226 protein-coding genes, 4 tRNA genes and 2 pseudogenes (2 of these 232 only partly in view) are annotated in these 230686 nt (G+C 37.0%); 93 read left to right on the forward strand and 139 right to left on the reverse strand.

The window, feature by feature from the left end; all coding sequences use genetic code 11:
- Window positions 1–85, reverse strand: partial view of a M28 family metallopeptidase gene (locus LGQ90_RS00285; protein ID WP_229336925.1) — the 5' portion only. Its footprint begins 938 nt before the window's first position; only the first 85 of its 1023 coding nucleotides appear in the window; its start codon is at window positions 83–85; its stop codon lies beyond the left edge, outside the window.
- A 279-nt stretch (window positions 86–364) separates the two neighbouring features.
- On the opposite strand from LGQ90_RS00285, the gene LGQ90_RS00290 reads away from it, so the two are divergent.
- A tRNA-Ser gene (locus LGQ90_RS00290) sits at window positions 365–449 on the forward strand.
- A gap of 284 nt (window positions 450–733) precedes the next feature.
- Here the strand turns inward: LGQ90_RS00290 and LGQ90_RS00295 are convergent.
- Both LGQ90_RS00295 and dinB read right to left on the reverse strand, forming a co-directional pair.
- Window positions 734–3709 carry a DNA polymerase III subunit alpha gene (locus LGQ90_RS00295; RefSeq protein ID WP_229336927.1) on the reverse strand — a complete coding sequence of 992 codons (2976 nt, stop codon included), beginning with the start codon at window positions 3707–3709 and terminating at the stop codon, window positions 734–736.
- Complete coding sequence (dinB, locus tag LGQ90_RS00300; RefSeq protein ID WP_229336929.1) at window positions 3709–4923, reverse strand: DNA polymerase IV; 1215 nt, start codon at window positions 4921–4923, stop codon at window positions 3709–3711. Before dinB ends, LGQ90_RS00295 begins: the two co-directional genes overlap by 1 nt.
- Before the next feature lie 122 nt (window positions 4924–5045).
- On the opposite strand from dinB, the gene LGQ90_RS00305 reads away from it, so the two are divergent.
- Window positions 5046–5777 (forward strand): SOS response-associated peptidase, encoded by a 732-nt coding sequence (locus LGQ90_RS00305; protein WP_229336931.1) that lies wholly within the window; start codon window positions 5046–5048, stop codon window positions 5775–5777.
- A 41-nt stretch (window positions 5778–5818) separates the two neighbouring features.
- On the opposite strand, the gene LGQ90_RS00310 is transcribed toward LGQ90_RS00305, so the two are convergent.
- Window positions 5819–6187 carry a helix-turn-helix domain-containing protein gene (locus tag LGQ90_RS00310; RefSeq protein WP_229336933.1) on the reverse strand — a complete coding sequence of 123 codons (369 nt, stop codon included), beginning with the start codon at window positions 6185–6187 and terminating at the stop codon, window positions 5819–5821.
- A gap of 11 nt (window positions 6188–6198) precedes the next feature.
- Window positions 6199–6495 carry a type II toxin-antitoxin system HigB family toxin gene (locus LGQ90_RS00315; protein WP_229336935.1) on the reverse strand — a complete coding sequence of 99 codons (297 nt, stop codon included), beginning with the start codon at window positions 6493–6495 and terminating at the stop codon, window positions 6199–6201.
- A gap of 716 nt (window positions 6496–7211) precedes the next feature.
- Here LGQ90_RS00315 and LGQ90_RS00320 point away from each other — a divergent pair.
- Complete coding sequence (locus LGQ90_RS00320; protein ID WP_229336937.1) at window positions 7212–7436, forward strand: CDGSH iron-sulfur domain-containing protein; 225 nt, start codon at window positions 7212–7214, stop codon at window positions 7434–7436.
- 339 nt (window positions 7437–7775) lie between these two features.
- Window positions 7776–9017 (forward strand): APC family permease, encoded by a 1242-nt coding sequence (locus LGQ90_RS00325; protein ID WP_229336939.1) that lies wholly within the window; start codon window positions 7776–7778, stop codon window positions 9015–9017.
- Between the two features lie 97 nt (window positions 9018–9114).
- Here the strand turns inward: LGQ90_RS00325 and LGQ90_RS00330 are convergent, their stop codons facing one another.
- From LGQ90_RS00330 to LGQ90_RS00355, 6 genes are all read right to left on the reverse strand, one after another.
- Window positions 9115–10095 carry an HNH endonuclease gene (locus LGQ90_RS00330; RefSeq protein WP_229336941.1) on the reverse strand — a complete coding sequence of 327 codons (981 nt, stop codon included), beginning with the start codon at window positions 10093–10095 and terminating at the stop codon, window positions 9115–9117.
- A gap of 9 nt (window positions 10096–10104) precedes the next feature.
- The gene (locus tag LGQ90_RS00335) at window positions 10105–13242 is read right to left on the reverse strand and encodes a DEAD/DEAH box helicase (protein WP_229336943.1); all 3138 of its coding nucleotides are present in this window, start codon (window positions 13240–13242) and stop codon (window positions 10105–10107) included.
- On the reverse strand, window positions 13239–13628 hold the full coding sequence (locus LGQ90_RS00340) for a (deoxy)nucleoside triphosphate pyrophosphohydrolase (protein ID WP_229336945.1): 390 nt from the start codon (window positions 13626–13628) through the stop codon (window positions 13239–13241). The genes LGQ90_RS00335 and LGQ90_RS00340 overlap by 4 nt, the downstream gene beginning before the upstream one ends.
- Window positions 13629–13856: 228 nt before the next feature.
- Window positions 13857–14576, reverse strand: a complete 720-nt coding sequence (locus tag LGQ90_RS00345) for a class I SAM-dependent methyltransferase (RefSeq protein ID WP_229336947.1) — start codon at window positions 14574–14576, stop codon at window positions 13857–13859.
- A 421-nt stretch (window positions 14577–14997) separates the two neighbouring features.
- Window positions 14998–17982 (reverse strand): sensor histidine kinase, encoded by a 2985-nt coding sequence (locus tag LGQ90_RS00350; protein ID WP_229336954.1) that lies wholly within the window; start codon window positions 17980–17982, stop codon window positions 14998–15000.
- Complete coding sequence (locus LGQ90_RS00355; protein WP_229336956.1) at window positions 17960–18712, reverse strand: LytR/AlgR family response regulator transcription factor; 753 nt, start codon at window positions 18710–18712, stop codon at window positions 17960–17962. The genes LGQ90_RS00350 and LGQ90_RS00355 overlap by 23 nt, the downstream gene beginning before the upstream one ends.
- Before the next feature lie 291 nt (window positions 18713–19003).
- Between LGQ90_RS00355 and LGQ90_RS00360 the strand changes: the two genes are divergently transcribed.
- A complete protein-coding gene (locus LGQ90_RS00360; RefSeq protein ID WP_229336958.1) occupies window positions 19004–21136 on the forward strand; it encodes a catalase in 2133 nt (710 codons plus the stop codon).
- Between the two features lie 232 nt (window positions 21137–21368).
- Here the strand turns inward: LGQ90_RS00360 and LGQ90_RS00365 are convergent, their stop codons facing one another.
- The 6 genes from LGQ90_RS00365 to LGQ90_RS00390 form a co-directional block, all read right to left on the reverse strand.
- A complete protein-coding gene (locus LGQ90_RS00365; RefSeq protein WP_229336967.1) occupies window positions 21369–21662 on the reverse strand; it encodes a GIY-YIG nuclease family protein in 294 nt (97 codons plus the stop codon).
- 250 nt (window positions 21663–21912) lie between these two features.
- Window positions 21913–22590, reverse strand: a complete 678-nt coding sequence (locus tag LGQ90_RS00370; RefSeq protein ID WP_229336969.1) for a type 1 glutamine amidotransferase domain-containing protein — start codon at window positions 22588–22590, stop codon at window positions 21913–21915.
- A 181-nt stretch (window positions 22591–22771) separates the two neighbouring features.
- The gene (locus tag LGQ90_RS00375; protein WP_229336970.1) at window positions 22772–23617 is read right to left on the reverse strand and encodes a universal stress protein; all 846 of its coding nucleotides are present in this window, start codon (window positions 23615–23617) and stop codon (window positions 22772–22774) included.
- 335 nt (window positions 23618–23952) lie between these two features.
- Entirely contained in the window at window positions 23953–27069 is a 3117-nt protein-coding gene (locus LGQ90_RS00380; RefSeq protein WP_229336972.1) for an efflux RND transporter permease subunit, read from the reverse strand.
- A 1-nt stretch (window position 27070) separates the two neighbouring features.
- On the reverse strand, window positions 27071–28273 hold the full coding sequence (locus LGQ90_RS00385) for an efflux RND transporter periplasmic adaptor subunit (RefSeq protein ID WP_229336974.1): 1203 nt from the start codon (window positions 28271–28273) through the stop codon (window positions 27071–27073).
- 1 nt (window position 28274) lies between these two features.
- Window positions 28275–29627 (reverse strand): efflux transporter outer membrane subunit, encoded by a 1353-nt coding sequence (locus LGQ90_RS00390; protein WP_229336976.1) that lies wholly within the window; start codon window positions 29625–29627, stop codon window positions 28275–28277.
- A 510-nt stretch (window positions 29628–30137) separates the two neighbouring features.
- On the opposite strand from LGQ90_RS00390, the gene serA reads away from it, so the two are divergent.
- Window positions 30138–32030, forward strand: coding sequence for a phosphoglycerate dehydrogenase (serA, locus tag LGQ90_RS00395; RefSeq protein WP_229336978.1), 1893 nt, complete (start codon window positions 30138–30140; stop codon window positions 32028–32030).
- Between the two features lie 447 nt (window positions 32031–32477).
- Here serA and LGQ90_RS00400 read toward each other — a convergent pair whose 3' ends face one another.
- Window positions 32478–33848 (reverse strand): short-chain fatty acid transporter, encoded by a 1371-nt coding sequence (locus tag LGQ90_RS00400; protein WP_229336980.1) that lies wholly within the window; start codon window positions 33846–33848, stop codon window positions 32478–32480.
- Between the two features lie 321 nt (window positions 33849–34169).
- On the opposite strand from LGQ90_RS00400, the gene LGQ90_RS00405 reads away from it, so the two are divergent.
- From LGQ90_RS00405 to trhA, 4 genes are all read left to right on the forward strand, one after another.
- Window positions 34170–34733, forward strand: a complete 564-nt coding sequence (locus LGQ90_RS00405) for a hypothetical protein (RefSeq protein WP_229336982.1) — start codon at window positions 34170–34172, stop codon at window positions 34731–34733.
- 198 nt (window positions 34734–34931) lie between these two features.
- The gene (locus LGQ90_RS00410; RefSeq protein WP_229336984.1) at window positions 34932–35696 is read left to right on the forward strand and encodes a LytR/AlgR family response regulator transcription factor; all 765 of its coding nucleotides are present in this window, start codon (window positions 34932–34934) and stop codon (window positions 35694–35696) included.
- A 1-nt stretch (window position 35697) separates the two neighbouring features.
- Window positions 35698–36810: a sensor histidine kinase gene (locus LGQ90_RS00415; protein WP_229336985.1), complete on the forward strand. Its 1113-nt coding sequence runs from the start codon at window positions 35698–35700 to the stop codon at window positions 36808–36810.
- 78 nt (window positions 36811–36888) lie between these two features.
- Window positions 36889–37554, forward strand: a complete 666-nt coding sequence (trhA, locus tag LGQ90_RS00420; protein WP_229336987.1) for a PAQR family membrane homeostasis protein TrhA — start codon at window positions 36889–36891, stop codon at window positions 37552–37554.
- Window positions 37555–37671: 117 nt separating this feature from the next.
- Here the strand turns inward: trhA and LGQ90_RS00425 are convergent, their stop codons facing one another.
- Window positions 37672–38157: a ferritin-like domain-containing protein gene (locus LGQ90_RS00425; protein WP_229336989.1), complete on the reverse strand. Its 486-nt coding sequence runs from the start codon at window positions 38155–38157 to the stop codon at window positions 37672–37674.
- 90 nt (window positions 38158–38247) lie between these two features.
- On the reverse strand, window positions 38248–40902 hold the full coding sequence (gene cphA / locus LGQ90_RS00430; RefSeq protein ID WP_229336991.1) for a cyanophycin synthetase: 2655 nt from the start codon (window positions 40900–40902) through the stop codon (window positions 38248–38250).
- An 89-nt stretch (window positions 40903–40991) separates the two neighbouring features.
- Here cphA and LGQ90_RS00435 point away from each other — a divergent pair, with 89 nt between their 5' ends.
- Window positions 40992–41864: a cyanophycinase gene (locus LGQ90_RS00435; protein ID WP_229336992.1), complete on the forward strand. Its 873-nt coding sequence runs from the start codon at window positions 40992–40994 to the stop codon at window positions 41862–41864.
- Here the strand turns inward: LGQ90_RS00435 and LGQ90_RS00440 are convergent.
- From LGQ90_RS00440 to LGQ90_RS00465, 6 genes are all read right to left on the reverse strand, one after another.
- Window positions 41852–42787: an isoaspartyl peptidase/L-asparaginase family protein gene (locus LGQ90_RS00440; protein ID WP_229336995.1), complete on the reverse strand. Its 936-nt coding sequence runs from the start codon at window positions 42785–42787 to the stop codon at window positions 41852–41854. The genes LGQ90_RS00435 and LGQ90_RS00440 overlap by 13 nt on opposite strands.
- A 193-nt stretch (window positions 42788–42980) precedes the next feature.
- Window positions 42981–44366: an FAD-binding oxidoreductase gene (locus tag LGQ90_RS00445; RefSeq protein ID WP_229336997.1), complete on the reverse strand. Its 1386-nt coding sequence runs from the start codon at window positions 44364–44366 to the stop codon at window positions 42981–42983.
- Between the two features lie 226 nt (window positions 44367–44592).
- Window positions 44593–45150: a 2'-5' RNA ligase family protein gene (locus LGQ90_RS00450; protein ID WP_229336999.1), complete on the reverse strand. Its 558-nt coding sequence runs from the start codon at window positions 45148–45150 to the stop codon at window positions 44593–44595.
- 6 nt (window positions 45151–45156) lie between these two features.
- Window positions 45157–45939, reverse strand: coding sequence for a cyclase family protein (locus tag LGQ90_RS00455; protein ID WP_229337001.1), 783 nt, complete (start codon window positions 45937–45939; stop codon window positions 45157–45159).
- A 33-nt stretch (window positions 45940–45972) separates the two neighbouring features.
- Window positions 45973–46869, reverse strand: a complete 897-nt coding sequence (locus tag LGQ90_RS00460; protein WP_229337003.1) for a CHAD domain-containing protein — start codon at window positions 46867–46869, stop codon at window positions 45973–45975.
- A gap of 115 nt (window positions 46870–46984) precedes the next feature.
- Entirely contained in the window at window positions 46985–47650 is a 666-nt protein-coding gene (locus LGQ90_RS00465) for a hypothetical protein (protein ID WP_229337012.1), read from the reverse strand.
- A gap of 228 nt (window positions 47651–47878) precedes the next feature.
- On the opposite strand from LGQ90_RS00465, the gene LGQ90_RS00470 reads away from it, so the two are divergent.
- Entirely contained in the window at window positions 47879–49474 is a 1596-nt protein-coding gene (locus LGQ90_RS00470) for a toxin-antitoxin system YwqK family antitoxin (RefSeq protein ID WP_229337014.1), read from the forward strand.
- 34 nt (window positions 49475–49508) lie between these two features.
- Here LGQ90_RS00470 and lysA read toward each other — a convergent pair whose 3' ends face one another.
- Window positions 49509–50744 (reverse strand): diaminopimelate decarboxylase, encoded by a 1236-nt coding sequence (lysA, locus tag LGQ90_RS00475; protein WP_229337016.1) that lies wholly within the window; start codon window positions 50742–50744, stop codon window positions 49509–49511.
- Window positions 50745–50852: 108 nt separating this feature from the next.
- Window positions 50853–52028, reverse strand: coding sequence for an MFS transporter (locus LGQ90_RS00480; protein ID WP_229337018.1), 1176 nt, complete (start codon window positions 52026–52028; stop codon window positions 50853–50855).
- 224 nt (window positions 52029–52252) lie between these two features.
- On the opposite strand from LGQ90_RS00480, the gene sucC reads away from it, so the two are divergent.
- Entirely contained in the window at window positions 52253–53446 is a 1194-nt protein-coding gene (gene sucC, locus LGQ90_RS00485) for an ADP-forming succinate--CoA ligase subunit beta (RefSeq protein WP_229337020.1), read from the forward strand.
- Window positions 53447–53623: 177 nt separating this feature from the next.
- Window positions 53624–53848 (forward strand): hypothetical protein, encoded by a 225-nt coding sequence (locus tag LGQ90_RS00490; protein ID WP_229337022.1) that lies wholly within the window; start codon window positions 53624–53626, stop codon window positions 53846–53848.
- A gap of 287 nt (window positions 53849–54135) precedes the next feature.
- Here the strand turns inward: LGQ90_RS00490 and LGQ90_RS00495 are convergent, their stop codons facing one another.
- The gene (locus LGQ90_RS00495; protein ID WP_229337024.1) at window positions 54136–54951 is read right to left on the reverse strand and encodes an MBL fold metallo-hydrolase; all 816 of its coding nucleotides are present in this window, start codon (window positions 54949–54951) and stop codon (window positions 54136–54138) included.
- A gap of 62 nt (window positions 54952–55013) precedes the next feature.
- Window positions 55014–55475, reverse strand: a complete 462-nt coding sequence (locus tag LGQ90_RS00500; protein ID WP_229337026.1) for a GNAT family N-acetyltransferase — start codon at window positions 55473–55475, stop codon at window positions 55014–55016.
- Between the two features lie 105 nt (window positions 55476–55580).
- On the opposite strand from LGQ90_RS00500, the gene treF reads away from it, so the two are divergent.
- The gene (gene treF / locus LGQ90_RS00505) at window positions 55581–57206 is read left to right on the forward strand and encodes an alpha,alpha-trehalase TreF (RefSeq protein WP_229337028.1); all 1626 of its coding nucleotides are present in this window, start codon (window positions 55581–55583) and stop codon (window positions 57204–57206) included.
- Between the two features lie 3 nt (window positions 57207–57209).
- Complete coding sequence (locus LGQ90_RS00510) at window positions 57210–57578, forward strand: DUF1622 domain-containing protein (RefSeq protein ID WP_229337030.1); 369 nt, start codon at window positions 57210–57212, stop codon at window positions 57576–57578.
- On the opposite strand, the gene LGQ90_RS00515 is transcribed toward LGQ90_RS00510, so the two are convergent.
- The 4 genes from LGQ90_RS00515 to LGQ90_RS00530 all read right to left on the reverse strand — a co-directional run bounded on the left by LGQ90_RS00515 (window position 57579) and on the right by LGQ90_RS00530 (window position 61468).
- Window positions 57579–58574 (reverse strand): formimidoylglutamase, encoded by a 996-nt coding sequence (locus LGQ90_RS00515; protein ID WP_229337032.1) that lies wholly within the window; start codon window positions 58572–58574, stop codon window positions 57579–57581.
- A 1-nt stretch (window position 58575) separates the two neighbouring features.
- On the reverse strand, window positions 58576–59811 hold the full coding sequence (gene hutI / locus LGQ90_RS00520) for an imidazolonepropionase (protein WP_229337034.1): 1236 nt from the start codon (window positions 59809–59811) through the stop codon (window positions 58576–58578).
- Window positions 59812–60042: 231 nt separating this feature from the next.
- Entirely contained in the window at window positions 60043–60420 is a 378-nt protein-coding gene (locus LGQ90_RS00525) for a PH domain-containing protein (RefSeq protein ID WP_229337036.1), read from the reverse strand.
- Window position 60421: 1 nt separating this feature from the next.
- Entirely contained in the window at window positions 60422–61468 is a 1047-nt protein-coding gene (locus tag LGQ90_RS00530) for an NAD(P)-dependent alcohol dehydrogenase (protein WP_229337038.1), read from the reverse strand.
- Window positions 61469–61645: 177 nt separating this feature from the next.
- Here LGQ90_RS00530 and LGQ90_RS00535 point away from each other — a divergent pair, with 177 nt between their 5' ends.
- The 4 genes from LGQ90_RS00535 to mazG all read left to right on the forward strand — a co-directional run bounded on the left by LGQ90_RS00535 (window position 61646) and on the right by mazG (window position 64651).
- Window positions 61646–62794, forward strand: a complete 1149-nt coding sequence (locus tag LGQ90_RS00535) for a trans-sulfuration enzyme family protein (protein ID WP_229337040.1) — start codon at window positions 61646–61648, stop codon at window positions 62792–62794.
- Window positions 62795–62813: 19 nt separating this feature from the next.
- Window positions 62814–63530: a bacillithiol biosynthesis deacetylase BshB1 gene (bshB1, locus tag LGQ90_RS00540; RefSeq protein ID WP_229337042.1), complete on the forward strand. Its 717-nt coding sequence runs from the start codon at window positions 62814–62816 to the stop codon at window positions 63528–63530.
- Window positions 63531–63590: 60 nt separating this feature from the next.
- Window positions 63591–63666, forward strand: a tRNA-His gene (locus tag LGQ90_RS00545).
- A gap of 211 nt (window positions 63667–63877) precedes the next feature.
- Complete coding sequence (mazG, locus tag LGQ90_RS00550) at window positions 63878–64651, forward strand: nucleoside triphosphate pyrophosphohydrolase (protein ID WP_229337044.1); 774 nt, start codon at window positions 63878–63880, stop codon at window positions 64649–64651.
- Here the strand turns inward: mazG and LGQ90_RS00555 are convergent, their stop codons facing one another.
- From LGQ90_RS00555 to LGQ90_RS00590, 8 genes are all read right to left on the reverse strand, one after another.
- Entirely contained in the window at window positions 64652–65278 is a 627-nt protein-coding gene (locus tag LGQ90_RS00555; RefSeq protein ID WP_229337046.1) for a class I SAM-dependent methyltransferase, read from the reverse strand.
- A gap of 10 nt (window positions 65279–65288) precedes the next feature.
- Window positions 65289–67604, reverse strand: a complete 2316-nt coding sequence (locus LGQ90_RS00560; protein WP_229337048.1) for a DUF349 domain-containing protein — start codon at window positions 67602–67604, stop codon at window positions 65289–65291.
- A 119-nt stretch (window positions 67605–67723) separates the two neighbouring features.
- The gene (locus LGQ90_RS00565) at window positions 67724–68452 is read right to left on the reverse strand and encodes a shikimate dehydrogenase family protein (protein ID WP_229337050.1); all 729 of its coding nucleotides are present in this window, start codon (window positions 68450–68452) and stop codon (window positions 67724–67726) included.
- Window positions 68449–69465 carry a DUF368 domain-containing protein gene (locus LGQ90_RS00570; RefSeq protein ID WP_229337052.1) on the reverse strand — a complete coding sequence of 339 codons (1017 nt, stop codon included), beginning with the start codon at window positions 69463–69465 and terminating at the stop codon, window positions 68449–68451. Before LGQ90_RS00570 ends, LGQ90_RS00565 begins: the two co-directional genes overlap by 4 nt.
- On the reverse strand, window positions 69452–70390 hold the full coding sequence (locus tag LGQ90_RS00575) for a DUF368 domain-containing protein (protein WP_229337054.1): 939 nt from the start codon (window positions 70388–70390) through the stop codon (window positions 69452–69454). Before LGQ90_RS00575 ends, LGQ90_RS00570 begins: the two co-directional genes overlap by 14 nt.
- Window positions 70391–70429: 39 nt before the next feature.
- Window positions 70430–71827, reverse strand: coding sequence for a tetratricopeptide repeat protein (locus LGQ90_RS00580; RefSeq protein WP_229337056.1), 1398 nt, complete (start codon window positions 71825–71827; stop codon window positions 70430–70432).
- A gap of 91 nt (window positions 71828–71918) precedes the next feature.
- A complete protein-coding gene (locus LGQ90_RS00585) occupies window positions 71919–73115 on the reverse strand; it encodes an aspartate aminotransferase family protein (protein ID WP_229337058.1) in 1197 nt (398 codons plus the stop codon).
- A gap of 1 nt (window position 73116) precedes the next feature.
- Window positions 73117–74913: an OstA-like protein gene (locus LGQ90_RS00590; protein WP_229337060.1), complete on the reverse strand. Its 1797-nt coding sequence runs from the start codon at window positions 74911–74913 to the stop codon at window positions 73117–73119.
- A gap of 225 nt (window positions 74914–75138) precedes the next feature.
- Between LGQ90_RS00590 and LGQ90_RS00595 the strand changes: the two genes are divergently transcribed.
- Together LGQ90_RS00595 and LGQ90_RS00600 are read left to right on the forward strand one after the other, a co-directional pair.
- On the forward strand, window positions 75139–75927 hold the full coding sequence (locus LGQ90_RS00595) for a ferritin-like domain-containing protein (RefSeq protein WP_229337062.1): 789 nt from the start codon (window positions 75139–75141) through the stop codon (window positions 75925–75927).
- Between the two features lie 25 nt (window positions 75928–75952).
- Window positions 75953–76804 carry a ferritin-like domain-containing protein gene (locus LGQ90_RS00600; protein ID WP_229337064.1) on the forward strand — a complete coding sequence of 284 codons (852 nt, stop codon included), beginning with the start codon at window positions 75953–75955 and terminating at the stop codon, window positions 76802–76804.
- Between the two features lie 98 nt (window positions 76805–76902).
- On the opposite strand, the gene LGQ90_RS00605 is transcribed toward LGQ90_RS00600, so the two are convergent.
- The 8 genes and pseudogenes from LGQ90_RS00605 to LGQ90_RS00640 form a co-directional block, all read right to left on the reverse strand.
- A complete protein-coding gene (locus LGQ90_RS00605) occupies window positions 76903–78174 on the reverse strand; it encodes an adenylosuccinate synthase (protein WP_229337066.1) in 1272 nt (423 codons plus the stop codon).
- A gap of 12 nt (window positions 78175–78186) precedes the next feature.
- The gene (locus tag LGQ90_RS00610; RefSeq protein WP_229337068.1) at window positions 78187–78642 is read right to left on the reverse strand and encodes a Fur family transcriptional regulator; all 456 of its coding nucleotides are present in this window, start codon (window positions 78640–78642) and stop codon (window positions 78187–78189) included.
- 24 nt (window positions 78643–78666) lie between these two features.
- The gene (locus LGQ90_RS00615; protein ID WP_229337070.1) at window positions 78667–80877 is read right to left on the reverse strand and encodes a RelA/SpoT family protein; all 2211 of its coding nucleotides are present in this window, start codon (window positions 80875–80877) and stop codon (window positions 78667–78669) included.
- A 35-nt stretch (window positions 80878–80912) separates the two neighbouring features.
- The gene (locus LGQ90_RS00620) at window positions 80913–82151 is read right to left on the reverse strand and encodes a M48 family metallopeptidase (protein WP_229337072.1); all 1239 of its coding nucleotides are present in this window, start codon (window positions 82149–82151) and stop codon (window positions 80913–80915) included.
- A gap of 12 nt (window positions 82152–82163) precedes the next feature.
- Window positions 82164–82979: a TrmH family RNA methyltransferase gene (locus LGQ90_RS00625; RefSeq protein WP_229337073.1), complete on the reverse strand. Its 816-nt coding sequence runs from the start codon at window positions 82977–82979 to the stop codon at window positions 82164–82166.
- A gap of 77 nt (window positions 82980–83056) precedes the next feature.
- On the reverse strand, window positions 83057–84370 hold the full coding sequence (locus tag LGQ90_RS00630; RefSeq protein WP_229337074.1) for an amidohydrolase family protein: 1314 nt from the start codon (window positions 84368–84370) through the stop codon (window positions 83057–83059).
- Window positions 84371–84382: 12 nt separating this feature from the next.
- A pseudogene (locus LGQ90_RS00635) lies at window positions 84383–87354 on the reverse strand (amidohydrolase family protein).
- An 85-nt stretch (window positions 87355–87439) separates the two neighbouring features.
- Window positions 87440–88513, reverse strand: a complete 1074-nt coding sequence (locus LGQ90_RS00640; protein ID WP_229337075.1) for a DUF3810 domain-containing protein — start codon at window positions 88511–88513, stop codon at window positions 87440–87442.
- 88 nt (window positions 88514–88601) lie between these two features.
- Here LGQ90_RS00640 and LGQ90_RS00645 point away from each other — a divergent pair, with 88 nt between their 5' ends.
- A complete protein-coding gene (locus LGQ90_RS00645; protein WP_229337076.1) occupies window positions 88602–90062 on the forward strand; it encodes an aminoacyl-histidine dipeptidase in 1461 nt (486 codons plus the stop codon).
- Window positions 90063–90135: 73 nt separating this feature from the next.
- On the opposite strand, the gene LGQ90_RS00650 is transcribed toward LGQ90_RS00645, so the two are convergent.
- The 3 genes from LGQ90_RS00650 to LGQ90_RS00660 all read right to left on the reverse strand — a co-directional run bounded on the left by LGQ90_RS00650 (window position 90136) and on the right by LGQ90_RS00660 (window position 92927).
- Window positions 90136–91266, reverse strand: a complete 1131-nt coding sequence (locus tag LGQ90_RS00650; RefSeq protein WP_229337078.1) for a peptidylprolyl isomerase — start codon at window positions 91264–91266, stop codon at window positions 90136–90138.
- 90 nt (window positions 91267–91356) lie between these two features.
- Window positions 91357–91914 carry a gliding motility-associated peptidyl-prolyl isomerase GldI gene (gldI, locus tag LGQ90_RS00655; RefSeq protein WP_229337080.1) on the reverse strand — a complete coding sequence of 186 codons (558 nt, stop codon included), beginning with the start codon at window positions 91912–91914 and terminating at the stop codon, window positions 91357–91359.
- Window positions 91911–92927, reverse strand: a complete 1017-nt coding sequence (locus LGQ90_RS00660) for a DHH family phosphoesterase (RefSeq protein ID WP_229337082.1) — start codon at window positions 92925–92927, stop codon at window positions 91911–91913. The genes gldI and LGQ90_RS00660 overlap by 4 nt, the downstream gene beginning before the upstream one ends.
- A gap of 77 nt (window positions 92928–93004) precedes the next feature.
- Between LGQ90_RS00660 and LGQ90_RS00665 the strand changes: the two genes are divergently transcribed.
- Together LGQ90_RS00665 and LGQ90_RS00670 are read left to right on the forward strand one after the other, a co-directional pair.
- Window positions 93005–94021 carry an alkaline phosphatase D family protein gene (locus LGQ90_RS00665; RefSeq protein WP_229337084.1) on the forward strand — a complete coding sequence of 339 codons (1017 nt, stop codon included), beginning with the start codon at window positions 93005–93007 and terminating at the stop codon, window positions 94019–94021.
- A 75-nt stretch (window positions 94022–94096) separates the two neighbouring features.
- Complete coding sequence (locus LGQ90_RS00670) at window positions 94097–94516, forward strand: nucleoside-diphosphate kinase (RefSeq protein ID WP_026934840.1); 420 nt, start codon at window positions 94097–94099, stop codon at window positions 94514–94516.
- A 138-nt stretch (window positions 94517–94654) separates the two neighbouring features.
- Here the strand turns inward: LGQ90_RS00670 and LGQ90_RS00675 are convergent, their stop codons facing one another.
- Genes LGQ90_RS00675 through recF form a run of 4 tightly spaced genes read right to left on the reverse strand, consistent with a single transcriptional unit; the run spans window position 94655 to window position 96709 of the window.
- Window positions 94655–94888, reverse strand: coding sequence for a hypothetical protein (locus LGQ90_RS00675; RefSeq protein WP_229337086.1), 234 nt, complete (start codon window positions 94886–94888; stop codon window positions 94655–94657).
- A gap of 24 nt (window positions 94889–94912) precedes the next feature.
- Window positions 94913–95215 (reverse strand): DciA family protein, encoded by a 303-nt coding sequence (locus LGQ90_RS00680; RefSeq protein ID WP_229337088.1) that lies wholly within the window; start codon window positions 95213–95215, stop codon window positions 94913–94915.
- Window positions 95193–95633, reverse strand: a complete 441-nt coding sequence (locus LGQ90_RS00685; RefSeq protein ID WP_229337090.1) for a lipocalin-like domain-containing protein — start codon at window positions 95631–95633, stop codon at window positions 95193–95195. Before LGQ90_RS00685 ends, LGQ90_RS00680 begins: the two co-directional genes overlap by 23 nt.
- Window positions 95630–96709: a DNA replication/repair protein RecF gene (gene recF / locus LGQ90_RS00690; protein ID WP_229338517.1), complete on the reverse strand. Its 1080-nt coding sequence runs from the start codon at window positions 96707–96709 to the stop codon at window positions 95630–95632. The genes LGQ90_RS00685 and recF overlap by 4 nt, the downstream gene beginning before the upstream one ends.
- Window positions 96710–96856: 147 nt before the next feature.
- Here recF and LGQ90_RS00695 point away from each other — a divergent pair, with 147 nt between their 5' ends.
- The 7 genes from LGQ90_RS00695 (at window position 96857) to LGQ90_RS00725 (ending at window position 103088) form a co-directional block, all read left to right on the forward strand.
- On the forward strand, window positions 96857–97630 hold the full coding sequence (locus LGQ90_RS00695) for a tetratricopeptide repeat protein (protein WP_229337091.1): 774 nt from the start codon (window positions 96857–96859) through the stop codon (window positions 97628–97630).
- A 3-nt stretch (window positions 97631–97633) separates the two neighbouring features.
- Window positions 97634–98140, forward strand: a complete 507-nt coding sequence (ribH, locus tag LGQ90_RS00700; protein WP_229337093.1) for a 6,7-dimethyl-8-ribityllumazine synthase — start codon at window positions 97634–97636, stop codon at window positions 98138–98140.
- Window positions 98141–98257: 117 nt separating this feature from the next.
- Complete coding sequence (locus LGQ90_RS00705) at window positions 98258–98551, forward strand: hypothetical protein (RefSeq protein WP_229337096.1); 294 nt, start codon at window positions 98258–98260, stop codon at window positions 98549–98551.
- Complete coding sequence (gene mutL, locus LGQ90_RS00710; protein WP_229337098.1) at window positions 98552–100405, forward strand: DNA mismatch repair endonuclease MutL; 1854 nt, start codon at window positions 98552–98554, stop codon at window positions 100403–100405.
- The gene (locus LGQ90_RS00715) at window positions 100405–101154 is read left to right on the forward strand and encodes a rhomboid family intramembrane serine protease (RefSeq protein ID WP_229337101.1); all 750 of its coding nucleotides are present in this window, start codon (window positions 100405–100407) and stop codon (window positions 101152–101154) included. The genes mutL and LGQ90_RS00715 overlap by 1 nt, the downstream gene beginning before the upstream one ends.
- The gene (locus LGQ90_RS00720) at window positions 101154–102053 is read left to right on the forward strand and encodes a rhomboid family intramembrane serine protease (RefSeq protein WP_229337103.1); all 900 of its coding nucleotides are present in this window, start codon (window positions 101154–101156) and stop codon (window positions 102051–102053) included. Before LGQ90_RS00715 ends, LGQ90_RS00720 begins: the two co-directional genes overlap by 1 nt.
- Entirely contained in the window at window positions 102054–103088 is a 1035-nt protein-coding gene (locus tag LGQ90_RS00725) for an endonuclease/exonuclease/phosphatase family protein (protein ID WP_229337105.1), read from the forward strand. It abuts the gene before it with no gap.
- Here the strand turns inward: LGQ90_RS00725 and LGQ90_RS00730 are convergent.
- The 13 genes from LGQ90_RS00730 to LGQ90_RS00790 form a co-directional block, all read right to left on the reverse strand.
- Window positions 103068–103718 (reverse strand): WbqC family protein, encoded by a 651-nt coding sequence (locus LGQ90_RS00730; protein ID WP_229337107.1) that lies wholly within the window; start codon window positions 103716–103718, stop codon window positions 103068–103070. The two genes, LGQ90_RS00725 and LGQ90_RS00730, sit on opposite strands and share 21 nt — an antisense overlap.
- A 5-nt stretch (window positions 103719–103723) precedes the next feature.
- Window positions 103724–105289, reverse strand: a complete 1566-nt coding sequence (gene lepB / locus LGQ90_RS00735) for a signal peptidase I (protein WP_229337109.1) — start codon at window positions 105287–105289, stop codon at window positions 103724–103726.
- A 51-nt stretch (window positions 105290–105340) separates the two neighbouring features.
- Window positions 105341–106060 carry a 4-hydroxy-tetrahydrodipicolinate reductase gene (gene dapB, locus LGQ90_RS00740; RefSeq protein WP_229337111.1) on the reverse strand — a complete coding sequence of 240 codons (720 nt, stop codon included), beginning with the start codon at window positions 106058–106060 and terminating at the stop codon, window positions 105341–105343.
- A 1-nt stretch (window position 106061) separates the two neighbouring features.
- Window positions 106062–106652 (reverse strand): DUF5683 domain-containing protein, encoded by a 591-nt coding sequence (locus LGQ90_RS00745; RefSeq protein ID WP_229337114.1) that lies wholly within the window; start codon window positions 106650–106652, stop codon window positions 106062–106064.
- Window positions 106642–107547 (reverse strand): ParB/RepB/Spo0J family partition protein, encoded by a 906-nt coding sequence (locus LGQ90_RS00750; RefSeq protein WP_229337116.1) that lies wholly within the window; start codon window positions 107545–107547, stop codon window positions 106642–106644. Before LGQ90_RS00750 ends, LGQ90_RS00745 begins: the two co-directional genes overlap by 11 nt.
- Before the next feature lie 5 nt (window positions 107548–107552).
- On the reverse strand, window positions 107553–108314 hold the full coding sequence (locus tag LGQ90_RS00755; protein WP_229337118.1) for a ParA family protein: 762 nt from the start codon (window positions 108312–108314) through the stop codon (window positions 107553–107555).
- A gap of 174 nt (window positions 108315–108488) precedes the next feature.
- Entirely contained in the window at window positions 108489–109370 is an 882-nt protein-coding gene (locus tag LGQ90_RS00760) for an SDR family oxidoreductase (protein ID WP_229337120.1), read from the reverse strand.
- A gap of 31 nt (window positions 109371–109401) precedes the next feature.
- Entirely contained in the window at window positions 109402–111534 is a 2133-nt protein-coding gene (scpA, locus tag LGQ90_RS00765) for a methylmalonyl-CoA mutase (protein WP_229337122.1), read from the reverse strand.
- 11 nt (window positions 111535–111545) lie between these two features.
- Window positions 111546–112949: a methylmalonyl-CoA mutase subunit beta gene (locus LGQ90_RS00770; protein ID WP_229337124.1), complete on the reverse strand. Its 1404-nt coding sequence runs from the start codon at window positions 112947–112949 to the stop codon at window positions 111546–111548.
- 36 nt (window positions 112950–112985) lie between these two features.
- Window positions 112986–113300, reverse strand: a complete 315-nt coding sequence (locus tag LGQ90_RS00775) for an FtsB family cell division protein (protein ID WP_229337126.1) — start codon at window positions 113298–113300, stop codon at window positions 112986–112988.
- 18 nt (window positions 113301–113318) lie between these two features.
- Window positions 113319–113927 (reverse strand): uridine kinase, encoded by a 609-nt coding sequence (gene udk, locus LGQ90_RS00780; RefSeq protein WP_229337128.1) that lies wholly within the window; start codon window positions 113925–113927, stop codon window positions 113319–113321.
- Between the two features lie 144 nt (window positions 113928–114071).
- Window positions 114072–114539 carry a c-type cytochrome gene (locus LGQ90_RS00785; RefSeq protein WP_229337130.1) on the reverse strand — a complete coding sequence of 156 codons (468 nt, stop codon included), beginning with the start codon at window positions 114537–114539 and terminating at the stop codon, window positions 114072–114074.
- Between the two features lie 2 nt (window positions 114540–114541).
- Window positions 114542–115735 carry a PQQ-dependent sugar dehydrogenase gene (locus LGQ90_RS00790; protein ID WP_229337132.1) on the reverse strand — a complete coding sequence of 398 codons (1194 nt, stop codon included), beginning with the start codon at window positions 115733–115735 and terminating at the stop codon, window positions 114542–114544.
- Between the two features lie 196 nt (window positions 115736–115931).
- On the opposite strand from LGQ90_RS00790, the gene LGQ90_RS00795 reads away from it, so the two are divergent.
- The 7 genes and pseudogenes from LGQ90_RS00795 (at window position 115932) to LGQ90_RS00825 (ending at window position 119115) form a co-directional block, all read left to right on the forward strand.
- Complete coding sequence (locus LGQ90_RS00795) at window positions 115932–116174, forward strand: GIY-YIG nuclease family protein (RefSeq protein ID WP_229337133.1); 243 nt, start codon at window positions 115932–115934, stop codon at window positions 116172–116174.
- A tRNA-Pro gene (locus LGQ90_RS00800) sits at window positions 116160–116234 on the forward strand. The genes LGQ90_RS00795 and LGQ90_RS00800 overlap by 15 nt, the downstream gene beginning before the upstream one ends.
- A 245-nt stretch (window positions 116235–116479) precedes the next feature.
- Window positions 116480–117061 carry a Crp/Fnr family transcriptional regulator gene (locus LGQ90_RS00805; protein ID WP_229337135.1) on the forward strand — a complete coding sequence of 194 codons (582 nt, stop codon included), beginning with the start codon at window positions 116480–116482 and terminating at the stop codon, window positions 117059–117061.
- Between the two features lie 71 nt (window positions 117062–117132).
- Window positions 117133–117420 carry a GNAT family N-acetyltransferase gene (locus LGQ90_RS00810; protein WP_229337137.1) on the forward strand — a complete coding sequence of 96 codons (288 nt, stop codon included), beginning with the start codon at window positions 117133–117135 and terminating at the stop codon, window positions 117418–117420.
- A gap of 45 nt (window positions 117421–117465) precedes the next feature.
- Window positions 117466–118344, forward strand: coding sequence for a pirin family protein (locus LGQ90_RS00815; RefSeq protein WP_229337146.1), 879 nt, complete (start codon window positions 117466–117468; stop codon window positions 118342–118344).
- Window positions 118345–118423: 79 nt separating this feature from the next.
- A pseudogene (locus tag LGQ90_RS00820) lies at window positions 118424–118528 on the forward strand (pirin family protein); the annotation flags it as partial.
- A 14-nt stretch (window positions 118529–118542) separates the two neighbouring features.
- On the forward strand, window positions 118543–119115 hold the full coding sequence (locus LGQ90_RS00825; RefSeq protein ID WP_229337156.1) for a TMEM175 family protein: 573 nt from the start codon (window positions 118543–118545) through the stop codon (window positions 119113–119115).
- A gap of 17 nt (window positions 119116–119132) precedes the next feature.
- Here LGQ90_RS00825 and LGQ90_RS00830 read toward each other — a convergent pair whose 3' ends face one another.
- Window positions 119133–119498 (reverse strand): DoxX family membrane protein, encoded by a 366-nt coding sequence (locus LGQ90_RS00830; protein ID WP_229337158.1) that lies wholly within the window; start codon window positions 119496–119498, stop codon window positions 119133–119135.
- 317 nt (window positions 119499–119815) lie between these two features.
- Between LGQ90_RS00830 and LGQ90_RS00835 the strand changes: the two genes are divergently transcribed.
- From LGQ90_RS00835 to LGQ90_RS00855, 5 genes are all read left to right on the forward strand, one after another.
- A complete protein-coding gene (locus LGQ90_RS00835) occupies window positions 119816–120493 on the forward strand; it encodes a response regulator transcription factor (RefSeq protein ID WP_229337160.1) in 678 nt (225 codons plus the stop codon).
- Window positions 120490–121761 (forward strand): sensor histidine kinase, encoded by a 1272-nt coding sequence (locus LGQ90_RS00840; RefSeq protein ID WP_229337162.1) that lies wholly within the window; start codon window positions 120490–120492, stop codon window positions 121759–121761. Before LGQ90_RS00835 ends, LGQ90_RS00840 begins: the two co-directional genes overlap by 4 nt.
- Before the next feature lie 62 nt (window positions 121762–121823).
- A complete protein-coding gene (locus tag LGQ90_RS00845; protein ID WP_229337164.1) occupies window positions 121824–122270 on the forward strand; it encodes a PepSY-like domain-containing protein in 447 nt (148 codons plus the stop codon).
- A 17-nt stretch (window positions 122271–122287) separates the two neighbouring features.
- Entirely contained in the window at window positions 122288–123139 is an 852-nt protein-coding gene (locus LGQ90_RS00850; RefSeq protein WP_229337166.1) for an SdiA-regulated domain-containing protein, read from the forward strand.
- Window positions 123139–123843 carry a TVP38/TMEM64 family protein gene (locus LGQ90_RS00855; RefSeq protein ID WP_229337168.1) on the forward strand — a complete coding sequence of 235 codons (705 nt, stop codon included), beginning with the start codon at window positions 123139–123141 and terminating at the stop codon, window positions 123841–123843. The genes LGQ90_RS00850 and LGQ90_RS00855 overlap by 1 nt, the downstream gene beginning before the upstream one ends.
- A 93-nt stretch (window positions 123844–123936) precedes the next feature.
- Here the strand turns inward: LGQ90_RS00855 and LGQ90_RS00860 are convergent, their stop codons facing one another.
- Window positions 123937–125955 (reverse strand): hypothetical protein, encoded by a 2019-nt coding sequence (locus LGQ90_RS00860; protein WP_229337170.1) that lies wholly within the window; start codon window positions 125953–125955, stop codon window positions 123937–123939.
- A 255-nt stretch (window positions 125956–126210) separates the two neighbouring features.
- On the opposite strand from LGQ90_RS00860, the gene LGQ90_RS00865 reads away from it, so the two are divergent.
- The 5 genes from LGQ90_RS00865 to LGQ90_RS00885 all read left to right on the forward strand — a co-directional run bounded on the left by LGQ90_RS00865 (window position 126211) and on the right by LGQ90_RS00885 (window position 129933).
- Complete coding sequence (locus tag LGQ90_RS00865; RefSeq protein ID WP_229337172.1) at window positions 126211–126618, forward strand: hypothetical protein; 408 nt, start codon at window positions 126211–126213, stop codon at window positions 126616–126618.
- Window positions 126615–126809: a helix-turn-helix transcriptional regulator gene (locus tag LGQ90_RS00870; protein WP_229337174.1), complete on the forward strand. Its 195-nt coding sequence runs from the start codon at window positions 126615–126617 to the stop codon at window positions 126807–126809. The genes LGQ90_RS00865 and LGQ90_RS00870 overlap by 4 nt, the downstream gene beginning before the upstream one ends.
- Before the next feature lie 276 nt (window positions 126810–127085).
- Window positions 127086–127439 carry a DNA-binding transcriptional response regulator gene (locus tag LGQ90_RS00875; protein WP_229337176.1) on the forward strand — a complete coding sequence of 118 codons (354 nt, stop codon included), beginning with the start codon at window positions 127086–127088 and terminating at the stop codon, window positions 127437–127439.
- Window positions 127440–128492 (forward strand): hypothetical protein, encoded by a 1053-nt coding sequence (locus tag LGQ90_RS00880; RefSeq protein ID WP_229337178.1) that lies wholly within the window; start codon window positions 127440–127442, stop codon window positions 128490–128492.
- Window positions 128482–129933, forward strand: coding sequence for a glycosyltransferase family 2 protein (locus tag LGQ90_RS00885; RefSeq protein WP_229337180.1), 1452 nt, complete (start codon window positions 128482–128484; stop codon window positions 129931–129933). Before LGQ90_RS00880 ends, LGQ90_RS00885 begins: the two co-directional genes overlap by 11 nt.
- Here LGQ90_RS00885 and LGQ90_RS00890 read toward each other — a convergent pair.
- Window positions 129930–131174: a YaiO family outer membrane beta-barrel protein gene (locus LGQ90_RS00890; protein ID WP_229337181.1), complete on the reverse strand. Its 1245-nt coding sequence runs from the start codon at window positions 131172–131174 to the stop codon at window positions 129930–129932. The two genes, LGQ90_RS00885 and LGQ90_RS00890, sit on opposite strands and share 4 nt — an antisense overlap.
- 117 nt (window positions 131175–131291) lie before the next feature.
- On the opposite strand from LGQ90_RS00890, the gene LGQ90_RS00895 reads away from it, so the two are divergent.
- The 4 genes from LGQ90_RS00895 to LGQ90_RS00910 all read left to right on the forward strand — a co-directional run bounded on the left by LGQ90_RS00895 (window position 131292) and on the right by LGQ90_RS00910 (window position 134549).
- Complete coding sequence (locus tag LGQ90_RS00895; RefSeq protein ID WP_229337184.1) at window positions 131292–132605, forward strand: YybH family protein; 1314 nt, start codon at window positions 131292–131294, stop codon at window positions 132603–132605.
- 9 nt (window positions 132606–132614) lie between these two features.
- Window positions 132615–133523, forward strand: a complete 909-nt coding sequence (locus LGQ90_RS00900) for an alpha/beta fold hydrolase (RefSeq protein ID WP_229337186.1) — start codon at window positions 132615–132617, stop codon at window positions 133521–133523.
- Between the two features lie 49 nt (window positions 133524–133572).
- On the forward strand, window positions 133573–134418 hold the full coding sequence (locus LGQ90_RS00905) for an aldo/keto reductase (RefSeq protein WP_229337188.1): 846 nt from the start codon (window positions 133573–133575) through the stop codon (window positions 134416–134418).
- A gap of 57 nt (window positions 134419–134475) precedes the next feature.
- A tRNA-Pro gene (locus LGQ90_RS00910) sits at window positions 134476–134549 on the forward strand.
- 94 nt (window positions 134550–134643) lie between these two features.
- Here LGQ90_RS00910 and LGQ90_RS00915 read toward each other — a convergent pair.
- The gene (locus tag LGQ90_RS00915) at window positions 134644–135108 is read right to left on the reverse strand and encodes a hypothetical protein (protein ID WP_229337190.1); all 465 of its coding nucleotides are present in this window, start codon (window positions 135106–135108) and stop codon (window positions 134644–134646) included.
- A 324-nt stretch (window positions 135109–135432) separates the two neighbouring features.
- On the opposite strand from LGQ90_RS00915, the gene LGQ90_RS00920 reads away from it, so the two are divergent.
- Together LGQ90_RS00920 and LGQ90_RS00925 are read left to right on the forward strand one after the other, a co-directional pair.
- Window positions 135433–135597: a hypothetical protein gene (locus LGQ90_RS00920; protein WP_229337192.1), complete on the forward strand. Its 165-nt coding sequence runs from the start codon at window positions 135433–135435 to the stop codon at window positions 135595–135597.
- 104 nt (window positions 135598–135701) lie between these two features.
- Window positions 135702–136211, forward strand: coding sequence for a hypothetical protein (locus tag LGQ90_RS00925; protein ID WP_229337193.1), 510 nt, complete (start codon window positions 135702–135704; stop codon window positions 136209–136211).
- A 109-nt stretch (window positions 136212–136320) separates the two neighbouring features.
- Here LGQ90_RS00925 and LGQ90_RS00930 read toward each other — a convergent pair whose 3' ends face one another.
- Window positions 136321–136692: a bleomycin resistance protein gene (locus LGQ90_RS00930; RefSeq protein ID WP_229337195.1), complete on the reverse strand. Its 372-nt coding sequence runs from the start codon at window positions 136690–136692 to the stop codon at window positions 136321–136323.
- A gap of 364 nt (window positions 136693–137056) precedes the next feature.
- Between LGQ90_RS00930 and katG the strand changes: the two genes are divergently transcribed.
- The 3 genes from katG (at window position 137057) to LGQ90_RS00945 (ending at window position 141580) form a co-directional block, all read left to right on the forward strand.
- A complete protein-coding gene (gene katG, locus LGQ90_RS00935) occupies window positions 137057–139309 on the forward strand; it encodes a catalase/peroxidase HPI (RefSeq protein WP_229337197.1) in 2253 nt (750 codons plus the stop codon).
- A 141-nt stretch (window positions 139310–139450) separates the two neighbouring features.
- On the forward strand, window positions 139451–140923 hold the full coding sequence (locus LGQ90_RS00940; RefSeq protein ID WP_229337199.1) for an aminopeptidase P N-terminal domain-containing protein: 1473 nt from the start codon (window positions 139451–139453) through the stop codon (window positions 140921–140923).
- Between the two features lie 141 nt (window positions 140924–141064).
- A complete protein-coding gene (locus LGQ90_RS00945) occupies window positions 141065–141580 on the forward strand; it encodes a DUF4494 domain-containing protein (protein ID WP_229337201.1) in 516 nt (171 codons plus the stop codon).
- Between the two features lie 52 nt (window positions 141581–141632).
- Here LGQ90_RS00945 and LGQ90_RS00950 read toward each other — a convergent pair whose 3' ends face one another.
- The 7 genes from LGQ90_RS00950 to aceB all read right to left on the reverse strand — a co-directional run bounded on the left by LGQ90_RS00950 (window position 141633) and on the right by aceB (window position 150005).
- Window positions 141633–142598, reverse strand: a complete 966-nt coding sequence (locus tag LGQ90_RS00950) for a proline iminopeptidase-family hydrolase (RefSeq protein WP_229337204.1) — start codon at window positions 142596–142598, stop codon at window positions 141633–141635.
- Window positions 142599–142643: 45 nt separating this feature from the next.
- Window positions 142644–143336: a CPBP family intramembrane glutamic endopeptidase gene (locus LGQ90_RS00955; protein ID WP_229337206.1), complete on the reverse strand. Its 693-nt coding sequence runs from the start codon at window positions 143334–143336 to the stop codon at window positions 142644–142646.
- A 177-nt stretch (window positions 143337–143513) separates the two neighbouring features.
- Window positions 143514–144707 carry a GAF domain-containing sensor histidine kinase gene (locus LGQ90_RS00960; RefSeq protein ID WP_229337208.1) on the reverse strand — a complete coding sequence of 398 codons (1194 nt, stop codon included), beginning with the start codon at window positions 144705–144707 and terminating at the stop codon, window positions 143514–143516.
- 255 nt (window positions 144708–144962) lie between these two features.
- The gene (locus LGQ90_RS00965; RefSeq protein ID WP_229337210.1) at window positions 144963–145328 is read right to left on the reverse strand and encodes a DUF2200 domain-containing protein; all 366 of its coding nucleotides are present in this window, start codon (window positions 145326–145328) and stop codon (window positions 144963–144965) included.
- A 98-nt stretch (window positions 145329–145426) separates the two neighbouring features.
- Window positions 145427–146599, reverse strand: coding sequence for a pyridoxal-phosphate-dependent aminotransferase family protein (locus LGQ90_RS00970; RefSeq protein WP_229337212.1), 1173 nt, complete (start codon window positions 146597–146599; stop codon window positions 145427–145429).
- A 99-nt stretch (window positions 146600–146698) separates the two neighbouring features.
- Window positions 146699–148324: an isocitrate lyase gene (locus LGQ90_RS00975; protein ID WP_229337214.1), complete on the reverse strand. Its 1626-nt coding sequence runs from the start codon at window positions 148322–148324 to the stop codon at window positions 146699–146701.
- A gap of 82 nt (window positions 148325–148406) precedes the next feature.
- Window positions 148407–150005, reverse strand: coding sequence for a malate synthase A (gene aceB, locus LGQ90_RS00980; protein ID WP_229337216.1), 1599 nt, complete (start codon window positions 150003–150005; stop codon window positions 148407–148409).
- Between the two features lie 119 nt (window positions 150006–150124).
- Between aceB and LGQ90_RS00985 the strand changes: the two genes are divergently transcribed.
- Window positions 150125–151603, forward strand: coding sequence for a helix-turn-helix domain-containing protein (locus tag LGQ90_RS00985; protein WP_229338519.1), 1479 nt, complete (start codon window positions 150125–150127; stop codon window positions 151601–151603).
- On the opposite strand, the gene LGQ90_RS00990 is transcribed toward LGQ90_RS00985, so the two are convergent.
- The 14 genes from LGQ90_RS00990 to LGQ90_RS01055 all read right to left on the reverse strand — a co-directional run bounded on the left by LGQ90_RS00990 (window position 151600) and on the right by LGQ90_RS01055 (window position 163699).
- Window positions 151600–152004 (reverse strand): hypothetical protein, encoded by a 405-nt coding sequence (locus LGQ90_RS00990; protein ID WP_229337218.1) that lies wholly within the window; start codon window positions 152002–152004, stop codon window positions 151600–151602. The genes LGQ90_RS00985 and LGQ90_RS00990 overlap by 4 nt on opposite strands.
- A 169-nt stretch (window positions 152005–152173) precedes the next feature.
- The gene (locus LGQ90_RS00995; RefSeq protein ID WP_229337220.1) at window positions 152174–152659 is read right to left on the reverse strand and encodes a DUF423 domain-containing protein; all 486 of its coding nucleotides are present in this window, start codon (window positions 152657–152659) and stop codon (window positions 152174–152176) included.
- Between the two features lie 214 nt (window positions 152660–152873).
- On the reverse strand, window positions 152874–153254 hold the full coding sequence (locus tag LGQ90_RS01000) for a hypothetical protein (protein WP_229337222.1): 381 nt from the start codon (window positions 153252–153254) through the stop codon (window positions 152874–152876).
- Window positions 153255–153448: 194 nt separating this feature from the next.
- Complete coding sequence (locus LGQ90_RS01005) at window positions 153449–153967, reverse strand: hypothetical protein (RefSeq protein ID WP_229337224.1); 519 nt, start codon at window positions 153965–153967, stop codon at window positions 153449–153451.
- Window positions 153968–154125: 158 nt separating this feature from the next.
- Window positions 154126–154521, reverse strand: a complete 396-nt coding sequence (locus tag LGQ90_RS01010; protein WP_229337226.1) for a hypothetical protein — start codon at window positions 154519–154521, stop codon at window positions 154126–154128.
- A 64-nt stretch (window positions 154522–154585) separates the two neighbouring features.
- On the reverse strand, window positions 154586–155866 hold the full coding sequence (locus tag LGQ90_RS01015) for an erythromycin esterase family protein (RefSeq protein ID WP_229337228.1): 1281 nt from the start codon (window positions 155864–155866) through the stop codon (window positions 154586–154588).
- Between the two features lie 169 nt (window positions 155867–156035).
- The gene (locus LGQ90_RS01020) at window positions 156036–156512 is read right to left on the reverse strand and encodes a hypothetical protein (RefSeq protein ID WP_229337230.1); all 477 of its coding nucleotides are present in this window, start codon (window positions 156510–156512) and stop codon (window positions 156036–156038) included.
- A 184-nt stretch (window positions 156513–156696) separates the two neighbouring features.
- The gene (locus LGQ90_RS01025; protein ID WP_229337232.1) at window positions 156697–157269 is read right to left on the reverse strand and encodes a Ger(x)C family spore germination protein; all 573 of its coding nucleotides are present in this window, start codon (window positions 157267–157269) and stop codon (window positions 156697–156699) included.
- A 121-nt stretch (window positions 157270–157390) separates the two neighbouring features.
- On the reverse strand, window positions 157391–157828 hold the full coding sequence (locus LGQ90_RS01030; RefSeq protein ID WP_229337234.1) for a hypothetical protein: 438 nt from the start codon (window positions 157826–157828) through the stop codon (window positions 157391–157393).
- Between the two features lie 241 nt (window positions 157829–158069).
- The gene (locus tag LGQ90_RS01035; protein ID WP_229337236.1) at window positions 158070–159002 is read right to left on the reverse strand and encodes an endonuclease/exonuclease/phosphatase family protein; all 933 of its coding nucleotides are present in this window, start codon (window positions 159000–159002) and stop codon (window positions 158070–158072) included.
- Between the two features lie 199 nt (window positions 159003–159201).
- A complete protein-coding gene (locus LGQ90_RS01040) occupies window positions 159202–159573 on the reverse strand; it encodes a CPBP family intramembrane glutamic endopeptidase (protein WP_229337238.1) in 372 nt (123 codons plus the stop codon).
- Window positions 159574–159989: 416 nt separating this feature from the next.
- Window positions 159990–160826: a LytR/AlgR family response regulator transcription factor gene (locus tag LGQ90_RS01045; protein WP_229337240.1), complete on the reverse strand. Its 837-nt coding sequence runs from the start codon at window positions 160824–160826 to the stop codon at window positions 159990–159992.
- A 343-nt stretch (window positions 160827–161169) separates the two neighbouring features.
- Entirely contained in the window at window positions 161170–162828 is a 1659-nt protein-coding gene (locus LGQ90_RS01050) for a serine hydrolase domain-containing protein (RefSeq protein ID WP_229337242.1), read from the reverse strand.
- 64 nt (window positions 162829–162892) lie between these two features.
- A complete protein-coding gene (locus tag LGQ90_RS01055; protein WP_229337244.1) occupies window positions 162893–163699 on the reverse strand; it encodes a helix-turn-helix domain-containing protein in 807 nt (268 codons plus the stop codon).
- Window positions 163700–164050: 351 nt separating this feature from the next.
- Between LGQ90_RS01055 and LGQ90_RS01060 the strand changes: the two genes are divergently transcribed.
- A complete protein-coding gene (locus LGQ90_RS01060) occupies window positions 164051–165016 on the forward strand; it encodes an IS110 family RNA-guided transposase (protein WP_229337246.1) in 966 nt (321 codons plus the stop codon).
- Window positions 165017–165057: 41 nt separating this feature from the next.
- Here the strand turns inward: LGQ90_RS01060 and LGQ90_RS01065 are convergent, their stop codons facing one another.
- The 10 genes from LGQ90_RS01065 to LGQ90_RS01110 all read right to left on the reverse strand — a co-directional run bounded on the left by LGQ90_RS01065 (window position 165058) and on the right by LGQ90_RS01110 (window position 173028).
- On the reverse strand, window positions 165058–165681 hold the full coding sequence (locus tag LGQ90_RS01065) for a hypothetical protein (protein WP_229337248.1): 624 nt from the start codon (window positions 165679–165681) through the stop codon (window positions 165058–165060).
- Between the two features lie 233 nt (window positions 165682–165914).
- Window positions 165915–166682: a DUF6090 family protein gene (locus tag LGQ90_RS01070; RefSeq protein ID WP_229337250.1), complete on the reverse strand. Its 768-nt coding sequence runs from the start codon at window positions 166680–166682 to the stop codon at window positions 165915–165917.
- 6 nt (window positions 166683–166688) lie between these two features.
- Entirely contained in the window at window positions 166689–167303 is a 615-nt protein-coding gene (locus LGQ90_RS01075; RefSeq protein WP_229337252.1) for a DUF4386 domain-containing protein, read from the reverse strand.
- A gap of 113 nt (window positions 167304–167416) precedes the next feature.
- Window positions 167417–168454 carry a serine hydrolase domain-containing protein gene (locus LGQ90_RS01080; RefSeq protein ID WP_229337254.1) on the reverse strand — a complete coding sequence of 346 codons (1038 nt, stop codon included), beginning with the start codon at window positions 168452–168454 and terminating at the stop codon, window positions 167417–167419.
- A gap of 168 nt (window positions 168455–168622) precedes the next feature.
- Window positions 168623–169411, reverse strand: a complete 789-nt coding sequence (locus LGQ90_RS01085; RefSeq protein WP_229337256.1) for a hypothetical protein — start codon at window positions 169409–169411, stop codon at window positions 168623–168625.
- Between the two features lie 215 nt (window positions 169412–169626).
- Window positions 169627–170112 (reverse strand): cupin domain-containing protein, encoded by a 486-nt coding sequence (locus LGQ90_RS01090; RefSeq protein ID WP_229337263.1) that lies wholly within the window; start codon window positions 170110–170112, stop codon window positions 169627–169629.
- Between the two features lie 180 nt (window positions 170113–170292).
- Window positions 170293–170592 (reverse strand): HigA family addiction module antitoxin, encoded by a 300-nt coding sequence (locus tag LGQ90_RS01095; RefSeq protein WP_229337265.1) that lies wholly within the window; start codon window positions 170590–170592, stop codon window positions 170293–170295.
- A gap of 18 nt (window positions 170593–170610) precedes the next feature.
- Complete coding sequence (locus LGQ90_RS01100; protein WP_229337267.1) at window positions 170611–170892, reverse strand: type II toxin-antitoxin system RelE/ParE family toxin; 282 nt, start codon at window positions 170890–170892, stop codon at window positions 170611–170613.
- 214 nt (window positions 170893–171106) lie between these two features.
- Window positions 171107–171721 carry a hypothetical protein gene (locus LGQ90_RS01105; RefSeq protein WP_229337269.1) on the reverse strand — a complete coding sequence of 205 codons (615 nt, stop codon included), beginning with the start codon at window positions 171719–171721 and terminating at the stop codon, window positions 171107–171109.
- A 239-nt stretch (window positions 171722–171960) separates the two neighbouring features.
- Window positions 171961–173028 (reverse strand): TlpA disulfide reductase family protein, encoded by a 1068-nt coding sequence (locus tag LGQ90_RS01110; RefSeq protein WP_229337271.1) that lies wholly within the window; start codon window positions 173026–173028, stop codon window positions 171961–171963.
- A gap of 351 nt (window positions 173029–173379) precedes the next feature.
- On the opposite strand from LGQ90_RS01110, the gene LGQ90_RS01115 reads away from it, so the two are divergent.
- Window positions 173380–174345, forward strand: a complete 966-nt coding sequence (locus LGQ90_RS01115) for an IS110 family RNA-guided transposase (RefSeq protein WP_229337246.1) — start codon at window positions 173380–173382, stop codon at window positions 174343–174345.
- A 35-nt stretch (window positions 174346–174380) separates the two neighbouring features.
- Here LGQ90_RS01115 and LGQ90_RS01120 read toward each other — a convergent pair whose 3' ends face one another.
- From LGQ90_RS01120 to LGQ90_RS01150, 7 genes are all read right to left on the reverse strand, one after another.
- A complete protein-coding gene (locus tag LGQ90_RS01120; protein ID WP_229337273.1) occupies window positions 174381–175070 on the reverse strand; it encodes a hypothetical protein in 690 nt (229 codons plus the stop codon).
- A 160-nt stretch (window positions 175071–175230) separates the two neighbouring features.
- The gene (locus tag LGQ90_RS01125) at window positions 175231–175746 is read right to left on the reverse strand and encodes a hypothetical protein (RefSeq protein WP_229337274.1); all 516 of its coding nucleotides are present in this window, start codon (window positions 175744–175746) and stop codon (window positions 175231–175233) included.
- A gap of 318 nt (window positions 175747–176064) precedes the next feature.
- Window positions 176065–176220: a hypothetical protein gene (locus LGQ90_RS01130; protein ID WP_229337276.1), complete on the reverse strand. Its 156-nt coding sequence runs from the start codon at window positions 176218–176220 to the stop codon at window positions 176065–176067.
- Window positions 176221–176443: 223 nt separating this feature from the next.
- Window positions 176444–176863, reverse strand: a complete 420-nt coding sequence (locus tag LGQ90_RS01135) for a hypothetical protein (protein WP_229337278.1) — start codon at window positions 176861–176863, stop codon at window positions 176444–176446.
- A gap of 74 nt (window positions 176864–176937) precedes the next feature.
- Window positions 176938–178101: a site-specific tyrosine recombinase/integron integrase gene (gene xerA / locus LGQ90_RS01140; protein WP_229337279.1), complete on the reverse strand. Its 1164-nt coding sequence runs from the start codon at window positions 178099–178101 to the stop codon at window positions 176938–176940.
- 155 nt (window positions 178102–178256) lie between these two features.
- On the reverse strand, window positions 178257–178976 hold the full coding sequence (locus LGQ90_RS01145; protein WP_229337281.1) for a hypothetical protein: 720 nt from the start codon (window positions 178974–178976) through the stop codon (window positions 178257–178259).
- Window positions 178977–179179: 203 nt separating this feature from the next.
- Window positions 179180–180562 carry an NAD-dependent succinate-semialdehyde dehydrogenase gene (locus LGQ90_RS01150; protein WP_229337282.1) on the reverse strand — a complete coding sequence of 461 codons (1383 nt, stop codon included), beginning with the start codon at window positions 180560–180562 and terminating at the stop codon, window positions 179180–179182.
- A gap of 322 nt (window positions 180563–180884) precedes the next feature.
- Here LGQ90_RS01150 and LGQ90_RS01155 point away from each other — a divergent pair, with 322 nt between their 5' ends.
- The 11 genes from LGQ90_RS01155 (at window position 180885) to LGQ90_RS01205 (ending at window position 190375) form a co-directional block, all read left to right on the forward strand.
- The gene (locus LGQ90_RS01155) at window positions 180885–181517 is read left to right on the forward strand and encodes a Crp/Fnr family transcriptional regulator (protein WP_229337284.1); all 633 of its coding nucleotides are present in this window, start codon (window positions 180885–180887) and stop codon (window positions 181515–181517) included.
- A gap of 71 nt (window positions 181518–181588) precedes the next feature.
- Window positions 181589–182389 (forward strand): sulfite exporter TauE/SafE family protein, encoded by an 801-nt coding sequence (locus LGQ90_RS01160; RefSeq protein WP_229337286.1) that lies wholly within the window; start codon window positions 181589–181591, stop codon window positions 182387–182389.
- Window positions 182390–182901: 512 nt separating this feature from the next.
- The gene (locus tag LGQ90_RS01165; protein ID WP_229337288.1) at window positions 182902–184203 is read left to right on the forward strand and encodes a cytochrome ubiquinol oxidase subunit I; all 1302 of its coding nucleotides are present in this window, start codon (window positions 182902–182904) and stop codon (window positions 184201–184203) included.
- Window positions 184204–184205: 2 nt separating this feature from the next.
- The gene (locus LGQ90_RS01170; RefSeq protein ID WP_229337290.1) at window positions 184206–185246 is read left to right on the forward strand and encodes a cytochrome d ubiquinol oxidase subunit II; all 1041 of its coding nucleotides are present in this window, start codon (window positions 184206–184208) and stop codon (window positions 185244–185246) included.
- A gap of 106 nt (window positions 185247–185352) precedes the next feature.
- On the forward strand, window positions 185353–185667 hold the full coding sequence (locus LGQ90_RS01175; RefSeq protein WP_229337292.1) for a hypothetical protein: 315 nt from the start codon (window positions 185353–185355) through the stop codon (window positions 185665–185667).
- 2 nt (window positions 185668–185669) lie between these two features.
- A complete protein-coding gene (locus tag LGQ90_RS01180; protein WP_229337294.1) occupies window positions 185670–186155 on the forward strand; it encodes a DUF2231 domain-containing protein in 486 nt (161 codons plus the stop codon).
- A gap of 6 nt (window positions 186156–186161) precedes the next feature.
- Window positions 186162–186776 carry a class I SAM-dependent methyltransferase gene (locus LGQ90_RS01185; RefSeq protein WP_229337296.1) on the forward strand — a complete coding sequence of 205 codons (615 nt, stop codon included), beginning with the start codon at window positions 186162–186164 and terminating at the stop codon, window positions 186774–186776.
- A 69-nt stretch (window positions 186777–186845) separates the two neighbouring features.
- A complete protein-coding gene (locus LGQ90_RS01190) occupies window positions 186846–187661 on the forward strand; it encodes an SDR family oxidoreductase (RefSeq protein WP_229337299.1) in 816 nt (271 codons plus the stop codon).
- Window positions 187654–189060: a coniferyl aldehyde dehydrogenase gene (locus tag LGQ90_RS01195; RefSeq protein WP_229337301.1), complete on the forward strand. Its 1407-nt coding sequence runs from the start codon at window positions 187654–187656 to the stop codon at window positions 189058–189060. Before LGQ90_RS01190 ends, LGQ90_RS01195 begins: the two co-directional genes overlap by 8 nt.
- Window positions 189061–189104: 44 nt before the next feature.
- Window positions 189105–189815 carry a nitroreductase family protein gene (locus LGQ90_RS01200; RefSeq protein ID WP_229337303.1) on the forward strand — a complete coding sequence of 237 codons (711 nt, stop codon included), beginning with the start codon at window positions 189105–189107 and terminating at the stop codon, window positions 189813–189815.
- A 149-nt stretch (window positions 189816–189964) separates the two neighbouring features.
- On the forward strand, window positions 189965–190375 hold the full coding sequence (locus LGQ90_RS01205) for a hypothetical protein (RefSeq protein WP_229337305.1): 411 nt from the start codon (window positions 189965–189967) through the stop codon (window positions 190373–190375).
- A gap of 8 nt (window positions 190376–190383) precedes the next feature.
- Here LGQ90_RS01205 and LGQ90_RS01210 read toward each other — a convergent pair whose 3' ends face one another.
- Window positions 190384–191382 carry an aldo/keto reductase gene (locus tag LGQ90_RS01210; protein WP_229337307.1) on the reverse strand — a complete coding sequence of 333 codons (999 nt, stop codon included), beginning with the start codon at window positions 191380–191382 and terminating at the stop codon, window positions 190384–190386.
- A 171-nt stretch (window positions 191383–191553) separates the two neighbouring features.
- On the opposite strand from LGQ90_RS01210, the gene LGQ90_RS01215 reads away from it, so the two are divergent.
- From LGQ90_RS01215 to LGQ90_RS01250, 8 genes are all read left to right on the forward strand, one after another.
- On the forward strand, window positions 191554–192450 hold the full coding sequence (locus LGQ90_RS01215; protein WP_229338521.1) for a sterol desaturase family protein: 897 nt from the start codon (window positions 191554–191556) through the stop codon (window positions 192448–192450).
- A 12-nt stretch (window positions 192451–192462) separates the two neighbouring features.
- Window positions 192463–193800: an MBL fold metallo-hydrolase gene (locus LGQ90_RS01220; RefSeq protein ID WP_229337309.1), complete on the forward strand. Its 1338-nt coding sequence runs from the start codon at window positions 192463–192465 to the stop codon at window positions 193798–193800.
- A gap of 258 nt (window positions 193801–194058) precedes the next feature.
- Entirely contained in the window at window positions 194059–194544 is a 486-nt protein-coding gene (locus LGQ90_RS01225) for an acyl-CoA carboxylase biotin carboxyl carrier protein subunit (protein ID WP_229337311.1), read from the forward strand.
- Window positions 194545–194587: 43 nt separating this feature from the next.
- A complete protein-coding gene (gene accC / locus LGQ90_RS01230) occupies window positions 194588–196030 on the forward strand; it encodes an acetyl-CoA carboxylase biotin carboxylase subunit (protein ID WP_229337313.1) in 1443 nt (480 codons plus the stop codon).
- A gap of 16 nt (window positions 196031–196046) precedes the next feature.
- Window positions 196047–197588 carry an acyl-CoA carboxylase subunit beta gene (locus LGQ90_RS01235; protein WP_229337315.1) on the forward strand — a complete coding sequence of 514 codons (1542 nt, stop codon included), beginning with the start codon at window positions 196047–196049 and terminating at the stop codon, window positions 197586–197588.
- Window positions 197589–197694: 106 nt separating this feature from the next.
- On the forward strand, window positions 197695–198597 hold the full coding sequence (locus LGQ90_RS01240) for an NAD(P)-dependent oxidoreductase (RefSeq protein ID WP_229337317.1): 903 nt from the start codon (window positions 197695–197697) through the stop codon (window positions 198595–198597).
- Between the two features lie 63 nt (window positions 198598–198660).
- Window positions 198661–199218: a YeeE/YedE family protein gene (locus LGQ90_RS01245; protein WP_229337319.1), complete on the forward strand. Its 558-nt coding sequence runs from the start codon at window positions 198661–198663 to the stop codon at window positions 199216–199218.
- 3 nt (window positions 199219–199221) lie between these two features.
- Window positions 199222–199635 (forward strand): YeeE/YedE family protein, encoded by a 414-nt coding sequence (locus LGQ90_RS01250; RefSeq protein WP_229337321.1) that lies wholly within the window; start codon window positions 199222–199224, stop codon window positions 199633–199635.
- Window positions 199636–199737: 102 nt separating this feature from the next.
- On the opposite strand, the gene LGQ90_RS01255 is transcribed toward LGQ90_RS01250, so the two are convergent.
- From LGQ90_RS01255 to LGQ90_RS01280, 6 genes are all read right to left on the reverse strand, one after another.
- Entirely contained in the window at window positions 199738–200427 is a 690-nt protein-coding gene (locus LGQ90_RS01255; protein ID WP_229337323.1) for a cupin domain-containing protein, read from the reverse strand.
- A gap of 41 nt (window positions 200428–200468) precedes the next feature.
- The gene (locus LGQ90_RS01260; RefSeq protein ID WP_229337324.1) at window positions 200469–201422 is read right to left on the reverse strand and encodes an NAD-dependent epimerase/dehydratase family protein; all 954 of its coding nucleotides are present in this window, start codon (window positions 201420–201422) and stop codon (window positions 200469–200471) included.
- Window positions 201423–201434: 12 nt separating this feature from the next.
- On the reverse strand, window positions 201435–201962 hold the full coding sequence (locus tag LGQ90_RS01265; RefSeq protein ID WP_229337326.1) for an ester cyclase: 528 nt from the start codon (window positions 201960–201962) through the stop codon (window positions 201435–201437).
- 4 nt (window positions 201963–201966) lie between these two features.
- Window positions 201967–202734 (reverse strand): hypothetical protein, encoded by a 768-nt coding sequence (locus LGQ90_RS01270; RefSeq protein WP_229337328.1) that lies wholly within the window; start codon window positions 202732–202734, stop codon window positions 201967–201969.
- A 151-nt stretch (window positions 202735–202885) separates the two neighbouring features.
- Entirely contained in the window at window positions 202886–203578 is a 693-nt protein-coding gene (locus tag LGQ90_RS01275) for a LytR/AlgR family response regulator transcription factor (protein WP_229337330.1), read from the reverse strand.
- Between the two features lie 59 nt (window positions 203579–203637).
- Window positions 203638–204276 carry a trimeric intracellular cation channel family protein gene (locus LGQ90_RS01280; protein WP_229337332.1) on the reverse strand — a complete coding sequence of 213 codons (639 nt, stop codon included), beginning with the start codon at window positions 204274–204276 and terminating at the stop codon, window positions 203638–203640.
- Between the two features lie 156 nt (window positions 204277–204432).
- On the opposite strand from LGQ90_RS01280, the gene trxB reads away from it, so the two are divergent.
- A complete protein-coding gene (trxB, locus tag LGQ90_RS01285) occupies window positions 204433–205425 on the forward strand; it encodes a thioredoxin-disulfide reductase (RefSeq protein WP_229337334.1) in 993 nt (330 codons plus the stop codon).
- A 66-nt stretch (window positions 205426–205491) separates the two neighbouring features.
- Here the strand turns inward: trxB and LGQ90_RS01290 are convergent, their stop codons facing one another.
- The 6 genes from LGQ90_RS01290 to LGQ90_RS01315 form a co-directional block, all read right to left on the reverse strand.
- Window positions 205492–205794 (reverse strand): hypothetical protein, encoded by a 303-nt coding sequence (locus LGQ90_RS01290; protein ID WP_229337336.1) that lies wholly within the window; start codon window positions 205792–205794, stop codon window positions 205492–205494.
- A gap of 84 nt (window positions 205795–205878) precedes the next feature.
- Window positions 205879–206721, reverse strand: a complete 843-nt coding sequence (locus tag LGQ90_RS01295; RefSeq protein WP_229337338.1) for a GIN domain-containing protein — start codon at window positions 206719–206721, stop codon at window positions 205879–205881.
- Window positions 206722–206788: 67 nt separating this feature from the next.
- On the reverse strand, window positions 206789–206944 hold the full coding sequence (locus LGQ90_RS01300; protein ID WP_229337340.1) for a hypothetical protein: 156 nt from the start codon (window positions 206942–206944) through the stop codon (window positions 206789–206791).
- Window positions 206945–206946: 2 nt separating this feature from the next.
- Complete coding sequence (locus tag LGQ90_RS01305) at window positions 206947–208710, reverse strand: PspC domain-containing protein (protein ID WP_229337342.1); 1764 nt, start codon at window positions 208708–208710, stop codon at window positions 206947–206949.
- Window positions 208703–209047, reverse strand: a complete 345-nt coding sequence (locus tag LGQ90_RS01310; protein WP_089664992.1) for a PadR family transcriptional regulator — start codon at window positions 209045–209047, stop codon at window positions 208703–208705. Before LGQ90_RS01310 ends, LGQ90_RS01305 begins: the two co-directional genes overlap by 8 nt.
- Entirely contained in the window at window positions 209044–209580 is a 537-nt protein-coding gene (locus LGQ90_RS01315; protein WP_229337344.1) for a DUF4870 domain-containing protein, read from the reverse strand. Before LGQ90_RS01315 ends, LGQ90_RS01310 begins: the two co-directional genes overlap by 4 nt.
- A 322-nt stretch (window positions 209581–209902) precedes the next feature.
- On the opposite strand from LGQ90_RS01315, the gene LGQ90_RS01320 reads away from it, so the two are divergent.
- The 3 genes from LGQ90_RS01320 (at window position 209903) to LGQ90_RS01330 (ending at window position 211584) form a co-directional block, all read left to right on the forward strand.
- On the forward strand, window positions 209903–210367 hold the full coding sequence (locus tag LGQ90_RS01320) for a DUF4442 domain-containing protein (RefSeq protein WP_229337346.1): 465 nt from the start codon (window positions 209903–209905) through the stop codon (window positions 210365–210367).
- Window positions 210368–210446: 79 nt separating this feature from the next.
- On the forward strand, window positions 210447–211247 hold the full coding sequence (locus tag LGQ90_RS01325) for a TIGR00266 family protein (RefSeq protein ID WP_229337348.1): 801 nt from the start codon (window positions 210447–210449) through the stop codon (window positions 211245–211247).
- Between the two features lie 139 nt (window positions 211248–211386).
- Window positions 211387–211584: a hypothetical protein gene (locus LGQ90_RS01330; protein WP_229337350.1), complete on the forward strand. Its 198-nt coding sequence runs from the start codon at window positions 211387–211389 to the stop codon at window positions 211582–211584.
- Window positions 211585–211611: 27 nt separating this feature from the next.
- On the opposite strand, the gene LGQ90_RS01335 is transcribed toward LGQ90_RS01330, so the two are convergent.
- The 8 genes from LGQ90_RS01335 to LGQ90_RS01370 form a co-directional block, all read right to left on the reverse strand.
- Window positions 211612–212574 carry a LysR substrate-binding domain-containing protein gene (locus tag LGQ90_RS01335; RefSeq protein ID WP_229337352.1) on the reverse strand — a complete coding sequence of 321 codons (963 nt, stop codon included), beginning with the start codon at window positions 212572–212574 and terminating at the stop codon, window positions 211612–211614.
- A gap of 216 nt (window positions 212575–212790) precedes the next feature.
- The gene (locus LGQ90_RS01340; RefSeq protein ID WP_229337354.1) at window positions 212791–213207 is read right to left on the reverse strand and encodes a DUF2141 domain-containing protein; all 417 of its coding nucleotides are present in this window, start codon (window positions 213205–213207) and stop codon (window positions 212791–212793) included.
- 97 nt (window positions 213208–213304) lie between these two features.
- The gene (locus LGQ90_RS01345) at window positions 213305–214636 is read right to left on the reverse strand and encodes a DUF58 domain-containing protein (RefSeq protein WP_229337355.1); all 1332 of its coding nucleotides are present in this window, start codon (window positions 214634–214636) and stop codon (window positions 213305–213307) included.
- Window positions 214636–215640 carry an AAA family ATPase gene (locus LGQ90_RS01350; protein ID WP_229337357.1) on the reverse strand — a complete coding sequence of 335 codons (1005 nt, stop codon included), beginning with the start codon at window positions 215638–215640 and terminating at the stop codon, window positions 214636–214638. The genes LGQ90_RS01345 and LGQ90_RS01350 overlap by 1 nt, the downstream gene beginning before the upstream one ends.
- Window positions 215612–216829, reverse strand: a complete 1218-nt coding sequence (locus LGQ90_RS01355; RefSeq protein WP_229337359.1) for a DUF4350 domain-containing protein — start codon at window positions 216827–216829, stop codon at window positions 215612–215614. Before LGQ90_RS01355 ends, LGQ90_RS01350 begins: the two co-directional genes overlap by 29 nt.
- Window positions 216822–217583, reverse strand: a complete 762-nt coding sequence (locus LGQ90_RS01360) for a DUF4129 domain-containing protein (protein WP_229337361.1) — start codon at window positions 217581–217583, stop codon at window positions 216822–216824. The genes LGQ90_RS01355 and LGQ90_RS01360 overlap by 8 nt, the downstream gene beginning before the upstream one ends.
- 2 nt (window positions 217584–217585) lie before the next feature.
- Window positions 217586–218449, reverse strand: coding sequence for a YciC family protein (locus tag LGQ90_RS01365; protein ID WP_229337363.1), 864 nt, complete (start codon window positions 218447–218449; stop codon window positions 217586–217588).
- On the reverse strand, window positions 218430–219404 hold the full coding sequence (locus LGQ90_RS01370; RefSeq protein ID WP_229338523.1) for a stage II sporulation protein M: 975 nt from the start codon (window positions 219402–219404) through the stop codon (window positions 218430–218432). The genes LGQ90_RS01365 and LGQ90_RS01370 overlap by 20 nt, the downstream gene beginning before the upstream one ends.
- 34 nt (window positions 219405–219438) lie before the next feature.
- Between LGQ90_RS01370 and LGQ90_RS01375 the strand changes: the two genes are divergently transcribed.
- Entirely contained in the window at window positions 219439–220152 is a 714-nt protein-coding gene (locus LGQ90_RS01375; protein WP_229337365.1) for an RDD family protein, read from the forward strand.
- Here the strand turns inward: LGQ90_RS01375 and LGQ90_RS01380 are convergent, their stop codons facing one another.
- The gene (locus LGQ90_RS01380) at window positions 220153–220926 is read right to left on the reverse strand and encodes a peptidylprolyl isomerase (RefSeq protein ID WP_229337368.1); all 774 of its coding nucleotides are present in this window, start codon (window positions 220924–220926) and stop codon (window positions 220153–220155) included. It abuts the gene before it with no gap.
- Here LGQ90_RS01380 and LGQ90_RS01385 point away from each other — a divergent pair.
- From LGQ90_RS01385 to mtaB, 4 genes are all read left to right on the forward strand, one after another.
- Complete coding sequence (locus tag LGQ90_RS01385) at window positions 220925–221563, forward strand: NUDIX hydrolase (protein ID WP_229337369.1); 639 nt, start codon at window positions 220925–220927, stop codon at window positions 221561–221563. The genes LGQ90_RS01380 and LGQ90_RS01385 overlap by 2 nt on opposite strands.
- Window positions 221564–221641: 78 nt before the next feature.
- A complete protein-coding gene (locus tag LGQ90_RS01390) occupies window positions 221642–222445 on the forward strand; it encodes a lysophospholipid acyltransferase family protein (RefSeq protein ID WP_229337371.1) in 804 nt (267 codons plus the stop codon).
- A gap of 168 nt (window positions 222446–222613) precedes the next feature.
- Complete coding sequence (locus LGQ90_RS01395; RefSeq protein ID WP_229337373.1) at window positions 222614–223786, forward strand: GlmU family protein; 1173 nt, start codon at window positions 222614–222616, stop codon at window positions 223784–223786.
- A 415-nt stretch (window positions 223787–224201) separates the two neighbouring features.
- Window positions 224202–225533 carry a tRNA (N(6)-L-threonylcarbamoyladenosine(37)-C(2))-methylthiotransferase MtaB gene (gene mtaB / locus LGQ90_RS01400; protein WP_229337375.1) on the forward strand — a complete coding sequence of 444 codons (1332 nt, stop codon included), beginning with the start codon at window positions 224202–224204 and terminating at the stop codon, window positions 225531–225533.
- Here mtaB and LGQ90_RS01405 read toward each other — a convergent pair.
- Both LGQ90_RS01405 and LGQ90_RS01410 read right to left on the reverse strand, forming a co-directional pair.
- A complete protein-coding gene (locus LGQ90_RS01405) occupies window positions 225530–225829 on the reverse strand; it encodes an N-acetyltransferase (protein WP_229337377.1) in 300 nt (99 codons plus the stop codon). The two genes, mtaB and LGQ90_RS01405, sit on opposite strands and share 4 nt — an antisense overlap.
- 10 nt (window positions 225830–225839) lie before the next feature.
- Complete coding sequence (locus tag LGQ90_RS01410; protein WP_229337379.1) at window positions 225840–226553, reverse strand: pirin family protein; 714 nt, start codon at window positions 226551–226553, stop codon at window positions 225840–225842.
- 100 nt (window positions 226554–226653) lie between these two features.
- On the opposite strand from LGQ90_RS01410, the gene LGQ90_RS01415 reads away from it, so the two are divergent.
- Together LGQ90_RS01415 and LGQ90_RS01420 are read left to right on the forward strand one after the other, a co-directional pair.
- Window positions 226654–227361: an alpha/beta fold hydrolase gene (locus LGQ90_RS01415; RefSeq protein ID WP_229337381.1), complete on the forward strand. Its 708-nt coding sequence runs from the start codon at window positions 226654–226656 to the stop codon at window positions 227359–227361.
- A 6-nt stretch (window positions 227362–227367) separates the two neighbouring features.
- The gene (locus LGQ90_RS01420; RefSeq protein WP_229337383.1) at window positions 227368–228324 is read left to right on the forward strand and encodes a lytic transglycosylase domain-containing protein; all 957 of its coding nucleotides are present in this window, start codon (window positions 227368–227370) and stop codon (window positions 228322–228324) included.
- Between the two features lie 6 nt (window positions 228325–228330).
- Here the strand turns inward: LGQ90_RS01420 and LGQ90_RS01425 are convergent, their stop codons facing one another.
- Window positions 228331–229035: a TlpA family protein disulfide reductase gene (locus LGQ90_RS01425; RefSeq protein WP_229337385.1), complete on the reverse strand. Its 705-nt coding sequence runs from the start codon at window positions 229033–229035 to the stop codon at window positions 228331–228333.
- A 125-nt stretch (window positions 229036–229160) separates the two neighbouring features.
- Window positions 229161–229676 carry a tetratricopeptide repeat protein gene (locus LGQ90_RS01430; RefSeq protein WP_229337387.1) on the reverse strand — a complete coding sequence of 172 codons (516 nt, stop codon included), beginning with the start codon at window positions 229674–229676 and terminating at the stop codon, window positions 229161–229163.
- Between the two features lie 152 nt (window positions 229677–229828).
- Between LGQ90_RS01430 and rpmH the strand changes: the two genes are divergently transcribed.
- Together rpmH and carB are read left to right on the forward strand one after the other, a co-directional pair.
- Entirely contained in the window at window positions 229829–229987 is a 159-nt protein-coding gene (gene rpmH / locus LGQ90_RS01435) for a 50S ribosomal protein L34 (protein ID WP_011708966.1), read from the forward strand.
- A 118-nt stretch (window positions 229988–230105) separates the two neighbouring features.
- Window positions 230106–230686 carry the start of a carbamoyl-phosphate synthase large subunit gene (carB, locus tag LGQ90_RS01440; protein ID WP_229337389.1) on the forward strand. Its footprint extends 2272 nt past the window's final position, so the window shows 581 of its 2853 coding nt (coding positions 1–581); it begins with the start codon at window positions 230106–230108; its stop codon lies off the right edge, out of view.

Raw genomic sequence — 230686 nt, forward strand, 5'->3', positions numbered from 1 at the left:
TGGGATCTGCATTTTCGATGTTTTTATTTTGTGCGCCACATGCAGCCAGGAGGGCAGGAAGGGCCAGAAACAATATTTTTTTCATAATAATATTAAGTTTTTAAGTAATTGCCGCCAATATAGCGGTTTTGATATTAATTAATTATAAGGGACTCATAAATATAGACTATGATGATGTGGAAAGGTTTAAAACTGCTCTGAACTAATTTAAGAAAGCTTTGCGACACAATTTTTTTGAGCTGAAAGTGGTTGATTTTGAAAGCGATAAAAATTACTTTAAAAAAGATAAGATTTTAGTTGTATTAAATTGAAAAAGCTTGTTATATTTGCACCCGCATTCAGCAAATAGCTGATGAGGCACTCAGGAGAAATGGCAGAGTGGTCGAATGCGGCAGTCTTGAAAACTGTTGAGGGTCACACCTCCGGGGGTTCGAATCCCTCTTTCTCCGCTTAAATTAAATGCTTCACCATAAGGTGGAGCATTTTTGTTTTATGAAGGTTTGTTTGAGCTGGTTCAATGACCTGAAATAAAAGAAATGATCCAGGTCGCGCAGCGCCCTGAAGTATTTAATTTAAGTATTGGATCCCCCTCCGGGATCAACGCAGTTAATCCCTCGTTGACAAAGCTGGCTTTGCAGCATGAGCACGAATAGAAATCACGGCTGCAGGCAGTGATGATTTTTCTTTGCTGGTTCCCCTCTGGGATCAACGGAGTTAATTCTTTGAAGCTTTATTAATTCAGTCTTACTTTATACTCACTCTCATATCTTGGATCAGGTTTTAAAGACTGTTTTTTAACCCATATTATCTCGAGGGAAAAGAATCCATATTCTTCGGTTACTTTACCAAAGCAGGCATAAATGCCTTTTCCAAATACCTGTGATTTTTTATAAGCCTGGGGAAAGTGTACGCAATCAAAAAAATCACCTTGTTGGTCAAAGAAGGTAGTGAACCTCATTATTTCTCCTTTAGAAGTCTTATTTAACCGGGTATGAACGAGTGCTCCAAATATTAATATTGTTTGACCTTTTAAATGGGGAAAGTCTGTTGCTCTTATCCTACTTGATATATCCCCATCCATTAGATTAAAATAACCCGAAAGCGGAAAACCAATAAGTTCTATCTGATCATAGGCATTTTCAATTTCATTAGAGGGCAGGTTGGGGATACTAAATTTTTTATGTTCAGGTTTGAATAATTGATCTTGATGCGTAGAAACTTTACTTGATCTAGTTTTAAAAACTGCCTGCCACATCAATTCCTTTTTTGAAATAACTGTAAACCTAAAAGCTTCAATTCTTATTAGAATGGTTAACTGCTCCAGGGAGATAGCCACTCTATCTATAAAATCATCAAAAGAAGTATAAGGGCCATGGAGTTGTCTTTCATTAAGAATTCTCTGTATCACCAGGCTTTCTAAACTTTTAAGGTATCCCAGTCCCAGATAGATGGTTTTGCCGATAATAAGATTTGGATGGTCACTATTATTAATACACGGGGGTTCTATTTTAGCTCCGAACATTCTGGCTTCATGAACATAAGTTTCGGTGTCATAAAATCCACCTCCATTATTTAGAACGGCCACCATAAATTCTAAGGGAAAGTAACATTTGAGATAAAGACTCTGATAGCTTTCTACGGCATAAGATGCCGAATGCCCTTTTGCAAAAGCATAGCCGGCAAAACTTCTTATCTGCTCCCATATTTCCCGGGCCAGGTGGTCACTATATCCCCGTTCTTTACAATTCTGAAAATACTTATCTTCTACTGCCTGGAATTCTGCTCTGGATCTAAACTTTCCACTCATTCCCCTTCTTAATACATCTGCCTCCCCCAGGTCTAGCCCCGCAAATAAATGGGCAACTTTCAAAACATCTTCCTGATACACCATTATACCATAAGTTTCCGGCATGATCTTCCATAAAGCAGGATTAGCTTTTTTTCTTTCCCGGGGATCGCGGGTGCGTTTAATAAATTCATTTTTCATTCCAGAGCTGGAGACGCCGGGTCTTATTACGGAACTGGCTGCTACCAGTTCCAGGTAACTACTGGTCTTAAGCTTGGTCATAAGCCCCCTCATGGCCGGGGATTCTACATAATAAACTCCAGTTGCTTTTCCCTCTCTAAGCAGCCGGTTTAATTTGGCATCCTTTTTCATGGCCTCTACATCCCGAATATCTAACAGTGATGCATGGGGCTGATTTGATCTTATAATTTGAATGGCCTCCTTAATTTTTGCCAGGCCTCTTTGGCCCAGGATATCAAACTTGAAAATACCCACATCTTCAGCAATTATCATATCAAATTGTACAGTAGGAAATCCCTTAGGGGGAAAAAATGTAGCAGAATAATAATGTATCGGTTTTTCGAGAATAAGCACCCCGGCCGAATGCACACTTAAATGATTTGGGAAATCTTTTATCCACCCGGCATATTTCAGCACCAGGCTGGCTATACTATCGAGATTTGAAAGATGACCCTGGGTTAGTTTATCAATTTCTTCTTTAGGCATTCCGAAGACTTTTCCCAGTTCCCGAAGGGCAGATTTGTACTTAAAAGTATTGTAGGTAGCCAGTAGGGCAACATTATCATACTTTTTAAAAATATACGCTGTTACATCATCCCGTTCCCAGGTTGAAAAATCAATATCAAAATCGGGAGGGGAGACCCGGTAAGGATTAATAAACCGCTCAAAATACAAATCAAGTTCAATGGGATCTACATCGGTGATTCCAATGATATAAGCAACAATACTATTTGCCCCACTTCCTCTACCTACATGAGGATAATTATTTCTCCGGGCGTACTCCACAATATCATGGTTGATAAGAAAATAAGCCACAAAATTCATTTCCTTTATCACCTTTAATTCTTTTTCCAGACGCTGGTGGATTTCAGGAGTCAGCTCGGTATACCTTTTTGGTAGTCCTTTTTTACAAAGTTGCTGGAGCAACTCGAAATCCTCTTCCGCATTTTTTAGAAATCCCTGCTTATTCTGTGAGCTACGTTCATTTCCAAAATCAAATTCAATACTACATTGGTCAAGTAACTTCTTTGTGTTTTCAAGAATGAATTCGAAACCTTCAAAGGCTTTCCATAAATCGGCTAGGGGAGACATCATATCTTTTATGCTTGCTTCTTCTGATGCAGGAAGTTTACTTAGCAGGGTATTCAATCCAATAGCCCTTAACAGACGATGTGTGTTATAGTCTCGTTTATTCCGTAGACTTACCGGTTGGAGCAGGACGATCTTTTCTTTTTCATCTATATATTTTGTGAAGCGGATTTTTCTGAGCTCTTCAATGGAAATGCCTATAAACTCGTTTTCTTTAAAGCTGGTTTTTTCAAGCTGGAGTACTTTTTCAAAAGGATAAATAATAAATACTTCAGAAAGGGCAGGAGCACAGGAAGGTATCGGCTTTTGTTCATGTAAAAAATGACTAAGAAATTCATTGAGTTGCTGAAAACCCTCGTTGTTTTTGGCCAGTCCTACATATTGCTGGTCAGCTCCATTTCTAAAATCAATTCCCAGGACAGGTTTAATTTTATAATCCCGGGCTTTACGTACAAAATTTAAGCAAGCGGAAGTATTATTGATATCTGTCAGCGCCAAAGCATCCAGGCCAAGGGAATGAGCGAGCTCCAATAGGTTTATTTCGGAAAATGTTCCGTAATTAAGAGAGTAATATGTATGGCAATTAAGATACATTATTGTTTACGGTGAGCCAGTACAACTGGAGGTTCTCCTGAAAAAGGATTCATACCACGCCCGATAGTTCTTGCGCCCATCGCCGAGGCTCGCATTACTTTATTCTCTCCATATTTATGGCGTATAGTATCCATAGCATTGTATAGACTTATCATTTCTTCAGTATCATCAAAAAGGTTGATCTGATAATTACCCTGAACCAGGTGGCTGAATTTTACACCGACCAGGCGTATGAGCATCCTGCGATCATAGAGTTTCTTAAACAGTTCCATGACAATGGGAACCAGAATATGGTCTGCACTGGAAAAAGGAATACTTTTCTGTTTAGAATAGGTGCTGAAATCTGCATAGCGTATTTTGATACTTACACAGCAGGTAAGTTTTTCTCCTCTTCGAAGTTGATAAGCCAGATTTTCAGTCATTGCAATAATGGTGGTGGTAAGTTTGTGCATATCGATGGTATCTTTCTGATAGGTGCGTTCCGTAGAAATAGATTTTCTTTCATGAAAGGGGATAAGCGGGGGATTGTCAATGCCATGAGCTCGTTTCCATAAGGTCTTTCCATGAATGCCAAATGCACTAATAAGGAGTTCTACCGACATGTTTTGTAATAGCCTTATACGATCTATTCCCATATTGATAAGAAGCTGATAGGTCTTGCTGCCAACAGAAGGTATTTTTCTTACAGAGAGTGGTGCCAGGAAAGGTTTTTCATATCCCAGATCAATACGTATCTGATTATTAGGTTTAGCTTCCCCGGTGGCGATCTTGGACACAATTTTATTCTGAGAGAGTCCAAAAGAGATGGGAAGACCGGTTTCTTTAATAATGGTATTTCGAATTTCAGAGGCATACTTATAACAGCCGAAGAATTTATCCATTCCACTGAGATCGGCATAAAATTCATCAATACTGGCTTTTTCAAATACGGGAACCTTCTCTTTTATAATTTCAGAAACCTGATGGGAATATTTTGTATAAATACTGGAATCTCCTCTAATAATAGTAGCCTCGGGACATAGATGCCGGGCAATTTTCATGGACATTCCAGATCTTACTCCGAAATTTCGTGTCTCATAACTACAGGCTGCAACTACCCCACGATCTCCTAGCCCACCGACAAGTAGAGGCTTTTTTTGAAGACTGGAATCCAGTAAACGTTCGCAGGAAACGAAAAAGGTATCTAAATCAAGATGTAAAATTGATGCTTTCATAATTGGAATAAATCCATTAAATAAGAAATATTCCAAAATTAGGTCAATCTTTGCAAATATCAAATGAGTTTAGAAATAAACTTTGAAAAGAAACTTTTGTAACTTTAAAAGAAAAGGAAATTATGTGTTATCAGGCTTCTTTAAACCAATCTGAAAAAAATATTGAAAATTATCTCAATAGACCTTCTGTAGCCTCAGATATTCTAGAACCCTATTTTTTAAACGATGGTTTTACTCATAACCAGGTCTACATTATTCCTATGGATGAACCAAAACATTGGTATCCGGCAAGCTGGGGCTTGGTGCCAGATTATGCTGAACCTAAGGAATTCTATAAAAGTGGAAAATATAATACCCTGAATGCCCGGGATGACAAAGTTTTCGATTCCAGATTATATGGTAAACCAATACGTGAGGCAAGGTGTTTAATATTTGCAGATGGTTTTTTTGAACCCCATCATGTGGGAAAGGAAAGCCAGCCATATTTTTGTTACCTGGAAGAAAGTAAGACCTATAAAGAAAGGCAGCTTTTCACCTTTGCAGGAATTTATACCAGTGACGGTGAAGGAAGTTATTATACCAGTTTAATAACCGTAGATGCCAATCCTTTATTTGAAAAGGTGCATAATAAAGCGAAGCGAATGCCCCTGGTATTAGACAGGAAATATGAAGAGGATTGGATAGCGGAAGGCCAGAGTGAGCAAATTATAAAAGATATTATGCAGGAAGGTTTTACAGCTAAATCTTTTACCGCTCATCCTGTAATTAACTATAGACTAAAAAAAAACTGGGAAATTAAGAATACCGAAAAGGTTATTGAACCGGTGGAAGCTATAGATACAAATTTACCGTAATCCTTTTAAAATTAGAGTTATAGGGGGTTGTGTGCTTTTTTTTACTTCGACAACTGGTAATTAGTGACCAATACAGAAGCAGAAATATGTAGAATTCCTTCCAATTCTCTAATCATATCTACTGTCAATCTTTTCTTTTTGTTCAAAATTTCTGAAACTCTACTTTTTCCACCCATTACTCCAACTAAATCTTTTTGTTTAAGATTCATTTCTTCCATTCTGATTTTTATTGCTTCAATTGGATCTGGAGCTTCTATTGGATAATGTTCATTTTCATAATTATCGATTAACATTGAAAGAATTTCTGCCTCGTCTCCTTCTTGTGAATTAGCTGGAGCATCAAATATTACCTCAAGCCTTTCTAAAGCTTTCTCGTAATCTTGTTCGTTTTTTAAAGGTTTAATATTCATAACTTTAGTTTTTAAATTGTGTCAGCATCTATTTTATCATATTCTGCATGTGTTCCGACAAATCTTACAAAAGCCCATTGTCTGTGGTAATTAAATTTTACGATTAATCTATATGAGTTTCCTTTTATGTTGAAAACGACTCTACTATTTTTTAAAATGCTGGCATTTATATAAGTGTTCTTTATATCATTTGGAGAATTCCAATTGGAAGTTTTAGCTGTTTCGTACCAGGTTTTTAAATACTGTTCTGAATCAGAATGTTTTTCCCAGAATTCTCTTAATGTCTTTTTTGAAACTATTCTTTTCATTCTAAAAAATCTAGAACAAAGATAATTAAAGTTCTCTATTTTAGAACTTTTAAGTAGAAAACTTTATGAAAAAAATTGCATCACAACGTTTTCGGTTATTGCTAGTTGGCGGAGTAAGGGACACGGATTTGTCGGCTTAGACCTGATTTGTTGTGAAATTTAATTATTTTTTACTAACGGTGTCGTCTATTTGCAGTGAATCGTTGTTAGGGGTAGTTTATTAGTTTTGCTCATATCTATAGTCATCAAATTTAAAACATATTCTAAAATATAGATGAGAATATTCGGGAAAAACTCCAGCACCGTGTAATCTCGAACATATTCCTCCAATTTCTTGGCCATTTCTATCTAATTTAGGAACTATAGTTTCTTTATGTAAATTTTCATGACATTCCCAGCATAAGGTAGTTAAAGCGTCATCTGGATATTCCCACGCCTTTAAACCTGTAATATTTGTGATTTATGTGTAAATTCGAAATCGAAGTCCATGAGCTATTCTTGTCAATTGGAGAAAAAACTTATTGTTTCGTCTCCTCGGTGAACTTAGGATTTGATTCTTTTTTCAAAAGTTTTATTAGAACAATTGACACATTTTCTCTTATCCCGTTCTAAAATCTTGTTATGTTTAACATTGCCATTTTGGATTAAGTAATTGTTCTTGATAATTCATGATCTCTTTCATATTAATTTAGCTATTTTTCAATAAAAATAAACTGATGTCGAAAACAAAACTGACTGTACTCAATAACGGAAGCATTAAAATTGAAGGTGACTTTGAAATGGTGGATAAAGATGGAAATAACTACGGACTTGGCGGCAGGGAATTAATTTCTGTATGTCGTTGCGGGCTATCTTCCAACAAACCTTTTTGCGATGGCTCACATCGAAAACATTTTGAACACGAAGCCATAGCCTTTGATCTTCCAGATTTGAAGAAATAACTCATCACTACAACAGGATATTATTTATAAATTCCTTGCTCTATTCAGAGGTTAACAAATGATTATTGATGAAATTGTTATTACTGCAGTTTCATCAATATTTTCTTCAGCTACATATAATTAAAGATTTTCTCTCATACTAATTTTGTAAAGGTCAAACCAAAGCAAGGGCATTGGCTTTCCTGCTTTTTCTAGGTTACCTGATTTCTGAATTTGTCCAGTACTTTTTTCAGGTAGTCAGCGGGAACAGTTCCCAGATGCCCAAAAATGGATTTGTACCATGGCTAATTACATCAAAATTATTAGTTTAAGTGTTTTTAACTGAACTAACCACAGATTATGAGTAAAGAAAAACTTAAGAGATCATTAGGCTTCTGGGATATTTTAATGTTTGGAGTAGGAGGAATAGTAGGTGCCGGGATCTATGCAATCATAGGTCAGGCGGCCGGTTTAAGCGGGAATATGCTCTGGGCCAGTTTTGCAGTGGCCGCTGCGGTTGCCTTACTTACCGGACTATCCTATGCTGAATTTGTTAGTCGGTTTCCCGATGCTGGTGGAAGTTTTGAATATATCAAACAGGGGATGAATGAAAGAACGGCCTTAATTATGGCTGTTTTTATTGCCTTTACGGGAATTGTGGCCCCGGCGGCCATAGCGATAAGTTTCTCGGAATATCTGAGCAGGCTAATTGAAATACCTAACTGGATCGCCGTGATTGGTATTGTTCTGGCGATGGCAGCCTTTAATATCGTAGGCTCTAAAATAAGTTCCTATTATAACAAGTTTGCCACGGCCATCACCTTGTTGGGTCTGGCTCTTGTTATTGGATTCTGTATTCCAGACTGGGGCAATGTGGCCTATTTTGAGATGGGAGATGAAGGTTTCACCGGGATCCTGGCCGGGGCAGCGCTTATTTTCTTCAGTTATGTAGGCTTCGAAGATCTTGTAAAACTGGCGGAAGAGACCAAAGATGCAAAAAAAGTACTGCCTAAAGGAGTGCTTCTTAGCGGGATCATAGTTTTCGTGTTTTATGTGATGATCGCCATCAGTGCCATTAGCACATTTAGTGCTGAAGACCTGTCTCAACAGGATGGGCCCTTAGCCGCTATTATTGAATCTCAATGGGGTGCGATAGGCGGAACCATTCTGGTGATCGTAGCACTTTTTGCCACCAGCAAGACCATATTAAGCAATATTTTAGGAACTTCACGTATGCTTTATGATGTAGCCCGCGATAGTGAAATATCCTGGCTTAGAAAGTTTACGACCCTTAGCGGAATGGGAGAAAAAACACCCAACTACGCGATTATTGCAGTTGCCGTGGTGACCATAGCCTTTGGACTTATTGGTAATTTAAAAATAGTAGCTTCTATAAGTAACATTTTTGTGTTCTGCCTTTTCGGAATGGTAAATATCGCACTTCTAAGTTTTCGTATAAAAAATAAAGACCAGGATGAAGAAGGTATATTTAAGATCCCATGGAATATTAATAATATTCCTGTTCCCACAGTCATTGCCCTGATTACGATTCTTATTTTATTTGGGTTTAATCTTTATAACCTGTTCCAGGGGAATGCGTAATAGAATTTTTTATCAATCCCGGGACTTATAAATAGTGAATATTTTTATTCGTTATACTCCTGAATTAATTGGTGTTACCAATTTTATACTTTGTATTCTATAATAAATAGACTTCTTTATTATGCCAATTTAAATATTCAATAGAAGGATACCATGATAATTTCTTTGGTAGAGAAATTTGTTTTCCTTCAAATTGGGATAAAGAGAAGGTAGAGTCATTTTCTGAAATAGAAGGAGATACCCTAACAATATAATCACTGTTTATGGTAATCAATCCGCGGTCAAAGGCACGATGAAGATTGGGGGAAAGTGCAATTCCATTGGGAATGGTGTCATCATTAGAAAGACTAAAGGGATATATATGACAAGCATCTATCATCTGCACACTGTGAGTAGAAGTGATTTTCATTCCCGAAATAGAACACGTGAAATCATAGATTTTGGGAACAGTTCTTTTAAAAAGCCCGCCCCGAACAAAAATTTCTTCTTCGAATTCGTCCTCTTCTAAGCGGTCTCTTAAACTGCGAATTTGATTTTGATAAACTTCTGTGGATTCATTTAAAATAGAATTTTCTATAAAGCTCTCTTCATATGTTTTCTCTTGATCTGAATATTCACTCTTAGTAGAAGGAAAGTATTGATCAAGAAGGTATTGTTCAAACAAAGTCTGAGAAATTGGATTTTGGAATATTAAAAATAATTCTCTGTCAATTTCAGCGTAAGCTATATTTTCTTTTAAGGATTTAAAACTTTTTATACTCTTGGATTTCGTTAGAATAATCTTCTTTCCTGCCTTTGGAATGAGATACCAAAATGGTTCAGAATGCATATGGTAAAAAGGAAGAGAAAAGTTAGGGGAATGTGCCGAATCAACCAACTGCTTCCAATTTCTTTTAAACGCTAAAATTAAATCTGCAGTTATAAAGATTTTATTAGAATCAATACTTCCACTTTTAACCAATTGAAGCACTGAAAGTAATAAGATGGGTTTATGGGGAGCACGACCGAGATTTTTAGTGTAGCCTCTGTTTAGCTTTTTAAAATAATTCAAATATTTCGCGATGGTTTCTTCTGTCATAGATTCTTCTTAACCAACCGCCAATTTTTGACTTTCCTTTAAAATATATGCAGGCATTGCTTCTTCTAATTTCCACTCTATATTCATAGGTTTTTCTCCGGAATGTTTCTGAAAAATAGCTTCTCCTAAAAATACATAGCCCATAGTAAAACCATATTCATCTTTAGCCTGTTCTCTTACAAAAAGGAGCACGTTTTTTTTACTTTTTATATAGGCTTGTCCCTTAGGAGTATTGGGCGAAGCACTATTTTGTGTTTGCCAATGAAAAAGATTTTTATTCAGTGCATAATCTTCATACATAGTCGTAGGGGAGTAATCTTTGTCAGACTTTTTCAAGGTTACAAATAAAGCTTCAGTATTTATTGATTTTTCATAGGATGCACCTTCTCTACTTGGCTTAGCTTTTTTGAACTTATGCCTTCTGATAGCAACTAGAATTTGGTTACGGTTATATCTACTATGAATTTTTAGAGGAAATTCAAATCCAAGTTGGATGGGTTTTTCCACAAAATCTATTTCCTCCATTAATAGTTCTACTACTTCAAGAATTTCATCAATCATTCTTGGATTTTTAGAAATCTGGTGCAGACTTTCATTTAAGTTATTGAAATTACAATCAGGTCCTGATTTTTGCCATATATCGTAATGAAGCATTAGGGCCTTCAACCTTTCTATTTCAGAAAAATTCAAATTACTGAAGTTCGATTGACATAAGTTTTTGATGAACTTCAAATAACTAACTGAATTACAACTTATCAATCTATTGCTAATAAAATTGGCAATCTCTTTTTCATTAGGTTCTGAAAATTCTTCAATTACTCCCGCTTCCGCACATAATCTATTCCAACTTCCCTTCTTATAAATTTGTTGGAGTCTTAAGTGATGAAATTCAATAAAATTTGAAAGCGTAAGTGGTAATGAAGAATGATTTTTAAAGCTTTTAATTTTCTGAACTAGTTGAGGTCTTCTAAATTCAGTGGCTTCTTTAATATTTTTGAGGATTATTTCTTTAGCTTTTCTTTCTAAAACAATTGAACAGCCTAATGGTAAATGAGGAAATTCATCTTCAATTTCTTTAATTACAGAAGTATGAGTTTTTCCAATCAAAGCTCTGAATTTATGCTCAAAATCATATTCAGGTCTAGCATTACCTACAAAATCAAGGACGGTAAGACAATCTTTATTTTCTGCGAGCCTTAGACCGCGACCTAATTGCTGAAGAAATATAGTTAAGCTCTCAGTAGGTCTGAGAAATAAAACCGTATCAATTTCTGGAATATCTACACCTTCGTTAAATATGTCAACCACAAATAGATAATTAATCTCCTTCTTGTATAATTTATTTCTTAATTCATCCCTGTTAGAGCTATTTGAGCTTACTAAATAATCGGCTTTCAGTCCCACACGTGTAAAATTTTCAGCCATATATCTGGCGTGTTCCTGACTTACACAAAATCCTAGTGCTTGAACATCATTTACATCGGTTAGATATTCTTCGCAGTTTTTCAAAATATCTCCTAGTCGACGATCATCTTCAGTATATAATTTAGTTAGCTCATTAATATCATATTTTCCTTGTCTCCAGTTGACAGTTGTTAAATCAATAGAATCTGAAAGAGCAAAGTATTGAAAGGGAGAAAGTAATTTTCTATTTAAGGCTTCTGGAAGACGAATTTCGGCTGCAATCTTATTGTGAAAATCACCAGTGATATCTCCACCATCCATTCTTTCTGGTGTAGCGGTAAGACCTAATAAAATCTGAGGATTGAATCTTTTTAGAATTGGTCTATAACTCTCCGCTTTAATATGGTGAACCTCATCAACTATAATATAATCGAAGAAATCATCACCGAGCTCTAGCTTTTTAAGTCTATTATTTAAGGTTTGAACTGAAGCAAATAGTTGATCATATTTTTGAGGTTCATAACCTCCTACCCAAAGTTCTCCAAAGTTTGAATCGCGCAATACATGCTGAAAAGTTCTTTGCGCTTGTTCGAGTATTTCTTTACGATGTGCAACAAATAAAAATTTAGGATTTGGATTAGAATTTTTAAAACGTTTAAAATCGAAAGCCGATATCACAGTTTTACCGGTTCCTGTTGCAGCTACCAATAAGTTTTTATTCCGATTATGAATAATCCTTTCGGAATCAAGTTTGGAAAGAATTTCTTCCTGATAAGGATAAGGTTTAAGATCAAAAAAAGTAGTTATCAGATTTACTCCTTGATTGCTCTGCCTTTTTAAAGAAGCTATGAGTTTTTCTTGATCCTTTCCCTTTTCATAAAATTCGAATTCTGGGTCTAGCCAGTAAGTTTCAAAAGTTTTTTGAAATTTATCTATAATGTGGCCAATTTCCTGGGTAGTAACTTTCAAGTTCCATTCAAGTCCGTTTGTCAAAGCAGACCGAGAAAGATTAGATGAACCAATATAACCAGTATGAAATCCTGAATTTCTTAAAAATAAATATGCCTTCGCATGTAATCGTTCGTGTTCAACATTATAAGAAACTTTAATTTCAGTATTGGGTAAGGAAGATAAGTATTCTACAGCTTTGGCATCTGTAGCACCCATATAGGAAGTTGTGATAATTTTTAACTTCTTACCACTATTAGTAAATTCTTCTAATTCTTTTTTAAAAATTCGGATCCCAGAATATTTAATAAAAGAGACAAGCCAGCAAATTTCATCGGCAGAAAGGATTTCCTTTTTGATCTCACTTTCTAAAGAGATTCCAGTATTATTCCCTGTAAATAATTCACTTTGACTAAGACGCGTATACGGTGTTATTTCTTTTAGACGATCTTTTAAATTTGAATATGGAAAGTTAGATTTAGAAAAAACAGCTTCAAGTATTCTGCCTTCGTTTTCAATTAAGTTGTCTGCTAAATCTATGTTTTTAAGTTCCTCAGCTAATAATTTAATAATCTTATTAGAGATTTCGATTTGTCTTAATGGCCTGTCCTTTTCTTTGATTTCATTCAAAGCAAATCGGATTGTTTCTGATAAATACAGACTTAAATATTGTGACGCCTCCTCTTTATCTAAAAGTGTTTCGCTAATGTGGAATTTTTGACAGTCAAGTGTATCTAATTTATTAGATACCAATTTATTTATTAGCTGTTCGTAAAGTCCGGTTTCAAAACTCATTTAAAATTCTGTATATAATGTTGAACAATTGGTATATCTGCTTCAGCCCAGTCAAAATTTTCTAATTGCCAAATAGCAGCCCATTCTATTTTAGAATGTTCTTTTAAATCGATTTCTGAGGTTTGTAGGGAACAGCGAAATGGGATAAGTTTAATAATCTTATTTTCTGAATATTTATGTGTGTTTGATGGAAGTCGTTCTAAGATTGTTATTTCTAATCCTAGCTCTTCTTTAATTTCTCGTTTAAGACAATCTTCGAGTGTTTCTCCATTCTCCAGTTTCCCTCCTGGGAACTCCCACTTCAAAGGAAGCTTCATTTCTGCACTGCGTTGGGCGCATAAAATTCGATCATTATCTTCTATTAATGCACAGGTAACTTGAATCAACCGACTTTAAATTATTGTTCAAATTAAAAATACATGTTTAATTGTATAATCTCTTTTTAATTGAAATTACTTTTTAACGTTTTATCCATACACTTCAACAAAATCATGAATATTAATAAGTATATTTTCTTAGCTTTTAAATCTGATTTTCAGGCTAGGCATTCCGGCTTACTAATTTTTCCAGAACAGCAATAAAACCACCTAGCAAACTAAGCATTTAAAATAAAATCACTCCTTTACAAACACCATACAATGCTGCCAGGGTAGGTTGCTGATGTTTTCCTTGAGAACATAGCCATTCGCCTTAAATTCCTTAACAGCTTGTGCTTCGGTCATTTTATGCAGTTTTTTTATAGGGATAGAAGCATCTTCCCCACGATATTCAATAAGGTATATTTCACCATTTTCCCGTAACGCCTTGTGCATGGAAGTTAGCATTTCCACCGGATAACTGAATTCGTGATACACATCTACCATCAGGATCTTATCTACCGAGTTTGCCGGCAGGTTCACACTTTTTTCTGAGCCTTTTAAAATTTTGATGTTTTCCAGGTCTGCTTCCTTTTTTGCTTTTTTAATGGCTTGTAGCATTTCGTCCTGTATATCTACAGCGTAAATGAGGCCTTCTTTGGCGAGTGGCGCCATTTTAAAGACATGGTAACCCGAACCTGCGCCAATATCTGCAATGCGGTCATCGGGCAGGATGTTCATATTTTTAATAAGTCTGCTGGTGTTTTCTTCCTTTTCACGTTCCGGCCGTTCTAACCAGCTCATTCCTAGGAAGCCCATCACATGTGAGATCTCACGACCTTTATAGAACTTTCCAATACCATCAAAACTGCCGGTTTTAAAGACGTAGTTTTCACTGGTATTTTCGGTTTGTCCTTTGCATTGAAAAAAGAACAGGGAAACAGTCAGGATGAGTAAGGAGTAAATATACTTTTTCATGATATGATTTTGGATATCATAAAGTTACGGAAAGCCTGTGTAAAAGAGATCATTTCGGGATATATGAGTCTGAAATTTCTTTTAGAACATGAGCATTATTTAGAACCCGGAATAAAACATTTTTAGAATACCTCTTAGTTGAACTTAAAAATAAAAAAACCACTACCAAATACAGGTTCGCCAGTGGTTTTGTGTTCCAAACAATTCCTCGATCACAAGGATCGGACTATTAATTAAAAGATTAGAGAAGCTGCAGCTACGAAACCCCAATTATGTATTACGACCCTACTCATAATATATAATTTGAAAGCAACCCCAATAATGGTGTAGCCGCCACTTGCTCTAATTTGTTATAAAACTAAATATTATGTTAAAGCGAAAGATAAGCATTTAGTAAACGTATCGAATTTGAAAGTTATCGTTAGATCTTCAGATTAATTATAACGGAAGTACCTTTATTTTTTTCAGAATTTATCTGGATTGTTTCTTCAACATCATAGCCAAGTAAAGCTAAGCGCTCCTTAACCAGACTAACTCCTCTGGATTTATGCAATTTGTTTCCGGAGTTTTCAGAAAAGCCTGCCCCATTATCTTCAATCTTGCATTGCAATATATTTTCTGTCAACAAGTTGAAGGAAATTTTTAAAGTTGGATTCTGTATACTCGCAGGGAACGCGTGTACAAAAACATTCTCTACAAAGCTTTGCAGCAACATGGTAGGAATTTCAACTTCATAGGTGTCGATCCTAGGATCTATTTCCATGACAACCTTAATATTATTATTAAAGCGGGTGTTTTCTACCCGAATATAGGATTGCAGGTATTCAATTTCTTCCACGAGTAAAATACTTGGTTTGGTACAGTGATCCAGATTTAACCTGATCAATTTGGCGAAATCACCTAAAAATACACTGGCATTATCTATATCACTGTCCATGATATAATTCTGGATGGAATTCATGGCATTAAAAATAAAATGCGGATTCATCTGGGCCAGTAAAGCCTCCATTTTTGTCTCTTCAAAACGCTTCTGGATCAACCTTTTTTGTGCTTCGAATCTCCTGGCCTGGTTGATCTGAAATTTATAAAATACATATACCGCCAGTAATATCGAACTTATGATCAGGGCTATGAACCACCAGGTTTGCCAGTAGGGTGGGAGTATAGACAGTTTTACCAGGGAATCTGTATAATTTAGACCGGTACTTTGATCCAGGACCTTTACATCCACCTCATAGTCATTTGAAGGTAAAAAAGGCAGGAATATCTCAGGTTTGGAAGTAGGAAGACTCCAGTTTTCACTGGCATTCAATCTATATTGATATTTTAATTTATGCGGATAGGGATGTGCATTCGTACTAAATTTAAGTAAGACCGTATTTTCGTTATAAGGAAGCCTTATGTCCTCTTTATCGATATACTGGCCGGAAGGAAATTTAGCATTATTGGTAAAAACTTCCTTGATCTCTATACTCTTCACCAAAGCATTTGTATCGCTAATGGCATCGAGGTCTATATTATAAAACCCATCCTTGCTGCCAATAGTCAATATATTTTTATTCACTTCTGCGCTGAGTAAAGGTTGTTGTAATCCCTGTTCTTCGTCAATGAAGATATAACGGTCTTCGTTATAAAGACTTAATCCTTTTTCGGTCCCAATTAATAAATTCCCGCGGTATTCCTTTAAAAATGAAATGGTATTCCCCTGTATCTTTGCCCGGGGGATCTTTTTTAATAATTCAAATGAATTGTTATCGTTTACGATAAATACATCCCCGAACTCATTTGAAATTGCCAGATCTTTCCCGAAAGTGCTAATGTGCCTTAATTTTTTCTCGCCCCAGATCCCATTTTGTAAATAAGAATGAAAGTCATTTTTCTTCCAGACATAAAGACCTGAAAAAACAGACAGGAAATAAGTTTTATCATCCTTTTGTAAACTATTAACCACCATGGTGGGCGTTTGAGGATCTTCCTGGTTATAATGGATGTAATCTAAAGCATCCAGATCGCTATATACCCTAACACCACCATAAGGATTGGTCTCTATAAGATGGCCGTCTGGCGTAAAATTGATCTCTTCTGAATGTACAGGCAGGTAGTGCTTTAATTCGCCGGAAGCTTTAATGGCAAACACACCAATATTGGTGTTTATCCAGAATACATTTCCAGATACTTTTATATCATAAAAACTAATATCAGCAGCCCTGGTCGTATAATCCAGTTCATAAAAATCATCTGCATGTTTTGGCAGGGGTATATTAGTATTCCGTACATAATTCTCCTGCCATTGTTTTAATTGCGATAAACCAAGCCTATGCTCATTTTCAGCATTTTTTAAAATAATCGCATCGTTCATTAAAACTGCGGAGGTCCCATCAGTCCTTGCAAAACCGAGCACATTTTTTTCTTCGATCTCATGGAATTTTATCTGAGGCTTTAAGGCGATCTCAAACAAGCCGGCATCCCTGGTTCCCGCATATAGTTTTTCAAAGTCTGGATCATAGGCCAGAGAGATCACTTCTTTACTTGGAATATTGAATTCTGAAGCCCGGGACATAAAAGCATCATCCTGTATCTCGTAGATGCCGCCGTTAGTATCATAAATTCCCCAGGCAGCAGCAAAAACCTGATCATCTTTTGTTTTTACGTAGTCCCATATGATGGAGGTGCCAGCTTTATCTGCGGATAGCGTGTCTTTTCCGTTTACATAATCTGCAAGGTTGTTTTTTGTGAAAAAACCCTGGTTACTGCTGTAAATACTGTCTTTATCCTTAAAAACAGCATAGATATTCTTGTGAGCATTAAGCTTTACTAATTGGGTGTTATTCTTTTCCTCGGTAAATTTATAGATTCCGGCTTTATAGCTTGCCAGGTAGACCTTCCGCTTATACTCAAAAAAACCAGTTATCCTGAAAAGCTCCTCTTCCGCAGGAATACTCCAGGAATCAATTTTAAAAGTATTGATATCTATCCTGGAAACACCATTGCTGGTTCCAACGTACATATAGTTTCCCTTCGAAAACAATTTGGTTACCTGATTGTGAACCAGGCCGTGTTTCTCTGAAAGAACCCTGAATTTGAATCCATCATAAACACTGATACCTTCGCCATAGCTTCCAAACCATAGCTTTTTATTTTTATCTTCTGCAATGGCCCAACAGCTGTTCAGGGCTAAACCATCCTCTTCAAAAAAGTATTTAAAGACGTCATTTTCTTTTTTAACCACCCCGTTATCTGTACCAATCCAGAGAATATTATTGCTGTCTACTAACAAAGATCTAACGGCATTGTTTGGCAATTCGTTGGCAGCTGTATAATTTTTACCGGGGAAATTCTGGGAAAAGGCTACATTAAACCATAATAAGGAAAAGAGAAAAAATCTAATGGTTTTGTAGAATGGCATTGATAAATTCTTCTTCTTTTCGGAAAGAAACAGGCAGTTTCTCTCCATTGGTTAATTCAACTTCCTTATTCGCTTTATGGTATCTTACCACATAATTCAGGTTAATGACGTAGCTTTTATGAATCCTTTGGAAAGACTTCCCGGGAAGTATCTCTTCCACATATTTTAAGGTTTTCGAGGCCGTTTTCAGGGAACCGTCAATTTTCTTTATGCAACAGTAATTACTCTCGGCCCTGCAATATAATATTTGATTGGAATGAATCAGTTCAAATCCTTCGAGGGTCGGGAAAGCAATTTTACTTACGTTCTGGTCATTTACATTAAGGTTCTCCAGCAATAAGGATAATTTTTTCTGGGCAGAGCTTCCTTGGTTCCTGGTCTCAAACCTTTTAACGGCATCAGAAAGCTCCAGATGATTTATAGGTTTTAGTAAATAATCCAGGGCGCTGCGCTTTATCGCTTTTATGGCAAATTGATTGTAAGCTGTGGTAAATATGACTTCAAAATTTACAACATCAAAATACCTGAACAATTCAAAACCATTTTTTTCAGGCATTTGAATGTCTAAAAAGACCAACTCCGGCTCATGTTTCTTAATGGCAAGTACACCAGAATCTACCGAATTGCATTTTTCAACAATATTGAATTTATTAGGGAAATGCCGGTAAAGCGTTTTCTCCAATAAACTTTGGGCATTTATTTCGTCGTCAATTATTACTGCTTTAATCATATAATAAAACTACAATTATATGAAGAATATATAACTTCTTTCGGTGTAATGAAAACCCGCGGTGAAAGCCATGTTTTTTTGTTTTTGTAGTTACATCCAGATATAAGCTAATTATTCCCCGATCTGTATTTAAGGAACTTATTTTGTATTGTTTAAAAACAATTATTAGCCATAAATCAATTTTAACAGCTCCTCAATTTTGTGAGCTTTTGGCCATTGCTTAACAGTTCATTTACAACTTCGCGCTACTAAATCATCTAACTTTAAGAAACAATTTATTCAAACGATTTTATGAAAGAAGACAAGAAAAAGGCATCTAAAAAAGCAGATGACCTACAGAAGAATATTTCTGATGCGGAAGGAAAAACAATGACGACCAACCAGGGCTTAAAAGTTAATGACACCAATAATTCCCTTAAAGCCGGAGAACGTGGCGCCACACTTTTAGAAGATTTTATCCTTAGGGAAAAGATCACTCACTTTGATCACGAACGAATTCCGGAAAGGATCGTTCATGCCCGCGGAAGTGGAGCCCATGGATATTTTGAACTGTATGAAAGTCAGGAAGAGATCACCAAAGCCGGGATCTTTACCGATACTTCCAGGAAAACTCCAGTATTTGTTCGGTTCTCTACTGTGGCCGGTTCAAAAGGATCGGCAGATATGGCCCGGGATGTTCGCGGTTTTGCTACTAAATTCTATACCGAGGAAGGTATATTTGACCTGGTGGGAAATAATATGCCCATTTTCTTTATTCAGGACGCGATGAAATTTCCAGACCTGATCCACTCGGTGAAACCCGAACCGGATCGGGAGATTCCCCAGGCAGCTTCAGCCCATGATACTTTCTATGATTTTATTTCCCATACCACAGAAACTCTGCATAACCAGATCTGGGTAATGAGCGACAGGGCTATTCCGAGAAGTTTAAGAATGATGGAAGGCTTTGGGATACATACCTTCAGACTTGTAAATGCGGAAGGCAAATCACATTTCGTGAAATTTCACTGGAAACCTTTACTGGGAGTGAAATCTGTAACCTGGGATGAAGCGGTGAAAATGCATGGAGCCGATTCAGATTTCCATAGAAGAGATCTTTGGGATGCCATAGAGGCAGGACAATTTCCTGAATGGGAACTGGGACTTCAGGTGGTGCCAGAGGAAGACGAGCATAAATTTGACTTTGACCTGCTAGATCCTACGAAACTGATCCCGGAAGAAATGGTTCCAGTAAAACGTATTGGGAAAATGACCCTTAACCGTAACCCCGATAATTTCTTTGCGGAAACCGAACAGGTAGCTTTTCATCCCGGACATATAGTGCCAGGAATAGATTTTACCAATGACCCCTTGTTGCAGGGAAGATTATTCTCTTATACAGATACCCAATTGTCACGATTGGGAAGTCCTAACTTTCACGAACTACCAATTAACCGTCCCGTAAATGAGGTGCATAACAATCAGAGGGATGCGCAGATGAGAATGACTGTTAATAAAGGAAAAACGGCCTATTTTCCAAACTCTATTGGTGGAGGATGTCCTCACCTGGCTAAGATAGCTGAAGGTGGTTTTAGCAGTTATGAAGAGCGTATAGATGCTAAAAAAATAAGGGAACGAAGTGAAAGTTTTAATGATCATTTCTCTCAACCGGCATTGTTTTACCGTAGTTTAAAGGAACACGAGCAGGAACATGTGATACAGGCTTATTCTTTTGAATTAGGTAAATGTACCTACGATCATATTAAAGAGCGAATGTTATGGATCCTTCAGCAGATAGATGAAAATCTCGCTAAAAAAGTTGCTGAAAACCTGGGAATGGAAATTCCAAAAGAGGTTGAAGGTCCGGTAAATCAAGCTATTGGAGCAGATGCCGATGTGAAAAAGCATCAACCAGGTCCTAAGAAGATGTACCTGGATAAATCTGAAGCCCTGAGCCAGGAGCACCTGCCCTCAGAAGGCATAGCGACCCGAAAGATCGCAATGCTGGTAGGAGATGGTTTTAGCGAAAGCGATTATAATAAAATGAAAAAACCTCTGGAAGAGGCGGGCGCGATGTTAGAAATAGTTGGCGTTCATGGCGGTACTATTAAGTGTGATAAAGGAGACTCCCATAAAGTAGATCACGCGCTTATGACCACAGAAAGTGTTCTTTTTGATGCCCTTTATATCCCCGGCGGAAAAGAAAGTATTGCAGCGCTTATGAAACAGGCAAAAGCGAAGAAGTTTGTAAATGAAGCCCTTAAGCATTGCAAGGCAATAGCTGTAGATGCTGAAGGTGAGAAATTTTTTGATGCTACTTACGGGAAGGATTTTAAAGATGATGAAGCTGTTTGCATTAATGCCCAGGCGAAAAAATTCATAAAAGCGATCAGTATGCACCGTAACTGGAAAAGAGAGAAAGCGGCGATGGATATTCCTGCTTAAATTTTTCCTGGCTACTATCGTTGTAGCATTTATTAAAAAAGGTCCGGAACTTTTAAAAATAGTCGGACCTTTTTTTATTTCTAAAATAAACATTTTGAATTTGGTTGTCACTCTGAGCATAGCAAAGAGTCTCTGCAACATGAGATTCTTCACTTCGCTTTGCGGCGTTCAGAATACACATTTTGTGGATGTCACTTAGAGCCACGCGAAGAGTCTCAAATAAAATGATCATTCAGGAATTCCCAGTGTGGATTATGATCGGTAATAAGTTTATTTTTTTGATTCTAAGCCAACCTTTAATTTCTTTTTCCCTTAAAATGGCTTCCTGTATCCAGGTATATTTTTCATAATATAAAAGGTAAATGCACTGATATTGAGCTGTAAATGATTTTTTTCTCAATCGCACACCTTCTGCATGTTCGCTAAGACGTCTTTTAAGGTTATTAGTAACGCCGGTGTATAATACATCTATATTCTTATTAGTAAGAATATAGATATAATAAGTATGCCATCCCTCGTAAAACACACTGGAAATTAGTTAAAATATAATAGTTACTTGTCTAAACATGGAGATTGTTCAGTTACTATGTTCCTTCAGTATACACATTTTGACACGAGAGTGTCCCTCTGAGCAAAGCGAAGAGTCTTATCAGACCAATAATTTCAGAATTCTATATTGGGTAATAAAAAATAACGGTCTAAAAAGTATATTTTCATCTGAATGATATTTTATTTTACTCTTTAGACCGTCTTTTTATAAAATATTTATTCCGAAATTATTTCAGCATTTCATATAATTTCTCGGCTACCAGGCCGGAAGAAGCCGGATTTTGTCCAGTGACAAGGTTTCCGTCCACCAGGGCATATTCTTCCCAGTCACCCGCTTTAGAGTAAATTCCGCCATTCTCCTTTAGCATATCTTCCACTAAAAAAGGAACCACCTCGGTTAACTCCACTGCTTTCTCTTCGGTATTAGTAAAACCGGTTACTTTTTTTCCTTTCACCAATGGCTCACCATCCTTGCCTTTTACATTTTTTAAAGCCGCAGGAGCATGGCAAACAAAACCTATTGGTTTCTTTGCAGCATTGAATGTTTCTATAAGGGTGATAGAGTCCTGATCTTTAGAGAGATCCCATAGTGGGCCGTGTCCTCCCGGATAGAATACTGCATCGTAATCTTTAGGGTGTATTTCAGAAAGGACTTTTGTAGTGTTAATTACCTTCTGTGCCGCCTCATCATTTTTAAAACGTTTCGTATCTTCAGTCTGCGCATCTTCAGTATCACTGCTTGGATCTATAGGCGCTTTTCCTCCTTTAGGAGTGGCAACGGTAATATCTACCCCTTTATCTAATAATTTATAATAAGGATTGGCAAATTCTTCTATCCAAAAACCTGTTTTGTTTCCTGTATCCCCCAATTCGTCGTGTGAAGTGAGTACAAATAATACTTTCATAGCTTTCTTTTTTTTGATTATTACTGTTCCCGAAATTTTAAAAATTTCAGGATTTCTGTAAAAACCAAGTTAGCTATTTGTTGAGAGCATATGTGTTATAACAAAACTAAAGTTTAGATAAGAATAAGTTACCAGACCATTTAATTTGAATAATTGGAGATTTGCTGAAGAGGTAATGAACTTATTTTACTTCCTTTAAAATCAATACCGGTAATTTAGGATCAAAAGCGATCTCGCTAACTACCGATTTGGAAAATAACCTGGAAAAGAAACCCTGTTTTCTTTGATATAAGGTTAGGAAATTACTATCCCTGCTTTCAATAAAAAGATGCACACCAGTTGCGGGGGTGGTCTGGGTTAAAATATGGAAGCTCTGAGGTACACCGGTTAAATGTTGTTCCAGTTCTTCCTTATTTTTTACCTGCTCTGGACTCAGTTTTTTATCTTCCGTATTAATGTATAACACGCGTACAGAGGCTCCCAGGCTTTTAGCAAGATCTATAAGCGCCAGTAATTCCTTTTGCTTAAAGGGAATTCTAAGATTGGTTGGAAATACGATCTCGGCATTATCCTGCGCTTTCCATTCAATAGTTTCTGGAATCACCAGAACCGGGCATTGCTCCACATCTTCAGTGATCTTTAAAATATCTTCGGAAGTATTAATATGAACCGAGTCACCCCGGGAACCTAAAATTATAAGATCAACCCCAAATTTATCGGCACTCTCCTGGATATTATCTACCAGGTTTCCCTGAAGAGAGATGGTTTCAAATTTATGATTAGGATTCTCTTTTCTAAAACTAAGTCCCTGCATGATCCTGGCCAGGCCTTTTTCTGAAATTTCCTTGGCGTTATGCTGCTCATCATGATTTTTACCCAGGGGCATTTCACTTAAAAAACCCTGTGAATGATAAACGTTGATCACATAGAAGGTGCAGGAATATTTTTTATAAAGACCCATCGCAAAAATGAGGGCATTCCAGGAATGTTTAGAGAAATTTGTAGGGATCAGGATCTTCTTTTCCATAGATATTCAATTGATTTTATAAATATACTAAAGAGAAGTTGTGATAAAAGCATTTGAGTTAAAACAATATTTTGAGAATAAGAGATCAAAAGCTTTAGTGTGGGATTATTACTGAAAACTCATTAGTTAACTGAAAATAATGTATTTAGGTTAATACTTTAATGTATAGAGCTCTTTTTCTGCAAATTCTGGAATATAAATTGACGTAAATATTACAAAGGAAAACAAAGGAGGTATGCATGAGAAAATAACATTTAAGAAAACTATTTGTTCAATTATTAATTTTTAATCATTGAATTAGCCCAACAAAAGTCCCGCAAATGACGGGGCTTTTTTTATACCTGCTTTTTTTCTACCAGTTTCCCTTTTTTGAAATAAAGCCCTATATCTTCCGCGATCAAATAAAGACATGGAACAATTACCAGGATGATCGAAGTGGCGAAAACGATCCCAAAACCAAGGGAAATAGCCATGGGGATCAGGTAATAGGCCTGGCTTGAAGTTTCCAGAATTATAGGAGTAAGCCCGCCAAAAGTGGTAAAGGTAGTAAGCATAATAGGTCTGAAACGCCTGATCCCCGCCTCATGAATTGCTTCATATATGCTCATATTCTTGCGCTTTTTGTTGGCATAATCTATCATAATAAGCGAATCGTTCACCACCACCCCGGAGAGTGCGATCACGCCCATTAAACTTACCAGGGAAAGATCATATCCCAGTAAAATATGGCCAATTACAGCGCCAACTGTTCCAAAAGGGATCGCGATCATCACTATAAGTGGCTGGGTATAACTGCTGAAAGCCATGGCAAGAAGTGTATAAATAAGAAGCATGGCCATGCCGAAACCACTCCATAGGGTCGCTGTAGATTCGCGCATATCTGCCTGGCTGCCTTCAAAACTCCAGGTGATTCCGGGAAAGTCGGCTCTTAGCTGGGGCAGGACTTCCTGTTCTATAGAAGCCAGCACCTGGGAGACCGTATTGGCAGGTTCTACATCCATACCCACGCTTACCACCCTGCTGCCATCCCTGCGGTTTATGCTGGTAAAGGCTTCTTTCTGCTCCACACTTACTACATCCAGCAGAGGTACTTCCACACTATCCCGGGTTCTTATCAGAAAATTTTCAAGATTCTGAATATCACGGCGTTCTTCTAAAGGTAATTTTACCAGGACTTCAATCTCATTAATTCCTCTCAGTTGTCTCATAGCCAGCGCACCGTAAAAAGCATCTCTCACCTGTCGCCCCACTTCGTTCGAGGTAAGCCCCAGGTTTCTACCTTCCGGCAGTAACTTAAAATCGTACTGAATTTTCCCTTTATTGTAATTATCATTGACATCCCGGGTATTGTCAAAAGCTTCCACTCTTTGCATAAAAGCTTCGCTCGCCCGGCCCAGCACATCAATATCTGGATGGCTAATATCCACACTTATCGCCTGCTGATAGCCTCCGGGGCCACGTTCAGCTTCAAAAGTGATTTGATCTACCCCTTCAATTTCTCCAATATTATCACGCCACAAGGCGATAAGTTCACGTGCAGACATTTCGCGTTGATCTGGCGGTTTCATGACGATCTCCACATCAATAAAATTCTGACCCCGTACATTGGTTTTAATACCTTCCGCCACCTTATAAAGTTCATATTTTTCAAACATTTGGCGGGTAGATTCGGTGATCTCTTCAGCAACTTTAGAAGCCTGCAGGGGAGTGGTGCCCACCGGTAATCTTACACCGGCTTCAATCTCATCGGCCGCAACTTCTGGCATCATGATCATCCCCATGTGATCGCTATAACCATAACCGCCCACCACTAATAATAATGCGACTGCAGCACTAAGTGTAATATACCTGTATTCAAGACATTTATCAAGGATGGGACGGTAGTACTTATCGATCAATCTGTTGAAACCTTTAGCAAAAGATTCCTGCCAGGTCTCGAGTTTTAATACCCAGCCTTTTCTCTTTTTCCTGGATAGATGCCCCAGATGTGAGGGTAGAATAAAAAGGGCTTCCAGGAGTGAAACTGCTAAAATCAGGATCACCACCATGGGCAGCGGCCACCAGAATTTACCGGTTTCTCCGGGCATAAATAGTAGTGGAATAAAAGTAATTATGGTAGTTATGATACTGAAAGTGACCGGTTTTGAAACATCTTTAGTTCCTTTAATCGCGGCATCTATATAACTATAGCCCTGCTGCCGGTATTCATATACATTTTCTCCCACTACAATAGCATCATCTACCACAATTCCCAGTACAATAAGGAATCCGAACATGGAGATCATATTTAAACTTACTCCTAAAACGGGAAGCAGGATCATACCGCCAATAAAAGAGATGGCCATTCCCATCATAACCCAGAAAGCGAGCCGGTATTCCAGGAAAAGGGTAAGGATTACCAGTACTATTATGATAGCAAGGATCCCATTTTCAGTAAGTAAGGAAAGACGTTCCCGGTAATCTTCAGCAGTATTGCTGTTAATTCGATATTGGATCCCTGGCGGTAGCTGAAAATCTGCCATGATCTCATCTACCTTTTCTGAAATTTCCAGTGGTGACTGTTCTCCTACCCGAAAAATACTAAGGTCTACCGCGGGTTGCTGATTGAACTTTCCATGAAAACCAGATTCTTCAAAACCATCGGTTACGGTGGCGATATCTGCCAGGCTAACTTTTGCTCCAGAAGGAGAAGAAAGGATGGTGATATTTCCAAATTCCTCAGCCCATTGCTTGCGTTCCTGCATACGCAGTAGTATTTCTCCAGATTCGGTTTCTACCGCTCCTGCGGGTACATCCTGGCTGGATTGCGCGATAATATCGGCTACCTGCCCTAAAGTAAGGCCATATTTCCTTAAATTATTTCTGGAAATTTCTATGTGGGTAACATAGTCGGGGACATTTCCCAGTTCAACCTGGGTGATCTGTTCATTACTAAGCAATCTGTTTCGCAGCCGTTCAGCAAGTTTTCTCAAGGTCCAGATATCAGAATCTCCATAAAGGCTTATTTCCAGAACATCTCTTTGCCTTACCTGAAGATTTACCTGGGGCTCTTCAATATCATCGGGAAAAGTCCTGATCCTGTTCACTGCCTGATCAATTTCCTGATAGGTCTGCATTCTATTGACCCCTGTAATTAGTTCTATGGTCACATTTCCCGAACCTTCATTAGCCGTGGAAACGATCTCCTTGATCCCCTGGATGCCTCTCACGGCTTCTTCCACCGGTAAAAGAATTCCCTGCTCCACCTCGGCAGGAGCGGCCCCCGGATAGGTTACATTTACTTCTACATAGTCTAACTGGAATTCGGGGAAAACTTCTTTTTGAATATTGAACATGGTCCAGATACCCCCACCAATTAAAAGCAACATCAGGAGATTTGCCGCAATAGAATTCCTGGCCATATATCCTATGATACCTTCTTTACGCACATTATCTTCCTGATTGTTTTCCATTCTAGTCCTGCATTTGCATATTATCCTGTGCGGTATTGGTAGTATCTGCTCCCGTTCTCAACTTAATCCCATTGGAAACTGTGCTCAGGTTGGTAGTGACCACTTTATCGCCTTCTTCCACCCCTTTAGTGATATAGGCATATTTAGAGTCGGTAAGCAGAATTTCGGCATTGCGAATGGAGAGCGCGCCATTATCCATCACCCAAACGGTTTGATTGCTTCTAATATGATCACGGTTAAGCCTAACTACATTGGCGATCCCTTTGGCCTGTACATGAGCTTCTACAAATGAGCCGATCATAAGTTCAGGTTTATCCTCATTGATATTTTGCGCCAGTGGATCGGGTACTCTTACTAAAATTCTGGCAAGACGCGTCTGCCCGTCCAGAGCGCCAATTTGCTTGTATAAATATCCTTCCCGATAAGCATCTTTTCCCCAGGCAGTGGAATTCATGATCTTTACCGGCGATCCCATTTCTGAATCATTCCCCGGAAAGTATAACCACTTTAGTTTATTTACGGGTAGGGTAAGGGTAACCCAGTAGAATTTGGTACCCACGAGACGACCTAAATTATCTCCCGGGGCTACCTGGGATCCTTCAGTTACATTCTGACTTAAAATATGAGCATCGAAAGGAGCTTTTATAGTCGCCCGGTTTAAATTTAACTGAGCCTGGTCTACAGCGGCTTCAGCAGATTTCAGGTTGGCCTGAACCGAATTAAGCTGAGGTTTTCTCAGGACCAGGGATTTTTGCTGAGGAGAAAGTGAATCTATACCAAGTAATTCCAGGTCTTCTTCTGCCACTTCCTGTCTTCCCCGTTCCACATCCAGATCGGTTCTCGCCTGTTCCAGCTCACTTCTTCTAAGCTGTACCGTATTTCTGAAATCTGAAGGATCTATTTGCAACAGGATGTCTCCTTTTTTTACAAAACCACCCGGGGTAAAAGAAGGATCTCTTTTTATGATCTGCCCACCCACCAAAGGGCTCAGCATCACATCTTCTACGGGTTCAACCGTGCCCGTGGCGACGATCACCGGGTTAAAATCTCCTTTTTCTGCAGTTTCCACTTCAACCAGCATGGCCATTTGCTTCGTAGCTCCTTCGCTGCTGGCCGTAGGTTCGGTCAGGAAAATAAGTATGGTGATTACTGCTGCCACCAGTAATATTCCTCCACAAATAATAAGTATTTTCTTCTTTTTCATATTATTCTTCCAAATAGTTCAGGTCGCTTAGCTCTACAGCTCTTTCGGTTTCAAAACTTCCGGCAAGAGCACGATAAAGAGAGATGCGTATTTCCAGTAATTGCTGCCTGGCATTTATCATGTCTCTTTGTAATTGTTGTTCCTGGTCTATAGACAGCAACACATCAAGGTAATCTGTAAGTCCGTTAAGAAATGACAATTTTAGCTGTTTATTAGTTTTAGCAGCAAGCTCCAGTTGCTTTTTGAGGCTGATGATCCTTTCTTTCTGTTTTAATTCCCGTATAAGGGCATCTTCAACTTCCCTGAATGCGGTAAGCACAGTTTGCCCGTATTCATATAATCTCTGGTTCTTTAAGGCTTTAGTTCTGTCAACTTCAGCATTAAGTCTTCCGCCGTAAATAATAGGGCCAACGATGTTCCCGGCCAGGGTATAAGCCCAATCCTGAAACAATGAATTGAAATCGTTAGACCTCGCCTGGGCGACTAAATTCAGGGAGATCCGGGGATATTTATTCCGAATTGCCTGGGCCATATCCCTATCTGCAGCCAGCACCAGGCTATAGGCTTGTTTAATATCGGGACGTCTTCGAGTGAGTTCCAGTGGTAGCCCGGTTTCAGGCAAATCTGGTAACTTAGGGAAATCGGCATCCGGGATCTCCAAATCATTTTGGGGTGGAAAACCGAGCAAGACCGCTAATTGATTTTGCACGAGTTCTACATTGGTCTCAAATATGATTTTTTGATTTCTGGTACTTTCTACCAGCTGTTCCTGTCTAAGTATATCTACCGCTCTAATTTGTCCGCTGGTGTAGCGTGTTCTAAGAAGTTTAAGGATATTTTCATTGGTTTGCACCTGTTCTTCGATAAGCTGAAGCTCTTTTCTTGCAGAAACCAGTTGATACAGACTAAGGGCAGTTTCCGCAGAAATGGTCATAGCAGCAGCCTGATAATCAAAATAAGTTGCCTGTGCTCTGAATTCTTCTGCTTCGATCCCGGTACGAATTCTCCCCCAAAGATCTATCTCATAGGATGCGGAAAGACCCACCTGGGAATTCTCCCCGCCAGCAAAGTCGGGTTGAGGTCGGCTAATTCCAGTTCGTGCTTCTGCCTGAATATCTGGAAATAAAAAGGACCGCTGACTTTTAACCGTGGCTATGGAAGCCTGAAATTGTTCCCACGACCCTGCCAGTTCAAGATTCGCGGTAAGAGCGGTATCTACTAGTTGGTTAAGTACTGGATCATTAAAAGCGCGCCACCATTTTTCAGGAATCATCTGTTGCCCGTTATTGCTGAAATTATCTGGTTCTGCTTCTACCGGAAGTTCAACTTCGTGTACTTTGGGAGCACAAGCCATAAGAAAAATTAAAAGGAAAACTGACAGCCTTTTGAAAGCTGATTTTCCTGAAAAAGTTCCTATTTGGTCTGTTAGAGATTTTATGGCAGCAAAATTTTTATGGAGGAATGTTTTTTACTGAAAATTCAGGATCCATTTTATATTGATACACATATCCGGAAATATCAGATTTCCCCTAAGTTACAGAATTTTTTGCAAGACTTTTACTGGCAGGTTAAAGATGAATTTGATTTATTATTTAATTAACCGTGGTTTAGGGGAGGATCAAATTTTTGAGCGGAAATTTCAGAAGAACATATTGGAGGATCTTCAAAAAGTTAATTTCTATATATTTTCTGAACTTTCATTCAAAAATTGCCAGTTTCAGGTAAGAAAATTTTAGAATTAAAAGTTTTAAGAGTTTTTATTGCAGATAGCATAATTCTTCCGGTACGGCTTTAAATCGGTGTTTTTTAATGATTCAAAAAGCTTTAGTTTTACTCTTTTATTTTTAGAATTTTCAGAATTGATATGGAGAATAAAAAGCATTTTGTGATTGATTTCGACAGTACATTTACCCAGGTGGAAGCACTGGATGTACTTGGTGAGATCTCTCTGGAGAAGCATCCCAGGAAAAAAGAAAAACTTCAGGAATTAAAGGATCTTACAGATCTGGCCATGGAAGGTAAACTTGCCTTTAGGGAGTCCCTGGAAAGAAGGCTGAATATTCTGGAAGCAAATAAAAGTGCCATTCCGGAACTGGTGGAAAGACTTCAGCAAAAGGTATCGGTTTCCTTTGTGAGAAATGAAGGCTTCTTTAAAGAACATAAGAATAATATCTATATTATTTCTAATGGGTTTAGAGAGTTTATTGTGCCAATTGTAAAGGAGCTGGGAGTGAAGGAAGAAAACGTGTATGCCAACAGCTTTGATTTTGATGCTGATGGAAACATTACCGGGTTTGATCAGGACAATGTACTTTCTTCCAATAACGGCAAAGTGGAGCTTTTAAAAAAGATGGATCTCAAAGGTGATGTGTATGTCATCGGCGACGGATATAACGATTATGAAATTAAAGCCGCCGGGCTTGCAAATAAATTCTACGCCTTTACTGAAAATATTGAGCGCGATAATGTTCTTGATAAAGCAGACCATATCACGCCAAGTCTTGACGAATTCCTATACCTTCATAAAATGAACAAAGCAATATCTTATCCTAAGAACAGAATTAAAGTCTTACTCCTGGAGAATGTGCATGCAGATGCCGTGGCCATCATGAAAAATGAGGGTTATAATGTGACTACCATTTCCGGGGCTCTGGATGAGGAGGAACTGGCGGAAAAGATCAAGGATGTTTCTGTACTGGGGATTCGATCCAAAACTAATCTTACGGAAAAGGTATTGGAGAATGCCAATAGACTTATTGCCGTAGGCGCATTTTGTATAGGAACCAATCAGATAGATCTTGAGGCATGTCTTAAGAAAGGGGTAGCCGTTTTTAATGCTCCTTTCAGCAATACCAGGTCTGTGGTGGAACTCGCAATTGGAGAGATCATCCTTTTAATGAGAAATCTTCCCGACCGTATTGCTGAGATGCATAATGGTGAATGGAATAAATCTGCTAAGGGAAGCTATGAAATAAGAGGTAAAAAACTCGGGATCGTAGGTTATGGAAATATTGGTGCTCAACTCTCTGTGGTTGCTGAAGCTATTGGGTTTGATGTCTATTATTATGACCTGGTTGAAAAATTAGCCCTTGGAAATGCGACCAAATGTAATAGCCTTCAGGAGTTATTTGAAAAGGTTGATATCGTGAGCCTGCATGTAGATGGCAGAAACGAGAATAAGAACATGATTGGTGACAGGGAATTCAGCTGGATGAAGGAAGGTTCAATTTTTCTAAATCTTGCCAGAGGCCAGGTAGTAGATGTGGACGCTCTTAGAAAACATATGGAGTCTGGAAGGATTATCGGGGCAGGAGTAGATGTATTTCCGAAAGAACCAAAGACCAATCAGGACGAATTTGAATCGACACTAAGAGGCTTACCAAATTTGATACTCACACCGCATATTGGTGGAAGTACACAGGAAGCCCAGGAAAATATAGGAAATTTTGTTCCCGGGAAAATTATAAATTATATCAATACCGGTGGAACTACCAATTCGGTAAATTTCCCGAACCTGCAATTACCAATTCTGGAAAATGCCCACAGGCTTATACATATTCACCATAATAAACCGGGGATAATAGCACATATCAATAAGATCCTGGCGACACATGATATCAATATTGTGGGACAATATCTTAAGACCAATGAAACTATTGGGTATGTGATCACAGATATAGATAAGGAGTATAATGCAGAAGTTATAAAGGAATTAAAAGGAATACAGGGGACTATAAGATTCAGGGTGCTTTACTAGTATTTTTTAATCCAGGTAGATTAAGCATAAAAATAGGAAAAGCCGCACTAAAATTAGTGTGGCTTTTTAATTGAAATCACGTTGAATTGTTTACCGAATGATTCATTCAGCATCATTAATTCCTTAATTTAAAGTTCATAACATTTTGATATTAGTTTATTTAACCATGGGTAATGTAAAAAGAGCATACAGTTTATACTTTTGAAATAAATATAAGAGAAGGAGGAAAGGGTCAATTCTGAAATGATAGTCACGACCCTTTTTTGATTTGATGAACTTTAATATTTTATTAGCTAATTTTAGCTTTCGGTTAACTTATGGAAAGAAGATATATAAGTATATTTATAATGTAATTATTGGTCAAACAATAATTGCGAAGGCTAACTGGAAAATGGTTTAAATATTCTAGTTAGCCTTTTTTTTTATCCGTTTTTAAAAATTACTCCTCTAGATTAATAGTAAACCAGCAATATAAACACACATACCCACAAGCATTAAAATCAATGTATAGGGAAGAATTTCTCGTGCCTTTAATCGTGTAATGGCCAGAAGTGGTAACGCCCAAAAGGGCTGGAGCATATTTGTGATCTGGTCTCCGTAGGCGAAGGCCATGATGGCCTTATTTAGCGGAACGCCAAGTTTTACGGCACTTTCCAGAACTATAGGACCCTGGATAGCCCATTGACCTCCTCCGCTAGGGACGAAAATATTTACCAGCCCGGCACTAAAAAAGGTATAGACCGGTAAGCTGACCTCCGTAGCAATACTGGAGAAAAAACCGGCAATGTCGCCCACAATCCCTGTTTCTCGCATTATACCCATAATGCCGAAATAAAGAGGAAATTGGATCAATATAGCGGCGGCTCCGCCAATAGCTTCATCAAGGGCATTTAAAAAAGAAACGAAAGAACCATGCAGCAAAATACAAAGCGCGAGCATAAAGAAATTCAGCATGTTCGGGGTAAGATTAACCGAGAGAAGACTGGAGTCATAACTAACAAAAAATGCCGCTAATAGCAGTAGTCCAAATATCAGGCTGAGGTATTTGGAATGGTCAAGTTTTTCAGCCCCTTCAATCAGGATATTTTTTTGAGTTTGCTTTTCAGCAGGAAATTCAACTTTGGAAACTTCAGTTTTCTTACTTATGATCCACAACACCAGGGGTACCAGGATAAGTAGAATTCCAAAAAGGAGCAGGTTCCAATTGGCGAAAATGGTAGTTTCTGTGGGGATATTATCCGGTAATATATTTAGGATATTTTCATTTTCATCACCGGGGAATAGTCCTGCAATATGCCCGCTTTCCGCAGCCTTTAAGGGAGCACTTCCACTAATTCCACCGTGCCATACCATTAACCCCACATAGCCCGCAGCTCCAATCAGCGGATAATTGATTTTAAAATTGCGATCCCGGGCAGCCTCACCCACCTTTCTCGCCATAATTGCACCAAAAATAAGTCCCAGACCCCAGTTAAAGAACGCGACCAGCATAGTAGAAACCGAAACCATTATTACAGCACTGGCATTATCATATACGAGCCGGGTGAGCTTTTCTGTGATCCAGGAGACAGGTTTAGTAAGTACTAGGACATGTCCCAGCACCAGGATAAGCATCATTTGTACGGCAAAAACAAGCAGGCTAGGATCCCACATTCCATCCTGCCAGTAAAAAAGGATATCTCCCAAATAGGCAGGCGTCGTTTCCCCGGTGAAAATAAGTGCAATCAAGATGGTAAACAAACTTAATAGAACGGCAAGTGTAAACGGAGCAGGAATCAGTTTTTTAAAAACCAGTTCTATATATCTCGTCGTATTCATAGTAGTTTTTAGGAAATTCCAGGGTAAGATAAAAAATAGTTTATTAAGATTTATAGATATGCCTCATCGGGAAAATTTGCTTTAAACTCCCAGGAGGATGCGGCGAATTACTATACAAAGCCGGTGAATGCCTAAATTCACTAATAATGGGATGGTTGTAGATAAATTCGGGATTCAGTTCCAATAATGTATATCTGGATACCATAGTTAGGCTGTCTGGATCATTCTGTCATAATGAAGCATAATCTCCTGTAAATTAGTGCTATTCATTAATCAATTAATTGACAGTTAAAAATCATTATTAATTAAAAAACATTCATCATGAAAACATTATTTTTTTCTTTATTGCTAGTTGCGGTGGGCCTTGTAGGTCAGGCTCAGGAACAAAAAATTACTCAACTGGAAGAAGCCAAAGTAGGATTTGCGCCACTTGATGCTAAAATTACCCAAAGTGGAGATAGTTTCTCTTACAAAGTTGAAGAGGAATATGAAGGAGAGTTCACTAAAGATGCAATAGCATTTATGAAAGCGAACTTTGACATCCAAAACTTCATCTCAGAATTTGAAGAAGATAAGTATAGCTCTTACGTCGTAACATTTAGAAGTAGTAAGGGACATTTATCTGCCGACTTTAATAAAGAAGGTGAACTGGTTAAGACATTTCAGAAATTCCAGGACATAGCCTTACCACTGGATGTAAGAAGAGAAGTTTATATGGCTAATAAAGGCTGGACAATGACATCGAACAAATACATCGCTTCAGGTAACGGAGATCTTCTTGAGAAGGAAATATATAAAGTAAAACTTGAAAATGGGAATCAGAAGCGCAATGTAAAACTTGATTCCAGATCAGTATCTGGAACTTCAGTAGCAGTTAATCAATAGGTTTGATTTTTAAATTTAGTTGTTTGAGTTTTAATAGGGCTATCAAAATCTCATTTTGATAGCCCTTTATTGGGAATATAATGGATTATTTATGAGAAAAAATTACATAATTCTGATTTATAGGTTAGTAAATTGAAAGATTTTCAACAAAAATGTTCAAATAGTTTTAAATTGTGTGTACAAACTTATGTGTAAAGCATGAAAGCACTTGTAATTGATGACGAAGAACTGGCCCGAAGGCGGGTTCTAAATTTACTGGAAGAGGTAGAAGCTATTGAAGTTATTGGAGAATGTTCCAATGGACGTACGGCTATTGAAAGAATAAATGCAGATAAGCCAGATCTTATTTTCCTTGATATCAATATGAAAGATATGAATGGATTTGAAGTACTGAAGAAGATCGAAATTTCTCCCAAACCCATCGTTATTTTTGTAACCGCCTATGATAATTATGCCTTGAAGGCTTTTGATGTAGAAGCAGTTGATTTTCTTCTAAAACCATTTAAAGATCAGCGATTCTTTAAAACCATCAATAAAGTGCTGGAAACTACAAAAACAGAAGCGAACGATAATTTTGAAAAACGTCTGGTAGAATTCTTTCATGAATATTCAAAGGGAGGGCTACGACTTAATTCGGTATCCAAGATCCCAGTAAAGCAGGGAAATAAAACGGCTCTGGTAGATCCAAAGGATATTTTATATATACAGGCTTCAGGGTATTATGCTGAGATCTTTGTGGAGTCTAGAAAGTACGTGCTTCGGGAATCTTTGAACAACCTCGGAGAAATCCTGGATAGTAACATTTTTATTAGAATTCATAGATCAACCATAGCAAACCTTAATTATGTAAATGAAATCATACATTCAGATTATTCTGAGATCGACGCTAAAATGACTGACGGGAAACTATTACACGTCAGTAAATCGCACAAAAAGGAGTTTCTGGAAAAAATAGGAATTTAAGATGAGCCTCTCCACACTTAAAAAGAAATACATAGACCCTCAACTGGTGTTATTACTGGCCGGATTTTATTTGTTATTTGACCTCGTATTAATCGTGAAGGTCGCTTATATGCGTACTTATATGCGCGCGGAAGAAGGAGGGGAAAAATTTCTTTGGTCAGAGTTTCTGGTGCAAAACCTTCTTTTTGATTATATTATTGTGGTAAGCTATATGACACTAATTGCCATTAGCACGAAACGATTCCTGAATAAAAATTATTCCTGGGTCAAGATCATCTCCATCCACACGCTGTTTTCAATTCTCATTGGGCTTATAATTAGATTTATTTTCGACTTTTATTCTATCATTGCCGGGCGAATAGACATTGCTGATTTTAATCTTAGAAAAAGTATCAATGCTTTTATCTATGTGATAGATCTTAACTTTTTGATCTATTTCGCGATGATCTTTATTATTTACACCTACTATTATTTACGACAGGTAAAACAGGCAGAAAAACGGCATTCCAAACTCGAATCCCAATTGGTGAATACACGAATGAAAATGCTTTCTTCCCAGTTACAACCACATTTTTTGTTTAATACGCTTAATTCTATTGCAGTCCTAACCGATATGGATACCAAAAAAGCAAAGGATACCATTGCTGATTTGAGTGATTTTTTACGCGAAATTCTTTATAACAGTGACCGGAATAGGATCACCCTGGATGAAGAATTGAGAATTCTTGAATATTATCTAAATATTGTGAACGTTCGGTTTTCAGATCATCTTACCATTACCAAAAATATCGATGAGTCCTTATTGTTGAAAAAAGTGCCTGCCATGCTCCTTCAACCGGTAATTGAAAATTCTATCAAACATGGATATTCCTACGATCATACAGATCTTAAAATTGATGTTTCTGTGTACCAGGAAAACAGAATGTTGGTTATAAAGGTTGAAAATGACGGTGCTCAGATTACTGAAACCCACGCCCAACTGATGAAAAAAGGAGTAGGCCTGAAAAATATCCACGACCGCTTAAGTAATTTGTACAAAGACAAATATTTTTTCGAGATCAGAAACAGGGAGAATAATAATGGAGTGGAAACAATTATCAAGATCCCGGAATAGACAGTCTTTTATACTAACATTTCTATTGCATCTTATCAATTTTTCAATTAAATTAAAGATAGCTTTTTAATTGAAAAAATGAGAAAGTTTAAGAAACCAAAATATTATCCTCCTGCAGAAGAAAGATTAAATATAATTTCTCATGGGATAGGATTTGTTCTAAGTGTTGTTGCTCTCGTAATGCTTATTTTAAAAGCTCATAAACTTGGCGAAAGTAAGCATCTGGTAAGTTTTATAATTTTTGGAGCCAGCATGGTGCTGGTGTATGCTGCCTCCACTTTTTACCATAGTGCCAAAACCCATCGTTTGCGAATTAGACTGAATATCCTTGATCATGCAGCTATTTACATTCTAATTGCCGGAACTTATACTCCTTTTGCACTGGTAACTCTAAACGGAATTACAGGTTGGACTCTCTTATGGGTGGTTTGGGGTATGGCCCTGGTGGGGGTGATTTTAAAACTTTTTTATGCCGGCAGGTATCAGTTACTGTCTACTATAATGTATGTAGCCATGGGCTGGCTCATTATCTTTGCTATTAATCCTCTGATCAATAATTTATCTACTCCCGGTTTATGGTGGTTGTTTGCAGGAGGTATCTCCTATACCATTGGAGCTATACTATTTATGCAGAAAAGGATTCCCTTTAATCATGCTATTTTTCACATTTTTGTCCTTTTGGGTACTTTCGCGCATTTTGTGAGCATCTATTTTTATATTCTGCCTTCGGCTACGACGCAGTAGCTTGGCAGCTGTAAGCTATTTACAAGGCATCGGAATAATTTTCTGCTATCTATTATATAGCTTAAAAAATCCCCATAATTAAATGAGGATTATTTTTAAATTATTTGTGAAATATAGTTAGGCCTTTGCTTTTTTAATGATCTTTTTCTTTGCCAGCTTTTTCAATTTTTTTTCTGTTTTCTCTTCTTCTTTCAGTGTTTTTTTGAGATGCTTGCGAACAGTTTTCAATTTCAGCGTTTTTGCATAACGGTAAGCCGTGTCATAACCTGCAATTTCATAGTGCTCAACTCTTCGGGCACAGGCAATAAGTCCCGCATCCATGACTTCATCACTGCTTTTCTCGCTCATTAATCCCTGGCATTCCTGAATGAGTCCAGCCATGGCATTACATTTTGTACTACCGGGATTGATATCCATTTCTTTACAAATTTCCTGTATCCTTTCTAAATGTCTTTCGGTTTCTTTTAAATGCTTGGTAAATCCCTTTTTCAGCTTTTCATTACTAGCCGCTTTTATCATTTCAGGTATAGCGTTCATTAACTGTTTTTCTGCTGAATAAAGGTCTTTTACCTCATGTTCGAGTAATTCTGTTAGATTCTTCATATTTTTTGGTTTATCCTAAAATACTGAATTTCAATCATAAAGAGTCCTAGCTTAATTATAAAATAGGGTTAAAATTGAATGCATAAAGCTTTAGACCATATTGAGCCAGTAAGATTTTTGAAATGCCAGGTCATTTTTTTCCTCTTTTTCTTTTAGGTCATGTAAGAGTTTGAGGGAAGCGGGTACCGTATCACTGCATAATACAATCAGCGAATCTTTCCTGGCGTTCTCAATGGCATATTTTATAGATTCTGCTTCAGAGCCGGCAATTTTAACCGGAATTTCTTGTGCTACCTGGTTTATTCCCTTTCTCAAGAGGCAGATAAGCTGTTCAGCAGATTTTCCTCTAAGATCTACATCATCTCTAATGATGATCTCGTCAAACATTTCAGCTGCAATTTTTCCTATTTCTTCAGTATCTCTTTCCAGGCGGTCTCCAATACCGGCTATGATCCCAACCTTATGTGAATAATCCAGTGAGTCGGTAAAAGTTTGTAAAGCACGCATTCCGGTTGGGTTGTGCGCATAATCTAGTATAAAACTGAAATTTTTAAATTTGAACATATTCAACCTGCCTGGCGTTTGGGCATCTGAGGGGATAAAACTTTGTAAGGCCGTTCTCATATCTTCAATACTGAATCCGCTTAAATATGAACTAAGAACGGCGGGGAGTATATTCATAATCATGAACCTGGCTTTCCCTCCAAAGCTTAATGGAATATCTACAACCTTCATCACGCGCATTTTCCACACGCCACTGGTGAGAATAACATAAGACTGTTCTAAAATTGCGGTAACACCACCCTCTTCCTGAAATTTCTTTATTCTTGGATTATCCTCATACATAGAAAATAAGGCAATATTGCAATTCAGGTTATGTCGCATATTATAAACGAGGTCATCGTCGGCATTTAAAATGGCATAACCACTTCTTTTAACCGTTTCCGGGATTACAGATTTTACCTGCGCTAATTGATTTTGAGTATGTATGCCCGCCAGTCCGAGGTGATCGCCCTCAACATTGGTGACAATCCCAATATCTGAATTATCAAAGGCCAGACCCGACCTAAGCAATCCTCCACGGGCACATTCAAGAACCGCAAAATTTATAGTGGGATCACGCAGAACAAGTTCTGTACTAACCGGTCCTGTACAATCACCTGTCATTACCATTTGATTCTGGATGTATACACCATCTGAAGTGGTATAACCTACCATTTTTCCACTTAATTTAGCGATATGTGCAATTAGGCGGGTAGTGGTGGTTTTACCATTAGTACCGGTAACTGCCACAATAGGGATCGTGCCGGTATCTTTCTCTGGGAATAATTCGTCAATTACATGAGCTGCCACATTCCTGCCTAATCCTTTAGTAGGAGCCAGATGCATACGAAAACCGGGACCGGCATTCACTTCAATTACTGCACCACCGGTCTCGTCTATGGGTTTGCTAATATTATCGGTTATAATATCGATCCCACAAATATCCAGATCTATAATCCTGGCAATTCTTTCCACCATGAAAATATTAGAAGGGTGAACAATTTCTGTGACATCTTCAGCGGTACCTCCCGTGCTAAGATTTGCGGTGTCTTTAAGAATCACGGCTTCATCTTTGGGCGGGATAGATTCCAGATCATAGCACTGTTTTGCAAGAAGCTGCAAACTATGATCATTTAACTCTATCCTAGTAAGTACATTTTCATGCCTGTAACCTCGCCGGGGATCTTTGTTAACCTCTTCTATCAATTCTGAAATACTTGAAGTTCCATCTCCCATTACTTGTGCAGGGGATCGTTTGGCTGCGGCAACAAATTTGAAATTAATTAATAGGATTCTGTAGTCTGAGCCATGGATATGTTTCTCAATAATTATGAGATCTGAAATTTCCTTTGCCTTAAAAAATGCTTCTGTTGCCTGTTCCAGATTTAAAATATTGGAAGTTATTCCGCGGCCATGGTTCCCATTAATGGGTTTAATTACTATGGGGAATCCTATATGCTCACAGGTTTCCTGTAATTCTGATATATCACGAATAATCTCTCCTCTGGGTACATTGATCGCTGCCTGTTTTAATAATTTTTTTGTTTCCTCTTTATCACACGCAATGTCTACTCCTATATTGCTGGTTTTGCTGGTTATGGTAGCCTGAATTCTTTGTTGATTAGCTCCATAACCCAATTGGCAAAGAGATCCTTCATCTAAACGCATCCAGGGAATACCGCGTTTTTCAGCTTCTTTAATAATAGATTCGGTGCTGGGTCCTAATCTGCCATCTTCTTTTAACTCCCTTAGTTCCTGGATATCCTTTTCCAGATCATAATTATTTCCGGCGATTAAAGCTTTACAGATCTTTACTGAAGCCCGGGCAGCATATCTGCCGGCATTTTCTTCTTCATAAGAAAATACCACATGATAAACTCCTTTCTCACCATAACCACGGGTTCTTCCAAATGAAGTGCCCATTCCGGCCAGATTCTGTATTTCGAGGGCAATATGTTCAATTACATGTCCCATCCAGGTGCCCCGCTCGAGGCGGGCATAAAAACCTCCAGGCTTCCCCTCAGAACAATAATGTTCAGCAAGCCCGGGCAGTAAATTTTTTAAACGCTGATTAAAACCTACTATCTCATTGGATGGGTAATTCTCCATCTCCTCCAGATCAAGTACCATTACGATCAGCTTATGACGCCTAACCGACCAGTAGTTAGGGCCACGCATTGTGGTAATTTCCTTAATTTTCATACGTCTTAGGTTGTTGATTTTTAATGAATTAAATAAAATTAGACTATTTCGCTGAACAACTGTATTTTAGTATTCTAAAAGTTGCGTTAATGAAATCTAAAGGAACATTAATTCCTATTGGTGGAAATGAAAACAAGGGAACCAGGACCAATGAAAAATTTCATACGGAAAAAATTGAAAAAGGAATTCTTTCCAGGTTAGTGATTGAAAGTGGGGGAGTGAATGCATTGATTGTGGTTATTCCTACCGCTTCAAGTATCCCGGTTCAGGTGAGTGAAAGTTATCTTGAAGCATTTGGCAAGCTAGGATGTAGGAACATCAGAATAGCAGATATAAGAAGTCGTGAAGATTCAGAAAAACAGGAGAATATAGATCTTATTACGAAAGCAGATTGCGTAATGTTTTCAGGAGGAAATCAGTCGGAAATTATAAATAAAATCAAAGACACTTCCATTCATACAATACTCATGGACAGGTATCATAATAGTTCCCTGGTGATTGCTGGAACCAGTGCTGGGGCCATGTGCATGTCTGAGGAAATGATTACCGGCGGCAGACACAAAGAGGCTTTTGTGAAAGGAGCTGTTGGGATGAGTAAAGGAATGGGTTTTCTTCAGAAACTGATTATTGATTCTCATTTTATTAGACGTGGGAGATTTGGCAGATTAGCCGAGGCGGTAGCAAAATTTCCTGAAATGGTAGGCATCGGGCTCGCTGAAGATACGGGATTGGTTATTAAGGAATGTAATACTGTTGAGATCGTAGGGACCGGGATGGTCATTATTTTTGATCCGGGGGAACTTGAACATAACACAGAAAAATACGTAAAGAAGGGCGAATTAATGTCTGTAACGAATCTTAAAACTCATATTCTGGCCCAGGGTGATATATTTAATATAGAAAAACACCAGGTTAAGATATTACATGTGGAAACACCTTTAAAGGATATTCATTCTTCATAAATAGCAATCATTTTTTTGCCTGTGGAATCCTGCATTCCACGATACATTCCTTCGGTATTAAAAGGCATGGCAATATTCCCCTTAGTATCCACAGCGATTAAGCCTCCATCACCATTTATCTTTAAAAGTCTTTTATGAATAACTTCTTCCGCAGCGTTTTGTAAGGAAAGACCTTTATATTCCATCAGGCAGGAGAGATCATATGCAATTACACCACGTATAAAATACTCTCCACTACCGGTACAACTTACGGCGCAGGTTTCATTATTTGCGTAATTACCAACTCCAATTAGGGGGGTATCCCCAATACGCCCCCAGTTTTTATTGGTCATTCCTCCGGTGGAGGTTGCAGCGGCGACATTGCCTTCAACATCACAGGCAACTGCACCAACAGTTCCGAATTTTGAATCTTTTTTATCGCTGTGATCTAATTGAAAGTGATCACTGTCTTTTAGTTCCTGCCACTGCCGGTACCGAAATTCATCATAGAAGTAATCTTCGTTTTCTAATTTGAATCCATTTAATTTTGCGAATTCCAAGGCGCCGGAACCTGCTAGCAGAACATGTGGACTTTTTTCTAAAACAATTCTAGCCAGGGAAATGGGGTTTTTTATACCGGTAATTAAACTTACCGCACCGGCTTTAAGGTTTTTTCCCTCCATTATAGCCGCATCCATTTCATGGGTGCCATTTGCCGTAAAAACACTTCCTTTCCCGGCATTAAACAGGGGGGAGTCTTCCATTATTATTACCGCTTTTTCAACCGCATCTAATGCACTACCTTTTTTTTTCAGAATAGAGAAACCCTCCTCAAGGGCAAGTTTTAAAGTACTCCGGTAGGCCTTTTCTTTTTCCGGGGTCATTTTACCTCTGATGAGGGTCCCTGCACCTCCATGTATAGCTATCGAATAATTTGAATTCATTTTTAAGTGAAAATATGGAATATTAAGGTAGTGAAATTCAAATTTGAATGAGCTTAGGTTGCTGATAAAAAGAGGTTAAAATTTAAGTAGTTATTTGAACTTTATTACTTCACAGCAATAGCATTCCCTCCTTTATGTTAAAGAAGGGAAGTTTTAGTTTTTCTTAAATAATAAGTAACTGTAAAATCTTATTTCAGGCCTTTGGTTCGATATTCTGATTTACCCTGAAAAAATTATCCGGATCGTATTTAGCCTTGATCTTTCTTAATTTATCATAATTGTGCCTGAAGGATGCTTTCACACGTTCCTGGCCTTCTTCCATCATGAAATTTGAATAAGATCCACCCATAGAAAATGGATGTAATGCGTTCCAGTAATCCTTGCACCAGTCAGTAATTATCTGTGCTTTTCCCGGGTCGGGATCTACTCCTACAAATACTCCGGCATATTTCGCATCACGATAGGCCCAGGCTGTGTCTTCAGGCCCCGGTTTTGCGGCAGCACCGCTAATAGGATATAAATGCATTTGTGAAAGGGGAGTGGGGATCTTTGAGCCAAATTCTAAATGTTTCTTGGAAGCTTCTGGCAGGATATCACTAAAGAAATCACCTCTCCAGTACCATTGGAAACCTGGAGGCATTAAGCCGTCAAAAAGTGTTTGAATGGCCGGATAAGGCATTTCGCCCACATGTTCAAAAACAGGTTCCATGGCTTTTACCGGCTCAAAGAGTTCCTTGAATTTATCCGGGTTTCCTGTATAGCACCATACAATACCGCAAAACTTCTTATTATGAAGAAAATCGGGGAAGGGTGGACCGGGAATTACCATGGTTGCAACAAACCCGTTGAGGTCTTCCGGTTGCTTATGTAAAAATTCATGATACCATTTCATGATCTCTTCAGTTTTTTCGATAGGCCAGAGAGTAGGTCCGCCAATAACATTGGTCAAGGCATGTGCCTGAAAAAGGAAAGAGGTCACAATCCCAAAATTACCTCCACCGCCGCGAATCGCCCAGAAGAGATCTGAATTCTGATCTTTATTTACAGTAACCAGACTACCATCTGCCAGAACCATATCAGCTTCCAGTAAATTATCTATGGTAAGTCCAAATTTTCTGGAAAGATGACCAACTCCACCGCCCAGCGTTAGACCTCCTACACCTGTGGTAGAGATCATCCCTGAGGGAATGGCCAGACCATAAGCATGGGTGGCATGATCTACTTCTCCCCATAGATTTCCTCCACCCACTCTTACTGTTTTATTTGAAGCATCCACACGTACATATTTTATCCCGGAAAGGTCAATTACCAGGCCTTCATCACAAATTCCCAGGCCTCCTCCATTATGGCCGCCCCCTCTAACTGCGGTGAGTATGTTGTTTTTTATTCCGAAATTAACTGCCGTTACCACATCTGCAGCATCGACACATTTAATGATCATGCCGGGATGTTTATTGATCATGGCATTATAGATTTTGCGTGAATCTTCATAATTCACATCGCCTTCAAGAATTAACTCGCCTCTTAGGGCATGTGACAATTCCTGCATCTTTGAATCTTCCAGTTTTAGCGCCTTCATTCTGATCTATTTTAAAAATTTGATTGATATATTTATTTCCCGGGGGGAAGAGCAAAAGCAGAAGAAATGCAAAGGTGTAGATGAATTTTTAAAGCAGCAGGGCTATCCGTATCAGTTAATTTAAATAACTGAAAAACAGTATTGCAAGATACTCAATTCCATAGGAATACAACCTTCAAAATGGTATTAATTTCTGATAATCAATTGTTTAAATATAAAAATATATTTAAGAAGTCTTGAATTCAAAACTTTTAATAATATCCCAATGATGCCCATTATGTTTTAGCAGAACCAAGTTCTTAGCGGTGAAGGAGTTTTTATATTCTTTGTTTTCAAATTCATTCCAGATAGGGAGAAAATTACTTCTTTTCAGATCCCGTACGGCTATAGTTAAGTGTGGGTGAATTTTTGAAGAAATTTCATGATTTTTCAGAGGAATAAAAGACCTGAGTGTTTCCTGTAATTCAAAATGAAGCTTTATAAGATGCTGATGATCTGATACATTGACGAAAATGACATTTTTAGAGAATCTCCCAAACCCATCAAGTTCTACTTTAAAAGGGACTATTTTATTGGAAAAGGTTTTGATGTTTTCCAGTAATATAGCCTCGTTTTCTTCGTCGAATCTGAAAGGTATCTGAATGGTAATATGGGCTGGAAGTTTTAAAGCATGCTTTACATCATGCTCTTGCTTTATCTTTTCCTTAAAAGCTTTGATCTCACTTTTAATATTCTCAGGAGGTAAGATCGCAATAAAATACAGGGGATGCTTTTGATGGCTCACACAAATTTATTTTATGGCAATGATCCTTAACGGGCCACCGCTTCCACCTTTAATTTTTATGGGTAAAGCTATGATCTGAAAATCTCTGGAAGGTAATCTATCGAGATTCGCCACATTTTCAAAAGCAGGAATATTTCTGGACATCAAAGCGACGTGCGTGGCAAAGTCTGTAGATTGCCCAAAATCTATACTTGCGGTGTCGAGACCTACTGCTTTGATCTTCCTGTTTTCAATAAGCCAGATGGCGGCTTCAGTTGAAAGGCCTGGAAAATGAAGCTCCTTTACTGCCTCAGAACCTCTCTTATCTGTACCAAGATATTTTTTCGCATCGGGATAAAATTTTCCGAAGCCGGTCTGGAAAAGAACGATACTCTGTTCGGGAATTTTACCATTAGATTTTTCCCAGTCCTTAAGATCGTCTATGCTGATGATATAATCACTTGTTTTAAGCGCTTTGGCTGAGATGTCAATTTTAATTCCATTACCGATCAACTGTTTCAACGGAATTTCATCCAGACTTTGCATGTTCTCAGCAAAATGGATGGGCGCGTCAATATGAGTTCCACCATGTTCAGCAGTAGAAAAATTATTGGCTGAATAATAATATCCTTTTTCGGTTTTGCCTTTGGCCACCTCTTCAAGCTTAAACTCCCGGGCTGTTACCCAGTAAACCGTTTCATGCGAAAATGCATGGGTAAGATCTATAATTTCATGCTTATCGAAAGATAATTCCTGGCTTGTGACAGGATAGCTAATTATAAGTATGCAGAGTAGAATTAGATTTCTCATCAGTCTGGAATTTTGTTTCCATAAGTTATGAAATCAATTCCAGTTAATTTCAGTGTATTTTCCGATTCTTTTTTTGAAATCTTTCGGACTTTCAGCATAGATAAGTTCCCCTCTAGTTTTTGCGTTACTTCTTAAGGAATTACTGTATTCATTGATGATGGCTATCATAAGTTCACGATGGGTTTCCTCTTTTAAGCTGAAATCTCCGGCAAGTATTTTTTCTTTTAATACCATAAGATCATGGTCATTTCCTAAAAGATCTGCTAATTCGTGAATCTCAGCTTCCAGGGTATCAAAAAAGTTAGGCCAGGTATCCTGAAGCAATAGCGTTTGATACCATAAATACTTTACCCGTTTTCTCCATTCATGAAAGTTTTCTTTTTCCGGGGTCTCATATGCCTTTTGCAGTGCCATCTGTCCGCGTTTGTATACACGTTCAATACTTGGTAAGATAATATCAATATTATTTGATTCTACCGGCCAGCTGGTCAGCTCTTGTTTTGCTTTTTTCAATTTTTTGACCAAATGTTCTGAAAAGAAGTTTTGTGATCTCAAATTATTCTCCATCTGTTCGCGTTCTTCCTCTATTTGTTTGGAAAAAGTTCTAAAGAAGTTTACATAAAGATATTTTCCGAAACGTTCATTCAGCATTTCCAGGGTCTCCAGATGTGCAGTGAGATCACGAAAATCTGAGATTTCTTTTCCCAGGTCCCGAAAATAAATATTTATAGATTTATAATTGTCTTCGCCCATTTCATCCCGCACCAGCCTGCAGAGCGCTCTAAGTTTTTTGAGACGCTTCCGTATGTCGTGAATTGCCTCGTGTATATTCAGAGTTTCCAGAGCTTCAAGGCTTGCCTCAATCTCCTCGTTGGCGATGCTGCTAATATTTTTTATTAAACTCTTTTCTTTATTCAGTTTATAGACCATTTTCAGAATTTGTAATGAAGATACTTATTTGAAGGCATAGAAAAACTTAGAATTTTATTAAAAAAAATCCCTGCTCTTAAGGAACAGGGATAGAATAAATTTATATAAGAACCATTTACCTGGCTTCTGAAACTGGTCTGTTTTCTTCGGTTTCCGGATTCCCAATAAAATGGATCTTCAGTGCATCATAACTATTGGAGCGAATTCCAATAATTCCGAATTTTTCCTCACCCGGATTTATTGTTTTTCCGATCAAATTATAATTTTCCAGATCATTTTTAAATCTTTTATTGGCTGAAGATGCCTTTATCAGGTTGTACCCGGCAAGACCAGGTCCCAGTATGAGTCCTATAGGAAAAAAACTTTGACTTTGGGTATACCCGTTGGAAGTGGTGGTAGTTGTAAGATTAGTAGGTGTTAGTAATAAATACAACAAATGGTAAGCGCCTTTTTGCTTTAGGTCACCAAAAGTCTTTTCCTTACTTAGCATCATGATATTAGTACCGTCTTCATAAGCTATTTGAAAATCCTTTCCAAAAACTAATTGTCTATCGGTATTGTTGGTAATTCCCAGGGCTATTAATCTTACATCGTTCTTTTTTTCCTTTTTAGCATATTTCTTTGGAAGCAGGTCGTACTTATATGCTAAAGAGATCCCTTCTTCTGACTTTTTCTTAGAGTTATAATTAAGATTTTCCGGTTGAATGGATTGATAGCCCGAGGCACAGCTGGTCATATAAAACAATCCGGCTAAGGCAAAAACTAGCTTTAAAATTTTCATTGAGAACTAACGGTTTAAGTTAAAATTTTAACAAATAAATTAAAAATCAACGGTTAGTTCTAAAAAATTTTAGCTTATTTTTAAATTAATTTCTAATATTATTATTTCCAGAACAATAGAATAAATGGTAGATGGTGATGTTTCGATTTTTGTTTATAATTTCTGTTAGACTTAAATAATACTTAACCAACCAGATGACCTCCCTACAAGTCTTCGCAATTTTATAATATGAGAAGATTTCCTGTTTTATTAGTTCTTGCAATTATTTTTTTTAGTTCCTGCGCCAAAGACGATGATACTATTCCACCGGAGCATCCACAAGGAACTTTGCAGGGAGTTTTTATTGATTCCCCGGTTGAAGGCTTAAAGTATGAAACTGAGACCCATTCCGGATATACAGATGAAAATGGTAATTATGATTACGAAGAAGGGGAGACCGTAACTTTTTATGTTGGTGGCATAAAACTGGGAAGTGCGTCTGCATCTGAAGAAATGTCCCCAATTTCTATTGCTTCGACTCCCGATGCTACTATTGAGACCCTGGAAGTTCAGAATATCGCTGCATTTCTGCAAACTCTGGACGAGGATGGGGATCCGGGAAATGGTATCCAAATTTCTCCAGCAGTAGCAGATGCGATTAGTATTTTAGAAATAGATTTCACTCAAAATATCATTCAGATACTGGGAGAAATCGCTTTAGAAGTTTTTCAAAATACCGGGGTTAGTCTTGAGGTTGTCTATCCAGAAAGAGCAGCTGCTCATTTAGCTCAGACTTTAGGATTGGAATTTGCCCCTACAGATATGTTTTCTTTTAACTTCCTTCCTGCTTTTACCAATTATTTTGGAGTGGAGAGGCATTATGAACTATGGAAGGGTGCAACTAGGGCTGTGCTTTGGAAGCATGAATTTGATAGTGCAGGAAAATTAATCAAATCTATCGCTTATGAGAAATATCCTTTTAGAATTTTTAAAGAATTTTATTTTTCAAATTATGATTCAGTTAATTTGAGTGTTGATTTGAAAATTCAAACAAATAATTATCATGGATGGCCTTCCACTTATACTGAAAACTATACAATACGATATTCTTCTGATTATTTAATTACAGATTTGACTACTGGAGCAGGTGTCATTTTTAAAAGAAAAGAGTTTGAAGCTTTCAGTTCTGAAAACTGGGTCACCTCTTTGGTTTCATACAATTCTGAAGATCAGTTAGTCTTTACTCATAATTATGAATACGATTCAAAAGGAAATATTATTAGAACTGAAACTTTTGGGATAGATGGAAATTTAAAGTCCTCGAATGAATTTAATTATTCCGATGTTGATGAGGTAAGGACAGCGCTTTACTTAAACAGTGATGATTCTCAATCTACTTTTGAATATTCCTATAGAGATGATCATACATTAGAAAAAGTTGAAGAAACATTTTCAAATGGAAATGCAATTTTTTATTATTCTGAAGAAGAACTTTTAAAAGAGTGGGTCATTTTTTATAATAGTGGCTACAAGATTGTATTTACCTTCGAAGCTACAGAAAAAGTTGAGAAAAATTTTTACGATGGGGTACTTACTGATATCTACTATTACAGGTTTGAAGATGGAAATTATAGTGGCTGGGTTTATAAGTATGAGTGGTATGAAAATGGAATTCTTAGAGAACGGACTGTTTTAAATGAAAATTATAAAAGGGAATCCTTTGAATACTTTTATGATAATGGGAATTTAGAATATAAGGAATTTTATGATCAGGATGGAACCAGGATATATACAGAATATTATGATGAAAATGGAAACCTGATAAATACCCAATATCATAATTAATAATAAAAAAGCAGCCCGATGGCTGCTTTTCTGTTTATTCTTTATCAACCAACTCTTTGGGAGAAGTTTCAAAGTTAATTTCTATCTGGTGTCTTGTAAGATCTTCAAAAGTTTCACGTTCTCTTATAAGATGGGCTTTGCCATTATACCACATTACTTCAGCTGGGCGATACCTGGAATTAAAATTACTGGCCATAGAGAAACAGTAGGCTCCGGCATTACTGAAACTTAATATATCTCCCTCACGTATTTCTGCGATCCTTCGGTTATTTCCAAATGTATCGGTCTCACAGATATAGCCCACCACGCTATAAAAACGCGGTTTTGCTTCGGGATTAGAGATATTGGTGATCTCGTGATGTGATCCATAGAACATAGGTCTTATTAAGTGATTGAAGCCTGTGTCTATTCCTGCAAATACTGTAGAAGTAGTTTGTTTGATCACATTTACCTTAGCTAGAAATTTTCCTGATTCACTTACAAGGTATTTTCCGGGTTCAAAAGCAAGCGCAAGTTCCCTACCATATTCTTTACAAAATTTCTCAAATTTCTCGGTTAATTGTGCTCCAAGATCTTCGATATCGGTCTCAATGTCTCCCTCCCGGTAAGGAACTTTAAAACCACTTCCGAAGTCGATAAATTCTAATTCCTTAAAATTACGGGCAGCTTCGAAAAGAATTTCTGAAGCATACAGAAATACCCCAATATCAAGAATGTCACTTCCCGTGTGCATATGAATACCATTAATATGCATCCCGGTGTTTTCTACGATCCTCAATAAATGCGGCATTTGATGTATACTGATCCCGAATTTAGAATCTATATGTCCCACTGAGATCTTAGAATTCCCGCCCGCCATTACGTGCGGATTGATCCTGATACAAACGGGAATTTCAGGATGTCTGCTACCAAATTGTTCTAATACGGAAAGATTATCAATATTGATCTGCGCTCCTAATTTCACAACTTCTTCGATCTCCTCCAGTGAAACCCCATTTGGAGTGTATATAATTTTAGAAGGATCTACTCCGGCTTTTAAACCAAGTCTGACTTCCTGAACAGATACAGTGTCAAGTCCACAGCCCAGCAAATTCAGAAGTTTCAGAACAGAGATATTTGATAATGCTTTTACCGCGTAATGAATTCGAAGTTCATTTACTTTAAATGCATTGGTAAGCCTCTGGTATTGTGAAATAATCTTATCGGCATCATATACATATACCGGACTATCAAATTCTTCAGTGATGGAAAGTAGATCTTTCTGGGTCATTTCTTTTAAATATTTTGAGCAAAAATAAATTACTTCTTAAAGTACGAATAAGGCTTATATCAAATATAACCGATTTGTACATTTTGTAATTTCTGAAAGCAATTAAATTTAAGTATTACTCAATTCCAGTTTCGCAGTTTGCTGTCGTCTTATCATTATAACTCCCAAACCAATAAAAATTCCAATTCCAGCCATCGCAGCTCCTATGTATTGTGCGGAAACAATGCCATAACCATAAGCTATTGGTAAACCAGCCAGGTAAGCCCCGCTGGCATTTCCCATATTAAATGCACTCTGATTTAGAGAGGAACCTAGCATTTCAGAACCTTTTGCTGAATTGATCACAGCCATTTGTATAGGAGTGGCGATACAAAAGGCAATTAAAGGGAGTATAAATGTCATTACAAGCACACCAATCTGGTCATAGGCCAGGAAGGTATTGGAAAGTAGCGCAATTACCATTAAGACTAAGGCGATAATGACTGCATTTATTGGCTTGAACATTTCTGCGAGTTTTGCACCCAGAAAATTACCTGCCACCATCCCTAATCCCGCAAGGATCATAGCATAACTTACAATATTGTCATCATGACCGGCCACATCTGTAATTAATGGAGCTATATAGCTGTACCAGGCAAAAAAACCACCAGTTCCTATGGTTGTTAAAAGAATGATCATCCATAATTCAGGTTTCTTAAGAACTTTTATATCTTTTTTGAAACCGTTTGATTCATTTTTAGGCAATTCAGGCATCCAGAATTTTACACTAAGAACCGCAAATATCCCTACAACACCAACAGCAAGAAAGGCTACTCCCCATTCAAAATTCTGTCCCAACCAGGTTCCTAAAGGAACTCCTATAACATTTGCCACGGTAAGTCCGGTGAACATGATAGCTATTGCCTGTGCATCCTTGCCAGGTTTGGCAAGTTTTCCAGCCACTACTGCACCAATCCCGAAGAATGCACCATGTGGCAGTCCCGATAAAAATCTGGAGATCAATAAAAGCATATATGAATTTGAAAAAGCAGAGAGGGTATTGAAAATGGTAAACCAGACCATTAGTCCCAGAAGAACCTTATGCGGTGGCCATTTATTTCCAAAAACGGTAAGTAAGGGTGCACCCACTACCACGCCCAGGGCATAGGCAGATATAAAATGGCCGGCCTCAGGAATAGTAATGCTGAGAGCTTCAGCAACTTCAGGTAGTATTCCCATGATCACAAACTCCGTCATTCCAATTCCAAAACCACCTATCGCTAATGCTAATAAAGCCTTTTTCATAAGCAACTATTAAACGAGCAATTTACAGGAGAATGAAGTTTAATGCCAGAGATATCCATTTTTTCTACGATAACCTTTTCGTTATGAGGCTTCATTTTGCCAAAGCATTGAGATTATTGGATTTCCCTGATTAGAGAAGCGTTAAGAAGCTCAAAAAAGATTGGTACAATAGTATGTATTTGTTACTTTTGCCTTCCATAATAAAACAGAAGAAATAGCTGATTATGAATATACACGAATATCAAGGAAAAGAGATTTTAAACAGTTTCGGAGTTCGCATTCAACGTGGGACTGTGGCAAGAAATGCCAAAGAAGCAGTTGAGGCTGCCAAAGAACTAACTGAACAGACCGGAACTGGCTGGCATGTGATCAAAGCGCAGGTACATGCAGGAGGCCGTGGAAAAGGTGGTGGGGTAAAACTTGCTAAAAACCTAAAGGAAGTTGAAGAGATTGCAGGAGAGATCATTGGGATGAATCTTGTTACTCCTCAAACTTCTGCTGAAGGTAAAAAGGTTCACCAGGTTCTCGTAGCTGAAGATGTTTATTATCCTGGAGATAATGAGCCGGAAGAGTACTACATGTCTGTATTGCTTAACCGTGCTACCGGTCGTAACATGATCATGTATTCTACTGAAGGTGGGATGGATATAGAAACTGTTGCTGAAGAAACTCCAGACCTTATATTCACAGAAGAAATAGATCCTTCTACAGGACTTCTAGGTTTTCAGGCACGTCGTATCGCATTTAACCTTGGATTAAGCGGGAAGGCATTTAAAGAAATGACGAAATTCGTAATGTCTTTATATGAGGCTTTCGAAAAATCTGATTCTTCATTATTCGAAATTAACCCGGTGCTAAAAACAAGTGATGATTTGATCATGGCTGTTGATGCTAAGGTAACTTTAGATGATAATGCACTTTTCCGTCATAAAGACTATGCTGAAATGCGTGATGTTCGTGAAGAAAATCCAACTGAAGTTGAAGCTAGAGAAGTTGGACTTAACTACGTAGATCTTGATGGAAACGTTGGATGTATGGTAAATGGTGCCGGACTTGCCATGGCAACGATGGACCTTATCAAGCAAGCTGGTGGTGAACCTGCAAACTTCCTTGACGTAGGAGGTACTGCAGACGCTAAAAGAGTAGAAGAGGCATTCAGACTTATCCTTAAAGATGATAAAGTGGAAGCTATACTTGTAAATATTTTTGGAGGAATCGTTCGATGTGACCGTGTAGCTCAGGGTATTGTTGATGCATCCAAAAATATGGGAGATGCGATGAATGTGCCAATTATTGTGCGATTACAGGGAACAAATGCCGATATCGCAAAAGAACTTATAGATAACAGTGGACTTAAAGTGTACAGTGCAGTACAGTTCCAGGAAGCTGCCGATAAAGTACAGGAAGTTCTTTCCTAGTATATAAATTACATATAAAAAGAACCCCACGCGCTTGCGTGGGGTTTTTTTATGCAATTATTTTAAATACTATCCATCTTTAGTACAGTGTTCATTCTCAAAATGTTAAACCGTATTTTTTAGTGTAACGATTCTCTTTTTCTATCGTCTTTTAAATAGAACAACTAAAGAATAATTATGAAAAGGATCCATTATTTTCTCTTCGCTGTCATATTTTTTGCCATTGCAGGTAAGGCTAATTTAAATTTAGATAGAGATATGGGATATGCCGCTCTTTCAACAGATACTAAAACCGAAAATGTTGATCAATTTTTTAAGTATAAGGTAAACCATTTACAGTTTGATGAACCACAAAAAATTAGGAGTTGTTCGATCAAATCTGCTATCTGTTCTCATGCCTGAGAATAATGGTCCAGTGCCTTAGAAATTGAAGGAACTCAGTTAATAAAAAGAAGATTTTTAATTTACAAAAAGATTAAAAATATTTGATTATCAGTGAATTATATATAAATATTTTTGTTAAATTCCTATTTAGTATTTATCTTTAAGTGTGTTTTTCTGAAAAATATGAAAAGCCGTCTTTCTCTAAAGCATTTACGTTGAAATACTGTTGAATTTGAATTAGCCAACATGAAAAATTTTGCAAATCGCGTATGCAAAAACTATAGAAAGACGGCTTCTTTATGAAATTAAGATTTATCCTTTTCAGGATACCATTCCATTAATTCAACCTGAATATCTTTATCTCCTTCATTTACCAGCGTCTTAAATTTTTCCACGTCTGAAAATCCATCTTTTCCTCGATAGTGATATGGGATAACCTTCTTAGGTTTAAAAGCTAGAACCCCTTCCGCAGCCTGATCTACAGGCATGGTATAAGGTAAATTCATTGAAACCAGGGCTATATCAATATTTTTTAGATCACGCATCTCGGGAATATCTTCGGTATCTCCGGAAATATAAAGTCTCTCGCCATTTTTTTCCAGTACATATCCGTTACCGCGTCCCTTAACATGCATTGCATCCTTAGTCTGCGGAAGATTATACATGGGTATAGCCCTAACCGTGAAACCCATAAATTCTTTTGAATCTCCATTGTTTATTACAACAAGGTTTTCTTGCATCTCTTCCGGTAATTTTTTCTGTACTGCATCTGGCACCAGAATTTTTGTTTCTCCCAGGTTAAGAGCCTGAAGCGTCTCCGCATCCATGTGATCTCCATGTATATCGGTGATAAGAATAAAATCTGGTTTTTGCATTCCTTCAAATGCCTGTGCTCCACCCACAGGATCGGTATAAAATACCTTGTCTCCCCATTTAAATACTGCCGTGGCATGTGAAATTGGGGTTATCTCAATTTCGGTGGAATCAGATTCCATTTCGTTGGGAGTAGTGTTTTCAGCTATTTCAGTTTTAGCTTCATTTTCAGAGTCTTCAGAATTTTTGTCATTTTTACAGCCTATTAGCAGAATACTAAAAGCAATAAGGGTAGTTATTTTTCTCATAATCAAAATTTTATATAAATGTAAAGAAGGCTCTATGGAGTAAGCTTTACATTAATAAATATTTATGAAAGGTTTAGACTCATTTTAATATCACCTCGCGTATAGGGATTATTTTTTTCGATGGGAATTTCTTCAAAGCCATATTTTTTATAAAGATGTATGGCATTTTCCAGTTTTCTGTTACTATAGATTATAAGTTCCTTCCATTCATTCTTTCTGGCAAAATCTATAGTATATTTCATTAACTGCTGACCTATTTTTTTTCCGCGGTGTTCCGGTTTTACGGCCATTTTTGTAAGTTCAAAAATATTATCCTCCATTTTCATAAGAGCTACACAACCTATGATAGAGTCATCCTCTTCCTTTACAAAAAGTATATTCCCGCCGGGATCGATGATATATTTTTTAGGATTACCCAGAACATCTTCGTCATGTGGCTCTACCCAGAAGAATTCTTTTAGCCAGTGAAGGTTCATATTCTTAAATTCTTCGGAATATTCAGGTTGCCAGGAGACTATTTCCATTTCAATTTTTTTTAGAATTCAAAAATATTAAATACAATGGATAATTGCCCTAACAAAAATGAATCTCTGAAATCTCTTATATTTATAGGGAATTAAACTGAAACTATGAAGAACCGACTTTTCCCGTATTTTAATTATCTATTGATAATTTCCCTTTTTATTTCCTGCAAAATTGGACCGGATCCCGAACAGGAACTTGATAAAATTGAAAATGAAATTGAAATTCTTCCTCCCGCAGAATTATATGGTGAACTTTTCTATGATGTGCAGACCAGGGAGATCTTTCCCGATAGTAAAACTTTTGTGGATGTAAAGCCCGAATATAATGTTGGTCTTATAAGACAACGATACAATATGCTGGAAGATACGACCACAAAAGGGATCAAAGAATTTGTGGAACAGCATTTCCAATTACCGGGGAATGATTTTGAATTTGAAACAGATTCATCTTCTATAAACGCTCATATTGGCAAATTATGGGATGACTTAAAAAGACCTTCCGATGAAAGAAAATCTGGTACTCTTATTCCTTTACCCGAGCCGTATATTGTTCCGGGTGGCCGGTTCAGGGAGATCTATTACTGGGATAGCTATTTTACCATGCTGGGGCTGCAGGAAGATGGAGAAATTGAGACGATTCAGAATATGGTAGATAATTTTGCGTATTTGATTAATGAATATGGTTTTATTCCTAATGGCAACAGAACTTATTACCTGGGGAGATCACAGCCACCATTCTTTGCTATGATGCTGAAAGTTCTTGCCGAGGAAAAAGGAGAAAGAGTTTTAGCCAAATATCTGCCGGAACTTGAAAAAGAATATAATTTCTGGATGGATGGAAGTTCCAGTCTTGAGAATAGAAAGGCCTATAGAAGAGTGGTTAAGTTGAAAGATGGTGAAATTTTAAACCGGTACTGGGACGATAATACTACTCCCAGACCTGAGAGTTACCGGGAAGATGTGAAAACTACTGAAGAAGCCATCGCGCAAAACCCTGATCTTACCAAAGAAGAGGTTTACAGAAACCTGAGAGCCGGAGCGGAATCTGGTTGGGATTTTTCCAGCAGATGGCTTAACAGAAATGAAAATGGAAAGTTTGATCTTTCTACGATACACACCACAGATATTGTTCCGGTAGACCTTAATTCTTTAATGTATAATTTAGAAAGTACAATTTCTGAAGCAGCACAGATTGCGGGGGATAAGGAAAAAGCGAAAGAGTTCACTCAAAAGGCGGAAGATCGTAAGTTGGCGATTTTAAAATATCACTGGAGTGAGGAAGTTGGTTTTTTTATGGATTATAATTTTAGGAAAGCAACCCTAACTGAGCAGTTTTCACTGGCGGGCGTGTATCCTTTATTCTTTGAAATTGCAAGAAAGGAACAGGCTGAAAAAATTGCGGATAAGTTAGAAAAAGACTTTTTAAAACCCGGAGGAGTGGTGACCACTCCTTATAACACCGGCCAGCAATGGGATGCCCCAAACGGATGGGCTCCTTTACAGTGGCTTTCTATCCAGGGACTTAGAAATTATGATCAAAATGATCTGGCCGGAGAAATCAAATCCAGATGGTTAAAATTAAACAAGGATGTTTATGGGCGAACCTACAAAATGCTCGAAAAATATAATGTAGAAGATCTTTCCAAAGAAAGCGGAGGAGGAGAATACCCCACTCAGGATGGTTTTGGATGGACAAATGGAGTGTATCAAAAATTATCTTCAGAAAATTAAACTATGGAGAATATAAAATTTTATATTGAAGTGATAGCCAGGATCATTGAAGTTGGGGGTGTTTTAACAATTTTAATCGGAACGATATTGTCGCTTTGGAAGTTTATTTTTTCAATGCAGAATGGCGAAAAACGTTCCTATAAAATCCTGCGTCAGGAATTGGGAAAAGGAATCCTTTTAGGTTTGGAGATCCTGGTGGCGGCAGATATTATTGCTACCGTGGTCACTGAACCTACCATGAATAAGGTACTCACTTTGGGAGTTATCGTTCTAATCAGGACCTTTTTAAGTTTGTCCATTGAACTGGAGATTGAAGGAAGGTTTCCCTGGCAGCGTACTCCTTCAGAGAAAAGACTTGATCAGGATGCCTGATTAATCACGAATAAAATCTGAAATAAAATATGAGAGGGCTTTTCCCACCTGGTCAGCATTCTTTTCAGTTGGAGCCGCTTCGCATATATGAAAATAGCAGCAGTTCTCACTTTTAGACGCAGTATCTATAAAATTCCTAATGTCGTTAACTGAAAAGCCGGCCGGTGACTTTGCACTGCTGGGAAAATTGGAAATGGCATCACAGTCCATTTCCAAACCATAATGCGATTTATTTATTTTTTCCAGGCATTGCTGAAATCTTCTTTGCATCTCGTCTGGGTATCGCATTAGATCTTCAGATAAATAATATTCCATATAATCTGATGCATCCATTTCCTGCAAAATATATTCCGGGGTATAGTTTTTATGTAATCCGAAGACAGCATACTTGCGCAGATACTGGCCTTCTATCGCATAGCTGAAACCATTCCCGCTATGTCTATGCTCCAATTGCCTTAGATCTGTATGCGCATCGATATTTACTACATTAATAGGATCATTTAAAGCTTTAGCAGAACCTTTTATATTCCCGTAGGCGTTGTTATGGCCTCCACCGATGATGATCGGTATTTTATGCTGAGAAACAATTTTTTCAATAATATCTGCCAGTAATAGATCAATCTGTTTTACCAGGTCCCCAAGTTTGGGATAATAATTAGGATCTGCCTTATCTATATTAGCAGCTTTTTCCATCAGTTTGTCGCAGTCCAGTTCCCCCAGCAGAATTATATTTTCAGGATTATTGAACCTATTCACCTGAATATTGACAAGTGATTTTAAGGCTGCGTTCCATGCATTTGAGGTTCCGGTTTTTCCATAATTGGCTCTTACCCCAATATCTTCCCGAATTCCCAGTAATACGTATTTGGCAGCATTCTTTTCAAGTTCATCAATATTACTTACAAAATGTAAGTTCTCGCCAAACTTTACTTCTCCATTTCTTTTGGAGATAAGCTTTTCAATATTGGCCGGGCGGTAAATTTTTAATCCATTCATATTATACTATTTTCCCATTAATATAAACCGATTCAATAGAATTGGTTCCAAAAGCATAGGGCAGGAAAGTGTAGGAGGGGATATCTTTGGTTACTATAAAATTAGCCATTTTTCCTTTAGTTATACTCCCGTGGGTATCGCTTAATTCCATAGCGTAAGCTCCGTTGATGGTTGCAGCATTTATAACTTCTTCCGGGGTCATCTTCATTTTTATGCAGGCTAGGGAAACCACCAGGTTCATATTTCCGCTGGGAGTACTCCCCGGGTTAAAATCGGTGGCCAGGGCTAGTGGTAGTTCCGCATCTAAAATCTTTCTGGCCGGAGTATAGGGAATACTAAGGAAAAGAGAACAGGAGGGAAGTGCTACGGGCATGGTATTAGAGCCTTTCAATACTTCTATGTCTTCATCATTCATTACTTCTAAATGATCTACACTTAGAGCGTCATGTTCAACGCCTGCTTTCACGCCACCAATAGCATTAAATTGATTTACGTGTATCTTTGGTTTTAACCCAAATTCTTTAGCAGCGCTTAATAATTTATTGGTGTCTTCTACGCTGAAGTAACCTTTCTCGCAAAAGATATCGATATAGTCGGCCAGTTTTTCCTCAGCAACTTTTGGTAAGATATTCTTGATCACCAGATCCATATAGGCATCCGGATCGTTTTTATATTCCTTCGGAATCGCATGTGCTCCTAAAAAAGTAGATTTTACGGGTAGATCATAATTTTCTCTTAGCTTTTTGATCACCCGAAGCATTTTTAGTTCGGCTTCTTCGGTAAGTCCGTAACCGGATTTGATTTCCACTGCTCCGGTACCAAGCTTCATCACTTCTTCCAGTCTCTTAGACGACTGCTTGTAGACTTCATCTTCCGGTGTTTCCTGAAGTGTTTTCGCACTGTTCAGAATTCCTCCTCCACGGTTAGCGATCTCTTCATAACTCAGTCCGTTAATGCGATCAGCAAATTCGAGCTCGCGGTTACCAGCATATACAATATGTGTATGAGAATCACACCAGGTGGGCAGCACGATCTTTCCGGTGGCATCAATGGTTTTATCAGCATTCAATTCCGGTAAATTATCCATAGAACCAAAATCGGCAATCTTATCATCTTCAATTAAAAGCCAGGCATTTTTAATAGAGGGAAGTTCTTTCATTTCACTTCCGGAAACCTTGCGGATATTTTGTTCCCTAACCTGTAATAATTCCCTGATATTGGTTAGCAGTAATCTCATATATTTTTTGGATTGATCGTTCAACAAATGCTAAAAAACAAAGATATAAACTCCACTTAGAATAAAAGAGGTCTTGCAAATTCTTTAAATAAGAAAAGCCACTTTAATCGAAAAGTGGCTTTTAAAATTTCATTACTAAGGGGTGCTAATACGATGAGATGCTGAAACCAGTTCAGCATGACGACAATTCATTATAGAACTACGTCACCATGAACTTGTTTCAGGATTATTTTAAAGCGTATACTCCGCTAATAATTTCTGAACTTCATAGATATCTACTTTCTTATTAAAACGCTTGGAAATAGAAGGAGTTTGTTCTCCAGAGATCCAGATCTTCAGCTCTGCATCAAGGTCAAAACTTCCTGCAGTTTCAACGCTGAACCTGGTAATACTTTTATACAAGACCGAAAAGTATTCGATCTTACTTCCCGTAAGCCCCTGAACATCCACCAGGATGAGGCGTTTATTGGTAAAAATAAAAGTATCCCGAATGATCTTGAATCCGGCTTCGATCTCTTCAGAAGAAATCAGTAATTGTCCATATTTCTCCTGAAGCTTTTCTTTTTCTATCGCTCCGGCATTTCCTAAAAGGGAAGAAAGTATACTCATATTAGCTCTTTAAAGATTTCATATCGATTACAAATCTATATTTTACATCAGAATTTACAACTCTTTCGTAGGCTTCATTAATGTTTTGAATGTCGATCATTTCAATATCTGAAACAACATTATGCTCACCGCAAAAATCAAGCATTTCCTGAGTTTCTTTAATTCCGCCAATCAAAGAACCGGCAAGTCTTTTTCTTCCCATTATGAGTCCGCCACCATGAATATCTATTTCATCAATAGCTCCAACAAGCGTCATGGTTGCGTCACGTTTCAATAATCCTACATAAGGATTAGTATCATGGCCAACGGGAACAGTATTCAGGATAAAATCAAATGTACCCTGGTGTTTTTTCATTTCATCTTCATTTTTAGAAATAAGAACTTCATCTGCTCCAAGTCTTTTGGCATCTTCAGCTTTACCAGGTGAAGTCGTGATCATTACGGTATGAGCTCCAAGCGCTGATGCAAACTTTACTCCCATGTGACCAAGACCCCCAAGGCCTACAACTCCAACCTTATCTCCTTTTTTTACATTCCATTGTCTTAATGGTGACCAGGTAGTAATCCCGGCACAAAGAAGTGGAGCAACGGCTTTAGTATCCAGGTTTTCCGGTACTTTAAGAACGAATTTCTCTTTTACAACGATCAATTCAGAATAGCCTCCAAAGGTATGACCTCCAAGGTGTTTGTCTTCTCCGTTATAAGTAGCTACCATTCCATTCTCACAGTATTGTTCCAGATCTTCCTTACAGGAATCACATTCCTGGCAGGAATCTACCATACAACCGACCCCTACAAGATCACCTACTTTATAGTTTTTGACATCCTTACCTACTTCGGTAACATGTCCAATGATCTCGTGTCCCGGAACTACCGGATATTTGCTGTTTCCCCAGTCATTTCTAACCTGGTGAATATCACTATGACAAACTCCACAATAATCTATCTCGATCTTTACATCGTCTGCTAAAATCTCTCTTCTTTCAATATCAAACGGCTCCAGATTAGCATCATTTGACTTCGCTGCATATGCATTTACATTCTTCATTGGTTCAATTTTTTATTCAAGCTTAAAGTTACCGAAAAAAGGATGCATCACCTCAGGAGGTTTCAAGGTTTAACTTTAATTAACTTCTGTCTTAGCCAGCTTTTTCCAATTATACCCAGATGACCACATTTATCAGAATTCTTAGTACATTAGGGCTGAATTTTTTAAAAATACTTTATGAGTAAGATCAAAGGAATCAACACGATTTGTACGCATGTTGGAGAATTAGAAGACAAGCAATTTAAAGGAGCAGTTTCTCCTTTGTATATGTCCACTTCCTATGCATTTGAAGATGTTGAGACCAAGAGATATCCGAGATATTTTAATACTCCAAATCAGGTTTCACTGGCTAAAAAAATGGCCGCTCTTGAACATGGCGAAGCTTCGCTCATCTTTGGAAGCGGAATGGCTGCGGTAAGTACTTCATTAATGGCTTTTTTAAAAGCCGATGATCATGTTGTTTTTCAGGATTCGCTTTATGGAGGAACCAGTAACCTGGCGACAGAAGAATTTGATAAATTTGGGATTGAATATACTTTTGCCAAAGACGCCAAAGCTGAATCTCTTAAAGCCGAAATCAAAGCTAATACGAAGGTTATTTATATTGAAACCCCTTCAAATCCTTTACTCAGGATCACAGATATGCAAGCGGTTGCACAACTGACCAAAGAGCATGGGCTGGTAAGTATGATCGATAATACGTTTGCTTCACCGGTAAATCAAAATCCTATAGATTTTGGAATTGATATCGTGATACATTCAGCTACAAAATATATGGGTGGCCACAGTGATATTCTTGCTGGAACGGTTATTTCTACCGAAGAGAATATTGAAAGGATCTTTCAGATGGCCAAGAATTTTGGAGGTAGCCTAAGCGATTATACAGTATGGCTGTTAGAGCGAAGTATTAAAACAATGGGAATCAGGGTGAAAGCCCAGAACGAAAATGCAATGAAACTGGCTGAATTTTTAAATGCTCATACCCAGGTTTCAAAGGTGTATTACCCCGGTTTAAAAGATCATCCAGATCATGAACTCGCAAAAAAACAAATGAAAGCTTTTGGAGGTATGCTTTCTTTTGAGTTAGATGAAAGGATAAATGCGTCTGAATTTATGAAAGCCCTGGAATTAATTAAACCTTCCATGAGCCTGGCTGGAGTGGAAAGTACGATCCTGCTTCCATCGCAAACCTCGCATGGATTATTGAGTGAGGAAGACAGAGCCAAACAAGGGATCAAGGATAATTTATTGAGATTTTCAGTGGGAATTGAAGAAGTAGAAGACCTGATGGAAGATATAGAACAGGCCATTGAAAAAAGCAAATAAGACTTAGAAACAAATATATATGAAATTAGATATACTGGCAGTGGGATCACATCCTGATGATGTAGAATTAAGCTGCTCAGGGACTATAGCAAAAGAGGTAGACCGGGGAAAAAAGGTTGGAATTCTTGATCTTACCAGGGGAGAACTTGGTACCAGGGGTACAGCCGAGATTAGAGATAAAGAAGCGAAGGCTGCTGCAGAAATCCTGGGGGTAAAAATGCGCCATAATCTGGAATTTAGTGATGCTTTTTTCGAAAATAATACTGCGCATAAACTGGAGGTTATTAAGATCATTAGAAAATACAGACCCGAGATCGTGCTTTGTAATGCTATTGAAGACCGCCATATAGACCATGGGAAGGGAGCAAAACTGGTAAGTGACGCCTGTTTTCTTAGCGGACTTCGTAAAATAGAAACGATCATGAATGGTAACAAGCAGGCAGCCTGGAGACCCAAACATGTTTTTCATTATATACAATGGAAAAATCTGCAACCTGATTTTGTAGTTGATATTTCAGGATATTTAGATAAAAAATTAGAGTCGGTTTTAGCTTATCGCTCACAGTTTTTTGACGAGAATAGTAAGGAGCCGCAAACCCCCATTTCAAGCAGTAACTTTCTGGATAGCATTACTTACCGGGCTCAGGATATGGGAAGACTTATTAGTACAGAACATGCCGAAGGTTTCAATGTAGAAAGGAATGTGGCGGTAGATTCTATATTTGACCTTATTTAATTGAAATTTTTTCTTTGCGAAATTGTACAAATAACTTACATTTGCAACCGCTAATCAAATGGTGGTTGTAGCTCAGCTGGTTAGAGCGCCGGATTGTGGTTCCGGAGGTCGCCGGTTCGAAACCGGTCTTCCACCCAAAAGCAAAGTCCTTCAGAAATGAAGGACTTTTTTTGTGGGATAAATTTAATCTCACTCTGTATTTGTTTGGTTTCTGTTTTAATTCACTAGATATGGGATGAGATCCTGGTACAAGTTCAGGATGACAGAATGTGATAACAGGTTTTTTCGTGGAATAAATTCAAAATTCCACCTTCGAAATCCTATTTTTACAAAAATCAATTTTCAGGATGAATTCACGCGAAGATCAGTTAAAAGCTTTTGACAGGCTGCTTACCATTATGGATGAACTTAGGGAGCAATGCCCATGGGACAGGAAGCAAACCATGGAATCTTTAAGACATCTTACTATTGAAGAGACCTACGAGCTTGGAGATGCCATTCTGGATAAGGATATGGAAGAGATCAAGAAAGAGCTGGGCGATGTACTTCTTCATTTGGTATTCTATTCAAAAATTGGAAGTGAAACCAATGACTTTGATATTGCAGATGTTGCCAATAGTATTTGTGATAAATTGATCGATAGACATCCACATATTTATGGAGATGTTGAGGTTGCCGATGAGGAAGAAGTAAAAAGGAATTGGGAGAATCTCAAACTTAAGGAGGGTAAGAAAAGTGTGCTGGAAGGCGTGCCCAGATCCTTGCCGGCTGTAGTTAAAGCTAGTAGGATCCAGGAAAAAGTTGCCGGGGTTGGGTTTGACTGGGAAGAGCCACAGCAGGTATTTGAAAAATTGAAGGAAGAGCTGGAGGAACTTCAGCACGAGATCAATGTTGATAATAAAGACGAAATAGAAGCCGAATTCGGCGATGTTCTCTTCTCCATGGTAAATTATGCCAGATTTCTGAATGTGAACCCTGAGAATGCTTTAGAACGCACCAATAAGAAGTTTATTAAACGTTTTCAGTATCTGGAAGGAAAAGCCAGCGAGAAGAATAAAGCTCTAAAGGATATGAGCCTTGCAGAAATGGATGTTTTCTGGAATGAAGCGAAAAAACTATAGTTAGGCACAAAAAATTATAAATTCTTCCTGTATCTCTAAAGAAGAAAAGTTCAGGTGCTCTTTTATCCAATTCAAAGTCTCTTTATTGTAGAAAATCACATGGGTTAGATCGTCTTTGTAATGCCAGTTATGGAAATCTATTGCTTCATCCCAAACTGAAGTTTTACAATATAATTTTCCTGAAGATTTTAAAAGTGAACGTAATAATTTAAATTCCTTTAGTGGGTTCTGAAAATGCTCCATCACTTCGCAACAGATTATAAAATCAAATGAACCCTTTAGCACCTTTTTATTCGGTTTAAAATAGGGGTCGTATAGTTCCAGTTGAAAGCCAGATTTTTCCAATTCCGAAGCAATTACCGGACCCGTTCCACAACCAAAATCAAGGCCTTTGTCAACCAAACTAAAATCAGATTTTATTTGCTGCACAAGTGGATTTACGAAATGAATATACCCCGGATCATTTACATCATTGTTATGCAGGATGTACCGGTATTTTTCAGCTTGTGGACTAAGGTGATGTTGAGGAGAAAGAAGAATAGCCTTGCAACCTGTACACTGCACATATTCCCGCTCTTTGATGATTTCAAAATTGCGGGTGGCGCGATTGCATAGGCTGCAAGGCATAATTTTTTATTTAGTAAAGCGACTTGATCTTTTCAAGTTTCTCTTTCCATACCTCAAGGTCGGCTTTGTGATTGGCAATATTTTTATGGACCTCCTTAACTAAAGGATTGTCATCATCTACATTAGAGAAAAATTGAAGGTTATTCTCTAGCTGTCTTATTTCATCTTTTGTTTCCTGGATCTTCTTGGTTAAGAAATAATGTTCATTTCTAATTCTCTTGTCATCATCTGCATCATCCAGGGCCTGCACCTTATTCTCATACTTCATCATCTCAGCCTTGGTATGATCAAGATCCATTTTTTTGAATAATTGATCCAGTGCTTTATTGAATTTGCCTTCTATAAAGCGTTTATTATAGGGGACTTTCCCGATCTCTTTCCAGGCATTGATCTGCTCTTTAATTTTGGCCAGATCCTCCTTTTTGGTACCGCTAAGTTCAATAGCTTTTACTTTATCAAGAATTTCTTTCTTTTTATCGAAAGCTTCAACTTCTTCCTTATTATCTTCATTTTTCTGAGTATGAAGCCGGTCAAAATAGTGATTACAGGCTTTTTTGAATTGCTTCCATACCTTATCGCTATCTTTTCTGGGGACATGACCAATCTTCTTCCAATCTGCCTGTATCTTCTTCATTAAAGGAGTAACGGTCTTAAAGTCATCACTGTCCTTATTATCATCGGCTATCTGGATAAGTTCTTTTTTCTTCTCCAGGTTATCATATTGGGCTTTTTTTAGATTCTTGTAGTAAGCGTTCTTTTTACGATTGAAACGGCGCACATTTTCTTTGAAAGCATTCCAGGTCTCCTGGTTTTTAGTTCGTGGAACTTTGCCCGCATTAAAGAATTCTTCACGTAAGGCCTCAATTTCCTTGATCTTTTGCTGCCATTTGTTATGATTGTCAAAATCTTTATCTGCTATTTCTTTGATCTTTTCAATGATCTCCTGCTTGCGCTCCCAGTTTTTTTCATATTGTTCATCCAGGCTATTAAAATACTCCTGTCGCTTATCATGAATACTTTTAGTGGCGGTGCTGAATCTTTCCCAGATCTCGTCACGATATTCTTTTCCTACGGGTCCAAGTTCTTCCTTCCACATTTTATGAAGCATCTGCAATTCCCGAAAAGCACGATTTACATCCTTTTCCTGAATAAGCTCTTCTGCTCGGTCTATCACTTTTAGTTTTTGCTCGAGATTGTGTTTGAAATCCATATCCCTGAACTCCCTGTTCAAATGCAGGAAATCATAGAAATTCTCTACATGATGGTGATAGGTATTCCAAACATTGTTATAACGATCTCTTGGAATAGGACCGGCTGTACGCCATTTATCCTGAATTTCCTTAAAGTGATTGTAGGTGGTATTAATGTTTTCTTCAACATCTAAAAGTCCTTTTAACTCTTCAATGAGTTCTAAACGGGTATGAAGATTATCATTAAGATCTTTTTTAAGGCGCTTATAATAATTATTTCTTTGCTCCTTATAGTCAAAATACAGGGAATTGAAACGTTTTTTTAATGGAGTAGAGTAGTGGAAGTCTATGATATTTCCGCCATCGGCAAGAAAATCTTCTTTTTTCTCTTCCATTTCCTCATCGAACTTCGCATTGAATTCAGACCGAATTTCTGCTACATGTTCTTTAATGGCTTGTATCTTCTCATTCTTTAAAAGCTTCTCTAGCTCATTGGCCAGATCCTCTTTATTCATAGAATGATAATCCTTTTTCTCAATATTATGGCGCTCACTGGCACTTTCATCTTCACTGTCTTCAGCTACCGCACTGTCCATGTCTTCCTCATGGTTTCCGGAAGATTTCTTGTTCTCCCCAACAACAGCATCCCCTAAATCACTATCGGTGCCATCTTCAGTTTCTTCATTTTTCTTTGATTGGGATTCAGATTCTGAAACCATGGCATCTTCATGATCTGTGGATTCTGACAATTTTTGCTTTGTCTTTAACTTTTTCCCAGATTTTCCTTCTTTAAATTCAGGTTCTTTAAAAAACGGATTCTCTATGTCCTCTGTTTCTTCCATATGAGTATATGGATCTTCATCGGGATTTTTCTTTTCTCTGGAAATTTTATCTGAAGTTGCTTTTCCGGTCGCAGATTCATGAAGAATAGCATCTTCATGATCTGATTCTTCATTTTCAGCTCTATCTGGAGAGACTTCTTTTGAGTCTTCTGTTTTCACTTGGTCCACAGGCTTAGCAGTCGTTTCCTCATTGCTTTCCGCGGAAGTTTTCTCTTCAGGTATCTTCTTGTCTTTGTTTTCTAGATCTTCGGGGGAAAGGTTTTTCTTCTTGTTTTCATTTTCTTGCTGTGACATATCTTTCAATGTTAAGGTTCCTCATAGTCTATTAATTCTGAAAGATAACAACTCCCCTAAAATTGGACAAGGGATTGGTTTTATTTATGAGGACGCAATTGGGTATTTATTGAACTGAATTAAGAATTCCAGATATTCCATGCCTTTTCTGCCTGCAGCTTTAACATTTGTAGTCCGTTAATACTTTTTGCACCTTTTTCTGAAGCAAGCTGCATAAATTTTGTTTCTGAAGGATTATAGATCAGGTCGTAGATAAGATGTTTTTCAGAGATAAATTCAAAAGGAATTTGCGGATATTTTTCAATGTTGGGGGAAGTACCCAAAGGTGTGCAATTGATGATAAGCGTATGAGAAGCAATGATTTCCTGGTCTAGCTCTGTATAGGAGAGTTGATCTTTTTCACGCTTTCTGGATACGAATTTGAAATCTATCTCCAGTAATTTCAAGGCATAGGCGATGGCTTTGGAAGCTCCGCCAGTACCCAGAATAAGCGCGGTTGAATGTTGCGGCTCCAGATGTGGTTTTATAGATTCTAAAAAGCCCCAGTAATCTGTATTATATCCACACAAACTACCATCCTTTTCAAATTTGATGGTATTTACCGCTTTGATCTTTTCCGCATGCGGGTCCAGATAATCCAAATAGGGGATAATTTCTTCCTTGTATGGAATAGTTACATTGAGGCCCGAAATAATAGTATTCTGAATGACTTCGGGAAATTTTTCAATTTCAGGTATATCAAAATTTTTGTAATCAGCGTCAATATTTTCTTTACTGAATTTTTCAGAAAAAAACTTTCTGGAGAACGAATAGTCAATATTTTTGCCAATTAATCCGAAGCTTCTCATGAGGTTGAATTTCTATTTTCATACCAGGCCAAACCCAATACGATAAAGATACCGACTACAATAAAGAAAATCGCAAGCCAGGTTTCTGCTGTGTGAAATGCAGGCCAGTACCGGTCATAATTGTCAATTATCCTGTTCCCTTCCCGGTCTATAAGGGTTTCTCCCAATTCGTTCACTTTGAATACCTTTTCTTTCCAGGGCCATACAACGCCTAGGGAACCCGTGATAAAGCCAATGATCACCGCAAAGGTTTCTTTTTTTCTGGTTTTTAAAACATAACCTAAAAGGTGAGATAAAGACACGAGTCCGGCCAGGGACCCAAGGGCAAAAACAGCCAGGACCTGAAGCATTCGGATTCTTTCAGGATCTCCGGTGAAACTAAAATCAAGCATGATCAATTCAGCCATGGTATCATACAGGGCATTCACAGAATCTACCAGTAACAGAACATAATTCCCCAAGAGAATAAGAATAAAACTTCCGGAAAGTCCGGGTAAGGTCATTCCGGAAACGCTTATCATTCCGCATACAAAAACAAACCACAGATTATCATTTTCCCTGGCCGGCTCCAGAAAGCTTATCGCAATACCGCCAATGATCCCGAAAATTGCAAAGAGAATTGAATTTCTGTCCCATTCGTCAAAATCTTTACTGATATAATAAATAGAACCAATGATCATCCCAAAAAAGGCAGACCATACATAGAGTTCATAATGGATAATGAGGTAATCTAGGGCCTTGGAAACACTAAAATAGCTAATGAGCATTCCCAGAATAAGAAGCCCTAAAAACTTTCCGTTTACATATTGATAGAGACTTCTAAATCTTCCTGATATTAGAAGTTTAAAGGCTTTTATATTAACTTTCTGAAGGGAGTAAATAAACTCTTCATAGAACCCTGCAACAAACGCAACCACACCACCAGAGACCCCCGGAACTTTGTTCGCGGCTCCCATGGCAAGACCCTTTAGCACCAAAAGGATCTTATCGGTAAACGTTCTAGTTTGCTGCATTGGCAGGTTCAGGTTTTTTGGTAGCTACCAATTCCAAAACAATAATAAGCAAAAAGCCGGCAAGCATAAGGAGTATTGCCCATAATGTTTGCGGATCTCCACTGAAATTCCAGGGCAGAACAGAAGCCTCTTTCAAAACTACCTCTTTATCTCCATACATAGCCGTTTCCAGGGTTTCTTTCCAGGGCCAGATCTTATTTAGTGAGCCAGCAATGAAACCGGTCAAAACTGCCAGGGTAATATTACTGTAATGTACGAACAGCCATTTTAAAACTCTTGAAAAAGTGAGTAAACCAAATATGGCACCAACACCTACAATAGCCAGGGTTTTAATATCAAAATCATGAGCAGCTTCGGTTATTGATTTATAGGCGCCTAAGAGCACAAGAATAAAAGCGCCAGATATTCCGGGTAAAATCATGGCACAAACGGCTATAGCCCCCGCAAAAAATAAAAATAAAGAACTCGAATTTGGAGAAAGAGGAGGAAGACTCACAATATAAAATGCTACCGCCGCTCCAATGATAAGAGCTATAAATAATTTATAATTCCATTTTGGGATTTGCTTGGCTACAAACCAGATACTGGACAAAACAAGACCAAAGAAAAAGGACCAGATCAAAACAGGATGTGTCTCTAATAAATAATTTGCCAGCCGCATAAGGCTAACAAGACTAATTAGAATTCCGCAGAAAAGAGCCAGAATAAAATTTCCGTTCAGCTCTTTCCACATCGTTTTAAATCCGTCTTCTTTCCAGGTGGTTAAAAGAGAGGGTTTTACCCCGCTAATGGTAGAGATCAATTCTTCGTAAATTCCTGAAATAAATGCGATTGTTCCACCAGAGACTCCGGGAACAACATCTGCGGCCCCCATGGCCATTCCTTTTAGAGTAACCTTAAGGTAATCAGAAAAACTTCGCTGCATCTTCTTTTTTTATCAATTTGCCCAAAGGTAGCAAAATAACTAAGAGAGCTTTACGAAGGAATTTATAATTTGTTTGACGCTTTTTCGGTCAAAAATATTAGGAAAAAGTTCCTCTATAATGATATAATATTCTGAATCTATCTTAAGAGCATTATTAAGGTGAAAATATCCTTTCTCGCCTTTATTGGTACAAAAGAACAAGCCAGCAAGACGGTATTCGATCTCCGCAGAGCCGGGATAGAATTCAAGCGACTGTAACATGCTGGAAATAGCCGTTTCATACTCGCCAAGCCCAATAAGGATATCGCAACGTCTAATCCAGGTCTCCAGTTCATAATTGCCTAATTCCAGACTCTTTTTGTAGCCCTGTTCAGCTTCTTCGTAGAAGTTAAGCCTACTGTTGATCTTAGCATATCGCTTCCAGTAAAGAACGTTCTCTTCATCAATATTGATCGCTTTATTTATATAGTAAAGCGCCTTTTGAAAATTCAGTTTTTTAATATAGAAATCGGTAATGGCAATCCAGCCTTTATCCAACAAAGGATCTTCATGAACGGTTTGCTTATAATTTTTAAGGGCAAGATCCTCACAACCCAGTTTCTCAAAACACTTACCAATTCTTAAGTAAGCAAATGAGGTAGGATCTTCAAGTTCCAGGGTTATATTGTAATTTTCAACAGCCTCGTTGTAGCGTTTCAATTTCTCCAGTACTTTTCCTTTTTCAAGATATGCACCTACAAACCTGTCATCACTAATAATGGCAAAATCAAATGCTGCCAATGCCTTATTATAATCTTTCAGGTCAAAATATTGCTTTCCTACCTGATGCCATGCAACTTCGCAGTAAGGATGTTTGTTCAGGTAAAGGTTTAAGTATTCTATAGCTTCGGTCTTCTGATCCAGAAAATCGAAACAGTACATGATATTATATAAAGCAGAGTAATCTTCCTCATCTGCTTCGAGACATTTCATAAAACTATACTTGGCATTTTCAAAATCTTCCAGGAAGAGATATTCCATCCCTATGAGAGAAAATATTTCAGCATCTTCCAGCGTGATCTCAAGAGCTGCCTGTAGCATTTTTATAGCTTCCGCATGCATATCCCTTTTTGAATAGATCTGGGCTTTCTGAATATAGATTTCCTCATTAGAAGACTCCAGTTCTTTCAGTTCATTCAAAATCCCATCTGCCAGGTCTAATTTATCCTCAAAAACAAGTATCTCCACTTTGAACAGTCTTAAATTCACTGAAGTAGGATGCTGAGCAAGACCAAGTTTGACTGCCTTTTTGGCAAGAGAGATCTTACCATTTTCAAGATAATGGTGGATAATGTTTTCAAACTCGTTTGAATCAAAGAATAAAACATCATTTGTTTTAAGCATAGATTCAAAGCGGTCAAGTGAGAAATTATCTTCTTCGTTATGGCTTAGCTGCATAAGAGAGTGATTAAGGGATTTCTTCTGTATTAAAGTTATAAATGATTAAAGGCGATTTCGGGAATATGTTACATTGTTGTTAACAAATTAATTAACAGCCGGTAATCTCATTTTTTATTTCATTCAATATGTCAACAATAATGCCACATCCTTGCATAATTTCTTCGTCAGAAATTGTCAAGGGTGGAGTGAGTCGTACCGCACGTTTTTCGAATAACAGCCAGAATAAGATTAACTGTTTTTCTTTGGCTTTCAGGATGAGTTGATCGGCGATTTCGGGAGATTCCAGCATTATGGCCAGCATTAATCCTTTACCTCTTATTTCCTTTATAAGAGTATGTTGTAAGTGTTTTCTGAATAATTTTTCCTTTTCTAAAGTCTTTGGAATAAGATCAGATTCGGTTATTTCTTTTAAAGTAGCCAGTGCCGCTGCGGCAATCAAAGGGTTTCCGCCAAAGGTGGTAATATGACCAAGCTTGGGGTTGTCGCTCAAGAGATCCATTAATTCACCTGAGGCTGCAAATGCGCCAATAGGTAAACCTCCACCCATTCCTTTTCCTAGTGCAACAATGTCAGGTACCACCTCGAAATTTTCAAACCCAAAAAGTTTTCCTGTCCGGCCAAAACCGGGTTGAATTTCATCTAATATTAAAAGAGCCCCAACTTCTTCACAACGGGCTTTCACTTTTTTAAGATAATTATTTACAGGCATTATAAATCCGGCCCCACCCTGTATAGTCTCTAAAATAACGGCCGCAGTCTTGGAGGTTATTTGCGAAATATCTCCTTCATTATTAAACTCAATAAAGGCAATATCCCCTATAAGTGGTCTGAAAGGTTTTACTCTTTCTTCCAGATCCATTAAACTTAAAGAACCCATGGTGTTCCCGTGGTAGGCCTTTTTTGCGGCAATAATCTCCGTTCTCCCAGTCGCTCTTCGGGCAAGTTTCATGGCTCCTTCAATAGCCTCGGTTCCAGAATTTACCAGATAGGTTTTTTCTAAAGGACCGGGTAAATGTTTGGCCAGTAATTTAGTTAGATCAACTGCCGGTTTCTGCGCATATTCTCCATATACCATCACATGCAGATACTTATCTGCCTGCTCTTTAATTGCTGAAACGATTTTGGGATGTGAATGTCCCAGGCTACAGGCTGAAACACCTGCTACGAAATCCAGGTGCTTTTTTCCATCGGTAGTCATTATATAAGACCCGTTTGCATGAGAAACTTCTAATGCCAGAGGATGAGGAGTGGTCTGGGCCTGATATTTTAAAAAATCTTCCTTCAATTTAATTATCCTTTTTCTGCGGAATTGTGTTTACAGAATCTGCTTTCCTAGAAGTCTCGACTTTCAAAGAATCAAGTATTTTTTCTGATTTGATTTTAAGCGTATCCACTTTTCTGTTCTTTAAAACTTTCGGGTTTAACCTTGAATTTTCATCCAGTAGCAGATCATCTTCTTCTCGTTCATCAAAAAATTCTTCAGGCTCATCTGGAAGGGGAATTCCTTTAATCCTGGTTAATTCCGGTTCAGGTTTTCCCTCAAACAAACCTTCTTTTGAAAGTATCCTTTCCTCGCCACGCCAGTTAAAACCTTGTAATTTTCTGGCATTTGGGGGGAAATCTGCTTCCGGAGTAAGATTTCCGTCTACCTGATTATAATAATAAATGTCTTCAATTTGCTGATCTGCGAAAAGAATTCGAATGGAACTTGCCAGGGTTTTGTTGATCCCGATCAATTCATTTTCGCTATTCCGCATATAATTTAAGGTTTCGGTATTTTTATCGATCACCACTTCATAAAGCTCATTTTCTCTAAAATACCCGGTAAGTATCTTTCCTTTTAGCTGATTGTAACCTTCAATACTATCCTTCTGAATAAGAAAAGCGTTATCAAAGACTAATAAAGAATCAAGCTGCTCGGTTTTAGGATTGCTCTGAAGGTGAATGCTGTCACCGGTAATTTGATTTTCAGCAGACCATAGAACAGGCTTTCCATTAGCCTTCCTGCTAATATTGATGAGTTTTGTGAGCCCCGATTGCTGATTAGAATAAATAGAATCACTTCTCCCACTCATTGTATTTTCTCCGGTTTGATCTTCTTTGAAGATCCTCACATCATAAAATCCCCTGAGTATACGTTTTTCCGGTTTTCCAGTGATCATGATCGTATCGCTATGTATAAATAAGGTATCACGATCCTGAAGACTGGCCGCAAGAGCTTTTTTTGTGATAAATACAGAATCTTTATCCCTGTAAACTTCCGCATAATGACCGCTAACTCTACTGTCGTTTATAGTATCTATTACCCGGATATTATTAGTTGCTGAAGCGAAGCTGTTCTTTCTATTAAAATAAAGACTATCTCCTTTAAGTATCCTGTTGTCATAATTGATCTGGGAATTCTTAACGAAATACCCATTATCTGCCCTTGTATCATAGAATCCGCGTTCACAGTAAACGGTGCTTGTTTCACTAACAATGGTTGAAGGACCATATAAATAAGCATGACCGCTTTCAGAATAAAAATCTAATTGTTCAGAATTGATCTTATATTCAGGATTGGTGACTACCACATTATTTACAAAGCTGTATTTATCTTCTTCCATAAAATACCTGCCGATTGTACTGGTAAGGACGCTGGCAGTATCGGTAACTTTTCCTCCGCTTCTATAATATGCCTGTTGCTTGATTCTGTCAAAAAACAGACTGTCAGTTTCAAGGGTAGTTTGAGGTCTTGTCATTTTAACCTTGCCACTGGCAAAGGCAAATTCAGTATCTCCATTATATTCCGCATAATTGCTGGTCATACGTACACTATCGCCCTGTTGCATACGAATATTCCCGTAAGCCTTGAAGAAATTAGCCTCTTTATAGAATACAGCATTATCACACCAAACCTCGATCCCATCATGATCAAAATAGACCTGGTTATCTACTTTGCTTAAAATAAGCGCTCCAGGATATCTTTGTTCATTTTTTAAGGTTCTATCAGAATCATAATTTATTTCCTGATTGGTCTGAGCACTAGCAAAGACTGAAATAAACAATATGAGGAAAAATAAAGAGGTAGAATATCGTTTCAATCTGATTTTTTTTCAAAAGTAGTCAAAATCCACGGATAGTATTTTTTAGGTATAAACGTTTTAAAAAGTAACATTGAAAAAAAATTAACTTAAATAAAACCGAATAACTTCCTGTAAATCCTAAAGCTTTCTAAATTTTCCGGGTTTTAAGACAACCTTAACGCTTGTTAGCAATCCAAAAGCTGTTTCCCATCGTAGGTTTATTTAGAAACTAAAATTTTAATTATGAAAAAACCCTTAGTCAAGGTGGATGTAGTAAATGCATCTTCCAAAGATTCGAAAAACAATTCGCGAAGGAAGTTCATTAGAATGAGTGGACTTGGAATAGCAGGATCCAGCTTTTTACTGTATGGATGTAGCGATGATGACATGTTTAATCCCGGTGGAGAAGTGGTAGATCCAAATCCAGATCCAAACCCAAATCCAAATCCAGAAGTATTTGATCTTGGAAGTGGAGATGTAGGTATTCTTAACTATGCTTATGCCTTAGAACAGCTTGAAGCTGCTTTTTATATTCAGGTAAGAGCTGGAGGATATTATGCTGGTGCTCCTCAGGAAGAAAAAGATCTTTTTGATGATCTTTATAATCATGAGGTTATTCACCGTGATTTCTTTAAAGCTGCTATTACTGCAGCAGCCGGAGAAGAAAATACACTTCCTGATCTAGAATTTGATGTTTCATCAGTAGATTTTAATAGTAGAGATTCAGTTTTGGCTACAGCAATGGCATTAGAAGATACCGGCGTTGGAGCTTACAATGGTGCAGGAGATAGAATCGCTGACGCTACTTATTTAACCTTAGCAGGTAAAATTGTTTCTGTGGAAGCAAGACATGCTTCAGCTATTAGATCATTGATTAATCCAGATTCAGCAGATTTCGCTGGAGATGACGTAATTGATGAAAATGGATTGGATCTTGCTTATGATCCTTCAGAAGTATTTGAAATTGCCGGAGGATTTATTGTTACTGAATTTACAGCGAACAATCTTCCAGAACCAATGACAGGAGCATAATCTACTAACACCTAAAAAAATAATTATGAGTATAATAAAATTATTAGATGATTTTTCATCTGAAAAACTAACAACAAAATCTTCTTCAAGAAGGGAGATGTTTAATACCCTGGGTTCTTTTGGTAAAAAAGCGGCTGCGGCAGCTGTACCATTTGGACTTGCAACTTCAGGGAAGGCAAAAGCAGCCACGGCAGCTTTCTTTCAGGAAAACTCAGCAGTAGACGCGCTACAACTTGCACTTACATTAGAATATCTTGAAGCTGAATTTTATATAAAAGCTTTAGAATCTGGAGTATTACCTGCAGGAAGAGCCGAAACTGTGTATATGCAAATTTCTAAGCATGAAACAGCTCACGTTGAATTTTTAAAAGCAGGTTTAGAAGGTGCTGGAGCTACTCCGGTATCATCACCAACTTTTGATTTTACTGCAGGTGGAGCTTTTGACCCATTTAATGATAATGGAATTGGACAGGAAACTGCTTATGCACAATTACTTGCATTAGCACAGGCCTTTGAAGATACTGGGGTTAGAGCCTATAAAGGACAGGCAGCTAATTTAATGGGAACAGCTTTCCTTGAGCCAGCTCTTCAAATTCATTCTGTAGAGGCGCGACATGCTTCTGAGATTAGAAGAATTCGTGGTCTGGAAGGTTGGATAACCTTAAATAACAGAGGAGCAGGAATGCCCGAAGCAACCCAGGCAGTCTATGACGGAGAGGAAAATGTAATGCAGGGAGGAGTAGATGTTACATCTCTTGATTTTGCAGATCCTATAGTTGGTGATGTTGCAGAAGCGGTTAGTCAAGCTTTTGATGAACCCATCAATGCTGCAACTGCAAATGCAATTGCAGGTCTATTTATAGTTTCAGAAGAATAGAAAATAATCTATATCTAATAAAAAAGGAACGCATTTGCGTTCCTTTTTTTGTTTTATAATACAAACTTCAACAGTTTCTTAAAACAGGGGAGCTTTTATTATCTCTGAATTGTTTGTTTTCTATCTGGTCCCACAGAAACTATAGTGATAGGTGTTTCAAGTTCTTTCTCCAGAAATTCCACGTACTCATTAAATTCCTTAGGAAGAGAAGAAGCATCGGTCATTTTCGTAAGATCTTCTTTCCATCCTTTTACCTCTGTATAAATTGGTTCAATGTTTTCAGGTTCTATATTATAAGGAAGATGGGTAATTTCCTCTCCTTTATATTTATAAGAGGTACAAACTTTTAAAGTGTCAAATCCGCTTAGAACATCCCCTTTCATCATAATAAGCTGGGTAATTCCATTTACCTGCACGGCATATTTCAATGCAACAAGATCCAGCCATCCACAACGTCTTTTTCTACCGGTGGTAGCACCAAACTCATTCCCGATGCGTCCCATCTTTTCTCCTACTTCATCAAAAAGTTCAGTAGGGAAGGGGCCGCTTCCAACTCTCGTTGTATAGGCTTTGAAAATACCAAAAGCTTCTCCAATTTCTCTTGGAGCTACTCCCAGCCCGGTGCATGCCCCGGCGGCAGTGGTATTAGAAGAAGTCACGAAGGGGTAGGTCCCAAAGTCAATATCAAGTAAGGATCCCTGAGCTCCTTCAGCAAGGATACTTTTACCAGATTTCATGGCCTGGTGTAAGTATTCTTCACTGTCAATAAAAGTTAGGGATTTTAAAGTTTCAACAGCATTACAGAATTCCTTTTCTAATTCTTTTAGATCATACTGAACATCTACATCATAGAAAGCGATCATTTTCTCATGTTTATCGGCAAGGGCACGATATCTGTCTTTCCAGTCTTCCAGTTCAAGGTCTCCTACACGCAAACCATTTCTTCCGGTCTTATCCATATAAGTTGGACCTATACCTTTAAGTGTAGAACCAATTTTCGCTTTTCCTTTTGAAGCTTCTGAAGCTGCATCCAGTAAACGATGGGTTGGAAGAATAAGGTGGGCTTTCCTTGAAATCACCAGTTTTGACTTGTAGTCTATATTGTGTTTCGCAAGATTGTCCAGTTCTCTTTTGAAGATAACGGGGTCTATCACGACACCATTACCTACAAGGTTAATACTATCATCATGAAAAATACCTGAAGGAATGGTATGTAAAACGTGTTTTTGACCATCGAACTCCAAAGTATGTCCTGCATTTGGACCGCCTTGAAAACGGGCAATAATATCGTATTTGGAGGTTAGAACGTCAACTATTTTTCCTTTTCCTTCGTCACCCCATTGAAGACCTAGTAGTAAATCTACTGCCATGAATTTTTGAACTTAATTGGTTGATTTTTTGTTTCCGTAGAAATATAAAGAATGTTTATTGATCTCAATATCAAAAACCTCTTCTATTGTTTGTTTAATGCTTTGTATCCTAGGATCGCAGAATTCTATCACTTCTCCGGTATCTGTAAGGATGATATGATCGTGCTGCCTGTCAAAATATGATTTTTCATATTGAGACTGGTTCTGGCCGAACTGATGTTTTCTAACTAATCCGCACTCTAATAACAATTCTATCGTGTTATATAAAGTTGCACGACTTACGCGATATTTTTTGTTCTTCATTTTAATATAAAGAGACTCAATATCAAAATGATCGTCTGCATTGTAGATCTCCTGAAGTATGGCAAAACGTTCTGGTGTCTTACGATGCCCTTTATCTTCAAGATACTTGGTGAAAACATTTTTTACGACCGCCTGATCGTTTTTATTTGCGACTTTTTTACTCATAATTTGCAATGCAAAGGTAAAAGTTTATTCACGGCTAACCTTGTCTATCCCGTTAATTTTTTTCAGCCTTTGAATGATGGTATTCAGGATATTATTATTCTTTACAACCAGGGTGATCCTTCCGCTAAATACTCCGTCTGAACTGTCAAAATTTAGATTTCGCATATTTACATGCATATTGCTCGAAATCTCCTGGGTGATCTCGCTTACCAGCCCCAAATTGTCTATTCCCTGTAGTTTGATAACCGCCTTAAAATCTTGTTGAGAACTGTCTATCCATTTTGCCTGAATGATCCTGTATGCATAATTACTTTGCAACTGTAAGGCATTGGGACAGTCTTTTTTGTGAACTTTTATTCCGTCGTTTACCGAAATAAACCCGAAGACATTATCCCCCGGAATTGGGTTGCAACAATTGGACAATTTGTATTCAAGTTTTTCTTCTTCCTTACCAAATACAAGCTGATCATATTTGGCAGTGATCTCGTCTTTATTGAGATCTGAAGCCACCTGTGGCTTTTTGATCTTGCTTTTGAAATAACTCACCAGCGAGTTACTTCTGGAAGAAGCAAAATCTTTGAGCATCTGGTTGTCTATTTTACCAATACCTACCCGGTAAAAAAGATCCAGACTGGTTTTTAAATTGAAAAATACCACCAGTTCATTGATAGATTTTTCGTTGAATTGGATCTTTTGGGCTTTCAGTTTTCTTGCGAGTACTGCTTTTCCTTCCTCGGCAATTTCCTTTTTCTCGTCCTTTAGAGAGGATTTTATCTTTGCCCTGGCTCGTGCTGTATTTGCATAATCCAGCCAGTTGATATTTGGCTTGGCATTTTCTGAAGTAATAATCTCAACCTGGTCCCCACTTTTTAGTTCATGACTCAATGGAACCAGTTTGTTATTTACCCGCGAGCCTCTGGTGTGCAATCCAATTTCGGTATGAATGCTGAACGCAAAATCGAGGGGAGTAGAACCTTTCGGTAAGGATTTAAGGTCTCCCTGAGGTGTGAACACAAAAATTTCTTTAGAATAAAGGTTAAGTTTGAATTGCTCCACAAAGTCCACGGCATTAACATCTGAACTTTCCAGGGCTTCCTGTAAACGGGTTACCCATTCTTCAAAACCTCTTTCTTCTTTACTTTCACTACCCTGTTTATACTTATAGTGCGCGGCATAACCTTTTTCAGCGATTTCATTCATTCGCTCACTTCTAATTTGAACTTCCACCCAGCGACCTTTTGGTCCCATCACCGTAATGTGTAAAGCTTCATAACCTGTAGATTTTGGAGAAGAGATCCAGTCTCGTAAACGCGTGGGATTAGGTCTGAAATGATCTGTAACTATTGAATATATTTTCCAGGCAAGAAATTTCTCCTGGGAAGGCTCACTCTTATAAATTATTCGAATAGCAAATTTGTCATAGATCTCATCAAAATCTATATTCTGGGTCTTGATCTTTTTATTAATAGAATAAATAGACTTTGGCCTCCCTTTTATCTCATATTCCAGGCTTTCCTGGTCCAGGGAGTCCTGAATGATCTTACTGAATTCTTTAATATAAAGATCCTGGTCCTCTTTACTTTCTTTAATTTTTGTAAGAATATCACTGTACACGTCAGGTTCAGTATACTTAAGTCCCAGATCCTCAAGTTCGGTTTTGATATTGTAAAGACCTATTCTGTGGGCAAGAGGAGCGTAAATATAAAGCGTTTCTGAAGCGATCTTTACCTGCTTATCAGGTCGCATCGCATCCATGGTTTGCATATTATGCAAACGGTCTGCGATCTTGATGATGATCACTCTCACATCATCATTTAAAGTGAGCAGCATTTTTCTGAAGTTCTCAGCCTGAAGAGAAACATTCATGTCTTTTTTAAGACTGGAAATCTTGGTGAGTCCATCCACGATTTTAGCAACCGTATCTCCAAACATTTCCTTTAGATCTGCCAGGGTATATTTAGTGTCTTCTACCACGTCATGGAGCAGGGCAGCGGCAATAGAAGTTGCATCGAGGCCAATTTCTGAAGCTACGATCTTAGCCACAGCAATTGGATGAAAAATATAGGCTTCTCCAGATTTTCTTCGCTGATCTTTATGGGCATCAACCGCTGTATCAAACGCAAGTCTAATGAGTTTTTTATCATCATCAGAAAGGGTTTGATAACTTATACGCAGCAGTTCTTTATACTGCTTGGCAATCTGTTTGTTTTCTTTTACTATAGCCGCCTCTGTCATAGGTTAAAAATACAATTAAGATTAAAAGGAAACAACTAATTACCAGCTTTCAAATTACGATAACGCTGTAAGAGACTGGGATGAGAGTAATGTACAAAAATATAAGCTTTATGCGGAGTTAAGTTGCTCAGGGTATTTTTCGATAACTTTTTAAGACTGGAGATCAGGGAATTACCATTGTAGGTGATTCTGGCAAAATTATCTGCCTGATACTCGAATTTTCGGGAAATATAATTCATGATAAGCCCGGTTATTTCTGAAATAGGACTATATAAAATTCCAAAGGCTACCAGCCCAATATGAAAACTGGGTACAGCAACACCCAAAGCCTGAGATAATAACGGATTTCCTACAAAAAGGGATAATAACCATAGGGTAAAACCAGTGGTTAGAACCGAAACTACCAGGTTAACAATAATATGGTTCTTTTTATAATGACCTACCTCGTGGGCCAGCACCGCAACTATTTCTTCTTCTTCCAGGTCGTTGATCAAATTATCATAGAGAGTGATCCTTTTTTCACTTCCAAATCCTGAAAAGTAGGCATTCGCTTTGGTGCTTCTTTTCGAACCATCGATTACAAAGATATTATCAAGTTGAAATCCAACACTTTTTGCGTATGCTTCAATTTTTGATCTTAGTGAGCCATCCTTTAGCGGAGTTTGCTTATTAAATAACGGCACAATAAGTTTGGCATAAAACATATTCATAAAGACTGAAAATACAGCTACAAGGATCCAGGCATACCACCAGAAATCATTCCCGGCAAACTGATAGAACCAGACGATAAGTGCAAGGATTCCACCGCCTATAATAGCGCCCATAGCCAAAGCCTTCAGTTTATCGAGTAGAAATGTTCCTTTAGTGGTCTTATTGAAACCATATTTTTCTTCAATTACAAAGGTACTGTACCAGGAAAAAGGTGTCATTAGAATATCGCTACCCAACATGATAATTCCGAAAAAAATGAGGGCAATTAGAATGGCATTATTAATAATGCTTCTGGCTATTTCATCCACATAAGCGAATCCGTCAAAAACGATAAAACCCAATGTTAGCAGAACCGAAAAAGTAGAAGTGATCAAACCGAATTTAAACCTCTCTTTTTTGTATCGCTGGGATTTCTCGTACTCTTCCGAATCGTAAACATCTTCTAATTCCTGGGGAACAGGATCATTAAAATGTCTTGCATTTAGAGCATCAAGAATCTTATCGATAATAAAGTCGACCATGATAATGGCAATGATGATGTAAAAAAGTGTTTCCGGTGTCAAGTGCTTCAGGGTTTATTCAGGATGAATAATTCGTTGTCTTTTTGCTTCAAAAATAAGAATTCCGGCTGCAACTGAAACGTTCATAGAGTCTATTTCACCGTGCATGGGAATAATGATATTTTGGGTGGAATTTGCCAGCCATTCCTCACTTAGTCCCGTGGCTTCTGTTCCCATTACAATGGCCGATGCTTTCTTGAAGTTTATATCATGATAAGCTTTTGAGGCTTGCAGGGCAGCAGCATAAATTTCAATTTTCTGTTTCTTTAGAAAATCGATGATTTCCGAAGTGGTTCCGGTAGCGATCTTATTTGTAAAAACACATCCAACACTGCTACGTATGATATTGGGATTATAGAAGTCTGTTTTTGGATTGGCTATGATAACGGCATCTACGGCTGCGGCATCTGCTGTTCGCAAAATAGCACCAATATTGCCAGGTTTTTCAGGAGCTTCCGCAACAAGAATTAGAGGAGAATCATTCTCAAAACTTAAATTTTCAAGCTTATGATCTATAGCCTGGAAAACAGCAATTAGGCCTTCAGTACTTCCCCGATAGGCGATCTTATCATAAACTTCTTTGCTTATTTCTGTAATTTCAGCAGCTTCCCTATCATTTGCTTTAGCCATTTCAACTACTTCCTGAAAGTTTACTAATTCAGGAACAAAATAGAGGTGAAGAGGTTGATATTTTCCTTTAATGGCAAGATTTACTTCTCTTTTTCCTTCTACAATAAAAGATCGTTCTTTTCTGCGGTTGCGGGATTTTTCCTGTAACTGGAGCAGCCATTTTATTTCCTTGTTCTGAGGGCTGGTGATCTGTTTAAACATAGGCGTAAAATTACATAGATATTGAGCATAAAAAAAGCCTCTGAAATTTCAGAGGCTTATCAAATTTAATTAAAAAATTATTTACTTTCCTGATCCTTATATTTTTTGGAATATCTTTTCCAAAGTTCAGTTTGATGAGTTTCAAGACTTACCTCTCTGCCATCTATAAATGCATGGGAAAGAATATTTGTTCTCATGTCCAGCGCATCACCTTCAGAAATAAATAAAGTTGCCGATTTGCCCTTTTCCAGGCTTCCGTATTTATCATCTATTCCCAAAATTTTTGCGGTATTGGAGGTGATCAGTTTTAACGCTTCTTCCTTATCCATACCAAATGCTGCCACTGTACCGGCATAAAACGGTAAATTCCTGGTATTCATTCTCTCCATTTGTCCACTACTTTCCAGCGCTACCAGAACCCCTGCATCCTGAAGTAGTTTTGCTAATTTATAGGGGTAGTCGTAATCCTCGTAAGCTTTGTTTGGAGTACTGTGCGGGCGGTTTACAAGAACCGGAATATCATTGGATTTTAATTCTTTTGCCACGCCCAAAGCATCATAGCCTCCCACGATCACCAGACCTTTAAGAGCATGGTCTTTTTTGAATTGGATCACGTCCATGATCTCTTTTTCACCATTAACATGAACAAAAACTTTTTTATTTCCATTGAAAACAGAATCCATCGCGAGATATGGAAGATTTTTGTAATCTCTTTCCCCCGCAAGGTAAGCTTTCGATGAAGTAAAGAAATCGGAAAGTTTTTGAATGTTTTCCTGGTATTCTTTGTTTGCTTTTAAGCCAGGTTCCTCATCTCTCCACCAGCGGCCTCTTCTAAAAGCATCTGGCCAGTTGATGTGAAGTCCGTCATTTTCTTTTACCACCGCATCTTCCCAGTTCCATGCATCAAATTGTACGATTGATGAAGTACCAGAAATAAGTCCGCCTCTTGGTACAATCTGTCCTAAAAGCACCCCGTTAGGTCTCATGGATTCCACGATCTTGCTCTCTGCATTATAAGCGATCAAACTTCTCACATTGGGAAGCATTTCTCCCATTTCATCATCATCTTCAGTAGCTTTAACGGCAGCGATTTCTACCAGTCCAAGTGTTGAATTTGGTGCGATAAAACCGGGATAAACATGCTTGCCTTTAGCATTAATGATCTTTCCGGGATTTTGTCTTTTGGTAAGATTGGCAGCGATCACTTCAGTTATTACACCGTCTTCAAATATGATAAGACTATTCTCTATCACCTCACCATTTCCTAAATGTGCAGTAGCCCCCACGATGGTTACAGGTTCAGATTGTTTGTCGGCAGGTGTTTGCTGGGCAAAAGTCTTACCTGAAATTACCAGGAGTATTATTAAAATATATGTATTAAATCTTTTCATTTTCTCTAATTTTTATTGAACCTCTTCTAAAAGATCACAATGAACATGTTGCTTTTCCTTTTTTGTAACAGGTTGAGTTTTCACTCCATTATTTTTAGCTTTCAACATCTGACCAATTAGTTGGTTACGCTCTTCTCTTATCTGCTTTCTCATTTGCTCATCACGTTCAATGTCAAAATAGACAACACCTTCGATCATGGTTTTTTCAGGTTTGGCATAAATAGAAAGAGGGTGGTTGTTCCAAAGAACAAGATCTGCCTGTTTTCCTGTTTTTATACTTCCCACAAGATCATCTACATGTAAAAGTTTCGCCGGGTTGATCGTTACCATTTTCCAGGCATCTTCTTCACTCATCCCGCCATATTTCACACTTTTCGCAGCTTCCTGATTCAGTCTTCTACTCATTTCACCATCGTCACTATTTATGGCCACGGTGATCCCCACATCGTTCATGATTGAAGCGTTGTAAGGAATTGCGTCATTTACTTCATATTTATAAGCCCACCAGTCAGAAAAAGTCGAAGCCCCAACGCCGTGTTCTTTCATTTTATCGGCTACTTTGTAACCTTCCAGAATATGTGTAAAGGTATTGATGTTGAAATCGAATTGTTCGGCAACTTTCATCAGCATATTGATCTCACTTTGAATATAAGAGTGAGAAGTTACAAAGCGTTCTCCATTCAGGATCTCAACCAGAGTTTCCATTTCCAGGTCTTTTCTGAAATCTTCTCCACCTTTATTCTTTTCAGTTTCGTAAGCTCGCGCCTGACTGAAATAATCAACAAACACCTGTTCCACGCCCATACGAGTCTGTGGAAATCGATTTCCACTCCAGTTAGACTGTTTTACGTTTTCACCAAGAGCAAATTTTATAAATGGTGGCGCCTGCTCAAAGATGAGATCTTCTGCAGATTCTCCCCATTTTAATTTCAAGATAGCTGAGCGCCCTCCAATAGGATTCGCTGAACCATGTAAAAGCTGAATAGTGGTAACTCCACCGGCCAGGTCTCGGTAGATGCCAATATCTGTAGGATCTACAACGTCTTCCATGTTTACTTCAGCTGAAGAATTATGACCTGCTTCATTGATATCTGAAGCAGCAAGATGTGAATGCTCATCGATGATCCCCGCAGTTAAATGTTTGCCCGTAGCATCCACAACTTGTGCGCCGCCAGCATTTAAATCCTGTCCAATACGGGAAATTTCTCCATTTTTGACCAGTACATCGGTATTTTCCAAAACACCTTCCTCTTCACTGGTCCAAACCGTAGCATTTTTGAAGAGAATATTTTCCTGCTTAGGTTTATCTTTAAAACCATAGGCGATATTTGGATAAGTAACCGGCATTATTTTAGGTGTATCCTGATCCTTCTTATCCTTGTCTTTTTTATTTGTTTCAGAATCGGTCTTTTTTGTAGCCTGGAAAGTCGTTTCACTTCCATTTGGAAGTATTGCTTTTCCTGAGATCGTATTGCTGGGGCAGGAACGCTCGCTACAAGTCTGATGAATTCGGTTTTTGTAGTATCTGGGGAAGAGAGTAGGAGATTCATCCAGTTATCTTCAAAACTTAGCTTGGAACCGATCTTACTGTTTTCCATTTTCACTTCTGCTTTAGGTTTTGAAGCTTCTCCGGTAATATCAAGTTGATATTCTTTTCCGTTTATTTTTAAGTCGTATTTACCGGTAATATTGGTAATGTCCATATTTTCAAGAACTTTCTTCTCTCCCTGGATCCAGTTCTCATATAGTGTGGTTTCCTTGTCAAAATAATCTCCAGAAGTGATCAGGAAATTTGCCCAGGCTCCTTCTTTGATCACTCCAAGTTTATCAGCCTGTCCAATTGTTTTTGCCGGAATCGTAGTAAGTGCGGCTAAAGCAGCTTCTTTGCTTAATCCGTATTCTACTGCTTTTATAAGATTCGATTTAAAATCTTTTTCAGCATCTATAGAATTCGTGGTGATGGTAAAAGGAACTTTATTATCTGATAACATTTTCAGATTTGCTGGTGCCTGATTCCATTCTCTCATTTCTTCCAGACTTAAATATCCTGTTAGGTAAGGATCTTCCACATCGTAAGCTTCCGGAAATTTTAATGGCACAATATAAGTAGCATTTGAAGCCTTTATTTTATCGAGTCTCTGGTATTCATTACCACTTCCTAAAATTACATATTGAACCCCGAATTCATCTCCAAGTTTATCTGCTCTAAGTTCATTCAGGAGATTGTCACTGGTAAATATCTGGACAAGATCTTTGTTATTATTGAATGCCTCCAAAGCAAGATCCTTGTTATCAGCATTTCCTTTTGAGTACCATTCAGCATCCAAATAGGTCTGGCGTATTAAAGCCATGGTCCCCATGATAGAAGTTGGATAAGATTGTCTTGATTGTACGCTTTTGTCAAATGAAAAATATTGCGAAGATTTGTCATTAAGTATGCGGTCACCTTCACTTACTTCAGGAGTAAGTGCAACCAACATTCCGGTTCCTCTCACTATACCATCAGGAACATGTGTATTCACCACCCCAAAACCTGCTTTATGATATTTTTCAGCTTCCTTTGAGTCAAAATTAAAATGTGAAACAGCATCGGTTTCAGGCCTAATGTGGTCATTCCAGTAATAACCTTCGCGGGATGCATCATATTGGGGGCCGTTCCCGCCTTCAGCTCTTTTTGGTTTCGGAATTCCAAAATCACTGTAAAGATCAATAAATGAAGGATAAACTTCCTTTCCTCTTAAATCAATTACAATACTGTTCTTTGGAATATTTATAGATTTTCCAACAGAAGTGATCTTTCCATCTTTAACAGCGAACATTCCATTATTGATCAGCGTTTGAGGATCAACATGAATTTTAGCATTTTTAAAAACAGTGTAATTGGTGTTTCGGGTCTTCACACCATCATTTTTCGGGAAGTATTCCTGGGCTTGCATCGAAAAGGCACCGAGGAAAACTCCCAAAATCAGTAATTTTAATTTCATAAAAATAGGGTGGTTTTAAGATAAATAAGATTGCTCTAAATTTTAAGAGCCTTAAAGTACTAAAATTTGAATAATTTCAGGGGAATTATAGTGCGTTTCGAGTGTCGTCGAAATAATTTACCAGTAAGGCGACTACATAGCTGTAACTTTTCATCCCGTCTGCCTGATTATTTACAATAAGATAGCGGTTATAAGTTGCCTTGAAAACTGGCTCGAAAGGATTGGTGTGCTGCTTCCAGAATGCATCTACCTCCCGGTAATTTTCCAGGATTCCCACATTCATAGTAGCTATAAGTTCATCTGCTTTCGCCTGGTCACGTCTATATAGTTCACTTAGACAATAGCTAAGCGCAAAGGTATATCCAGAATACCTGAATTTTTTATTGGGATGGTTCATGGTGACCAGACAGGCAATAAAATTTGCTTCATTTTCTTTGGCGAAACCTAATTGATGTCCCACCTCATGACTTGCAGTAGTGGGGATCTTATATTTTACTATGATCGTGTTTACTTGCGCTTCATTGGTCAAAGGATTTAGATAGCCATTAAAGCCCATATAAGTAAGTGGTAAACTATACAAAGATCTTTTTAAAGCCGGAGCCGGGTAGGTAAGTTCAGGAAATTCCTTTTCAATATGTTCGTACCCATCCAACGTGATCTCGAATAATTCCTTTTTAGTGTATTCATAATCTACTTTAGAGGAATCATTTTCAGCTAATTCTGAATGTATCTGGTTTGATCTTTCAATTAAGGTTTCGGTAAGTTTAATGAGTTTTTCTGTAGTATAATCTTTTTCAATTTCCAGGCTTTCATGTAGCGGAAGACGGTAATAGTTGAATCCCCAGAATAAATGGAAACAGAAATAAATGATGGAAAGACTTGCAAGTGCATCAGGGATCCAGAGTCTCGGACTTCTGAATTTTTGAGAAAATCTTCTTTTAATCCATACTATTAATAAAATGACTAAAAGAGCATATAGAAAATCACCTAAAGAAAATGGAACGAATCCCAGGCTAAACCTCATTATTTTCGAAATAACAGGGTATAAGCCATTAGAATAATATTCTTCTACAAAACTGGAATGGCCTGAAAGTAAATTAATACCTATAATTTGTACCGGTAGCAGGATCGCAAGTAGTAAGACAGATTTTCTCTTCACGGTCTAAAAATACAAATATTCGGCAGGTGTCAAATTTTAGAAATCGGTAAAATCGAATACCTTTGTGAAGATACCAAAATTTAGATCAATGAATGAAGAAATAAGAGCGCTGGAACCCAAAGTATTGTGGAATAAATTCGCAGACCTGAATGCCGTTCCCAGACCTTCCAAGAAAGAAGAACGCGTTATAGAGTTTATTAAGAATTTCGGGAATAACCTGGATCTTAAGACTGAAGTGGATGGTGTTGGTAATGTGGTAATATACAAGCCTGCCACCAAAGGAATGGAGAGTCGGAAAAAGATCGTTTTGCAGGCTCACCTGGATATGGTTCATCAAAAAAATAATGATACCGACTTTGATTTTGAAAGTCAGGGTATAGATATGTATGTAGATGGTGACTGGGTTCGGGCAAAGGGAACTACCCTTGGAGCGGACAATGGTCTTGGTGTTGCCACCATGATGGCGATCCTTGAAAGCGATTCTATAGAGCATCCTGCAATTGAGGCTTTATTTACTATAGATGAAGAAACCGGGATGACCGGGGCCAAAGGTTTGAGTCCAGATCTGCTGGAAGGAGATATTCTCTTGAACCTGGATACTGAAGAAGATGACGAGATAGGCATAGGATGTGCCGGAGGAGTAGATATTACCGCGACGAAGAATTATGAAGAGGAGAAAATGCCTGATGCTTACCGAAGCTATTCGATAAAGATAAAAGGGCTTATGGGTGGACACTCAGGCATGGATATTATTAAAGGCCTTGGGAATGCTAATAAGTTGATGAATCGTTTACTGGTTAATACTTCGGAAGAGCTTAAAATGAGGATCGCTGAAATAAATGGGGGAGGACTCAGAAATGCCATTCCCAGAGAAAGTGAAGCGATCATAGCCATTCCCGATACCGAAGAGGAAAGTTTTAAAAAGGAGTTTGAGCTAAGAGCAGAAAAGATCAAAGCTGAATATGCTTCTTTAGAGCCTAATCTATCTATAGATCTTCAGCTGGAAACTTCCCAACATAAAATAATGGATCTTAAATCACAACGTGAAGTGCTGCTTGCTCTTGCGGGAGCACATAATGGGGTGTATAGAATGAGTCCCGAAATTAAAGGTTTGGTAGAAGCTTCTAATAATGTAGCAAAGGTTAGCCTTAAAGGAGGAGAAATTCATATTAAATGTCTTACCAGAAGTTCGGTAGAATCCAGTAAGGATGATCTTGCTGATTCTTTGAGAGCTGTATTTGAACTGGCAGGTTTCGAGGTAAAGCTTTCAGGAGAATATCCGGGATGGGCTCCAAACAGCGATTCTGCGATCCTGAAAACACTTGATGAGATCTACCAGAAAGTAAATGGAACAAAAGCCGATATTGCTGCCTGCCATGCAGGATTGGAATGTGGAATCATTGGGAGTCATTATCCTAATATGGATATGATCTCATTTGGACCAACCATTAGAGGAGCTCATTCTCCCGATGAAAGAGCAAGTATTAAGTCTGCTCAGAAATACTGGAATTTCTTACTGGAAGTTTTGAAAAATATCCCTGAGAACTAAATTTTAGATTAGGTTGAAAATAAAAAAATCCCTTAACGAGCGTTAAGGGATTTTTTTATCAATTGAATTAAGATTATTCAGCAGTTTCAGCGATCTCTACTAATTCAATTCTGAAAATTAGATCGGTATTTGGAGGGATTGCTCTTCCATATCCTCTTTCTCCATATCCAAGATGACTTGGGATGAAAGCAACCACTTTATCTCCCACTTTCATTTGTTGCACTGCTTCTTTAAATCCTGGGATCATTGGAGCATCAGGACCGTAATCCATGGTCATTGGAGCATATAATCCCTGAGAATCTCTTCGGTGATCATAAACCCCTACTTCTTGAGCAAGTTCTTTGCTATTGGTGTCAAACACTCTTCCATCGGCAAAATAACCTTCATAATTAACCTTTACTTTCTGGCCATTTTTAGGTTTTTGTCCGTCTCCTTTGTTCTCAAAGTAAATTTTTAATCCGCTTTCTAAGGAATCTGCCTCAGCTTTTAGTTTTTCGAATTCTTCTACTTTCTTCGCGGCCATGCCTTCCATCTTTTTGACTTCAGCTTCTTTTTCAGCCTCTATATCTGCCAGCTCATTTTCAAAAACCTTGGGGGCATCGAAATTTTTTGCTGCACTTCCTTTTCTAATGATATTTACTTCCTTCATCACGATATCCTTCACAGGGCGATCACGCGGGCCTGTTTCAGTCTTACCAATAGAATCAACCACATCCTGGCCTTTTACCACTTTTCCGAATACAGTATGTCTTCCATCTAACTGGGCAACCGGGCCTAAAGTGATAAAGAACTGACTTCCGTTTGTTCCGGGACCGGCATTAGCCATAGAAAGGATTCCTTTAGTATCATGACTTAATGAATCTACGAACTCATCTGGATACTTATAACCAGGTCCACCACTTCCGGTTCCGGTAGGATCTCCACCCTGGATCACAAATCCGTCGATCACTCGGTGGAAAATAAGTCCGTCATAATATTTTTTGTCCTTATAAGTACTATCGGCCATTTTACTGGTTCCTTCTGCAAGAGAAACAAAGCTGGCCACAGTCATAGGGGTTTCCTCAAAATATAATTCAGCTACAACTGGTCCCATAGAAGTATTAAATTCGGCATACATTCCATCTTCCAGTTCAGGGTATTCATCATTGCACGAGAATAATGATAGTGCTACTGTTAATAGTAAAAAGATACTTTTTGTCTTCATTTGTAATATTTGATTTTTGTAGTTTGTGAGATGTAATTCGCCACAAATTATTTCGATATCTACCGAAATAGGGCTTGGTTTATTTAATTCTTAATTATTGGGTTCGTTTGATTCTTCTTTTATGCTATGCAAAGTGACCTTGGTAGTGATTGGCACGTTACTTCCAATTTTATTTTTATCGCCATAATAACCGAAAGCTTTATGAGATGGAAAAAGGAAAGTCACAGTTTCTCCTTCTTTCATTAGTTTTAGGCCCTGTCTTAAGCCGGTAAATAATTTTTCCTTATCTATGGCATATTCCCGGGTAGGTTTTTCTCCTTCCGCATAAATAGGCTCTCCCTCTATACTTGAAATTGAATAGTCAAAAACCACCACGTCACCAAACTCAGGTGTTTTCGTATTTAAAGTGTCGGTAGATTTTTTGTTATAATAATACCAGAAACCGTCTGCTGAAGTTAGAAATTCAGTATCAGTATCTTTTCCCATTTGTTTTTTGATATAATCTTCCTCTTTTGCGATCATCTCTTTGTTCTTTTCTACAGACTCGTCGATGTAGGAACCGCTGTTTTGTGAAACGGGACGTCTTGCTTCCGGAGATTTACAACCGACAGCAAAAAGGATCAATATCAATAGACTTAAAATTCTCATTTTTTTAGCTGTTCTGAATATTGAGGTAGGATCTTATTGAATTTTACAATGGTATCATTCAGGGAAATATCACTTTTTCCACCTGCAGCGTTAATATGACCGCCACCTTCAAAATGCGCACGCGCAAATTTATTAACGTCAAAATCTCCTTTAGATCTGAAGGACATTTTAACAAGATCTTCATTCTCTTTTTCTATGAATATTACCGCAAAAATAATTCCATCCAGTGAAAGACCGTAATTCACAAAACCTTCGGTGTCTCCTTTCTGAAAATTATGCCGATCTAGTTCTTCCTGAGAAAGACTTATGTATGCCGTTCTTAATTCCTTATTAACTTTTAAATTCTGAAGTGCGGTGCCTAATAACTGCAATTTATTTTCAGAATTAGTATCATGAATATTATTGTGAATCAAGGCGTTTTCAGCTCCTTTATCTATAAGATCTGCAATAGCCCTGTGTGTATCGCTGGAAGTTGAGCTAAAGCGAAAAGATCCGGTATCGGTCATGATGCCCGTGTAAAGGCAGGTAGCGATTTCGGGGGTGATCTTTTTATTGGCTCTAAGCTTGTTAATGAACTTATAAACCATCTCACAGGTAGAACTCATTTTAGAATCACTATAGGTATAATGAGCATAATCTGAAGGTTCCTGGTGGTGATCTATCATTACAAATAAAGCATCAGACGCCAGTAATGAATCCTGCATTGCTCCACATCTGGAAAGATTATTGAAATCCAGGGTAAAAACTATCTCAGCTTCAGAAATAAGCTGATCTGCTTTTTCCTTTTCGGCTTCATAAACGATCACATCTTCGTTGCCGGGAAGCCATTTTAAGAAATGTGGGTAATCATTAGGAGCGATAACTGTGGCTTTATGACCTTTATCTCGTAAGAAATGCATTAATCCCAGAGTAGAACCCATCGCATCCCCATCGGGACCTTTGTGGGGGACTATCACTATATTATCTGCTTTGGCTAGTTCAGCCGTTATTTCCAGTATTCTTGTATCTATCATATTCAGGGCTAAATATACAATTTAATAATACTTAAGAAATACTGGAAGCTTTAAATTTGTACTCCAAAGATCAACCGATGAAAATATTATTTAAGCTATTACCCGTGTTTTTTCTATTCCTGTCCTGCGGAAGTTCCCCTTCTGTAAATAAAGAATCTGAAGCAGATTTTACGATCGCTTTTGGTAGCTGTAACCGGGAAGATTCACCACAAATATTATGGAATCCTATACTGAAGAATAATCCGGACGTATTTTTATGGGGAGGGGATAATATATATTCTGACACCGATAATGCTGAAAAAATGAAAGCGGAATACTTGCAACAGAAGAATAATGCCGGATATCAAAAATTACTAAATGAAGTGACAGTTCTTGGCACCTGGGATGATCATGATTACGGACTAAATGATGGCGGAAAAGAATGGAGTTTTAAAGAAGTAAGTCAGCAGTTATTCCTGGATTTTATGGAGGTGGCAGAGAATATTCCACGAAGAAATAGGGAAGGAGTATATCATGCTGAAGTATTTGACACGCCGGAAGGAAGTATAAAAGTGATTCTTTTGGATACAAGGTATTTTAGGGATGCACTGCTTAAAAGTGAAGATCCCAATAAAAGATATGAACCTTCCAGTGGAACGATTTTGGGAGATACTCAATGGCAATGGCTGGCGGAAGAACTTGAAAATAGCGAGGCAGATTTTAACGTAATCATGTCCAGTATCCAGATCCTTTCAGCAGAGCACGGATTTGAAAAATGGGCAAATTTCCCTTCAGAAGTTGAAAAACTTAAAGATTTGCTTATCTCTTCCGAAGCTAAAAATGTGATTCTCTTAAGTGGAGATCGTCATATTTCAGAATTTTCAGCAACCAAAGTAGAAGGCCTTAATTACCCATTAGTTGATTTTACTTCCAGCGGACTGACTCATACCTATGAAGATTTCAGCGGAGAGCCCAATAAATATAGAGTAGGAGAGGTGGTTAAAAATAAAAGTTTTGGTTTATTGAAGTTCGATTTTGAGAAGAATAAAGTTCAACTTGAAATGAGAGGTGTAAAGAATAAATTACAACAGGATTATTTGCTTGAATTCCAGTAGGGAAACATAAAAGCTTAAAGGGCTTGTATATGGAAAGGAATTATTTATTTTTGCAGCAAATTTAAAAACCATACAATGGCAGATAATAGAACATTCACCATGATTAAGCCAGATGCAGTAGAGAACGGGCATATTGGTGGAATACTAGACCAGATCACAGCTTCAGGATTTAGAATCGTAGCGATGAAACTTACTCAAATGACTCAGAGAGATGCGGAGACTTTTTATGCAGTGCATAAAGAGCGTCCTTTTTTCGGGGAATTAGTTGAATTCATGACTCGTGGTCCTATCGTTGCGGCTATTCTTGAAAAAGACAACGCCGTAGAAGATTTTAGAACACTTATCGGAGCTACCAACCCGGAAGATGCTGCTGAAGGAACTATCAGAAAAAAATACGCTACCAGCATTGGAGAAAATGCCGTTCACGGAAGTGATAGCGATGAGAATGCACAAATTGAAGGTGCTTTCCATTTTGCAGGTAGAGAGATGTTCTAATTGAACAATTTCAATAAATACAAAAACCGGACTTTCTGAGTCCGGTTTTTTTATGCTTTTTTTTTGAACGGATGCTGAAACGAGTTCAGCATAACGGTTTTTTTAGGACGTCACCCTGAACTTGAATCAAGGGTCTGCCTATTTTATAAGTGGCTCTTTTCGAAATAGCCATTTTAGCTGAGTTCTGCTGCCATTTTCTGTTTGTACCTTATTTAGTCTTGGGCAAAGTATGATCGTGAAAACACCAGCAATTAGGAGGTTGTAAAGATGATCCAGTTCAGGAAATAAATTCTCCAGTAAATATTGACTTCCTATGAACAGGGTGAAAAATGCTATAAAATAGATTACAAAAATTTTTAGGGTATGCTTCATTTTAAATGATTTTTTTACTTCTCACTATCTCAACACCAGTTTAGAAATTATCTTCTGTCCCATCTCCTCATTCAGGTTTCTAATGATCTTTTCTTTTCCGTAACTCAGTTCTTCTCTCAAAACCGAAGAACTTAACTGAACGTAAAGCGTGTCCTTTTTCAGCATTAAATTTGTCGTGTATTTTTCAATCGCCGGTCCCATCTGGCTGTTCCAGACGTCTCTAACCTTTACCTGGTTCAGGCCTTTAGTATCCAGTTTATTCTCATCTACGAAACTCTTGAGCAGGTCGCCCAGTTTCATTTCCTCATTCTTGCGTCTCTTCTTCATCTTGGCTTAGTAAAGGTTCATATCTCTGGTAGTAGTATTTTTTATCGTCCCGGTTAAGGATTACCAATTCATCTTCTGTAGCTTCCAGGACTTCTTCTTTCCATTTATCAAACGGAGTCTCATAATAAAGAAAAAGGCTGTTATCTTCGATTTTAGCGGTAATTTTTTCTGAATTATTTGAATTTTCGATAAACCCGCCATCGATCTTTGGTTTCAGTTTTTTTCTGAATCCGATGGAATCCTTGATCTCAATATAATCTATATATTGGCTTAGGCTGTATTCTATTACCGAATCATTTTCCATTTCTACTTTTTCAATTTGCCAGTAACCGTTGAGGTTCTTTAATTGTTCCTGCGGATCATTTTCTGAACAGGAAACCAGGACGATAATTGAAAATATGAGGATCAGTTTTTTCAAAGCTTAAAAATTTTATAAGATTGGTCGCTGGATTTTACTACTTTTTCTGTTCTGTCTGCATGCGTGTCGCTTAAAAATATCTGTCCCAGTTCATCAGTAGCTACCAGAGCTACAATATGAGCCACGCGGTTTTCATCCAGTTTATCAAAAATATCATCCAGCAATAAAATAGGATTTACCTGACTTATCTGCTTAATAAAATCGAATTGCGCCAGTTTTAAAGCGATCAAAAATGATTTCTGTTGGCCCTGGGATCCGAATTTCTTGATAGGATGGCCTTCGATCTCAAAACTAAGATCATCTTTATGAGTTCCCACCGAAGTATATTGTAAAGCCATGTCTTTTTGAAGATTCTCTTCCAGTAGATTGGAAAGGGAATTATCAAATAGCTGACTTCTATAATTTATATCTACTACCTCCTTGTTATTGGTGATATCTGAATATCTTTTATTGAATATTGGAATGAATTCTTTCAGAAATTCTTTTCTTTTTTCAAAAAGATCCTGTCCCAAATTGCTCATTTGAAGATTGTAAACTTCCAGCGTATCTCTTTCAAAAGTATTATTAGCCGCGAAATACTTTAAGAGTGAATTCCGCTGGGAAACCAGTTTGGTGTATTGTAAAAGTTTGTTGAGGTATGCATGATCACTCTGGGAGATTACGCCATCCATAAACTTTCTGCGGGTTTCTGAACCTTCGATGATGAGGTCTCTGTCTGCAGGGGAAATTATAACCGTAGGAATAAACCCTATATGATCACTTACTTTATCGTAAGCTTTATTGTTCCTCTTAATGATCTTTTTCTGTCCTTTCTTGGCACTGGCAAGAATATTCTCTATTTTTTCATTCTTTTCAAAGGCTCCTTCAATGACAAAGAAATCGGAATCGTGATTGATATTTTGAGAAGTGATCGGGTTGAAATAACTTTTCCCGAAAGAAAGATGGTAAATACTATCTAAAACGTTGGTTTTTCCTACCCCATTATTACCCACCAGGCAGTTGATTTTTTCATCGAATTCAAATTCAGCCGTCTTAAGATTCTTATAATTAAGCAGGCTAAGATTTTTTAAATGCATAAGTCGCTGTGTTTCAGCTGTAATTTCATTAATTGCAGGATGCAGGATCGAGCTGCAAAAGGACTTCAAATTATTCAAAAAATACAAATATTTTCTCTTTTAATTTTCACAAAAAATTATATTTTTGCCACGCATTAAAAATTTTTTATGGCAACGTATAAGAAAAAAGGATACAAGCCTTCCAATAAGGAGGAAAGAGAACAAATAGCAGAACAGGAGTCTACCACTGCAGAAGTTTTTAACACTTTAGACGAAGGAGCAAGTAAGACTGAAACCTGGGTCGCCGATAATCAGAAGTATATCTATATTATCGTTGGGGTTGCTATTGTTGCCGTTTTAGGATATTTAGGTTACAACCGTTTTATTCATGAGCCAAACCAAAATGAGGCTGCGAATGAAATGGCGCAGGCAGAGAACTATATGGCTTCTGCTCTTAGGGCTAATGGAGCACAGAGTGATTCTTTATATAACCTTGCGTTGAACGGAGGAGAAGGTAAATACGGATTTTTAGACATTATAGATAACTACGGTGGGACCGATGCTGCAAACCTTGCACATTACAATGCCGGATTTGCTTACCTTAGAACTGGTAAATATCAGGAAGCTATTGAGCAGTTAGAAGGATTTGATAGTGATGATGAGATTTTTTCTGCTTTGGCAACCGGAGGAATTGGAGATGCTTTTATGCAATTAGAGCAGCCTGAGGAGGCTCTTGGATATTATGAAAAAGCTGCTGAAATGAGAGCTAATTCATTCACTACACCAAGATTTTTATTAAAAGCGGCCATCACCGCAATAGAGATAGGTGATGCAGATGCTGCTGAAGAATACCTGCTTCAAATAGAAGACGAGTATTCAGATGCTCCAGAGGCAGACAAGGTGCCAATTTACCTTGGTCAGGCCCGCGCTATGAAAAACTAAATTATGGCTACAGAAGGTAAAAACCTTTCACAATACGATAAAAACACGATCCCAAACGCGAAAGATTTTCGGTTTGGGATCGTTGTTTCTGAGTGGAACGATGAGATTACGGAAGGACTTTTTCAGGGTGCATTTGATGCATGGATAGAGAATGGAGTTCAGAAAGAGAATATTGTAAGATGGAATGTTCCCGGAAGTTTTGAGCTTATTTACGGTTGCAAAAAAATGCAGGAAAGCTTTGAGATGCTCGATGCTATCGTGGCAGTGGGGAATGTGATCCAGGGAGAGACCAAACATTTCGATTTTGTGTGTGAAGGTGTCACGCAGGGGATCAAGGATCTCAATATTCAGACAGATATTCCCGTTATTTTTTGTGTACTTACAGATAATAATATTGAGCAATCCCGAGCGCGCAGTGGAGGTGAACATGGTAATAAAGGAACCGAAGCTGCCATCGCAGCCATTAAAATGGCACAGTTACGAAAGGATGCTAAATTCTACAAAGGTTAAATCAATAGCTTTTAGGCTTTCAAAACGGCATTGTTATTGCTTTCTTTATTAATACTCTAAGACTTCGGATTTTTGAAGCATTTTGAGTAAATTTGAATCAGCAAACAATCTACAGTTTTGAAAATCAATCTCGGCAAAATCAGAAAAAATACCAGGTATAACTATACCCCACGCTACTATAAGGGCAAGGAGGCCGGTAATATCTATGATTTTGATTCTAAATTCAATAAATACAGAGAGACTACCAATGCGATAGACTTTGGTTCTCAGTGGGCTGAGGCACGTGATTCCAGTCGACACCGAGGTAACCGAAGTATTAATCGTCGTGTGATCTATATTATTGTTATTTTGCTTTTCATATGTCTGTGGATATTAGATTTTGATTTATCCATTTTCTCGAATCCCCGTTAAATGAGTGACATAATTCAACTGTTGCCCGATCATGTTGCCAACCAGATCGCTGCGGGTGAAGTGGTGCAACGTCCGGCTTCAGTAATAAAAGAACTTCTCGAAAATTCCATAGATGCAAATGCCACCCGAATCCAGGTGGTGATCAAAGATGCCGGTAAAACGCTGGTTCAGATCATTGATGACGGAATAGGCATGAGCCTTACCGACGCGAGAATGAGCTTCGAAAGACATGCAACTTCCAAGATAAAATTAGCAGACGATCTTTTTTCTCTTAAAACCAAGGGCTTTCGTGGAGAAGCATTAGCCTCTATTGCTGCAATTGCCCATGTGGAATTAAGAACAAAGACTGAAAATGATGAGGTGGGAACCTGTTTAAAAGTGGAAGGTAGTCAGGTGGTTTCCCAGGATGCCTGTGTAACCCCTAAGGGAACAAATATTTGTGTAAAGAACCTATTTTATAATATACCTGCCCGGCGTAATTTTCTGAAATCTGATAATGTAGAAACTCGTCATATCATCGACGAATTTCAAAGAGTGGCCTTTGCCCACCCTAATATCAGTTTTTCTCTTACCCACAATGGGAGTGAATTATTTCAATTACCAATTACCAATTTCAGGCAGCGTATCACAAATATTCTAGGAGGTAAGACCAATGAAAAACTGGTTCCTGTAGAAGAGGATACTGAAATTGTCAAGATATCTGGCTTTGTTGGTAAACCCGAATTTGCCAAAAAAAGCAGGGGAGAACAATTCTTTTTTGTAAATGACAGATTTATAAAGAGCGCTTATCTAAATCATGCAGTGACCGCTTCTTTTGAAGGTTTGCTCAAAGATAAAAGCTATCCAAGTTATTTTCTTTACCTGGAAGTAGATCCAAAGTCTATAGATATCAATATCCATCCAACTAAAACGGAGATCAAATTTGATGATGAGCATGCTTTATACGCTATTCTGAAAAGCTCTATCAAACATAGTCTGGGCCAGTTTAATGTTGCCCCCATCTTAGATTTTGAAAGGGACTCCGGCTTAGATACTCCTTATGATTATAAAAATAAAGATGCTGATGCTCCACAGGTAGAGGTGGACCGGAATTTTAATCCTTTCCAGACCGAGAATAATTTCAAGGCTCAATATTCAGGCGGAGGAAATTATAAAAGAGAAAAGCCTGCGGAATGGGAAAGCCTTTACTCAGGAATGCATTCTGAAACCGATACCGACATAGATATACGTCAGGTTGAATTTGAAAGTGAGGAGGTGACCGGGAATTTATTCGGAGCCAAAGAAGAACAGACAGAGAAGTCTACTTTCCAGGTTCAGAAAAAATATATCGTTTCTACTTTAAAGAGCGGGATCCTGGTGATAGATCAGCACAGAGCACATACCCGGGTTTTATATGAAGAATTATTGAAAAATATAACCGTCTCATCTGCAGTGAGTCAACAGTTATTATTTCCTTTAAGGCTTCAATTCAATTCTCATGAGGTTGAAATGCTGAAAGAGATCAAAGATTCCCTGGAGCAAACAGGATTTGTATTTTCAGCCATTAATAATGCTGAGGTCGAAATAAGTGGGATTCCAACCTTAATTTCAGAAAGTGAAGTGGAAATTTTACTGGAACAATTACTGGCAGATTTTGAAAAAGATGTACCTGATAATGGTTTCTCGCAAACCGATCTTCTGGCAAAATCCCTGGCTAATTCAATGGCCGTGCGTTCAGGAACTTTATTAAATTCTACTGAACAACAACATATTGTAAACCGATTATTTGCCTGTAAAGAACCGGCGCTTAGTCCATTTAATAAAACCGTGTTCACCACCTTATCTGTGGATGAACTGGATAAAAAATTTGCCTGATGGGAAGAATGACAGAAACCGTGAAGGTTCTCCTGATTATAAATGTAATTTTCTTTATTGGTAGCCAGCTTATTGGTGACGTAGCTTACGAGTATTTTGCCCTGTGGTTCGTTAAGAATCCAAACTTTCAATTCTGGCAGATTGTAACCCATATGTTCATGCATGGCGGTTTTATGCATATACTTTTTAATATGTATGCTCTCTGGGCCTTTGGAAGTCCTATAGAACAAATGCTGGGTAAAAAGCGATTTATATTTTTCTACTTTTCCGCGGGAATAGGAGCGGCACTTTTACATACCCTGGTTAATTTCTATGCTTATCAGAAAGGCTTCAATGGTTTGCTGGAACTAGGATGGACACCACCGGAAATCATGAATTTTGTGGAACAGGCTTATACCACCAATAGGTTTAGAATACCGGAGGGAATAGAAGAAGGAACTTTGCGTTCTATGCTGGAGGCATTTTCTAATCCTGCAGTTGGAGCCTCTGGAGCTATTTACGGAGTCCTGGTGGCCTTCGGGATGATGTTCCCTAATGTAGAATTATTTTTACTTTTTGTGCCTGTACCAATTAAAGCCAAGTATTTTATTCCCGGATTAATTGCCTTAGATTTGTTTTCTGGCTTCACCGGCTATTCTATATTTGGAGGCTCCATTGCACATTTTGCACACATTGGAGGTGCCTTATTTGGATTTTTAATGATGTATTACTGGAAGAAGAATCAGTTTAACGATAACCGCTGGTATTAATGAGATCATCAGATAGAATTAGATATAAAATCCAGACCGCTACGGTCACCGAAAAGCTCATTGCCATCAATGTGCTGGTCTTTATATTGTTCTTTTTGCTGAAAACCATTGCCTTTCTTTTTCAGCTCCCATCAGATTTTTTGGTAGAATGGTTCGTTTTTCCAAAAGAACCCATGGAGTTCCTAATGAAACCCTGGTCTATAATCACCTATTCATTTTTACATAGCGGGATTTGGCATATTTTATCTAATATGTTGATCCTGTATTTTTCCGGAATCTATTTTCTGAATTATTTTTCACCCAAACGTTTACTGAATTATTATTTTCTGGGAGTCATTATAGGAGCCCTGGTCTATATGCTAAGTTATAACCTGTTTCCTGCATTTCAGGGCACAGGTCGTTCCTATCTAATGGGTGCTTCTGCAGGTGTCATGGCCGTACTTATAGGGATTGCTGCTCATGTACCCAATATGAGAGTGAGACTTATGTTGATTGGGAGTGTGAAATTCTGGTGGATCGCTGCTTTTTTACTGGTGATAGATATTATTCAAATCCCGATGGGGAATGCCGGTGGACATCTTGCTCATTTGGGCGGGGCGGCACTGGGTTATCTATATACCACGCAACTTCAGAAGGGAAATGATATTGGGAAATGGTTTGAAAATATTATGGACTCTATAGCCGCGCTTTTTAAACCCCGGGAACGTAAAGCCAGGATGAAAACCGTACACCGTACAGGAAAAACTACAAGTTCAGGGAATAAGTCGAAAACCAATTTTGACAAGAACGAAAAGCAGAAAAGAGTAGATGCTATTCTTGATAAGATAAGCAAAAGTGGTTATGAAAGTTTGAGTAAGGAAGAGAAAGACTTTCTATTTAAAGCTGGCAAAGAAGATTAGATGAAAAAGCTAGGTCTCTTTGACAAATTTATCTTTGTCCTGAATTCTCTTGCAGCTACGGCCTTGCTTTTTTCTTATTTGCTACCTCTAATTCCGCCTAAATCATTTCCATTACTCTCAGTTTTAAGCCTGGGTGTTCCTGTGCTTATTATTTTGAATGCACTTTTTTTGATCTACTGGCTTTTACGAATTAAAAGACAGCTATTTCTTTCATTGATCATCCTGCTCCTGGGATATAATTACGTGACCAGTTTTGTAAGATTTTCCGGATCTGAAACCGATGAAAAAGGAGTAGCAGATTTTTCCCTGATGAGCTACAATGTAAGAATGTTCAATGCTTATGAATGGTCGCCTAGAAAAGATCTTCCTGAAAAGATCACTGACTTTATAAAAGAGCAAAATCCTGATATTCTCTGTGTGCAGGAACACTATATTGGGGCAGCTGAACTTGCTGATGTTTATCCTTATGAGTTTGTGAAATTAAAAGGCAAAAATGCTGAATTTGGGTCGGCGATATTCTCTAAGTATCCTATTATTAATCAGGCTTCCCTGGATTTTCCACAGAACGGGAACAATAATGCGATCTATACCGATATCGTGATTGATAAAAAAGATACAGTACGTGTTTTTAATGTGCATTTTCAGTCTTTAAATATCAAACCCGGAATAAATGACCTTCAGAAAGAAGATTCCAAGAAATTACTGGGACGAATAGGTTATGGCTTTTCTTTACAGCAGGAACAGGCAGAGATGCTCCTTGAAGAGGTTAATAAATCTCCTTATAAAACTATAATCGCCGGCGATTTTAATAATACCAGTTTTTCATATATCTATGATTTGATAGAGCAGGATGGAAGATTCAATGATGCTTTCCTGGAAGCCGGTTCCGGATTTGGGAAGAGTTTTAAACTTAATTACTTTCCGCTGCGGATAGACTTTCTCCTTATTCAAAATAATATGGAGATTACTGAATTCAACAAATTCGATGTTGATTATTCAGATCATTATCCGGTCTTAACCAAGATCGGACTGTAATTTCTGTTCCTGCAGATAGCTTAAGGCAGCATTCCCTTCATTAAAAATTAAGTCCAGTATACATAAATTAGACAGAAAACCAGCTCTAACTTCAAAAACCTGAGTATAAGCCGTGTTTTTAAAGAAAGGCTTTGACTTAGCATTCACCAGACCCCTATGATTAATCTGCTTTTCTGGCTTCAGAATAAATTCTTCAGTTTTATCAAAATCAAAGTCGATCTGAAGACATTCTGCAACGAATTCCATGCAATGATAATTCAGGTCCATTAAATATTTGAACTGCTTATCATATATAGGGTATAAATCATCTTCATAGAATTCAAAGAAAGGAGAGGTTTGATAGGAAGCCTTAAAAGCCCGCCAGTGCTGTTTCTGCCAGTCAAAATCATTTTCGATCTGTATATCTTTATATTTTTGATGGTTTTTGGTACTTATGCCTAAGGCAGCTCTGTGCTTTATAGGAATATTAAGCGTTAGCTTGCCATTTGCATCATAGATATACATCCGGTTGCGGTAGGTTTGCTTTTGGTAATTATCCTCGTTCTCAAAAACTACTTCTTCAGCATTTACATGAGCTACCCATTGGCTTATAGGCCCAAAGTAAGAGGGATGTAATAAAACCGACTTCATGTGGATTAGGCTTCTCTGCGTTTTTTGAAATATCTCCATCCGAAGAATATCACCAGGATAATAAGGAAATAGGGCAGAAATGAAGTTGGATCACCATCTCCTTTAACGGTCGTAAAAACCCGTTCCCATCTTATCTTATCAAATCCACTGGCATTGGAATCCCAGCTTAACCATATAAAAACTGGTTTTCCTACAATATGATTCGCCGGTACATATCCCCAGACTCGGCTGTCTTCGGAGTTATTTCGGTTGTCACCCATCATCCAGTAGTAATCCTGTTTAAAGGTATAAGAGTCTATTGGTTGCCCATTTAGTAAGACCTGGGTGCCGTTAACTTTAAGTTTATTATCCAGTCCGAATTCTGAACCTTCATAAGTTTCAATAATTTCCTTGTAGAAGGTCATGCTTTCGGGTGTGATAGCTACGGTCACCCCTTTTTCCGGAATATAAATAGGTCCTAAATTATCATTGTTCCAGTTCCTTTTCCCATCGTTCGGGAACAGGCTGGGATTTTTAACCCCTGCAGAATCTACATACTTCCTGATAGAAGCTACATTTGGATGATTTTTAAAACGTTCAAAAGTTTCATCAGATAACGACTGAATAAGAAAGGCATTATTATTAGGGTTATAGGAATATCCATCGGTGATATCGTATAGTTTGTATAAACTTTGCGGGTTAAATGGCTGACCTTTAGTCTGGCCTACATAAGAGAACTGAGGTTTGGCTCTGTCTGGCAGCTCTAATTGCTTACCATTAATATGCACATAGCCGTCCACTACAGATAAAGAATCACCAGGAATCCCGACGGCTCTTTTTACGTAATTGGACTTTTTATCTATAGGTTTTTTAAAATGCTTTCCAGATCTGTCAAAGAACTTCCTAACCGTATCTACCGGCCAGTTAAACACCACAATATCATTCCGTTCCACTTCTTCAAATCCCGGAAATCTTAAATAAGGGATCTGAGGTTTATTCAAATAAGATTTAACTCCAAGAACAGGAATCGTATCATGAACCATTGGGAAAGCTACGGCAGTTTTTGGCACCCTTGCTCCATAATGAAATTTACTCACAAAAAGGAAATCACCTACCAATAAAGTCTTTTCCAGCGAAGAGGTTGGGATCGTAAAAGGCTGCATAAAATAAGTATGTACAATAGTAGCCGCGATCACCGCAAATAGTACTGAACTTATCCATTCCCCGGCTTCTGATCTTGGTTTAAGGTCACGGTCTGCGATGTAGGCATTATCTGTAGCATAATTAACATAATAGATATAAAGCCCCAGAGTAAGAATTACGGCAAAGGTTTCTGCTGTGGAATTTCTACCGAAACTTCTAATGGTCTCCACCCAGATTACCGGAATAATTATAAGGTTTACAATAGGAATGAACATTAAAACAACCCACCACTTAGGCCGGTTGATTATCTTCATTAATATAATTGCATTGTAAACAGGGATCGCTGCTTCCCAGGCTTTTCTACCTGCTCTTTGATATAATTTCCAGGTTCCCAAAAAATGAATTACCTGGATAATCAGGAAGAAAATAAACCATTCGGTAAAAGTCATAGTATCTATTCTTTACAGTATAAGGCAGATTTTGCCCTGAATTGTTACATATTAATTTTTAAAAAGATCTGACAGAACATCTTTCATAGTAAAAATGCCTGTTTTGTCTTTCAGAAATTCTGCAGCGACTACAGCACCGAGAGCAAATCCCTCACGAGATTTTGCAGTATGAACTATATCTATTTTATCTATAGAAGATTCGTAGGTCACCGTATGCGTTCCGGGAACATTTTCTTCTCTTTTGGCGTTAATCGGGATTTCATCTTTATCTGCATCTTCCAGTTGCCAGCCTTTCAATTTCGAGTTTTCTTCCAGGATCTGTTGAGCCAGGGTTATAGCCGTTCCACTGGGAGCATCGAGTTTTTGGACATGATGAATCTCTTCAATATTTACTGAATAATCTTCCAGACCCTGCATCATTTCTGCCAACTTTTTATTCAGCTCAAAGAATACGTTTACGCCCAGACTATAGTTGGAAGCATAAATAAATCCTGAATTATTTTCGTTACAGATCTTTTTGGCTTTCTCATAGTCATCCAGCCATCCGGTGGTACCACTCACTACCGGAATATTATTTTTAAAACAGCTAGTGATATTTTTAAATGCCGCTTTCGGGACGCTAAAATCTATCGCAATATCAATATCCAGATCACTTAATTCGTGATTTTCAATATCATCATTGACTTTTAGAACAATTTTATGCCCACGGTTTTCAGCAATTTTCTCAATGGTCTTTCCCATTTTTCCGTAACCTAAAAGCGCTATATTCATTTTAAAATCTATAATTAAGTGTAAGTCCGTAATTTGTTTTTCCTGAAAAAGCATCGTAATCAAGATCCGGTTTTACTGAAAGATCTTCATCTACATTAAATTGCCTCAAATGAGCCTCTACGTTGGCATCAACAATATTCAGGATATAAACCCCAACAGTTACGAGAATAGAAATTTCTTTGTTTTTCTGAAAAAGTTCCTGGGCCCTGATCAATCCATCCGTTGAGATTCTTTGAACACCATTAATTGTAAACTCATCGGGTCTTCCGGCCAGCCGATTCTTATAAGCATCCCGATACCTATCATATTGCTTATCATTTTTTAGATAGAAATATACCCCGGTTCCAATTCCACCATAGGCAAGTGGGATCTTCCAGTAACTGCCATTATAAGCCTGTCCTAATCCGGGTAATATTGCTGAATAGAATGCTGCTTTGGAAGGAGCCAATGCATTATAAGGCTCGTATTCTTTTTCTTTTACTTCTTCTTCCGTAGTTTTTTCTGAAGTTACTGCAAGTGAGTCCTGCTGCGCTGAAACCAGCGAAATGATGAACAGAAAAAAGAATAAGAAAAAGTTGGTTTTACTCTGCACCCCGGATTAATTTTTTGAGTCTTTCGAAATCTTCTTCCGAAGAAAATGGGATAGTTAGTTTTCCGCTACCTTTTTTGGTAACTTTTACATCCACTTTTGCCCCCAGATATTCACTAAATTCTTTTATTCCTTTTTTATAGGTTTTAGGAACGGTAGCCTTCTTGGTTGAAGCGGGAGAAGATTTTCCATCGCTATTCAATTCCCGAACTAATTGTTCCGTTTCCCGTACAGAAAGTGATTTCTGAAGTATCTTTTCGTAAATCTCTAATTGCTTCTGAGTATCATCGATATTGATAAGCGCTCTACCGTGGCCCATACTTAAAAAACCATCACGCATTCCTGTTTGAATGATAGGATCAAGTTTTAAAAGCCTTAGATAATTTGCAATAGTAGATCTATTCTTACCAATTCTTTCACTTAATTGCTCCTGCGTTAATTGAATTTCATCAATAAGTCTCTGATAAGACAACGAGATTTCAATAGGATCAAGATCCTGTCTCTGGATATTCTCTACAAGAGCCATTTCCAGAGATTCCTGGTCGTTGGCAATCCTAATATAGGCCGGAATGGTTTCCAGACCTACCAGTTTGGAAGCTCTGTATCTTCTTTCACCAGATACCAGCTGATATTTACCAAAATCAAGCTTTCTTACCGTAATTGGCTGAATAACCCCAAGCTCACGAATAGAAGAAGCCAATTCTTTCAGAGAATCTTCATTGAAACTGGTTCTTGGCTGAAAAGGATTTACTTCAATAGAAGACATCTCTAATTCAACAATATGACCAACTAGCTTGTCAGCATTCTTGTCTTCAGCAGATTTTATATCATTATCAGGATCTTTCAGTAGGGCTGAAAGTCCTCGTCCTAATGCTTGTTTTTTAGTAGCCTTGGCCATCTTTGTTAGTTTTTCTTGATAATTTCATGTGCCAGACTTAGATAATTGCTGGCTCCTTTGCTGGAAGCATCGTAATTGATGATGCTTTCTCCATAACTGGGGGCTTCACTTAAACGTACATTTCGCTGAATGATTGTTTCAAAAACCATTTCATCAAAATGTTTCTTCACCTCTTCCACCACCTGATTTGAAAGTCTTAATCTTGAATCATACATAGTTAATAAAAGGCCTTCAATATCCAGTTTATTATTATGGATCTTCTGCACACTTTTTATAGTGTTCAAAAGCTTTCCAAGTCCTTCCAGTGCAAAATACTCACATTGTATAGGGATTATAACAGAATCTGACGCCGTAAGGGCATTCAGGGTTAATAATCCAAGAGAAGGAGCACAGTCTATTAAGATGAAGTCATATTTATCTCTAAGAGGCTCTATAGCCTTTTTCAGCATGGACTCTCTGTTTTCCTGATCTACCAATTCAATCTCAATAGCTACAAGATCTATATGGGCAGGAATAATGTCCAGATTTGGAGAGCTGGTCTGCAGGATAGCATCTTCAGCTTTGATAGAATGTTCCAGCAGCTGATAAGTGCCATTCTCTACCTCTTCAACATCTATTCCCAGGCCTGAAGTAGCATTGGCCTGAGGATCGGCGTCAATCAATAATATTTTTTTTTCCAGAACTCCCAGCGAAGCTGCGAGGTTCACAGATGTTGTGGTTTTTCCCACGCCTCCCTTTTGGTTGGCAATAGCAATGATTTTACCCATTAAATGTGTATGATTTTTGAAAGGTAAAAATACAATTTATTATAGGTTTAGAAAATGAAATTGTTAACAGCTTCTAAAGAAAAAACCGGGTAAAATCCTAATATTATCGGGACTTCAACCGGAATTTAAATTATTCGAAAGGTTTTTTGTTGAAAACTGAAGAATAAAGAAGCTCTAATTAGACTTCTTCGACTTGATCATTTGCTCCAGCACATCCCACATTTCTTCAGGAACATCTTCCAGTAAATTGAATTGTCCTGCGCCTTTTAACCATTCTCCGCCATCTATAGTGACTACTTCACCATTCATATAGGCTGAAAAGTCTGAAGCCAGGTAAGCGGCAAGGTTTGCCAGTTCCTGGTGATCTCCCACACGTTTAAGCGGAACTTTTTTAGCCAGGTCAAATTTCTCTTTTAAGTCTCCAGGTAACAATCTGTCCCATGCACCTTTAGTTGGAAATGGTCCCGGCGCGATGGCGTTCGATCTAATCCCATATTTCGCCCATTCTACCGCAAGTGACCTGGTCATAGCCAGAACCCCTGCTTTAGCTGTAGCACTGGGAACAACATAAGCTGATCCTGTCCAGGCGTAAGTGGTTACAATATTCAGAATGGTTTTATTTTCTTCCTTTTGATCGATCCAATGTTTACCTAGAGCCAGGGTACAGTTCTTACTTCCTTTAAGCACAATGTCGATGATGGTATCAAAGGCATTGGCACTTAGTCTTTCGGTTGGTGAGATAAAGTTTCCTGCGGCATTATTAAGAAGTATATCTACTGAACCAAATTCGGTAATAACCTTATCACGCATTGCTTCAACCTGATCGTAATGTCTTACATCACACTGAACTGCAAAACACTTTCCACCGGTCTCTTCTTCAAGTTCCTTAACCGTATTTTCCAGTTTTTCAATATTTCGGGAAGTAATTGCAACTTTGGCTCCCAATTCCAGGAAATATTTGGTCATCGATTTTCCAAGTCCGCTACCACCACCGGTAACGATAATATTTTTTCCTTCAAGTGCATCGTCCCGAAGCATTTTTTTCTTTAAGTCCATATTGTTGGTTGGTTTTAGAAAGTTTAAATCTTTACTCGTCAATTAAAATTTCCAGCAATTGTATTGCTGCATCACTGATCTTGGTTCCGGGACCAAATACGGCAACGGCTCCGGCATCGAACAGAAATTGATAATCCTGTGAAGGAATTACTCCTCCCACGATCACCATAATATCTTCTCTACCAAGTTTTTTAAGCTCATCAATTACCTGCGGAACCAGGGTTTTATGTCCGGCAGCCAGCGAAGAAACTCCCAGGATATGCACATCATTTTCTACTGCCTGCTGAGCTGCTTCTGCAGGAGTCTGGAATAACGGGCCTATGTCTACATCAAAACCAAGATCGGCGTAACCCGTGGCCACTACTTTTGCTCCTCGATCGTGACCATCCTGTCCCATTTTAGCAACCATGATCCTTGGTCTTCGACCGTCTATCTCAGCAAATTTATCTGCCAGTTCCCTGGCTTTTTTAAATGAACTATTATCTTTCATTTCTTTTGAATATACTCCACTAAAGGATTGGATTTTGGCTTTATATCTTCCATAAACATCCTCTAAAGCATCACTTATCTCTCCAAGGCTCGCTCTTTCTCGAGCAGCTTCTACTGCAAGTGCCAGTAAATTAGCATTTTCTTCTTTAGCAGCCTTTCTTAGATCTTCCAGAGTCTGTTGTACTTTTTCTTCGTTTCTCTCTGCTCTTATTTTTTCAAGCCTGGAAACCTGTTGTTTTCTTACCGTTTGGTTGTCTACTTCCAGGGTAACCAGTTCGTCTTCCTTTTCCAGTCTGTATTTATTAACCCCAACAATTACATCGGTCTCGCTATCTATTCTTGCCTGTTTTTTTGCGGAAGCTTCTTCAATTCGCATTTTTGGAATTCCGCCTTCAATAGCTTTGGTCATCCCCCCAAGCTCTTCGACTTCTTCAATAAGTGCCCATGCTTTTTCAGCGATCTCTTCAGTTAGTTTTTCTACATAAAAGCTTCCTGCCCATGGATCTACCGTTTTAGTGATATTAGTTTCCTGCTGTAGATATAACTGAGTATTCCTGGCAATCCTGGCCGAAAAATCTGTCGGTAGAGCGATTGCTTCATCGAGGGCATTCGTATGTAAACTCTGCGTTCCACCAAAAGCTGCTGCGGCTGCTTCAATACAGGTTCTAGCTACATTATTGAACGGGTCCTGCTCGGTTAAACTCCATCCACTGGTTTGGGAATGTGTTCTCAAGGAAAGGGATTTAGGATTTTCAGGATTGAATTGTTTAACCAGTTTCGCCCATAACATTCTTCCGGCACGCATTTTGGCGATCTCCATAAAATGGTTCATGCCAATAGCCCAGAAAAATGAAAGTCTTGGCGCAAAACTGTCAATATCCATTCCAGCATCCAGACCTTTTCTTATATATTCCAGTCCGTCAGCTAATGTATATGCAAGTTCGATATCACAGGTTGCACCGGCTTCCTGCATATGATATCCGGAAATACTTATACTGTTGAATTTTGGCATATTTTGAGAAGTATACTCAAATATGTCTGAAATGATCTTCATCGAAGGAGTAGGAGGGTAGATGTACGTATTTCTCACCATAAATTCCTTCAGGATATCATTCTGTATTGTTCCCGATAGTAACTCAGGTTTTACCCCCTGTTCCTCGGCGGCAACAATATAAAATGCCATAATAGGAAGTACAGCTCCGTTCATGGTCATGGAAACCGACATTTTATCCAGCGGGATCTGATCGAATAATATCTTCATATCCTCTACAGAATCGATGGCAACTCCTGCCTTTCCAACATCACCAACCACACGATCATGATCTGAATCATAACCGCGGTGGGTAGGCAAATCAAATGCTACGGAAAGGCCTTTCTGGCCTGCAGCGAGATTTCTTCTGTAAAAAGCGTTACTTTCTTCAGCCGTAGAAAATCCGGCATATTGACGGATGGTCCAGGGACGGGTTACATACATAGTGCTGTAAGGTCCACGTAGATAAGGTGGAATTCCTGCAGCAAAATTTAGATGTTCAGCTTCTGAAATATCTTCTTTGGAATACGAGGTTTTGATCTCTATTTCCTCGGGCGTCTTAAAAGTTTCCTTTTCCGATTCCGGTTTTCTATTAGAGAAATCCTTTTCGGCAAGGCTTATATTTTGAAGATCTTTGCGTTGCATAAATCTTGATTTTATTGGGTTGGCTGGCTTTGTTTTTCTTCTTCTAATCTCTGTTGTTCACTCTCTTCACTCAGCCGTTTTTCAAGTATGGGTTCCAGTAAAGTCTTTCTGGGATTTCTTTTCAGAAAAGGATAAAGTTCAATATCATCCTGCATTCTGTCCTGTGGATTTTCAAACTTATTGGTTCCTATAAGAATAAGATCTCCATTGTTGAATTTTTCCTGTTCTTCCGCAGCGCTTTCCTTTAATTTCTTCTGAATAATTCCCGCTTTTAACTCTTTGAGAAATCCACCAGCTTTTTCAATTTCCTTGAAAATCTCTAAGGCTTTTTCCGCAAGTTGTTTAGTAAGAGATTCAATGTAGTAAGTACCTTCAGCAACATTCCCTACCTTATCCAGATAGCTTTCATTTCTCATGATCAACAATTGGTTTCGCGCAATTCGATCGCCAAACTCATTGTCTTTATGATATATCGCATCGTACGGCATATTGCAAATAGCATCGGCTCCTCCAAGGATCGCACTCATACTTTCGGTAGTGGTACGCAGCAAATTCACATTGAAATCATATAAAGTCTTAGTACGTTTTGTTGGTTGTGCGATCACGTGACAGGTTGTGTTAAATCCAAACTCTTTTGCGACCGTGGCAAATAACCATCTAAGTGCTCTGATCTTTGAAATTTCAAAGAAATAATCTGAGCCTGTAGAAACTTTAAATTGAAATTTGAATTCTTTTTTAAAATCATCTGAAAGATCCAATTCAGCTAAATCATTAAAATATTCTGTAGCCTGGGCGATGGAATAAGCCAGTTGCTGTGGAATATTTGCCCCGGCATTTTGGAATAAGCCAAGATTAATGCTTACAAGCGATTCAAAATTTTTGGAATTCTTGATGATTTTATCAAGTTCTTCGTGGTCTGACTTTAGATTGTCGAACCAATTTCCAGTTCTGGCAAGTTTACCGATAATATCTGTCTGGAGAAAGATCTTTAATTTTTTGTCTGAAATTATTCTATCCAGTTCCTGAATATATTCTGAGTCAAGAAATTCAGGTTCTAAATAAATCGAAATATCTTCAGGAAGCTTATTTAATAATTCAGCGCAATCGATTTCTTTAGAAGGTAAAATAAACCAGATGGCTTCGGTACCTTTCTGAAGTTTCTCCAAAGCTTTTTTATTGGCGTGTTCTTCTGAAGTAACATATATTTTCTCGCAAATATTCCAGTGTGCAGGATTTGAAACTTTTAAGGTCTCTTCTACATCTTCAGAAGAATAGAAAGGTTTTATATTTATACCGTGGAGCGTTTTAGTGACGAGTTTCTCGTTATAATCTGCACCCTTGAGATCTGCCTGGATCTTTTGTTTCCATTGTTTTGCAGAAACTTCTTCAAAGTCCTGAAATAACAATTCTTTCATTATTAGTTGATTTTGAGGGGAAAGTTTGGCGAAGCTTTAGTTTACAGTATCATATTCGATAATATAAATATCTTCATCGGCCCTTTTCATATAATATTTTTGCCGGGCGAATTTTTCAAGTTCTACCGAATCCTGAAGCTTTTCAATGACCGCCTTATCTTTCGCTATTTCCGTTTGATAATAATTCTTGTTGTCCTGCAATTCATCTATTTCCTGATCCAGTTCATGATGAATAAACCATGAATTGGTGTCGAGGAAGAACATCCACCCCATAAATACCAAACTTATCAGTACATATTTGTTACTCATAAATCTGAACCAGGGTTTATTACGCAGGTCTTTAAATTTCATATGCTTAAATATACAAAATTAGGTTAAGCGATCTTTGATTATAGTCTGAACGATATCAACAGCAACCGTATTGTAACGATTGGTAGGAATAATGATATCTGCGAACTCTTTAGTTGGTTCTATAAATTGCTGGTGCATTGGCTTTAAAGTAGTTTGATATCTCCATAGCACTTCTTCCAGATCACGACCACGTTCTGCAATATCGCGCTTTAATCTGCGAATCAGTCTTTCATCACTATCAGCATGAACGTAGATCTTAATATCAAATAATTCTCGAATTTCAGGATGGGTTAAAATGAGAATCCCTTCAACGATCACTACCTTTCTGGGTTTTATCTCTATGGTTTCACCAGTTCTATTGTGTTCTTTAAAAGAATAAACCGGCTGTTGAATGTTATTTCCAGATCTTAATTCTATTAAATGTTCCGCTAGAAGTTCAAAGTCGATTGATTTGGGATGATCAAAATTTATCTTTTTTCGGTCTTCAAAAGAAAGGTGCGAAGTATCCTGATAATAAGAGTCCTGTGAAATTACATCTACTTCTTCGTGTTTTAGTTCTTCGGTGATCTGATTTACTACCGTAGTTTTCCCGCTTCCCGTACCACCGGCAATACCAATTATAAGCATAGAGTTAAAATTTGCGCAAAGGTAATACTAGTTTTTAAAAACTTTTTGAACATTTCAGCTTGAATTCTATAAAAATGAATTCAATCAAAATAAAAAAACCGAACTAAATATAGTCCGGTTTATGTTTTGAAGGTGAAAAGAAAGTTATTCAGTCGCTTCTTGAATAGCGGCCACTTCCTCTTCTGTAACCATATCCTTTATATTATTGCTCCAGGAGTTCATTACGTAATTCATAGCGTCTGCCACTTCCTTATCGCTCAGTCCCATCGGGGTCATAATATTATCATATTTTTCTCCATTAACTTCAATAGGTCCTTGCATCCCGTATTTCACTCCTCGTATGCTTTCTTCCCTTTTTTCAGTAAGCCAGTTTGAGCCATCCAGGGGAGGGTAGGTTCCCGCAATACCTTTTCCGTTAGGCAGGTGACAGGTAACGCAAAGATCATTATAGATAACTTTTCCTCTTTCTATACTTGCAGTAAGCGGGGTTTTTTCGCTGGATTTTTCTGAAGACGGAATCACATAAGATTCTTCTTCTTTATCATTTTCCTTTTTGTCTGATTTGCAAGCGACCAGTGCAATTAGGCCGAAAATAAAAAGCAACTTTCTCATTTTTATTGTTTGTTAGTTAGTTTAGCAATTCCTTTTCCTTCTATGGCTACATAGATATTTCCGTCGGGTCCCTGTCTAACATCTCTCATTCTTCCAGAGTCTTCCAGCAATTTAATTCTTTTTTTGATCTTTTTACCGTCAAGTTCCAAAAGTTCCAGGTATTGAAATTTTAGAGAGCCTACCAAAAGATTACCTTTTAATTCGGGAAACTTATCTGAAGTAACATAGGCAAATCCACTTGGAGCGATAGAAGGCAACCAATAGAAGATAGGATCTTCCATATCTGGTTTAGACCTTTCGTCTGTAATTGAGGTACCGCTATAGTTTTCACCATAGGTCACTACGGGCCAGCCATAATTAGCTCCTTTTTTAACTACATTTATTTCATCTCCGCCCTTTGGGCCATGCTCATGTACCCAGATCTCACCGGTTTCAGGATTCAAAATCATTCCCTGAGGATTACGATGACCATAAGAATAAATGGCTTCTACCGCATTTTCCTGTCCAGCAAATGGATTATCTGAAGGTATACTTCCATCATCATTCAATCTATAAACCTTCCCATTATCACGGGTAATATCTTGCGGATTAACATCGCGTTCCCCACGTTCCCCGGCACTGAAATATAAATACCCCTCTTTATCAAAAGCGATCCTTGAACCAAAATGCTGTCCTTTAGTAGTATTTGGGGAAGCTTTATAAAGAACCTCTTTATTTGTGAGTTGATTGCCTTCTAATTTAGTGCGCATCAAGGCAGTATTACCGCCATCTCCTTCACCTTCTTTTGAAGCATAACTGAAATAGATCCAAGCATTGCTTTCGTAATCTGGATGTATAACTACATCTAATAATCCGCCCTGGCCACGATCATAAACTTCTGGTCCTCCCTGAATTTCAGTTTTCTTACCGTCCTTAAAATGAATAATATCACCATTCTTTTCAGTAATAAGCATACTGTCATCGGGTAGAAAAGTAAAGCCCCATGGGATCTTAAGGCCTTCTACCACCATTTCATAAGAATACTTATCTGAACTTTCGGCAGGAATAGGATCCGGAACTTCAGTGGGTTCCTGAGTTTGTTCTTCTCCAGTTTCTTCCACATTTTCTTCGACCTGCGCCTTATCAGAATTAGTATCATTCTCACCACAGGCAATTAGACTCAAAGCAAGTCCCGAAACCATTAAAAATCTTTTCATAGAATAAAATTAAGGGTATTAAAAGCATTAAGCGAACTAAGATATAAAAAATTAAAAGTTTTCATTGCGGGAGATGAATAATTCTTATATTTGCCGCCCAATAATGGTTGAAAGATCATTTTCGGGGTGTAGCGTAGCCCGGTTATCGCGTCCCGCCTGAAGCGGGAAGGTCGCCGAAGCCTAAGTGAAAAAGGAAATGTTTGTATACATTCTTTTTAGCGAAAAAAGTTCAAGATATTATGTAGGTCAGACTACAGATATCATAGAAAGATTGAAAAGACACAATTCAGGGAGAGTAAAATCTACTAAGCATGGATTACCCTGGAAAATTGTTTTGTGCATGGAAGTTTTAAATCGATCTGAAGCAGTACTTTTAGAGTCGAAAATTAAAAAACGAGGTGCAAAACGATATATAGATGACCATCGGGGTGTAGCGTAGCCCGGTTATCGCGCCTGCTTTGGGAGCAGGAGGCCGCAGGTTCGAATCCTGCCACCCCGACGAACCACCTCATAAGTGGATACAAAACACTGTTAATCTCTTGATTTTCAGTGTTTTTTTATTTTGTACCATTCTATCTGATCTTTTATAACTTCCCGTGCTTCCGTAAATTCTTTTTTAATCTCATTTCTTTACCTTCGATAACTATTCTCGTTAATTAATTTTCGTGGATAAAAATCAATTATTTATGCCTCGATTGGTTTGCGCAGTTTTAACTTTAGTGCATCATAACTTTCAATAGCAGCATGTTTCAAAACTTCACCCAGTATTTAATCGAAAAGTTTCATGTAAAGGAACCGGACGTCGCTTTAATTCCTGAGTTGGTCCAAGAGAAATATATCTCTTCGGGAACTTTTCTGTTAAAACCGGGCGAGATATGCCAGCATACGTTTTTTGTGGAAAAAGGTCTGTTTCGATTGTATTCTCTTTCAGAAAATGGAAAGGAACATATACTACAGTTTGCTTCTGAAAACTGGTTGTTGAGCGATCGTGATAGTGTTTTCTTTAAAGAACCTTCGAAATTTTATATTGAAGCTATTGAAGATTCCATACTAATTCCCATGGATGAAGAAATCTTCAGAAAGATTGCCGAATTAAGTCCTAATTTCAGCAAAAACAATGAGATTTTACTTCACAACCACATACGACATTTAAACCAGCGGATTAACCTGCTCCTAAGTGCTTCCGCTAAAAAGAGGTACATGGAATTCATTAAATTATATCCTGATCTACAGCTGCGCATACCCCAGTGGATGGTCGCTTCTTATCTGGGAATTACTCCGGAAAGCCTAAGCAGAGTTCGCCGTGACCTAGCAAGCAATACCTAATTGCATTTCTTACCATAGATCAAGAGAGATTAAGGTGGTATCTTCTAAGTTTGTAGTAAATATTAGAAGCCATGCCATACACATTACATCAAAATGTTGAAAAAAACAGATTCGAGGTCACACACCAGGATCTGGTCGCTTTCGTAGATTATAAACTTCATAAAGACGAAATAAGCTTTATTCATACTGAAGTTCCCAGGGAACTAAGTGGAAAAGGAATAGGAAGTTTTTTAGCTAAAAATGTCCTGGAATATGCTAAAGACAAGCACTTAAAGGTAAAACCTTATTGTCCTTTTATTAAAGCATATATAGATAAACATGAGGAGTATCAGGCTATTTCATTGTTCCACGAGAACTGAAAATAGGTTTAAAGAATTTAGATTTCAATTATAAATTTAATAGTGATGAATACAAAAAATATAGAATTGATCGCAAGTCCACGTGCTCCGCACTTTGTAGGAGATGGATTCAGAGTTCATAACTTTATTCCCAGTGGATTTAGAATGGATATGGAGCGCATGAGCCCATTTATTTTCCTGGATTATAACTCCAAATTCAATTTTCCACCCTCTGATAAGCCAAAGGGAGTAGGAGTGCATCCGCACAGGGGTTTTGAAACGGTTACGATCGCTTACAAAGGAAAAGTAGCCCACCATGATAGCAGCGGAGGCGGCGGAATTATTGGTGAAGGGGACGTTCAATGGATGACTGCCGCTTCAGGAGTTCTTCATAAAGAATATCATGAGGAAGAATTTAGCAGGAAAGGTGGCGATTTTCAAATGGTTCAATTATGGGTGAATCTCCCGGCAAAAGATAAGATGTCCAAACCAAAGTATCAGGCTATTTCCAAGGATAGAATGGGGACCTATCAATTGCCAAATGATGGAGGTACCATTGAAGTTATTGCTGGTGATTTTAAAGATGTTATAGGACCTGCAAGTACTTTTACACCTTTACATATGTCTAATGCCATATTAAATAAAGGAGCAAAGGCAGAATTTTCTTTTCCCGCAGAGTATAATACGGGCGCCCTGGTCATTGAGGGTAGCATAAAGGTGAATGATCTGGAAGTCGCAAATACCGATCATTTTGTACTGTTTGAGAATGCCGGGGAAACTTTTAGCATAGAAGCGCTAGAAAACGCGGTTGTTTTAATAATAAGTGGAGAACCTATCAAAGAACCTATTGCAGCCCAAGGACCTTTCGTAATGAATACAAAACAGGAAATTCTTGAGGCCATAAATGATTTTAATATGGGAAAATTCGGTTATCTTGAAGATTAATTAATAACTGGAATAGATGGAAATAGCCGGAATAACTTCATTCTGGCTATTCCATTTTAAATTTCAGGAATATCTGTTTATGTCAAATATAAAAACTATCGTGCCTGAAAGAGCAGCCAACATTGGAAATTTCCTGGTGGGTAGGCTATTGCCATTCAGGGAGAAAAGAATGATAGGTACCTTTCAAGTTAAAATGAGATGAAAACAGGCAGACTGGAAGCATTTAGTGACGGAGTGCTCGCCATTGTGATCACGATCATGGTGCTGGAAATGAAAGCTCCCGAGGAAACTAACTTAAAAGCTTTGCTGGATGTATTTCCGGTATTTCTTAGTTATCTATTGAGTTTCATCTATCTGGGAATCTACTGGAATAATCACCACCATCTCTTACAGGCCACTCAAAAAGTTAACGGTAAGATTCTATGGGCTAATTTACATCTTCTCTTCTGGTTGTCCCTCATTCCTTTTGCGACAAGCTGGGTTGGAGAAAATTATGAGGTGAGTGAACCCATTGCCTTATATGCATTCATATTGCTAATGTCGGCAATTGCCTACTGGCTACTGGAAATTGAACTTATAAAATTTCATGACGAAAACTCTCCTTTAAAAAAGATCACGCAGCGAGGTACTAAAGAATATCTGTCCATAATAATTTATGTTCTTGCTATACCTGTGGCGTTCTTTAATTCCTGGATATCCATAGCCTGTTTTATAATAGTCGCAATTTTATGGATCGTACCAGACAAACGTTTAGAAAAATTTTCAATTTAGGAAGCTTGTTTAATAGTCTATATTTCTATCATCGAATCCCCAATATAGAGTAATTCAAAAATTATAGCCCAGTTCTTGGCGAAATGCATGGATTCAAGCATCATAATTTCCCTGTCTTTTATTGCCCAGAATTTATGTATTGTGAACGAAGCAATAACTAAAAACAAGCACAATGCTCCAAGACCAAAAAGCAAAAAGTAGCCGGAAATTAAACTTAATCCGCCGAGACATAAAAATATCCCGCTTAACTTCACCATTAATTTAGAAGCTAACAAACTTCTTTTTTCCGCGTATTCTTCAATGATTTTTGAATTAAAAAAGTGATTGATGCCATTGATGAGAAAGAAAATTCCCAGTAGTATGAGGAGTACCTGTTTTATCATTTAATTTCGTGGTTGTAGTTTTGAAGATACTGGATTTTAAGAATATATTTCCTGTATCTATAAATATAAATTAGTGGACTACAGGCTTTATCTAATGTCTGTAATTTATTCTGAACCCGACTAAATAAAGCCCGGGCATCTTTTCAACACATATTTATATTTTCAATAAACTGTGATTTTTCTCATATTCCCAATTCTTTCCAGCTTTCACTTCTATTTTAACTCGCTATATTTAAACTTATGAAATGAGTATAACAGGAATATAATGCGAACACCAGTGAAGATATGCGAATTGTAAAATCAATAAATATCCACATATGAAAATTCTTATCATAGAGGATGAAAAAGATATGCTTCAGAATATGCAGGAAACTCTCGTAAAAGAGAATTACCTTGTAGAAACTGCCAGCGATCTCAATGCTGCTATTTCAAAGGTGGGGGTATATGATTATGACTGTATATTACTGGATATAAATCTGCCTGATGGCAGCGGAATGGAGATCCTTAATTTTCTAAAGGAGAATGAAAAGACAGAAGGAGTGATTATAGTTTCCGCGAGAAATTCTGTAGATGACCGCATTACCGGATTGAATACCGGAGCTGATGATTATATTGCGAAACCATTTCATATGGCAGAGTTGAACGCCCGTGTAAAGGCGCTGCTACGAAGAAAAAAGTTTGACGGGAGTGAGCTTCTGAAAATTGGAAATATAAGTATAGATACTGAAAAACATATCGCACAAACCGGGTATGGAGAGATGGAATTAAATCGAAAAGAATTCGATATTCTAACATATCTGGCAACCAACCAGAATAGATTGGTCAGTAAATCTGCCCTCGCAGAGCATGTTTGGGGAGATCACATAGATCAGGCTGATAGTTTTGAATTCATTTATTCTCAGATAAAGAACTTAAGAAAAAAGCTCAAAGACGTTAGGGCAGAGGTGGAAATCAAAGCTGTGTATGGAATTGGTTATAAACTTACTTTAACTTGAAATTACTCAATTATACTTCTAAATATTTCGCCTTTCTCCTGTTTTTTGTTCTAACAGGTTGGGCGGTTATTTTTTACTTTCAGATGCTGGATGAGATCTATGACAGCATGGATGACGGACTGGAAAACCAGAAGATGCTGGTAATTAGAAATTCAAAACAGCAGGATGCGATCAATATTAAACCCGAATTCGGAGATGGCTATTACACATTATATAGTATTAGCGAAAGATCGGCATTGGGTTTCAAGGATTCTTATCGCGATACATTAATGTATATGCAAAATGAGAAAGATTATGAACCTGTACGTTTGCTTGAAAGTGTTTTTAAAAAGGGAGATGAATATTATAAGGTAAAAATCATAACTTCTATGGTAGAAGAAGATGATCTTATAGAAGATCTTCTTTTTTCAATCATCTGGTTATATCTTGGTTTGATCTTCAGTATTATCATCCTGAATAATCTGATTTTGAAAAAAGTCTGGAATCCATTTTATAAACTCATCGGCAATCTTCGGAAATTTAAAATTGAAAATGATACGGAGATAGAACTACCAGACTCGAAAATTGAAGAATTCAACATCCTAAATGAGAATATTCAAACTTTAATAAGCAAATCGGTTAAAAGCTATCGCAGTCAGAAACAATTTATTGAAAATGCATCCCATGAGTTACAAACTCCCATTGCGATAAGCATCAATAAACTTGAATTATTGCTGGAAGATAATGGACTTGAGGAATCCCAGGCTAATAGAATAATCTCTGTTATCGAAAATCTGGAACGACTCTCCAGGTTTAATCAGTCATTATTATTATTGTCAAAAATTGAGAATAAGCAGTTTCCAAATGTGGATGAAATTAATTTCAATGAGTTAACCCAAAGCATTGTGGCCGATTTTGAGGACCTTCTGATACATAGAAATATTGAAATTGAGATTGAAAGTATCGATGAGCTTAATTTTTCAATAAATCCCGATCTGGCCCAGATCTTATTGACAAACCTTATTAAAAATGCGATCCTTCATAATGCTGATTCAGGGAAAATTAAGATCAGGATCACTTCCGGAAAATGGCAAATTTCGAATCCGGGAAAAATTGCTTTGATAGAAAAAGATCTCTTCGCGCGTTTTCAAAAAGTGAAAGATAATTCACATTCTTCAGGACTGGGGCTGGCGATTTCCAGAGCCATTGCAGAGCTTTATCAACTGGAACTTTCCTATACTTTTGGAGATGCTCACATCTTCAAAATAGATTTTCCTCAGCACAAATAAATAAATTCCAGATTCTTTACAGTTTTCAGTCTCATATTTGATTCAAATTAAAAATTGAAATTATGAGAAGACTAGTTTTTATGAGCCTATTCGCCGTATTTTTTATCACTGGCTGTGCCCAGAAAAATGTAACCAAGGCGGAAATTCCATCGGTTGTGTTAAATGCATTTAAAGCTGAATTTGATAATCCTGAGAACTCTGAATGGGAAATGGAGGGAAATGATTTTGAAGTGGAATTTGATATTGCAGAGGTAGAGCATAAAGCACTTCTGGATAGTGACGGTAAACTTTTAAAATATAAGAAAGATATTACCCAGGCAGATCTTCCTAAAGCAGTCGTTGCTATTCTTGAAGCAGAATTTTCAGATAAAAAATATGACGATTTTGAACTTCTAAATATCAATGGCGAAGAATACTACCAGATAGAAATCGATGAAACACTGAGAGATAAAAATATAGTTTTTACCGCTTCTGGTGAAAATGCTACAGATATTCCGGTATGGGATTAATCCAAAATTTGAAAAAGATGACCAGGAAAATTCTGGGAATTGTGGCGATCGTCCTTGTTTTGGCAGGGATCGTCGCTTTTTCCTTCAGCAATAAATTTGAAAAAGGTATCGCCAGCAAAGCTAACGCTGAGCGTGAATATACCATCAAGAATAAGTGGGATCTTCCTGAAGTTCTGGAAGAAGTTTCCGGGATTCATTATTATGCTCCTAATAAACTGGCCAGTGTACAGGATGAAGATGGGACAATATTTATTTATGATCTGGACAAAAAAGAAATTGAAAAGGAGATAAATTTTGCCGGAAGTGGGGATTATGAAGCCTTGACCATCAAAGATCAGGATGCTTATGTCTTAAGAAGTGATGGTGTTCTTTTTGAAATAAAAAATTTTTTAAAAAATCCCAAAATAATAAAATATGATCCGGACATAGATCACTCGGTAAATTTTGAAGGGCTATGTTTTGCTAAGGAATCTGGTAAACTTTTAATGATCACCAAGGAGGAGGATGTTGAAGATGGGGTCAAGAATGTTTATAGTTTTGATCTTACCAGCAAAAGTTTTGATAAGAGCGTCCCCTTTAAGCTGGAGACCGAAAAAGGTATTTTCAAGGATTATAAAGGTTCGTTTAGACCTTCCGAAATTGAGATCAATCCGAAAACTGGAGAGTATTATGTTTTAGACGGGAAAAACCCCAGGTTACTGATCCTAAATTCATCATTTAAAGTACTGCGATTAATCAGCCTGGACGAAGATGATTTTGAACAACCGGAAGGGATAAGTTTTGATGATGAGGGAAGATTGTTTATTTCCAATGAGGCAGGTAAGAATGATGCCAATATTCTGGAAATTCATTTAAATCCCGATAAGTAATGGATAGCGTTGTTCTGGAAGAGAAGAATATCAAACAAAGCAAACTGCCCCTATATCTTTCTCTTATTATAGTCGCTTTGATCGTGGTCGCCTATTTTTTTATTCCTTCTGCGCAAAATTTTATGGATGAAGCATGGAGCGTCCTCACGAGCGGTGATAATCAAAAGATACAGCAATGGTTTAAGGGATTTGGCTGGATTGCCCCATTATTATTGATCCTGGCGATGGTTGCCCAGATGTTTCTCATTGTGATCCCAACTATAGCTTTGATGGTGGTAAGTATTTTAGCTTATGGCCCCATTTGGGGAAGTATCATTGTGTTGATAGCAGTTTTTACAGCCTCGACAGTAGGTTACTCTATAGGAAGATATTTTGGGCCCGGGATGGTTGAGAAGATCATTGGCCATAAATCTGAAAAGAAGGTAGCTGATTTTCTGGAAACTTATGGTTTCTGGGCAATTTTCATTACCAGGTTAAATCCGTTTCTTTCTAATGATGCCATTAGTTTTGTAGCAGGTATTCTGAAGATGAGTTATAGAAAATTTATAACTGCTACTATCACCGGGATAGCCCCATTAACGATATTTATTGCCATTTTGGGTAAGAGTACGCAAGGTTTAAAAACGGGTTTACTATGGGGTTCCATAGTGAGTCTAGTACTTTTTGGGGCTTATATTTACTGGGATAAAAAGATCAGGAATTGATATTCTTATAGGAATATTTTTATAATGAATTTTCAGAAATAAAAAAGCCCCGAGGAAATCCTCAGGGCTTTTCAGGTTAAATATTAGAATAATCTAGTTATTATAAAGGTATAATGAAGATGCAGCTGTAAGATCATTTTCCAGATCTGGTGCAACATTACCTGTAAGATTTAGAGCATCTGAAAATGCAAGTACTTTACCGTTTCCTACTTCGGCAATAAATACCGTTTGAGTTTTGTTATCATAAGCAATATCAATAGGGTTACCTAATAATGTTGCTGCACCTGCAACTCTGGTCTGGTCACTTTGCGCGATCATACCACCATCAGAAACAGCATCTAGCTTTGTGCTGAAATCCTGGATTACCTGGAATCCACCATCTGTACTCGCATTAGCAGCATCACCAATATCGGTAAGTACTAATACATCATCCGCTTCACTATAATCGATTCCGTGAGTTCTAACAATTCCACCAACGGTAATTCTCTTATCCGCAGTGATCATTCCGTCCATATCATTATCAAGGAAATCATTGAATACAGCGATATCACTTGAGTTATCTACCACCGCAATAAGGTCTCCTCCTTTGAAAGTGATCCCCCAAACATTGAATCCTGGATTAAACGTATTTTCTAAAGTAAATGAAGACCCATCGTAAGAATAGACATAGAACATATGCATGTCATTATCTGAAACTACCACATGATTTCCAAAAACTGCAATTTCCCTAGGGCTCATTAGTTCAGCATCACTGGTAAAATCGGCAGTCGCAGAACCACCATCCATAGTTCCTGAAAAACCTGAATAATATTCAAGCATCATTCCAGATCTTGAAGCCTGGATAACTGCATCGTTCGTAGCTGAATAATAAATACCTTCAGCGGCGCTTGCGTCTGTCATCACAGATTTTATTAGTGCTCCGGAAGCATCATAAACGCTTATATTTCCATCAGAATTATTGGTCACATAAAGTTCGGTCATTCTATTTGCAGAAGCCATCCCCGTATTCCCGTCTGTTTCATCACTTGAGAAATAAATCGAAGAAGCTGAAGTAAGGTCCATAGTATATGAAGGAGCAATATCTCCACCATCACCAAAACCGGTAAATCCTAAAACTTTTCCATTTCCAATTTCAGAAATATAAACGGCATCCTCTTCAGAATCATAAGCTACATCAATAGGATTACCTAGCATGGTTGAAGCTCCGGCAACTCTGGTTTGCATATCAAGAGTCAATAATTCCCCATCAGATAATGCATCAAATTTTGTTGAGAAATCATCAATCACATGAAAACCACCATCATCAGTCGCGTTTGCAGCATCACCAATATCAGTTAAGACCATGACATCGTCTGTACCATCATAAGTAAGACCGTGAGTTCTTACAATACCTTCAATAGTTACTCTTTTAGACGGCATCATCATACCATCAGCAAGATTTGCTTCAAAATCATAAAATACTGCCAGGTCACTGCTTGAATCTACCACAGCATACAGGTCTTCACCTTTAAAAGTAACTCCCCAAACCGGGAATGGTACTTCTACAGTATTCATTAAAGAAAAACCGCTACCATTATTAGAATAAACATAAAACTTATTAGAACCATTATCAGATACCACATAAGTAGATCCGTTAACAGCCAATTCACGAGGGCTTTCCAAATCTGCAGAGCTACTGTAAGCTGCAGTTACATCTGTATCTGTAGTAAAGGTGCTAATATCTGAATAAGCGTCTAAACGCATATCAGATCTTGAAGCCTGAACTACCATATCGTTTGCAGCATCATAATAGATACCTTCTGCTGCGGTAGCATCAGTTGTAAAAGTTACCAGTGAATCTCCAGTAACACTATAAAGAGAAATGTTTCCGTTCTCGTTATTAGTTACAAACAGTTGAGCACGTCTTCCAGCTTGCTCTTCGCAAGGTTCACAAGAACCACCACAATCAACTCCGGTTTCATCTCCGTTCATCACTCCATCAGAACAAGTAGCCATTGCGGGCATATCATCCGCAGTTTCCATAAAATTATCATCATCAGAGCATGATGCTAATAATGCTACGATCGAAAATGCGAACGCGAATTTATAAATTTTTAAAAATGACTTTTTCATAATATTATTTAATTGGTTTATATACCCATACTTACGGGAGTTAGTGAATTGAAGATGTGAAGGAAAACCGAAACTTGTGTTAAAAGAGGATTTTTCAAAACTGAAGAAAATTAAGAGGGTGTCTACTCAGAAAATATGAACCTTTTCAAGAATTGATATCATGATTTAGTTACATTTTGTAAAATAAACTTGACATATTAAAAAAAGCATTTATATTTGTAAAACAAACTTTACATCAAATCAAATGAGTTAATTATGAAAGCAAAAGAAAATCATGGCGAAGTACAGAAGAAAAACGTCAGAGGTCTTGCTCTTTGGACATTCTTATGGACCATCAGTGTCGCGGTAGTTACTTTCGGATCTCAATATGTTTGGGATAGCAAAGTCCTTACTGGGGTTTCAATTTTAATTTCCACTGTTCTGGGAATAGGAATGATTCGAGCCAACATCAAGTATTTACTGTCGCTTGACGAATTACAAAGAAAAATCCAAATGGATGCTATGGGTATAGCTCTGGGAATTGCTTTAGTTGGGGGAATTAGTTATGCTTTATTAGATACTACCAATGTAATTAGTCAGGATGCAGAAATCTCATACCTAATTATTCTTATTGGGTTAAGTTATATGGCCGCAGTATTAATTGGAAATGCGCGATATAAATGAAGAACCGACTCAAAGTATTAAGGGCTGAACATGATATGACCCAGGCACAACTGGCAGATGAAACCGGCGTTTCCCGCCAAACCATCAATGCAATAGAAAAAGGGAAGTTCGATCCCAGTTTACCCCTGGCGTTTAGATTCGCCAAACTTTTCAAACTAAAGATCGAAGAGATTTTTCAGGATGAGGAATAAAATAAGCCGGAATATTACTTCCGGCTTTTTTGTTATTAGGATTTAAATCCAGCCTGACCAAATTTTTTTAATAAATGTTGAAAAAAATTTCAACAAATTAAATCCAATTATAGTATTCTTGCGTAAAACATTAGTAGATAGAATTATCCATGAACTATAATTTACCGAAAGGTTTTTCTTACTCAAATTGATATCTTTTAATATAAAAATGGGTAAAAGGTCTAAATTGATTGATTTTCAGATGTATTTAGTATATTTCAATACAAATAATTTCGAATGCGAAAGGTTCTGGTAATTCAAGAAGACATAATTATTTTAAAGATTCTTGAAAGACTTGTAATTACAAATGAATTTGAATGCAAGGCTATTAGATCTTTAAATGCTTTAACTATTGAAGACCAGCAAACCAATTTTGATTTTATTATAACTGATATTTTGTTTGAAGGGATAGCCCCCCTTGAATTTGTTGCACAGGTTCAGGAAATTATTCCTCACAAGAATTTACTGGTGGTGACCAATATGGGACAGGATAAGATAAAAATGGAAATCTTCGCCCTAAGAGGGATTACCGGTTTTTATGCTGTACCCATAGATCTAGATGAAATTGAATATATCATACAAGCCTACTAAATGAACGAAACGAACGTATCGTACTTTATAGGCTTCGTTTTATCAATCCTCGTAATTTACTGGATTTCGATAGCTGTAAGTGTAATTTATCGAAAAATACGAGTAAAACAAATTTCCCGTATCGAGCATACTTTTGCCGATGTGGTAAGTCGTTATTTGTATAATGATCCTTTGAATCCTTTAAGTATTAGTGAAATAAATGAGACACTCAAATCGGTTGGGATCAGGCCTCATAATAAAAATAACATACAGTATCTTATAAGTCTTATGATACGTACGCAAAGAACAATTTTAGGGGGAAATTATATCAAAATTAAAAAGCTTTATACCCAGATTCCACCCTATAATGCTTCTTTCTCCAAAATTTCCAGCTGGAACTGGTATCGTCGTGCCAGGGGCATAAGAGAAATATATGAAATGAATCAATCGCAATATTTGGATGAAGTTGTGAAGTTTCGAAACCACCGAAATATATTTGTAAGAAGAGAAGCGCAAATTGCAATGGTAGTCTTTCTGGGCTGGGAATCCTTGAGATTTTTGCCTTACCTGAAGCGAAATATGACCCTATGGCAACAAATTAAAATTGTAGAAAAATTATATGATCATTACCCAAAACCTGAATTAAAATTCTTGCATAGAGCCTATAAAACAGATAAGTTATTTGGAAAAAAGCTCTTGATGCGAATTATCAGGAAGTTTCAGTTACATTCAGAAACCGATTTTATTCTGGAACATCTTATTCATGAGGACTATGAAGTAAGGGAAACCGCAATTTATTGTTTGCAAACCTTTGCTGTTTCCTCTGAGAGAATGAATTTTATTAAGCAGATCTATGAAAAAGTCACAGACTCATCTCAGCAGGCTCAACTTTTGAATTATATATTCGAAAACTCTGATATTGACCTAGATTTTTATTTACAACAACTATATGGTCCAAATGAAGAACTAAAGCTTAATGTGGCAGAAATTCTTTGGAACAACGGTTATAAAGAGAAAGTACAGGAATTCTATTATCAACAATACAGCAAAAAAGAGGAACTAAATGCTCAATGATCTTGCAAAATTTTTTAGTAGTGAGTATGTTTTCATCGCTGCTAATTATGTTTTTTTTGCTTACGGGATCATACTCATGAGCTTTTATCTCACCGGGGTGATCCTGGCTAGCAGAGCAATTAAAAGGAATAAGAAAAAAGCTCGGTTTTTACAGGTAAACGACATTGTGAGTGCTACCGATATTCCATCAGTCTCTGTAATAGCACCGGCCTATAACGAGGGTTTGACTATCATTGAAAATGTAAAAAGTTTACTTTCAATTCAGTATCCCTACTACGAGCTAATTCTGGTAAATGATGGGAGCAAGGATGATTCTCTGGAAAAACTGATTAAGGAATTTAAACTGGAGCGTAAGGATGCGACTTTCATTACTCAGCCTATACCTACAGCTACTGTAAATCATATTTATAAAAGCACCTTATCCAAGTTTACTCATCTTACCGTTTTAGATAAGAATAATGGAGGTCGTGCAGATGCCCTAAATGCGGGAATCAATTTTGCAACCTCTGAACTGGTGGTGTGTACCGATGCAGATTGTATTATTGAGCAGGATGCGCTTCTAAAAATGGTTCGCCCTTATTTAGAAGAATATAATAAAGAAATTATCGCTTGTGGTGGAGGCATTGGAATTGCTAATGATTCAGTGGTAAGAAACGGGGTATTACAGGAACTAAGACTACCCACTAACCTTGTGCCTATGGTTCAGGTTGTAGAATATATACGTGCTTTTCTACTAGGCCGTATGGCCTGGAGTGAAATAAACGGGCTGATGTTGGTTTCCGGAGCATTTGGGATGTATCCCCGCAAGCGTGTGGTTGAAGTAAATGGATTTGATGCAAAAACTGTAGGGGAAGATCTTGAATTATGTATTAGACTTAGACGTTTAATGGAAGAAAAAAAGATTCCTTACAAGGTTGTTTATTTACCTGAAACACTTTGCTGGACTGAGGGCCCACCAGACTATAATATTCTAATAAAACAAAGAGATCGCTGGGCGAGAGGTCTTTGGGAAACATTAAAGATCCATAAAAAATTATTCCTTAATCCAAAGTACCGGTATATGGGTATACTTTATTATCCATATTGGTTATTTTTCGAATTTGGAGCACCTATCATCGAATTTTTTGGACTCATCTGTATTATAGCCTTCGCCTTTTTCGGGATGATAAACTGGTCTATGGCGATTCTATTATTTACAGCTGCTTACATCGTAGGTTGTGTATTTTCCACTGCAGCAATCTTTATGTATGTAAAGAATTTTAATCATTATGATAAGCCTAAACAAATTATAGAGTTATTGCTAGCAGCTTATCTCGAGCCATTTCTTTACCATCCAATCCTGGTTTATGGCCAAATGAAGGGATACTATAAAAAGATCTTCGGAATTAAATCCGGGTGGGGTACAATGACTAGAAAAGGTTTTAAGGTTTCTGATACTTAAAACCTGAATCTATAACCTATATTTCCAATAATTTGATTGCCATCCCGGTTTGAAGTGACTTCTTCAAAAAGATATCCTGCGCCCACCTGAAAGATGTGACGAGGTCCAATGGTGAAATTTATTCCCAGGTTAGAGTAATAAGCTTCTAACGCTGGATTTTCCTGTACCTGGGTGAAGATGGTACTTTCATCTGGAGAGATTCCTGTTCCCAGGCGTAGAAATAAAAAATTGTCTGTATTATTTAGATAATATCGAAGATTGAACTGATAATTTTGAGTTAGTTGATCGTTTATTTCTGGACCCAGAAAGACCCGGGAATTTAGATAGAATTTCCCTGTATACATGGTGAGACCAATGATTCCTGAAAAATAATCCTCATTAGAAAAATGTAATAATCTCGCCCCCGTTTCTAATTCAAATATTTCGAAGATATTTACGAATATTGAGGCGCTGGTCCTTAGATCCGGATATAGATTTCCGTCTGAAATCCCCAGATTAAGAAATGCATAGACACGATCGCTGAAAACCGGGTAAGACTCCAGTTCGTAAAGTGTTCCCTGATCAAATCCTCTATCGGTGTAATTTACTCTGGCGATCACGGCAGTTCGATTAAAATAATGCAGAAACTCCGGACTAATTGTTTGCCAGTTATCCCGGTTATAATCGTCACTGAAATGAATATATTGATAATTTACTCCAATTTCATTACTAATAGTTCTTTTTAAAATATTCTGGAGGGTATATCTTTTGTTTTTATCCAGTTCAGAATTATTAAAAAGTTCCAAAGCGATTTTACGCGAAGCAGCTTTATCTTTATTCTGAAGCAATAACTCTGCCTTTAAAATCTTTAGATTTGCAGATAAAGTGTCCCGTTCTTCCAGTTTACTTAGAAAACTCAAAGCAGATTCGGGATCTTTAAGAAGCTTAGCCTGCCTGATCACAAGTTCTCTCACTCCTGGATATTCAGGAGCCTTTTCCAGTAAAAATTGAAGGTCAGAGCTTGCATTGTCGAGCATTTCCAACGCCCAGAAATTACGGACTCTAAGAATTCTTATATCATGATATTCCGGCGCTAACAAAAGCCCTTTATCAGCATATTCAAGAGATCTTTTGAATTGCTGATTTTGATATAATTCCAGACCTTTAAAATAAAGACTATCTGTATTTTGTTCGTTAATTTTTTGAGCCTGAATACCAATAGAGAAAAGGACCAGACAACAGCATAGGAATATTCGATTCATAGTTATTGATTAGGGCATAAATCGGTGTGAATATAAGGATAATGCTCGATTTCACACATTTGTGTAGATTGAAATCAGAAAATTTCCATATTTTTAGTTTCATCAATTTCTTAAAATATGTTCATCAAACAATTAATCTATCGAAAATCACTTTTACTCTATCTGGTAATTTTTAGCGTTTTTTCTTCCTTTTCACAGCAACAGCCTGATACAACCTTTGTTTCTAGATTTGATTCCCCAAATTTTACTGCTGAAAATGCCCCCGTCATCTTTATTGATAAAATTCATAATAATCTACATCAGTTAAATACAGGATTCAGTCCTTTTGCAGGACTTGCAGAAGCAGATGGATATATGGTTAAAAATTTTGATTCTTACTCCAGGCTTACGGAAGCTGATATGCTGGTTATCGTAAACCCGATCAACAAAAAAAATATGGGTAACTGGAAAAGACCAATTTATCCAGCTTTTGAAGAAGCTGAAAAAGAAAAGATCCGCATCTGGGTAGAAAATGGCGGAAATCTCCTCCTCATAGCTGATCATATGCCCTTTGCAGGAGCAGCTAAGGATTTGGCTCAAAGCTTCGGTTTCAATTATTGTGATGGTTTTGCTCAGCTAGCGGAAAAGGAGAATCGAAACGACGTTTTTTCTCAGGCCAATGGCCGACTTCCTAAGAGCCCGGTTACAGATGGAACTTATGGTGAAGTTATTTCAAAACTAACTTCATTTACCGGATCCTCTTTTAAAATACCTGAAGCGGCGATCCCGGTAATGAGTTTTAAGGATGTAGACAAATGTCTTCAGCCTGAAATAGCCTGGCAGTTTAATGACAGTACTCAAACTTCAGATCTTTCAAATAGCCATCAGGGAGCACTTATGAACTACGGGAAAGGAAAACTTGCAATCTTTGGGGAGGCTGCAATGTTTACAGCCCAGACCATTACCCAGAATGGAAATACTTTTAAAGTGGGATTTAATTCTGCTACAGCTCCTAATAATGTTCAGTTCGTACGAAATATTTTATTATGGTTAGCTGACGGAACAGAAAATGGAGAGAATAATAATTCTGTGACCACAGAGATACTTGCCGTAAATAGACAAATGGAGGCTACTTTTGATCGTGGGGATTACGAGGATATTTCAGAATTTTATTCAGAAGACGGAGTGATGCTGGGGAACAATACAGAGGTTATAGGCAGGGAAAATCTTCGTGAATACTGGTCCAGGTTTGGAGGTGGATTTAAATGGCGGCTTTCAAATATTGAAATTAAGGAACTGGATGGCGATTATGCTTTGCAGCGGGGTTTTTCTATCATAAGTTGGAAAAATGATAATGAAGAAATTTCAGAATCGAAAGTTATATTTTCCTTGCTTTGGAAGAAAACAGACCAGGGTTGGAAAATTATGCTCGATCATTACTCACCCAGATAAATAAAAGAAATGAAATATTTAGTTTTAATATTTACTGTTTTCAGCCTTTCCATTAATGCGCAGGATTACCAGGAATTTGAAATTTCAGAAGATAAAATTGCTTATAAAAAATTTGGAAACGGTTATCCTGTTCTGATAATAAATGGAGGACCGGGAATGAATAGTAAGGGTTTCGCTCCTTTAGCCGAAATGCTTTCAGAAAATAATACTACTATCATCTATGATCAAAGAGGAACCGGAAAGTCAGAACTAAATGAGCTTAATTCTTCGAGTATCAGTATGGATCTTATGGTAGAGGATATTGAAAAATTACGCGAGGAACTGGGTTATGAGCAGTGGATTGTCCTGGGGCATTCTTTCGGCGGGATGCTTGCTTACGCCTATGCCGCGAAATATCCTGAAAAAATAACTGCTATGATCCAGTCACATTCTGGTGGGTTAGACCTGGATATTTTAAACGGACCTTCCACGACTTCCAGGCTTTCAGACATGGAAAGAGATTCTCTTGCCTATTATTCCATTAAAATTAGAGAGGGAGATGACTCATATAAAACAGCATTAAAAAGAGCTGAATTTCTTTCAGCGGCCTATTTATATGATAAAAGTCTGGTTCCAAAAATTGCTGACCGGTTTACTCAGGGAAATATGATGCTTAATTCCTGGGTATGGAACGATCTGCAACGAATTCGTTTCGATATGTCTGCAGAGATGCGTTCTTTTGAAAAGCCGGTATTGATCCTCAATGGTGCAGATGAAGCTGCCCCGGTAAGCCTGGCAGAAAAAGCACATGAGATATTTCCAAATTCAAAATTAGTCATTATGCCAGAATGCGGGCATTATGGTTGGCTGGAGCGACCTGATATCTATCTAAAAGAGGTTAAATCTTTTCTAAAAAGGAATTCTTCATTCGTCAATTAAGCTGATAATTCTATCTTGTAGCTATAGGTATGCTTAATTGAAATTATAGATGAAAATTACAGATTTAAAAGGAACGACAAGGCTTTCAAATGGAGTAGAAATGCCTTATCTGGGTCTTGGCGTATATAAAGCTGAGGACGGGGAGGAAGTGATCAATTCGATACATTATGCCCTGGATGCAGGTTATAGGTTAATTGATACTGCAGCCTTTTATAAGAATGAAGAAGGAGTAGGGGAAGCTATAAAGAAATTAAATATTGACCGGGAAGATATTTTTGTTACTTCCAAATTATGGATTGATGATCAGGGCCCGGATAAAACAAGAAAAGCTTTGGAGGATAGTCTCGATAAACTGGGGCTGGAATACCTGGATTTATATTTAATTCACTGGCCGGTACCGGGAAAGTACCTGGAAAGTTGGAAAGTGATGCAGGATTTGTATGCTGAAGGAAAAATAAAAGCAATAGGAGTGAGTAATTGCCTGCAGCATCACCTTGAAAGTATTAAAAAATTAGGCGGAGTGCAACCAATGCTTCTGCAGAATGAATTTCATCCAAGACTCATACAGCAGGAACTCTTAGATTATTGCACGCAAAATGAAATTCAATATCAGGCTTGGTCGCCTTTAATGCGTGGGGAAATACTTGATAATACGAAAGTAAAGGCGATCGCTGAAAAATATCAGAAATCTGTCGCGCAAATAATATTAAGATGGGATCTACAGAAGGGTGTAGCCAGTATTCCGAAAAGTGTGCATAAAAGCAGAATTATCGAAAATGCAGAGATTTTTGACTTTGCGCTGACTACGGAAGATCTGGTTGAAATTGACTCTCTGGAAAATGAAACCAGAACAGGAGCTCATCCAGATCATTTTATGGAATACTTTCAAAAATAATTAATCTTAAACTTTCTTTGAAAATTGGAATAAAGCATTTTAATTTGCAGCACTAATCGGGATGTGGCGCAGTCTGGTAGCGTATACGCCTGGGGGGCGTGGGGTCGCAGGTTCAAATCCTGTCATCCCGACAATTAAGGTGTCAACGGACATCAAAAAATCCCTAATCTTATAAAGATCAGGGATTTTTATTTTTATGAACTCATAAAACTTGCTTTATCAGATTCAGGAGTTACCTATTTGGCTACCTGAATTGGAGTCAATTTTCAATTGTTTTTTATGCCGGATCGCTCTTTTTACCACTGAGAAGATATTCTTTTTAATAGCCTGATAATTGCTGTCAAATTCATGAACTTTGATCATAATCTTACGATGATGATGTTTGCAATCCCATTCTCCGTCACCTTGTTTAGCGTCTTTAAATAAGATTTGCAGTTCATTCTTCTGTTCATTTACTTGATGAAGAAGGTTAGAAACTTCTGTCTTAAGTAGATTAAGTTTCTCTATTAAACTTTCCGTTTCTATTACAAGATTAGATTCCAGAATAGAAAAAACATGCTCATTAAGGAGACTGTTTAAAAAATCCAGCTCTTTGATTATAAAACTTAGTCGGGAATGCCACATAATAAGATTTTGGTGCATCAACTCTGGCTTCTCCCAACCGTAATTATTTGATTGTCGGGTATTCATGATTTAGGTTTGTATATATCAGTATCTTGATGATTGTCTTTAATAAAACTTACTTTTTGGAATCTGGTATAGATGTAGAATTTAATAAATCTTTTACCAGCAGGCTCTTCGTAAGACCGGGAGGTCTGTTTAATAAAACATTCAATTTACTAAATAAGTAGCATTAATTAGCTGATAATGGTGAGTAATCTTTCAAAAATTTATAGGTGAATATTTTATTAAAATTGACTTTCCTGGCATCATACCATCTTTTATAAAACTGATAATCAGTTAATTGGACATTAATTGGTATATTTATGTATATAAACTAAAAACCAGAAAATTATGAAACGTTCAATCTGTTTGTTGCTTATCCTGCTAATTGGAAGCTTTAGTTATGCCCAAAATGAAACCTACCTGATATTTGAATTTATGAAAGTGGATAATGACCAGGAGCAATTCTATTATGAAACAGAAGAATTCTGGGAAAAAATTCATCAGGAAAGGTAAATAGTGGAGATATTGTTGGTTGGGACCTATGGCAATTACTACCAGGAGGAGAAGATCAGGGATATCAATATTTAACTGTTACGGTTTTTGACAGTGAAAGTAAGATGATGCGGGCCGGAGAAAGGATACTTGAAAGTGCTAAAATGGCCTATCCAGATCTAAGCGATGAAGAGCTGGATAACAGGCTAAATCTTGCAGGAGGATCTCGGGATCTGGCAGTAAGACTCTTTCTTAAAGTAGTTGATCAGGCAAATAATAGTTATGAAATGAAACAGGGAATGGTCGCTACTATAGATTTAATGAAATCTACAGATGGTAATGATTCTGCTTATGAGAAAGTTGAATCTGAAACTTTTAAGCCCTGGCACCAGGAAATGATCAAAAATGGCGTTAAAGGTGACTGGCAATTGATTAAGGTTCTTCTTCCGCAGGGGACTGATACTTATGCGTCCCATCTTACGGTAAATATGTTTAATAACTGGGATCAGTATATCAAATCAAGAAATAGTGGTGGAGAGATGTCCCCAGCTATGGCTAAGAATGTTGAAGACGGTATTAAGACCAGGGATATGAAATATGTCTATCTCGCCCAGTTGGCTAAAATTATAAGATAAAACTGGAAAGGGTTCGTAGTCAAACTACGAACCTTTTTATTTAAACAATTTCTACTAGAACTTATAATTAAAATAGGGTAGAGACGATTAACACTACGTGAATTTAGCATTATATTCCTTTTCCAAAAGTAATTATAAATCCATCTGGGTCTTCAATATCAAAATCTCTCATTTTATAATCCTTATCTTCAAGACCATTCACAATTTTTACATTCTGTTCTTTAAAAGCTTTATGAATCCCGTCTATATCATTTACGAATATATACAGGGCGCGGTGATATTTTGAAGGTATTCCGCCATCAGCTCTCTTTGTGAGATGAATTGCAACCCCGCCTCGTTTCACTATGGCATAGTACATTGGCTCTCCCCATTCAAAAGTTTTTTCAAACCCAAGCTTTTTAGTATAAAATTCTATTGATTCTGCCAGATTTCTTACCGGAAATATTACAGCGGAGTGAGAGAAGTTTTCTGAAGTTGCCATGTTTATTTTTAAATAAGTTGGTGAATATTATGCGGAGGATCTAGAGTAGACTCTATATCATTTTTGATATTGAAATAGCTATCTATCCAAATTCTATTTAATTAAAGATATATAAAAAACTGATAATCAACCAATAGAAAATTGTATAAGCCTTTTTTGTGTTATCTGATACTCGAAGGATTGCATATTTTAAGACCTACATTTTTTGAAAATCAACAAGTATTATGAGGAAATGGAAATCTCGAAATTATACACCATGCGTAAAATCTATTATAACATAAAAATTATAGATAAAAATTATAGAGATGAATTTTGTAAATTAGGGCTCTAACCGAATTTTTAACGAATAAAACTTTTAAGAAAAATGGGAAATAATAGCTCAGGTAGTAAAGACAATCATAAGGTCTGGGAAGTAAATGAATCCAGCAAATGCCCTTTTATGGGCGGAGCTTTAAATTATACCGCCGGTAAAGGAACTTCAAATCGTGATTGGTGGCCAAATCAATTAAACCTTAGCATTCTTCGTCAAAACTCTTCATTAACCGACCCAATGGGTGAAGATTTTAATTATGAAGATGAATTCAAGAGTCTTGATCTTAATGCGGTAAAACAGGATCTCTATGATCTAATGAAAGATTCTCAGGATTGGTGGCCTGCAGATTATGGCCACTATGGTCCATTCTTTATACGTATGGCCTGGCATAGTGCAGGAACCTATAGAATAGGGGATGGTAGAGGAGGTGCAGGTTCCGGTCAGCAGCGATTTGCTCCTCTCAACAGCTGGCCAGATAATGCCAATCTGGATAAGGCGAGACTATTACTGTGGCCTATCAAAAAAAAATATGGAAAGAAATTATCCTGGGCAGATCTAATTATTCTTGCCGGGAATTGCGCTCATGAATCAATGGGACTTAAAATGTTTGGATTTGCTGGTGGAAGAAAGGACGTTTGGGAACCAGAAGAAGATGTTTACTGGGGAGCTGAGACTGAATGGCTCAACAATGATAAGCGCTATGCAGGAGAAGAATTAGAAAATCCGTTAGGAGCGGCACATATGGGGCTAATCTATGTGAATCCAGAAGGGCATAATGGCAATCCAGACCCGGTAGAAGCAGCCACTTATATACGTGAAACTTTTGGGCGTATGGCGATGAACGATTATGAAACTGTAGCTCTTATTGCAGGAGGACATACCTTCGGAAAGACTCATGGAGCCGGGGATGCCGAGAAATATGTAGGTGCTGAACCTGCTGCAGCAGAAATTGCAGAAATGGGAATGGGATGGAAAAATAGTTTAAATTCCGGAAAAGGAGCAGATACTATTACCAGTGGAATTGAAGGAGCCTGGACAGATACGCCAACTCAATGGAGCAATAAGTATCTGGACAACCTCTTTAAATATGACTGGGAATGTATTAAAGGGCCTGGTGGTGCTTATCAATGGCAACCAAAGAACAATGCAGGAGCAGGTACGGTACCAGATGCTCATGATCCCAGTAAAAAACATGCACCATTCATGTTGACCACAGATATTTCTTTAAAAATGGATCCCGAATATAAGAAGATCTCCAGGCATTTCTATGAAAATCCTGAGGAGTTTGCAGATGCCTATTCGCGTGCCTGGTTCAAACTTACGCATCGTGATATGGGACCTATAGAACGTTACTTAGGACCTGAGGTGCCACAGGAAGAATTATTGTGGCAGGATCGTATTCCTAAGGTTGAGCATGAATTGATAAATGACAGCGATATTTCATCTTTAAAAGATAGAATCTTGAATTCCGGGCTAAGTGTTTCCGAACTTGTATCTACTGCCTGGGGCTCAGCATCCACATACAGAGGATCAGATAAACGTGGGGGAGCCAATGGAGCCAGGATACGTTTAGCGCCTCAGAATGGATGGGAAGTAAATAATCCTAAGCAACTGGGAAAAGTGATCGAAACCCTGGAAGACATTCAGCAGGATTTTAATTCCTCGCAGTCTGGAAACAAAAAGGTTTCTATTGCAGATCTTATTGTTCTGGCAGGTTGTGCAGGGGTTGAAAAGGCCGCAAAAGATGCCGGTCATGAGATCACGGTACCTTTCTCACCCGGAAGAGGTGATGCTACGCAGGAACAAACCGATGTAGAGGCCTTTGAACCATTAGAGCCTAATGCAGATGGTTTCAGGAACTATTTTAGAAATAGAGACCATATATCTGCTTCGGCCGAAGAATTACTGGTAGACCGTGCGCAGTTATTAACTTTAACTGCTCCAGAAATGACCGTACTCGTTGGAGGGATGAGAGCAATGGGAATTAATTATGAAGGATCCAACAAAGGAATTTTCACAGATCAACCCGGGAAGCTTACCAATGATTTCTTCAAGAATATCCTGGATATGAATCTTACCTGGAAGGCAATCTCAGATTCTGAAAAGGAATTTGAAGGAAGTGACCGTAAAACAGGTGAGGTTAAGTGGACTGGTACAAGAGCAGATCTTATTTTTGGGTCTAATTCCGAACTTAGAGCTCTTGCTGAAGTTTATGGAACCGATGATGTGGAAGCCAAATTTGTAAAAGACTTTGTCAAGGCCTGGGATAAAGTGATGAATTTGGACAGATTCGACTTGAAATAGATACTATTAATTATATATATTCAAAAAGGGTGGCTTCATAGCCACCCTTTTACTTTTGAAATATACTGGCTTGAACATCAGTGAGCGATTATCAAGAATTTAATACTAGAAATCATTATTTTGCAGTCTAAAATCATCCCTATGAAAAATATATTTATCATCAGTTTTTTAATATGCAGTCTTTCTATCGTCGCCCAGGAGGGCACCCCGGAAGATTATTTGTCTTCAGAATTTCATAAAGGAAGAAGAGAAGCTTTGCGCGCTAAAATGCCCTCTAATTCTGTGGCGGTCTTTTTTGCAAACCCTGTTAGGAACAGGGCTAATGATGTGGATTATATTTATCATCAGGATCCAGACTTTTATTATCTCACCGGCTATAAGGAGCCTAATGCAGTTCTGGTAATATTTTCAGAAGCACAGCCTGCTGAAAATGGGAAAAATTATGATGAGGTTCTATATGTTCAGGAGAAAGACCCGAGAGCAGAAATGTGGACCGGCTATCGTCTGGGAGTAGATGGAGCTAAAAATGATCTCGGATTTAATACAGTCTTTAACGGAAAGGAATTTTTAAATAATGAGATAAACTTTTCTGAATTTGACAGTGTTTTACACAAGCCTTTTTTTAATGATTATCGTGATTCCAGGGATCCGGCAGATCTTGCCAGCCTGATCCAGACTTTTAAAAACCAGGTAAATATTAAAGAAATTCAAAATGCTAGTGATGGATCACTTGGAGTGGAAGTCAATCAGGAGGTAAGTCCGAAGCAAACGGTTAATATTGATACGAAAAGTCTTCGAACCTATATGGGGGAACTAAGACAAATAAAAACTCCTGAAGAGATGAAACTTTTGAAAAAAGCTGTACGAATTTCAGCTATGGGACAGGTAGAAGTGATGAAAGCGATGCACCCGGGAATGTCTGAAGCTGAGGTACAGGGATTACATGAATACGTCTACAAGAAATATGGTAGTGAATATGAAGGTTATCCCTCTATAGTAGGCGCCGGAAATAATGGCTGTGTTTTACATTATATTGAAAATAATAAGACTAAACTGGATCAGGACCTGGTTTTAATGGACCTGGGAGCGGAATACCACGGCTATACTGCAGATGTTACTAGAACGATCCCTGCGAATGGAAAATATAACCCAGAGCAAAGAGCGATCTATGACCTGGTTTATAAAGCCCAGGAAGCAGGCATTGCAGCGGCAATAGTTGGAAACAATTCATCTGATACTCACAAGGCCGGCCAGGAGATCATTAATCAAGAACTTTATGAATTAGGAATAATTGCATCTCCAGATACCCAGCATATGTATTTCCCTCATGGAACTTCACATCATATAGGGCTGGATGTTCATGATTTAAATACCAGGGGCAGTTACGAACCAAATATGGTTATCACTGTGGAACCGGGAATTTATATTCCAGAAGGCAGTAATTGTGATGAAAAGTGGTGGGGAATCGCGGTTAGAATAGAGGACGATATTCTTATTACAGAAAATGGTCCGGTAAACCTTTCCGCAGAAGCTCCACGAAAAGCTGAAGAGATCGAGGCCATGATGAAAAAACCTTCTGTTTTTGATGAATTTGAATTGCCAAAATTAAATTAAGTATCTGCTAAAAGTCACATTTTCAACTAGAATAAAACACTCATAATATCCAAAATTAAAATTGTGAATATCTATTTGCGGGTTCGCTTTCATGGGCTTTTTTAAAATCTATATTTGGCACCCTCAAAAAAAATAAAAGATATGAGCGTTATTTGGTATGAATGCAAAGTGAAATATAGAAAGACCCATGAAACCGGAGAAAGCAAGGTAACGACGGAAACCTATTTATTAGATGCTGTTTCTTATACCGAAGCTGAATCCCGGATCACTGAAGAAATGGCGGCTTACACTAGCGAAGAGTTTAAGATCAACAGTATAAAAGTTGCGAATCTTTCTGAAGTACATCCTTTTGAAAATTCAGATCGTTGGTTTAAATCTAAAGTTTCCCTGATTAGCTATGATGATGAGAGTGGTAAGGAGCGAAAATCTAATCTTTATATGCTTGTACAGGCAAACGACGTAAAAGAGGCCTATGAAAATACGGAGCAGGCCATGCAGGGAACTACCGGAGATTATACAATTCCTGCGATCACGGAATCACCAATTCTGGATGTCTTCCCATATTTTACGGGCGACGAGGAGGAAGAGAATGCGGTTCACCAATTGGATAATGAAACGACAGAAGAGCAGATTCCTGAAGAAAGTGAAGCAGTTTAGTCCTGGTTCAATTTATATTTCAGAATAAATTTTTTGCCGGAAACTGGATTGATCATTTCTTCTGCTTATCGGTATTATTTAGAAATTTTTGAATAGCAGAAAGAGCTTCTTCAGGATTGTCATTTAAGGTGGCATGTCCTGAGTTGCTTATTTCTGCATATTCCGCATCAGGAACCAGACTTTGATAATATTTAACCGTTTCGGGTCTTGCTTCATCATATTCCCCGGTAATAAAAAGGACCGGGACATCTACTTCTGAAAGTTTGTTGATCCTGTCATAATTAAGCAGTGTTCCTGTAGCCGTAAATTCACTGGGTCCCCACATATACTCATATACATTCGTTCCAAAATATTTACTCGCGGAATCTTTTTTTGCCTGAGGCCGCTCTTTACGTCTTAAAAATTTACTGTAAAATAAAGCCACGGCATCCTGGTATTCCTGATTGCTGAAAGTTTTATTTTTCTCGTTCGTTCTAATGATCGTTTGAATGGAATCTGGTAAGGTTTTTACCAGTTCGTTGGCATCCTGGATCCATTTTTTGGTGCTGAAATAAGGACTGCTGAAAATAATTCCTTCCACATGTTCAGGATATTTCAAATAATATTCTAGGCCCAAAGCCGTGCCCCAGGATTGGCCATGTAAATAAACTTTTTCCAGATCCAGTTCCTGTCTTAATTTTTCTACTTCTTCAACATATCTTTCCACAGTCATCAGCGTGGTGTCGGTAATCCTGTCTGACCTTCCACTTCCTAATTGATCATAAAATATGATCGGCCGGTCTTTACCAAGTTTTTTATAAGGCTCAAAACCAAAGCTTGAAGAGCCGGGACCGCCATGCAATAGCAATACCGGTGTATGATCTCCGGTTCCTTTTATGTTATACCATACTTTACCTCCGGTAACTTCCACATAACCGTCACCTTCTTCTATTTTCTGTTTATTATCGCAGCCGGTTAGAATAACAATAAAAAATGCTGCGAACATTATGGAGCTAATATTTCTGAAACTGGAGTTCATATATTGAATTTACTTATTTCAGCCAAGATAAATATTCCTTTAGAATCAGCTGATTTTTACAACTTCAATTTCTGAATTCGGAAGTGTGTATTTTACGATCAATAGGACGATAAGGGGTACGATTAATAATCCGATCAACGAGAACCAATCCGGTAATAAAATTTCACTTTTCAACAGAAAGATACCATCTCCCAGTGGACCTTTAGAGAAAACCGTATTAAATGTGAAATTCCAGCCTAAATGTAATCCAACTGGCATAGCAATAGAATTTGTCTTGTGAAAGGCCAATGCCCATGCATAGCCCATTAAACCTGTTCCCATTAAGACTACGATCATTGGTAGTATATTCCCAATAATACCATAAGAAAACCAGTGATAGATCCCAAAGGATACCGCAGAGATCAAAATGGCTTTGGAAGGGCCTATTCTTTTTATGAGAATATAGAGTAGTGCTCCGCGAAAGATCAATTCTTCAAATATAACTGATCTCAGGTCCCAGAAGAACATATTTAGAATTGTAACTCCGGAAATGCTTTTATTTAAGAACCATTCAGAAGACCTTAAGATAGATTCCAAAATTTCAACACAAATACATAAAACGCAGGTGATAAGGAATCCAAAAAGAAACTGTTTGATTCTTTTTAAAACCGGGAGGATCCCTAATGCAAGGATATTTTTTCTTTCCAGGACATAAAGTAGTACCCAGGACAGAGCGATTACAACTAAAATTCCTATCATTAGTGAAGCATTAATTTTAGATCATCAACTAAAATACACTATTCAGTATTAAAGTTCTTAATTGGAGATCTAAGAAAAACTTTCGATTCTATCTTCTAATTTTTAAAGGTTTCAGGTGCTGGCAAAATCATCAGAAAGTAATATTATTTCCCAGTTTTAAGTGTGTCTCTGGTTTTTCTATGAATTTATTGGCATTTCAAACCTAAAGCTTGTTTTATTATTACTGGAAGAAACTTTTAGGTCACCATTATGAGCTTTGGCAATTTGAGAAGCAATATATAATCCCAACCCTAAGCCATCTTTATTGTTTTCAGAATGAGAAGTGATAAACGGTTTAAAAAGATCTTTCATCATCTTTGAAGGAATATCATCAGAAGAATTATGAACCTCTAAGCAAAATTTATCATTTTCATTTTTCACATTCACGAATATTGGCTTTTTCTCATAACCATGTTTCACTGCATTGCTTAATAAATTTGAAAACATCTGCCCGATTCTATTAATGTCACATTTAATGGCATTCTTCAAAGCAAAACTCAAGGTGATTTGATGCTGAGTATCGGTAGTTTCAACTTCTTTGATAATTTGAGATATTTCACTTTTCAGCTGCGCATTATCTGAAATTAAATTCAGTTGAATTCCCTCCCCAAGTTCTCCTTTAGCAAAATCAAGTAAGTTGTCTATTAACTCCTGCATTCTCAATGAAGTACTCTTAATAGTACCTACCTGTTTTCTGGCAAATTCAGGCAGATCCATCTGCATGAGAATATCAGAACACATTCTTGTAGTTCCCAGGGGATTCCTAAGGTCATGTCCCAGAATTGCGACAAAAGTATCTCTAAGTTTTCCTACTTTTTTTGCTTCTAATAATTCTTCATTTATATCCTTTAGTTCTTCTACTGCCTCTATATGAAAAGAGATCAATTCTGTATAAAGCTGGAATAATTGTCTTATATGCGGATTGTCCAGCTTCGCAGGCTGCGGATCTATAGCGCAAAGTGTTCCGAAAAAATCACCATTTTTTTTGTAGATAGGAAAAGAAATATAGCTTTCGAAACCATATTTGGCTGGAGTATGATGTTCACAATAATCAACATTTTTGGATACATGGTCTATTACTACAGGTTCATGATGTTGTCTTATTTCATTACAAATAGTTGTTTCAAGTTCTAATTCATCGCCAGGTTTTAAACCAAAATTTATTTCATCCTGAGATACGCAGGTTACCCAATGTTTATCTGTAACACGAGCAACTGCAGCAAATTTCATTCCTGTGCTTTGACAGATGACATTTAGCATGGTAGGAATAGATTCAATACTAAGTATCTTCTCTACATCCTTTTGTATATGGAAATCTAAATTAGGATTCATTTATCAGCAATAACGTGGAAAAGTGGTAAATATAAAAAATGTACTAAATAATTCCGGGAGTAGGCTTGTTAAAATCCCTAAGAATAGGAGGAATGACAATTTTTAATGAAATTGGATTCGTGAAATAAAATAAAGAATAAGGACGGTTCATAGAATTACTTCGTAACGGTTTGGTATATGAAGTGAGATAATTCATCCCTTAAGTTGTTTCAATTCATGAATAATAAAAATCTCTTAAAAGAGCTTTTGTCCATTTCATGCTTCACGTAATATCTTTTCCATCTTTCTGCCTTTCGCCAATTCATCAACTAACTTATCCAGGTACCTTACTTTTTTTGTTAAAGTATTTTCAATTTCTTCTATGCGATATCCGCAAATGACTCCTTTAATTAAATGAGCATTTGGGTTTAAATTAGCCTTCTGAAAAAAGCTTTGAAATGTAACATTCTCGTCGATTAGTTTCTGAATTGTATTTTTATCAAAACCAGTTAGCCACTCTATCACCTGCTGCAGCTCCTCCACAGTTCTACCTTTCTTCTCTATTTTTGTAATATAATGTGGATATACAGAAGCAAATTTCAAATTTGCAATACGTTCATTCTTATCCCTTGTAGTCTTCATGGCTTATATTTTCATGTAAATTAAATATTTTACCGAAAACTCCTATTGTAAAATAATATTAACTCATCATATTTTATGCCTCCATTGCGGTCTCAAAATCAATTAGATCTTAAAAGTTCATGTTGAAAAGCAGCTATACTTTTACCAGCCTCTATATCATGTCCTAATTCTAAAAGTGTACGTTCTAATGCTCCTAGTACTGCTATGAGATCATTTGGAGAAACAGAGCCCATATGACCAACTCTGAAATAAGAAGTTTTTAATTCAGAAAGCAAGCCACCTGCCACCACCACATCTTTATGTGATAATTTTGAAAGTAGGGCAGAGCCATCGATACCATCAGGATAATATGCCGCGGTTAGAGTATTGGCTGAATTTGCAGCAGAATCGGGGAGGAACTTCAAACCCATTTTGGCTAATCCTGTTCGGAATGCTTCTGCCAGTTTACAATGCCTTTCGACTCTCATGTCCATTCCTTCCTTAAGAATGATCTTCAGGCTGGTTTCCAGGGCGACGATTAAATTTACCGGCGGAGTTCCAAAATACGAGGGTCTTCTTTCTTCATAGGCTTTCATGATGGTAAACCAGTTACTCCAGTCTGCATAGTAACTTCCAACGGGAGTTTTCCTGTTTTTCCAGGTTTGCATGGCTTTTTCAGATGCCATTAAAAGAGCAAGTCCTGGCGGTACGCCAATCGCTTTCTGAGATCCGGTCAATACCATATCCAGTCCCCATTCATCCTGCCTGATCTCTTCCCCAGCAACTGAACAAACTCCATCAAGGATACTCAGGCAATTATATTTCTGGGCTAATTTCGCAATCGGTTTTGGATCCACACGTACTCCTGTAGAAGTATCAACATGCGTAATTGTCAATGCCTTGTATTGTTTGTTTTGAAGTTCATTTTCTATGGTTTTCAAGCTTACAATTTCGCCAACAGGAGCTTCCAGTATGGTTGTTTTTGCGCCATATCTATCCATGATATCATTAAATCTTTTTCCGAAATATCCTGTAGAGATCACTAAAACTTTATCATCCTGTTCTATAAGATTTGCGGCGGCCATATCCATAGCTAGTGTTCCGGTACCTGTAACGATAAAAGGTTGACCTGTAGGTGATTTCCAGATAGTCCTCATAAGTTCAAGACTATTACCAAATATTTCAATAAAATCTGGAGCTACATGACTTGAAGTTTTTAAGCTCATGGCACGCAATACCTCCGGTTCAAATTCAATTGGTCCAGGGATCATAAGCAATTTATTATTTTTCATGTTTCAATTTTTTGATTTAATAACTGAATAAGTTGAAGAAGAAATTTTTAATAGGTAAGAAAAGCTCAATGCGAAAATCATCACATTGAGCTTTTAGAATTATTTATCCATTACCAGTTCTCGTTTCGCAGTCTGCTTCTTTTCTGTAAACTGATTACTGGTGTTTTTCTCCCCGCCAGCTTTTAGTGCTTTTTCTCCGGCAAAGAAGCTTTTATGGTCATCTCCAAGATCTGAACCCGCCATGCGTTGGTGTCTTACACAAGAAACTCCTTTACGAATTTCCTGTCTCTGTACCCCTTCTACATAAGCCAGCATTCCATCTTCAGAAAAATAACCTTTGGTAAGATCATTCATATGTAACGCAGTAGTATGATATGTAGGAAGGGTGATGAGGTGGTGGAATACTCCAGCTTCTCTCGCTGCATCCTTCTGAAAACTCTTGATCTTTTCATCTGCACGGTGACATAATTCTGAACCATCATATTCTGCATCCATCAGGTTATTCCTGTCGTATGCCGTCATATTTTCCCCTTCAGCAAGCATTTCTTCATAAGCTTGGTTTCTGAAGTTCAGGGTCCAGTTAAAAGATGGGGAATTATTATAAACAAGTTTCGCATTAGGAACCACCTCTTTTACGCGGTTAACCATATGCGCGATTTGCTTCACATTTGGTGTAGGAGTTTCTATCCATAAAAGATCTGCCCCGTTTCGCAGGCTGGTAATACAGTCTAACACCACACGGTCTATATTAGACCCATCCTTAAATTTGTAAAGCCCATTTGGTAATCTTACCGGGCGAACCAGGTTACCGTCTCTTTTAAGAAGTACATCGTCTTCTTTGGCATCCTTGATATTGATATTTTCAGCTTCTACAAACGCTAAATATTTTGAAGCCAGGTCACCCGGCTCTTTACTTACTGGTAATTTTTGAGTTAAACCGGCACCTTCAGAATCTGTTCTGGCAACGATAACTCCATCTTCAACTCCTAATTCTAAAAAGGCGTACCTAACGGCATTAAGCTTGGCGATAAAATCTTCATGAGGTACAGTAACCTTACCATCCTGATGCCCGCATTGCTTTGCATCTGAAACCTGGTTTTCTACCTGGATCGCGCAGGCACCTGCTTCGATCATTTCTTTAGCGAGAAGGTAGGTAGCCTCTTCGTTTCCGAAACCGGCGTCGATATCTGCAATGATCGGAACTACATGCGTCTCGAAATTGTCGATTTGATCCTGAACATCTTCTCCTTTTTCCAGTCTTTTGAAAAGGTCGTTCAGCTCCACAGCGTCTGCCTGGCGCAGGAAAGTATAAATTTCCTTTATCAATGCCGGAACCGCTGTTTTTTCATGCATGGATTGATCGGGTAGGGGTCCAAATTCTGAACGTAACGCAGCTACCATCCAACCGGACAGGTAGAGATATTTCCTATTGGTTGTTTTATGATGTTTCTTAACGGCGATCATGTTCTGTTGAGCCACGAAACCATGCCAGCTACCAAGAGATTGGGTATAAAGAGATGGATCCTGGTCATACTCGGCCATATCTTTTCTCATGATGCCTGCCGTATATTTCGCAATATCCAACCCTGTTCTAAAACGATTCTGGGTGATCATCCTGGCGGCATTTTCAGGATTTACAGAGTTCCAGCTTTCCCCGTGTTTCTGTTTAAGGTTTCTAACCATATCCAGGGCAGATTGATAATTAGGTTGCGATAAATTTTTCATAATTTTGTGTTTGATTATTAAGTTTTTCTAAAGTTTGATAATTTGGTCTCGCAATCTATGGCAGTAGTTGCGAGACAATTTTTTATATATGTTTATACGCCGGAAGCGTTAAGAATTCTTCGAATCTTTCTGAAATCACTAATTTGTCGAATAGTTTAAAAGCTAATTCGAACTTTGTGTTCTTGATGTTTGACTCTCCGTATTCGGTTATAATTTTTTCAATTTCATCCTCGAAAATATCGATATATAGTTCCATCGTGAATTTTCTTCCGTTTTCAAGAATAACTTCATTTTTAAGCCATTGCCACAGCTGGGTTCTGGAAATTTCGGCGGTAGCAGCATCTTCCATAAGATTGTAAAGTGCAACCGCACCATAACCTCTTAACCAGGCTTCTGTATATAAGATGCCAACATTGATATTCTTTCTGATACCTGCTTCGGTTACGGTACCTTCCGGAATTTCGACCAGATCTTTTTCTGAGATCTGAACATCATCCCGGCTTACCTCCAATTGGTTTGCCTGTGGCATATGTTTATTGAATTCAGACAATGCAACTTCAACTAAGGCTGGATGCGCTACCCATGTGCCATCGTGGCCATTTTTAACTTCACGCTCCTTGTCTTTTCTTACTTTTTCAATGGCTTCCTCGTTCGCTCTTGGATTATTTTTGATCGGGATCTGAGCAGCCATTCCACCAATCGCTAAAATTCCGCGTTTGTGACAGCATTGGATCACCAATTTGGAATAAGCTTCCATAAAGGGAGAGGTCATCGTAACCTGGTCACGGTTAGGCACCACAAAATCTTTATGATTCCTGAATTTCTTGATATACGAGAAAATATAATCCCAACGCCCGCAATTCAGTCCAACGATATGATCTTTTAATTCGTAGATGATCTCATCTAACTGAAAACTTGCGGTGATGGTTTCTACCAGGACAGTTGCTTTAAAAGTTCCAACCGGAACCTCTAAATATTCCTGGGCGAAATTAAACACCTCATTCCACCAGCGGGCTTCCTTGTAGTGTTCCAATTTCGGAAGATAGAAATAGGGAGCGGTGCCATTTTCTAACATGGTTTTAGTATTATGGAATACATAAAGTCCAAAATCTACCAAGCTACCTGAAGCTTCTTCTTCATTTATTAACAGGTGCTTCTCATTTAGGTGTAGACCTCTTGGACGCACTAACAGAACTGCTGTTTCTGCCTTCAGGTTATATGATTTTCCACGTTTAGGATCTTCCAGCGAAATCGTTTTCGTATTGGCATCAAAAAGGTTTTGCTGACCTTCCATCACATTCTTCCAGGTAGGAGAGGTGCTGTCTTCCAGGTCGGCCATAAAAGTTTTGGCTCCCGAATTCAATGCATTAATGATCATTTTTCGATCAACCGGCCCGGTGATCTCCACACGTCTGTCTTTAAGATCATGCGGAATTTCTCCTGCTTTCCAATCACCTTCTCGAATAGATTTTGTTTCAGAAGGAAATTCCGGCAATTTTCCCTGATCGAAAACTTTTTGCTGTTCTTCTCTTTTTTCTAAAAGCGATAATCGCTGAGTATTGAATTTTTCATGAAGAGCTACCAGGAAATCTAATGCTTCATCTGTTAGAATCTCGGGGTAGTGATTGGTAACCTCTTTTGCGAAATTTAAGTCGCTTGATTTTAATGTGGTGTTTTCCATAGTGTTAGTGTTTTACATGACAATATTAAAATAAAGAATTCAATAAAACAAGCGAACGTTCGCTAAAAGTATAAATTCGCAATTTATAGATGTTCGCAGAATTGTATATATTTGGGATTATGGAAGAAGATTATATCAAACTGATATTCGGATTAAAGTTAAAGCAGATACGGACTGAGAAGAATTTGTCCCTGTTCGGGTTATCCAAACTTTCAGGATTATCCAAGTCTTATTTAAATGAAATAGAAAACGGGAAAAAATATCCCAAGCCTGATAAAATTGCCCTGCTTTCTGATCAATTAGAGGTGCCTTATGACCAGATGGTCTCTTTAAAACTTGATAAAAACCTGGCTCCGATAGGTGAATTGCTGCAGTCGAAAATACTGAAAGAAATACCATTGGAATTATTCGGGATCAAAGAGAGTAACCTTATTGATATCGTCTCCAATGCCCCGGCCAAGGTCAACGCATTTATTAGCACCATCATAGAAATAGCCAAGCATTATAACTTCAGCAGGGAGAGTTTTTTCCTGGCTTCGGTACGTTCTTTCCAGGAGGCCAACAATAATTACTTTGATGACCTGGAGCAACAGGTTCTGAAGTTTTCAAAAGCCTACCAGGTAGATCTTTCAAAATCTCCATCATCTAAGGATCTGGAGGAAATTCTAGTTGAGGAATATGCTTATAAAATTAATGAGAGTGAATTGGAAAAATTTGAGGCTTTGGGGAACTTGAGGTCTGTTTTTGTCCCGAAAACAAATACACTTTTGTTTGCTGGAGGAATTGACGAAGCTCAGCGAACTTTTATTTATGCCAAGGAAATTGCCTATAATTTTATGGAGATTTCAGACAGGCTGCATTCTTTCCCCTGGATCAAATTTGAAAGGTTTGACCAGGTACTGAATAATTTTTATGCTTCCTATTTTGCTGGAGCTCTGATTATTCCGAAAGAGAAATTGACGCTGCAATTAGAAAGCCTTTTTGAAAAGGAAATTTTCGATAAAGCGCTATTTCTGAAAATGCTCCTGGATTATAACGCTTCTCCCGAAACTTTTTATCAGCGGCTTACGAATATTCTTCCCAGGGAATTCAATCTTAAAAATCTGTTCTTTTTAAGAATCACCCATAAGGCCGGTAGTGGAAAATATTATCTAAATAAAGAGTTGCATTTAACTCACCATCATTCACCAAGAGCGAATGAGACAAATGAGCATTATTGCCGACGCTGGATGTCTCTGAAAGTGATCAAAGAGATAAGTAAATCTAATAACGATCATGAATTTGATGTCCAGATCTCGAATTACCCAAGTCATAAAAACAAGTACCTGATACTTTCTTCAGCAACGAAAGATCCGTTCAGGGAGAACCAGTTCAGAAGTATCAGTATAGGTTTATTAATGAACAAGCAACTGGAGCGTAAGTTAAATTTCCTTGAAGATAAAAAGATCACCCGTGAGAATGTGGGCGTAACCTGTGAACGTTGTGCTATTAAAGATTGTGAGGTTCGAAAAGCTCCTGCCATAGTCCTGGAAAAACGAGAGAAGAACAGGAAAATAGAATCTATAGTTGATGAATTAACGGCTAAGTTTCAGGCTTAGGATGAATTTTTAGATCCCATTAACCTGATGAATACAAAGGAAAAGAAAAAGAAGAAAATCCAGTCATTTATTCCATAGACAGAATAGAATAATCCTGAGAAAAGATCTTTATCGTAAACATCTGCGATGCTATTATGTGACATCCAATTTATCCAGATATAACCATAAATAAACTTTTCAATAGCAAATACTCCTACCAGCCATTTTATATCTTGGTAGTTCTTTGCGACAGAAATATAGGCTAAACCCCAGATCACGATCATTAATAATCCGAAATTTGACATTACCATAGGATCGAATTCGGGTATGACCGGATTAGTGAAAAATCTTGAAAATACCAATACAGACATATTCATTAAACCGGCGATGACAAACCCTTTACTGATGGTTTTACTTTTCATAGTTGGAGCTATTTGATTTTTTATTCTTGTTTTATTGGGGTTGGGTACGATTTAATGGCTTAGTACTGGTTTATTGGTCAGATTAATTATTTTCTTTCTACCTCCATAACCCATGGTAATGAACCCTTGCTCTGAACTGTAAAAACACTGTAAGCTCAGTGATGAAAATCTATTTCGAATAGTTCAAATTTTGGTCTAATATTTCAGAAATCAGTTTCTTGTATTCCTTAACATTTTTATCAAAACTCCTTTTAAGATGAAATCCCAGTAAAACTCCTATCACAATTAAAATTCCGGCAATCAAATATGTATAGAGATTATTGCTGTATTCTAGAATTATCGCGGCTAAAAAACCCAAGCCCAAAACTATATGTCCGTACGTTAATAATTTAGATAAAGGATGTTGAGAAAATGAAACTACTACATCTGTTTCATTACTTAGCTTAGTTTTAGAGATTTTTCCATTTACAATAATATTATTTTGAGTATTTATTTCGAATGGAAGCAGAAGCCTTTTTCGTAGGCTAAAGTTGACTCGATCACCTTTATGATGCTTCATATCAAACGCAAATCTCTTAGCGCTTTCAAGTGAAGATTTTAAATGCTTGCTAATCTCTACGGGACTATTTTTTACTTGAAAACTCCAGTCTTTCATATTCCAATTTTAAAAAAGGTCTTGGTGACTTTTTTGCTTGATAATTTGAATTTAAAGCAATCTACGATTAAGTTTTTTAAACTTTTCTTTTAACTGAATATTTTCAAGTTGTACTTATTTACAAACGGTCGTGATTATCATAAGTTGACGGAGTGAGGTAGGTGAAGTTGTCGAATATTTGCGATAGCAGTTTTTGGGCGTTTGCCGATTTACTTTATTTCTTGGTGAGAATATATTTATCGCCATTAAATTTTGTCAAAATTAACTGGTCTTTGGAAACTTCATATTTCCATTTTCCGTTCAATATCAATGTCCAATCAAATTCAGCGGTCCATGGACATGTGTTTGTAAAATTTATGGAATCATTCTCAATAGAATAATTTCCTTCACAAATTGCAGGAAATTTGGTTATTTTACTTTGGCCTGAAAATTCCATTTTTTGAAATTCTAAAGTTACCTCTCCTATTTGTTCCCCCCTTTGAAATAGTCCAGAATAATTGCCATTGATAGAAGTTTCACTTTTTATTGGAGAATCCTTATCACAACTTATGGCAAGGGTAAGTATTAAGCTTAATATGGATATTCTTTTTATCATAATTCTCTCTAATTACATCTAAGATGTAAAAAATTAAATTTGGTTGCGTACAAATGAATTACAACGTTCTCGGTTAGTACCAGTTGGCGGAGTAGGGGACGAGGATTTGGTAGCTTAGTGTTGGCTTGTTGGTCAAGTTAATTATTTTCTTTTAAAGCTACCTTTTATTGGCGATGAACCGTTGCTATGCAGCGTTAAGCACCAGAATAATATTCATTTAAACATTTGAGTTTAGTGATATCTTTTATTTTTTCAATTTTTTTAGTTTCTGAGTTTGCTTTCCAGGCCTTAAGAATTTCTTGAATTGTATCTTTTTCTGTCCTTCTCATAATTGTAATTATTTCTTCTGGAAGCGTATTCTTCATTTCACAATATCCAATTGAAATATATATATTACTGTTTAGATCTTTAATTTTAAGTGTATCAATAATTGAATAATGTTCCTGGTAATTTTCATCTATAGTTATCTTGTTAAATAGAACAATATTTTCTTCATTTCTTTTTATATGGGTAATTCTATGGGTTGAATCATAACCATCTTTAGCATACGAAGTATCTGTAATTTTATTATATTCTTTAAAAACCGCCAAATCTTTAAAATCAGAAAACGATCTTTCCATTAAATCAGTTTCATTACTTGAACTTGATTTCTTCTTATTTTCACAACTCATAATGAGAAGTGATAAAATCATTATTGTAATTAGTTGTCTCATAATTTAATACTGCATAACTTCTTCCAGTTACCCCAAGTTGCGGATAAAAGAACTTGAACTTTGGGACATTAGATGTTTTAGTAATTGGTCTCTAAAATAAGCATTTTCAGGAAACTACTCGTTATATGCGGTGAACCCTTGTTAATGCAAGTTTTAAATTATGGATTATTTGTTAGATCCTTTTTAAAAACTATAATTTTGCCTTGAGATTTAGTCATTAAAGATAAGATCCCGTTACCGTTATAATTAACTCCTTCAATATATGCACAACTAGAAGTTCCATTTTGACTAGTTTCTTTAAGAAAGAAATTATTTTGTAAGAGCTTTTCTCCGTCGCATTCCTTTGTAATTTTGTATCTACTTGTTGATCTTAAATTATCTCCAAGAAATCTTTTTAAGGATCCATCTTTAAAAAATACAATTTTATCTTCAGGACTTTTTTCATGATGCCAGGTCCCAATTATTTGTTTCTTTAATTCATTTTTTGATTGGTATTCCTGAGCGTATGCCGTATTAATAAAAAGTAATAGCAAAATAGTTTTATAATAATTCATAGTTCGAAAATCTTGAGTTCAATTCAGTCTTTTATAAAACTAAACCTTTTCATTTTTGAGTGTTTTAAATCTGATCTAAATTATAATCTGGAACTGAAATTTTCTTTATGAATATTAACCCATCATACATTTCACAGAATTTCTTTTTAATTAAATGATAATTTTTCGGATTATAACCTGCTCCTCCTAAAATTAATTGTTTTTCTTTTTTATCGAAAAAATCTATAGAATCATCTTTTGCCTGATTTAAACTAATAAAATAAATGTCCTTATCTGCTTCAAGCAAAGTTGCGGAGTATGTTTTTTTGTATGGTTGTCTTAATGAGAATACCTCCCAATGATTTGGTTGGTTCTTTTCTACAACATAACCTCTTAAATTTCCAATCCCGAAATCGAAACCTACACTGTAGTATTTATCTTTATATTGTTTTTTTAAACGTGCTCCTAAATTAGTCCATCCGCTACCATAGGATAACATTTCAAGATTGTTGATATGTTCATTGTGCGCCCAAATAAAAGCCTTCCCATTAGTAGTTAAATTATCAATTATGTATTTAGCATTTTCAAACATCTTTAAATCCCGAACTTGGCTTTTATGATTTTGTACGTAGAATGTATAACCTATAAGATAGTCTAATGCTCTTAGAATATCCTTGGTTTCACTAGAAGAACTGGATTGAGAACCCAATATGATTTTTTTTACTTTTTCCAGTTCTGGAATATTTCGATCAGCCCAATCCGTAGATGCATTATAATCAACTTTTTTATCCGCACATCTATCTACAACAGAAAGTAAGCTTTCATTAATTTCTATCTTGTGGTTTTTTACAAAATCTCTAATTTTTTTATTTATGCCTCCTACATACTGAATATCTATTCCATAGAAATGAATTTGCTCATTCTTTGATTTATTCAAATTATAATTTCTCATCCATTTTAGAAGATTTACAACTTCTTTAGTACGCCAGGGAACAATACTGAAATTTGTAGCTATAGTTTCCGGGTTGCCTTTCCCACCACTAATCCATTCATTTATTCCGGATTCTGCGGGATAAGATTCTTCCATTAAAAAAGCTTTTACATTCTTCTTTAAAACTAAATATTTAAAAAACTTGGTTTTTATATTGAAGAATTCTTTGCCGTGATGGGTTGCTTCTCCAAAGCCAAATATCTTTGCATTCGAAAACTGTTTAGGAACATTATTATCGAAAATTTCAAGTCTGGATTCAGTGTGCGCATCTTCGATTTCTATCAGATTCTCATTGATCCATTGAACTGTTTCTTTTTTTTGAGCAGGAACATTTGATGTTATCAGGAGTATGATTGCAATTTGAAAATATCTCATTTATAGGTTGGGGTTTCTTTAAAATTTTTCACTACGTTCTCGGTAATCGCAAGTTGGCGGACTAGGAAACGCGGCATTGTCGGCTTAGTATTGGTTTGTTGGTTAAGTTAATTATTTTCCTTCTAACGGTGCCGGCTATTGGCGGTTAAAAGTTGTTTTGCGTAGTTAATTAATCCACGTACGTTTTTTTAGTCTGACCTAAGTCAGCACCATCTCTGATAAACTTTATATCCTTTTTAGATTTTGGAATTTGTAAGATTATAAAGGGTGATAATTGTTCATTATCATTATCCTTATTAGCGTTTATAAGATTGTATTGAATCTGGATGCTTTTGCGTCCTTCTTTTATATTTACTATCTCAATTTTATCTAATCCTACGCCCTCTTGATCCGAGTGGAAGATTTCCACCAACATCTTCTTTTTGAATAATTTTTTATCAGTAAGATTATACTTTTCATTAAACTCTTTTGGTAAATAATCCTTATTGAAAAATTTATTGAAGCAAACAATTTGTAAATCAGGAATTGGAGAGTCGATTCCTTCTGCAATTTTTTTGTATTCTATTTCGTGGTACTTTTCATTTTGAGCCGATATAGAATTGAATGATATAATTAATAAGAGAAATAAGATAATTTGATTTTTCATTTTCTGTTTTAAGAGGGTTTTAGTTACGTTTCTCATTTAATTAATGATGCAGTCCCAATTATCGCCAGTTGGCGGAGTAGGGGACGCGGAATTGTGGGATTAGTTTTTTATTTTCTGGTTTCTAAAATAACATTTTTTCCACTTAAACCGTTATTTACGATCAACCGATCTTAGCTGTAGGTTTCTAGTCGATCACTGGATTTTCAGCCCATTTTTTGTAATAATTTTCTAAATCTGAAAGTAATTCAAATATTCGTGGATGAGATTTCAGAGTTGGCGTATGCGCATATATGTCTTCATAGTTTTGATGATATTTCTCCAAAGATAATTTGACCATATATCCATCAAGAATGATTCTCTGATCAGGATTTATTTCTAAGTTCTGTTTTATATCATCCCAGTTTTCTACAAATTTGTCAATTTTTTCTTTTATCAAATCACCATGTTCAAACGCTAAAGTATCAGATTTATATTCTTTGTAGTTTTCTACTATTTTAGCTATTTCTTTTTTTGAGTCAGAAGTTTTTACTTCGATTAGACGCATTAATTTTAATCTATCTTCCTTGGTGAATTTTCTGGTGGATTTTTCTTTATTTACCACTAAGAATATTTTCTTATCCGTCTTGTGATAATCAATTTTATAGTTTTTGATCATGCCAGAGTAGGAAACCTTTAAATCATAGGATTCTTTTTCCTGAGAATATCCCCCAATAAAAGTGAGTATTATTAAATAAAGTAATAGTCCGTTTTTGTTCATTTTTCAAATTTATATGAATATTACAGCTAACGTCTCCGGCTACCGGAAGTTGCGAGAGTAAGGACGCGGATTTGTAGGATTAGTGGTTTTCATAATTGGTCTCTAAAAATAACCATTTTGATCAATTACCTGTTATTTGTGGTGAATCGTTGTTGCCCACCGTATTCTGTTCTAAGATTTCAACTAACTTCTCTTTACTCGACTTTTCAACTTTACTTAAGTCGAATTCATATTTCTTTTTCCCGATTTTGTATATGGTTAATTTATCATCATCTATTTGGAATTTTCTTATTTTTCTGAAGCTAAATCCTTTACCAAAGAAGTTTTTGATTCTAATATTTATTCCTTCCTTATTCCAGGAAACAGAATATCTAAAAATTAGCATTTTGCACCATATTAAAATCAGGCATAAATGTCCTAGAACTCTTAAAAATTTATCTAAATTTTCAATCTTTTCTGTGAAGTAATCAATGCCAGAAATTAGAAAACATAAGATTGAAATACCTAATAATATCCCATTTTGTAGACTTTGTAGTTTATCGAAATAAATTTTTCTCATGTTTTAAATTCTATAATTTCTTTAATGAATCAGATTGATAATTCTTTTGCTTCAGTTAGAATTAATCATTATGGATTTAAAATTCAAATGCACTTTCAAAATATTGTGGGTCCCGGTTACCGCAAGTTGCGAGAGTCAGGACGTGGAATTGTCGAATTAGTGGTTTTAATAATTTGGTCTCTAAAATAACAATTTTCATTTAGCTACCCGTTATTTGCAGTGAACCGCTGTTGTGCGCAGTTTAATTAACTCCAATTATGAGGTTAATTGGTAAATGGTCAGAACCAATATCAGGCCCCGTATTTCTTTCAATCACCTTTAAATGATCTGAGACTAAGATATGGTCTAAAGTTGTTTGAAATACTTTAAGACTTGCTGGCCAAGTTGGTAAAAGTCCAAACCCAAATCTACTATCTTTTAAATCTTTATTTATTAGTTGATTAAAATGATTAGAGAAAGAAGATGTATTGAAGTCTCCAACTATTATTAGGTTATCTGAGAATCGAGGTCGGTTAAGAATTATATTAGCTAATTGTTTATTTCTGTTCTCGAAAGTTTCCTGGCTTATAGGAGGAACAGGATGAGTTGCAATAATTGAAAAGTTATGATTTTCAATTTTTAAGTCGCTAACAATTGAAGGTTTGTTATTTAATTCAAAGTAATCAATGGCACTTCTCATTTTATATTTACTCAATAAAGCAATTCCAAAATTATCTGATCGTGGAACTATTTCTTTGGATTTATATTTATCCATTATGGGAGATAATTTTTCCAGCCAATTTGGAGTTAGCTCCATTAAAATTAATATGTCTGGATCTTCTTGGTTAATGTATTTTAAGACTAAATCATCTTGAGAATTACTGGAAAAGAGATTAATACTTGTAATCTTAACTTCCTTTCCAGAATTGAAGTTTTCTGATTTTATATAGTATGGAACTATATAATAAAAATTCCAAAGGAAACAAGCACTTAGCATTAAAAGGGCGGCTAATTTCTTCTTTAGAAAGAAGATCGTAGGGAAAACTAATAATACAGAGATTACTAAATATTGAAATTTAAAGTTTGAAAATATATCTATTAACCAATAGTTAGAAATAATGTTTGGTAAGAATGAAACTAATAGAACTCCAATAATTAATAGCCAAGTCAGATTCTTTAAAGACAATACTTTCATAAAGTTAAATTTTGCACAACGGCGGTGTTTATAGCTAGTTAGCGGAATAGGGGACTCGGGTTTGTCGGCTTGGTATTGGTTTGTTGGTTAAGTTAATTATTTTCTTTCTAACGGTGCCGCTTATTGGTGATGAACCTATGTTGGTAAAAGTACGAAAGTCCCCAAATTTAATTATTTCAATTGTTATAGTATGGTATTGTTACGCTAAACCAAAATAAATACAAATTAAAGCAATGGTATCAAAAAAACCATGGACAGCAATAACAAACCACAAATCGTATTTGCGTAAATAAAATACCAATGCCAAGAGTGCTCCTATAGTCCCTGAAACTAACTGTCCAGTTATTCCTTGATAACTATGCATATATCCAAAAAAGACGGCAAACAAGACTATATTAAGAAAAATACTAACCTTGCCATCTCCAAAGAATTTTACAAACTGTCGCATAAAATAACCGCGGAAGATAATTTCCTCTCCAAATCCTGCCGTAATCCAGACAACTAATAAGGCAATTAAACAGGCCTGGAGATTACCTTTTAATTGATCAAAACTTGAATAATCTATTGGCATTCCCGTGAGCTTGTGACTCCAGGGACTAATATAAAAACATAAAAAGCAAAGAGGCATAATGCCACTAATGGAGCCAGTATGAGGATATTTTTGAATGTGAATTTTTCACGTTGAAATCCAAGTGCTGAAAATGGTTTTCCCCTATACTCTATATAATTCGCTATTATAATTAATATAGAAATGATAATGTTTTCTATATAACTAATATGTATTGGCCCAAACCATAAAAAGCATATGATTGCAAGGGTAATTATGGGAGTTAATGTTCGTCGTAACCTTATATTGTTCATTTAATTTTGATTTTAAATTCCTTACGAATTAATGAACAAAATCTCTCAAAGCCCCCTTAAATGCTTATGCTTTTACCGAATGGTTATAAATGAATGTCTGAATAGTCGCTAATCTTTTAGTATGATTTACTGGAACCAATTCAGAAATGTTTTCCGTTTGTAACGACTGATATTGATTTTACCAATTGAATCATTTTGAATAGATGATTTTAACCAAATAAGCAACTTACCATTTTCAATCTTTTCAATTTGTTCAATAGCATCTTTATGGACAATAATTTGCCGATTGGCTCTAAAAAACAATTGATCGTTAATCTTTTCTTCAAGATCATTCAATGTGAAATCTGTAGTTATTATTGTACCATCAATTTGAATAGTATATACAATCTTATTTTCGCTATAGAAGCACGCAATATTTTCATAGGTCAACTTAGTTGTTTTCGCGCCACTTTCAATAGTAATTTCGGCATCTTTCATGGATAATTTGTACAAATTGTAAATGTCTAGTGCATACAATAAGCCTATAAGTATAAAACTCAATAACAAGGTGATTATCAAACCAATTAATAAAGAGTAGAATTCCATTTGTCCTCCTGCAACAATTTCAAAACCAATATTTAAAGGAATATACATGATGGTAATATATCCCAGAGTAGAAGCAATAAACCGAACTATGCTGTTAATTTCTACCTTTTTAGACAAATACTTCTTCTTATAAAATTGAAAATTAATATCCGCTATGATTCCAATAAGAATACATAAAACAATAGATGACAGAAAACCTTCTAAAGGGAATCTATAAGATTCACTGCCTGGGAAACTATCGCGGGTTGCTAGATGATTTACTACTAACGAAAAAAGGATAAATACAATTAATTTTTCAAACCATAGCCATGCAGTGCTACCGGAAACTGTATGCCAAATATTTTTTAAATTATTCTTAGATGGTTTTGTAGTACTCATGAAATTAAAAGCTTCATTTTGTCAGCTTCAAAAGTAAAGAATAATTTTTCCTTTATGTTTTAGAGAGAATGTTGCTTGTCATACATAGAATTCATTTTATTATTCTTCTACTCATTTAATAGAAGCAAATTCTGTCGTTAATTGTAAAAGGGATCCGTGATAAAGTGGAAAGTTACTATGAAGAATCTTTCTTGAGTATTTTTAGCAACGTCTCCGGTTACCGCAAGTTGCGGGAATAAGGACGCTGATTTGTCGGATTAGTGGTTTTAATAATTGGTCTCTAAAATAACAATTTTCACCTAGCTACCCGTTATTTGCGGAGAACGGTTGTTGGCAACTGGCCTTATTCAGTTTTAATATAAGGTAGAATGTATTTTTCTAATATTTTTTCTGGTTGTTGTGTTTTTGAGTTTCTGTAATTTCCAGATGTTATTACAACGACCATTTCCAATTTTGGTAGTATGAAAATATATTGTCCACCAGCACCTCTTGCCTCGATTGATTCTATAGAATCTCCGTTAAGTTCATAATTGTAATGCCACCATAAATAACCGTATCCGTTTTCATCAGCTGTATTTTCTAAAACACGATAATTTTTAAAAGAATCGTTTATCCACTTCTCTGACAAGATTTGTTTTCCGTTTGATTTACCTTTGTTAAGATACAATTTTCCGAACTTCATCATATCTCTTGGGGTCAAATACATTCCACCACCAAAATATGGACGACCGGTCATATCCGTTTGTATTATATAATTTGAAATTTCCAGCTTTTGAAATAAGTTTTTGTCCATAAATATCTCCAATGGTTCAGAAATAATAGAGTCCATCGCTACGCCAACAAGGTATGGATTTGCAGACCCATAGTTAGCGTGTTTATTAGGCTCATTAATCATTGGCGCGTCTAAAATCGTTTTAATCCAGTCTTGGGTAGGTTGATAGTTGTCTTCTGATGCTACTGATTTTCGTTTGATACCAAAATCAACAGCATCCAAGCCCGAACTCATAGTCAAAAGACTTTTGATGTCGATTTTACTATTTAGACTGTCTTTATTGATTTGGTATTTTTTAGGTAAAAATTCAAAAATGGATTGGTCCACAGTATTAAATAAATATTTGTCTTTTGCGATACCCACTATGGCAGAAGAAATACTTTTTGATGCTGAACGCATATCGTGTGGAATTTTTGAATTGTAGCCATCAAAATAGTTTTCATAAATTATTTTGCCATTTTTTGAAATCAGAACAGAATGCGTATTAGGTAGAGAATCTTTTAAAATGAGTGATTCCATTTCTGTAAGTTGAAGATTCCCGTTAATTTTATTTGTTGCAAAATCACCTATTTTCCAATTGCTTTGAGATTTTTTTAAGCCTGTCTGCATTACTAAACTATTTCCTAAATAAATTCCCAATTGAATTTTATGAGAAAATAGTTTCCCTTTAAATTTCAGTCCTGTTTTAAAATCTACAAAGGAAATACTGTCATTTTTCTTTTGAAAATTTGCACACCAAGTTCCAGTAAAACGGTCATCGGCAAGAATAGGATATGCTTGATACTCGTTATCAGAACCGTTTTCTACACTTAAATAAAAATTTAGAGATTTAAGTTCATCCACCATCAATATATTCCAAGTTCCTAAAAAAGTGTTAGTTTTCGACTTGGTTAATTTTATTTGATATAACAATAGGCCAGATTTGATGAACCCGTTTATTTCTTTGCTATTTTCCGACAAATCTCCCGTAAATGATAAATCTTCACTTATAGGAATTTTAATAAGTTTATCTGTATCAAAATTGAATGCTGTATGAATTATATTTTTATCATTAGAAATTTTAAAAACAGCATTTTCAGTGTGTAAACCTTCTATTACCACTGTGAAATTGAATGTTTTTGAATTTTCTATTTTCCCCTCCCAACTGCTTGTGTAATCCGCCATATTTTGGCCTGAAACACTAAATGTAGGAATTATAAAAAAGAAGATAAGAATTCCTTGAAATTTCATTTTTGATTGATTTTTGATGAAGAAACAAAGATGAGATTATTTAAACCTCCAAAATTGTATAAAATTAGCATTGGAAAATTTTTTTGAAGAATTTTGAAGGTGTCGTTTGGTAAATTCTTTTAAAGCTTGTGATAAAATGGCTTTGATCAGAAAAACCACATTGATAGCAAATTTCAGTCATTGAAAACTGGTTTAAAATGATCAGGTTAAAAGCTTGGTTGACTTTTATTAGTCTTATGTAGTTTCCTAAACTTGTTCCAAAATATCTACTAAATTCTCTTGATAAATGTACTGGATGTAGGCCTATAATTGAGCTCAAATTTTTTAGAGAATAATCGATTTGTTCTTCAAATAGTAGTTCTTGAAGTTTTTTTACCCAAATAGGATTTTTTGAATTTTGGTCTTTAATTCCCTTAATATTACTGAATATTTCTATCAAGAAAGTGTCTATATTCAAATTTGAAAACTGGTCGTTTATTTTAGATTCAATGAACACTTTGTTAATTGATTTTTTAATTAATGGATTCTTTAAGTTGATACTTCCTTCAAAATTTGTTGTTTGAATATCAAAATTTGAAAACCAATTTTCATTCATTTCAATATGAAATCCTCTTGTAAATTCCTGTGGTTTTATATTGTAGTGTGCGTCTTGCCAATTATGAAATAATAAACTTCCAGGTTCTAAATAGTAAGATTCGCTTTTATTAGATTCAAATAATTTGCCTTGAAGCAGATATGTGAAATAAGGATTTTCGTGATAATGCCAATCAACTTTACTGTGAGTATATTCTGTATCGGTAAGGATAAGATTTTCAAAGGGTAATTTTTGGTAGTGTGTTCCGTAAAACTCGCCTGTTTGTAGTTTGTTCATTCTGTTTCTTCAGCTTGTTGCCAACGGTCTCGGTTTTCGCCAGTTGGTGGAGTAAGGAACGCGGATTTTTCGGCTTAGTATTGATTTGTCGGTCAAGTTAATTATTTTCTTTCTAGCGCTACCGCTTATTGGCGATAAACCGTCTTAAGTTTAATTTCTCTAAATTTTAATTGTATAACCAGAAAGAACAAAAGAGAGGAATAAGGTTAAATTAACCGTGGGAACTTGAGATTCCGTCAACAATGATAATCCCCTCTCTTTTCTACTTTAATTTCGTTTAGTTCTGTGAGACCTGGATCTCGTTTTTAAGTCGATGAAACCAAAGTAGCTGTTCTTTCCAATCATTCTCTTATGGATAAAATTAAACATTTTTACGGAGTAGACATCAGTAAATCATTCTTTGATGTAGTTGATAAGGATGGCAAGCATGATCAGTTCTCTAACGATGTAAAAGGCTTTAAAAGCTTACTGAAATTCATTCAGAAAGATAGCCTGGTAGTCATGGAAGCCACTGGTTATTATCATTACAGATTAGCTCAATATCTGTATGAGAAAGGTATCACGGTGTCGGTTGTAAATCCACTTTCGGTCAAGCGTTTTATTCAAATGAAGCTCTCTAAGATCAAGACCGATAAGAGTGACGCTAAAGCGATCTGTGAATATGCTCAGGCTACAAAAGTTCCATTGTATACAGCCAGGAATGCAGTTCAGGCAGAATGCTTGCAGCTGCTGAGTCTTCAGGATCTTTACCTGAAACAACGAACAGCTGTAAAAAATAAGATCCACGGAGAGAAAGCTCTCGGCACACCTTCGAAGACAGTCACTCGATCTTTGAATCGTTCGCTAAAGCAGTTAGAGAAGGAACTAGCCCAGATCGAATCCAAGCTGGAATCCTTAGTCAGAGAAACCCAGGAAGATCAACTGGAGCAATTAACCAGTATTCCTGGAATGGGAAAGAAAACAGCTATGTTATTAATTGTACTTACCGACGGATTTACAAGTTTTGAAAATGCCAGGCAGCTTTGTTGTTATACAGGAATAACTCCAACGATCAGACAATCCGGAACCAGTGTAAGAGGTAGAAGCAGAATTAGCAAGGTTGGAAACCGGAAACTGCGTAATTTATTGTTCATGTGGAGTTTCACTGCCTGTAAATCTAATAAGGCCTGCAGAGAGATCTATGAACGCATTGTAGAGAAAGGAAAGAGTAAGAAACTGGCGCTAATTGCGGTGTGTAATAAGCTCCTGAAGCAGGCATTTGCCATAGCTAAATCAGGAACCTATTACCAAGAAAATTATATGTCCAAATTAGCTTAAAAGGACTTGGATTTTACCTTAGTTCTTTGTTGTAACGCGTTTTAGTTTTTATTTAAAAATGTTCTATTCTTTTTATATTCTTCAAGTTCTTTTAATTGCTGTTTCAACTCTTGATTATATTTATAATTCATATTTATTAGAATTATTTGAATTATTGGAGCTCTATAAACAATCTTTTCAAAATCAGATTCTTGAAAATTAATAATCAGTTTTTGATTTAATTCTAAATTTCTAAATCCATTTTCCATAGACTGAAATTGTAATTTACCAATATTGTAAATTTTGATATTCTCTTTTTTGTTTTGTAAGTAGATTTTATAAGGACATTGATTAAAAATCAAATCATTTGCTAGAAATAAATCGAGTGGAAATTTTTGATATAAATTTTTTATGTTCTTTTCATAAAACTTTTTTGTTGCTTTGGAGTCAGCTGCTATTGAATTAAGCAGTTCTAGATAATCTTTTTTGCTTCTACTTTCTAATATTCCTTTTTTTATCATTTTATCTTCTAGAGAAGACATTAAATCATAAAAGTCAGCGCTTACCGGTCTTAAATCTTTTAGACCTTGAGTTACACAATTTCTAAGGTTCAATTCAATTTCTTGATTTTGGCTTTGACAAGAAGTTGAAAACAATATAAATACTATTAGAAGCTTTTTTAGCATAAGAATAAGTTACATTATTTTCTTTGTTGGATCACGTTAAATGCGTTACAACGGTCCCGGTTACCGCAAGTTGCGGGAATAAGCACGCGGATTTGTCGGATTAGTGGTTTTAATAATTGGTCTCTAAAATAACAATTTTCCACTAGCTACCCGTTATTTGCGGTGAACCGTTGTTGTGGCTAGTTTTTGTATTTATTTCTAATATTAAACGCTACAATGGAAAATGCTAGGTTCTATTCTTTTATTTCCTTTCTAATCAAAATTAAAGTACTTTCTAGATCTCGCATTAATGGAACGTAATGTGCTTGTTCTGTGGCATAACCAGTGAAAATAAACATGAGTATATTATTTTCAAATTCTGTAGAATTTAGTAATTGTAAATTACTAATCTCATTTTCAGCTTTGGGCAAACCAATTTGATTATACATTCCTGTTTGTTCAAAAATAGTACGAAGACTGGTTTTATCCGTTCTAAACATATCCAAAACCTTTTCTCTTTGTACACTTAATTCTTTTTCTTGTCTTGAAATATCTTCCATGGTCGATAACCAATTGGTTAGTCTTTTTCTTAATTCATCGTTCGAGAGAGTTTTAAGATTGCCGGAATTAATCATTTCATTTAAGAGTGAATTATTTGGGTTGAAGCTGATATCATTAGAGAAGGTATTGTATAAGAGATTTGAAAACGCTGCTTCTGAAAGGTTGTTGTCATTATAAGTAATATATTCCAGGATCTTTTTTGAACCTTCACAATTTTTCTTGTTTATTGAGATTAGTTCTTGCAATTTTAATCTACTAGTTTTGAATTCTTGCTCTAAACCAGTTAAATATGTTTGTTCATTATTACTTTTTATTCGATTTTGATTTGCGTTATTGATAGCAAGGGCTATTAATATTCCAATAACAACAAGAATAATTTCTCCCAGCGCATAAAATAAGTATTTGGTAAACTTATTCTCTGATAGTAAATTCAGTCTGATCTTTCTGAAAAATTTAATCATCTCTTTCTAATTTCCTTTGCCTCCCTTTATTATAAGCCATATTGCAAATGACATCTCTCCGATTACACTTGGAATAGCGACTAAGATTAAAAATACAGAACTATAGTCTTCATAATTTGAAATTAAAAAATGTGCAGCAGTATCCGTAATATACATAACTCCAGCAATCAAAAGGAAAATAGCAATGAATGTAGGTTTCTTTATTATGATACTCAGAAGAACTAAGTGTATTCCAAAAAAGAATAGACCAATGAGCCAAATTGTATTGAAATTATCTACTTGTTTTAGGATTTCTATTTCTATGGAAGAATTTAAAGCTAATGGGAGCGCAAATATGGCTACACCCATGATAGCCGCATGCATCATTCTGAAAAATATACTTAAAACAATTAAATCATGTGTTTTATACAGCTTGAAAAGAGCCCATGCAACCACCACATCGAAAACAACAGTAATTAAGAATGCAACTATTCCGAATCTAACGATTAAATGATTAGTCTGAATGGTCTCTATTGGTGATTTGATTATCGCTTCAAGTACAAAAAAGTTAGCGAAGATAGCTGCAAAGAATATTATCCAATAGCTTATGCCGGCAGTTATTGATAAGCTTCTTGAATTCACTTTAATAATTTATTTTATATTAATTACTATGTTTTGCAACTAGAACGAACATGAAATGTACTCTATACCAGTATTTTATAAATCAAAAATAATAATTTTTATGAAATCATCAGCTAGCGTTTTTGACTAACAATTTTTACAATACGGTCATACATTATTTCAGATAGGCTCCAATTATATCCTTCGAAATTGACCGTGTTTGTAAACTGAATAACTACCGCATCAATATCCTGGTGATATTTTGCAATAGTCTGATAACCCGGAATTAAACCCGTATGTTCATATCTGTAAATAGAAGAATAGATTTCCCGCTCTTCTTTTGTTTCGAATGCGGAGCCATCATTTAAGGCTCGAATAAATTTGCTCAGGTCTTCGGCTGTTGCCAATATAGAACCTACATTTTCCGTTTTCAAATCCTTATCGTATCCAACATAGTATCCGCTCATCACATCATCTATGTTTACATCTTCAATAGAACCAAAAGTATGCTTTAAATTTAATGGGTTTAATATTTCTTCTTGAATGTATTGAAAGCTACTATATCCAAGAACTCGGTTTATTATTCTTCCAATTAATAAGTAGTTGGTGTTAGAATATTCATAATCTTCATCGGGTTTGAAGTTGGCTGGTTTATCCAAAACCAAAGCCAGATTTTCATCTGCCGTTTCTTTGGGGTTTGCCCAGTACATATATGTGTCCGTATAGTTTGGAATGCCACTTCTGTGTTTAACCAACATACGCAAAGTGATTTTATCTGCATATTCTATTCTGTTCTTCAATTGGGGTAAATAATCTGGAAGTGTTTTGTCTAATGATAATTTTCCATTGGAAACAAGTTTGGTAACAGCTAAGGCATTATATAATTTGCTTACACTGGCAATTTTAAATAATGCATTGGGATCAGCTGGAATTTTTTTTTCTCTATTTTTATAGCCCGAGGTATATAATTCTGTTTGGCTCCCTTTTTTAGTAATACAAACAATTATACCATCAAATCCATAATCTTCCGCTCTGTTTACTTGTTCTTGAACTGAATTCGGTAACGGAGCTATCCAGGCTTTTACTATAGGCCAAGGCACAAAGTATAATGATACGATTGTTCCAACAAACAATATTACTCTAAGTATCAAGGTCCTAGTTTTTTTTGCCATATTATTTCAGCTCTGGTTAAAAATTAGCCACAACGTGCCCGGTTACCGCAAGTTGCGGGATTAGGGACGCGGATTTGTCGGATTAGCTGTTTTAATAATTGGTCTCTAAAATAACAATTTTCAACTGGTTACCCGTTATTTGCGGTGAACCGTTGTTGTGGTGCGTATTTATTCTATCCAACCATTAATTTCGACTTTATAACAAATACTTTCTTTTACAATAAATATTTTATATCCTGCATTTGAAAAATAATCAAATAAGTCACTACCTCTTAGCCTATTCCCATCATTGTATTTTCTAATTTCATTAATAATTTCTTTTAGAGATTGAATTTTTTTTGATTCTAAATTGGGGTAAATTTCTTTCTCAGAAAAGTATGTTGCACTAGATTTATCAGAAAATACATCAATTAAATAATAAAACTCATTTTCATTTGGATTCTTTTCTCTACTTAATATTTCTTCATCGTATTTGATAAATACTGTATCTCTTAGGGGTTTTGTGATTAATTTTTCACTTGAAAATTTGATTGGATAGTAAGAGTTATAAAAATTTTCATAAGGAGATTGTCTTATTTTTATGTAACTGTTTTTATCAACTATAAAAATAATGTACTTATTAAAAAGTTCATTTTTTAATAATTTTCTATTTACTGTTCTACTGTATTTTCCCGGATAGTAAAACTCCCGCCGTTCAACGTATCCTTTTAGCGAATGAACTTTATCTGGTTTTAAATTGTATAAAGTATCCAATTTCTTTAATAAAAAATAACCTTCCGTTCCAGTCCATTTAATATTTTCAATTGTTTCTTGTTCGAATTGTTTATAACTGTAATTTTCAAAATCATTAGAAAACAAAATATAGTGTTTGTCATATTTAAAGTATAAAGTATCCTTTTTTTGAGCTTGAGTAAAAAATGTCGTACTCACAAATATTAATAAAATATAGACTTTCATATTTTGTTTAAATTCGAAATCGTGGTTAAATATGCACCACAACGGTCTCGGCTATCGCAAGTTGCGGGAGTAAAGTCGCGGATTTGTCGGATTAGTTATTTTCTTTCTTGGTTTCTAAAATTACACTTTTTCCTGAATACCCGTTATTTGCGATGAGCCGTTGTTGTGCGCTGGCATTGCGTTCACATCATCTTGTCTAAAATTTTTTATGTTTTTTAATTTTGTGATTTAGTTTCTAGCATTTTAGGAACTTGATCGTAATATTCCTGAGTTAAGACTTCTGTCCATTCTGTTGGTTTTTCTCCGCTATAGAATGCTAAATATGTAACATCACATTCTTTAGTAGATGAGTGCCAATGCTCAGTTTCTTTTTCGCATCTAATTACATCTCCCTCTTTTAGAATTATAGGCTTTTTACCCTTTTCTTGATAGTAGGCTTCACCATCTACAATTACTAAAACTTGAACAGAACCGTGTTTGTGCCAATCTAAAGTTGAGTTAGCTTTGAAGGTTGCTTTGGTAATGTTGTAACCTAATTCTTCATCATCGTGAATTAGAGGATTTAACCAAGCTTCTCCAATGTAATGAGTATTGGGTGCCTTAGTTCCTTCTGTCTTATAGGAAGATACTTTATAATCAGAACTTTGGGCAGCTATAAATAATGGAGCGAAAAATATCAGTGTAAGAATTGAATATTTCATAATTGTTTTTTTTATTAATTATTTTCTTAAATCCTTCTTCGTCAATGCTTGCGTACAACGGTTACGGTTACCGCAAGTTGCGGGAATAGGAACTTGGATTTGTCGGATTAGTTGTTTTAGTAATTGGTCTCTAAAATAACAATTTTCAACTAGTTACCCGTTATTTGCGGTGAACCGATGTTAGGCTGCGTTATTTTCTAACGGTTTTATTTTATTGAATTCTTTCTCTTTCAAAGATTTTTCTTCTTCTAAATCATAATCATCTTGTAAACCTAACCAAAATTTAGCAGTTGTTCCAAAATATTTTGAAAGTCGGAGAGCTGTATCAGCAGTTATTCTTCTTTTCTTTTTAATGATTTCACTTATTCTTGTCTGAGGAATAAATGTTTCTTTGGAAAGCCGGTATGCTGTGATTTCCATTGGATCTAAAAATTCTTCTTTCAAGATTTCTCCAGGATGAATATTTTCTAACTTTTTCATTTTTTTATCTTTTTAAAATTAATGGTAATCGACAATTTGAACCTCAAAAGCATTGTCATTTTCCCATTTGAACATTATTCTCCATTGTTTATTAATTCTAATGCTATGAAAACCTTCTAAATTTCCACTCAGCTTTTCCAAATGATTAGCTGGAGGAATTCGTAAGTCATTTATATTTAGAGCATTATTTATCATTCTTAGTTTTCTTCTAGCTACGTTTTGAATATTAGCAGGAAGCTTTCTTGATTGGGTTCCATTCCAAATTTTGTCAGCTTCTTTGTCTGCAAATGATTTTATCACAAATAATTTTGTTTTACGTTACTAACGTCAAAGATAAGTAAAAAATTAAAAATTAGAAGTTCCAAGCACGATAAAATTATGCTGCCTAACGGTCTCGGTTATCGCCAGTTGGCGGAGTAAGGGACACGGGTTTGTCGGCTAAGTATTGGTTTGTTGGTTAAGTTAATTATTTTCTTACTAATGGTGCCGCTAATTGGCGATGAACCGTTGTTAGCTACAGTATTTTTAACTCGTGCTCTAATAGCTTAACGAAAAAATTACGCGTATTATTTAATAAATCTTGATTTGCTTCACTACTTGTAATATAGAAGCGACCTTCTTTTTCTGAATCATTTGATTGATAGAATCTAAAATAATTCTTTGAGTCTAAAAAACCTTTTACTTTTTTACCTCGCTTTTCTAAAAGTTCTATTTGACTTTGATTATGAACTAATATATTCCGTACTTCTTTAGCATTAAGTAAAAAATCCCATTCTGGTTTAAGATTATTGAAATTTACTTGACAAGTCCTGGAAAGATATAGTTTTGCTTTATCAATTTCATTAGAACCTCTTAGGTGATTTACTGAAAAATTAGTATTAAACTTTTTATGATGAAATTGACAGATACTTTTTAATTCATATTCTAGAAAGGAAATAATTTGAATATAAAATGAAGATCTAAAATTATGTGTGGATTGTAAAGTAAGATATTGATGGTCGCCTATTAACTTATCTAATAAATATCGAGAATAACCTGAATCATAAGTTTCCTCATCATCATCAGACATGAATTGTTTCAATTTTTCATCTAATTGTTTTTCTTCTTCTTTTAAAAATTTTTCAATCATCTTTTGATAATTGTCAAACTCAATAAACACCAATTCGATACCGAAAAGTTTATTTGTGTGTGATCGTAAAATTTTACTCGAATTTTTCATAAAAATATTGGAGCTAACGGTCTCGGTTATCGCTAGTTGGCGGATTAAGGACGCGGATTTGTCGGCTTAATATTGGTTTGTTGATCAAGTTAATTATTTTCTTTCTAACGCTGCCGCTTATTGGCGATGAACCGTTGTTGTGTTAAGTTTTATTGTACTAATCTTTTTTCTAGTTCCTTTCTAATTTCTTCTGGATCTGGGTTTTTTGCCAATAGTTTACCATTTTCATCTATCAAGAACATTGCGCCACCTCCGCCATCAACTCCATATTTTTGCCAAATACTATTCTGGCGATCTAGTTCTACTAGGTTTTTCCAGGGCCATTTTTCTTTTTTAAGAAATCTTTCTAATCTTTCTGTGTTTTTAAATTCACCAGCTACACCAACGATTGTAAATCCGTGATCCTTATATTCGTTATAAATAGGAATCACTTCTCTGGTTTTTTTAATACAAGGTCCGCACCATGTAGCCCATAAATCTAACAAAGCGATTTTTCCTTTTATTTCGTTGGATAATTTGACCGATTTCCCTTTTAAATCTGGCGCGTTAAAATCAATAAATTTATTGCCAATTTTAGCCTCGGTCATTGCTGATAATAAGTTTTTGGCCAATTTATTATAAGGGTGATATTTATTGTTTTCTGAAAGTATTTTATGTTGTTTGACTGCCTCGTCCACGTGTATTAAATCTTGAAAGTAGATAAGGTTATTTAAAAAGAAGAAATATGAAAGAATGGAAGGATTTTCCAATATATATCTATTTTTTAGTTCTAACTCATCTTCAAAACTCAGTTCAGGATATTTATTGAAAAGTGAATCCTTGTAGTTTTTAAATGATTTCAATTCTTCATTTAATTGACCTCCTTCTATAACATTTTGATCAAATTTCTCTTCCTCATATATTTCTAGATTAATATCTGAATTGTCTAGAAACACAGGCATAAATCTTCCGCTTCCTTTTTCCTTTGCAATTCCTAACATTAAATCATATCCCCGAGCATGATCCAATTTATACTCATATTTAAATTTTCCATTTTTAACTGGAATTTCTATGATCGAATCGAAACGAAGGTCTTGATTTACTCCCTTTAAAAGGATTGAATTAATGTCTGCACTATGAACTTGCCCCGTTAAATAATAGATTTCATTTTGATTGTTGCAATTTGTCATTATGAATGCAACAATTAGTAGGATTCCGAAATTTCTAAGGATGTTCATAGTTTGAATAAAATTTAGCACAACGGTTCCGGCTATCGCAAGTTGCGGGAGTAAGGACGCGGATTTGTCGGATTAATTCTTTTAATAATTGGTCTCTAAAATAGCAATTTTCAGTCAACTGCCCGTTATTTGCGATTAGCCGTCTTAAGTTTAATTTCTCTAAATTTTAATTGTATAACCAGAAAGAACAAAAGAGAGGAATAAGGTTAAATTAACCGTGGGAACTTGAGATTCCGTCAACAATGATAATCCCCTCTCTTTTCTACTTTAATTTCGTTTAGTTCTGTGAGACCTGGATCTCGTTTTTAAGTCGATGAAACCAAAGTAGCTGTTCTTTCCAATCATTCTCTTATGGATAAAATTAAACATTTTTACGGAGTAGACATCAGTAAATCATTCTTTGATGTAGTTGATAAGGATGGCAAGCATGATCAGTTCTCTAACGATGTAAAAGGCTTTAAAAGCTTACTGAAATTCATTCAGAAAGATAGCCTGGTAGTCATGGAAGCCACTGGTTATTATCATTACAGATTAGCTCAATATCTGTATGAGAAAGGTATCACGGTGTCGGTTGTAAATCCACTTTCGGTCAAGCGTTTTATTCAAATGAAGCTCTCTAAGATCAAGACCGATAAGAGTGACGCTAAAGCGATCTGTGAATATGCTCAGGCTACAAAAGTTCCATTGTATACAGCCAGGAATGCAGTTCAGGCAGAATGCTTGCAGCTGCTGAGTCTTCAGGATCTTTACCTGAAACAACGAACAGCTGTAAAAAATAAGATCCACGGAGAGAAAGCTCTCGGCACACCTTCGAAGACAGTCACTCGATCTTTGAATCGTTCGCTAAAGCAGTTAGAGAAGGAACTAGCCCAGATCGAATCCAAGCTGGAATCCTTAGTCAGAGAAACCCAGGAAGATCAACTGGAGCAATTAACCAGTATTCCTGGAATGGGAAAGAAAACAGCTATGTTATTAATTGTACTTACCGACGGATTTACAAGTTTTGAAAATGCCAGGCAGCTTTGTTGTTATACAGGAATAACTCCAACGATCAGACAATCCGGAACCAGTGTAAGAGGTAGAAGCAGAATTAGCAAGGTTGGAAACCGGAAACTGCGTAATTTATTGTTCATGTGGAGTTTCACTGCCTGTAAATCTAATAAGGCCTGCAGAGAGATCTATGAACGCATTGTAGAGAAAGGAAAGAGTAAGAAACTGGCGCTAATTGCGGTGTGTAATAAGCTCCTGAAGCAGGCATTTGCCATAGCTAAATCAGGAACCTATTACCAAGAAAATTATATGTCCAAATTAGCTTAAAAGGACTTGGATTTTACCTTAGTTCTTTGTTGTACTTAGTTATTATTAGTTACCCTTTTGTATATAGTACTTTTTGAAGAATCATTTAATAATTGAAGTACATCATCATTTTTATTCCACAAATATTTTTCAATTTTCTTATCAGTGTTATATGTGTCGGGATCTGCAAGCTTGAAAGTGACTTTTACATCTGATATAAATCCTCTAAAATTTTCTAAGGGAATTTCAACTGGTTCATATCCTATTTTCATTATTTCAATTTCCTCAATAGAGTTTTCGGAAGAGATATAATTAAATTGGTTTGTACCAATGGGATTGATACTTCCAATTACTTTATTTTCTGATTTTAAGATTAAATAAGGATTTCGCACTAGTTCGTTATTCGTGTCGAATAAACTAAAGCTGATACTCACTGTTTTTGAATCGAATTTTTTATTCTTTCCAAATTCTGGTCGAACTGAATCACTTTTACTTAAAATCTCATATTTAGATTTTTCTACTTTGTATGGGATATACTCTAAAATAATAGTATCATTTTTCATAATATACTTTCCCTGGCTAATGTGTCCTCCATGAGCAAGCATTAAACCTGAACTTTTTTTAAATTTTGAATTTTCAAAGGAAATGGTTGTTGTAACTAAACTATCTGCATTAATATATTTTTCACCCAAAACTTGTGAAGTTGATAATAATGGAAATAGTAGAAATAAATAGAAAATCTTCATAAATAATAATTAAGTACAACGGTCTCGATTATCGCAAGTTGGCGGAATAGGGGACGCGGCGTTGTCGGCTTAGACCTGGTTTGTTGGTGAATTTAATTATTTTCTTTCTAACGGTGCCGTCTATTTGCGATGAATCGTTGTTGTTGCAAGTTTTTGTTTTCTAATTTGGTTTTGGAGGCGGAATCTGTGGTATCAATTTTAATGGTCTATCTCGAAATAATATTTTCAAGTATAAAGTATCTGGAGTCATTTTACTTAGCTCATTAAATTCTTTAGAAATTTCTACCAATAAATTCTTTACTTGTTTTGCATTAGTATATTTATCGAAATAAACTTCTAATCCTGCTTGTCTCGGGGAATCAGAATAATTAAAGTCCTTGCCCTTATTTAATAAATGCCTTCTTAAAATTATATTTAAACTATCAATGGAATGTTTAATATCAAAATTTGTTAAGATTGAATCATTTTGAATAAATATCCGAGATCTGAAGGTAGGAGAACTAATAATTTCATATTCTGAACATTCATACCATGGCAATAGTTCAAATCTTTCTTTTTTTGTGGAATAGTTAATAATTGGAAGTGAATCATTGCAAGCAACTTTATCGATTCTTTCTAGTAAATCTCCATAGTTATTAATACTATCGAGAAAAATGTTTGAACGATTTGTTTTCATTTCAAATTTTTCCTTGTCTGGATAGTAATAGACTTCCTGTTCTAAAACGCTTTTTTTATTCTTATGATTACAAGAGAATAAGGTTAGAATTATTAAAAATGATATGTAATGTACTTTCATCAAAAATTTGCTACAACGGTTTCGGTTACCGCAAGTTGCGGGAGTAGGGACACGAACTTGTCGGTTTATTTGTTTTAATAATTGGTCTCTAAAATACACATTTTCACCAAATTACCCGTTATTTGCGGTGAACCGTTGTTACCTGCCGTAGCGACCTGCTGGATTATCTTAGAAATGGATTATTTCTAATTTTCAAGTTTACCACACTTTTTTAATTTTTCCTGTTATAATAAGTGCTATTCCAAATCCCATTATTGCCCCGATCCAAAATCCTCTAAACTCTTTGTCTAAGAAATAATGGCAAGCAATTCCAAGAAGAAGTATTAGAATTCCAATAAGTCTTACTTTATTCATCTTTTTTCTCTTTTGTTTTATAGGTCAATGATGCTGAAATAATAAATGCAGGAATTATAAAAATCTAAATTACAGATTTTAGTTCTAACCATTCATAATGTCCAATGATTATAGCAGCAAACAATACTATATTTAAAATGTAATATCCTATTTTATTAATTTTCATTTTAATTTTTTGAGTTTTTATTTTTACAGGTTTTCTTTATATTAAAGACTAGTTTAGTTAACCTAAATAAATATATAGCACTCTTAGTATAATGAATATCAGACCACCAAAAAGTGCTAAACTAATAATATATCCTGTGAAATACCTTTTTAATTTTCTTGGATTTTTAGTTTCACGATTAGGAAAATATTCCAGATTAGGTTTCAAGTAAACTTTTGAAAGAAAAATAAATCCAATTATTATAATTCCTAATCCTAAATACAGATAGTAAATTGGAAAATCGGATCTTTTAATTCTAAAATCAGTAATAAATAAGTCAATCAATGATTGAATAAATATGATAGCAAAAAATAAAAGAACCCCAATTGTGTTGCGAATTGCAGTATATGCTAATTCTTTTGATTTATCAAGATCTTTATTTTGAGTGATATTATAAACTAGAACTAGTTTTGTGTAAATTTTATTTACTATCTGCATTTATGATTAATTAATCTTCAAATTTTTTGGGAGCTATTGCAGGTAACTCGTTATATCCAGCCAAATATAAACTTTTATTCGAGTATGTTCCGGGATAAGCGCAGGTTTGGGTCACTTTTAGATCGCTCTGATAATTCTTTAATGCTCACATCTAAAGGGCTTTGTATCCTGGAAAGATCTCTCTGAGTTACATGGGTGTAGATCATCGTGGTCTCTGGCCTGGAATGACCCAGCAGCTCCTGAATATAACGAAGATCAATTCCGTTCTCAAGCATATGCGTAGCATAACTATGCCTTAAGGTATGTGGAGAAACTTTTTTCCTGATTTTAGCTCTTCTACAGGAATCTTTTAAAAAACTTCTAACCGCCGACGCCGTATATGACTTTTCACCATGCCCTTCGGCAAAGTAAATTTTTGGCTCATAGGTTTGTAGATAATTATAAAATAATGGAAGAAAACTCTCCGCGAGCATCACATAACGGTCTTTCCTACCTTTAGATTGCCTGATTAAAATTTGCCTGCGATCTACATCAATATCACGAAGTTTTAAATTTAATAATTCACCAATTCTTAGTCCGGATGCATAAATAAGTGCAAGTATACAGCGGTGTTTTAAATTTCTGGTCGCCCGCAGCAAATCTATGATCTCCTCTTTACTTAAAACCCCTGGAAGATATTTGCTTTTGTCTGGCCGTTTTAATTTAGACGTATCTATTTCTTCCTGTTCCGTTAATTCAAAGTAATGTTTAAGAGCACTTATACATTGGCGATGGGAACTTATAGAATAATTCTGCGCTGCAATTTCATGCTCTACAAATCTGTCTACATCACTTAAATTATAGTATTTTTTGAATCCATGATAAGTAAGGAATTTTGATACAAAATAAGTGTAGGTCTTTATGGTACTTTTACTATAACGCTGTCCATGTAAATAGCGCAGAAAATTTGAAATCTCCGGCCTCTCGGTTTCGGTTAAAAACATTTCATTTTCTATAGGACGCATTTCTGGAATATTAAGTTTTGAATAATCTACATAATAACCATAGTTGTTTAGATGCTTAAACAGCCTTCCTAAATTAGCCTTATTCGCGGTAATGTAAAAACAACCAAACGTGCTGGACCACAATACTCCATCCAGTTTTTTAAGGTGATTTGTCATACTACGGTCATAATCAAAACGTATCTCGATTTGAGAAGTTTTATGATGCTGAAATTCAAACAATTCTATCTTCTGCATTTTACTCAAAATAAGGATTAAATATAGTTGAAAATCAGATAGATAGGGTTGGCTATAAGAATTAATTTATAAAATCGATAAAGTTATATAAACGACAGATTCTTAGTTATTTACATATGCAGCTTTCGAGCTTCAATTTAGAGGTGTTACAGCATTTATTTAAGATATTCCACGTCTATTTTTTTATGATGATTATGTAGGATTATTTTTTCGATTTTATTGTTGGGATGATAAATACTCAAACTGTAATTTGAATGATTTTTTCCAGCCCAGGAGATATCTTCATAACCTTTTAAAAGACTTTTTTCAGGATTTAGCGCTACCACTTGCATATGTTTTGGAGCTAATTCTACCTTATTCCCCCACCAACTAATAAATCCATTTAACCTGAAAGTTGTAAGGGTAAATCCTTTTTTACCTTGAATATTCGGTTCTATTTTGATCGCTATTTTTTCCTTATACTCTTTTGAAGTTTTATTTTTATACTGGATATTTTTTGAAGATTTAAAATAGATATCTGAAACATCAAATATGGAAAGGGAATTGCCCGGTTCCTCGATTTTGATTCCAACATTTTCGAAGACACTGAATAATATTTTGATTTCCTCCTTACTCATTTCACCATCGGCATAGGCCATTTCGTGAAGCATGATTGTCAGCGAATGTTTTTTGGCTTCACTCATATTTTCTAAAATGCCATTGGCCTGCTGAATATTGAACTTTCGGGCTTCTTCCACAAAATCTGAATCAAAATCAAGAAGCTTCATTAACTGGCCCAGGTACACCAATTCACCTTTGGCAACCTTATCATCGGCAAGGATCACTCTGTCAATATCCTTGACGATCGCGAGTTTTTCAGCAAGATTAAAATTCATGGAAAGAATATTAGCAATGAATTAAAACATTTCTTAAAAAAAAGGGGGGAGTATAAATATTAATTTAAATATACTGAAAATCAATAAATTAAGATCTTATTTCAAATTTTGTTTTAGAGACGATTCCGCCTAATTTTTCAGTTTCAAATAAAAAAGCCGGAACATTTAGTTCCGGCTTTCTACTGATATATATTTAAATGCTCTTAAGCCAGCATAATCGCTTTTACGTTTACAAACTCATGTAAACCAAATGTACCATGCTCTCTTCCGTAACCTGAATCTTTTACACCACCAAATGGCATATTCGGCTTAGCCAGTCCAAAAGAATTAATAAACACCATTCCGGTATCAAAATGATATTTGGCCAGTTCTTTGGCTTTTTCTTCATCTTTAGAAAATATTCCGCCACCTAGACCAAATCTACTGCTGTTGGCAATGTCCATAGCATCTTCGGCATCTTTAGCTTTTATAAGAGAAGCGACCGGTCCAAAAAGCTCGTCATCATAAGCTGGCATCCCTGGTTTAAGTTCATCCAGAATGGTTGCCGGATAATAAAAACCATCACCTTCGGGCATTTTTCCTCCACATAGAATTTTAGCGCCTTTCTTCACACTCTCTTCCACCTGCTCGTGCAGTTCTTCTCGCAGATCCTTACGGGCCATTGGGCCAATATCACTATCTTCTTTGGTAGGGTCACCAGCTTTTACATTAGACATTTGTTCTACAAAGGCCTTCTTGAATTTGTCATATACCTTGTCTACCACAATAAATCTTTTTGCAGCAACACAGGTTTCTCCATTATTATAGACCCTTCCTTGCACACAGGTTTTTACGGCCAATTCAACATCAGCATCTTCCAGTACTATATAAGCATCATTACTACCCAGTTCCAGTACCGATTTTTTAAGGTTCTCTCCGGCTTTTTTTCCAATGATCTTACCTGCATCCGGACTTCCCGTTAGGGTAACTCCACGTACAAGTTTGTTTTCTATCACCGCATCACTCTGGTCATGAGAGATCAATAATACTTTGAAAAGATTTTCAGGAAGACCGGCTTCTAGATAGATCTTCTCGAGTAGGAGGGCACTTCCCGTCACATTTTCAGCATGCTTTAAAAGCACTCCGTTTCCTGCCATTAAATTGGCAATAGAATAACGAACTACCTGGTAACTTGGGAAATTCCAGGGTTGTATTCCGTAGATAACTCCAAGCGGAGAATAAGAGATAAGACCGGTACCGCCTTCAGGCAATTCACGTTCTTCGTCCTTAAGACTATCCGGCCCATTCTTGGCAGTATAATCACAAATACCCGAACACAAATCAACTTCCTGTTCTCCCTGTTTTAAAAGTTTTCCCATCTCACTGGTCATCAACTTTGCAAGTTCATCCTTATGCTCGGCTAATTTCTTACCAATATTGGAAATTACTTTAGCACGTTCTTCAGCAGGTTTGGCTTTCCATTTTAGAAAGGCTTCATGACATGATTTTACAGCCGAATTCATTTCATCGTCTGTCATCATTTTGTATTCTTTCAGTGATTTACCATTTGCAGGATTAATCGTTTTTAGCATTTTTTCTTCTGACATAGTTTTTTCTTTTTATAGCAATTTTTTCTAGGATTAAAGATAACCAGATTAAGATCCTCAGTGTAATAAGACCTTGTTAAACAAAGGCCGAAAACTCTCTAAACTGACTAAAGTTTTGATAAAATTTCTGAAGTTTTCTTCCGTAGTTATTAAATGCAAATAATTTTAAGCTGAAATTACTATCCCAGATCATCCCTACATCGAAAATAAAAATGATCTTATTTTTTCCTTCTGAAGGGATTCTAATCTCTATTAGCCTAGCTCACCGCTAGGTTTTATTCTTGATTATTCTTCCTAATTTTACTTAGCAAAACAAATATCCATGCGTACAGAATTAGAAGAGGCCTACGGATTTCTCTTTGAAAAAGAATTGATCGAGGAGATCGCTAAAAGTGGAACTTTGAAGACAGTTACCGCAGGTGACACGATCATAGAAATTGGCGATTATCTTACCGGGATGCCTTTATTATTGAAAGGAGCAATAAAAATACTTCGGGAAGATAATGATGGCGATGAGCTATTGCTTTATTTTATAGAGCGTGGTGATACCTGCGCGATGACCCTTAGTTGCTGTCTTGGACAAACCAAAAGTGAGATTCGTGCGGTAGCCGAGACCGATACTTCCTTTATCATGATTCCCATTGCCAAGATGGAGGAGTGGACCGTAAAATATAAAACCTGGCGCAATTTTGTTTTTGAATCTTATCATACCAGGCTTTCCGAAATGCTGGATACCATAGATACTATCGCGTTTCTAAACATGGATGAAAGATTAATGAAATATTTACAGGACAAAGTAAAAGTGAATGGAAACGAAAATATTCATAGTACACACCAGGAAATTGCTTACGATCTGCATACTTCCAGGGTGGTAGTTTCCAGATTACTTAAGAAACTTGAAAATGAAGGGAAAATATCTCTAAAACGAAATCACATCACTGTAATAGACCTTTAAAAGATCTCTGTAACACTTGTTACTGTGGGCATTTATCTAACAGGATACTTTTGCCCTAAATAAATTTTGAAATGGATATACTGGAAATACTGGGTTATTTTGGCGCATTATTAATTGGGGTAGTACTTGGTTTGATCGGGGGTGGAGGCTCTATACTTACAGTCCCGGTGCTGGTATATCTCATGGCCATTAATCCGGTTACAGCAACGGCTTATTCCTTATTTGTGGTAGGTGCTTCTTCCCTGGTTGGAGCAATTAGGAATATACCCAAGAAGCTGATAGATTTTAGAACCGCTATTGTATTTGCAATTCCGGCATTTATCGCGGTTTACCTCACAAGAAAATTTTTAGTACCGGCAATTCCTGAAGAAATATTTTCAGTTTCCGGTTTTGTTATCACCAAGAATATAGGGATCATGTTATTCTTTGCGATCATTATGGTGATCGCTGCAATTTCCATGATAAAGGAAAAAGATAATGGCAGGAATACCGAAGTCAAAAAAGTGTCCTATAATTATCCCCTCATCATTATTGAAGGATTGGTGGTTGGTTTACTTACAGGAATAGTAGGAGCTGGAGGTGGATTCTTAATAATTCCGGCCCTTGTTCTCCTGGCAAAATTACCCATGAAAAAAGCAGTGGCAACTTCGCTCCTGATCATCGCTGTAAAATCGCTTATCGGATTTATTGGAGATGTTCAGAATATGGAAATAGACTGGGTATTTCTAATGATCTTTACCGGCCTCTCTATAGCTGGTATCTGGCTTGGGGTCTATCTAAATAACTTTATAAATGGGAAAAAGCTGAAGAAAGGTTTTGGCTGGTTCGTTTTATTAATGGGTATTTATATTATCTGGAAGGAATTATTTTAAAAAGACATTCAATTTTTCTTTTTCAAAATGTTTTATGCCTTTATAAATGATGAAATTCAGCTATTTAGCGTATTTTTATAGTTACCGAAACTAAATTTACACCCAAAATCCCCCCTTTATTTTTTTTAGTTTTCTGAATCTATTTCAGAAGCTGCACATATATGATATAAGTTTATCCGGATTCCTGGGCAATGTTTTTCAGGAGTTATGGTTTGGGGGGAAACAATTGCACGCAGTATTCCGCAGTGCATCATATTAAAGACCTTCTCCTCAAATGGAGCAAATTTAGGTTAGGTTAAGGCTCCGTTTAGAATGGTTATTCCGCTCAGTGATCCGGATATTTTATTTAATGAATCTCGACTTCAATTGCACACTTCTTAATATTTAAATAAAGTCTGAAATTAGCCTTAACCGAATAGGGCCAAAGCTCTAATTTTCTGTAAATTTATTGGCCGAAAGAAAAGAGTGATTTCTGAACTCTTACTTTAATTATTAAAGAAAAACTTCCGTAAATGGAGAACCTCGATTACGCCAGACTTCAAATGGCATTTACCCTCGGCTTTCATATAATTTTTGCCTGTATAGGCATGGTAATGCCTTTTTTTATGGTGGTTTCTCACCGTAAATGGCTAAATACACGTAATCCCATATATCTGGATCTCACTAAAGCCTGGCAAAGGGGAGTGGCTATTTTTTTTGTTACCGGGGCGGTTTCGGGAACGGCACTTTCTTTTGAATTGGGAATGCTCTGGCCAGAATTTATGAAACATGCAGGTCCCGTGATCGGGATGCCCTTTTCTTTGGAGGGAGCTGCTTTCTTTGTAGAAGCGATTGCTTTAGGTTTTTATCTCTACGGCTGGAAGAAACTTCCGGAAACTTTTCACTGGATCACCGGGATCATAGTAGGGATATCGGGAGTGGTTTCCGGGATCCTGGTGGTTTCTGCCAATGCCTGGATGAATTCACCCACCGGTTTTGATGTTATTAACGGGGAGTTTGTAAATATAGATCCTGTAAAAGCATTTTTAAATGATGCCTGGTTTTCCCAGGCCTTGCACATGACCCTGGCTGCGTTTGCAGCCACTGGCTTTGCCGTAGCAGGTATTCATGCTTTTCAAATCTTACGTAGAAAAAGGACCGATTTGCATATTAAGGCTTTTAAGATCGCTATATTTTTTGGTGCGGTGGCCGCATTGCTTCAGCCAATTAGCGGCGATATTTCAGCAAAAGATGTGGCAGAGCGACAGCCCATCAAACTTGCCGCAATGGAAGCCCATTATGAAACTGAAAAAGGAGCACCTTTATTTATTGGTGGGATCGTGGACGAAGAGAAAAAAGAAGTTTCCTATAAAATTGAAATTCCAAAAGCCCTTTCCTTCTTAGCTTTTGGTGATTTTGATGCTGAAGTAAAGGGATTAAATGATTTTCCTGAAGAGAATATTCCACCGGTTTCTATTGTTCACTACGCTTTTCAAACGATGGTGGGAATAGGCTCTTTGCTAATGCTGGCTGCCCTCATTTACTTTGTGAGTCTAAAAAAGAAGAGCTGGATGGAGAACCGGAAATACTGGTGGCTGTTCGCACTGCTAAGCCCGTTAGGCTTTATCGCGGTGGAAGCCGGTTGGGTGGTTACCGAAGTCGGAAGGCAGCCGTGGATCGTATATAATATCATGCGTACTTCTGAAGCAGTTACGCCCATGCCGGGATTAAAATATAGTTTTTATTTGTACCTGGCGGTTTATATTACGCTCGCCATTACCGTTACCTGGCTAGTGAACAGACAAATTAAAGTACTAAACAATCCAAAAGACTAAGTATGTTGTACGTAGTTTTATTCTTCACATTTTTTTCCCTTTTCCTTTATGTATTGCTGGGAGGAGCCGATTTTGGTGCTGGTATCGTAGAATTATTCTCATCGCGTGACAATAAGAAACTGAACCGGGATACGATCTATAAAGTTATGGGACCGGTTTGGGAAGCTAATCATATCTGGTTGATCATACTTATCGTGATACTTTGGATCGCTTTTCCGGAATATTTCAACATCATAATCATATATCTGCACATTCCATTAACACTGGTTCTTCTGGGAATTACCATGCGTGGAGTCGCTTTTATTTTCAGGCATTATGATGCCGTGGTAGATAGATCTCAGGACTGGTATAACCGGATGTTCAGAATTTCAAGTTTAATCACGCCTATTTTCCTGGGAATGTCTTTTGGTGCACTGGTAAGCGGAGAGATCCTGGTGACCAATGATTATACTGAAACTACTTTTCAGGAAATTTTCATGGATCCCTGGCTTAATATTTTCACTTTCCTGACGGGCTTATTTTATGCTTCTTTATGTGCATTTCTGGCTTCCACTTTATTAATTGGGGAAACCACAGGTGATACCAGGAAAATGTATAGCAGAAAATCTGGAATATTTACGGTAGTGCTGGTGCTAATTGGGGGTACGGTTTTGCTATATGGTTACCTCACAGAAATGGTTTTTGTTAAGGATTTTCTTCAAAATACTTGGTCCCTGGCAGCAATAGCTTTATCTGCATTGTTATTAATTCCGCTATGGCGGGCTATTAAAAAGGAAGATAGCGTTCTCACCAGGATTTTTGCGGGGATGCAAATACTACTCGTAATTTTTGCCGCGGTAAATACTCACTTTCCGAATCTTATCATTACCCAGACCACAGAGGTGAATATGCTGGCAGGAACAGCTCCCGAATCGGTGATAAAAGTGCTGGGAATATCACTAATTATTGGGGGTTGTGTGATTCTTCCAGGTCTTTTTCACCTCATGAAATCCTTTAATATGATCAACATTCCGTCCAGGTCTTCAGAACGGCAGGAAAATTAAATTGCAGAAAAGCTCTGTTAAAAATGCTTAAAACTGAAATTAAGCTTGGGGAAGCCTGCTTTTTTGGGTAATTTCAATCCTGAAAACTAATTTTAATCAGAATATTATGAAATCATTAATTAAAAAAGGACTTTTTCTAAGCACAGTTATCTTGTTTATTGCTTGTGGAGAGAGCACAGATGTGGTAGAATCTGGAACTTACCAGGGAACTATCAAGAAAGTAGAAGCTGAAAAAACCGAAATTTATGTATCTACGGAAGATGACAAAACATTAGAACTGTATTTCACAGAGACTACAAGTCTTACCAGAAATGGGAGCGAAGTGGATTTTTCAGAGTTAAAAGAAGGTCAGAAAGTTGAAGTTGAAGTTGAAAAAAATGGAAAAAGACTGGATCCGCTTTCAGTTAAAATAATGGAATAAGAATGATCGAATTACCAGATTTTTGGCGGACAGAGGTGTTTCATCCTCTGTCCGTTCATTTTCCAATAGTTTTGTTGCTCATGGCGACCTTGTTCAAAATTATAGGACTTTGGTCCTCAAAAATTACCTGGGATCATGGCGGTCGGCTTATGCTTTTCCTGGGGGTGATTGGGGTGTGGATCGCCATTTATACCGGAGATCTTGCCGACGGAATTGTTTCAAGACAGCTTTGCGATCCAACCGTTCTTAAGGAACATGAAAATTTCGCATATACCACCGCATGGATTTTTACCATAGCGCTTGCTATTGAATTACTCATGCGTTATATAGATATTTTAAAGACCAGAATTACTTCTTTCATCCTGGTGCTGCTAATGCTCGCCGGGACGGGCACGCTGATGTATGTGGGCCACTTGGGAGCAGAATTGGTCTATCAGCAGGCAGCAGGAGTAAATATCCCTTCAGAAGATTGTACCGAATTTAATTAGAAAATTATGAAAGATCTTAAATCTCACTGGGAGAACATATATTCTACAAAGGAATTTGAAGAGACCAGCTGGTTTCAGGAAAAACCTGAAACTTCTCTAAAAATTATACAGTCTTTAGGTCTTTCAAAAAAAGCACAGATCATTGATATTGGCGGGGGGAATAGTTTCCTGGTAGATCATCTTTTGAAACTAGGTTATAAGAATATAAGTGTGCTGGATATTTCTGAAATGGCATTAGAAAAAGCCAAAGAAAGATTGGGGGAAAAGTCTGAGCAAGTAAACTGGATCTGTAGCGATGTTACGGAATATAATTTTGAGCAGGAGTTTGAACTATGGCACGATCGTGCCGCCTTTCATTTTCTTACCGAAGATAGCCAGGTAGAGAATTATATTTCAAGACTCAAGACTTCCCTTAGATCTGGCGGCTATTTTATTCTGGGAACTTTTTCTGAAAACGGGCCGGATAAATGCAGTGGCATTGAAATAAGAAAATATTCTTCTATGGACCTGCAGGAGCTCTTTGAAAAGGATTTTGAAATAGTACGTTTGGAAAACCTGGATCATAAAACACCCTGGGATGCTGTGCAGAATTTTACTTTTGGATTATTCCGAAAAAAATAAGTTCACTGCTGAATCCTTCAGAATTTATCTTTAAAAACTCTATTTTTAAGCTCATTCTTAATCGAGCCTTTGACTAAATTTAGAAATAAAACAGTCCTTATAACTGGTGGAGCTTCAGGTATCGGCTTGCTAATGGCTAAAGTTTCCTTAGAAAAAGGAGCTACCAGTCTTATTATTTTAGACATCAATAGAAAAGCTTTACATGAACTTGAGCTTCAATTGAAAAGTGAATATGTTCAAATTCTCTGTCTGGAAGTTGATCTTACCGATGATACGCAATTAAAAAATTCAGTAGCAGAAATTAAAGAAAGAGGTCTTGAAATAGATATTCTCATAAATAATGCAGGAGTAGTTACGGGAAAGAATTTTAGTGAACATTCCCTCCGGGATATCGATCTGAATATGCAGGTGAATTCCGTGGCTCCCATGAAACTTACAAATTTGTTACTTCCTGCAATGCTCAAAAGAAAGAGCGGCCATATTGTTAATATTTCCTCGGCCGCAAGTATGCTTTCAAATCCGGGGATGTCAGTTTATTGCGCCAGTAAATGGGCCATGACAGGTTGGTCTGATTCTTTACGCCTGGAAATGGAACGTGGTAAAACCGGAATTAAGGTGCTCACGGTGACGCCCTTTTATATAGATACGGGGATGTTTGATGGAGTAAGATCTCCCGTGATTCCCATTTTGAAGCCGGCAAAAGTAGCCTGTCAGATTATTATGGCTATTGAGAAAAATAAGATCATACTTAGAACTCCTAAAATTCTATATACGCTTCCGTTACTAAAAGGACTTCTTCCTAAAAGAATACTGGACCTTATAATTGGAAAGTATTTCGGAATATATAATTCCATGGATCAATTTAAAGGTAGAACCAATGAATAAAACCGAATTGCACGCATTGCTGGAAAAGCAACAATCTGCTTTTAAAAAGTCACCTCCGAATATCAAAACCCGGCTGGATAGTTTGAAAACGCTTTCAGATATTGTAGAGCAGAATAAGGATAAGCTGATTGATGCGGTTTATAAGGATTTTGGTGTGCGTGCCAGGGAAGAGACCTTATTTTTGGAGATCTTTCCGCTCCAGGATGAAATTAGGCATGCAATGAAGAACCTTCGCAGCTGGGCAAAAAGAAGACATGTTCAGGGAGCCTGGTTCTTACTGCCAAGTTCTGCCTATTACCAGTATCAGCCCTTAGGTTCTGTGGGTATCATGGGAGCTTGGAACTACCAGATCTTGCTAACACTTAGTCCATTGGTGGATGCCATCGCTGCGGGAAATCATGCTATTCTAAAACCTTCTGAAATTGCTCCAGAGTCGGCCGAAGTGATAAAGAAACTTATTAATTCAAATTTTCCTGAAGAATATATTCATTGCGTAACCGGTGATGCTGAACTTGCTAAAGATTTTTCATCGACGCCTTTTGATCATTTATTTTTTACGGGCTCCACGAAAATTGGAAAATTGGTCATGGCTGCCGCAGCACCTAATCTTACCCCGGTAACCCTGGAACTGGGCGGGAAATCACCCGCAGTTATTCATAATTCCTATTCTGTGAAATTAGCGGCTAAAAGGATCATGGCCGGGAAACTATTTAATTGTGGCCAAACCTGTGTTGCTACAGATTATGTGATCATGCCTAACGCGATGAACAGAGAATTTGAAAATGAAGCCAGGAAATTACTCGAAAATTTCTATCCTGATATTTCAGAAAATGAACAATACAGCAGGATTATAAATTCCGGTCATTTTGAACGACTCAATTCCCTTCTCAAGGATGCCCAGGAAAAAGGGGCCAGGATCGTAGAATTGAGCGACATTAATCTTGATAAGCCAAAACTTATGACCCCAAAGCTTGTATTTAATGTTTCTGATGAGATGGAATTGATGCAGGAAGAGATCTTTGGTCCTGTTTTACCAGTGGTAAATCTTGAAACCATAGAGGAAGCTGTAGAATATGTAAACGAAAGACCAAAACCATTGGCGCTGTATTATTTTGATAATAAAAAAAGCAGGATCAACTGGCTCCTTAGAAATACACTTTCAGGGGGAGTTACCATAAATGACACGCTGTATCATCTTGCTCAGCATAATCTCCCTTTTGGCGGAGTAGGCGCAAGTGGAATGGGACATTATCATGGATTTGATGGTTTTAAAACCTTTTCAAAAAAGCGGGCTGTGATGTATCAAAAGAATTTTGCAGTTTCAGATTATCTTCATCCACCATTTACAGATCTTAAGAAACGGCTTATTAATATCCTGGGAAGGATCACTAAGGTTTAAGAAATGTATTAATAAGAGAAATTTTCTTCTTTTTATAAATTTGAATGAAATCTAATAGTATCAATATGGCCGGTAAGGAAAAGATGATCAATGGTTATAAGCATATTCATTATGTTAGAGAAAGTTTATCTGCTGAAGAAATGATTACCCGGAGTGAGAATTTTTATCATTTTCTAAATAGCAGGAGGTCTGTGCGTCATTTTTCAGATAAAGAAGTTCCGCAAGAAGTAATTGATACTATTATCAGGTCTGCCGGAACGGCTCCTTCCGGAGCACATAAGCAGCCATGGAAATTCTGTGCTGTTTCTAATAAAAAATTGAAATCCAGGATCAGGGAAGCTGCAGAAAAAGAAGAAGAGGAAAATTATTCAGGGCGAATGAGTGAACGTTGGCTTAAAGATCTTGCCCCTTTAGGAACCGATACCAATAAAGAATTTCTCGAAATTGCTCCCTGGCTGATCGTTGTTTTCAAAGAAGTATACGAGGTTGATGATGCCGACAAAAAACAAAATAATTATTACGTGAATGAATCTGTGGGAATCGCCTGCGGAATGCTAATTTCGGCGATACATAATGCCGGGCTGGTCACCTTAACGCATACACCAAGCCCTATGAATTTTCTTGCAGATCTTTTAGAAAGGCCTAAAAATGAAAGAGCTTATTTATTATTGCCGGTTGGTTACGCAGCTGAAGATGCAGTAGTTCCTGCTATAGAAAGGAAAAAGTTATCAGAAATCAGTCAGTTCTATAAATAAACGCCGATCCCTTGTAGGGTGAGACCGACGTTTCTGTAATTATGAAAAAAACAATGTTTTGGGACAAGAACTTTGTCAAGCTTGCAAGGTTAATCGAACCTTATATTAAGTCTGTAACATTTGTTACACAGGTAATTATATAATTTAGAATGCCTAAACTTTTAGTGAAAAGAAACTCTGAATGGGCCAACAAAATGAGGTCTTTCGATCTTTATTTAAATGGAAGGAAATTTGCTGAAATTAAAGATAAGCAGGTTTTATCTTTTGAGATCCCAGAGGGAAAATATCAGCTTATGGCGAAAATAGATTGGTGCGGAAGTCAGCCATTAGATATTGAAATCTCAGAGGGAGAGATCAAAAGAATAGAAGTGAAGGGATTTATTTTTTCTAAATACCTACTACCTGTAGCGGTGGTATCAGGATTTTTATACTTCGGGATTTATTTCAAATATAATACTAACAGTCTTTTTCTGGCTACGCTGCTCATGATATTCTTTGGGTATATGCTTTATTTTATGAGCTTTGGGCGTAACCAGTATTTAAGACTAAGAGAAATTTGAATTTCAAGTTAAGAAGGTACTTCTGCTCGCTGGTCTATCAGACCTTCATTTTTCAGGTCCTGCCAGAATTCTGATGGGATCTTCACCTCAAATGCTTTCGCATTCTCTTTAACCTGTTCTGGTTTACTTGCGCCAGCCAAGACCGTATTTACAATTTTTGGGGCATAAGAGAATTGTATGGAGGCAGAACTTAGGTCTACACCATGTTTCTTCGCAATTTTCTTGATCCCGTTCAATTTTTTTACTTTTTCTTCAGGCATATCCCCTGAATAGTTATAGCGGTCTTTCCCGGAAAGTAGGCCCGCATTGAAAGGAGCCGCAGCAATCAAGCCCACCTCGTGCTTTTCGATCGCTGGGAATAATTCCTCCAGAGATTTTTTATGATTTACCAGGGAATACTGGATAGCCGATAAGAATAGATCGGGATCGGCATCTGTTTCTTCCAGCGTTTTTATTATTGGTTCAATAGTATTTACTCCAAGTCCCCAGCCTTTGATAAGACCTTCTTCTCTCATTTTGGTAAGTTCTGGCATGGCACCTTTTTTAGCTACTTCAAAATGATCCAACCAGGTTGTCCCATCCTTATATTCGTCATTATGGTCCGGGGAAAGATCATGGATAAAAACATAATCTATACTTTCTACCCCAAGTCTTTGCAAACTGTCTTCAATAGATCTTCTAACCGCTTCTGCTGAATAATCATACTTATAATCGAAAGGAGCAGGATCTTTCCACATAGTCTCGGGAACTTTATTAGTGGCCGTCAAAATCCGGCCCACTTTAGTGGTAAGAACATAATCATCCCTTTTCTTATTATGAAGAAAATGGCCAAAGCGTCTTTCACTTAATCCAAGCCCGTACCAGGGAGAGGTGTCATAATATCTTATTCCGGCGTCCCATGCTGCTTCCAGGGTTTGTTCCGCTTCTCTATCTGTCATCACTTTAAAGCCGTTTCCAATAGCTACACCACCCAGTCCCAGCTTTTCTTTTAATACTTCTCTACCCATAATTAATTTTTTAGAAGCTTAAATTTAAAGAGATTATCTTTGAATTTAATCCCATTTAACGCATTCTAACAGAAAAGCTTAGCGGCTGTTAATGCTTTTGTAAATAACTGTAACAAAAGTTACTTCCTTAACTACACGATATTTATATTTTTGTGTCAGAATTTGAAAAGCCTGGAAAAGTATATAGACATAATAAGAGATTCCTTTACCGGATATTTTAATTACCTGGTAACAGAAATAACCCATCCCACATGGACGAGTTATTTTTACTGGCTTGTTGGTTTGTCTCTTTTAGTCTGGATTTTGGAAATAATTATACCCTGGAGAAAGGAACAAAAGGTATTTCGAAAAGGATTCTGGCTGGATAGCTTTTATATACTGTTCAATTTTTTCCTCTTTTCACTCATCGTTTATAATGCTTTGAGTAATGTAGGAGTTGAATTGTTCAATGATTTTCTTGGGCTTTTTGGAATTGAAAATATCGTTGCAATTCAATTAGGTAGTTTACCTGCCTGGACCCAGTTATTGATCATGTTCATTTTAGCAGATTTTATTCAATGGAATGTTCATAGACAATTACATAAAAGACCATGGCTCTGGGAATTCCATAAGATACACCATAGTGTGAAAGAGATGGGATTTGCCGCTCAGTTCAGGTTTCACTTTATGGAAACCATTATTTATAAAACAGTGCAGTATATTCCGCTGGCAATGATTGGGTTTGGGATTAAGGAATTCTTTGTGGTGCATATGTTTGCAGTTTTTATCGGGCATCTTAATCATGCAAACCTGGGCTGGAATTATGGGGTATTAGGATATATTTTCAATAATCCGAGAATGCATATATGGCATCATTCAAAAGATCTGCCTGAAGACAGACCTTACGGAATGAACTACGGCTTAAGCCTGAGTATCTGGGATTATATTTTCGGTACGGCCTATATTCCGGAAAGTGGTAAAAAAATAGAATTAGGATTCATCGGAGACGAGAATTTCCCGGAAGATTTCGGAAATCAAACCTTGTTTCCATTTATAAAGAAGAATAAAGTAAAGACAAATAAATTATAAAAATCGAATAAAATGACCATAAAACAATTTAAAGACGATCCGCTGGCGCATTATTCGTATGCTATTGTTAGCAACGGAGAAATGGCTCTTGTAGACCCTTCTCGTAACCCGATGGAATATTACAGATATGCCGAGGAGCAGAATGCTAAAATTGTAGCGGTTTTTGAAACGCATCCTCATGCCGATTTTGTGAGCAGCCATATGCAAATACATGAAGAAACCGGGGCAACTATTTACGTTAGTGAGCTTTTAGGCGCAGATTATCCGCATAAAACTTTTGACGATGGTGATTCATTGACTCTGGGTGAGACCAAATTCAGTGCTATAAATACACCGGGACATTCTCCTGATAGTATTACTGTTGTGGCGAAAGAAGGAGACAAAACAGCCTTGTTTACCGGAGATACACTTTTTATAGGAAATGTTGGAAGACCTGATCTACGTGAAAAGGCTGGAAATATGAAGGCTAAAAGAGTAGACCTGGCTAAGCAGATGTATGACACGATAAAAAACAAATTTACAGACCTACCCGATGATGCTCTGGTATATCCAGCTCACGGTGCAGGATCGTTATGTGGAAAGAATATGAGCGACGCTGCTTCCAGTACTTTAGGAAATGAGCGCCAGGGGAACTGGGCTTTCAAAGAGCAGACTGAAGACGAATTCGTAGAAGAAATCCTGAAAGATCAGCCATTCATTCCGCATTATTTCGGATTTAACGTGGACATCAACAAAACCGGACCTGAAAATGTACAACGTACCAAATGGGCCAATAAATTGATGTTGAATGTTTCAGAAGTGGAAAAAGGAGTTGCCGTTGTTGATACCAGAGACGGAGATGACTTTAAAGCAGGACATCTGCCAAATAGTATCAATATCATGGCCCGTTCAGAAAAGGATAAATATGAAACCTGGCTGGGAGCTATTATAAAGCCGAAGGAGGAATTTTACCTGGTACTGGACAGTGTGAATAATATTGAAGAATTACTGGAAAGAACAGCCAAGATAGGTTACGAAAAACAAGTAAAGGCTGTCATCACTTTAGGTTCCGGAGTTTCGAAGAAATCTGATGAGTTCGATCTAGAAGATTTTAAAAAGAATAAAGGAAATTATACTATTGTTGATATCCGTAATCATAGCGAAGTTGCCGAAGGGAAGATCTTCGAGGATGCTATTGCCGTCCCGCTTAATGAACTCAGAGAGAATACGACTGAAATTCCATCACATAAACCTGTGGTAGTTCACTGTGCCGGCGGATATAGATCTGCTGCTGGAAGCAGTATTCTGGACAATAGATTCGAAAATACTAAAGTGTACGATCTTAGTGATGCCATCAATGATTTCAAATAATCTGGACTAAAAATCACTTTTTTAATATTAAACCCGGAATCTATGTTTCGGGTTTTTTTGTGGGTTAAATCAGGTTAGTCTGTATTCTATTTTTAATGCCTCACAAGAAATCCTAATTTCTAATATTGTCAAATTCTCAGAAATATCGATATTTTTTATTATTTCTCTAGATTTTGAGATTTCTGCAACACTTCAAACACCTTAATTTTTCTATATTTACGCTCCGACGTCAAAAAAATAACTATACATAAACCTTTTATGGATAAGAACTACAAGGTTAAAGTGAACGACTCCCTGGAATTTGAATTTTCAGAAGAAGAAATTAAGTCACTGGATACCCAAAAAACTTCCGATAGACATTATCATCTTTTAAAGGATAACCGATCCTACACAGCAGAAGTCTTTAAACCGGATTTTCTGAACAGAATCTACGAGATAAAGATCAACTCCAATATTTACTCCGTGAAGATCAATAATGATCTGGACCAGTTGATAGATGAGATGGGACTTTCGCTGGGAAGCTCTCAGCAGGTGAATGATATCAAGGCTCCTATGCCGGGTCTTATTCTGGAAGTGAACGTTAAGGAAGGTGATGAGGTAAAAGAAGGAGATTACCTTCTCGTACTGGAAGCGATGAAAATGGAGAATACTTTAACCGCGCCAAGAGACGGAGTGGTGAAATCTGTTACGGTAACTAAAAGTGATACGGTAGAAAAGAACCAGTTATTGATAGAAATGGAATAATTCGAAATCTGAATCCAGAAGTACTAAGTTAGAACAAATTACAATGAAAAAAATATTAGTAGCCAACAGGGGAGAAATCGCATTAAGAGTGATGAAAACCGTAAAACGTATGGGGATAGATACGGTGGCGGTTTATTCTACGGCCGACAGAAATGCACCTCATGTTAAGTTTGCAGACGAAGCTGTTTGTATCGGAGAAGCCCCTTCCAGCGAATCTTATCTAAAAGGTGATAAAATTATAGAAGTTGCCAGAAAGTTGAATGTTGACGGAATTCACCCGGGATATGGTTTCCTGAGTGAGAATGCAAATTTTGCGGAATCTGTTGAAAAGAATGGAATTACCTGGATTGGCCCGGGTTCTAAAGCCATAAAAGTAATGGGAAGTAAGCTTGCCGCGAAAGATGCGGTAAAAGCTTATGATATCCCTATGGTTCCTGGAATTGATGAAGCGATCACCGATACCGAAAAAGCCAAGAAAATTGCTAAAGATATAGGATTCCCTATTTTGATAAAAGCTTCTGCCGGTGGCGGAGGTAAGGGAATGCGTATTGTTGAAAAAGAAAAAGAACTTGAAGATCAAATGAAGCGAGCGATTAGCGAAGCAGAATCTGCTTTTGGAGATGGTTCGGTTTTTATAGAAAAATATGTATCCTCCCCAAGACATATTGAAATACAGGTGCTGGCCGATACTCATGGCAACTATCTTCATTTGTTCGAAAGAGAATGTAGTATACAACGTAGACACCAGAAGGTAGTGGAAGAGGCTCCATCTGTAGTGCTGGATGATGCTTTAAGAAAGGAAATGGGTGAAGCTGCGGTAAAGGTTGCCAAAGCCTGTGATTATGTTGGTGCAGGTACGGTAGAATTCCTTTTTGACGAGAACAGGAAATTCTATTTCCTGGAAATGAATACCAGACTTCAGGTAGAACATCCGGTAACCGAATATATCACGGGAGTTGATCTTGTAGAACAACAAATATTGGTAGCCAGGGGAGAACAACTTCAGTTTTCTCAGGAGGATTTAAAAATAAGAGGTCATGCGATGGAACTTCGGGTTTATGCCGAAGATCCTCTCGAAGATTTTATGCCGAGTACCGGAACTCTGGAAAGATATGCCATTCCGGTAGGTGAAGGAATAAGGCTGGATAACGGTTTCGAAGAAGGGATGGAAGTTCCTATTTATTACGACCCCATGCTTGCCAAGCTTATCACTTACGGTAAGACCAGGGAAGAAGCTATACAGATGATGATCAAGGCTATAGATCATTACATCGTGGAAGGCGTGAGCACTACTCTGCCTTTCGGAAAATTTGTATTTCAGCATGAAGCCTTCAGAAGTGGAAATTTCGATACTCATTTTGTAAAGAAATATTACTCTCCGGAAGCTTTGAAAGAGGAGACCGAAGAAGAAGCAAAACTCGCTGCCCTTATGGCTTTGAAGCAGTATATGAAAGATAAGGAGCAACTAAGATTACCACACAACTAAAATTCAGAATTTAGAGATGAGTCAGAACCTCGATAAATTAAAAGAAAAGATCGCAGAAGCCCACAAAGGTGGAGGTGAAAAAAGAATTGCCAAACAGCACGAGAAGAAGAAATTGACTGCCCGTGAACGAGTGGAATATCTGTTGGATGAAAATTCATTTGAAGAAATTGGGATTTTAGTAACCCACCGCACCACCGATTTTGGAATGGATAAACAAAAATTCTATGGTGATGGGGTAATTACCGGTTATGGAACCATTCATGGTCGCTTAGTCTATGTCTTTGCCCAGGATTTTACCGTTTTTGGTGGTTCACTTTCTGAAACCCATGCAGAAAAGATCTGTAAAGTGATGGACATGGCGGTAAAAGTAGGTGCTCCCATGATCGGTTTGAATGATTCAGGTGGTGCACGTATCCAGGAAGGTGTAAAGTCTCTTGGGGGTTATGCGGATATTTTTCATAGAAATGTAAAAGCTTCGGGGGTAATTCCTCAAATTTCAGCTATTATGGGACCATGCGCCGGTGGTGCAGTTTATTCTCCCGCGATGACAGATTTCACGCTCATGGTAGAGGACACATCTTATATGTTCGTAACCGGTCCCAATGTGGTGAAAACAGTGACCAATGAAGAAGTAACTTCCGAAGAACTTGGAGGTGCCAGCACACATTCCACTAAATCTGGGGTAACGCATGTTACCTCGGCCAATGATATTATTTGTCTTGAAAACATCAAGCAATTGATCAGCTACATGCCTCAGAACAATAAAACTGCTCCCGAAAAGCTTGAATTTGAATTGGGAGATGAACATCGTGAGGTTCTGGAGAATATCGTTCCCGATAGTTCTAACAAGCCTTATGACATGCATGAGGTTATAAAAGGAATTATAGATGATGATTCTTTCTTTGAGATCCATAAAAATTATGCTGAGAACATAATTGTTGGATTTTCCAGGATTGGAGGCCGCAGTGTAGGAGTGATCGCCAATCAGCCCATGAGCCTGGCCGGAGTTCTTGATGTGGATTCTTCTAAGAAAGCAGCAAGATTCACGAGATTCTGTGACTGTTTTAATATTCCGCTTTTGGTATTGGTAGATGTACCCGGATTCTTGCCGGGAACAGACCAGGAATGGAACGGGATCATTTTGCATGGTGCTAAGCTGCTTTATGCTTTAAGTGAGGCAACGGTGCCAAAAGTTACTGTTATCACGAGAAAAGCTTATGGAGGAGCTTATGATGTAATGAATTCCAAACATATTGGTGCCGACTTGAACTATGCCTGGCCAACTGCCGAGATCGCGGTAATGGGAGCCAAGGGAGCTTCAGAAATCATTTTCAGAAAAGAAATCGCTGAAGCTGCAGATCCTGAAAAGAAACTTGCAGAGAAAGAAGCGGAGTATGCCGAAAAATTCGCCACTCCATTTGAAGCCGCGCAAAGAGGTTTCATCGATGAGGTGATCATGCCGAAAGATACCCGAAGAAAGTTGATCAAGGCTTTTAGCGCGCTAGAAAACAAACATGTACTTCGGCCTAACAGAAAACACGGGAATATTCCGTTATAAATTTTATAGGCCGGAATTTATCCCGGCCTTTTTTAAGCATTAATGCGTCATGCTGAATTTATTTCAGCATCTCATAAAAATTCTATTAAGAAGATTAACGCTAACCATGAAATTCAATAAAATAGTTTGTGTAGACAACACTAAGTTAAACGACAAGGCGATCTCAGAATTGCAAAAGTTAAGCGAAGAAGAGGTTGAGGTTTATACAGATTATCCTGATTCTAAAGATGAGGTTATACAACGAATCGGCAATGCAGAAGCAGTTATAGTTTCCTGGCATACCGAATTGGATGAAGACATCATCGAGGCTTGTTCAAATTTGAAATATATAGGAATGGCCTGTAGTCTATATGATGATGAGTCGGCCAATGTCGCCGTGAAATTTGCCAGGGAAAGAGGAATTACGGTAAAGGGAATCAAAGATTATGGGGACCCCGGAGTGGCAGAATTTATTATTTCAGAACTTATTCAATTACTGAATGGTTATAAAGGCAAACAATGGAAAGAAATGCCCCGGGAGCTAACAGATCTGAAAATTGGGATTATTGGATTAGGAGTTACCGGAAAATTGCTGGCAAATTGCTTATTTCCATTTGGTGTAGATCTTTACTATTACAGTAATACCAGGAAAAACGAGTGGGAGGAGAAAGGACTTAAATATCTGGACTTAAATAAATTAATGAAAACCTGTGAATTTGTTTCCTTTCATTTACCAAAAAATGCCCAGCCGGTCGGGGAGGATGAATTTAATAATTTCGGAAACGGAAAAATCCTTATCAACACCTCTCTGGGACTTCCCTTTGAAGAGAAGGCATTTGCAAATTGGATTAAAAATGATGCTAATTTTGCAATTTTTGATGGGGATGGAAAAAAGGAACTTTCCTTGGAAAGTCTAAATTCTGAAAATATTATCGCCCTGGAAAAAAGTGCGGGATGGTCTTCTCAGACGCTTGAAAGGTTATCAGAAAAAGTACTACAAAATATAAAAGCATATAGCGATAAAAGTTAGTGTAACCATTGTTACTGATTTCTGACTTCACAAATCGTTAATTTGCACCTGAATTAAAATAATATGGAATTTATATTACAACCATGGCCCTGGTATGTTGCGGGACCACTAATAGCTTTAATAATGTTTCTTCTCATTTTTATGGGGAAACAATTCGGAATGTCTTCGAATCTTCGAACTATTTGTACCATGTGCGGGGCCGATGAGAAAGCAAGTTTTTTTGACTTTAACTGGCGTGCGCAAAAATGGAATCTTATTGTGATTGTTGGTGCAGCAATTGGTGGGTTTATTGCGATGAATTTTTTAACCGCAGATCCTGCGGTAGCAATCAATCCGGAAACTGTGACTACACTTCAGGGACTTGGATTTGATAGTGCAGGCGAGGCTTACCTACCAGATGAACTTTATAGCCTGGAAGCTCTTACCGACTGGAAAGCTTTAAGTATTCTTATAATTGGTGGATTGTTAATAGGTTTTGGAGCAAGATGGGCAGGAGGATGTACTTCCGGACATGCGATCTCAGGTTTAAGTAATTTACAGTTGCCATCTTTAATTGCGGTAACAGGATTCTTTATTGGCGGCCTGGTGATGGTTCATTTATTATTTCCCCTAATATTTTAGAAAATGAGAGTAATAGCATATTTATTTATAGGTATATTTTTCGGAATCGTAATGTTCAAGTCTGAAGCCGCTTCGTGGTTCAGGATCTATGAGATGTTCCAGTTCCAGGCTTTCCATATGTACGGGATCATAGGTTCAGCTTTAATTCTTGGGGTGATTGGCATCCAGTTGATCAAGAAGAAACAAATGAAAGATCTTAATGGAGAGGAAATTCAGTTTATTCCGAAGAAAAAAAGTTTTAGTCGTTATATGTTCGGCGGAATCATTTTCGGACTCGGATGGGCGTTGGCGGGTGCGTGCCCGGGACCAATTTACACTCTTATCGGTGCAGGATATGTTTCGGTGATCGTGGTTTTCCTGGCCGCTATTTTGGGAACTTTTCTCTATGGTTTATTAAGGGATAAACTTCCACATTAAATCCAATAAGATAAAATTAAAAAGGCACTGAAATTTACAGATTTCAGTGCCTTTTAATTGAACCAATTAAGTTCTTTTTTATAATTTGGATCCGGAATTAATTCAATTCACTTTTTCCGCCTTCAGGTATAATTCCTGGGCCTGAATTTTATCTATTATATCTTTTCCTTTTTCGGCTGCTGCCTTCCATTTTTCAGAATCATGGATCTTATCGTAGGTCGCCGAATCTGGCCATACACCTTCCATGAAATATTTATATTCAGCATTCTCGTCGTTAATCTTATAAAGGTGATAGCCAGCTTCAGGATAACCTTCTTCACTTATCGCTTTATTCATTTCTTTTAGAAAATCATTAAGTTGATTTTCACTAATTCCATCCGGAAGCTCGAATAAATGCAGGCTCTTTTTACCGGCTACTTTCCCATTGTTTTTTAATTCTATCTGTATAAGTTCAAATGGATTTTCACCTGTATTTTTAGGTTGATGTTTCGCCCTGTCTACCCATACCACATCACCGCCCTTACCGGCCATTTCCATAGATTTACCATCGGCAGTTTTCATATTTGCCTTATGATCTGTAAGAAAAACGGCTACTCCTTCTGGGTGCTCGTGCATTTTTGAGTCTTCGCCGGGATCGTATTTAATTCGCAATACCCTTACTTTATCGTTTTCTAATTCCACCTTGTAATGATCAGGATCTATTTTGGTTGCATCCTGTGCATTTAGATTTATTAAGGGGAGGAGTAGGAAAAGGGCCAGGGCATGACAAACTATAATTCTTGATTTTTCCATGATTATTAATTTTAATAGAGTATTAATTTGGTGAATTTCGATTATGATAAAACTGATTGATCGCTAAAGCGTTGCAAAGCTTCCCTGGCCGGCCTGAATTTCATATCCAGATCTTTTTTAGCAAGTTCATTGCTATATACTATTCGTGGAGCTTCTTCGGGAGAATTTCCGTTAAGCATTTTAGAAATGTCTGAAATTTTCCAGCTTTCACTTGTAAATAGATAATTCTTGGCATGATTTCCTTTACCCATAGCTACCTTATAGACACCCACAGCCACATCTTCTACATCTACAAGGGCAAACTCCACATCTTCATCAAAGAGTGTTTTGGTGAAAGCATCTGTTGGTTCACCAGACTTGAATAGATGTTGTAAAACTATGGAGGTAGAATCTTCTCTTTTGGATAGGGCATTGCCTATTACCATAACTGGAGAAATGCTCACAATTTCAAAATCTAACTCAGGATTATGCTGAATAAATTTTCGCACGGCCTGGTCTGCATGATATTTAGCCTGGGCATACGGAATATTAGTGGCATCCAGATATGGTTGGTCCAATTCAGTATATAGATGATCTTTCTCCCGGTCTGCTACAGGATACGGAAATGAAGTATTGTAAGCAGCAACAGAAGCTACGAAAATAAGTTTTTCAATATTTTTATTCTCTTTTACAATTTTGAGAAGGTTTTCGGTTCCTCGCACTGTGGGTTCATATAAATCTCTTTGAGGATCTTCAACTCCCAATTTAAAGGGAGTTCCACAATGAATAAGAATATCGCAATCACTCACAAAATCTCTAAGAGTTTCAATATCCTGCACATCTAAAGCCTGGACAGACAGGTTATCTTCATTTCCAAGTTCAAATAGATGTTCATATTTTTCACTCGTGGAAATGTTGGTAACAGATGCTTTAACTTTGTTTTCGGTCTCAAGAAATTTCCTGGTGATATAGCTTCCTATAAAACCTGCTCCTCCGGTTATCCCTATAGTTTTCATAATTTTATTATTCTACTTAAGGGAGTCCTGTGCCTTTGTTCTTGTTTCTTCTAATTTAGTTAGAGCCTGGGTTATTCCCGAATTATCGAAATAAAGATGTTCTTCAACAATCTTTCCATCCTCAAATCTGGCGGTGATATGAACCGGAATATAGACTGTTGAATCATTTTCGGCTATAGTACCCTGCCATTCTCCCCAGAAGTTCACCCAGGTTTCATCAGCATCGGTAACTACCATTTCAAATTCATCCTTAGCATCTGGAAATTCATAGGAAGAAAGTGCAGCATTATTCTCCTGGTGCATAGCCACAACTGCATCTATATTCATTGCTTCCCTACTGTTGTAATACATCTTTACGGTATCAGAAAAATGACTTCTATACTGGTCCCATTCTCCCTTCTCATAATTCTGAATAACTGTTTTTAACGTGCTTATCTCATCAGAATCCTGAGTATATCTTACTGTACTGTCTTCCTTATTAGCCTTATTACAGGATATAAAAAGAAACATGCTGAAAATTATCAATATTGCTTTTTTCATCATCTTAGTTTTGAGTTAGATATGATAGCTCAGGTTTAATATGACCTTTTACAAGTTCTCTTTTGGACATGGTATTTTCAAGTTCAGCAAAGAGTTTTTTTCCTTCTTCTCCAAGCAGCTCCATATTTTCATTTCGCAATTTTTCCATTGCAGCAGCATCTTTTGCTGAAGCAGCTACCATATAATAATTATCCATAGTTCCAAAGCCACTTTTATATACCCGGTAATGAACTTTTGAACCTTTTTCTGTATAAAGTTTCTTAAAGGATTTAGCCAGTTCTTCAGCTTCTTCATCTTTTCCTGGCGGAATATGGTAAAAAACTAACTCTCTATAGTTTTTATCATCAGTATTCTGAGTCATACCCTCTGGCATATAAGAAAGCTCATTATCCAGTCTTAGAATATAATCCCCATGTTTGGTGTAGGTTTCTGCAAAAGGTTCAAAAAGCTTTTCAAAAGCCTCATCTCCCATTTTTTCCTTAAGATCTTCAAATGGATTTTTATCTAGTTCAGCAAAGTTGTTAATAGGGCTGAGGTACATCACGCGATTATCTTCAGCCTGGAAGGTGAGCCAGTCCATTCCTTTCATTTTATGTTCTTTGGCCGCAGCAAGAATGGCTTTGTCAGCCTCAATGTGTTTATTCATCATGCCGTCTTTAACATGATCTTCATGAACTACATACATTTGGTACCGGTCACTTTGTGCTGTTACCGTAATTATCATACACAGCGAAAGTGCTATGAAAAAAATAATAGATCTGATTGATTTCATTGGTCTGGTTTTTTAGTTAATATGCCTGAATTTATAAAGTAAACCCCAGATAAATAGCCACTTTTGGACGTAGAGGATTAATTTATGTCCCGGGGCATATAAATAGTTACCAAAGAGATAATTTCGGGAAGAAGAACAAGAATTTGAAAAATCAGATTACCTGTAAATGACGAAAAAGTTCTAACCTCATGTTTTTACTTAAAGGAAGCGCGTGAGAAGAGATAACCACATGATTACTTCCAATTTCATCTATATGAGCGAGATTTACGATATAAGAGCGGTGAATTCTTAAAAAACGTTTATCCTTAAGTTTATCGTTTACTTCTTTTAAAGTACATACCAGAAGGAATTTTTTATCTTTTGAATAAACCTTACAATAATTGCGATCTGCTTCGATATAATGAATATCATTAAGCGATATTTTTACCATTTTGTCATGGTGCCGAACAAAAATTCTATCCTTTAAAATAGTTTGGAATTCTTTTTGGTGGGGCTTTTTTCTGAAATGGTCCAGAGATTCAGAAATTTCCTTTTTTAATTTCTTCTTCTGGTCTTTTAATTTCTCGGATAGATAAGTCTGTAAAGATTCAGTTTTATTCCTGTTGAAATATAAAACGGAGTGATCTAACTGTGCCGCTTGAGATTCAATTCCATTTAATTGACCTTTTAATTGGTCTTCCATAAGAATAAGATCTGGGACTTCCTGTTCCATAAAGTTTAAAGCATCTTTCGCTCTTGAAAAAATACCAGTAATATGATATCCCAGTTTATTTAACCGCAAAGATAACTTTGCAGCCATGGGAATATTATTTTCGACGATGATGATTTTCGTTTGCCGGGTCATTCAATACGATTTAGTATAAAGATACTGAAACTATTGAAGATCAGTTAAATAACTCCTGATTATCTTAGTTTGGAGCTTTTTGGAGATGCAGGATAGAAAGAAGGTAAACTAATATGATATTTCACAACTACCAGCCTGATACTAATAACCGTAAGTGAGGTAACCAGGTAAATAACATCTGCATCCACTCCCATATCATACAGAATTACATAAGCTAGTGCACCAATTAAACAAGCGGTGGCGTAGATCTCTTTTCTAAAGATCACGGGGATCTCATTACAAAGAATGTCCCGTATGACTCCCCCAAATGTTCCCGTCATGGCACCGAGTGCTACTGAAACTATAGGGTCAAGGCCATTTTGAATTCCGGTTTCAACTCCCGTGATGGTAAATACCCCGAGACCGATAGTATCAAATAGGAAAAGGGATTTTTTCAGATAATTAAGTTTATTTCTAAAGATGATCGCCAGAATGGTGACTACACCAATGAGATAGATATACACAATATTTTCCATCCACATCACCGGGGTACTGCCTATTAGAATATCCCGAACAGTTCCGCCACCAATTGCTGTAACAAAAGCAATAATAAAAATTCCGAAGAGATCCAGTCTTCGGTTCATCGCAGAAAGAGCTCCGGAAATAGCGAAAGCTATGGTTCCCAGCACATCGAGAATTGTAAATAAACTCATTTCCATACTTGGCAAAGGTAATTTTATCTTTTAAATTTGTGTAAAGCCAAATAGATTTCTGGCTTTATTTTTTAGGTTTATCAACAAATAGATGATCTTAATAACAATAGCTGTAAGGTTTGCATCAAACAACCTACTTTTATACAGAGAAAAATAAGTACAATGAGTGATACTATAGAAAGAGTAAAGTGTTTAATTATAGGTTCTGGTCCTGCTGGTTATACTGCGGCAATTTATGCTGCCCGTGCAGACCTTAAACCGGTTATGTATACAGGGATGGAACCTGGCGGACAGTTGACCACAACTACTGAAGTTGATAATTTCCCCGGTTATCCACAAGGAATTGATGGTCCCAAAATGATGATGGAACTTCAGGAACAGGCTGAAAGATTTGGAACTGAAGTAAGAATAGGGATGATCACCGAAGTTGATTTCTCAAAAGAGGTTGGAGGAATTCATAAAGTCTGTGTAGATAATTCTAAATGGATAGAAGCTGAATCTGTGATCATTTCAACAGGAGCGACCGCTAAATATTTAGGATTGCCTAGCGAACAGAAGTTAAGAGGTGGAGGAGTTTCTGCCTGCGCTGTTTGCGACGGTTTCTTCTACAAAGGTCAGGACGTTGCCATCGTAGGTGGTGGAGATACTGCTGCGGAAGAAGCTACCTATCTTTCTAATATTTGTAATAAGGTTACCATGCTGGTTCGTAAGGATTATATGAAAGCTTCCAAAGCAATGCAGCATCGTGTTGAAAATACCAAGAATATTGATCTTAGATACAATACAGAGGTTGACGAGATCCTGGGAGAACAGGTGGTGGAAGGACTCAGAATGGTAAATAACCAGACAGGGGAGAAGGAAGAGATAAAGATCACTGGTTTCTTTGTCGCTATTGGGCATAAACCAAATACCGATATTTTCAAAGGCTGGTTAGATATGGACGATACCGGATATGTGATCACGCAGAGTAAATCTACACGAACTAATATTCCGGGAGTATTTGCCTCGGGTGATGTTCAGGATAAGATCTATCGTCAGGCGGTGACTGCAGCCGGGACAGGTTGTATGGCAGCTTTGGATGCTGAGCGCTATCTTGCCGAGATAGAGACTGAAGAAGATATTCAAAGACCACAAACCAGGCCTGAAACGGTATAATTTTCAGGAGAATATATAAATAAATATCCCGCTCGTGCGGGATTTTTTATTTTAAGATTTACAGCTTTAGTTATCAGTTTTCACCTTTACTTCGCCATCATCAACTTTTACTTTTGATTCACTTCCATCTGCACGGTCAACTTTTTTCTTGTATTCTCCGTCATCTTTTTTGATCTTTATTTCATCACCTTCAGGAGTTTCAATTTTTATTTTATCACCTCCGTCCTTTACTTCTACCTTATTATCGGGATCATCCATCATTCTTTCAACTTCGGTCTTTTCTTTATCCTCGTTATCGGTATTTCTGCATGATACAAAACCAATACTTAGGGCAAGAATTAAAAGGCTGCTTTTAAATAAATTTTTCATGGTTTTACTATTTAAAATTCCGCAGTAAAATTATGCATTAGCCATATCATTCAATCTTATTTCTGAAAACTTTGGGAAATAGCCCTATTTGAAAAGTCCTTTACTAAACTCTTTCTTAGCGATGACGGCTTCATCTTTTAATTCTACAAGATCGATTTGAGGATTGTTATAAACATCAACTTCTGAAGTTCCATTTGCCCTTATTTCCAAAGAGTCACTTACATTTACCCGTACTTCTGAATCACCCTGGGCCAAAACATTCGCTTTGACTGAGGTTAGATTCTCACCATCAAATTTTGAAGATTGATCGGCTCTTATAATAAAATCCTGAATTTCTCCATCAATCCTGGCGGAAGCTTTTTCGTAGATGTCCACCTTAAAAACAGGAGAATTAACCAGAGATTCTACTTTTGAAGACTGGTTTAACTGGTAAATCACTTCAGAAGCGGTAATGTTTAGTTCAGCTTCAGCATCATCATTTTGAATAAGGTTGAAGGTCTTGGAGGTCAGTGTCAGGAAAGCCTTGGATTTCTTTCGAGTCTCTAACTGAAAATTCTCTAAATATAGATCCTGTAAGGATTCAAGTTCCACCTCGCCGGCAATTAAAATATTACGCAAGGTATCTGAAAAGGTAATGGTCAATTCCTGTGATTTGCTACGGCTGAATTCCTTGATGGGTTTGATATAGAGCACCCCATCTATCACTTCGGTCTGGATAAGATCATGCAAATTATCGTCTGCCTCAATTTCAATCATAGGCCGGCTGCCTTTGAGAATACCAATTTTGAATTCTCCTTTGGCCTGAATGGAGTGAAAAGAATTAAGATTATACTGTTCGGTTTTTACATTTCTACTGCCTTTTATTTTATCCTGTGCTTTACAGGAAAATAATACGACTAGCAGGAGTAATGGTAATTTCTTTAACATAAAGTAATTTTATAATTACATCAAATATAAAAAAAGCCTCCGATTGGAGGCCTTATTTATTGATTGATCAGCATTCCAGTATTTTTTGCCTGGCTTCCAGATCCTGAAATATTTCAGTAGATTGTTTTTTTAAATCATGATGTGCGGTCTTTGGTGCCTCTAACTGGGATCCTAATAAAACCCCCATGATGAAACTTATTATAAGGTTGATTAGTGTGCTCATAATTAGTTGTTTATTTCAATTCCGGTACTGTCAATCTTTACACGATTCACTTTTTGATCGTTCACCTCTATCCCCTCGTCATTGATACGAATATTCATTTCTTCCCCATTCACATTGATTCTACCATTAAAATCATCTGAAGTGTCCCAATCTTCAGTTCCTTCCTCATTCCAGGTATTGTCTTCACTGTCCCAGGTATCTGCAGGACAATCTTCACAAATGGTTTCCCCGTCTACAATCTTTAAGAAATGACCTTCCTGTCCGTTTTCCAGTATATCACCGTAATAATCCTGATTGCTGTGAAAGGAGTATGTATTTTCATCTGCATAAAGCGTGGTACCTTCAGGAAGAAACAGGGTAACCTGTACTTCCTGATCACGGTAACCAAACTTTGAGTCTGAAGTCAAATAAGCGTCAAGTAAAAGTTCGTTACCCACGAAGCTGGTAGAATAATTGATATTTTCAGCTCTTTCTTTGGCATCTCTAAAGTTTTTACCTTCAGCATATTTCTCGATTTTTATAGATCCCACGGAATCTTTTGTAGACTTTACAATTAGTCTTATATCTCTTCCGTATAAAATACGATTATTGTTTTCATCATATTTCACTCTAAAATCTGAAGATCTGTGAATACTACTGGAGTATTCAGGATTACTTCTCATTTTTAAGAAAAGAGTATCCTGCGGGGTGATATTCAGCTTTTCAGTTGTTGCAGTTTCTCCGTCAAATGCTCTGTTGGTAGCCTGGCTCACACCTATGACGGTTAGACCTATGATGGAGATCAACCAAAGTCCTAGCAAAGTTAACAAGGCGATTCTTCCGATAGATTTCAAATTCTTCACCAGGATTTTTAGTCCTAATACAAAAAGGAAGAAGAACGGGATTCCTATGGCAAAAAATGCAAGTAAAGAAATAACCCATATTGGTGCTCCGCTGTTCACCATGTCTATATAATCTGTCCACGGAGCTTCGATTATCCCAAATGTTCCCACGGCAAATAGACCTACAAATAATCCTATCAAGGTAGATCCTGCAATTAGCAGTAATAGAATACCAATGAACTTTACAAATAGTTTCAGACAGAACCTGATGATATCACCAAGGGTTGTAGCTGCTGAGCTGGCACCGGCACTTGCCTTTTTACCATATTTCCCATAATCTACATTTTTTACGCTCTCTGAAACATCATGAAAACCCTCACGTATCTTTTTCTCGATATTGCTGACGGTTACCTCCTCTCCGCGCATAGCCAGTTTATCGGCCGTGGTTTTAGCTTCCGGTACAAAGATCCAGAAAGCGATGTATATTAGAATAAACGCACCACTGGAGAAGATGGTCAGTAAGATCCATAATAGTCTTACCCAGATAGTTTCAATTCCAAGATAATGACCAAGGCCTGAAGATACTCCGCCTACATAACCATTTTCGGTATCACGAAATAATTGTTTACCTACTGTTTTTGTAGACTTAGCTTTGCTAGGTTCATCGTCGAAGATCTCCTCATCTACCATATAATCTTCAGGTTGTCCCATGATGGTAATGACTTCTTCAACTTCTTTTATACTTATCACCTGACGGTCATCTTTTCTCTTCTCACTAAATAATTCAGCAATACGAGCCTCGATATCTGAGATGATCTCATCACGTCCCTGTGTATTGGAAAAGGAATGCTTAATAGCCTCCAGATAACGCTGAAGTCTGGCATATGCATCCTCATCTATATGAAAGAAAATGCCGGCAAGATTTATATTTACTGTCTTATTCATGATTCTTCTTTTTTTGAGTGGTTACGATGTTAACTGCAGATTGCAATTCTTCCCAGGTCCCGGTGAGTTCCCTAAGGAATATTTTTCCTGTTTCAGTGAGACCATAATATTTTCTAGGTGGCCCACTGGTGGACTCTTCCCAGCGATAATTGAGTAGTCCCGCATTCTTAAGCCTAGTTAGCAAAGGGTAAATAGTGCCCTCAACAACTAACAATTTTGCGTCTTTTAAAGTATCCAGGATTTCTGCGACGTAGGCGTCTTCATCCCGGAGAACCGAGAGGATGCAGTATTCCAGTACCCCCTTACGCATCTGGGCCTTTGTATTTTCAATCTTCATAGTGTTTGTTTTTGGGTGTCATTAAACTGTTCATTTCCTGATTGATTTTGATGATTAATTTGATCCGGTTTTTCCGAATTCAAAAAATTGATGGTTAGTGGATAATTATACAACTTACCTTCGTTTGCCTTGATACTTGCATTGATGACTGCAAATAATTCAAGAATAAAAAGTCCGAGTAAAATTATTCCCAATATTCCTGCGATGATGAAAAAGGGCAGGGCATCAGAGACATTTTCTATTACAAATGAATCCTGTTCAAAGAATAGCGGCTCTCCAATGGTAAACTTCATACCAAAATAGATGAATGTTGCAGCTCCTACTGCTATTAAGAAAACCGTGTAAAGGAACATGCTTATCTGAAAATTCAGTGCATTTCTTCCGTGATGATCTACAAATGGATCCTCTTTGCGGGAGAGCCATAGCAACATTGGAAATATAAAATTCCCGAGTGGTATAATGTATTTTGTGAATACCGATAGATGAAGTACGGTAGTCAGGGTTTTATTTTGATCGACGTTTTCAGTAGTCATTTTTTAATTTTTTAGATTTTTATACCTGTTACAGGAAAATCGTGGTTAGAAAATAGATATATATAAAAGCTACTGCTATATATATTTGAGTTCGTGTTATTAATGCATTCTGCTGTGTTGGAATTGCAATTACCTGATGTTTAGATGAATTTTTCATGATGATTTTGATTGATAATTATATAACCTATTATATTCTTATACAAATATATGTCTAAAAGAAGGTATTATGCAAAACAAAGTACTGAAATTTAACAATAATTTAAGAATTGGTAACTGGAACTTATTTGCTACTTTTATAAAAAATCATTCTAAAACCTATTAAATGAAGCTCACTCCCTCGAAATTAAACTCTTTCTTAATGTTGAAATTACCAAGCGCCTGGTTATGTGGGGTGAGGGTAAAGCATATAGATAAAACCGAATGTGAGGTAGGGGTAAAGCATCGTTGGATCAATCAAAATCCTTTTAATTCCATGTATTTTGCGGTTCAGGCAATGGCAGCCGAGTTAAGCACCGGCGCATTGGTTATGAATAAGATCCAGAGTTCGAATGCAAAGATCTCTATGTTGGTAGCTCAAAATAAAGCAAGCTTTTCCAAGAAGGCTACAGGTAAGATCAGATTTTCATGTTATGATGGGGAAAAGGTCAATGAGGCCTTAACGAAAACTATAGAAACCGGCGACGGACAAACCTTCTGGATGAAATCTGTAGGTCTAAATGAAGATGGAGTGGAAGTTTCAGTATTTGAATTTGAATGGACCGTAAAAGTTAAAAGTCCTAAACAATAAACTGAAAGTTATTAGCGTAATTATAGAATAAAATTAACCATGCTTAAAGGTTACCGCTTTGAGCTTAATGCTTAAAAAGATGAATGCACACGAAATAGATTATCATATTTACGGAGAAGAAATGCAATACGTCGAGCTGGAGCTTGATCCCCGGGAAGCAGTTATTGCTGAAGCCGGTAATTTCATGATGATGGATGACGGTATTAAAATGGATACCATTTTTGGCGATGGCTCTAAGCAGAATGAAGGATTCCTGGGTAAAGTTCTTGGAGCCGGAAAACGTTTGCTTACCGGGGAAAGTCTCTTTATGACAATTTTCTCCAATGAGATCCAGGGAAAGAAAAAGATAAGTTTTGCCTCCCCGTACCCGGGAAAAGTGATTCCTATAGACCTTACGAGGTTCAATGGAAAGTTCATTTGCCAGAAAGATGCATTTCTTTGTGCTGCCAAAGGCGTTTCTATTGGTATTGAATTCAGTAAAAAATTAGGACGTGGCTTTTTTGGTGGTGAAGGATTTATCATGCAGAAAGTGGAAGGTGACGGGATGGCTTTTGTTCATTCTGGAGGAACCATGGCAAAAAAAGAGTTACAAGCTGGCGAAAAACTTAAAGTAGATACGGGCTGTATTATTGGATTTACTCAAACTGTTGATTATGATATTGAATTTGTTGGAGGAATTCGCAATACTTTATTTGGAGGGGAAGGATTGTTCTTTGCAACCCTAACCGGTCCCGGCACAGTATATATTCAATCCTTACCATTTAGCAGACTAGCCAGCAGGATTCACCAGGCGGCTCCTCAGGGTGGTGGAAAAGACAAAGGTGAAGGTAGTATTCTAGGCGGGATTGGCGATGTAATAAGTGGAGATAACAGGTTTTAATTCTGTTAAATAGATAAAACAATTGTTAAAACACGATAGAATTTATTATATTTAAACATACCAAATAAATCACAAAGCCTATAATATAATTCTACTCATTTTTTTATCAATTTAATCTTAACTTAAATCTTTTCAAATTATGGCGAGAGCGATGTTTGAATACACCAAGACTATACTGGATAAAGTGAGTTTTGATGCTAACCTTTTCTGTAAGGAAGTTAAAAAAGCGATTCAGCGTTTACTGCCTCATGAAATTGAGGAATTGAGATTATGGATCATTGCTTTAACCCGACAGAATCCCGAATTAAATCAATGTTTAATGTATTTAAATACTTAATAGAAAGCGGCTCAAAAGGCCGCTTTTCTAATTATTAACCTGGTATTCTTTCTTTTTATTTAAAGGGCTTATGATCTTAACATTTTGAAAGGTAATAGCTCCTTTCACTACCCCTGCGATGGTGGAACGTATGGCCTCAATGATCTGCATTTTTAGCTCACTGCGGTTATAGATAAGACTTACTTCCCTGGCCGGAACAGGATCTTTGAACATTTTAAGGTGCTTCTTCTCAGATTCTTTGAGGTCCAGCGTATGCAAGTAGGGAAGAAGTGTCATTCCCATCCCTTCATTGGCTAGTTTTATCAGCGTTTCAAAACTACCGCTTTCTAATTGTAACTGATCTCCATCATAATCTCTCGAAGCTTTGCATAGATTGATGATTCCATCCTTAAAGCAATGTCCGTCTTCCAGAAGTAACATTTTATTTATATCCAGGTCTTCCACATCAATTTTTTCAGACATAGATGCTCCTTCACTATTCGGAATATAAGGCACAAAAGGTTCGTAATACAAAACATTTTCTTTGATGCCCTCCACTTCCAGGGGAGTTGCCGCGATAGCAGCATCAAGATGTCCTTCTTTTAGCTTTTCAAGAATAGCTTCGGTATGTAATTCTTCGATCTTCAACTTTACCTTTGGATATTTCTTCATAAAACTACCAATGAACATTGGCAGCAGCGTAGGCATTATCGTGGGAATTACCCCGAGCCTGAAAATACCACCAATAAATCCTTTTTGCTGATCTACGATATCCTGAATACGGTCGCTCTCATTTACAATATTTCTTGCCTGCTGAACGATTTTTTGCCCAACTTCAGTAAGTTGAATCGGCTTTTTGGTCCTATCGAAAATAGTGACTTCCAGCTCTTCTTCTAATTTCTGAATTTGCATGCTCAAAGTTGGTTGAGTTACAAATACTTTCTGAGCCGCTTTAGTGAAGTTCTTATGTTCGGCAACTGCAAGTACATAATGAAGTTGGGTGATTGTCATATAAACAGATTTTGCTTATACAAAGGTATAAGTTTTTCTTATTTAGAATAACAATTAACTTTGATTTATCTATTACAAAATCGGGCTGAGTTAAAGTGGGGGGTAATCCCCCCAAAAACTGAAGGTTTTCTGATTGATCTGTTCATAATCCATTTGATAGTCTGGCATTCCATTAGATGAATTTGGTTTTATGGAATCATTGACTTTAAAGAATATTTAAAACCTGATCTCCATTTCTTTATCAGTACCGTCAAAATCAAAATTTGAATCTCCCCAATTTGGTGGACCATAGATCATAGAATTTCCACTGGTGCCATAATTCTCTGCTGGCATTCCTCCCGCGTCAAAATCCATTTTTCCGTTTCCGTTCTCATCGTGCAACACCACTATAGCATAATTTCCTTCAGGTACATTTTCAAAAACTGCGGTGGCTTGTCCGTTTTTAATTTCAGATTTAACTGAAAACTCAGGTTCCTTCTTCATAAAGCTATCTTCAGAATACATAGCAAAAAGTACTTCTCCATTACTGGAGGTCACATTGGGAACAGTTGCACTTATACTACCTGTTTTTTCTGCTTGTCCATGAACTAATGATCCTAGAAACATGGCAACTAATACGGCGATTGTTTTCATAATACTTTAATTTGTTGATTATGAAACAAACATATAAGCAAATTCAAATTTTCAGAAAATCATCTGACTGAACTGTAGAATATTAGCGCTGAATGGTTTAAAGAAGTCCTCTGGCTTTAATCTCCAGATATTTATTGATAGCATTAATGCTCAGTTCTTTTGGAGGAGTGAGCAAAGTTTGTATTCCATGTCTTTGCAATTCTTTAGACATGAGCAATTTATTATGTACAAATTCTTCTGCAATGGTTTGATGAGCACTCTCGCTCACATTTTTCGGAGTGATATGAGTTAATTTGGTCATTTCAGTATTCTCGAAAAAGATCACAACGAGTAAATGCTGCTTAGCGATCGCTTTTAAATATGGTAACTGCCGCTGCAATGCCGACATATGTTCAAAATTGGTATAAAGCATTAAAAGGCTTCGATGGGTTAAATGCTTTTTTACCCGGGAATACAATAAGCTGAAATCACTGTCATAAAATTCTGTATCTACATTATAAAGAGCGTCCATGATCCTATTTAGCTGACTCAGTTTTGAACTGGCTTTCTGAAGTTTATCGATCTTATTCGAGAAAGAAAGCATTCCTACTTTATCTTTTTTCTTTAAGGCAACATTAGAAAAGGCAAGAGCGCTATTAATAGCATAGTCTAATAAACTGAGACCTTCAAACGGCATTTTCATCATTCGGCCACAGTCAATAACCGAATAGACCGGTTGAGACCTCTCATCCTGGAATTGATTGACCATTAATTGGTTATTTTTTGCCGTGGCCTTCCAGTTGATGGTTCTAACATCATCCCCACGCACATATTCCTTGATCTGTTCAAATTCCATAGTATGCCCAATTCTACGGATTCGTTTTATACCATGCAAATCGATCTTTTGATCCAGCGCCATAAAATCGAGCTTCTTCATTTGAATAAAAGAGGGATAGACCTTAACCATCTGGTCTTTATTAAAAATATACCTTCTTTTGGCAAGTCTTAAGATTGTAGAGATATATATATTAAGGTTTCCAAAAATATATTCTCCTCGCTTCAATGGTTTGAGCAGGTATTCAAAACTTGTTTTTTTATAAGCCGGGATTTCTAATGTTTTCAGGAAATCTCTTTTTTGAAATTGAACAGGAATTTCATCAATGATTTCCGAATAGATCTTAAATCCGTAATTATTTTGAATAGTTACCAGAACGGTATTTTCATCTGAATTTGAGAATTTTTCCGGTAAAACTCGGTCAACATTTATCGAAACCTTGCTGTAAAGGGCAATAATATCAGTAAATATCAAAACTCCCATGACTGCAGTCAGAGTCCAGGTAATGCTATATAAAGCTTCAAACCAGAATGAGATAAGAAACAGTATAGATATACCGAATAAGGCATAAAATACCGTCTTTCCAAAATATAATGATCTGATGAATTTTAGCACTATCGGGGAATTTCTACAGATTGCGTGATCATATCTATAACACTGCCGGCCGTCATTCCTTCCATTTCTCTGTCTGGAGAAAGAATTAGTCGGTGAGCCAAAACGGGTTTTAAAGAATTCTTGATATCTTCCGGAATCACAAAATCACGTCCATTCACTGCGGCAAAAGCTTTTGAGGCGTTCATCACCGCAATAGAAGCTCTCGGGCTCGCACCCAAATAGAGGTGTGGATGATTTCTGGTTTTATGGATGAGTTCAGCAATATAATTTAGAAGTTTTTCCTCCACAATGATCTCATGGATCTGGTCTCGTAACTCTGAAATTTTCTTAGGCTCAAGTACCGCTTCAATCTCTGTTTCCGGAAGTTTCCCTTTCCTTTCATGATGAGTTTGAAGGATCTTTACTTCATCTTCAAGCTCAGGATAACCTACTTCAATTTTGAATAGAAATCTGTCCAGCTGGGCTTCAGGCAGCGCATAAGTGCCTTCCTGCTCTATTGGATTTTGGGTCGCCAGAACCATAAAAGGGGCCTCCATTTTGTACAATTTACCATCCATGGTTACCTGCCTTTCTTCCATCACCTCAAAGAGAGCGGCCTGGGTTTTCGCCGGAGCCCGGTTTATTTCATCTATAAGCACGATATTAGAGAAAACAGGACCTTTCTTGAATTCAAATTCAGAGGTCTTCGTGTTGAAAATTGAAGTTCCAAGAACATCACTAGGCATAAGGTCTGGAGTAAACTGAATCCGGCTAAAATTAGTCTTCAAGGATTTAGCGAATAATTTGGCGGTGATCGTTTTGGCCACCCCCGGCACTCCTTCAATTAGTACATGACCATTAGCCAATAAACCTACGATCAAAAGTTCTACAAAATTATCCTGACCTACAATTACCCTTGAAAGTTGAGCCTTTAAACTTTCCACAGCATTGCTAAGGCCTTCCAGCGGAATTCTGTTCTCAAACTTTAATTCTTCTTTATTTTGATTCACTTCCTGGTTTTCCATCGTGCTTTTTAAATGTGTTTATACTATTGCTTAGTTCGAAGAATTGGTCCTTTTCATTTTCGTAATTCTTCTGAAAATTAAAGATTATTTCGAAAAGCTTTTTGGTTCTTTCTATACTATTTTCGCTTTTCACAGAGAGATGCCGGTAAAATTCCTCATTGATATTCGAGGGATCCAATCTATATTGATTCCTGATATACTCCATAAAGAGTGAAATTTTTTTTAGGCCCAGCTCATGATATTTCTTTTGTTCCAGATATAAACTGGACATGGTGTGGGTAAACTCATACGATCGGTTTTTTAATGGCTCTACCACAGGAATTGAACGTTGTTTACGTTTCCCTTCAAATAATATAAAAAGGATGGCCGCAATGATCACAAAATAATAAGCCCATTTTAGCGGTCGGTTATTTAATAAAATGTACAGGGGAGAGGTGAAGAAGCCTTTTCCAGATTTATAATAAGAATCCCATAGAACCGGTTTGTTTTTCAGGTATGATAATAGCGCTTCACTATACCTGTAATTGGTATTTTTAAGTAGAAAGTAATTACTGAAGGCCTGCGGTGCAGAATGCAGAAAAATTTCACCTTCACCAAATTCTGTTTTTATAAAATTGATCTTTATATCACTTCTTTTTTCGCCAAAACTAGAAGTTCCCAGCACTACCTGCTTGGTGGTGTCTATTTCATCAAAATAAACTGCTGGCAGATCCTGATCGAATTCAAGAGGTTTTTCAAACTTCAAATTTGAATTCACCAGATTAAGTGCAGGCCTGGATTTAAATCCATCGGCATCAATAAATGATGATAATTTGACTTTTAGCGTGTCTTCCAGTTTCTCTCCAAAGTTATAGGCAGAAATAAATAAAGTATTTCCTTCTGAAACCCAATTTAGAACGTCCGCCAGTTCATCTTTATCAAAAGCCACATAATTATTCAAGAAGAAATACGTACCCTGAGAAGCCTGGTCATTAAGATATTCATAAGGAGGTATTTTGATCTCTTTTATATTTTCAGGATTCTCATTTTTCCAGATTTCATAAAATATGAAAGCTCCTAAAGGGATTTTATCTGTTTTGGTATAGCTGGGAGTCCAGTTAATGGGATCTGGTTCAGAACTTTCCAGCCAGGTAAGAGAAATGACCAGTAACAGGAACAAACCGAAGGCGATCTTATAGGTTCTATTCATGTTTCAGATTTTTTAATGCATCTTCCATCCTGATAAAACCCTTTTCTGCCAGCTTAAAATCAGCTTCTGATACCTGGAAACTTCCATACCAGATAAACTCATATAGCTTGGTGATATTGGTGAACTGTTCTCGAATTTTCTTATTGATTATTTCATTGGAATAATCCTTATTTGTTTTCTGATATTCATAGTGAATAAGTTCCAGCTCATCCAGTTTTCGTAGTTCCTGCAGGTAATAATAGCGCACCGCAAGCCGAAATTGGCCATTTTGAATAGCTTCCTTCATCAGCGCCGAGAGATCTTCATTTTTTATAAGTTCTTCTTCTTCATAAAGAAAAACCTCACTGGTCCTGGGATTTTGCAAGATTTTTCCACCTGGATTCAATTTTGAAAATAACCAGGCTATAAGTCCAAGTAATGCAAGGATAAATAATACCGGAATTACCGCAGCAATAGCAGCCAGAATGCTATTTGCCTTATAATCTCCAAAAAACCAGTTAATGAACTGGTTGTATTTTGCATTGATCCATTTTTTGAAACGGGTCCACCAGTTGTCTTTTTCAACATTCGTAATGTAGTCGAAGTCTTCTTCAGATTTATATTTTTCAATCTGACTTTCATTAAGCTCAACCGGTGTTAAATTGGAAGTTCGATCATATCTTATCTCCTTTTTTTGAGTCAGAGAATCGGTTTCCTGAGGATAAAGTATTCCGAAGGAAAAGAATAAAAGAATGATTAAAAATCTCTTTTTCAAGTCTACTTATTATTTCCCAGGTTTTGGATCGTTTCGTAGGTACCGGTATAGTTCTGCTTTTCGTTCAGGTTAAAATAAACGAAGGCGACTCCAATTGGGGTAATACTGTAAACCAGGTACTGAATGATGGTTGTGATCACATTAATAATGATATAGCCGGTCCCAAAAACACCTTCTATACTACCAGTTCCTGAATTTTCGCTGGCTGAGACAAAAGCCTTGAACATAAAATAAAAGATGGCCGGTAATTGAAATACCAGACCTATTAAATATACAATAATGCCTATGCAGAAAAGTGTGGCAAAGGTATTCCACCAGTTATCCTTGATCAATTGAAAACTTTCAGAAATACTGTCCATCACGTTATTTCTTCGGAATACCAAAATAGCAGTTGCCAGGCTTACGGGTATCGCTACATATATGCCGGGAATAATGAAAAGAAGGGTTCCGGCGAAAATAAGGATCCAGGAAATGACCGTTACCAATAAAATTTTTCCAAAATCACTTTTTAACCCTGCAGCAACTTCTGAAGAAATGATCTTTCCGTTATTGTTTATATATGACAGGATGATATGATATACTGTCCCGGTCATGGAGCTTACATAGAGTATATAGGCCAGCAACATAAGTCCCGCTGATATAATAAAATCTGAAGTATTAAGTCCAACATTGGAGATAAACGTAGCTCCCATAGTAGACCAGGCATAATAAGTTACCGCAGCGATCAAAAGGATGAACGCGGGACCCACAAGCTTTAAGAATATTTTTCCGGCAGCCTTGTAATTCTCTCTAAGAAATTTGAAGGTTACACTTAATATTTCTCCCAGCTCTCGCTGTTTCTTAAATTCAATATATTCCTGACTCATTATTTGATTTCTTTAATAGGTGTAAGGGGTAGTAAACATAGTAAAACAATATCAATGCTAAAGAAGTAATTATGATCAATATTGCTAACCAATCTGGCATGCTGGTGATCCTGGTCACAAAGCCTTCCAGGAACCCGGCAATAATGAAGAACGGGATCGTACTGATCACGATCTTCAAACCATCTTTGATCCCCATGGTAAAAGATTTAAGTCTCGAATAAGTTCCCGGGAATAGGATGCTTTTTCCAACAACCAGCCCCGCACAGCCGGCCACTATGATCACAGAAATCTCTATGGTTCCATGTATCCAGATTGTTCTGGCCGACTCCCAGAGTAAGCCCTTTTCATAAAAAAAGAATTGAAAGCTACCCAGCATCACGGCATTTTGCATTAATAGAAAAACGGTCCCAATCCCGGCCAGGACCCCAAGGGAAAATGCCATTAAGGAGACTTTAATATTGTTAATTGTGATCCCCAGGAACATATCGGTTTCTGAAGCTTTCTTATAGACCGCCATGGGGTCTTCGTTGGCGATATTTTCTAAAGTCATGTTCACATAAGCATCACCCATGATCGATCTAACAAAAGCTGCATCTGTAGCTGAGCTGTAAGCCCCGATAATACAGAAACCGGCAAAGATCAAAAAGCTCAATAAAAGTTGTTTCTGATGTCTATGAAACTGAGATGGAAACTCCTTTGTAAAGAAGGAAATAAACCTGTTTCCAGATTCTTTTTTAGACCTGTATATGCTTTGGTGTATTCCAGATGCCAGGCCATTAAGATATTTGGTGGTGTTGCTACCGGGATAAAATGTTTTAGAGTAACTGAGATCATCACTCAATTCTACATAAATATCTGAAAGCTGTCCTGGAGATAGGTTCCTATTATTTTGCAAGAGGCTTTCGTACTTAACCCATTTATCTTTATTTTGCCTGACAAAAGCAGCCTCGCGCATCGTTTTCTGTATAAAACCCAAAGTAACATATTTAATGGATAATTTTCAAATTGAAACCGCTCAAAATATCAGTATAGAACAGAATGCTGCGGGAATAGGGGACAGGATCCTTGCGTTTATTGTAGATATGGCCATCATTGTGGTTTATATGATTCTTGCAGGATTGCTGATGGCTGGTATTAGCGGCGATAATGGAAGCGAAATGATGTATTATTTGGTACTGGGTTTACCACCATTTCTATACTATTTACTTTGGGAAACATTCTGGAATGGTCAGTCGCCCGGAAAAGCTTTATTGCAAATAAGAGTAGTTAAAAAAGATGGCTCAAGACCCGAGTTTTCTAATTATCTAGTGAGATGGTTGTTATGGATCATCGATGTAAGTCTTACCAGTGGTGGGGTTGCGGTAGTAACTATTCTACTGAATGGGAAAGGGCAAAGATTAGGTGATATTGCCGCAGGTACTACGGTTATATCTGAAAAGAAAAAAGTAAGTATTCATAATACCCTTGCCGTAGATCTTCCTGAAAATTATCAACCAAAATATCCTCAGGTCACCGTATTAAGTGATAATGATATTCAGGAAATTAAAAATCTCTATAATGAAGCGCGTAAAGGAGCGCAGCATCACATAATTCTTTCCTTAAGCGAAAAGGTCGCGCAATTGATGGATGTTCAGTTTGAAGAAAGACCTATGGAATTTATTCAGCGAGTGATCAATGATTATAATTACTATACCAGGCAGTAATTATTCAAGTATCTCGATATTCATTTCAACATTATCAATGGGCCATTCTGAGTCACCAGTTTTTACTTTGGCAATTTTTTCAGCAACGTCCATTCCACTAATCACCCTTCCAAATACGGTATGATCATTATTTAAGTGTGGAGTTCCACCTTTATCCATCACTATAAAGAATTCGAATGGGGATGATGCCTTGCTTACGTTCTGTTCGGCGTATTTTGCTGCGGAAAAAGCACCGTAATTATGATTGTGACCGGCGTCAAATTCACTTGGGATAAGATAACTTCCTACATCTCCACGGCTGCTGGCGGTAATCTGGTTATCTGCATTTCCTCCCTGGATCACAAAATTGGGAGCCACCCGATGAAAAAAAGTATTATTAAAATAATCATTTTTAACCAGCATGATAAAATTGGCCCTGTGTAAAGGAGTGTCCATAAATAACTGGACATCAATATTCCCAAATTTCGTCTTGATCCTTACCTTGTTCTCCCTGTTCTTCTTCCCGTATTCTGTGAGTGTGGGAATTAGTTCTTCCTGAGCTATAGGAAACCTTGGATTTTCTTCAATTTTTGTCCTTTTGTCTTCCTGTGCGAGTTCTTTTTTTCGCAATTCAAAAATACTGTCTCTCGCTTTTTGAATGGAATCCTTTTCTTGTTGTGCTTTCAAGTTTTCTGAGGACTTTGATTGACCTTCTTGTGAGGAAGTTTCCTTATCTTCACAACTTGCGAAAACGAGAAATAAAAGAATTGTTACTAAAGAAAGATTTCTAAACATGGAATTCGAAATTTTTAAAAACAGGATTTCAAAGTTAAAAAAAATGTCGCTTCCCGGAGAAGACGCGCATAGAAAACTGGCTCCTCTCATTAGAATAAATGAACTGAGTAAGATTGATATGTCAAAAATGAATCCACAGGAAGCAGGGGTAATGGCCGTTTTTTATCCGGGAGTTGAAGCTGAAACCAGGCTTGTTCTTATTTTACGAAAGACCTACAAGGGAGTACATTCTAATCAGGTTGGTTTCCCAGGAGGCAGAGTAGAGGAAAGTGATTTTGATCTGCAGGAAACTGCCTTACGTGAAACCGAAGAAGAAGTCGGAATTCCCCGAAATGAAATTGAAGTATTAAAAAAATTGACCCGGCTTTACATACCGCCATCTAATTTTTGGGTTCAGCCATATTTGGGAATTCTTGAGAAGACCCCGAAAATGATCGCCCAGGAAACAGAGGTAGAAGCAATATTAGAGGTGAAACTCAGCGAATTTTTAGATGATCGGAATGTGATCAAGAAAAACCTGAGCACAACTTATGCTACTAATATAGAGGTACCGGCATATAAGCTTAATGGGCATGTAGTATGGGGAGCAACTGGAATGATGTTGAGTGAAATAAGGGAATTACTTTTAAAAATATAATCTGCCAGTAATTATTATATTTGACGCCGGTTCATTAATAGCTGAAGTAAGGACCAAATAATAAAACGAAGATCAGCAATGGGATTATTCAAAAAGAATCCGTTTGGACATTATCTTATAGTGAAAAAGTGGTTGATCCGCATTTTCGGTGTTTTGTCGCATAGAAGATACAGGGGTTTTAATGAGCTTCAAATTGAAGGTTCAGAGATCATTAAAAATCTGCCAGATACCAATGTACTTTTTGTATCTAATCATCAAACTTACTTTGCCGATGTTACGGCGATGTTCCATGTTTTTAACGCCAGTCTTAGCGGTAGAGTAGATAATATAAAGAATGTAGGTTATCTATGGCAGCCGAAATTGAATATCTATTATGTAGCCGCCAAAGAGACTATGAAAGCAGGATTCCTTACAAGGATCATGGCTTATGCTGGGGCGGTAACCGTGGAACGAACCTGGAGAGCAAAAGGAGAAGAGATTAAAAGAGAGGTGAATCCTAATGACACGGAGAATATAGGTATTGCCTTGGAAGATGGTTGGGTGATCACATTTCCACAAGGAACTACAAAGCCTTTCAAACCTATTAGAAAAGGCACCGCTCATATTATTAAAAATCACAAGCCGATAGTTATTCCTATTGTCATTGATGGTTTTAGAAGATCTTTCGATAAAAAGGGATTAAGGATCAAAAAGCGCGGAATTCTCCAGAGTTTTCAGATCAAGGAGCCGTTGGAGTTTGATTATGAAAATGAGAGTATTGAAGATATAGTTCAGAAACTTGAGTATGCCATTGAGCAACACTCATCATTTTTGAAGGTAATTCCTAAAGAGGAGATCGATGCTATGGAAGATCTCAATGAACAGCGTCGCTGGAAATATTAATTAAGCAGTTGCACCAAAAATTAATATGCTCTTGATGAAAGTTTTTTGAAACTTTATCACATTATTTCTTTCTCTAACTTACCTGATTCCGAAGATTATTTAATCATTTTGAAGTAAAGCCTTTTGTATTATTCAGGAACTATTAATTTTGAGAAAATTTTGAAGATTATGAATTATATTCTTTTTGACGGTCCTTCCAGAAATGACCTTTTGCCTTTTACCTTCACTCGTCCAGTTGCAGATATTAGAATAGGGATTTTAACCATTCGTGAAAAATGGGAAAAGATGTTAGAGGTTACAACATCTACAAAGACTGAAGATTATCTGAGTGGTAAATGGCCATTAGAGCTTGAAGAAGAGAATATATTTATAAATGCCTCATACTTACCAACCAAAGATCTAATTGAAAATATTAAATCGTTAAGTGCGAACCAAAAGCTCGTTCTTAATGAAGATATAGTAGCCTATTTTCAGAATGGAGAGAATGAGGTTGATCTTTCTGCATTAGAATCCATAACCATAGAAAATGAAATTTTAAAGGTGGCTCATACCTGGGATATATTTTCTAAGAATGGCAAAGCAATAGAAATGGATTTTGCTCTTTTGACCAAGGGCAGGAAATCTCAAAGAATTGATGAATCAAATTATATTAAAAATGCTGAAAGTATTTTTATAGAAGAAGGTGCTGTTGTAGAAAACTGTAGTCTTAATGCGTCTTCAGGACCTATTTATGTTGGTAAGAATGCGACGATCATGGAAGGGTCTTTAATTAGAGGGCCATTAGCGCTATGTGAAGATGCTACCATAAAACTCGGTGCGAAGATCTATGGTCCAACTACAATTGGACCTTCCTGTAAAGCAGGTGGTGAAATTAATAATTCAGTACTTTTCCAAAATAGCAATAAGGGGCATGATGGATTTTTGGGAAATTCGGTATTGGGAGAGTGGTGCAATATAGGTGCAGACTCCAATAATTCCAATCTCAAAAATAATTATGCCGAGGTTAGAATATGGAATTACAATACAGAGAACTTTGCAAAAACTGGTTTGCAGTTCTGTGGTCTTATCATGGGAGATCATAGTAAATGTGGTATCAATACAATGTTTAATACCGGTACGGTGGTAGGAGTTAGTGCAAATATCTTTGGAAGCGGGTTCCCCCGAAATTTTATTCCAGGCTTTAGCTGGGGTGGAAGTGGAGGAACTTCCACTTATAAACTGGACAAGGTTTTTGAAACGGCAGAATTAGTAATGCAGCGAAGGGGAATTGATTTAACAGCAGAAGATAAGAATATTCTTCAACATGTTTTTGATTATTCTTCAAAATGGAGAAGGGGCTAGAGAGCAAGGTAGTAAAGGAGCATTCCTAAAAAAATAAAAAGTATTGCAGAAATTATAAGTACCCTGTAATGCTTTTTTTTATGCGCTTTAAGTATACTTAGTTGAAAATGTCGAAGATCTTCATCAGTCAATCTGCCTTTTTGGAGGATACGCTGAAAGCTTGAACCAGCACTTATGGATTCACTGGTTGGACTATTGTGGTTGCTGGCTTTTTGGTCAAGCCCGGTGCGATTTGCACTCCCAAAATTCATAGCTTTATTATTGAAATAACTTTCTAAAGATAGTGAAAATTGTCTTATTTTAAATTACTATAATCAGCATCCTTTCTATTACTGTTGGAGTATCATTTTACAGAAACATTTTTAGTTGGTATCTTTGCAGCCCCATTTGCGTGTTGGGTATTAAAAGATAGTATATGGAAGCTAAGAAAGTCGCATTTTATACATTGGGTTGTAAGCTGAATTTTTCAGAAACCTCCACCATTGCAAGATCCTTTGAGAATGAAGGATTCAAGCGTGTAGACTTTTCAGAAAAAGCTGATATTTATGTGATTAATACCTGTTCAGTAACCGAAAATGCAGACAAAAGATTTAAGACTATAGTTAAGCACGCCCAAAAAGCAAACGAGAATGCTTTTTTAATCGCTGTGGGGTGTTATGCTCAGTTAAAACCGGAAGAACTTGCCGCGGTAGATGGGGTAGACCTGGTTTTGGGAGCGACCGAGAAATTTAAGATCACAGATTATTTAAATGATCTTAGCAAAAATGATTTTGGGGAAGTTCATTCCTGTGAAATCAATGAAGCCGATTTTTACGTGGGATCTTACTCTATCGGGGATAGAACCAGGGCTTTTTTAAAGGTTCAGGATGGCTGCGATTATAAGTGTACCTATTGTACTATTCCATTGGCCAGGGGGATTTCAAGAAGTGATAAGCTGGAGAATGTTCTAACTAATGCTTCGGAAATTTCTGAACAGGGAATAAAAGAGATCGTTCTAACCGGGGTTAATATCGGTGATTATGGAAAAGGAGAATTCGGAAACAAGAAACATGAACATACTTTTCTTGACCTGGTAAAGGCATTGGATGAAGTTGATGGAATTGAGAGACTTAGAATTTCATCCATTGAACCCAATCTGCTTAAAAATGAAACAATAGATTTTGTTTCTGAAAGCCGAAGCTTTGTTCCCCATTTTCACATTCCATTACAGAGCGGGAGTGATAGAATTCTTAAACTGATGCGCCGCCGGTATATGAGTGACCTGTATGTGGATAGAGTGAAAAGAATAAGAAAGGTAATGCCTCATGCCTGTATAGGAGTGGATGTTATTGTAGGTTTCCCTGGTGAAACTGAAGATCATTTCCTTGAAACTTATAATTTTCTGAATGAATTGGATATTTCTTACCTGCATGTTTTCACCTATTCAGAGCGGGATAATACTCCTGCAGCAGAAATGAAAGATGTTGTTCCTTTAAAAGTGAGAAAGAAAAGAAGTAAAATGTTGAGAGGTCTTTCAGCAAAGAAAAGACGCGCATTTTATGAAAGTCAGTTAGGAAATACCGGGACGGTTCTTTTTGAAGGGGAAAATAAGGAAGGTTATATTCACGGGTTTACGGAGAATTACGTAAAAGTAAAAGCTCCCTGGAATCCAACTAAAGTAAATACCCTTCAGAAAATTAAATTAACTGAAATTGATGAAGATGGCCTGGTACGATTTGAGGAAATACCAGAAGCCGTGGCTGTTTAAATATTAATTCCTACAGGTAAAAGGTCCTTGTATTTTCTTCGGTTTTTTCTAATAAAACCTGCGATTTCAGGACTTGTAGGGACTACACGTGTATTTCTTTCTTTTATTTCAGCAAGAACAGCTATGATGAAATCTTCCTGCCGGTCCTCAGAATTTTCAGGCATTCTTAATTTGGTTAGAAAAATTTTTCTTTCCTGTTGTGAATACTCTATAGTTGCAAGTTCATTGTTGATCTGCGTTTCAAACTGCCTAAGAAACTCATTGTCTGTAATTACTAAACCTTCTTCCTCGTTCATACTGGTAAATTTAATTCATAGGCACTTCTATTAGAAGAACCTTAGATGGGTTTTTAAACTCCAGGGATAGACTGGAAGTATTCCAGATCCCTACAGCGTCTCGTTTTTTAAGTATAGTTCCTTCAACTTCTGCATCACCTTCAATTAAAAAAACATAGACTCCATTACTTTCACTCTTCAGGTTATAATCAATTTTCCTGCCAGCCTGAAAATCACCAAGATGCAAATAAGCTTGCTGGTTTATATAAAGCGAATCTTTAGACTGATCAGATTTTGGAGAAACCACGTTAATGAGTTGATTTGGTTGCATTAATTCTGAAAAATCTTTCTGATCGTATCTGGGCTCAAGCCCATCTTTCTCCGGAAAGATCCATATTTGAAGCATATTCAGTTCATCTTGAGAAGAATTGAATTCACTATGTTCAACACCCGTTCCTGCACTCATTACCTGTACTTCCCCCGCCTCAATAACGGCAGTATGATCCATAGAATCTTTATGCCTGATTTCTCCTTTTAAGGGGATAGAAATGATCTCCATATTTTTATGCGGGTGAGTTCCAAAACCCATCCCTGCTTTTACATAATCATCATTAAGCACTCTTAAGAGCCCGAACTGTACTTTGCTGGGATCAAAAAAATTAGCAAAACTGAAAGAGTGATTAGCTTTAAGCCAGCCGTGATTTGCAGTACCCCGTGAATTTGCGGGATGTATTACTTTCTCCATTATTTGTGGTTCGTAAATTTGAAAGTCAAGTATTAAGCAGTAATTTTGATAGTTAAATTTACAACTTAATGGGAGCATTCTTTGTTATATACATGTTAAAATGAAACAGGAGCATAAGATTACTCATGTATATTTGATGCCAGGCATGGCAGCCGATTCAGCTATTTTTGAACATGTGCTTTTGCCAGAAGATAGATTTGAAGTTCATCTCTTAGAGTGGGAAATGCCTGAACCTGAAGAAAGTCTTAAGGAATATGCAAAAAGGATGATAAAATATATTCATCATGAGGATATAGCTCTTATTGGTGTTTCTTTTGGCGGGGTAATTGTACAGGAAATGGCGAAGTTCCTTGATCTAAACAGGCTTATTATCATTTCAAGTGTAAAATGTTCTGATGAATTGCCACCAAGGATGAAATTTGCTTCTAAAACAGGTCTTTTTAAGATGATTCCTACAGGCCTGGCAACCTATGTAGATCATTTTGAAAAATTTGCCTTTGGTGATTTTTTGAAGAAAAGAGCTAAGTTGTATAAGCAATATATTTCTATTACAGATAAGAAGTATCTGGATTGGGCCATTAAGAACATGGTAAACTGGAGATGCGATAAACCTGACGAAAAAGTAATTCATATTCATGGAGACAGGGATGAAGTATTTCCTATCAAGAATATTAAGAATGCTATTGTGGTTAAGGGAGGAACTCATATCATGATCATTAACAGGTTTAGATGGTTCAATGAGAATTTACCAGAATTGATCCTTTCAGGAAAATTGAAAAATAAAAAGAAGAACGAAAAAGTTAATTAAAGAGCTATGAAGATATTAAAGAACGCGTTGCTGATTGTGGGATTGTTTACTGTATGTGCGGTGAGTATCAATGCTGTTCAACAGGAAGAAAGCAATTCTGTAGAAAATGAGAAAATTGAAAATAAAACTTCAAATAAGAGTGTGGCAGATTCTTATAGAATAGAATCTTTACCTATGCCCGAAAATTTAGAGTTTGCCGGGGAAGGAGTGCCTTTAGAAGATCCGGACGTCTTTGAAAGAATGGATCGTGAACTTTTGGTTAATACCTATTGGCAATCTAATGCCTTGCTGCTCATTAAAAGAGCTAATAAATATTTTCCGGTTATAGAGCCTATTCTAAAAGAAGAAGGAATTCCAGATGATTTTAAATATCTGGCGGTTATAGAAAGTGGATTAACCCAGGCGGTTTCACCTGCCAGTGCAGTTGGTTTCTGGCAAATTCTGGAAGGAACAGGGAAAGAATATGGATTAGAGATCAATGATAATGTGGATGAGCGTTATCATATTGAAAAATCAACCCGGGTTGCAGCAGATTATCTTAAAAAAGCAAAAGAGCGATTTGGATCCTGGACGCTAGCAGCAGCTTCTTATAATGCTGGTCAATACGGCGTGGATAAACAATTGGAGAGACAAAAGGTGGGTGATTATTATGATCTTTTACTAGGTGAGGAAACCGGTAGATATGTATTTAGAATTCTTGCGCTAAAAGAGATCATGACCAATCCTAAGAAGTATGGTTTCAGTTTTAATGAAAGTGATCTATACAAGCATATTCCCGTAGAAAAAGTAAAAGTGGATACGGTGGTGAAAGATTTTCCCGATTTTGCGGAAAATTTTGGCATCAATTACAAGATATTAAAAGTTCATAATCCATGGTTAAGAGATGATCATCTTAAAAATGCCTCACGAAAAACATATTATATAGATATTCCCGAGGAAGGAAATTATCCTGAAGTGAAATAGCAGAAATTATTCCACCTGGATATTATCGGCATAAACTTCCTCGTATTCATTTACGAGGTTTTGTGAAATTGAAGTTTCCAATGCGATGTAGTTTTCGCGGTAAGCTGTTTCTTCATCGGTTTGCATTGGAGGAAATACGCTTCTTCTAATATCTGTGATTCTTTTATCCTTATCCAAAAGGAAACAGGTGGGAAGACCTAGAGAGTGCTTGAGTTGTTTTACTACATAAGCTCCCTTATTCTTGGACTCGTCAACATAAACGATAGAAATATTTGAAGAAAACTTTTCAGCAAGCTTTTTCACTTTATCTTTTTTATCCCAGAATAAAACCACAAAATCTATTTTATCCTTATACTCAGATGCCAGTTCATTAATTGCAGGAACCTCACCTTTGCTAGGTATACACCAGGATGCGTAAGTGATTAGAAAGACCGGTTTTTTATAATCGTAAAGATTGACCTCTTTCTTTTTAAGACTCTGGAATTTAAAATCATCCATATAGGAACCTTCTAAATGATCACTGGTAAAGTTCTCAAATAGTTCCTTAGCCTTATCATAATCCTTAAAACGGTATGCGAGGTCTGCTTTTCGGTTGTAATCTGAAAGATGCATGTAGAGCTCCTGTGAGAAAAAGCTTTTCTCCTGCAAGTCTTCTTGCTGGGAAAATACTGTAGGACCAATAAATAGAAAAACCAGTAATAGTTTTTTCATGCAACTTGTGGGGCTTGTTTGCCGCAAAAGTATGTCAGGAAAGACTTACATGGAAAATTTATCGTTGAAGTACCTGTAAATTAGTTAAAAGAAAAATTGTTCTTAAAATGTTAATAACTACAAGATTAGATTTTCTTCATCTGCTCTTTCATCATTCTAATCTGATCGTTCATCATTCCATGCTTATCAAGCTTTTTAGCTTCATTAAGCAGCATTGTTGCTTCTCTCTTTCTTCTTTTGGTCATAGCGATCCCGGCCAGGTTTAATTTGGCCATCGCAAGATCATGATCCATGGAAAGACCTAATTTAAGGGCGCGTTTGAAGAACTTTTCAGCCTGGGTCATATTGGTCTGGGAAACCATGAGTCCGTGAAGGTACCAGTAATAACCTTGTTGCTTTTTAACCAGCGCTTTTTCAGGGTCTTTAATCCTGTCCAGCCATTTCTTTGCTCCGGGAAAGTCCTGCTTTCTAAGTCTAAGAAAAGCTAAAAGGATCATTTCATTTTTAAAATAAAGGAATATAAAAATTCCGGAAAGTAGAAGTAAAAATATTCCATTCCCTATATTACCCTCTATAAACTGCCATATCGCTGCTGCAATGATTAAACCGGCTATAACTAATTTGATATTTTTATTGAACATCTTGTATCTTCATTTTTCCAGGCGGCAAAGGTAATAAAAACAATTAGAAATTATTTTAAATTAGTATTTGCAGTACTTAAAAAGCTTTGTATATTTGCACGCAGTTTTAAAGACAGACAAAACGAATTTACAGAAGATAAAAGATATTCACAATGAAAAGAACGTTTCAACCATCTAAGAGGAAAAGAAAAAATAAGCACGGCTTTAGGGAGCGTATGGCAAGTGCAAACGGAAGAAAAGTCCTTGCACGAAGAAGAGCAAAGGGCAGAAAGAAATTATCTGTATCTTCTGAAAACAGACACAAACATTAATGATTTCCATTAATTGAAATAATAAAGGTGTTACTTTTTGAGTAACGCCTTTTTTTATACCCAAACGCTTCTTAATTTTACCGCGAACACAACTTTAAAGCGAATACAACACATTATCATGCCTAAAAACAAAGACATCAAGTGCGTTCTAATTATAGGTTCAGGTCCAATTATCATTGGCCAGGCCTGTGAATTCGATTATTCCGGAACTCAGTCCCTACGTTCATTAAGGGAAGACGGGATAAAAACAATCCTTATCAATTCAAATCCTGCAACCATCATGACAGATCCGTCGATGGCTGATCACGTGTATTTGAAACCTTTGACCACAAAATCTATTGTAGAAATTTTAAAAGAGCATCCGGAAGTTGATGCTGTTTTACCTACGATGGGAGGTCAAACGGCCTTAAACCTCTGTATCGAGGCTGATGAAAAAGGTATCTGGAATGACTTCAATATAAAACTTATTGGGGTAGATATAGATGCCATAAATATCTGTGAGGATAGGGAGAAGTTTAAACAATTGATGGGACGAATTGATATACCTGTAGCTCCTGCTAAAACTGTGACTTCTTACCTTCAGGGGAAAGAAGTAGCGCAGGAATTTGGTTTTCCATTAGTAATTCGTGCATCCTTTACATTAGGAGGGGGTGGTGCCGGTTTCGTACACCGTGCAGAAGAATTTGATGAAATGCTAAC

Origin of the sequence: Christiangramia sediminis (genome assembly GCF_020552705.1) — a bacterium.
GTDB lineage: Bacteria > Bacteroidota > Bacteroidia > Flavobacteriales > Flavobacteriaceae > Christiangramia > Christiangramia sediminis.

Bases quoted from the DNA above. Each gene is read 5' to 3' on its own strand.
- LGQ90_RS00905 (WP_229337188.1), top strand. From the start codon at position 133,573: ATGAAAATTACAGATTTAAAAGGAACGACAAGGCTTTCAAATGGAGTA.
- LGQ90_RS00305 (WP_229336931.1), top strand. From the start codon at position 5,046: ATGTGTTATCAGGCTTCTTTAAACCAATCTGAAAAAAATATTGAAAAT.
- LGQ90_RS01035 (WP_229337236.1), bottom strand. From the start codon at position 159,002: ATGAAAGTATTGTCTTTAAAGAATCTGACTTGGCTATTAATTATTGGA.
- LGQ90_RS01055 (WP_229337244.1), bottom strand. From the start codon at position 163,699: ATGAACAAACTACAAACAGGCGAGTTTTACGGAACACACTACCAAAAA.
- katG (WP_229337197.1), top strand. From the start codon at position 137,057: ATGGGAAATAATAGCTCAGGTAGTAAAGACAATCATAAGGTCTGGGAA.
- LGQ90_RS01200 (WP_229337303.1), top strand. From the start codon at position 189,105: ATGAAATCTAATAGTATCAATATGGCCGGTAAGGAAAAGATGATCAAT.
- LGQ90_RS00650 (WP_229337078.1), bottom strand. From the start codon at position 91,266: ATGAAGACAAAAAGTATCTTTTTACTATTAACAGTAGCACTATCATTA.
- LGQ90_RS00880 (WP_229337178.1), top strand. From the start codon at position 127,440: ATGAACGAAACGAACGTATCGTACTTTATAGGCTTCGTTTTATCAATC.
- LGQ90_RS01300 (WP_229337340.1), bottom strand. From the start codon at position 206,944: ATGAGCACACTAATCAACCTTATAATAAGTTTCATCATGGGGGTTTTA.
- LGQ90_RS00900 (WP_229337186.1), top strand. From the start codon at position 132,615: ATGAAATATTTAGTTTTAATATTTACTGTTTTCAGCCTTTCCATTAAT.
- LGQ90_RS00885 (WP_229337180.1), top strand. From the start codon at position 128,482: ATGCTCAATGATCTTGCAAAATTTTTTAGTAGTGAGTATGTTTTCATC.
- LGQ90_RS00990 (WP_229337218.1), bottom strand. From the start codon at position 152,004: ATGAAAAGTAAAACCATCAGTAAAGGGTTTGTCATCGCCGGTTTAATG.
- LGQ90_RS00370 (WP_229336969.1), bottom strand. From the start codon at position 22,590: ATGAAAGTATTATTTGTACTCACTTCACACGACGAATTGGGGGATACA.
- mazG (WP_229337044.1), top strand. From the start codon at position 63,878: ATGAATTCACGCGAAGATCAGTTAAAAGCTTTTGACAGGCTGCTTACC.
- LGQ90_RS01290 (WP_229337336.1), bottom strand. From the start codon at position 205,794: ATGAAAAATTTATTTAAAAGCAGCCTTTTAATTCTTGCCCTAAGTATT.
- treF (WP_229337028.1), top strand. From the start codon at position 55,581: ATGAAGAACCGACTTTTCCCGTATTTTAATTATCTATTGATAATTTCC.
- LGQ90_RS00835 (WP_229337160.1), top strand. From the start codon at position 119,816: ATGAAAATTCTTATCATAGAGGATGAAAAAGATATGCTTCAGAATATG.
- LGQ90_RS01225 (WP_229337311.1), top strand. From the start codon at position 194,059: ATGGATAAGAACTACAAGGTTAAAGTGAACGACTCCCTGGAATTTGAA.
- LGQ90_RS00940 (WP_229337199.1), top strand. From the start codon at position 139,451: ATGAAAAATATATTTATCATCAGTTTTTTAATATGCAGTCTTTCTATC.
- LGQ90_RS00455 (WP_229337001.1), bottom strand. From the start codon at position 45,939: ATGAGAAATCTAATTCTACTCTGCATACTTATAATTAGCTATCCTGTC.
- LGQ90_RS01150 (WP_229337282.1), bottom strand. From the start codon at position 180,562: ATGTCAGAAGAAAAAATGCTAAAAACGATTAATCCTGCAAATGGTAAA.
- LGQ90_RS00970 (WP_229337212.1), bottom strand. From the start codon at position 146,599: ATGAAAAATAATAAATTGCTTATGATCCCTGGACCAATTGAATTTGAA.
- LGQ90_RS01210 (WP_229337307.1), bottom strand. From the start codon at position 191,382: ATGGGTAGAGAAGTATTAAAAGAAAAGCTGGGACTGGGTGGTGTAGCT.
- LGQ90_RS01205 (WP_229337305.1), top strand. From the start codon at position 189,965: ATGCCTAAACTTTTAGTGAAAAGAAACTCTGAATGGGCCAACAAAATG.
- LGQ90_RS00445 (WP_229336997.1), bottom strand. From the start codon at position 44,366: ATGAAGGCGCTAAAACTGGAAGATTCAAAGATGCAGGAATTGTCACAT.
- LGQ90_RS01000 (WP_229337222.1), bottom strand. From the start codon at position 153,254: ATGATAAAAAGAATATCCATATTAAGCTTAATACTTACCCTTGCCATA.
- LGQ90_RS00750 (WP_229337116.1), bottom strand. From the start codon at position 107,547: ATGGCCAAGGCTACTAAAAAACAAGCATTAGGACGAGGACTTTCAGCC.
- LGQ90_RS01255 (WP_229337323.1), bottom strand. From the start codon at position 200,427: ATGGAAAAATCAAGAATTATAGTTTGTCATGCCCTGGCCCTTTTCCTA.
- LGQ90_RS00600 (WP_229337064.1), top strand. From the start codon at position 75,953: ATGAGTATAATAAAATTATTAGATGATTTTTCATCTGAAAAACTAACA.
- LGQ90_RS00865 (WP_229337172.1), top strand. From the start codon at position 126,211: ATGAAAGCAAAAGAAAATCATGGCGAAGTACAGAAGAAAAACGTCAGA.
- LGQ90_RS01380 (WP_229337368.1), bottom strand. From the start codon at position 220,926: ATGTTTAGAAATCTTTCTTTAGTAACAATTCTTTTATTTCTCGTTTTC.
- LGQ90_RS00315 (WP_229336935.1), bottom strand. From the start codon at position 6,495: ATGAAAAGAATAGTTTCAAAAAAGACATTAAGAGAATTCTGGGAAAAA.
- trhA (WP_229336987.1), top strand. From the start codon at position 36,889: ATGAGAAAGTTTAAGAAACCAAAATATTATCCTCCTGCAGAAGAAAGA.
- LGQ90_RS01180 (WP_229337294.1), top strand. From the start codon at position 185,670: ATGATCGAATTACCAGATTTTTGGCGGACAGAGGTGTTTCATCCTCTG.
- LGQ90_RS00390 (WP_229336976.1), bottom strand. From the start codon at position 29,627: ATGGCTTGTGCTCCCAAAGTACACGAAGTTGAACTTCCGGTAGAAGCA.
- LGQ90_RS00425 (WP_229336989.1), bottom strand. From the start codon at position 38,157: ATGAAGAATCTAACAGAATTACTCGAACATGAGGTAAAAGACCTTTAT.
- lepB (WP_229337109.1), bottom strand. From the start codon at position 105,289: ATGACTTTTACCGAATGGTTTATTTTCTTCCTGATTATCCAGGTAATT.
- LGQ90_RS00380 (WP_229336972.1), bottom strand. From the start codon at position 27,069: ATGGAAAACAATCAGGAAGATAATGTGCGTAAAGAAGGTATCATAGGA.
- gldI (WP_229337080.1), bottom strand. From the start codon at position 91,914: ATGAGAATTTTAAGTCTATTGATATTGATCCTTTTTGCTGTCGGTTGT.
- LGQ90_RS00530 (WP_229337038.1), bottom strand. From the start codon at position 61,468: ATGAAGAATGTAAATGCATATGCAGCGAAGTCAAATGATGCTAATCTG.
- LGQ90_RS01005 (WP_229337224.1), bottom strand. From the start codon at position 153,967: ATGAGACAACTAATTACAATAATGATTTTATCACTTCTCATTATGAGT.
- LGQ90_RS00565 (WP_229337050.1), bottom strand. From the start codon at position 68,452: ATGAGAAGCTTCGGATTAATTGGCAAAAATATTGACTATTCGTTCTCC.
- LGQ90_RS00795 (WP_229337133.1), top strand. From the start codon at position 115,932: ATGTTTGTATACATTCTTTTTAGCGAAAAAAGTTCAAGATATTATGTA.
- LGQ90_RS00320 (WP_229336937.1), top strand. From the start codon at position 7,212: ATGTCGAAAACAAAACTGACTGTACTCAATAACGGAAGCATTAAAATT.
- LGQ90_RS00460 (WP_229337003.1), bottom strand. From the start codon at position 46,869: ATGGTCTATAAACTGAATAAAGAAAAGAGTTTAATAAAAAATATTAGC.
- LGQ90_RS01350 (WP_229337357.1), bottom strand. From the start codon at position 215,640: ATGGAAAACCAGGAAGTGAATCAAAATAAAGAAGAATTAAAGTTTGAG.
- LGQ90_RS01395 (WP_229337373.1), top strand. From the start codon at position 222,614: ATGAATTATATTCTTTTTGACGGTCCTTCCAGAAATGACCTTTTGCCT.
- LGQ90_RS01375 (WP_229337365.1), top strand. From the start codon at position 219,439: ATGGATAATTTTCAAATTGAAACCGCTCAAAATATCAGTATAGAACAG.
- LGQ90_RS01030 (WP_229337234.1), bottom strand. From the start codon at position 157,828: ATGAGAAAAATTTATTTCGATAAACTACAAAGTCTACAAAATGGGATA.
- LGQ90_RS01010 (WP_229337226.1), bottom strand. From the start codon at position 154,521: ATGAATTATTATAAAACTATTTTGCTATTACTTTTTATTAATACGGCA.
- LGQ90_RS00355 (WP_229336956.1), bottom strand. From the start codon at position 18,712: ATGATTAAAGCAGTAATAATTGACGACGAAATAAATGCCCAAAGTTTA.
- LGQ90_RS00995 (WP_229337220.1), bottom strand. From the start codon at position 152,659: ATGAAAGACTGGAGTTTTCAAGTAAAAAATAGTCCCGTAGAGATTAGC.
- LGQ90_RS00360 (WP_229336958.1), top strand. From the start codon at position 19,004: ATGAAAGAAGACAAGAAAAAGGCATCTAAAAAAGCAGATGACCTACAG.
- LGQ90_RS00580 (WP_229337056.1), bottom strand. From the start codon at position 71,827: ATGCAGCTAAGCCATAACGAAGAAGATAATTTCTCACTTGACCGCTTT.
- LGQ90_RS00405 (WP_229336982.1), top strand. From the start codon at position 34,170: ATGAAAACATTATTTTTTTCTTTATTGCTAGTTGCGGTGGGCCTTGTA.
- LGQ90_RS01335 (WP_229337352.1), bottom strand. From the start codon at position 212,574: ATGACAATCACCCAACTTCATTATGTACTTGCAGTTGCCGAACATAAG.
- LGQ90_RS00945 (WP_229337201.1), top strand. From the start codon at position 141,065: ATGAGCGTTATTTGGTATGAATGCAAAGTGAAATATAGAAAGACCCAT.
- LGQ90_RS01370 (WP_229338523.1), bottom strand. From the start codon at position 219,404: ATGCGCGAGGCTGCTTTTGTCAGGCAAAATAAAGATAAATGGGTTAAG.
- LGQ90_RS00335 (WP_229336943.1), bottom strand. From the start codon at position 13,242: ATGAGTTTTGAAACCGGACTTTACGAACAGCTAATAAATAAATTGGTA.
- LGQ90_RS00495 (WP_229337024.1), bottom strand. From the start codon at position 54,951: ATGAGAAAAATAACTACCCTTATTGCTTTTAGTATTCTGCTAATAGGC.
- LGQ90_RS00870 (WP_229337174.1), top strand. From the start codon at position 126,615: ATGAAGAACCGACTCAAAGTATTAAGGGCTGAACATGATATGACCCAG.
- rpmH (WP_011708966.1), top strand. From the start codon at position 229,829: ATGAAAAGAACGTTTCAACCATCTAAGAGGAAAAGAAAAAATAAGCAC.
- LGQ90_RS00440 (WP_229336995.1), bottom strand. From the start codon at position 42,787: ATGAATTCAAATTATTCGATAGCTATACATGGAGGTGCAGGGACCCTC.
- LGQ90_RS01175 (WP_229337292.1), top strand. From the start codon at position 185,353: ATGAAATCATTAATTAAAAAAGGACTTTTTCTAAGCACAGTTATCTTG.
- LGQ90_RS01280 (WP_229337332.1), bottom strand. From the start codon at position 204,276: ATGGAAATGAGTTTATTTACAATTCTCGATGTGCTGGGAACCATAGCT.
- LGQ90_RS01390 (WP_229337371.1), top strand. From the start codon at position 221,642: ATGGGATTATTCAAAAAGAATCCGTTTGGACATTATCTTATAGTGAAA.
- LGQ90_RS00890 (WP_229337181.1), bottom strand. From the start codon at position 131,174: ATGAATCGAATATTCCTATGCTGTTGTCTGGTCCTTTTCTCTATTGGT.
- LGQ90_RS00480 (WP_229337018.1), bottom strand. From the start codon at position 52,028: ATGAAAAAGGCTTTATTAGCATTAGCGATAGGTGGTTTTGGAATTGGA.
- mtaB (WP_229337375.1), top strand. From the start codon at position 224,202: ATGGAAGCTAAGAAAGTCGCATTTTATACATTGGGTTGTAAGCTGAAT.
- LGQ90_RS01235 (WP_229337315.1), top strand. From the start codon at position 196,047: ATGAGTCAGAACCTCGATAAATTAAAAGAAAAGATCGCAGAAGCCCAC.
- LGQ90_RS01050 (WP_229337242.1), bottom strand. From the start codon at position 162,828: ATGAAATTTCAAGGAATTCTTATCTTCTTTTTTATAATTCCTACATTT.
- LGQ90_RS00515 (WP_229337032.1), bottom strand. From the start codon at position 58,574: ATGAATGGATTAAAAATTTACCGCCCGGCCAATATTGAAAAGCTTATC.
- LGQ90_RS01125 (WP_229337274.1), bottom strand. From the start codon at position 175,746: ATGAAAACAAATCGTTCAAACATTTTTCTCGATAGTATTAATAACTAT.
- LGQ90_RS01135 (WP_229337278.1), bottom strand. From the start codon at position 176,863: ATGCAGATAGTAAATAAAATTTACACAAAACTAGTTCTAGTTTATAAT.
- LGQ90_RS00570 (WP_229337052.1), bottom strand. From the start codon at position 69,465: ATGCAGCAAACTAGAACGTTTACCGATAAGATCCTTTTGGTGCTAAAG.
- serA (WP_229336978.1), top strand. From the start codon at position 30,138: ATGGAGAATAAAAAGCATTTTGTGATTGATTTCGACAGTACATTTACC.
- LGQ90_RS01315 (WP_229337344.1), bottom strand. From the start codon at position 209,580: ATGACTACTGAAAACGTCGATCAAAATAAAACCCTGACTACCGTACTT.
- LGQ90_RS01340 (WP_229337354.1), bottom strand. From the start codon at position 213,207: ATGAAAACAATCGCCGTATTAGTTGCCATGTTTCTAGGATCATTAGTT.
- LGQ90_RS00985 (WP_229338519.1), top strand. From the start codon at position 150,125: ATGGAAGAAGATTATATCAAACTGATATTCGGATTAAAGTTAAAGCAG.
- LGQ90_RS00560 (WP_229337048.1), bottom strand. From the start codon at position 67,604: ATGTCACAGCAAGAAAATGAAAACAAGAAGAAAAACCTTTCCCCCGAA.
- LGQ90_RS01085 (WP_229337256.1), bottom strand. From the start codon at position 169,411: ATGAAAGTCTATATTTTATTAATATTTGTGAGTACGACATTTTTTACT.
- LGQ90_RS00605 (WP_229337066.1), bottom strand. From the start codon at position 78,174: ATGGCAGTAGATTTACTACTAGGTCTTCAATGGGGTGACGAAGGAAAA.
- LGQ90_RS01410 (WP_229337379.1), bottom strand. From the start codon at position 226,553: ATGGAGAAAGTAATACATCCCGCAAATTCACGGGGTACTGCAAATCAC.
- LGQ90_RS00770 (WP_229337124.1), bottom strand. From the start codon at position 112,949: ATGAAAGAATTGTTATTTCAGGACTTTGAAGAAGTTTCTGCAAAACAA.
- LGQ90_RS01155 (WP_229337284.1), top strand. From the start codon at position 180,885: ATGCGTACAGAATTAGAAGAGGCCTACGGATTTCTCTTTGAAAAAGAA.
- LGQ90_RS01240 (WP_229337317.1), top strand. From the start codon at position 197,695: ATGAAATTCAATAAAATAGTTTGTGTAGACAACACTAAGTTAAACGAC.
- LGQ90_RS00470 (WP_229337014.1), top strand. From the start codon at position 47,879: ATGAGAAGATTTCCTGTTTTATTAGTTCTTGCAATTATTTTTTTTAGT.
- LGQ90_RS01130 (WP_229337276.1), bottom strand. From the start codon at position 176,220: ATGAATAAAGTAAGACTTATTGGAATTCTAATACTTCTTCTTGGAATT.
- LGQ90_RS00875 (WP_229337176.1), top strand. From the start codon at position 127,086: ATGCGAAAGGTTCTGGTAATTCAAGAAGACATAATTATTTTAAAGATT.
- LGQ90_RS01170 (WP_229337290.1), top strand. From the start codon at position 184,206: ATGTTGTACGTAGTTTTATTCTTCACATTTTTTTCCCTTTTCCTTTAT.
- ribH (WP_229337093.1), top strand. From the start codon at position 97,634: ATGGCTACAGAAGGTAAAAACCTTTCACAATACGATAAAAACACGATC.
- LGQ90_RS00720 (WP_229337103.1), top strand. From the start codon at position 101,154: ATGAGATCATCAGATAGAATTAGATATAAAATCCAGACCGCTACGGTC.
- mutL (WP_229337098.1), top strand. From the start codon at position 98,552: ATGAGTGACATAATTCAACTGTTGCCCGATCATGTTGCCAACCAGATC.
- LGQ90_RS00310 (WP_229336933.1), bottom strand. From the start codon at position 6,187: ATGAATATTAAACCTTTAAAAAACGAACAAGATTACGAGAAAGCTTTA.
- LGQ90_RS01425 (WP_229337385.1), bottom strand. From the start codon at position 229,035: ATGAAAAAACTATTACTGGTTTTTCTATTTATTGGTCCTACAGTATTT.
- LGQ90_RS01090 (WP_229337263.1), bottom strand. From the start codon at position 170,112: ATGAAATATTCAATTCTTACACTGATATTTTTCGCTCCATTATTTATA.
- LGQ90_RS01270 (WP_229337328.1), bottom strand. From the start codon at position 202,734: ATGAAATCAATCAGATCTATTATTTTTTTCATAGCACTTTCGCTGTGT.
- LGQ90_RS00350 (WP_229336954.1), bottom strand. From the start codon at position 17,982: ATGCCATTCTACAAAACCATTAGATTTTTTCTCTTTTCCTTATTATGG.
- LGQ90_RS01260 (WP_229337324.1), bottom strand. From the start codon at position 201,422: ATGAAAACTATAGGGATAACCGGAGGAGCAGGTTTTATAGGAAGCTAT.
- accC (WP_229337313.1), top strand. From the start codon at position 194,588: ATGAAAAAAATATTAGTAGCCAACAGGGGAGAAATCGCATTAAGAGTG.
- LGQ90_RS00960 (WP_229337208.1), bottom strand. From the start codon at position 144,707: ATGAATCCTAATTTAGATTTCCATATACAAAAGGATGTAGAGAAGATA.
- LGQ90_RS00695 (WP_229337091.1), top strand. From the start codon at position 96,857: ATGGCAACGTATAAGAAAAAAGGATACAAGCCTTCCAATAAGGAGGAA.
- LGQ90_RS01165 (WP_229337288.1), top strand. From the start codon at position 182,902: ATGGAGAACCTCGATTACGCCAGACTTCAAATGGCATTTACCCTCGGC.
- LGQ90_RS01195 (WP_229337301.1), top strand. From the start codon at position 187,654: ATGAATAAAACCGAATTGCACGCATTGCTGGAAAAGCAACAATCTGCT.
- LGQ90_RS00500 (WP_229337026.1), bottom strand. From the start codon at position 55,475: ATGGAAATAGTCTCCTGGCAACCTGAATATTCCGAAGAATTTAAGAAT.
- LGQ90_RS00810 (WP_229337137.1), top strand. From the start codon at position 117,133: ATGCCATACACATTACATCAAAATGTTGAAAAAAACAGATTCGAGGTC.
- LGQ90_RS01250 (WP_229337321.1), top strand. From the start codon at position 199,222: ATGAGAGTAATAGCATATTTATTTATAGGTATATTTTTCGGAATCGTA.
- LGQ90_RS00375 (WP_229336970.1), bottom strand. From the start codon at position 23,617: ATGGAAAAGAAGATCCTGATCCCTACAAATTTCTCTAAACATTCCTGG.
- LGQ90_RS00295 (WP_229336927.1), bottom strand. From the start codon at position 3,709: ATGTATCTTAATTGCCATACATATTACTCTCTTAATTACGGAACATTT.
- LGQ90_RS00630 (WP_229337074.1), bottom strand. From the start codon at position 84,370: ATGAAAAGATTTAATACATATATTTTAATAATACTCCTGGTAATTTCA.
- LGQ90_RS00615 (WP_229337070.1), bottom strand. From the start codon at position 80,877: ATGACAGAGGCGGCTATAGTAAAAGAAAACAAACAGATTGCCAAGCAG.
- LGQ90_RS00595 (WP_229337062.1), top strand. From the start codon at position 75,139: ATGAAAAAACCCTTAGTCAAGGTGGATGTAGTAAATGCATCTTCCAAA.
- LGQ90_RS00665 (WP_229337084.1), top strand. From the start codon at position 93,005: ATGAAAATATTATTTAAGCTATTACCCGTGTTTTTTCTATTCCTGTCC.
- LGQ90_RS01320 (WP_229337346.1), top strand. From the start codon at position 209,903: ATGAAGCTCACTCCCTCGAAATTAAACTCTTTCTTAATGTTGAAATTA.
- LGQ90_RS01305 (WP_229337342.1), bottom strand. From the start codon at position 208,710: ATGAATAAGACAGTAAATATAAATCTTGCCGGCATTTTCTTTCATATA.
- LGQ90_RS00845 (WP_229337164.1), top strand. From the start codon at position 121,824: ATGAGAAGACTAGTTTTTATGAGCCTATTCGCCGTATTTTTTATCACT.
- LGQ90_RS01045 (WP_229337240.1), bottom strand. From the start codon at position 160,826: ATGAGTACTACAAAACCATCTAAGAATAATTTAAAAAATATTTGGCAT.
- LGQ90_RS00325 (WP_229336939.1), top strand. From the start codon at position 7,776: ATGAGTAAAGAAAAACTTAAGAGATCATTAGGCTTCTGGGATATTTTA.
- LGQ90_RS01120 (WP_229337273.1), bottom strand. From the start codon at position 175,070: ATGAAGATTTTCTATTTATTTCTACTATTTCCATTATTATCAACTTCA.
- LGQ90_RS00825 (WP_229337156.1), top strand. From the start codon at position 118,543: ATGAAAACAGGCAGACTGGAAGCATTTAGTGACGGAGTGCTCGCCATT.
- LGQ90_RS00625 (WP_229337073.1), bottom strand. From the start codon at position 82,979: ATGTTTAAACAGATCACCAGCCCTCAGAACAAGGAAATAAAATGGCTG.
- LGQ90_RS00785 (WP_229337130.1), bottom strand. From the start codon at position 114,539: ATGAGAAAGTTGCTTTTTATTTTCGGCCTAATTGCACTGGTCGCTTGC.
- LGQ90_RS01415 (WP_229337381.1), top strand. From the start codon at position 226,654: ATGAAACAGGAGCATAAGATTACTCATGTATATTTGATGCCAGGCATG.
- LGQ90_RS00755 (WP_229337118.1), bottom strand. From the start codon at position 108,314: ATGGGTAAAATCATTGCTATTGCCAACCAAAAGGGAGGCGTGGGAAAA.
- LGQ90_RS01015 (WP_229337228.1), bottom strand. From the start codon at position 155,866: ATGAGATATTTTCAAATTGCAATCATACTCCTGATAACATCAAATGTT.
- trxB (WP_229337334.1), top strand. From the start codon at position 204,433: ATGAGTGATACTATAGAAAGAGTAAAGTGTTTAATTATAGGTTCTGGT.
- LGQ90_RS00575 (WP_229337054.1), bottom strand. From the start codon at position 70,390: ATGCAGCGAAGTTTTTCTGATTACCTTAAGGTTACTCTAAAAGGAATG.
- cphA (WP_229336991.1), bottom strand. From the start codon at position 40,902: ATGAAAATTAAGGAAATTACCACAATGCGTGGCCCTAACTACTGGTCG.
- LGQ90_RS00535 (WP_229337040.1), top strand. From the start codon at position 61,646: ATGAGTAAGATCAAAGGAATCAACACGATTTGTACGCATGTTGGAGAA.
- LGQ90_RS01365 (WP_229337363.1), bottom strand. From the start codon at position 218,449: ATGAGTCAGGAATATATTGAATTTAAGAAACAGCGAGAGCTGGGAGAA.
- hutI (WP_229337034.1), bottom strand. From the start codon at position 59,811: ATGAGATTACTGCTAACCAATATCAGGGAATTATTACAGGTTAGGGAA.
- LGQ90_RS00950 (WP_229337204.1), bottom strand. From the start codon at position 142,598: ATGAACTCCAGTTTCAGAAATATTAGCTCCATAATGTTCGCAGCATTT.
- LGQ90_RS01265 (WP_229337326.1), bottom strand. From the start codon at position 201,962: ATGAAAAAAGCAATATTGATAATTTTCAGCATGTTTCTTTTTATATCC.
- LGQ90_RS01025 (WP_229337232.1), bottom strand. From the start codon at position 157,269: ATGAACAAAAACGGACTATTACTTTATTTAATAATACTCACTTTTATT.
- LGQ90_RS01355 (WP_229337359.1), bottom strand. From the start codon at position 216,829: ATGAATAGAACCTATAAGATCGCCTTCGGTTTGTTCCTGTTACTGGTC.
- LGQ90_RS00975 (WP_229337214.1), bottom strand. From the start codon at position 148,324: ATGAAAAATTTATCGCAACCTAATTATCAATCTGCCCTGGATATGGTT.
- LGQ90_RS00525 (WP_229337036.1), bottom strand. From the start codon at position 60,420: ATGAGTATACTTTCTTCCCTTTTAGGAAATGCCGGAGCGATAGAAAAA.
- LGQ90_RS01160 (WP_229337286.1), top strand. From the start codon at position 181,589: ATGGATATACTGGAAATACTGGGTTATTTTGGCGCATTATTAATTGGG.
- LGQ90_RS01115 (WP_229337246.1), top strand. From the start codon at position 173,380: ATGGATAAAATTAAACATTTTTACGGAGTAGACATCAGTAAATCATTC.
- LGQ90_RS00830 (WP_229337158.1), bottom strand. From the start codon at position 119,498: ATGATAAAACAGGTACTCCTCATACTACTGGGAATTTTCTTTCTCATC.
- LGQ90_RS00815 (WP_229337146.1), top strand. From the start codon at position 117,466: ATGAATACAAAAAATATAGAATTGATCGCAAGTCCACGTGCTCCGCAC.
- LGQ90_RS00555 (WP_229337046.1), bottom strand. From the start codon at position 65,278: ATGCCTTGCAGCCTATGCAATCGCGCCACCCGCAATTTTGAAATCATC.
- LGQ90_RS01310 (WP_089664992.1), bottom strand. From the start codon at position 209,047: ATGAAGATTGAAAATACAAAGGCCCAGATGCGTAAGGGGGTACTGGAA.
- LGQ90_RS00855 (WP_229337168.1), top strand. From the start codon at position 123,139: ATGGATAGCGTTGTTCTGGAAGAGAAGAATATCAAACAAAGCAAACTG.
- LGQ90_RS00775 (WP_229337126.1), bottom strand. From the start codon at position 113,300: ATGAAATTTAAAGACCTGCGTAATAAACCCTGGTTCAGATTTATGAGT.
- LGQ90_RS00860 (WP_229337170.1), bottom strand. From the start codon at position 125,955: ATGAAAAAGTCATTTTTAAAAATTTATAAATTCGCGTTCGCATTTTCG.
- lysA (WP_229337016.1), bottom strand. From the start codon at position 50,744: ATGACCCAGAAAGATCTACTTTCCATCACTGAAGAATTTGATAGTCCG.
- xerA (WP_229337279.1), bottom strand. From the start codon at position 178,101: ATGCAGAAGATAGAATTGTTTGAATTTCAGCATCATAAAACTTCTCAA.
- LGQ90_RS00465 (WP_229337012.1), bottom strand. From the start codon at position 47,650: ATGAAAATTTTAAAGCTAGTTTTTGCCTTAGCCGGATTGTTTTATATG.
- LGQ90_RS00930 (WP_229337195.1), bottom strand. From the start codon at position 136,692: ATGGCAACTTCAGAAAACTTCTCTCACTCCGCTGTAATATTTCCGGTA.
- scpA (WP_229337122.1), bottom strand. From the start codon at position 111,534: ATGCAACGCAAAGATCTTCAAAATATAAGCCTTGCCGAAAAGGATTTC.
- LGQ90_RS00330 (WP_229336941.1), bottom strand. From the start codon at position 10,095: ATGACAGAAGAAACCATCGCGAAATATTTGAATTATTTTAAAAAGCTA.
- LGQ90_RS00955 (WP_229337206.1), bottom strand. From the start codon at position 143,336: ATGATAGGAATTTTAGTTGTAATCGCTCTGTCCTGGGTACTACTTTAT.
- LGQ90_RS01080 (WP_229337254.1), bottom strand. From the start codon at position 168,454: ATGGCAAAAAAAACTAGGACCTTGATACTTAGAGTAATATTGTTTGTT.
- LGQ90_RS00410 (WP_229336984.1), top strand. From the start codon at position 34,932: ATGAAAGCACTTGTAATTGATGACGAAGAACTGGCCCGAAGGCGGGTT.
- LGQ90_RS01295 (WP_229337338.1), bottom strand. From the start codon at position 206,721: ATGTTAAAGAAATTACCATTACTCCTGCTAGTCGTATTATTTTCCTGT.
- LGQ90_RS00675 (WP_229337086.1), bottom strand. From the start codon at position 94,888: ATGAAGCATACCCTAAAAATTTTTGTAATCTATTTTATAGCATTTTTC.
- dapB (WP_229337111.1), bottom strand. From the start codon at position 106,060: ATGAATATAGCGCTTTTAGGTTACGGAAAAATGGGAAAGACCATTGAG.
- LGQ90_RS00715 (WP_229337101.1), top strand. From the start codon at position 100,405: ATGGGAAGAATGACAGAAACCGTGAAGGTTCTCCTGATTATAAATGTA.
- LGQ90_RS01405 (WP_229337377.1), bottom strand. From the start codon at position 225,829: ATGAACGAGGAAGAAGGTTTAGTAATTACAGACAATGAGTTTCTTAGG.
- LGQ90_RS01065 (WP_229337248.1), bottom strand. From the start codon at position 165,681: ATGCTAAAAAAGCTTCTAATAGTATTTATATTGTTTTCAACTTCTTGT.
- LGQ90_RS01145 (WP_229337281.1), bottom strand. From the start codon at position 178,976: ATGAATTTTAATCTTGCTGAAAAACTCGCGATCGTCAAGGATATTGAC.
- sucC (WP_229337020.1), top strand. From the start codon at position 52,253: ATGAATATACACGAATATCAAGGAAAAGAGATTTTAAACAGTTTCGGA.
- LGQ90_RS01385 (WP_229337369.1), top strand. From the start codon at position 220,925: ATGGAATTCGAAATTTTTAAAAACAGGATTTCAAAGTTAAAAAAAATG.
- LGQ90_RS01420 (WP_229337383.1), top strand. From the start codon at position 227,368: ATGAAGATATTAAAGAACGCGTTGCTGATTGTGGGATTGTTTACTGTA.
- LGQ90_RS01070 (WP_229337250.1), bottom strand. From the start codon at position 166,682: ATGATTAAATTTTTCAGAAAGATCAGACTGAATTTACTATCAGAGAAT.
- LGQ90_RS00850 (WP_229337166.1), top strand. From the start codon at position 122,288: ATGACCAGGAAAATTCTGGGAATTGTGGCGATCGTCCTTGTTTTGGCA.
- LGQ90_RS00895 (WP_229337184.1), top strand. From the start codon at position 131,292: ATGTTCATCAAACAATTAATCTATCGAAAATCACTTTTACTCTATCTG.
- LGQ90_RS01275 (WP_229337330.1), bottom strand. From the start codon at position 203,578: ATGACCCGGCAAACGAAAATCATCATCGTCGAAAATAATATTCCCATG.
- LGQ90_RS01220 (WP_229337309.1), top strand. From the start codon at position 192,463: ATGACCATAAAACAATTTAAAGACGATCCGCTGGCGCATTATTCGTAT.
- LGQ90_RS00965 (WP_229337210.1), bottom strand. From the start codon at position 145,328: ATGAAGACTACAAGGGATAAGAATGAACGTATTGCAAATTTGAAATTT.
- udk (WP_229337128.1), bottom strand. From the start codon at position 113,927: ATGCTTATAATTGGTATTGCCGGTGGTACGGGAAGCGGGAAAACTACG.
- LGQ90_RS01095 (WP_229337265.1), bottom strand. From the start codon at position 170,592: ATGAAAAAGTTAGAAAATATTCATCCTGGAGAAATCTTGAAAGAAGAA.
- LGQ90_RS00920 (WP_229337192.1), top strand. From the start codon at position 135,433: ATGAAACGTTCAATCTGTTTGTTGCTTATCCTGCTAATTGGAAGCTTT.
- LGQ90_RS00725 (WP_229337105.1), top strand. From the start codon at position 102,054: ATGAAAAAGCTAGGTCTCTTTGACAAATTTATCTTTGTCCTGAATTCT.
- LGQ90_RS01430 (WP_229337387.1), bottom strand. From the start codon at position 229,676: ATGTTCAATAAAAATATCAAATTAGTTATAGCCGGTTTAATCATTGCA.
- LGQ90_RS00415 (WP_229336985.1), top strand. From the start codon at position 35,698: ATGAGCCTCTCCACACTTAAAAAGAAATACATAGACCCTCAACTGGTG.
- LGQ90_RS00490 (WP_229337022.1), top strand. From the start codon at position 53,624: ATGAAAAGGATCCATTATTTTCTCTTCGCTGTCATATTTTTTGCCATT.
- LGQ90_RS00435 (WP_229336992.1), top strand. From the start codon at position 40,992: ATGAAATCTAAAGGAACATTAATTCCTATTGGTGGAAATGAAAACAAG.
- LGQ90_RS01020 (WP_229337230.1), bottom strand. From the start codon at position 156,512: ATGAAAAATCAAATTATCTTATTTCTCTTATTAATTATATCATTCAAT.
- LGQ90_RS01060 (WP_229337246.1), top strand. From the start codon at position 164,051: ATGGATAAAATTAAACATTTTTACGGAGTAGACATCAGTAAATCATTC.
- LGQ90_RS01330 (WP_229337350.1), top strand. From the start codon at position 211,387: ATGGCGAGAGCGATGTTTGAATACACCAAGACTATACTGGATAAAGTG.
- LGQ90_RS01110 (WP_229337271.1), bottom strand. From the start codon at position 173,028: ATGAACATCCTTAGAAATTTCGGAATCCTACTAATTGTTGCATTCATA.
- LGQ90_RS01040 (WP_229337238.1), bottom strand. From the start codon at position 159,573: ATGCCAATAGATTATTCAAGTTTTGATCAATTAAAAGGTAATCTCCAG.
- LGQ90_RS00660 (WP_229337082.1), bottom strand. From the start codon at position 92,927: ATGATAGATACAAGAATACTGGAAATAACGGCTGAACTAGCCAAAGCA.
- LGQ90_RS01325 (WP_229337348.1), top strand. From the start codon at position 210,447: ATGAATGCACACGAAATAGATTATCATATTTACGGAGAAGAAATGCAA.
- dinB (WP_229336929.1), bottom strand. From the start codon at position 4,923: ATGAAAGCATCAATTTTACATCTTGATTTAGATACCTTTTTCGTTTCC.
- LGQ90_RS00345 (WP_229336947.1), bottom strand. From the start codon at position 14,576: ATGAAAAAGTATATTTACTCCTTACTCATCCTGACTGTTTCCCTGTTC.
- LGQ90_RS00510 (WP_229337030.1), top strand. From the start codon at position 57,210: ATGGAGAATATAAAATTTTATATTGAAGTGATAGCCAGGATCATTGAA.
- LGQ90_RS01105 (WP_229337269.1), bottom strand. From the start codon at position 171,721: ATGATTGAAAAATTTTTAAAAGAAGAAGAAAAACAATTAGATGAAAAA.
- LGQ90_RS00925 (WP_229337193.1), top strand. From the start codon at position 135,702: ATGATGCGGGCCGGAGAAAGGATACTTGAAAGTGCTAAAATGGCCTAT.
- recF (WP_229338517.1), bottom strand. From the start codon at position 96,709: ATGCATTTAAAAAATCTTAGCCTGCTTAATTATAAGAATCTTAAGACG.
- LGQ90_RS00730 (WP_229337107.1), bottom strand. From the start codon at position 103,718: ATGAAGTCGGTTTTATTACATCCCTCTTACTTTGGGCCTATAAGCCAA.
- LGQ90_RS00670 (WP_026934840.1), top strand. From the start codon at position 94,097: ATGGCAGATAATAGAACATTCACCATGATTAAGCCAGATGCAGTAGAG.
- aceB (WP_229337216.1), bottom strand. From the start codon at position 150,005: ATGGAAAACACCACATTAAAATCAAGCGACTTAAATTTCGCAAAAGAG.
- LGQ90_RS01185 (WP_229337296.1), top strand. From the start codon at position 186,162: ATGAAAGATCTTAAATCTCACTGGGAGAACATATATTCTACAAAGGAA.
- bshB1 (WP_229337042.1), top strand. From the start codon at position 62,814: ATGAAATTAGATATACTGGCAGTGGGATCACATCCTGATGATGTAGAA.
- LGQ90_RS00915 (WP_229337190.1), bottom strand. From the start codon at position 135,108: ATGAATACCCGACAATCAAATAATTACGGTTGGGAGAAGCCAGAGTTG.
- LGQ90_RS00385 (WP_229336974.1), bottom strand. From the start codon at position 28,273: ATGAAAAAGAAGAAAATACTTATTATTTGTGGAGGAATATTACTGGTG.
- LGQ90_RS00610 (WP_229337068.1), bottom strand. From the start codon at position 78,642: ATGAGTAAAAAAGTCGCAAATAAAAACGATCAGGCGGTCGTAAAAAAT.
- LGQ90_RS00680 (WP_229337088.1), bottom strand. From the start codon at position 95,215: ATGAAGAAGAGACGCAAGAATGAGGAAATGAAACTGGGCGACCTGCTC.
- LGQ90_RS01245 (WP_229337319.1), top strand. From the start codon at position 198,661: ATGGAATTTATATTACAACCATGGCCCTGGTATGTTGCGGGACCACTA.
- LGQ90_RS00400 (WP_229336980.1), bottom strand. From the start codon at position 33,848: ATGAATACGACGAGATATATAGAACTGGTTTTTAAAAAACTGATTCCT.
- LGQ90_RS00645 (WP_229337076.1), top strand. From the start codon at position 88,602: ATGAATGAAGAAATAAGAGCGCTGGAACCCAAAGTATTGTGGAATAAA.
- LGQ90_RS00760 (WP_229337120.1), bottom strand. From the start codon at position 109,370: ATGGACTTAAAGAAAAAAATGCTTCGGGACGATGCACTTGAAGGAAAA.
- LGQ90_RS00805 (WP_229337135.1), top strand. From the start codon at position 116,480: ATGTTTCAAAACTTCACCCAGTATTTAATCGAAAAGTTTCATGTAAAG.
- LGQ90_RS00790 (WP_229337132.1), bottom strand. From the start codon at position 115,735: ATGAAAAGATTTTTAATGGTTTCGGGACTTGCTTTGAGTCTAATTGCC.